This window comes from Caulobacter sp. CCNWLW153 (assembly GCF_036889365.1).
GTDB lineage: Bacteria > Pseudomonadota > Alphaproteobacteria > Caulobacterales > Caulobacteraceae > Caulobacter > Caulobacter radicis.
In genome coordinates, this window is the sequence record NZ_JBAKFV010000008.1 from 57672 (window position 1) to 243731 (window position 186060).

The 186060-nt window shown below is 69.6% G+C and carries 172 protein-coding genes (1 of these 172 cut by a window edge); 92 read left to right on the plus strand and 80 right to left on the minus strand.

The genetic code is table 11. The annotated features are described in order from the left end of the window. A protein-coding gene (locus tag V6S85_RS13815; protein WP_334349248.1) for a helicase-related protein crosses the window boundary here: on the minus strand, positions 1–471 show its 5' portion. Its footprint begins 2091 nt before the window's first position; 471 of the gene's 2562 nt are visible here — the first part of the coding sequence; its start codon is at positions 469–471; the stop codon falls past the left edge of the window. Positions 472–650: 179 nt separating this feature from the next. Between V6S85_RS13815 and V6S85_RS13820 the strand changes: the two genes are divergently transcribed. The 3 genes from V6S85_RS13820 (at position 651) to V6S85_RS13830 (ending at position 3576) form a co-directional block, all read left to right on the plus strand. Then, a complete protein-coding gene (locus V6S85_RS13820) occupies positions 651–2885 on the plus strand; it encodes an ATP-binding protein (RefSeq protein ID WP_334349249.1) in 2235 nt (744 codons plus the stop codon). A 61-nt stretch (positions 2886–2946) separates the two neighbouring features. After that, on the plus strand, positions 2947–3186 hold the full coding sequence (locus V6S85_RS13825; protein WP_116568599.1) for an antitoxin: 240 nt from the start codon (positions 2947–2949) through the stop codon (positions 3184–3186). A 3-nt stretch (positions 3187–3189) separates the two neighbouring features. Further along, the gene (locus V6S85_RS13830; protein WP_334349250.1) at positions 3190–3576 is read left to right on the plus strand and encodes a type II toxin-antitoxin system VapC family toxin; all 387 of its coding nucleotides are present in this window, start codon (positions 3190–3192) and stop codon (positions 3574–3576) included. A gap of 7 nt (positions 3577–3583) precedes the next feature. Here V6S85_RS13830 and V6S85_RS13835 read toward each other — a convergent pair whose 3' ends face one another. Then, positions 3584–5230, minus strand: coding sequence for an amidohydrolase (locus V6S85_RS13835; RefSeq protein ID WP_442885667.1), 1647 nt, complete (start codon positions 5228–5230; stop codon positions 3584–3586). Positions 5231–5311: 81 nt separating this feature from the next. Here V6S85_RS13835 and V6S85_RS13840 point away from each other — a divergent pair, with 81 nt between their 5' ends. Continuing rightward, positions 5312–5884, plus strand: a complete 573-nt coding sequence (locus V6S85_RS13840) for a methylated-DNA--[protein]-cysteine S-methyltransferase (protein ID WP_334349251.1) — start codon at positions 5312–5314, stop codon at positions 5882–5884. 57 nt (positions 5885–5941) lie between these two features. Here V6S85_RS13840 and V6S85_RS13845 read toward each other — a convergent pair whose 3' ends face one another. Next, entirely contained in the window at positions 5942–7990 is a 2049-nt protein-coding gene (locus tag V6S85_RS13845; protein WP_334349252.1) for an alpha/beta hydrolase family protein, read from the minus strand. Between the two features lie 382 nt (positions 7991–8372). On the opposite strand from V6S85_RS13845, the gene V6S85_RS13850 reads away from it, so the two are divergent. After that, on the plus strand, positions 8373–11360 hold the full coding sequence (locus tag V6S85_RS13850) for a TonB-dependent receptor plug domain-containing protein (protein WP_334349253.1): 2988 nt from the start codon (positions 8373–8375) through the stop codon (positions 11358–11360). Positions 11361–11538: 178 nt separating this feature from the next. Here the strand turns inward: V6S85_RS13850 and V6S85_RS13855 are convergent, their stop codons facing one another. The 6 genes from V6S85_RS13855 to V6S85_RS13880 all read right to left on the minus strand — a co-directional run bounded on the left by V6S85_RS13855 (position 11539) and on the right by V6S85_RS13880 (position 19399). Then, positions 11539–11907: a response regulator gene (locus tag V6S85_RS13855; RefSeq protein ID WP_101718306.1), complete on the minus strand. Its 369-nt coding sequence runs from the start codon at positions 11905–11907 to the stop codon at positions 11539–11541. Positions 11908–11912: 5 nt separating this feature from the next. Further along, the gene (locus V6S85_RS13860) at positions 11913–13535 is read right to left on the minus strand and encodes a sensor histidine kinase (protein ID WP_116568605.1); all 1623 of its coding nucleotides are present in this window, start codon (positions 13533–13535) and stop codon (positions 11913–11915) included. A 157-nt stretch (positions 13536–13692) separates the two neighbouring features. Next, positions 13693–14808: a 3-dehydroquinate synthase gene (gene aroB / locus V6S85_RS13865; RefSeq protein ID WP_334349254.1), complete on the minus strand. Its 1116-nt coding sequence runs from the start codon at positions 14806–14808 to the stop codon at positions 13693–13695. Positions 14809–14812: 4 nt separating this feature from the next. Further along, positions 14813–15388, minus strand: a complete 576-nt coding sequence (locus V6S85_RS13870; protein ID WP_334349255.1) for a shikimate kinase — start codon at positions 15386–15388, stop codon at positions 14813–14815. Between the two features lie 313 nt (positions 15389–15701). Beyond that, entirely contained in the window at positions 15702–16964 is a 1263-nt protein-coding gene (locus V6S85_RS13875; RefSeq protein WP_334349256.1) for a carbohydrate porin, read from the minus strand. Beyond that, a complete protein-coding gene (locus V6S85_RS13880) occupies positions 16961–19399 on the minus strand; it encodes a membrane-bound PQQ-dependent dehydrogenase, glucose/quinate/shikimate family (protein ID WP_334349257.1) in 2439 nt (812 codons plus the stop codon). Before V6S85_RS13880 ends, V6S85_RS13875 begins: the two co-directional genes overlap by 4 nt. A gap of 230 nt (positions 19400–19629) precedes the next feature. On the opposite strand from V6S85_RS13880, the gene V6S85_RS13885 reads away from it, so the two are divergent. The 5 genes from V6S85_RS13885 (at position 19630) to V6S85_RS13905 (ending at position 26009) form a co-directional block, all read left to right on the plus strand. After that, positions 19630–21105, plus strand: coding sequence for a hypothetical protein (locus V6S85_RS13885; RefSeq protein WP_334349258.1), 1476 nt, complete (start codon positions 19630–19632; stop codon positions 21103–21105). Further along, the gene (locus tag V6S85_RS13890) at positions 21102–22019 is read left to right on the plus strand and encodes a site-specific tyrosine recombinase XerD (RefSeq protein WP_334349259.1); all 918 of its coding nucleotides are present in this window, start codon (positions 21102–21104) and stop codon (positions 22017–22019) included. Before V6S85_RS13885 ends, V6S85_RS13890 begins: the two co-directional genes overlap by 4 nt. A gap of 89 nt (positions 22020–22108) precedes the next feature. Further along, positions 22109–23527, plus strand: coding sequence for a metallophosphoesterase family protein (locus tag V6S85_RS13895; protein ID WP_334349260.1), 1419 nt, complete (start codon positions 22109–22111; stop codon positions 23525–23527). Positions 23528–23610: 83 nt separating this feature from the next. Next, positions 23611–23832: an alkylphosphonate utilization protein gene (locus V6S85_RS13900; protein ID WP_116487796.1), complete on the plus strand. Its 222-nt coding sequence runs from the start codon at positions 23611–23613 to the stop codon at positions 23830–23832. A 107-nt stretch (positions 23833–23939) separates the two neighbouring features. Continuing rightward, positions 23940–26009 carry a hybrid sensor histidine kinase/response regulator gene (locus V6S85_RS13905; RefSeq protein ID WP_334349262.1) on the plus strand — a complete coding sequence of 690 codons (2070 nt, stop codon included), beginning with the start codon at positions 23940–23942 and terminating at the stop codon, positions 26007–26009. Here the strand turns inward: V6S85_RS13905 and V6S85_RS13910 are convergent. The 4 genes from V6S85_RS13910 to V6S85_RS13925 form a co-directional block, all read right to left on the minus strand. After that, complete coding sequence (locus tag V6S85_RS13910; protein ID WP_334349263.1) at positions 26006–26662, minus strand: hypothetical protein; 657 nt, start codon at positions 26660–26662, stop codon at positions 26006–26008. The two genes, V6S85_RS13905 and V6S85_RS13910, sit on opposite strands and share 4 nt — an antisense overlap. Continuing rightward, positions 26659–26970, minus strand: a complete 312-nt coding sequence (locus tag V6S85_RS13915; protein ID WP_116569790.1) for a PadR family transcriptional regulator — start codon at positions 26968–26970, stop codon at positions 26659–26661. The genes V6S85_RS13910 and V6S85_RS13915 overlap by 4 nt, the downstream gene beginning before the upstream one ends. A 124-nt stretch (positions 26971–27094) precedes the next feature. Further along, positions 27095–27580: a VOC family protein gene (locus tag V6S85_RS13920; RefSeq protein ID WP_334349264.1), complete on the minus strand. Its 486-nt coding sequence runs from the start codon at positions 27578–27580 to the stop codon at positions 27095–27097. A gap of 133 nt (positions 27581–27713) precedes the next feature. Beyond that, entirely contained in the window at positions 27714–28601 is an 888-nt protein-coding gene (locus V6S85_RS13925) for a LysR family transcriptional regulator (RefSeq protein WP_116569792.1), read from the minus strand. Between the two features lie 120 nt (positions 28602–28721). On the opposite strand from V6S85_RS13925, the gene V6S85_RS13930 reads away from it, so the two are divergent. From V6S85_RS13930 to V6S85_RS13955, 6 genes are all read left to right on the plus strand, one after another. Beyond that, entirely contained in the window at positions 28722–29720 is a 999-nt protein-coding gene (locus tag V6S85_RS13930) for an aldo/keto reductase (RefSeq protein WP_334349265.1), read from the plus strand. A 206-nt stretch (positions 29721–29926) separates the two neighbouring features. Next, positions 29927–30946 (plus strand): mechanosensitive ion channel family protein, encoded by a 1020-nt coding sequence (locus tag V6S85_RS13935; protein ID WP_334349266.1) that lies wholly within the window; start codon positions 29927–29929, stop codon positions 30944–30946. 189 nt (positions 30947–31135) lie between these two features. Then, positions 31136–32185 (plus strand): HpcH/HpaI aldolase/citrate lyase family protein, encoded by a 1050-nt coding sequence (locus V6S85_RS13940; protein ID WP_334349267.1) that lies wholly within the window; start codon positions 31136–31138, stop codon positions 32183–32185. Between the two features lie 87 nt (positions 32186–32272). Continuing rightward, on the plus strand, positions 32273–33043 hold the full coding sequence (locus V6S85_RS13945; protein ID WP_334349268.1) for a hypothetical protein: 771 nt from the start codon (positions 32273–32275) through the stop codon (positions 33041–33043). 108 nt (positions 33044–33151) lie between these two features. Continuing rightward, entirely contained in the window at positions 33152–34189 is a 1038-nt protein-coding gene (locus tag V6S85_RS13950; RefSeq protein WP_334349269.1) for a bifunctional nicotinamide-nucleotide adenylyltransferase/Nudix hydroxylase, read from the plus strand. Positions 34190–34251: 62 nt separating this feature from the next. Then, positions 34252–35646, plus strand: coding sequence for a nicotinate phosphoribosyltransferase (locus V6S85_RS13955; protein WP_334349270.1), 1395 nt, complete (start codon positions 34252–34254; stop codon positions 35644–35646). A 121-nt stretch (positions 35647–35767) separates the two neighbouring features. On the opposite strand, the gene V6S85_RS13960 is transcribed toward V6S85_RS13955, so the two are convergent. Next, positions 35768–36454 (minus strand): type 1 glutamine amidotransferase domain-containing protein, encoded by a 687-nt coding sequence (locus V6S85_RS13960; RefSeq protein WP_334349271.1) that lies wholly within the window; start codon positions 36452–36454, stop codon positions 35768–35770. A gap of 119 nt (positions 36455–36573) precedes the next feature. Here V6S85_RS13960 and V6S85_RS13965 point away from each other — a divergent pair, with 119 nt between their 5' ends. Next, complete coding sequence (locus tag V6S85_RS13965; protein WP_334349272.1) at positions 36574–37101, plus strand: hypothetical protein; 528 nt, start codon at positions 36574–36576, stop codon at positions 37099–37101. 212 nt (positions 37102–37313) lie between these two features. On the opposite strand, the gene argJ is transcribed toward V6S85_RS13965, so the two are convergent. Then, positions 37314–38525, minus strand: a complete 1212-nt coding sequence (argJ, locus tag V6S85_RS13970; protein ID WP_116569911.1) for a bifunctional glutamate N-acetyltransferase/amino-acid acetyltransferase ArgJ — start codon at positions 38523–38525, stop codon at positions 37314–37316. Positions 38526–38833: 308 nt separating this feature from the next. Then, complete coding sequence (locus tag V6S85_RS13975) at positions 38834–39820, minus strand: peptidylprolyl isomerase (protein WP_116569801.1); 987 nt, start codon at positions 39818–39820, stop codon at positions 38834–38836. 369 nt (positions 39821–40189) lie between these two features. On the opposite strand from V6S85_RS13975, the gene secA reads away from it, so the two are divergent. Then, positions 40190–42955: a preprotein translocase subunit SecA gene (gene secA, locus V6S85_RS13980; RefSeq protein WP_116569802.1), complete on the plus strand. Its 2766-nt coding sequence runs from the start codon at positions 40190–40192 to the stop codon at positions 42953–42955. Positions 42956–43036: 81 nt separating this feature from the next. Here secA and V6S85_RS13985 read toward each other — a convergent pair whose 3' ends face one another. From V6S85_RS13985 to V6S85_RS14000, 4 genes are all read right to left on the minus strand, one after another. Further along, a complete protein-coding gene (locus V6S85_RS13985; protein ID WP_116569803.1) occupies positions 43037–43399 on the minus strand; it encodes a hypothetical protein in 363 nt (120 codons plus the stop codon). An 88-nt stretch (positions 43400–43487) separates the two neighbouring features. After that, positions 43488–43790, minus strand: coding sequence for a hypothetical protein (locus V6S85_RS13990; protein ID WP_334349274.1), 303 nt, complete (start codon positions 43788–43790; stop codon positions 43488–43490). A 66-nt stretch (positions 43791–43856) separates the two neighbouring features. Continuing rightward, positions 43857–44288: a carboxymuconolactone decarboxylase family protein gene (locus V6S85_RS13995; RefSeq protein ID WP_334349275.1), complete on the minus strand. Its 432-nt coding sequence runs from the start codon at positions 44286–44288 to the stop codon at positions 43857–43859. A gap of 155 nt (positions 44289–44443) precedes the next feature. Continuing rightward, complete coding sequence (locus V6S85_RS14000) at positions 44444–45406, minus strand: acetyl-CoA carboxylase carboxyltransferase subunit alpha (RefSeq protein ID WP_058350468.1); 963 nt, start codon at positions 45404–45406, stop codon at positions 44444–44446. Between the two features lie 284 nt (positions 45407–45690). Between V6S85_RS14000 and V6S85_RS14005 the strand changes: the two genes are divergently transcribed. From V6S85_RS14005 to V6S85_RS14020, 4 genes are all read left to right on the plus strand, one after another. Further along, positions 45691–45885, plus strand: a complete 195-nt coding sequence (locus V6S85_RS14005) for a hypothetical protein (protein ID WP_058350467.1) — start codon at positions 45691–45693, stop codon at positions 45883–45885. Positions 45886–45970: 85 nt separating this feature from the next. Then, entirely contained in the window at positions 45971–46384 is a 414-nt protein-coding gene (locus tag V6S85_RS14010) for an OsmC family protein (RefSeq protein ID WP_334349276.1), read from the plus strand. Positions 46385–46463: 79 nt separating this feature from the next. Next, positions 46464–47222: an ABC transporter ATP-binding protein gene (locus V6S85_RS14015; RefSeq protein WP_334349277.1), complete on the plus strand. Its 759-nt coding sequence runs from the start codon at positions 46464–46466 to the stop codon at positions 47220–47222. Beyond that, positions 47219–48769, plus strand: coding sequence for a hypothetical protein (locus tag V6S85_RS14020; protein WP_116569807.1), 1551 nt, complete (start codon positions 47219–47221; stop codon positions 48767–48769). Before V6S85_RS14015 ends, V6S85_RS14020 begins: the two co-directional genes overlap by 4 nt. 53 nt (positions 48770–48822) lie before the next feature. On the opposite strand, the gene V6S85_RS14025 is transcribed toward V6S85_RS14020, so the two are convergent. The 3 genes from V6S85_RS14025 to V6S85_RS14035 all read right to left on the minus strand — a co-directional run bounded on the left by V6S85_RS14025 (position 48823) and on the right by V6S85_RS14035 (position 55339). Then, positions 48823–51063, minus strand: a complete 2241-nt coding sequence (locus V6S85_RS14025) for a sensor histidine kinase (RefSeq protein ID WP_334349278.1) — start codon at positions 51061–51063, stop codon at positions 48823–48825. 254 nt (positions 51064–51317) lie between these two features. Then, the gene (locus V6S85_RS14030; RefSeq protein ID WP_334349279.1) at positions 51318–52781 is read right to left on the minus strand and encodes a DEAD/DEAH box helicase; all 1464 of its coding nucleotides are present in this window, start codon (positions 52779–52781) and stop codon (positions 51318–51320) included. Between the two features lie 338 nt (positions 52782–53119). Further along, entirely contained in the window at positions 53120–55339 is a 2220-nt protein-coding gene (locus V6S85_RS14035; RefSeq protein WP_442885668.1) for a putative bifunctional diguanylate cyclase/phosphodiesterase, read from the minus strand. A gap of 297 nt (positions 55340–55636) precedes the next feature. Between V6S85_RS14035 and V6S85_RS14040 the strand changes: the two genes are divergently transcribed. After that, entirely contained in the window at positions 55637–56533 is an 897-nt protein-coding gene (locus V6S85_RS14040; protein ID WP_116569811.1) for an EamA family transporter, read from the plus strand. A gap of 71 nt (positions 56534–56604) precedes the next feature. Continuing rightward, positions 56605–57639, plus strand: a complete 1035-nt coding sequence (locus V6S85_RS14045) for a beta-eliminating lyase-related protein (RefSeq protein ID WP_334349280.1) — start codon at positions 56605–56607, stop codon at positions 57637–57639. Between the two features lie 124 nt (positions 57640–57763). Here V6S85_RS14045 and V6S85_RS14050 read toward each other — a convergent pair whose 3' ends face one another. After that, the gene (locus tag V6S85_RS14050; RefSeq protein WP_334349281.1) at positions 57764–58099 is read right to left on the minus strand and encodes a PRC-barrel domain-containing protein; all 336 of its coding nucleotides are present in this window, start codon (positions 58097–58099) and stop codon (positions 57764–57766) included. An 87-nt stretch (positions 58100–58186) separates the two neighbouring features. On the opposite strand from V6S85_RS14050, the gene mutT reads away from it, so the two are divergent. Together mutT and V6S85_RS14060 are read left to right on the plus strand one after the other, a co-directional pair. Then, a complete protein-coding gene (gene mutT / locus V6S85_RS14055; protein ID WP_116569814.1) occupies positions 58187–58615 on the plus strand; it encodes an 8-oxo-dGTP diphosphatase MutT in 429 nt (142 codons plus the stop codon). A gap of 45 nt (positions 58616–58660) precedes the next feature. Continuing rightward, positions 58661–60061 carry a glycoside hydrolase family 43 protein gene (locus tag V6S85_RS14060; RefSeq protein ID WP_334349282.1) on the plus strand — a complete coding sequence of 467 codons (1401 nt, stop codon included), beginning with the start codon at positions 58661–58663 and terminating at the stop codon, positions 60059–60061. 201 nt (positions 60062–60262) lie between these two features. Here the strand turns inward: V6S85_RS14060 and V6S85_RS14065 are convergent, their stop codons facing one another. After that, positions 60263–61174 carry a methyltransferase domain-containing protein gene (locus V6S85_RS14065; protein ID WP_334349283.1) on the minus strand — a complete coding sequence of 304 codons (912 nt, stop codon included), beginning with the start codon at positions 61172–61174 and terminating at the stop codon, positions 60263–60265. On the opposite strand from V6S85_RS14065, the gene V6S85_RS14070 reads away from it, so the two are divergent. From V6S85_RS14070 to V6S85_RS14085, 4 genes are read left to right on the plus strand one after another with little or no spacing between them, the layout of a single operon-like run. Then, positions 61173–61952: a ComF family protein gene (locus tag V6S85_RS14070; protein ID WP_116569816.1), complete on the plus strand. Its 780-nt coding sequence runs from the start codon at positions 61173–61175 to the stop codon at positions 61950–61952. The two genes, V6S85_RS14065 and V6S85_RS14070, sit on opposite strands and share 2 nt — an antisense overlap. 29 nt (positions 61953–61981) lie before the next feature. Beyond that, a complete protein-coding gene (grxC, locus tag V6S85_RS14075) occupies positions 61982–62236 on the plus strand; it encodes a glutaredoxin 3 (protein ID WP_116569817.1) in 255 nt (84 codons plus the stop codon). Continuing rightward, positions 62233–63057 carry a carbon-nitrogen hydrolase family protein gene (locus V6S85_RS14080; RefSeq protein WP_334349284.1) on the plus strand — a complete coding sequence of 275 codons (825 nt, stop codon included), beginning with the start codon at positions 62233–62235 and terminating at the stop codon, positions 63055–63057. Before grxC ends, V6S85_RS14080 begins: the two co-directional genes overlap by 4 nt. A gap of 15 nt (positions 63058–63072) precedes the next feature. Further along, on the plus strand, positions 63073–63507 hold the full coding sequence (locus V6S85_RS14085; protein ID WP_334349286.1) for a DUF1178 family protein: 435 nt from the start codon (positions 63073–63075) through the stop codon (positions 63505–63507). 79 nt (positions 63508–63586) lie between these two features. On the opposite strand, the gene V6S85_RS14090 is transcribed toward V6S85_RS14085, so the two are convergent. The 7 genes from V6S85_RS14090 to ubiG form a co-directional block, all read right to left on the minus strand. Beyond that, entirely contained in the window at positions 63587–64285 is a 699-nt protein-coding gene (locus V6S85_RS14090; RefSeq protein ID WP_334349287.1) for a dienelactone hydrolase family protein, read from the minus strand. Between the two features lie 160 nt (positions 64286–64445). Continuing rightward, a complete protein-coding gene (locus tag V6S85_RS14095) occupies positions 64446–64757 on the minus strand; it encodes a glycine zipper 2TM domain-containing protein (protein WP_116487838.1) in 312 nt (103 codons plus the stop codon). 106 nt (positions 64758–64863) lie between these two features. Further along, the gene (locus tag V6S85_RS14100) at positions 64864–65916 is read right to left on the minus strand and encodes a glycine zipper 2TM domain-containing protein (RefSeq protein WP_334349288.1); all 1053 of its coding nucleotides are present in this window, start codon (positions 65914–65916) and stop codon (positions 64864–64866) included. A gap of 121 nt (positions 65917–66037) precedes the next feature. Further along, positions 66038–66415 (minus strand): hypothetical protein, encoded by a 378-nt coding sequence (locus V6S85_RS14105; protein ID WP_334349289.1) that lies wholly within the window; start codon positions 66413–66415, stop codon positions 66038–66040. A gap of 51 nt (positions 66416–66466) precedes the next feature. Beyond that, on the minus strand, positions 66467–66922 hold the full coding sequence (locus V6S85_RS14110) for a type II toxin-antitoxin system VapC family toxin (protein WP_334349290.1): 456 nt from the start codon (positions 66920–66922) through the stop codon (positions 66467–66469). Beyond that, positions 66867–67133: a type II toxin-antitoxin system VapB family antitoxin gene (locus V6S85_RS14115; RefSeq protein WP_334349291.1), complete on the minus strand. Its 267-nt coding sequence runs from the start codon at positions 67131–67133 to the stop codon at positions 66867–66869. The genes V6S85_RS14110 and V6S85_RS14115 overlap by 56 nt, the downstream gene beginning before the upstream one ends. 35 nt (positions 67134–67168) lie before the next feature. Further along, positions 67169–67945 (minus strand): bifunctional 2-polyprenyl-6-hydroxyphenol methylase/3-demethylubiquinol 3-O-methyltransferase UbiG, encoded by a 777-nt coding sequence (gene ubiG, locus V6S85_RS14120; RefSeq protein WP_334349292.1) that lies wholly within the window; start codon positions 67943–67945, stop codon positions 67169–67171. Between the two features lie 172 nt (positions 67946–68117). Here ubiG and V6S85_RS14125 point away from each other — a divergent pair, with 172 nt between their 5' ends. The 3 genes from V6S85_RS14125 to V6S85_RS14135 all read left to right on the plus strand — a co-directional run bounded on the left by V6S85_RS14125 (position 68118) and on the right by V6S85_RS14135 (position 70875). Next, complete coding sequence (locus V6S85_RS14125; protein WP_116569826.1) at positions 68118–69365, plus strand: aspartate kinase; 1248 nt, start codon at positions 68118–68120, stop codon at positions 69363–69365. A 101-nt stretch (positions 69366–69466) separates the two neighbouring features. Next, positions 69467–69931, plus strand: a complete 465-nt coding sequence (locus V6S85_RS14130) for a hypothetical protein (protein ID WP_101715045.1) — start codon at positions 69467–69469, stop codon at positions 69929–69931. A 173-nt stretch (positions 69932–70104) separates the two neighbouring features. Then, on the plus strand, positions 70105–70875 hold the full coding sequence (locus V6S85_RS14135) for an AraC family transcriptional regulator (protein ID WP_334349294.1): 771 nt from the start codon (positions 70105–70107) through the stop codon (positions 70873–70875). On the opposite strand, the gene V6S85_RS14140 is transcribed toward V6S85_RS14135, so the two are convergent. Next, positions 70872–71144: a hypothetical protein gene (locus V6S85_RS14140; RefSeq protein ID WP_116569827.1), complete on the minus strand. Its 273-nt coding sequence runs from the start codon at positions 71142–71144 to the stop codon at positions 70872–70874. The two genes, V6S85_RS14135 and V6S85_RS14140, sit on opposite strands and share 4 nt — an antisense overlap. Positions 71145–71280: 136 nt before the next feature. Here V6S85_RS14140 and V6S85_RS14145 point away from each other — a divergent pair, with 136 nt between their 5' ends. The 10 genes from V6S85_RS14145 to V6S85_RS14190 all read left to right on the plus strand — a co-directional run bounded on the left by V6S85_RS14145 (position 71281) and on the right by V6S85_RS14190 (position 80728). Then, positions 71281–72225, plus strand: a complete 945-nt coding sequence (locus V6S85_RS14145; RefSeq protein ID WP_334349295.1) for a DMT family transporter — start codon at positions 71281–71283, stop codon at positions 72223–72225. A 179-nt stretch (positions 72226–72404) separates the two neighbouring features. After that, positions 72405–72797, plus strand: a complete 393-nt coding sequence (locus V6S85_RS14150; RefSeq protein ID WP_116569829.1) for a hypothetical protein — start codon at positions 72405–72407, stop codon at positions 72795–72797. Positions 72798–72978: 181 nt separating this feature from the next. Further along, on the plus strand, positions 72979–75243 hold the full coding sequence (gene ptsP, locus V6S85_RS14155; RefSeq protein ID WP_101715050.1) for a phosphoenolpyruvate--protein phosphotransferase: 2265 nt from the start codon (positions 72979–72981) through the stop codon (positions 75241–75243). Positions 75244–75399: 156 nt separating this feature from the next. After that, positions 75400–76482 (plus strand): helix-turn-helix domain-containing protein, encoded by a 1083-nt coding sequence (locus V6S85_RS14160; protein ID WP_116569830.1) that lies wholly within the window; start codon positions 75400–75402, stop codon positions 76480–76482. 86 nt (positions 76483–76568) lie between these two features. After that, complete coding sequence (ispG, locus tag V6S85_RS14165; RefSeq protein ID WP_116569831.1) at positions 76569–77708, plus strand: flavodoxin-dependent (E)-4-hydroxy-3-methylbut-2-enyl-diphosphate synthase; 1140 nt, start codon at positions 76569–76571, stop codon at positions 77706–77708. A gap of 124 nt (positions 77709–77832) precedes the next feature. Continuing rightward, the gene (locus tag V6S85_RS14170; protein ID WP_334349298.1) at positions 77833–78417 is read left to right on the plus strand and encodes a YajG family lipoprotein; all 585 of its coding nucleotides are present in this window, start codon (positions 77833–77835) and stop codon (positions 78415–78417) included. 133 nt (positions 78418–78550) lie between these two features. Further along, entirely contained in the window at positions 78551–79378 is an 828-nt protein-coding gene (locus V6S85_RS14175; protein WP_207780810.1) for a CsgG/HfaB family protein, read from the plus strand. After that, positions 79378–79680 (plus strand): hypothetical protein, encoded by a 303-nt coding sequence (locus V6S85_RS14180; protein ID WP_334349299.1) that lies wholly within the window; start codon positions 79378–79380, stop codon positions 79678–79680. Before V6S85_RS14175 ends, V6S85_RS14180 begins: the two co-directional genes overlap by 1 nt. Then, positions 79677–80048, plus strand: coding sequence for a DUF4810 domain-containing protein (locus V6S85_RS14185; protein WP_334349300.1), 372 nt, complete (start codon positions 79677–79679; stop codon positions 80046–80048). The genes V6S85_RS14180 and V6S85_RS14185 overlap by 4 nt, the downstream gene beginning before the upstream one ends. Next, positions 80045–80728 carry a DUF799 domain-containing protein gene (locus V6S85_RS14190; protein ID WP_243410672.1) on the plus strand — a complete coding sequence of 228 codons (684 nt, stop codon included), beginning with the start codon at positions 80045–80047 and terminating at the stop codon, positions 80726–80728. The genes V6S85_RS14185 and V6S85_RS14190 overlap by 4 nt, the downstream gene beginning before the upstream one ends. A gap of 33 nt (positions 80729–80761) precedes the next feature. Here the strand turns inward: V6S85_RS14190 and V6S85_RS14195 are convergent, their stop codons facing one another. Then, the gene (locus V6S85_RS14195; protein WP_334349301.1) at positions 80762–82144 is read right to left on the minus strand and encodes an aminotransferase-like domain-containing protein; all 1383 of its coding nucleotides are present in this window, start codon (positions 82142–82144) and stop codon (positions 80762–80764) included. Between the two features lie 96 nt (positions 82145–82240). Between V6S85_RS14195 and V6S85_RS14200 the strand changes: the two genes are divergently transcribed. From V6S85_RS14200 to V6S85_RS14210, 3 genes are read left to right on the plus strand one after another with little or no spacing between them, the layout of a single operon-like run. Continuing rightward, positions 82241–82909, plus strand: coding sequence for a LysE family translocator (locus V6S85_RS14200; RefSeq protein WP_334349303.1), 669 nt, complete (start codon positions 82241–82243; stop codon positions 82907–82909). A gap of 59 nt (positions 82910–82968) precedes the next feature. Then, positions 82969–83445 (plus strand): molybdopterin-dependent oxidoreductase, encoded by a 477-nt coding sequence (locus V6S85_RS14205; protein ID WP_334349304.1) that lies wholly within the window; start codon positions 82969–82971, stop codon positions 83443–83445. A gap of 59 nt (positions 83446–83504) precedes the next feature. After that, complete coding sequence (locus V6S85_RS14210; RefSeq protein ID WP_334349305.1) at positions 83505–84347, plus strand: alpha/beta hydrolase; 843 nt, start codon at positions 83505–83507, stop codon at positions 84345–84347. A 50-nt stretch (positions 84348–84397) separates the two neighbouring features. On the opposite strand, the gene V6S85_RS14215 is transcribed toward V6S85_RS14210, so the two are convergent. Continuing rightward, positions 84398–84925, minus strand: coding sequence for a DUF1993 domain-containing protein (locus V6S85_RS14215; protein ID WP_334349306.1), 528 nt, complete (start codon positions 84923–84925; stop codon positions 84398–84400). A gap of 201 nt (positions 84926–85126) precedes the next feature. On the opposite strand from V6S85_RS14215, the gene prfA reads away from it, so the two are divergent. Beyond that, positions 85127–86188 carry a peptide chain release factor 1 gene (gene prfA, locus V6S85_RS14220; RefSeq protein WP_116569841.1) on the plus strand — a complete coding sequence of 354 codons (1062 nt, stop codon included), beginning with the start codon at positions 85127–85129 and terminating at the stop codon, positions 86186–86188. 146 nt (positions 86189–86334) lie between these two features. Here the strand turns inward: prfA and V6S85_RS14225 are convergent, their stop codons facing one another. Next, positions 86335–86862 (minus strand): GNAT family N-acetyltransferase, encoded by a 528-nt coding sequence (locus V6S85_RS14225; RefSeq protein ID WP_334349307.1) that lies wholly within the window; start codon positions 86860–86862, stop codon positions 86335–86337. 155 nt (positions 86863–87017) lie between these two features. Next, positions 87018–88265, minus strand: a complete 1248-nt coding sequence (locus tag V6S85_RS14230) for a YihY/virulence factor BrkB family protein (protein ID WP_334349308.1) — start codon at positions 88263–88265, stop codon at positions 87018–87020. Between the two features lie 86 nt (positions 88266–88351). Here V6S85_RS14230 and V6S85_RS14235 point away from each other — a divergent pair, with 86 nt between their 5' ends. After that, a complete protein-coding gene (locus tag V6S85_RS14235; protein ID WP_334349309.1) occupies positions 88352–89116 on the plus strand; it encodes an MOSC domain-containing protein in 765 nt (254 codons plus the stop codon). On the opposite strand, the gene V6S85_RS14240 is transcribed toward V6S85_RS14235, so the two are convergent. Then, positions 89113–90066: a DUF1028 domain-containing protein gene (locus V6S85_RS14240; protein WP_334349310.1), complete on the minus strand. Its 954-nt coding sequence runs from the start codon at positions 90064–90066 to the stop codon at positions 89113–89115. The genes V6S85_RS14235 and V6S85_RS14240 overlap by 4 nt on opposite strands. A gap of 259 nt (positions 90067–90325) precedes the next feature. Here V6S85_RS14240 and prmC point away from each other — a divergent pair, with 259 nt between their 5' ends. The 8 genes from prmC to V6S85_RS14280 all read left to right on the plus strand — a co-directional run bounded on the left by prmC (position 90326) and on the right by V6S85_RS14280 (position 99343). Then, positions 90326–91195 (plus strand): peptide chain release factor N(5)-glutamine methyltransferase, encoded by an 870-nt coding sequence (gene prmC, locus V6S85_RS14245; protein WP_116569846.1) that lies wholly within the window; start codon positions 90326–90328, stop codon positions 91193–91195. Between the two features lie 252 nt (positions 91196–91447). Further along, positions 91448–92587, plus strand: a complete 1140-nt coding sequence (locus tag V6S85_RS14250; protein ID WP_334349311.1) for a DUF4167 domain-containing protein — start codon at positions 91448–91450, stop codon at positions 92585–92587. Positions 92588–92670: 83 nt separating this feature from the next. Next, positions 92671–93702: a sensor histidine kinase gene (locus tag V6S85_RS14255; RefSeq protein WP_116569848.1), complete on the plus strand. Its 1032-nt coding sequence runs from the start codon at positions 92671–92673 to the stop codon at positions 93700–93702. Next, the gene (locus V6S85_RS14260) at positions 93702–94040 is read left to right on the plus strand and encodes a response regulator (RefSeq protein ID WP_116487861.1); all 339 of its coding nucleotides are present in this window, start codon (positions 93702–93704) and stop codon (positions 94038–94040) included. Before V6S85_RS14255 ends, V6S85_RS14260 begins: the two co-directional genes overlap by 1 nt. A gap of 61 nt (positions 94041–94101) precedes the next feature. Beyond that, positions 94102–94695 (plus strand): DUF4893 domain-containing protein, encoded by a 594-nt coding sequence (locus tag V6S85_RS14265; protein ID WP_334349312.1) that lies wholly within the window; start codon positions 94102–94104, stop codon positions 94693–94695. 202 nt (positions 94696–94897) lie between these two features. Further along, positions 94898–95647: a M48 family metallopeptidase gene (locus tag V6S85_RS14270; RefSeq protein WP_334349313.1), complete on the plus strand. Its 750-nt coding sequence runs from the start codon at positions 94898–94900 to the stop codon at positions 95645–95647. Positions 95648–95747: 100 nt separating this feature from the next. After that, on the plus strand, positions 95748–98333 hold the full coding sequence (clpB, locus tag V6S85_RS14275) for an ATP-dependent chaperone ClpB (protein WP_116569851.1): 2586 nt from the start codon (positions 95748–95750) through the stop codon (positions 98331–98333). Positions 98334–98764: 431 nt separating this feature from the next. Further along, positions 98765–99343, plus strand: a complete 579-nt coding sequence (locus V6S85_RS14280) for an OmpA family protein (RefSeq protein ID WP_116487865.1) — start codon at positions 98765–98767, stop codon at positions 99341–99343. A 120-nt stretch (positions 99344–99463) separates the two neighbouring features. On the opposite strand, the gene V6S85_RS14285 is transcribed toward V6S85_RS14280, so the two are convergent. After that, positions 99464–99940: a tRNA (cytidine(34)-2'-O)-methyltransferase gene (locus V6S85_RS14285; protein WP_334349314.1), complete on the minus strand. Its 477-nt coding sequence runs from the start codon at positions 99938–99940 to the stop codon at positions 99464–99466. A 201-nt stretch (positions 99941–100141) separates the two neighbouring features. Here V6S85_RS14285 and petA point away from each other — a divergent pair, with 201 nt between their 5' ends. The 3 genes from petA to V6S85_RS14300 are packed head-to-tail and all read left to right on the plus strand — an operon-like array spanning position 100142 to position 102872. Then, positions 100142–100687 (plus strand): ubiquinol-cytochrome c reductase iron-sulfur subunit, encoded by a 546-nt coding sequence (petA, locus tag V6S85_RS14290; protein WP_116569853.1) that lies wholly within the window; start codon positions 100142–100144, stop codon positions 100685–100687. Between the two features lie 5 nt (positions 100688–100692). Continuing rightward, entirely contained in the window at positions 100693–102012 is a 1320-nt protein-coding gene (locus V6S85_RS14295) for a cytochrome b (protein ID WP_116487868.1), read from the plus strand. A 5-nt stretch (positions 102013–102017) separates the two neighbouring features. After that, positions 102018–102872 (plus strand): cytochrome c1, encoded by an 855-nt coding sequence (locus V6S85_RS14300; RefSeq protein WP_116487869.1) that lies wholly within the window; start codon positions 102018–102020, stop codon positions 102870–102872. A 199-nt stretch (positions 102873–103071) separates the two neighbouring features. Here V6S85_RS14300 and V6S85_RS14305 read toward each other — a convergent pair whose 3' ends face one another. The 4 genes from V6S85_RS14305 to V6S85_RS14320 form a co-directional block, all read right to left on the minus strand. Next, positions 103072–103467: an OsmC family protein gene (locus tag V6S85_RS14305; protein WP_334349316.1), complete on the minus strand. Its 396-nt coding sequence runs from the start codon at positions 103465–103467 to the stop codon at positions 103072–103074. Positions 103468–103495: 28 nt separating this feature from the next. After that, positions 103496–104239: a hypothetical protein gene (locus tag V6S85_RS14310; RefSeq protein ID WP_334349317.1), complete on the minus strand. Its 744-nt coding sequence runs from the start codon at positions 104237–104239 to the stop codon at positions 103496–103498. 258 nt (positions 104240–104497) lie between these two features. After that, positions 104498–106768 (minus strand): beta-glucosidase family protein, encoded by a 2271-nt coding sequence (locus V6S85_RS14315; RefSeq protein WP_334349319.1) that lies wholly within the window; start codon positions 106766–106768, stop codon positions 104498–104500. A gap of 66 nt (positions 106769–106834) precedes the next feature. Then, entirely contained in the window at positions 106835–107872 is a 1038-nt protein-coding gene (locus V6S85_RS14320; protein ID WP_116569857.1) for a LacI family DNA-binding transcriptional regulator, read from the minus strand. A gap of 669 nt (positions 107873–108541) precedes the next feature. On the opposite strand from V6S85_RS14320, the gene V6S85_RS14325 reads away from it, so the two are divergent. From V6S85_RS14325 to V6S85_RS14335, 3 genes are all read left to right on the plus strand, one after another. Next, positions 108542–111685, plus strand: a complete 3144-nt coding sequence (locus V6S85_RS14325) for a TonB-dependent receptor (protein ID WP_334349321.1) — start codon at positions 108542–108544, stop codon at positions 111683–111685. A gap of 151 nt (positions 111686–111836) precedes the next feature. After that, entirely contained in the window at positions 111837–113375 is a 1539-nt protein-coding gene (locus V6S85_RS14330) for a tryptophan halogenase family protein (RefSeq protein WP_334349322.1), read from the plus strand. Between the two features lie 39 nt (positions 113376–113414). Next, a complete protein-coding gene (locus V6S85_RS14335) occupies positions 113415–114944 on the plus strand; it encodes a tryptophan halogenase family protein (protein ID WP_334349323.1) in 1530 nt (509 codons plus the stop codon). A gap of 145 nt (positions 114945–115089) precedes the next feature. Here V6S85_RS14335 and V6S85_RS14340 read toward each other — a convergent pair whose 3' ends face one another. The 4 genes from V6S85_RS14340 to groES form a co-directional block, all read right to left on the minus strand. After that, complete coding sequence (locus V6S85_RS14340; protein WP_101718209.1) at positions 115090–115773, minus strand: Fe2+-dependent dioxygenase; 684 nt, start codon at positions 115771–115773, stop codon at positions 115090–115092. 244 nt (positions 115774–116017) lie between these two features. Beyond that, positions 116018–116329 carry a hypothetical protein gene (locus V6S85_RS14345; protein WP_101715081.1) on the minus strand — a complete coding sequence of 104 codons (312 nt, stop codon included), beginning with the start codon at positions 116327–116329 and terminating at the stop codon, positions 116018–116020. 89 nt (positions 116330–116418) lie between these two features. After that, complete coding sequence (gene groL / locus V6S85_RS14350) at positions 116419–118062, minus strand: chaperonin GroEL (RefSeq protein WP_334349324.1); 1644 nt, start codon at positions 118060–118062, stop codon at positions 116419–116421. 63 nt (positions 118063–118125) lie between these two features. Continuing rightward, positions 118126–118416, minus strand: a complete 291-nt coding sequence (gene groES / locus V6S85_RS14355) for a co-chaperone GroES (protein WP_058347663.1) — start codon at positions 118414–118416, stop codon at positions 118126–118128. A gap of 217 nt (positions 118417–118633) precedes the next feature. On the opposite strand from groES, the gene V6S85_RS14360 reads away from it, so the two are divergent. From V6S85_RS14360 to V6S85_RS14370, 3 genes are all read left to right on the plus strand, one after another. Further along, complete coding sequence (locus V6S85_RS14360; RefSeq protein ID WP_116569863.1) at positions 118634–119017, plus strand: VOC family protein; 384 nt, start codon at positions 118634–118636, stop codon at positions 119015–119017. Between the two features lie 9 nt (positions 119018–119026). Continuing rightward, on the plus strand, positions 119027–119464 hold the full coding sequence (locus V6S85_RS14365; protein WP_334349328.1) for a DUF4345 family protein: 438 nt from the start codon (positions 119027–119029) through the stop codon (positions 119462–119464). Positions 119465–119534: 70 nt separating this feature from the next. Then, a complete protein-coding gene (locus V6S85_RS14370) occupies positions 119535–120293 on the plus strand; it encodes a TlpA disulfide reductase family protein (RefSeq protein WP_334349329.1) in 759 nt (252 codons plus the stop codon). Here the strand turns inward: V6S85_RS14370 and V6S85_RS14375 are convergent. Further along, on the minus strand, positions 120261–120788 hold the full coding sequence (locus V6S85_RS14375) for a methylated-DNA--[protein]-cysteine S-methyltransferase (RefSeq protein WP_334349330.1): 528 nt from the start codon (positions 120786–120788) through the stop codon (positions 120261–120263). The genes V6S85_RS14370 and V6S85_RS14375 overlap by 33 nt on opposite strands. Before the next feature lie 301 nt (positions 120789–121089). Between V6S85_RS14375 and V6S85_RS14380 the strand changes: the two genes are divergently transcribed. Together V6S85_RS14380 and V6S85_RS14385 are read left to right on the plus strand one after the other, a co-directional pair. After that, positions 121090–122112 carry a hypothetical protein gene (locus tag V6S85_RS14380; protein ID WP_334349331.1) on the plus strand — a complete coding sequence of 341 codons (1023 nt, stop codon included), beginning with the start codon at positions 121090–121092 and terminating at the stop codon, positions 122110–122112. An 80-nt stretch (positions 122113–122192) separates the two neighbouring features. Further along, positions 122193–123275, plus strand: a complete 1083-nt coding sequence (locus V6S85_RS14385) for a S1C family serine protease (protein WP_334349332.1) — start codon at positions 122193–122195, stop codon at positions 123273–123275. Positions 123276–123284: 9 nt separating this feature from the next. On the opposite strand, the gene V6S85_RS14390 is transcribed toward V6S85_RS14385, so the two are convergent. Next, positions 123285–124244 carry a TraB/GumN family protein gene (locus tag V6S85_RS14390; protein ID WP_334349333.1) on the minus strand — a complete coding sequence of 320 codons (960 nt, stop codon included), beginning with the start codon at positions 124242–124244 and terminating at the stop codon, positions 123285–123287. 26 nt (positions 124245–124270) lie between these two features. Continuing rightward, complete coding sequence (locus V6S85_RS14395) at positions 124271–125269, minus strand: TraB/GumN family protein (RefSeq protein WP_334349334.1); 999 nt, start codon at positions 125267–125269, stop codon at positions 124271–124273. Positions 125270–125415: 146 nt separating this feature from the next. On the opposite strand from V6S85_RS14395, the gene mutL reads away from it, so the two are divergent. Beyond that, positions 125416–127362 (plus strand): DNA mismatch repair endonuclease MutL, encoded by a 1947-nt coding sequence (gene mutL, locus V6S85_RS14400; protein WP_116569870.1) that lies wholly within the window; start codon positions 125416–125418, stop codon positions 127360–127362. Between the two features lie 99 nt (positions 127363–127461). Next, entirely contained in the window at positions 127462–127863 is a 402-nt protein-coding gene (locus V6S85_RS14405) for a VOC family protein (protein ID WP_116569871.1), read from the plus strand. A gap of 3 nt (positions 127864–127866) precedes the next feature. On the opposite strand, the gene V6S85_RS14410 is transcribed toward V6S85_RS14405, so the two are convergent. The 3 genes from V6S85_RS14410 to V6S85_RS14420 form a co-directional block, all read right to left on the minus strand. Continuing rightward, positions 127867–129063 carry a hypothetical protein gene (locus V6S85_RS14410; protein WP_116569872.1) on the minus strand — a complete coding sequence of 399 codons (1197 nt, stop codon included), beginning with the start codon at positions 129061–129063 and terminating at the stop codon, positions 127867–127869. An 83-nt stretch (positions 129064–129146) separates the two neighbouring features. Further along, complete coding sequence (locus V6S85_RS14415) at positions 129147–130415, minus strand: hypothetical protein (protein WP_334349335.1); 1269 nt, start codon at positions 130413–130415, stop codon at positions 129147–129149. Between the two features lie 157 nt (positions 130416–130572). Further along, entirely contained in the window at positions 130573–131163 is a 591-nt protein-coding gene (locus tag V6S85_RS14420; protein WP_116487892.1) for a GNAT family N-acetyltransferase, read from the minus strand. Between the two features lie 167 nt (positions 131164–131330). Between V6S85_RS14420 and V6S85_RS14425 the strand changes: the two genes are divergently transcribed. Further along, the gene (locus tag V6S85_RS14425; RefSeq protein WP_334349336.1) at positions 131331–132635 is read left to right on the plus strand and encodes an acyl-CoA dehydrogenase family protein; all 1305 of its coding nucleotides are present in this window, start codon (positions 131331–131333) and stop codon (positions 132633–132635) included. Positions 132636–132789: 154 nt separating this feature from the next. On the opposite strand, the gene V6S85_RS14430 is transcribed toward V6S85_RS14425, so the two are convergent. The 3 genes from V6S85_RS14430 to V6S85_RS14440 all read right to left on the minus strand — a co-directional run bounded on the left by V6S85_RS14430 (position 132790) and on the right by V6S85_RS14440 (position 135088). After that, complete coding sequence (locus tag V6S85_RS14430; protein ID WP_116569915.1) at positions 132790–133731, minus strand: bifunctional riboflavin kinase/FAD synthetase; 942 nt, start codon at positions 133729–133731, stop codon at positions 132790–132792. Between the two features lie 14 nt (positions 133732–133745). Continuing rightward, positions 133746–134165 carry a MaoC family dehydratase gene (locus V6S85_RS14435; RefSeq protein WP_334349337.1) on the minus strand — a complete coding sequence of 140 codons (420 nt, stop codon included), beginning with the start codon at positions 134163–134165 and terminating at the stop codon, positions 133746–133748. A 62-nt stretch (positions 134166–134227) separates the two neighbouring features. Beyond that, entirely contained in the window at positions 134228–135088 is an 861-nt protein-coding gene (locus tag V6S85_RS14440; protein ID WP_334349338.1) for a TIGR01459 family HAD-type hydrolase, read from the minus strand. A gap of 291 nt (positions 135089–135379) precedes the next feature. Here V6S85_RS14440 and V6S85_RS14445 point away from each other — a divergent pair, with 291 nt between their 5' ends. Further along, positions 135380–136729 carry a hypothetical protein gene (locus V6S85_RS14445; protein ID WP_334349339.1) on the plus strand — a complete coding sequence of 450 codons (1350 nt, stop codon included), beginning with the start codon at positions 135380–135382 and terminating at the stop codon, positions 136727–136729. A gap of 65 nt (positions 136730–136794) precedes the next feature. On the opposite strand, the gene V6S85_RS14450 is transcribed toward V6S85_RS14445, so the two are convergent. The 3 genes from V6S85_RS14450 to tipF all read right to left on the minus strand — a co-directional run bounded on the left by V6S85_RS14450 (position 136795) and on the right by tipF (position 139602). Next, a complete protein-coding gene (locus V6S85_RS14450; RefSeq protein WP_334349340.1) occupies positions 136795–137481 on the minus strand; it encodes a 2OG-Fe(II) oxygenase in 687 nt (228 codons plus the stop codon). After that, positions 137478–138200: a methylated-DNA--[protein]-cysteine S-methyltransferase gene (locus V6S85_RS14455; RefSeq protein ID WP_334349341.1), complete on the minus strand. Its 723-nt coding sequence runs from the start codon at positions 138198–138200 to the stop codon at positions 137478–137480. Before V6S85_RS14455 ends, V6S85_RS14450 begins: the two co-directional genes overlap by 4 nt. A gap of 133 nt (positions 138201–138333) precedes the next feature. Next, on the minus strand, positions 138334–139602 hold the full coding sequence (gene tipF, locus V6S85_RS14460) for a flagella assembly cyclic-di-GMP phosphodiesterase TipF (RefSeq protein ID WP_116569880.1): 1269 nt from the start codon (positions 139600–139602) through the stop codon (positions 138334–138336). Between the two features lie 199 nt (positions 139603–139801). Between tipF and V6S85_RS14465 the strand changes: the two genes are divergently transcribed. The 4 genes from V6S85_RS14465 to V6S85_RS14480 are packed head-to-tail and all read left to right on the plus strand — an operon-like array spanning position 139802 to position 142673. Next, positions 139802–140113 carry a FeoA family protein gene (locus tag V6S85_RS14465; protein WP_116569881.1) on the plus strand — a complete coding sequence of 104 codons (312 nt, stop codon included), beginning with the start codon at positions 139802–139804 and terminating at the stop codon, positions 140111–140113. After that, the gene (gene feoB / locus V6S85_RS14470; protein ID WP_165829074.1) at positions 140110–141993 is read left to right on the plus strand and encodes a ferrous iron transport protein B; all 1884 of its coding nucleotides are present in this window, start codon (positions 140110–140112) and stop codon (positions 141991–141993) included. Before V6S85_RS14465 ends, feoB begins: the two co-directional genes overlap by 4 nt. Positions 141994–142029: 36 nt before the next feature. Next, a complete protein-coding gene (locus V6S85_RS14475) occupies positions 142030–142296 on the plus strand; it encodes a hypothetical protein (RefSeq protein ID WP_133244834.1) in 267 nt (88 codons plus the stop codon). Then, the gene (locus V6S85_RS14480) at positions 142293–142673 is read left to right on the plus strand and encodes a type II toxin-antitoxin system VapC family toxin (RefSeq protein WP_334349342.1); all 381 of its coding nucleotides are present in this window, start codon (positions 142293–142295) and stop codon (positions 142671–142673) included. Before V6S85_RS14475 ends, V6S85_RS14480 begins: the two co-directional genes overlap by 4 nt. 8 nt (positions 142674–142681) lie before the next feature. On the opposite strand, the gene V6S85_RS14485 is transcribed toward V6S85_RS14480, so the two are convergent. The 10 genes from V6S85_RS14485 to V6S85_RS14530 form a co-directional block, all read right to left on the minus strand. Then, positions 142682–143560 carry a 3-hydroxybutyryl-CoA dehydrogenase gene (locus V6S85_RS14485; protein ID WP_116569884.1) on the minus strand — a complete coding sequence of 293 codons (879 nt, stop codon included), beginning with the start codon at positions 143558–143560 and terminating at the stop codon, positions 142682–142684. A 172-nt stretch (positions 143561–143732) separates the two neighbouring features. After that, on the minus strand, positions 143733–144005 hold the full coding sequence (locus V6S85_RS14490; RefSeq protein WP_334349343.1) for a GNAT family N-acetyltransferase: 273 nt from the start codon (positions 144003–144005) through the stop codon (positions 143733–143735). 88 nt (positions 144006–144093) lie between these two features. Continuing rightward, the gene (gene pheT, locus V6S85_RS14495; protein ID WP_334349344.1) at positions 144094–146532 is read right to left on the minus strand and encodes a phenylalanine--tRNA ligase subunit beta; all 2439 of its coding nucleotides are present in this window, start codon (positions 146530–146532) and stop codon (positions 144094–144096) included. Further along, complete coding sequence (locus V6S85_RS14500; RefSeq protein ID WP_101718181.1) at positions 146529–146900, minus strand: hypothetical protein; 372 nt, start codon at positions 146898–146900, stop codon at positions 146529–146531. The genes pheT and V6S85_RS14500 overlap by 4 nt, the downstream gene beginning before the upstream one ends. Further along, positions 146900–147973: a phenylalanine--tRNA ligase subunit alpha gene (gene pheS, locus V6S85_RS14505; RefSeq protein ID WP_334349346.1), complete on the minus strand. Its 1074-nt coding sequence runs from the start codon at positions 147971–147973 to the stop codon at positions 146900–146902. The genes V6S85_RS14500 and pheS overlap by 1 nt, the downstream gene beginning before the upstream one ends. Before the next feature lie 232 nt (positions 147974–148205). Next, the gene (rplT, locus tag V6S85_RS14510) at positions 148206–148562 is read right to left on the minus strand and encodes a 50S ribosomal protein L20 (protein ID WP_058347692.1); all 357 of its coding nucleotides are present in this window, start codon (positions 148560–148562) and stop codon (positions 148206–148208) included. Positions 148563–148577: 15 nt separating this feature from the next. Continuing rightward, positions 148578–148778 (minus strand): 50S ribosomal protein L35, encoded by a 201-nt coding sequence (gene rpmI, locus V6S85_RS14515; protein ID WP_058347693.1) that lies wholly within the window; start codon positions 148776–148778, stop codon positions 148578–148580. 157 nt (positions 148779–148935) lie between these two features. Further along, positions 148936–150156: an MFS transporter gene (locus V6S85_RS14520; protein WP_207780811.1), complete on the minus strand. Its 1221-nt coding sequence runs from the start codon at positions 150154–150156 to the stop codon at positions 148936–148938. A 59-nt stretch (positions 150157–150215) separates the two neighbouring features. After that, positions 150216–151022 carry a transglutaminase-like domain-containing protein gene (locus V6S85_RS14525; protein ID WP_334349348.1) on the minus strand — a complete coding sequence of 269 codons (807 nt, stop codon included), beginning with the start codon at positions 151020–151022 and terminating at the stop codon, positions 150216–150218. Positions 151023–151062: 40 nt separating this feature from the next. Further along, the gene (locus V6S85_RS14530; RefSeq protein ID WP_116569887.1) at positions 151063–151251 is read right to left on the minus strand and encodes a hypothetical protein; all 189 of its coding nucleotides are present in this window, start codon (positions 151249–151251) and stop codon (positions 151063–151065) included. A 216-nt stretch (positions 151252–151467) separates the two neighbouring features. Here V6S85_RS14530 and V6S85_RS14535 point away from each other — a divergent pair, with 216 nt between their 5' ends. Together V6S85_RS14535 and V6S85_RS14540 are read left to right on the plus strand one after the other, a co-directional pair. Beyond that, positions 151468–152013, plus strand: a complete 546-nt coding sequence (locus V6S85_RS14535) for a cysteine hydrolase family protein (protein WP_116569888.1) — start codon at positions 151468–151470, stop codon at positions 152011–152013. Continuing rightward, positions 152010–153002, plus strand: coding sequence for a GlxA family transcriptional regulator (locus V6S85_RS14540; protein WP_334349349.1), 993 nt, complete (start codon positions 152010–152012; stop codon positions 153000–153002). The genes V6S85_RS14535 and V6S85_RS14540 overlap by 4 nt, the downstream gene beginning before the upstream one ends. A gap of 2 nt (positions 153003–153004) precedes the next feature. On the opposite strand, the gene V6S85_RS14545 is transcribed toward V6S85_RS14540, so the two are convergent. Further along, positions 153005–153745 carry a 2OG-Fe(II) oxygenase gene (locus V6S85_RS14545; RefSeq protein ID WP_334349350.1) on the minus strand — a complete coding sequence of 247 codons (741 nt, stop codon included), beginning with the start codon at positions 153743–153745 and terminating at the stop codon, positions 153005–153007. Between the two features lie 66 nt (positions 153746–153811). Further along, positions 153812–154333 carry a translation initiation factor IF-3 gene (gene infC, locus V6S85_RS14550; RefSeq protein ID WP_058347699.1) on the minus strand — a complete coding sequence of 174 codons (522 nt, stop codon included), beginning with the start codon at positions 154331–154333 and terminating at the stop codon, positions 153812–153814. Positions 154334–154562: 229 nt separating this feature from the next. Between infC and V6S85_RS14555 the strand changes: the two genes are divergently transcribed. The 3 genes from V6S85_RS14555 (at position 154563) to V6S85_RS14565 (ending at position 156557) form a co-directional block, all read left to right on the plus strand. Next, positions 154563–155195: a YitT family protein gene (locus tag V6S85_RS14555; RefSeq protein WP_244286693.1), complete on the plus strand. Its 633-nt coding sequence runs from the start codon at positions 154563–154565 to the stop codon at positions 155193–155195. Between the two features lie 82 nt (positions 155196–155277). Next, positions 155278–156141, plus strand: coding sequence for an aldose 1-epimerase (locus tag V6S85_RS14560; protein WP_334349351.1), 864 nt, complete (start codon positions 155278–155280; stop codon positions 156139–156141). Further along, the gene (locus tag V6S85_RS14565) at positions 156138–156557 is read left to right on the plus strand and encodes a hypothetical protein (protein WP_116569892.1); all 420 of its coding nucleotides are present in this window, start codon (positions 156138–156140) and stop codon (positions 156555–156557) included. The genes V6S85_RS14560 and V6S85_RS14565 overlap by 4 nt, the downstream gene beginning before the upstream one ends. Positions 156558–156695: 138 nt before the next feature. On the opposite strand, the gene fixJ is transcribed toward V6S85_RS14565, so the two are convergent. From fixJ to cydD, 4 genes are read right to left on the minus strand one after another with little or no spacing between them, the layout of a single operon-like run. Further along, positions 156696–157298 carry a response regulator FixJ gene (gene fixJ, locus V6S85_RS14570; RefSeq protein ID WP_116569893.1) on the minus strand — a complete coding sequence of 201 codons (603 nt, stop codon included), beginning with the start codon at positions 157296–157298 and terminating at the stop codon, positions 156696–156698. Next, positions 157298–158791, minus strand: a complete 1494-nt coding sequence (locus tag V6S85_RS14575) for a PAS domain S-box protein (protein ID WP_334349352.1) — start codon at positions 158789–158791, stop codon at positions 157298–157300. Before V6S85_RS14575 ends, fixJ begins: the two co-directional genes overlap by 1 nt. 5 nt (positions 158792–158796) lie before the next feature. Then, on the minus strand, positions 158797–160443 hold the full coding sequence (locus V6S85_RS14580) for an amino acid ABC transporter ATP-binding/permease protein (RefSeq protein WP_334349353.1): 1647 nt from the start codon (positions 160441–160443) through the stop codon (positions 158797–158799). Then, positions 160440–162083: a thiol reductant ABC exporter subunit CydD gene (cydD, locus tag V6S85_RS14585; RefSeq protein ID WP_116569896.1), complete on the minus strand. Its 1644-nt coding sequence runs from the start codon at positions 162081–162083 to the stop codon at positions 160440–160442. Before cydD ends, V6S85_RS14580 begins: the two co-directional genes overlap by 4 nt. Positions 162084–162207: 124 nt before the next feature. On the opposite strand from cydD, the gene V6S85_RS14590 reads away from it, so the two are divergent. From V6S85_RS14590 to V6S85_RS14605, 4 genes are all read left to right on the plus strand, one after another. Then, positions 162208–163776, plus strand: coding sequence for a cytochrome ubiquinol oxidase subunit I (locus V6S85_RS14590; protein WP_334349354.1), 1569 nt, complete (start codon positions 162208–162210; stop codon positions 163774–163776). A 13-nt stretch (positions 163777–163789) separates the two neighbouring features. Further along, positions 163790–164932, plus strand: coding sequence for a cytochrome d ubiquinol oxidase subunit II (cydB, locus tag V6S85_RS14595; RefSeq protein WP_116569898.1), 1143 nt, complete (start codon positions 163790–163792; stop codon positions 164930–164932). An 18-nt stretch (positions 164933–164950) separates the two neighbouring features. After that, positions 164951–165070 carry a cytochrome bd-I oxidase subunit CydX gene (gene cydX, locus V6S85_RS14600; protein WP_101715773.1) on the plus strand — a complete coding sequence of 40 codons (120 nt, stop codon included), beginning with the start codon at positions 164951–164953 and terminating at the stop codon, positions 165068–165070. A 115-nt stretch (positions 165071–165185) separates the two neighbouring features. After that, entirely contained in the window at positions 165186–165545 is a 360-nt protein-coding gene (locus V6S85_RS14605; protein ID WP_116569899.1) for a hypothetical protein, read from the plus strand. On the opposite strand, the gene V6S85_RS14610 is transcribed toward V6S85_RS14605, so the two are convergent. The 3 genes from V6S85_RS14610 to putA all read right to left on the minus strand — a co-directional run bounded on the left by V6S85_RS14610 (position 165542) and on the right by putA (position 171818). Then, complete coding sequence (locus tag V6S85_RS14610) at positions 165542–166873, minus strand: glycoside hydrolase 5 family protein (RefSeq protein WP_116569900.1); 1332 nt, start codon at positions 166871–166873, stop codon at positions 165542–165544. The two genes, V6S85_RS14605 and V6S85_RS14610, sit on opposite strands and share 4 nt — an antisense overlap. Before the next feature lie 85 nt (positions 166874–166958). Then, a complete protein-coding gene (locus V6S85_RS14615; protein ID WP_334349355.1) occupies positions 166959–168347 on the minus strand; it encodes an alpha/beta hydrolase family protein in 1389 nt (462 codons plus the stop codon). Between the two features lie 381 nt (positions 168348–168728). Next, on the minus strand, positions 168729–171818 hold the full coding sequence (gene putA, locus V6S85_RS14620) for a bifunctional proline dehydrogenase/L-glutamate gamma-semialdehyde dehydrogenase PutA (RefSeq protein ID WP_334349356.1): 3090 nt from the start codon (positions 171816–171818) through the stop codon (positions 168729–168731). Positions 171819–172262: 444 nt separating this feature from the next. On the opposite strand from putA, the gene V6S85_RS14625 reads away from it, so the two are divergent. The 3 genes from V6S85_RS14625 (at position 172263) to V6S85_RS14635 (ending at position 174550) form a co-directional block, all read left to right on the plus strand. Beyond that, positions 172263–172724, plus strand: coding sequence for an Lrp/AsnC ligand binding domain-containing protein (locus V6S85_RS14625; RefSeq protein ID WP_101718161.1), 462 nt, complete (start codon positions 172263–172265; stop codon positions 172722–172724). Positions 172725–172769: 45 nt separating this feature from the next. Next, the gene (locus tag V6S85_RS14630; protein ID WP_116569903.1) at positions 172770–173315 is read left to right on the plus strand and encodes a helix-turn-helix transcriptional regulator; all 546 of its coding nucleotides are present in this window, start codon (positions 172770–172772) and stop codon (positions 173313–173315) included. 74 nt (positions 173316–173389) lie between these two features. Continuing rightward, positions 173390–174550 carry an MFS transporter gene (locus V6S85_RS14635; RefSeq protein WP_116569904.1) on the plus strand — a complete coding sequence of 387 codons (1161 nt, stop codon included), beginning with the start codon at positions 173390–173392 and terminating at the stop codon, positions 174548–174550. Between the two features lie 110 nt (positions 174551–174660). On the opposite strand, the gene V6S85_RS14640 is transcribed toward V6S85_RS14635, so the two are convergent. Next, a complete protein-coding gene (locus V6S85_RS14640; RefSeq protein WP_334349357.1) occupies positions 174661–176460 on the minus strand; it encodes an IlvD/Edd family dehydratase in 1800 nt (599 codons plus the stop codon). A 449-nt stretch (positions 176461–176909) separates the two neighbouring features. Between V6S85_RS14640 and V6S85_RS14645 the strand changes: the two genes are divergently transcribed. From V6S85_RS14645 to V6S85_RS14660, 4 genes are all read left to right on the plus strand, one after another. Continuing rightward, positions 176910–177830, plus strand: a complete 921-nt coding sequence (locus tag V6S85_RS14645; protein ID WP_116569906.1) for a Gfo/Idh/MocA family protein — start codon at positions 176910–176912, stop codon at positions 177828–177830. Positions 177831–177942: 112 nt separating this feature from the next. Continuing rightward, the gene (locus V6S85_RS14650; RefSeq protein WP_334349358.1) at positions 177943–179463 is read left to right on the plus strand and encodes an aldehyde dehydrogenase (NADP(+)); all 1521 of its coding nucleotides are present in this window, start codon (positions 177943–177945) and stop codon (positions 179461–179463) included. Positions 179464–179884: 421 nt separating this feature from the next. Beyond that, positions 179885–183124 carry an autotransporter outer membrane beta-barrel domain-containing protein gene (locus tag V6S85_RS14655; RefSeq protein ID WP_334349359.1) on the plus strand — a complete coding sequence of 1080 codons (3240 nt, stop codon included), beginning with the start codon at positions 179885–179887 and terminating at the stop codon, positions 183122–183124. 8 nt (positions 183125–183132) lie between these two features. After that, a complete protein-coding gene (locus V6S85_RS14660; RefSeq protein WP_165832168.1) occupies positions 183133–183858 on the plus strand; it encodes a response regulator in 726 nt (241 codons plus the stop codon). Positions 183859–184011: 153 nt separating this feature from the next. On the opposite strand, the gene V6S85_RS14665 is transcribed toward V6S85_RS14660, so the two are convergent. After that, complete coding sequence (locus V6S85_RS14665; RefSeq protein WP_334349360.1) at positions 184012–184518, minus strand: hypothetical protein; 507 nt, start codon at positions 184516–184518, stop codon at positions 184012–184014. A 150-nt stretch (positions 184519–184668) separates the two neighbouring features. On the opposite strand from V6S85_RS14665, the gene V6S85_RS14670 reads away from it, so the two are divergent. Beyond that, a complete protein-coding gene (locus tag V6S85_RS14670) occupies positions 184669–185982 on the plus strand; it encodes a M20/M25/M40 family metallo-hydrolase (RefSeq protein ID WP_334349361.1) in 1314 nt (437 codons plus the stop codon). Positions 185983–186060: the final 78 nt, after the last annotated feature.

Sequence of the window (186060 nt, forward strand, 5' to 3'; positions counted from 1 at the left end):
CAGGTTGGAAAAGCGCTCGCGACCGACGATCTCGGCGTCGGGCAGCAGGCGGCGGACCAGCGGGGCCATGGTCGCCGCGCCCAGCAGCATGGTTTCGAACCGGCCGCGGGCGTGCAGCAGGCGGTGGGTGAAGATGTGGCCGCGCTCGGGATCGGCGCAGAGCTGGATCTCGTCGATGGCCACGAAGTCGACCTCGCGGCCCAGCGGCATGGCCTCGACTGTGCAGACGAAATAGGCCGCGCGCGGCGGGACGATCTTCTCCTCGCCGGTGATCAGGGCCACGGCCGCCTTGCCGCGCAGCTTGACGATGCGGTCGTAGATCTCGCGCGCCAGCAGGCGCAGCGGCAGGCCGATCATGCCCGAGCCGTGGCCCAGCATGCGTTCGACGGCCAGATGGGTCTTGCCGGTGTTGGTGGGCCCCAGGACCGCGGTGAGCCGCGACGGGGCGAGGCCGGTGGAACGGTCGCTCATGACCCTCCGAAAGTGGGGCGGGAATCGAGGCGAGGCAAGCGGCGGCTTGGCCCGGGATGCGACGATCCGCCGCCCGGGCCGTAAACCATGCTGGCCGGAGGGAGCGGCTATGAGGACGGTAGAGTTCCTCCCGCTCGCGCTTATCCTGGCCAGGACCCATGTTCGCCACGCTCCGGTGCTTGGATCAGCACGACCCGACGCTGGTGATCTGGGCGCTTCTCGTCTGCCTGGCGTCGATGGCCGTGGGCGTGCACGCCTATCACCGGGGTGCGACGGCTGCGGGACCGGCCCGCACCGCGTGGATCCTGCTGACGGGCCTGGTGCTGGGCAGCGGCGTCTGGGCCACCCACTTCATCGCCATGCTGGGCTTCCAGCCCGGACTGCGGCTCAGCTTCGACGAGCCGATGACGGCCCTGTCGTTCCTGGTGGCCCTGGCCGGCCTGGCGGGCGGCGCGGGCGTGGCCATGACCGCGGCCGGGCGGACGGGACGGCTGGCCGGCGGGGCGATCTGCGGCGTCAGCATCGCCGCCATGCACTTCGTCGGCGTCTCGGCCATGCGGCTGCCGGCCCTGATGATCTGGCGGGCGGACCTGGTGGTCGTCGCGATCCTGGTCGCCGCCGGCCTTTCCGCCCTGGCCTTCGCCGACCTTCGGCGCGAGAGCGGCCTTCGCGGGCGGGCGGCTTCCATCCTGCTGCTGGCGGCCGCCGTCTGCGGCCTGCATTTCCTGGGCATGGGCGCGGTGACCCTGCTGCCGATCGCCGACTTCGAGGCGGCGGGCCGGTTCACGCGCGACGAGCTGGCGCGGTCGGTCATCGCCATGGTCTCGATGATCGTCCTGGCCGGCTGCGGCATGTTGCTGACCCACCGCCTGGCCCATCGCTCGGCCTTCGCGACCCTGCGTTCGGCCCTGAACCGGGCGCCGATCGGCCTGGGCTATTTCGACCGCAACAACCTGCTGCAGGTGTGGAACGCCACCCTGGCCGACTTCGCGCGGCCTTACGACCTGACCCTGGCGCGGGGCATGAGCCTCTCCGAAATCGCCGAGCGCACGGCGATGGACGCCAAGGCCCGCCAGGCGGCCAGGGCGGTGCTCGACGCCGTCGACGACCAGGTGGGCGAATGGGTGTCGCCCGACACCTTCAGCTCGCCAGACGGCCGCTTCCAGTCGCTGAAGCTGACGCCGGCCGAGGACGGCGGCTTCCTGCTGATCATCACCGACATCACCGAGCACGTGACGGTGACCGAGCGCGAGATCGAGGCCCGGCGCCTGGCCGAGGGCGCCAGCCGCGCCAAGAGCGAGTTCCTGGCCAATATGAGCCACGAGATCCGCACGCCGCTGAACGGCATCCTCGGCATGACCCAGGTCATGTCGCGCGAGGCCCTGGACGACGATCAGCGCGAGCGGCTGGAGATCATCGGCGCCTCCGGGGCGGCCCTGCTGGAAATCCTCAACGACGTCCTGGACCTGTCCAAGATCGAGGCGGGCCGCATGGAGCTGAACGAGGCCGCCTTCGACCTCGAGGAGACGGTGCGGCTGGCGCTGGCGCCCTATGCGCCGCTGGCCGCCGAAAAGGACCTGTCGCTGACCCTGACGGTCGATGAGGCGGCGGCGGGCGCGTGGCTGGGCGATGCGCCTCGTCTCCGTCAGATCCTCGGCAACCTGGTGGTCAACGCGGTGAAGTTCACCGATCAGGGCGGCGTGGCCGTGTCGGTCGAGCGGCGCGAGGCCGGTCTGCGCTTCACGGTGGCCGACACCGGCGAGGGGGTGTCGGAGGCCGACCGCGAGCGGATCTTCAAGGCCTTCACCCAGGCCGACGCCTCGGCCACCCGGCGACACGGCGGTACGGGTCTTGGCCTGACCATCTCGCGCAGCCTGGCCGAGCGGATGGGCGGCGGGCTGTGGCTGGAGAGCCGCGACGGCGAGGGGGCGACGTTCGGCGTCGACCTGCCGCTGATCCCGTTGGTCGAGGAGCCGGCGACGGCGGTCGTCTCGCCTGTCGTCCAGGCGGCCCCGCAGGGCGCGCTGCGCATCCTGGCGGCCGAGGACAATCTGGTGAACCAGACCGTGCTGCAGGCCCTGCTGGCGCCGTTCGAGGTCGAGCTGACCCTCGCCGCCGACGGCCGCCAGGCGGTAACGGCCTACGAGGCCGATCCGGCGATCGACCTCATCCTGATGGACATCCAGATGCCGGAACTCAACGGCCTGGCCGCCGCCGAGGCCATCCGCGCGTTCGAGGCCGCGCGAGGCCTGGCGGCCGTGCCGATCATCGCGGTGACCGCCAACGCCATGCCCCATCAGGTCGAGACCTACTTCGCCGCCGGCATGAACGGTTTCGTGGCCAAGCCGCTGAATCTCGCCGACCTGCTGGCGGCGATCGAAGGGGCGACGAGCCCCAAGGCGGACGCGGCTTAGGGGCAGGCCCGGAAACGAGCCCGTTCCGGGTGTATATACAGGTGCATGCTTGGAGGCGCGGATGACCCGGTCCAGCACTCGAACCTTTCGCAGCGGCAACAGCCAGGCTGTGCGCCTGCCCAAGGAGGTGGCGTTCGCGGAGGAGACCGAGCTTACCCTGGTTCGCTCGGGCGACGTGCTGACGATCTATCCGGCGCGGGGCGCCGTTCAGGATCTGGTCGCGCGGCTGGCCGATCTGCCCAAGCCGGGCGCGGTGGAAGTCCGCGACGATGAGGACCTGCCTGAGCGACCTGGGCTTTAGAGCGTGGCGGCCTTCGTCCTCGACACCAACGTGGCGATCCACCTGCGCGATGGGGATCCGGTCATTTCAGCAAAGATCGCGGGGTTGGACGGCGCCGTGCTCCTGTCGATCGTCTCGCGCGTTGAGCTCGAAGGCGGCGTCTATCGTGAGCTCGCGGACGCCGCGCGCCGAGCCCGTCTGGACGCGATGCTCGATGTGCTGCCCGTACTGGATTTCGGGGCCGAGGCCGCCGACGCCTATCGCGCGATCGTGCCGGCGACCGGCCATTCCCGTCGCAAGATCCTTGACCGGATGATCGCGGCCCAGGCGCTGACCCATCGCGCCACCCTCGTCACCTGTAACCCGGCCGACTTCCTGGATGTCCCGGGTCTGGCGCTGCTGGCCTGGTAGCATTCCCCTACCGCTCGAAGGCAACCTTGCCGTCGACCACGGTGAGGATCGGCTGGGCCTTCAGGATCTCGGCTTCGGGCACGGTCATCAGGTCGCGGTCGAAGGCGGTGAGGTCGGCCGCCTTGCCGGGCTCCAGCGTGCCGCGCTGCTGGTCGGCGAAGGCGGCGTAGGCCGGACCCCAGGTCAGCATGCGCAGGGCCTGCTGGCGGGTGACGGCCTCTTCGGGATGCCAGTCGGCGTTGGAAAAGCCGGTCAGGCTCTTGCGGGCGACGGCGGCGTAGAACTCGATGCGCGGGTCGCCGACCTCGACCGGCGCGTCGGAGCCGGCCGCCACGACCGCGCCGCTCTTCAGCATGTCGGCCCAGGCATAGGCGCCTTTCAGGCGATCCTTTCCCAGGCGCGAAGGCGCGAAATAGAGGTCGCCGATCGCGTGGCTGGGCTGCATCGAAGCCACGACGCCGAGCTTTGAAAAGCGCGGCAGGTCGGCGGCGTCGACGACCTGGGCGTGCTCGATGCGCCAGCGGCGGCCGGTCTCGGTTCCGAGCGCTTCGCCGAACCAGTCCAGCACCATGCGGTTGCCGCGATCGCCGATGGCGTGCATGGCGACCTGGGCGTTCACGGCCCGCGCCTTCTTCATCAGCGCCAGGCCCTGGTCGTGCTCGGTCAGCACCAGGCCCAGGCCCTCGGCGTCGCTGTAAGGCGACAGCAGGGCCGCGCCGCGCGAGCCCAGGGCGCCGTCCATGTAGAGCTTGACGCCGCGCAGGCGGATCAGGCCGGTCGGGTCGGCGCTGGGGCCGGTCTTCAGCACTTCGTCGGCGCCGGACGGGTCCATGTAGTTGTCGACGCGCAGCAAGAAGCGGCCCTCGGCGGCGAGGCCGCGCAGCTGATCGAGGTCGGCCGCCTCGACGCTCATGTTGCCAAGACCCGTCCAGCCGCGGCCGGCGTAGAGCTTGCCGGCCGTCTCCAGAGCCTGGCGCTTGAGGGCGGGGGAGGGCGGCGGGATCACGCCCTCGACCAGGGCCTGGGCGTGGTCGACCAGCATGCCGGTGGGCGCGCCCGTCTCGTCCTTGAGGATCTGGCCGCCGTCGGGCGCCTTCGTGTCGCGGGTCAGGCCGGCCTTGGCCAGGGCGGCGCTGGAGGCCACCAGGGCGTGGCCGTCGGCCCGGCCCAGCACAATGATGCGCCCCGGCGCGGCGCGGTCGAGATCGGCGCGGGTGGGAAAGCGCTTCTCGGGCCAGTGGGTCTCGATCCAGCCGCGTCCGTAGATCGGCGCGTCGCCCGGATGGGCCTCTGCATAGGCGCGGACGGCGGCGACCAGGGCCTCGACGGAATCGGTCTTGTCGAGGTTGAGGGTCAGCTCGCGCAGGCCGATGCCGGTCAGGTGAGCATGGGCGTCGACGAAGCCGGGATAGGCTGCGCCGCCCTTCAGGTCGATGTCGCGGACGTCCTTGGCGGCCGTGGCCCGGGCGGCCGCCAGCGGGCCGACGAAGGCGATGGTCCTGTCGCGGATCAGCACCGCCTCGGCGGCGGGCGCTCCGGTCACGCCGGTATGGATTGGCCCGCCGTGGACCAGGATGTCGCCGGCCAGGGCCGGACCGGCGGCGAGAGCCATTGCGAGGACGGGGGCGGCGGCGAGCGGAAAGAGGCGACGCAAGGGGCGGTCTCCGAAGCAAGGTCGTGGAAAGGTAGAGGGCGGCCCTCGCGTCCGGCAACAGCGGTGTTAATCTATGGGGCGATGGGACAGGGCTTCATGCTTTTCGAGACGGCGATCGGTCGCTGCGGCCTGGCGTGGGGCGCCGGCGGACTGCTCGGCGTGCAACTGCCCGAGACCGCGCCGGGCGCGGCCTGGGCGCGGCTGCGCAAGCGCTATCCCGACGCCGTCGAGACCGCGCCGCCGCCCGAGGTGGACGAGGCGGCCGACCGGATCATCGACCTGCTGGCCGGAGGGCGCGACGACCTTTCCGACTTGGCGCTGGACCTCACCGTCGTGCAGCCGTTCAACCGCCGGGTCTACGAGATCGCCCGCGCCATCCGCCCCGGCGAGACCTCGACCTACGGCCAGCTGGCGAAAGCCATGGGCGAGCCGGGGGCCATGCGGGCGGTGGGCAAGGCTCTGGGCGAGAACCCCTGGCCGATCGTCGTGCCCTGCCACCGGGTGCTGGGCGCCGACGGCAGGATGGGCGGCTTCAGCGCCGACGGCGGCGCGGCCACCAAGGCCCGGCTGCTGACCATCGAGCGGGCCAGGGTCACCGACGTGCCGACCCTGTTCGACATGGACTTCTCGGTCGCCCCGCCCAAGGGGCGCTGAGGACGACGAAAAAGGGCGGCTCCTTCGAGCCGCCCTTTCTGTTTTCGCCTTCGCGCCTCAGAGGCCGCCGGGCTTGCACTCGTTCTGGAAGAACTTGTCGATCTCGACCAGCTGGGTCTCCATCATCTCGGGGGTCATGGTCGCGTAGCCATGGCCCATGTCCTTGATCTCGAGCCACTTGTAGGGCTTGCCGGCGTTCTTCAGGCCGTTGATGAAGCGCAGCGAGTCCTTGATGTCGACGTTGTCGTCTCGATCGCCGTGGTAGAGGAAGACCGGGATCTTGGCGTCGCCGGCGTTCTGGATCGCGTCGAGGCCGTCCACCGACGGCGCCTGGCGCTCACGGAGGAACCGGCTGTTGCTCGTCGCCTTCTTCATCTCCGCCAGGCTGCCGCCGGCGCCCGAGACCGAGCACTGGTACAGGCCGTTGGGCCGGATCGCCGCGGCCAGGGCCGCGTAGCCGCCGTAGGAATAACCGAACATGGCGATGCGGCTGGGATCGGCCAGCTTCTGGTCGATCAGCCACTTGGCGCCGTCGTCCTTGTCGTCCTGCATCTTGCCGCCCCACTCCTTGTCGCCGGCGCGCCAGAGCTTTTCACCCCAGCCTTGCGAGCCGCGGAACTGGGGTTGCAGCACGACATAGCCGCGGGAGGCGAAGTACTGCACCCAGCCGGAAACGTCCCAGCCGAGATGGTCGCGGGCCCAGGGGCCGCCGTGGGGGAGGATGATGGTGGGATGCGGGCCGGCGCCGAAGCTGGCCGGCGGCGTGGTCAGCAGGCCGGGAATCGGCAGGCCGTCGCGGGCCGTGTACTGCACCAGCCTGGTCTGGCCCAGGCCGGCGGTCTTGACCCACGGGCGTGAACCGCCCAGCAGGGTCAGCTTGCCGGTCTTGTCGAGCAGGTAGTACTCGGGGGGCAGCTTGGGCCCCGACTTCTCGATAATTAGGACGCTGCGGTCCTCGGACGTGTCCACGACCGAGATGTCGAAGTCGGTGGAGACGTTGAACCGGGTCTTCGCCTCGGTGTCGGGGTCGGTCCAGGCCAGCGGCTCCATCTTGACGCCCAAGGCCGTGCGGGCGGCCTTGAAGCGCGCGCCGACGCCTTCGTCCACCCAGTAGATGCTGCCGCGCGCGTCGTCGTAGGTCACGCCCAGCAGTTCACCCTTCTCATCGAGGATCACACCGTTGGCATCGAACAGCTTGTGCTCGAACAGCGGTTCGAGGACCTGCTTGGCGGTGATGTCGTAGACATAGACGCCGCGCTTGCCGTTGGTCTTGACCATCGACACGTAGGCGATGTTCGGATCGCTGCTGAAGCCTTCCAGTGTCGTGAAGTTCCGGTCGCGGGCGTACGAACGGAAGTGCTCCTCCCAGGCTCCGGTGGTCGGGTTCTTGATCTGCTGGACGGCATAGGCCTTGCCGTCCTCGAAGCCGGTGTCGATCCGGCCGCGGATGTCGCCTTTGCCGTCGGTCAGGAAGCCCTCGTATCGGCCCGCCATGCGGTCGATCCGCTCGGCCGAGTTGGTGTAGACATTGACCTTGTAGACGTCGCCCTCGCTGCCGGAGCGTCTGTCGATCATCAGGACATTCTTCGGATCGCGCGGCAGGGCGCTGACGAGCACGGGACCTCCGGCGCGGGCGCGCTTGATGGCCTCTTCGTCGGTCTTGGGTTCATCGGTGTCGGTCAGCGGGGCCGTCCAGGACTTGCCTTCCAGGTCGGTGATGTAGGTTCTCCGGACGTGGCCCTTCCAGCTGCGGACGGTCAGCGGCTGCATCACCGCGACGCGCAGGCGGTCGTTCTTCACGAAGCTCACGCTCTTGAAGACCATGCTGGTCGAGCCGAGGATCGTCGGCGGCTTGTCCATGGCGTCGGTGCGCCAGACGCTGATGTTGACCTTGGCGCCGTCGCCCGACGTGAGCGCCGCGATATGCTTGCCGTCGGGCGAGACGACGACATTCGATATCAGCGCGAAACGGGTAAGATCTTTCGCGCTGGGAGCGTCGGCGGGAACCGGCGCGGGCGCGGCGAGCGCCGCGATCGGTGCGGCGGACAAAGCGGAAGCCGCCAGCAGGGCGGCCATGGTGGAGCTTATCAAACGCTTGGAAAGCAACAGGATTCCCCCGAATCTACGTGAGCGCGCACAAGGCGTGCGCGTAGCGTGGGGTTGATGATTGCAGCGTCCCCGCCTTCGCCTCAACCCCCGCCCTTGATTAGGGCGACCAGCAGTTTCATCCAAGGATCATCGTTCTTGGAGGTCGCTTCCGCCGGCCCTGTGGGCAAAACTGTGTCGTATTTGCTACGATCTCGGACATCCGCGTCACAATTTGGCCAAGTGCGTTGAGGTGGGTCGCAAACCTGTTACGTTTCGCCGCGCCGACGGTATGGGATGTGCCGCTGGCGAAATGCAGTGCGGGGCAGCCCGCGGGGGAATTTCATTGATGACGTTTGATAAGAGAAATCTGCTCGCGACGACGGTTATCGCGGGTATCGCGATGCTTGGCGTCGTGTCGACCGCTTCGGCCCAGACGGCCAAGCCGGCGCCGAAGGAAGAAGCCGCCGCCAACGAAGTTGAAGAACTGGTCGTCACCGGTTCGCGCATCAAGCGCTCGGAATTCAACAGCGCCTCGCCGGTGACCGTGATCACCAGCGAAAGCGCCGAACTGCAAGGCCAGGTCGACACCGCCTCGATCCTGCAGAGCTCGATCCTCGGCGCCACCAGCCAGCAGATCAACAACAACTTCACCGGCTTCGTCACCACCGGCGGCAACGGCGCCAACACCCTGTCGCTCCGCGGCCTGGGCGCCCAGCGCAGCCTGACCCTGATCAACGGCCGTCGCGCCGGTCCCGCCGGCATCGGCGGCACCGTCGGCCCGTTCGACCTGAACGTCATTCCGAGCTCGGTCGTCGACCGCACCGAAATCCTGACCGGCGGCGCCTCGTCGATCTACGGTTCGGACGCCATCGCCGGCGTCGTGAACATCATGACGAAGCGCAACAGCGACGACGGCGAAATGGCCGTCTACGCCAACGTGCCGTTCAGCAAGGGCGGTGAAGTCTACCGCGCCAACCTGTCGAAGGGCTGGACCTTCAGCCGCGGCTACGTGAACGTCGCCGCCGACTACTACCAGTCGAACGGCCTGCGCTTCAAAGACCGCGACTACCTGAACTGCCCGCAGGACTACACCTTCGATCCGGTGACCGGCGCCCGTCGCGACCTCGTCATGCCCGACGGTTCGTACAAGTGCCTGAACACCCTGACCGGCATCTACATCCGCGGCTCGAACCGCTACATTCCGGACGCCACCGCCACTTCGAACGGCTGGGACCTGAACGGCTTCCGCCGCGTCAATGCCAGCCTGGCCGCGGTCGGCAACGCCGGCGCTGGCCTGGGTTATGACATCGTCTGCGGCGCCAACCGGACCGGCAACTGCGCCAGCCCGCTGGCCTTCGCCCGCTCCACGCAGGCGCTGCAAACCACCGACTCGCCGCTGCAAGGCTACCGCCACGCCGTGTCGCCGGTGACCCGCAAGTCGGTATTCGTCACGGGCGGCTTCGACCTGACCGAAAAGACGGAACTCTACGGCGAACTGCTGCTGAACCGTCGTGAATCCGAGCAGCGCAGCATTCGCCAGATCGGTCCGACGATCAACGCGAACAACCCGACCAACCCCTTCAACTTCGCCAACAACCCGAGCTACGTCGGTCCGACCGGCGCACCGCTGGCCGCCTCGTCGTTCTCGCCGATCTTCGTGCTGCCGGTCACCCGCGACCAGAGCGTCGACTACGCCCGCGTCGTCCTCGGCGTGCGCGGCGTGCTGCCGGAATCGCTGCCGGTGCTCGGCAACTGGGACTGGGACATCTACGGCCAGTACTCGAAGTCGTCGGGCGACTACGGCCAGGACTTCATCTACAACGACCGCCTCCTGGCCGTTTCGGGCGCCGCCCGATGCAACCAGGCCCTGGTCACGATCTCGGCCAACATGCCGAACGCGACCTGCCCGACCAACATCAACCTGGGCAAGGTCTCGACCGTCGGCAGCAGCTACCTGACGCCGGAAGAGTACGCCTTCCTGAACGGCTACGAGCAAGGCCACACCGAGTACGTCTACCAGTACGTGGAAGGCTCGATCAGCGGCGACCTGTTCAAGCTGCCCGCCGGCATGGTCGGCGCTGCCGTCGGCTTCCAGCTGCGCAAGGAAAGCCTGGACGACGTCCCGGGCTTCAACAGCCGCAACAGCAACTATAACGGCGCGGCCGCCTCGGCCGAGACCCACGGCTCGGACGAAGTGAAGGAACTCTTCGGCGAACTGGAAGTCCCGCTGCTGAAGAACCTGCCGTTCGTCGAAAACCTGACGCTGAACTACTCGGCCCGCTACTCGGACTACAAGTCGTACGGCTCGAGCAGCACCTACAAGGCCGGCCTGAAGTGGAACATCAACTCCACCTGGGCCCTGCGCGCCAACAAGGGCACCTCGTTCCGCGCTCCGGCGCTGTACGAACTGTACCTCGGCTCGTCGACCAGCTTCCTGGCCCAGACCAACGACCCCTGCTACCAGTACGGCTCGACGGCGGGCGTCACCGACCGCCAAAAGGCCAACTGCGCGGCCCTGGGCATCACCCCGACGTCGACGCACGGCGCGGCCGGCTCGTTCACGATCTTCGCCAAGGGGGGCGCTGGCTACCTGGAAGCCGAAGAGTCGGATAACAAGTCGATCGGCATCGTCTTCACGCCGAGCTTCATCGACCTGAACGTCTCGCTCGACTACTCGGAACTGACGGTCAACAACCAGGTGCAGCGCTACGGCGCCGCCAACATCCTGGACTCGTGCCTGGATGCCTCTGACTTCCCGACCAGCTCGTACTGCAGCCTGATCACCCGCAACACGGACACCTCGTCGCCGACCTTCGGCGCCGTTCTGACCGTGACGGATGCCTACCTGAACGTGGCCAAGCAGTGGAACAACGCCCTCGACCTGAGCGCGACGTACCGTCACGAGCTGCCGCACGGCACCCTGACCGTGTCGGGTCAGTTCACCTGGACCCTCGACTGGTACACCCAGCTGACGGGCGGCGCTCCGGCGTTCAAGAACCAGGGCTTCACCGCTTACCCCGACTTCGCGGGCCGCACCGGCGTCTCGTACAATCAGGGTGACTGGACCGTGACCTGGGCCACCCAGATGATCGGCAAGACCTCGGACGTCGACGACGCCATCAGCGGCTACGGCACGGACCGTATCCTGTACCGTGACCAGCAAGGCACGTACGTGAAGCGTCACATCGAATTCAACGCCACGCACGACATCTCGGTGCGTCGCAAGTTCGACGACATCACCGTGATCGCCGGCATCAACAACGTGTTCGACGAGCAACCGCCGTTCTACTCGACGTCGTCGGCGAGCCGCTTCTCGAACATGCGTCTGGCCTCGTCCTACGACATCCTCGGCCGTCGTATGTTCGTGAACGTCAGCAAGAAGTGGTAGGAAAACCAACCCTCTAGGGGGCTGGGAAGGGCGGCGAGGGCAACCTCGCCGCCCTTTTTCTTTGCCCTGGTTCTTTGCCTGGCCCGCGGCGCGCGCGGCCAGACGAAAACAGCCGCCCCGGGCGACCGGGACGGCTGTCGAAGATCCGGAGATGTAGCGGGCGCGAAGGCCCGCGGCCTCAGACGACCTGGGCGGCCAGGCCTTCGAGCACCCGGCGCAGGTCGGCCTCGCGGAACGGCTTCTGCAGAACCGCCGAGCCCTTGTGCGGCTCGGTCAGGCCCGCCTCGCCGTAGCCGCTGGCGAAGGCGAAGGGCACGCCGCGCGCCTTCAGGGCGTCGGCGACCGGGAAGATCGGGCGTCCGCCGAGGTTGACGTCGAGCAGGGCCGCGTCGATCTCGGCCGATCCGGCCAGGCGCAGGGCCTCCTCGATCTCGGCGGCCGGGCCCACGACCTCGCAGCCGAGATCGCCGAGCATGTCCTCGACCAGCATCGAGACGAGGGCTTCGTCTTCGACCACCAATACCTTCAGGGCGGCGAGGGTCTTCATCTGTTTCACGGCTCCAGGGCGGCGAGGGGCAGCGTCATGGCGCAGACCAAGCCGGATTGATCATAGGCGAGACGGACCACGCCGGACAACTCTCCGGCGAGACCCTTCTCCAGAAGGCGAGCGCCGAAGCCGCGACGGCCCGGCGGGGTGACGCGCGGGCCGTCGCGCTCGGTCCAGGTCAGGACCAGGCGGGCGGGGGCCTCGAGCGGTTCGATGGACCAGGCCACGGTCACCCGCCCCTCGGGCGTCGACAGGGCGCCGTACTTGGCGGCGTTGGTGGCCAGTTCGTGCACGGCCATGCCGATGGCGACGGTGGCCTTGGGGTTGAGGCGCAGGTCGCGGACATAGTCGAAGTCCAGCCGCTCGCGGCCGGCGAAGGCCTCCAGCTCGGCGTCGACGATCTCGCGCAGGCTGGCGCTTTCCCAGTTCTGCTCGGTCAGCAGGTTGTGGGTCTGCGACAGGGCGATCAGCCGGGCCTCGAAGGCCTCGCGGAAAGCGTCCAGGTTTTCGGCGGCGCGCAGGGTCTGGGCGGCCATAGACTGGACGGTGACCAGGGTGTTCTTGACCCTGTGATTGAGCTCGTTGAGCAGCAGGCGCTGGCGCTCCTCGGCCCGCTTGCGCTCGGTCACGTCCAGCGACACGCCGGCCATGCGCCGCACGCCGCCGCCGATCACCGGGGTCTCGTCGCGGACGGCCGCGCGGCCGCGGGCGTGCACCCAGCGCGTCTCGCCGCTGGGAATGACCACGCGGTACTCGATGTCGTAGTCGCCGCCGGTGCGGATGGCCTCGTCCATGGCCGCCAGCATCCGCTCGCGGTCGCTGGTGTGGATGGTGGCCACCAGGTCGTCGAAGCCGAAGTCCTGGTCGGCCGTGCGGCCGTAGTTCGACTTGCAGATGTCCGAAGCGTCGTAGGCGCGGGTCCCGACGTCGAGCTCCCAGGAGCCCAGGCGGCCGGAATCGAGGGCGAACTTCAGGCGCTCCTCGGTGCGGCGGCGCTCCGTCAGCTCCCGGTGCCCGGCTTCGCCAGCGCGGCTGCGCTCGATGGCGACGGCGGCCTGGGCGGCCAGGCCGATGATCAGGGTCTCGGCGCGGGCGTCGAACTTGCCGGTCTCGCGATGGCCGAAGAACAGGCCGCCCAGCACCACGTCGTCGACGGTGGTCACCGGAGCGGCCAGGTAGCTGCGCACGGGAAGGTGCCCATCGGGCATGCCCCGGCGTGGCGCGTTCTGGCCATAGCGCGGATCGGCCAGGATGTCGTCCGAGCGGACCACGCCGACGCCGTCGAAGGTGGGGGCGAAGATCGCCGTCTTGCGCGGCATGGGAAAGTCGGCGAACGCCTCGGGCGGCGCGCCGGCCAGACCGTAGAGCATGTAGCTCTCACCGGCGTCGTCGATGACATTGTAGAAGAAGGCCCCGAACTGGGCGCCGATCAGCTCGACGCCGCCGTCGATCACCGCCTGGACGGTCTCGCCCAGGCTCTGGTGCGCGCCGATGGCCGCGGCGATGCGGCTGAACACCTCGTTGCGACGGACCTCGTCGGCGTGAGCGGCCTGCGCTTCGGCCAGCCGCCGGCGGAGATCGACTATCTCCTCCGTCGCTGACACCGCGTCGGCCTCCAAAACGGTCACCTAGGCTCCCCCTAGACCCCATCGCCGACACTCCGGCGCGTCGACCTGAACGCGCCGGAAACGGAGCGGTTCCGCCGATCGTAAACAAGCTTGGCTTTTAGGGAAGCTTTGACGTGAAACGCTTGTCTCGCCCCGGTGCGACAAGGAGGCGGCGGCTTCAGCCGGTCGCGCCCTCGGTCAGCAGGAAGGCGCGCAGCGGGGCCGGATCGACGCCCTTGGCGACGAAGGCCTCGCCGATCCGGCGCACCAGCACGAAGGTCAGGGCGCCGCCCTCGGCCTTCTTGTCCTGGCCCATGTGAGCGATCAGGGCGTCGGCGCCGAAGGGCTGGCTGCGCACCTCGGCCAGGGTGGTCGGCAGGCCGGCGGCCTTGATCGCGGCCACGGCGCGGACGGCGTCCTGGGCCGAGCACAGGCCTTGCGAGGCCGAAAAGCGGAAGGCCTGGGCCATGCCCACGCCGACGGCCTCGCCGTGCTTGAGGGCGTCGCCGAAGCCCATCTCGGCCTCGATGGCATGGCCGAAGGTGTGGCCGAGGTTGAGGAGCGCGCGGCGGCCGGCCTCCTTCTCGTCCTCGGCGACGATCTCGGCCTTCATCTCGACGCTGCGGCCGACGGCGCGGACGAGCGCCTGGGTGTCCCGTTCGAGCACGGCGTGGACGTTCTTTTCCAGCCACTCGAAGAACTCGAAGTCGCCCAGCAGGCCGTACTTGATGACCTCGGCATAGCCGCAGGCCAGTTCGCGGGCGGGCAGGGTGGCCAGGACGTCGAGGTCGGCCAGCACCAGGCGCGGCTGGTGGAAGGCGCCGATCAGGTTCTTGCCGCGCGGGGTGTCGATGGCGGTCTTGCCGCCGACCGAGCTGTCGACCTGGGCCAGCAGGGAGGTCGGGATCTGGATGAAGTCGACGCCGCGCTTGTAGATCGCCGCGGCGAAGCCGGCGAGGTCGCCGATCACGCCGCCGCCGAAGGCCACGATCATGTCGCCGCGCTCCAGGTTCAGCGCCAGCAGCTGGTCCGACAGGTGGGCCAGGCCCTCGAAGCTCTTGGTCTCCTCGCCCGGCGGCAGCACGATGACGTCGACCGCGGCGCCGGCCTTTTCCAGCGACACCGACAGGCGTTCAACGTGGTGCTCGCCGACATTGGCGTCAGTGACCACGGCGCAGCGCCTGCGCTTGGACAGGAACGGCAGTACGTGCTCGCCGGCCTTGTCGATCAGGCCCGTGCCGATGACGACGTCGTAGGCGCGATCGCCCAGGCCCACGGGAACGGTGCGGATCACGGTCTTATTCTCCGGTAGAGGGCGCGGCGGCGAGGCGGCCCCGCAGGGCGGCGATGACGGCCTCGACGGCCACCATGTGGGGCGTGTCGCCGGTCTCGACGGTCAGGTGGGCCTCGCCATAGGCGGGGTAGCGCGTGATCGCCTGCTCACGCAGGACGTCCATCGGGTCGCGGTTCTTCAGCAGCGGACGGCCGTCCTTGCGGCCGACGCGGCGGGCCAGAAGTTCCAGGTCGGCCTTCAGCCAGACGGCGATGGCCTTGTCCTTGATGAGGGCGCGGGTCTCGGCGTTGACGAAGGCCCCGCCGCCGGTGGCCAGCACGTGCGGCGGCTCGTCCAGCAGGCGGGCGATGACCCGCCGCTCGCCGTCGCGGAAAGCGTCCTCGCCCATCTCGGCGAAGATCTCGGGAATCGAGCGGCCGGCGGCGCGCTCGACCTCGTTGTCGGCGTCGCGGAACGGCAGGTCGAGGGTGTTGGCCAGGCGCCGGCCGACGCTGGACTTGCCCACGCCCATCAGCCCGACCAGCACGATGGTCCGGTCACGGAGATCTGGATAGCGGGGCGGAGCGAGATCGGCGGTCATGGTCGGCTCCCCCGATACACGACCCGCGTCCCCGCCGCCACGCTTGGGACTGCGGTTATTCCTGGGGCGGGCGTTAGTTTTGGGGGAGGGAGGCGGGGTCGTGGCCTCATCCGACACGGAAGTCATCCACGGCCTCTACTTCAATCCTGTCATTCCCGCCCTTGTGGCGGGAACCCCTCTGTCAGCCGCAGGGAAGTGAGGGGCGGACTGCCAGGCAGTCCGCTTGCGCCGCGCCTGCGAGCGGAAACAGGGTTTCCCGCCACAAGGGCGGGAATGACGGGAGGTTGGGGGAGCTCGGCTGCCGCTCCGCCCCTCAGAACTGCGCCTTCACCTGCGCCCCCACGGCCAGGGCGTTGGGGGTGTCGCGATAGCCGAAGGCGCCGGGTTCGATGATGTATTGGACGTCGGGCCGCACGGTCAGCCAGCGGTTGGCCTGCCAGCCGTAGCTCAGCTCGATCGCGGTCTCGCCGGCGGGCAGGGCGCCGTAGTCGACCGGCGTGGCCGAGGTGTCGGCATAGGCCTGTCGCAGGCGCGGATTGAGCCGGGCGTGGACGAGGCCCAGCGCGATGGTGTCGGCGTCGCGGCCCCTGAAGGTTCCGGTCTTCACCAGGCCTGCCTCGTACCAGCGGGTGATCGGCGCCGAGGCCTTGGGATTGCTGGTGAACTGGCCGAACAGCGACAGGCCTCGCCCACCGCTTCCTTCGCGCCAGATCATCTGGTCAGCCAGCAGGTAGACCCCGTAGCGGCCCTTCACGCTGCCGGTCTCGCCCTGCCGGGTCACGCGCGAGCTGTCGTAGTAGGCCCCGAGCTTGTAGTGGCCGGGCAGTCCGCCGTTGGCCCCGCGATCGTATTCCACCTCCAACGGCAGCATCACCCCTGTCGAGCCCGAGGCGAAGGGGCGCCAGGCGTTTGCCTTGTTGTTGAGGGACGGGTTCACCTGGTAGACGCCGGTGCGGACCAGCAGCTCTGGGCGCACCGCGTAGCGCGCCGCCACGCCCCAGCGGGCGTTGGGATAGTTGTACCAGCCGCTGTCGCCCGACATCGACAGCGGGTGGGCGCAGAAGGCGGCGTTGACCAGGTTGCAGCCGATCGCCATGCCGCCCAGGTCGTTGCCCATGGCGAAGAAGCCGGCCCGCAGGTCCAGCCGTCCGCCGTCCAGCTGCTGCTCGACGGAGAGCTCGGTCAGCCGCGTGTACTGGCCGCCATAGGCCTCCTGGATCGGCAGCCGGTTGCCGACCACGTCGGACGACACGCCCTTGCCGCGCCGGTCGTTGAAGGTCAGGTGCAGGATCCCGCCCGACCAGCCGGCCAGCTTGTCGAGGTCGAAGTCGGCGCCCACCCGGATCTGCTGGGTGTAGCCGCCGCTCCGCCGCAGGCCGCCGTCCAGCACGCTGAAGGTCTCCGACACGTAGTCGCCGCGGAAGGTCACGCCCGCCTCGGCGGCGTGGGTGCGCGCGCCGCCCCAATCACCTGTCATGGTCGCGCGCCCGGTCGTCTGGGCCTGGACCGGCGAGGCGCAGGCCAGGGCCGCCGCCAGTCCGGCGACGACCCCCAGCCGTTCGATCGGTCCGCTCATTTCAGGGCGTAGGCGATGACGTAGTCGCCGCGATCGGGCGACTGGCGCGCGCCGCCGGCGGTGATGACCACGTACTGCTTGCCGGTCTTGGGCGAGCGGTAGCTCATCGGGCCGCCCTGGCTGCCGACCGGCAGGCGGGCCTTCCACACTTCCTTGCCCGTCGCGGAGTCGAAGGCGCGCAGATAGTAGTCCTGCGTGCCGGCGAAGAAGACGAGGCCGCCTTGCGTGGCCAGGCTGCCGCCCAGCGTGGGCAGGCCGATCGGCATGGGCAGGCCCATCTTGATCCCCAGCGGTCCGGTGTCGCGCACCGTGCCGACCGGGACCTGCCACTTGATCTTCTGCGTCGTCATGTCGACGGCGGTCATCGTGCCGTAGGGCGGGGCCTGGCAGGGAATGCCCAGCACCGACAGGAAGCGGTTCTTGTCGACCGAATAGGGCGTGCCCTTCAGCGGCACGGCGCCCATGCCGGTGTTGACCGCCTCGCCGCCGCCGGCGACGGCCGCCTTGCTGGTGTCCTGCGGGATCATCCGCACCCACAGGCCAAGGCGCATGTCGTTGACGAAGATGGTGTTGGTGGTCGGGTCGGTCGACAGGCCGCCCCAGTTCATGCCGCCCAGCGAGCCGGGGAAGCTCAGCGACTTGTCCGTGCCCGGCGCGGTGTAGAGGCCCTCGTAGCGCATGCCCTTGAAGGCGATGCGGCACAGAAGCTGGTCGAAGGGCGTGGCGCCCCACATGTCGGCTTCCTTCAGGGTCTGGGCGCCGATCTGCGGCATGCCCGTCGAGCGCGGCTGGCTCAGGGCGTAGGGCTCGCCGGGGATGTCGGCGGCCTTGACCGGCACGTTCTCGACCTTGGTCAGGGGCTGGCCCGTGGCGCGGTCGAGCACGTAGAGCTGGCCGGCCTTGGTGCCGAACACCAGCGCCGCAACCGTGCCGCCGCCGGCCTTGGGGAAGTCGACGAAGCTGGGCTGCATCGGCACGTCGAAGTCCCACAGGTCGTTGCGGACGGTCTGGAACACCCACTTCTCGCGACCCGTCGTGGCGTCCAGCGCCAGCATCGAGGCGCCGTAGCGATGGTCGAGCGCGCTGCGGGTCTTGCCGTAGAGGTCGACCGAGGCGCTGCCCACCGGCATGAACACGGTGTTGGAAGCCGGATCGTAGGACATCGACGACCAGACGTTCGGCGTCGAGCGGGCGTAGGTCTTGCCGGCCGGCGGGGCCTTGGTGATCGACGGATCGCCCGGGTCGAAGGCCCAGCGCAGGGCGCCGGTGATCACGTCGAAGCCGCGCACCACGCCGCCGGGCATGTCGACCTGGACGTTATCGGCGATGCGGCCGCCGACCACGATCGTCGTGCCGGCCAGGGTCGGGGCGGCGGTCAGCTGGTACTGCGGGTCGGGCGCGTCGCCCAGGCCGGCCTTGAGGTCGACCCGGCCGGCGGTCCCGAAGTCCTGGCAGGCCTTGCCGGTGTCGGCGTCGAAGGCCATCAGCACCGCGTTGATGGTGTTCATCAGGATGCGGCGACGGCAGGGCGCGCCTTCAGGCACGGAGGCCGTCAGAACGGGCGTCGAGCCGGCGGCGGTCGGTTGCAGCAGCGGCGCGCCGGCGTCGAAATAGGCCAGCCCACGGCAGCGCATCCAGACCGAGGCCTTGGCGTCGACCACGGCCTTCCACTTTTCGCGGCCGGTGTCGGCGTCCAGCGCGATGACGTTGTTGTGCGGGGTGCAGATGTAGACGGTGTCGCCGACCTGCAGCGGGGTGTCCTGGTCCTCGGCGCCGTTGCCGTCGCTGACCGCCACGTCGCCCGTGCGGTAGGTCCAGGCGACCTTCAGGCCCTTCACATTGTCGCGGGTGATCTCGTTCAGCGCCACGAAGCGGCTGGCGCCGGGGGTGTTGCCGTAGGCCTCCCAGTTCTTCTGGGCCTTGGCCGGATCGACCGGAACCAGGCCCGCCGCCGCGCCGGCGAAGGCCACGGTGGGATGGGGGAAGAACATGGCGGTGAAGCCGGCGGCCGCGCCCAGGGCCAGCACCGCGCCGGTCGCCAGGGCGGGGACCAGGGCCGAGGGCTTGCCGCTGGCTCGCGCCATCAGCGGATAGGAGAAGGCCACCACGGCCGCGCCGACGCTGAGCGCCAAGAGGCGCGAGATCAGCGGCCAGAACGCAAGGCCCGATTCCGCCAGCGCCCAGACCACCGTGCCGGCGAACACCGCGCCGAACAGCAGGGCGCCGCTCGCCTTGGCCCGGGCGATCTGCACGCCGGCCGCGACCAGCGCCACGCCGGCCAGCACGAAGTAGGGGCTGCCGCCCAGAACCAGCAGCTTGCCGCCGCCGATCAGGAAGAACAGGCCCGCGGCCAGGATGACCGCGCCGAGCAGCAGCAGCCATAGCCGCGCCAGCGGACTGACGGCTTTACGGGTGTCGGACAGGGTGGAGGGCATGGGGTCTCCCGTGGATGATCGACGCGGCTCGACCACTCCCGTCCGAACTGATGGACGTATGGAGCCCCCCACGGGCTCAAGCTCACGCTAGGTAAGCAACAGGTTCGCGCTTTGAACCCAAACTTGTTCGCTCGCAAGCATTTATGGCCGATCACGGTTACGCCCTTTCGCCGCGTTATCGCCGTCCGACCGTCTTCTGCCTGCCGCGCTTCCTTGCCATAGTAGGGACCATGGCTTTCTCCCCGCGTTCCCCGCTGGCGCTCGCCGCCGCCGTCTCCGTTCTCGCCGCCGCAGCCGCGCAGGCCCAGGAGGTGGCGGTCAGCACGCTGGCGCCGCCCGACCTGTTCTCGAACCCCGCCGCCGACACCGGCTTGCCGGGCGACCTGTGGAAGGACGCCTCTCCCGGCCTTATGCGCGAGACCCTGCCAAAGCTGGCGGCCAAGCCGCTGTCGCCGGCCTTCGCCGAGTTCGCGCGGCGGGTGCTGGCCACCGGGGCGCGGGCTCCGGCGGGCGTCGGCGACGATCCCGAGATGGGCGGGACGCGGGCCCTGGCCCTGATCGCCCTGGGCGAGGCGGCCGGCGCCAAGCGGGTGATGGACCGCACGCCAGGCCTGGACCAGAACGCCGCCCTGGCCATGGCCGCCGCCGAAGCCAACCTGATCGCCGGCGACGACGATCGCGCCTGCGCCGTCGCCGATGCGTTGAGCGCCGATCGCGGGACCGGCTACTGGCTGCGTCTGCGGGCCTTCTGCCAGGCGCGGGCCGGTCAGACCGCCGAGGCCCAGTTGACCTTCAACCTCGCCCAGCAGCAGGGCAAGGACGCCGACTACGCCCGGCTGATGCCGGCCCTGCTGTCGGGTAGCGCGCCGACCGGCGGCGCCAGCCTGCGCACCGGGATCAACTATGCCCTGTCCAGGAAGCTGGGGCTGGACATCCAGGCCGCTTCGGCGACCGCCACTCCGGCCACCCGCTCGCTGCTGGCCCCGCCGGCGGCGGACCTGGCGGCCGCGCAAGGCTCCGACTGGGCGTTCCTGAAGTCGGCCAAGCCGGGGGCGGACTTCGCCGCCGCCGCCCGCGCCGCCGCCCCGCTGATCGCGGCCATGGTCGCCGCCGACGCACCGCTTGCCGATCCGGGCCTCTTCCTGCGCGCGGCCCTGACCGCCGGCGACGTCAAGACCGCCCAGGCCATCCGGGGCAAGATGACCGGCGACGCCATCCCGGGCGTCAGCGCCCAGGACCTCGCCCTGTTCGATGCGGCCCTGGCGGCGGCCTCGGGCGGTTCGACCGACCAGGCGCTGGACCGGCTGGTGGAGCTGGGCGCCAATGGCGGGGCCAAGTCTCCGGCCCAGCCGGCGGCCGTCGTGCTGCAGGCCCTGGGCGGAACGCTGAGCCCCGAGGATCGCGCGACCTTCGCCGGCTTCGAGGCCGGCAAGTCGACCGCCTCGGCCGCGCGCCTGGCGCTGCTGGACGCGGCCGCCGCCGCCGGCCGCAAGGGCGAGGCCGCCGTGCTGGCCCTGTCGGTCGCCGCCGACGCCGGGGCGGCCGGACCCGCCGCCGCCGACCGCGCCCGCATCGTCGCGGCCCTGAACCGCGCGGGTCTTGCCGCCGACGCCCGGGCTCTGGCCGTCGAGGGCCTGCTGCCCACGCCGGCGGCTCCGGCCAAGCCCGCGGCGGCCGCGCCCAAGCCGGCCCCGAAGAAGAAATGAGCGGCAAGGCCGAAGGCTGGGTCGAGGCCTTCCTGGAGATGATGGCCGTCGAGCGCGCGGCGGCCGCCAACACCCTGCGCGCCTACGAGAAGGATCTCGAGGACGCCCGCGGCTTTTTGGGGCGCGCGAGCAATGACCTGGACGCCGCCGACGCCGAAGCCATAGAGGCCTATTTCCAGGACCTGGGCGCGCGCGGCCTGTCGCCGGCCACGGCGGCGCGGCGACGCTCGGCCGTGCGGCAGTTCTATCGCTTCGCCCTGGGCGAGGGCTGGCGCACCGACGACCCGTCGCGCCGGGTCGTGGCGCCCAAGGCCGGCCGGCCGCTGCCCAGGGTGCTGTCGAGGGCCGAGATCGACGCCCTGCTGGCGGCCGCCGCGGCCAAGGACGGCGCCCAGGGCCTGCGCCTGTCGTGCATCATCGAACTGCTCTACGCCTCCGGCCTGCGGATATCGGAATTGCTGGCCCTGCCGCTGTCGGCCCTGGCGCGCGACCCGGCCTTCCTGATGGTCAAGGGCAAGGGCGGCAAGGAACGGCTGGCCCCGCTGAACGACGCGGCGCGTGCGGCGGTGAAGGCTTATCTGGAGGGGAGGCCGCAATTCCTGCCAAAGGGGCAGAAGGACAGCCCGTGGCTGTTCCCCTCGCGCGGCAAGGGCGGGCGGCTCACCGCGCGGCGGGTGTCGCAACTGCTGGAAGACGCCGCCATCGCCGCCGGCATCGACCGCGAGAAGGTCAGCCCGCACGTGCTGCGCCACGCCTTCGCCACCCACCTGCTGGAGGGCGGGGCCGACCTTCGGGTTATCCAGACCCTGCTGGGCCACGCCGACATCGGCACCACCCAGATCTACACCCACGTGGCCGGGGAGCACCTGGCCGAGGTGGTGCGCACCAAGCATCCGCTGGGAAAGAAGGGGTAGGGGCGGGCGACCTTCGTCAATCTGTCACGGAACCCGGGCAGTAGCGCGGAGCGGCGACGGTGGGGTCGTCAGTCGACGGAGGGAAAATCATGGCTTTGCGGAAACTGCTCGTCGGCGTGGCGGCGCTGGGCCTGGTGGCGTTCTCGACGGCTCCGGTTCTCGCCCAGGAGGCCGCCCAGCCGGTTCCGCGCTCGCCGGGCCTGCCGTTCAAGCCCAAGGGCCTGCCCGACCGCATCGTGCTGACCGCGGGCGCGGATCCCTCGCGCGAGATGGCGGTGGCCTGGCGCACCGACCCGCGCCAGGCGGCCGCCGAGATCCAGCTGGCCCCGGCCATCGACGGGCCGAGCCTGGCCTTCCGCGCCAAGACCCTTTCGGGAACCAGCAAGGCCATCGACAGCGCCAACGGCCCGGCCCTCTATCACCAGGCGCGGCTGACCGACCTGTCGCCCGACACGGCCTATGTCTACCGCGTGAAGGGCGCCGACGGCTGGAGCGAGTGGCTGCAGTTCCACACCGCCGCGGCGACATTCCGCCCGTTCCGCTTCCTCTATCTGGGCGACACCCAGAACGGCATCCTGCCGATCGGCTCGCGGGTGATCCGCCAGGGCTTCCAGTCGACCGCCGCGCCGGCCCTGGTGCTGCACGCCGGCGACCTGGTGGCCCAGCGCGACGACCTCGACCACGACGACGAATGGGGCGAGTGGACGGCGGCCGGCGCCTACAACTTCTCGACCGTTCCGCAGCTGCCGGCCACCGGCAACCACGAGTATGTCGACGTGGCCAAGCCTGACGGGACCGAGAGCCGAAAGCTCGGCCCGTACTGGCCGTTGCAGTTCGCGCTGCCCGCCAATGGCGCCGAGCCGGTCAAGGAGACGACCTACTACGTCGACTACCAGGGCGTGCGGTTCATCATCCTGGACGGCACCGCCGCCCTCGATCTCGGCGCGCTGGAGGCCCAGACCCGCTGGCTGGACCAGACCCTGGCGGCCAGCAAGGCCAGGTGGAACATCGTCACCTTCCACCAGCCGATCTTCACCTGCGCCCGCCCGCAGGACACCGAAAAGCTGAAAGCCGCCTGGAAGCCGGTATTCGAGGCCCGCAAGGTCGACCTCGTCCTGCAAGGTCACGACCACTGCTACGCCCGCCTGACCAGCGAGGCCGGCAAGGCCGACGCCGCGCGCCGCCACAAGGCCGGCCAGCCGCAGGGGCCGGTCTACGTGGTCTCGGTGGTCGGCTCGAAGATGTACGCCCTGAACGACCGCGCCCTGACCCAGCCCGACAAGGTCGCCGCCGACACAGAGTTCTACCAGGTGATCGACGTGGGCGCCGACAAGCTGGGCTTCGCCGCCTACACCGCCAGCGGCAAGCTCTACGACGCCTTCACCCTGGTGCGGGGCAAGGGTGGGGCCAAGACCCTGGTCGAGAGCAAGGAGTCGATGCTGGCCCAGCGGGTCTGTTCCGGCGCCACGGGGCCGGACGGCGCGCCGTGCCTGGGCCGGGCGAAGTAGGAAAGCGCCTGGACTTTCGCTCGGCGCGCTCTAAGAAGCCCGTACTTTTTGTGCGGGCTTGCCTTGAGCCCAGGGAGCCTTCCATGTCCGACGAAACCCGCGATTCCAACGGCGCGATCCTGGCCGACGGCGACAACGTCACCCTGATCAAGGACCTGAAGGTCAAGGGTTCGGGCGGGGTGACCCTCAAGCGCGGGACCCTGGTCAAGAAGATCCGCCTGACCGGCGATCCCGACGAGATCGAGGCCAATGTCGACAAGGTCCGGGGCCTCGTGCTGCGCACCGAGTTCGTCAAGAAGGCCTGATCGCGCCCGTCGCGAGAAATTCCCGTCTCGTCTTAACCGTTTAGCTGGGGTTGGGCGCGATCCTGCCGGCGATTTCGTCGGGGGACGAGGGGATCGCGAGTACGCGTATGGTGGCTTTGAAACGGTTCGAGGGCGAAGCGCGCCAGACGCGCCTGCTGCTGGCGTTGATCTTCGCCTACGCCGTCACCATCGCCTATTGCGACCTGCTGACCCGTGGGCCGTCGGGCATGGCCACCCTGTGGCCGTGCAACGGCCTCCTGGCCGGCGGCCTGGTCCTGCTGACGCCGCGCCGCAGCCTGATCCTGCTGGTCGTCACCACCGTCTGCCACGTGCTGCTGGACCGCCTGGGCGGCACGGCGCCGGCGATGACGGCGCTGTTCACGGTGCTCGACACCATCGAGGCGGCGGTGATCGCCGTGGTGCTGCGCAGGGCCTTTGGCGGGCCTCCAAGGATGAAGAACCTGACCCAGGCCCTGAGGGTCGTGGGGCTGGCCCTGCCGATCACCGCCGTGCTGGCCGTGATCGGGGCCTTCGCCAGCGCCCCGATGCTGCACGTCTCGCTGCCGGTGCTGATCAAGAACTGGATGTTCGTCAACGCGCTGGGCATGACGGCGGGCCTGCCGATCGCCCTGATCCTGTTCGATCGGCATATCCAACGCGGCTTCGAGCGACCGGTCTGGGAGAAGATCGCCTGCTACGTGATGGTGGCGGTCGCCGCCCTGATCGCCTTCGGGCGGCCGGGCCACACCCTGCCGTTCCTGGTGTTTCCGGCCGGGGTGCTGGTGGCCTTCCGGCTGGGCCCCAAGGGCGCGGCCTGGACGACGGTGATCGTCGCCGCCATCGCCGCGCCGCTGAGCGTGCTGGGCATCGTCGCCGAGGCGGCGACCCGCGCCCAGGCGTCCGAGCGCATGCACGCCCTGCAGTTCCTGGTCAGCGCGCTGCTGTTCACCTGCCTGGCCGCCGCCCTGGCCCTGGCCAACCAGCAGCGCCTCAAGCTGCTCCTGGTGCGTCGCCAGGCCCTGGCCCGCAACGCCCAGGCCCGCGCCCAGGCCGCCAGCCAGGCCAAGACCGAGTTCCTGGCCACCATGAGCCACGAGATCCGCACGCCGCTGAACAGCGTGCTGGGCTTCACCCGCCTGCTGGCCGACCGCGACGACCTGGCGCCCGAGGCCCGCCGTCACGTGGGCCTGATCGACGGGGCCGGCGGGGCCCTGCTGACCCTGGTCAACGACGTGCTCGACTTCTCGCGGGTCGAGGCCGGCCGGGTCGAGTTGCAGGTCGAGCCCGCGCGCGCCGAGGCGGTGCTCCGCGACGCCGTCGCCATCGTCGCCCAGGACGCCCGCGCCAAGGGCCTGGCGCTGGACATCGAGATCGAGGGCGAGACCGGCCGCCATCACGGGCTGGACGCCGATCGTCTGCGCCAGGTGCTGCTGAACCTGCTCAACAACGCGGTGAAGTTCACGCCGGCCGGGCGGGTGACCGCGCGGCTGGCCGTGACCCCCGGCGACGGCGCCGACCTGCTGCGCGTCGAGATCGTCGACACCGGCATCGGCGTGCCGCCGCAGCTGCGCGACCGGCTGTTCCAGCGCTTCAGCCAGGGCGACAGCTCGGTGACCCGGGCCTTCGGCGGCGCGGGCCTGGGCCTGGCGATCAGCAAGGCGCTGGTCGAACTGATGGACGGGCGCATCGGCATGACCGCCAACCCGGTCCAGGGTTCGACCTTCTGGATCGAGCTCATGGCGGCGCCTTGCGAGGCCGCGCCGGCGGTGGTGGTCGCGGCCGGTGGGCGGATCGCCTCGGCCCGCGTGCTGCTGGTCGACGATCACCCGATGAACCGCGAGATCGGCGGCGCCTTCCTGGCCCTGGCCGGCTGCGAGGTGATCACCGCCGAGAACGGCCGCGAGGCGGTGGAGATGGCCGCGGGCGGCGGCTTCGACGTCGTGCTGATGGACATCCACATGCCGGGCATGGACGGCCTTTCGGCCACCCGCGCCATCCGCGCCTTGCCGGGCGCGGCCTCGGCGGTGCCGATCATCGCCATGAGCGCCGACGCGCTGCCCCAGCAGATCGCCCAATGCCGCGAGGCCGGCATGGTCGACCACGTGGCCAAGCCGATCCAGAAGGACGTGCTCTACGCGACGGTGGAGAGCTGGCTGCGCGAGCGCGAGGCGGCTTAGGCCGTGGCAGGCTTCGGCCGGGTCCAGCGGTCCAGGCCGAAGAAGAGCAGTCCCGCGACCAGCAGCAGGCCGAAGGCGACGTAGTTCAGGCCCGCGACCTTGGGATGCACGAAATAGGGCGTCGGCCACAGGGCCAGCTGGGTGAGCGTGTTGGCCGTGTGGGCCGCGACCCCGGCGAGAATGGCGAAGAACAGCCGCCGCATGTCGCCCTTGGCCATGAACCACGCGCAGGCGCCGAAGGCGACCGCCATGGCCAGCATCAGGACCACATGCCAGAGCGGCATCATCAGCACGCCGGAGATCGCCTCGTCGGCGGTGCGGCCCTTGAACATGCGGAAGCGGCCGGCGAAGCCGTTCATGCCGTTCAGCTTCAGGTCGGCCAGGATCGCCAGCATGTAAGCCGGCATGAAGGCGTGGAAGACGGCGGTCAGCAGGGTGACGCCGGCCACGAACATGCGGGCGGAGACCAGGGCGATGCGCATGGGATTGATCCTGCGACGATAGGCGGCCAGCACGCAGCCGGCGGCGAAGGCCAGGGCCTCGCCGGGCGCGTCGATGGCGGAAAGCTCGGCCTTCATGCCGACGGCCCAGTCGCGCTGGGTGGCGGGCAGGACGGCGGCGGCGTGGTCGAGCAGGCGCTCGGCGAGGCTCATGGACGCACCGCCGAGGGCTGGAGCGGGGCCGCGCTGGGCGCGGTCTCGGCGCGCTGGCGGGCCAGGGCGACGCCGGCGCCGGTCAGGCGATAGGCATGGCGGGCCGGGCGGCCGGGCTGCAAGGGCTGGCGCCACTCGGCCTCCAGGTATCCCTGGTCGGACAGCCGCATCAGCAGCGGATAGAGGGTGCCCGACTTCAGGCCCGTCTCCTTGGACAGGTCGTAGCCGTAGCGCCAGGCCTGGGGCTGGGCCAGCAGGGCGGCCAGCACGCCGACCGTCTGGCGCGAGATGTTGGGTGCGCGGGTCATGCCGCTATTGGCGACATATGTAGAGTTTAAGTCAAGGAACATTGTTTGGCGGATGGTGCTCCCTCCGTCGCCTCCCCGGCCTCCGCGCGTCGGGGCCGGGATGGCGGCGGAGGCGAGGGCCGTCTCACCCGCCGTGCGCGGCCTTCTCCAGCGTCGGCACGTCGATCTTGCTCATGGTCATCATCGCCGCGAACACCCGGCCGGCGACGGCCTTGTCCGGTCCGGTGGTCAGTTCGATCAGCTGGCGCGGGGTGACCTGCCAGGACAGGCCGTAGCGGTCCTTCAGCCAGCCGCACTGCGAGGGCGCGCCGCCGCCGGCCAGCAGGCCGTCCCAGTAGTGGTCGACCTCGGCCTGGCCGTCGCAGTCGATCGACAGCGAGATCGCCTCGGTGAACTTGAAGTGCGGCCCGCCGTTCAGCGCCACGTGCGGCTGGCCGTCGAGCTCGAAATAGACCGTCGACACCGAGCCGCCAGGCCCCGCCGGCGGCGGCACGTCGTCGGGGTAGCGGTTCACCGACACGATCTTCGAGTTGGGAAAGATCGAGACGTAGAACTCGGCGGCCTCCAGGGCCTCTTTGTCGAACCACAGGAACGGCGAGATCTTCGGCATGGCGTTTCCTCCTCCTGCACGGCCTGGAGCGGCCGCGTCTTCCCGAGGACGAAGGAACGCCCGCCGCGCCGACAGGGTCGAGGAGATTTTTTGGGCGCGCGTTCCAAACGCCTCTCTCAAAGAGAGAGGGGACCTACCCCCGCATCCAGTCGATGAACGCCCGCAGGGCCGGCGAAAGCTGGCGGCGGCTGGGGTAGTAGAGGAAGAAGCCGGGGAAGGGCTCGCACCAGTCCTCGAGCAGCGAGACCAGCCGGCCGGCGGCGATGTCGTCGGCGACGGCTTCGCGGAAAGGGAAGGCCAGGCCCGCGCCGGCGCGGCAGGCCTCCAGCATGACGACGCCGTTGTCGGTGAGCAGGGCCGGCGGCGGGGTGACGACCACCAGGCGGCCCTTGCGCTCGAACTCCCACGGATAAGGCTGGCCCGAGGCGCGGCGCACCAGCAGGCAGCGGTGGCCGTTCATCAGGTCTTCGGGCTTGGTCGGGGCGCCGTGGCGGGCGATGTAGTCGGGGGTGGCGACCAGCGCCTGGGACAGCTCGCCGCCCAGCGGCACGGCGATCATGTCTGCCTGGAGGCGTTCGCCCAGCCGCACCCCGCAGTCGAAGCCGCCGGCGACGATGTCGGCCAGGGCGTCCTCGCAGACGATCTCGACCCGCACGTCGGGATAGGCGTTCATGAAGCCGCCCAGGCGCGGGGCCAGCAGCATGCGCGCGGCCGTGCTGGCGACATTGACGCGCAGGCGGCCGGCCGGGCGGTCGCGGAACATCGCCACCTCGTCCAGCGCCGCGTCGATGTCGGCCAGGGCGGGGCCGAGCCTGGCGAGAAGCCGCTCGCCGGCCTCGGTGGGGGCGACGCTGCGGGTGGTGCGGTTGAGCAGGCGCACGTCGAGGCGGGCCTCGAGATTGCGGATCGTGTGGCTGAGAGCCGAAGCGGTGACGCCCAACACCTGGGCGGCGGCGCGGAAGCTGCGGCGCTCGGCGACCAGGGCGAAGACGGCGAGGTCGGGCAAGGGACGGGTCGACATTACTGAGAGATGCTCAGGAGTGCGTTGAGACCGCAAGCGGTTATCGTAGCGCGCCGCCGGACCCATCTCCCTGCCGTCGCGGCGCGACCGCGACCGAAATTCCCGAAACAGGAGCTGCCCATGAAGACGCGCAAACTCGGCGACGGCCTTGAGGTCTCGGCCCTCGGTCTCGGCTGCATGGGCATGAGCTGGGCCTATGGTCCCGCGCCCGACAAGCAGGCGATGTTCGACCTGATGGCCAAGGCGGTGGACCTGGGCGTGACCTTCTTCGACACCGCCGAGGTCTATGGCCCGTATGTGAACGAGGAACTGGTCGGCGAGGGCCTGAAGCCCTTCCGCGACAAGGTGGCAGTCGCCACCAAGTTCGGCTTCGACATCGCCCCCGACGAGGCGGGCGTTCCACGCATGCGCGGCGTCAACTCGCGGCCCGACAACATCCGCGCCGTGGCCGAGGCTTCGCTCAAGCGCCTGGGCGTCGAGGTCATCGACCTCTTCTACCAGCACCGCGTCGACCCCAACGTGCCGATCGAGGACGTGGCGGGAACCGTCAAGGACCTGATCGCCGAGGGCAAGGTCAGGCATTTCGGCCTGTCGGAAGCCGGCGCGGCCACCATCCGCAAGGCCCAGGCGGTGCAGCCGGTGGCGGCCCTGCAGAGCGAATACTCGCTGTGGACCCGCGGGATCGAGGCCGAGGTGCTGCCGACCATCCGTGAACTGGGCATTGGCCTGGTGCCCTACAGCCCGCTGGGCCGCGGCTTCCTGACCGGGGCGATCAAGGCCGGCGACGGCTTCGGCAAGGACGACTTCCGCTCGACCCTGCCGCGCTTCCAGGGCGAGGCGATCGCCAAGAACCAGTCGCTGGTCGAGGCGCTGGTGGAACTGGCGGCCGAAAAGGGCGTGACCCCGGCCCAGCTGGCCCTGGCCTGGCTGCTGGCCCAGGGCCCGGACATCGCCCCGATCCCTGGCACCACGAAGGTGGCGCGCCTGCAGGAGAACATCGGTGCGGTGGACGTGGCCCTGAGCGCCGATGACCTGGCGAAGATCGCCGCCGCGGTGCCGGAGACGGAAGTCGAGGGTGCGCGGTATGCGGAAGCTGGGCTGGCGATGGTGGGGCGGTAAAGATCCTCCCCCTGAAGGGGGAGGTGTCGGCGAAGCCGACGGAGGGGGGAGGTTCCTGCTTCCTCCGATGGTCGCGCTGACTTCAACAGATACTTCCCCCTCCGGCCCTCTGGGCCACCTCCCCCTTCGGGGGGAGGATCTCTGAGCGGCGGCCGTCTTGCGGCGGGTCTTGAACCCGTCGCCCGCCCGCGCTCAAACTCCGCCCCATGACCGACAATCCTCTGCAGCGCCTGGACGCCCTCGAGCTGGTCAAGCTCGGCAAGTCGGCGATCACGGTGGGGGGCTTGGGGGCGGGGATCGTCATCGTCATCGCCGCCCTGCTGGCCGCGCGGCTGGCGGCGGCGGGCCTTAGGCGACTGCGGGCGCGGGCGGCCGACAGCGGGCCCTCGCTCTATGTGGTCGAGAAGCTGACGACCTACGGCCTGGTGCTGGTGGGCCTGCTGGCGGGCCTGTCGACCATGGGCATCGACCTGACCTCGCTGACGGTGTTCGCCGGCGCCGTGGGCGTCGGGGTGGGCCTTGGCCTGCAAGGCGTGATCAAGGACTTCGCCTCGGGCGTCAGCCTGGTGTTCGAGCGGCTGGTGGCGGTGGGCGACTTCGTCGAGCTGTCGAACGGCGCGCGCGGGGTGGTGCACGAGATCGGGCCGCGCGCCACGCGCATCCGCACCAACGACGCCACGGACGTCATTGTCCCCAACTCGGTGCTGGTCAACGACCAGGTGATCAACTGGACCCTGCGCGGCACCACCCGCCGCATCCGCGTGCCCTTCGTCACCGCCTTCGGGGTCGACAAGGAACTGGTCCGCGAGGCGGTGCTGAGGGCCGCCCGCAGCGTGCCCTTCACCAGCGCCGACGAGGCCGTGCGCCGCACCCAGGTCTGGCTGGTCGGCTATGGCGAGCACGCGCTGAAGTTCGAGCTGATCGTCTGGCCGACAGTCGAGGCGGTGCGGCGGCCGGCGGCGATCTTCGCGGCCTATACCTGGGCCATCGACGACGCCCTGCGCGAGGCCGGGATCGAGATCCCCTATCCGCAGCGCGACGTGCGCCTGCGCGGCCTGTTCGGCGAGGAGGGTGAGGACGCCCGGGCCGCCCTGCGCCTGGAGCCCAAGGCGGCGCGCAAGGGCCGGGGCAAGGCCGGACCCCACGTCTCGCAGAACGACGCCGCCGACGAACTGGGCCGCGAGGACCCGGATGACGCGCCGCCTTCTAGAACCCCTCCCCCTTGATGGGGGAGGGGCGGGGGCGGGGGTGATCTGCTGAGTTGGCGGCCGCGCGGCTTCTGACGCCGTAGCCACCCCCATCCCCGGCCCTTCCCCCATCGAGGGGGAAGGGAGAGTTGTTGTCGCCCTTGACCCCCTCGCGCCCGCGCCGCAGTCTTCTCGCAACTGCGAAATAAGAACACAGGGAAGACGCGCATGAAGACCGCCCGAGGCTTCTTCAAACCCCTGGCCATCGGCGCGCCGGCGCCGTGGCGCGAGCTTCCCGCGCGCGTCGAGCGGATGATCCACTTCGTGCCGCCGCACCTGGACAAGGTGCGGGCCAAGGTCGGCGAGATCGCGCCGACCGTCGACGTGATCCTGGCCAATCTGGAGGACGCCATCCCCGCCGACGCCAAGGGCGCGGCCCTGGCCGGGACGATCGCGATGTCGCGCGAGGTCGATTTCAAGGCCCTGGGCGTGGGGCTGTGGGTGCGGATCAACTGCCTCAACTCGCCCTGGCACCTCGACGAGGTGGCGACCCTGGTCGAGAAGGCTGGCGATCGCATCGACGTCATCATGGTCCCCAAGGTCGAGGGGCCCTGGGACATCTTCTACATCGACCAGCTCCTGGCCTCGCTGGAGGCCAAGCACGGGGTGACCCGGCCGATCCTGCTGCACGCCATCCTGGAGACGGCCGAAGGGGTGATGAACGTCGAGCAGATCGCCGGCGCCAGCCCGCGCATGCAGGGCGTTTCGCTGGGCCCGGCCGATCTGGCCGCCAGCCGGGCGATGAAGACCACGCGGGTCGGCGGCGGCCATCCGGGCTATCGGGTGATCGAAGATCCGCATACGGATGGCCTGCCCCGCGCCAGCGTGCAGCAGGACCTCTGGCACTACACCTTCGCCAAGATGGTCGACGCCTGCGCGGCCCACGGGATCAAGCCGTTCTACGGTCCGTTCGGGGCAATCGACGACCCGGTCGCCTGCGAGCAGCAGTTCCGCAACGCCTTCCTGATGGGCTGCGCCGGGGCCTGGAGCCTGCACCCCAGCCAGATCGCCATCGCCAAGACGGTGTTCAGCCCCGATCCCGCCGAGGTTGCCTTCGCCAGGCGGATCCTCGAGGCCATGCCCGACGGCTCGGGCGTGGCGATGATCGACGGCAAGATGCAGGACGACGCCACCTGGAAGCAGGCCAAGGTGATGGTCGACTGCGCCCGCCAGATCGCCGCCAAGGACGCGGAGTACGCGGCGCTCTACGGGTTCTGAGGAGCCTTTTCGGGCCGTAGCGCATCAAGGCGCTTGACGAGACGGCCGGGCGAAAATCACATCGCGTCTCTACTGGGGGTGGTGATGATGAAATCGGTGTTCCTGGGCGGCGCGATGGCGCTGGCTCTTCTGGGTCTGTCCGCCTGCGGCAGCGTGCCGGCCGCGCCGCTCAACGCCGCGCCCACCCTGACGCCCGAGCAGCGGGCGAGCGATGCGAGCGTGCAGTTCTCAGGCGTGATCACCGCGGTCGGCCCAGCGACCATCGCCAGCCAGCCCGTCGACAAGGGCGGGACGTTGATCAAGTCGGCCTATCGCTACAGGCATACCGCCGAACTGGTCGAGGACGTGGTCGGCTTCAGCATCACGGTGCCGGGCGTCCAGGCGCCGAAGGGCGCGCCTGGATACTATGCCGGGACCTTCCGCTCCTTCAGCCAGCGTGGCGTGGGCGAGCCGTCGGAGCTGTGGTGCTTCCTGCCCAAGGTGGTCGGCGGCAAGCGTGACAACATCTGCCTGCTGCGTAGCGACACCGGCGTGGCGGCTATCGCGCCGACCCGCATGAACCCCTGGCTCTGGACCCAGTTCAGCCCGGCGTCAGGCACTTTCGACTATACCCATGCGCCGGTCTTCGAGCTTCGACCGGTCGAGATCCCCGCCGAGCTCCAATTGGAATATCGCTTCGCCGGCTGGCAGGGAGACAAGCCGCGGATCGCGGCCTTCGCCGGTGGCCGCGAGGTCCAAACGACGGTCCTGTCTCGCCAGGCCGACGGTCGGTTCGTGCTCAAGACGGTGGCCGGCGTCGTCTCCCTCAGCGCCGCGCCGGGCAATCCCGACCAGGTGGTGGTCGTCGTCGCTCCCTAGGGGCGCGCGATTTTCCAGGACCGCCGGTTGACACCCGCTTTTGCTCAAAGTTAGCATAAGTCCAGTCGCTGGATAGACCGGCGGCGGACATCGGCGTGAGGGAGCCTCATGCGTTTCGACTATCTCGTCCTGATCGGACGCTTCCAGCCGTTCCACAACGGCCATGCTTCCGTGCTGAAGCATGCTTTGCGCCTGGCGCGGAAGGTCATCGTCCTGACCGGCAGCGCCGGCCAGCCTCGCACCATCCGCAACCCCTTCAACGCCGCCGAGCGGGCTGTGATGATCCGCGCCGCCGCCGGCGAGGACGCCGCACGGCTGATCGTCGAGCCGCTGCGCGACCGCCTCTATGGCGAGACGCTGTGGGTCGGCGACGTGCAGCGCCTCGTCGCCGAGGCCGTGGCTCGGGACCGCGCGGGCGAGGGCGCGACCATTGGCCTGATCGGCCGCAACAAGGACGACGCCACCGCCGCCTACCTGGCCGCCTTTCCGCAGTGGGAACTGGTCGACGTGCAGCACGCCGAGGTGCTGTCGGCCACCGAGCTGCGCGACTGGCTGTTCACCGGCGAGCCCGGGGCCTTGCGGCTGGTCGAGGCCAATGTGCCGGGGCCGGTGTACGAGATGCTGGGCGCGTTCCGCGACGGCTCGCCCGCCTACGCCCAGCTGGCCCGCGAGCACGCCTTCATCAAGACCTATCGCCAGGCCTGGGCCGCCGCGCCCCATGCCCCGACCTTCGTCACCGCCGACGCGGTGGTCGTCCATTCCGGCCATGTGCTGCTGGTGAAGCGACGGGCCGAGCCGGGGCGGGGGCTGTGGGCGCTGCCAGGCGGCTTCGTGAACCAGGGCGAGACCGTGCAGGAGGCGGCGATCCGCGAGTTGCACGAAGAGACCCGCGCCAAGATCCCGCCGGCCGTGCTGCGCGGTTCGATCAAGGCCAGCCGGGTGTTCGACCACCCCGACCGCTCGCTGCGCGGGCGCACCATCACCCACGCCTTCCATTTCGACTTCCCCGCCGGCCCGCTGCCGCGGGTGAAGGGATCCGACGACGCCGAGCAGGCCCGCTGGGTCCCGATCAGCGAGGCGCTCTTGATGGAGGAGCAGTTCTTCGAGGACCACTTCCACATCCTCGAGCACTTCGTCGGCGCCTGACGCCGGTCAAACCCATCCGACCCGAAAGACGGGACGGTGATCCGCGGCAAGGAGCTTCCGCGATGTTCGACAACCTGATCCTCGACACCGACAGCTACAAGGCCAGTCACTGGCTGCAATATCCGCCCGCCACGACCGGTGCGTTCTTCTATGTGGAGAGCCGGGGCGGGCGCTATGACCGCACGGTCTTCTTCGGCTTGCAGGCGATCCTGAAGACGGCGCTGGCCGGGCCGGTCACCCACGCCATGGTCGACGAGGCGGCGGAGCTTCTGGCCGCGCACGGCGAACCGTTCAACGAGGCCGGCTGGCGGCGGATCGTCGAGGTGCACGGCGGCCGCCTGCCAGTGCGCATCCGCGCCGTGCCGGAGGGGACGGTCGTTCCCACGCACCAGGCGTTGATGACCATCGAGAACACCGATCCGGAGTGCTTCTGGCTGCCGTCCTACCTGGAGACCCTGCTGCTGCGGGTCTGGTATCCGGTGACCGTCGCCACCACCAGTTGGGGCGTCAAGCAGACCCTCCGCGCGGCGCTGGAGAAGACCTGCGACGATCCCGAGGGCCAGCTGCCGTTCAAGCTGCACGACTTCGGGGCGCGGGGCGTCTCCAGCAAGGCGAGCGCGGCGATCGGGGGTCTGGCCCACCTCGTCAACTTCTTGGGCAGCGACACCCTGGCCGCCGTGCAGGCGGGACGGGCCTGGTACAACGAGCCGATGGCGGCCTTCTCGATCCCGGCCGCCGAGCACAGCACCATCACCAGCTGGGGCCGGGAGCGTGAGGCCGACGCCTATCGCAACATGCTGACCAGCTTCGGCAAGCCGGGGGCGTTGTTCTCGGTCGTGTCCGACAGCTACGACCTGTTCGACGCGGTCAGCCGCATCTGGGGCGGGCAGCTGCGCGACGAGGTGATCGCCAGCGGCGCGACGGTGGTGATCCGTCCCGACTCCGGCGATCCGGTCACCATCGTGGCCGAGACCCTGAGGCGCCTCGACGAGGCCTTCGGCAGCACGGTCAACGCCAAGGGCTACAAGGTGCTGAACCACGTGCGGGTGATCCAGGGCGACGGGGTCAATCCGGTCAGCATCGCCGCCATCCTCGACCGCGTGATCGCCGACGGCTTTTCCGCCGAGAACCTGGCCTTCGGCATGGGCGGCGGTCTTTTGCAGCAGCTGGACCGCGACACCCAGCGCTTCGCGCTGAAGTGCTCGGCGGCCAAGGTCGACGGGGCCTGGATCGACGTCAGCAAGAACCCGGTCACCGATCCGGGCAAGCGCTCCAAGGCCGGACGCCTGATGCTTCAGCGGAACGCCGCGGGCGAGCACCGCACGGTCGCGGTGGAAGAAGGCGCGGCCGCGCCGCAGGGCTGGACCGACGCCATGGTCACGGTGTGGGAGGACGGCGTGCTGCTGGTCGACCACACGCTGGCCGACATACGGGCCCGCAGCGAACTGAGGGGATGATCCATCTTCCGTAAAATCCCCGCGAAAGCGGGGACCCAGGTGTTTTCTGAAACCCGCAGCGCTCGTCGATAGAAAGCCTGGGCCCCCGCTTTCGCGGGGGTTTTGCGGATTTGGTATGGCCTCAGGCGCGGGCCGCCAGGCGTTTGACCAGCGCGTGGGCGACGGCGTCGCTGCTGGCGGGGTTCTGGCCGGTGATCAGGGCGCCGTCCTCGACGACGTAGGGCGCCCAGTCCGGGCCCTTCTCGTAGAGGCCGCCGTTCTCCTTCAGCATGTCCTCGACCAGGAACGGCACGATGTCGGTCAGCTCGACCGCGTCCTCCTCGCCGTTGGTGAAGCCGGTGACCTTGCGGCCGGCCACCAGCGGACGGCCGTCGGCGGCCTTGACGTGACGCAGGGCGCCGGGCGCGTGGCAGACCAGGGCCTGCGGCTTGCCGGCGCGGTCGAAGGCCTCGATCAGGGCCACCGAGACGGGCGATTCCGCCAGGTCCCACAGCGGGCCGTGGCCGCCGGGATAGAACACCGCGTCGAAGTCGGCGGCGTTCACCTGCGCCAGCGGCGCGGTCTGGGCCAGGGCCGCCAGGGCGGCCTCGTCGGCCTGGAAGCGGCGGGTCATGTCGGTCTGGAAGTCGGGCAGGTCGCTCTTGGGATCGAGCGGCGGCTGGCCGCCCTCGGGCGAGGCCAGGACGAGGTCGGCGCCGGCGTCCTTGAACACGTAGTAGGGCGCGGCCAGCTCCTCGAGCCAGAAGCCGGTCTTCTTGCCGGTGTCGCCGAGTGTGTCGTGCGAGGTCAGGACGATGAGGATTTTCATGACGGGCTCTTTGCTGTGAGGATCGGGCGGTGGCGTCTGTCCTGTCGGCATATGGGGAGCGCTGGCGCGGGGCGCCGTGATTATCTTGGAGCTCGCCCACGCTTGGAAAGGAGGGCGGTATGGAGCGCTACCTGGAGGTCAGGACGGCGGACGACGTGGAGCGGCATCTGGCGGCCATCCGTGCGTCGGCCGAACGAGCCCGACTATGGATAACGGCTCAGACAGGCGATCCCCTCGACCTTCTTCGCCACATGAAGTTCGAGCCGGTTGGCTTTCATCCCATCGAGGATCGCGGCCTCAATGTCATCGAGCAGATCAATCAGACCTGGACCTATGCCGTTGCGCTGTCGGCAGCGCGCCTCCTGCTGGACCTGCATCCGGAAGCCGGCGGCTTTAGGGTCGCGCCGGGCGCCCACATGGCCCTGCCGCTGGATATCATGAGCGAGGAGCCTGGCTTGGTGGGCGCGGAGACCTTTGCCGCCGTTGACCCACGCAACAACCGAAAGCTTGCGATGGACCTGGGCAAGCTGGCCGCCCGCTCGGAGGCGCATCGCTATGTGTTTTTCATGTCTCCACGCTATCCGGGCGCCCGGCGTCAGCCGGCCTTAGAGAGAGATGGCGTTCAGGTTTGGTCAGTTGAAGTTTGAGATCAGGGCGCCCCGCGGGCGTAGACGATACCGCCATCCCGGCCGTTGGTCTGCTGCGCTCAATACACCGTAAAATCCCCGCGAAAGCGGGGACCCAGGCTTTCCTGAAACGCGTGGCGCTCGACGACAAAACACCTGGGCCCCCGCTTTCGCGGGGGTATTACGGTTTTGGGAGCGCTGGGGCGGCGGGGGCTTGCCCCGCCTTGCGGCCCCTACGACCGGTAATCGCCGTTGATGGCCACGTACTGCTTGGTCAGGTCGCAGGTCCAGACGGTGGACGAACCCTTGCCGACGCCGACCTCGACGGTGACCTCGAGCTCCTGGTTCTTCATGTAGGCGCTCATGGCCGCCTCGTCGTATTCGGCCGAGACCAGGCCATCGCGGGCGGCGTAGAGCTCGCCGAAGCGGACGCTGATCTTCTCGCGGTTGACCGGCTCGTCGGCGCGGCCGACGGCCATGACGATGCGGCCCCAGTTGGCGTCCTCGCCGGCGAAGGCGGTCTTGACCAGCGGGCTCTCGGCGATGGTGCGGGCGATCTTGCGGGCCGACAGCGGGCTCTCGGCGCCGCCCACGGTGATCTTGACGAACTTGGTGGCGCCTTCGCCGTCGCGGACCAGTTGCATCGCCAGGTCCAGCAGCACGCCTTCCAGCTTTTCGCGGAAGTCGGCCAGGCGCTTGTCGCCGGCGCGGCTGATCTTGGGCGCGCCCGACTGGCCGGTGGCGAAGAGGAGCAGGGTGTCGTTGGTCGAGCGGTCGCCGTCCACCGTCACGCAGTTGAAGGTGGTGCGGGTATAGAGGCTGACCAGGGTCTGCAGGGCGGCGGGCGCGATGGCGGCGTCGGTCGCGACGAAGGCCAGCATGGTGGCCATGTCGGGCGCGATCATGCCCGAGCCCTTGGCGATGCCGGCGATCTTCACTTCATGGCCGTCGATCGTCGCCGTGGCGTAGGCGCCCTTCGGGAAGGTGTCGGTGGTCATGATCGCCGAGGCCGCCTGGGCCCAGCCGTCGGCGGTGAGGCGCGTCTCCACCTCGCGCAGGTTGGAGGTGATCTTGCTGTCGTCGAGGATGACGCCGATGACGCCGGTCGAGGCCATCATCACGTCGCGCTGGCGGCAGTCGAAGCGCTTGCCCACTGCCGTGGCCACGCGGCGCACGGCGTCGGCGCCGGGCTTGCCGGTGAAGCTGTTGGCGCAGCCGGCGTTGACCACCAGGGCGCGCACGTCGGCGCCGCCGGTGGCGGCCAGCTGGCGCTTGCACCAGTCGACCGGGGCCGAGCCCACGCCGTGGCGGGTGAAGACCCCGGCGCCCGAGGTGCCCTCGGCGAAGCGCATCAGCAGCAGGTCGGGACGCTCGTGCTTGTAGAAGCCGGCGCGGCCGGTGGCGATCTCCACGCCGGCGATCGGCGGGATGACCGGGAACGGCACGACCAGCGGCGAGACGGCCAGGCCCGGCTTGCCAGGCGCGACCGGCGGCGGGGCGACGACGGGCGCGGCCTGCGCGGGCGCCTCGCCGGCCGACTTCTGGGCGCGCCGCAGGCCGGCGCGCTTCAGGGCCGAGGCCAGCGGGTCGAGGGCGCGGTCCAGCGCGTGGCCGACGGTGGCGCCGACCTGGCCGACGATCTCGGCGGGCGTGGCGCTGGCAGGGGCCTTCTCGGCGGCTTTCGGCGCGGCCTTGGCCTTGGTCCTGGCGGTGTCGGCGGCCTTGTCGGTCGAGGTCGTGGTGGGCTTGCGGGTCATTTCTTCTGGGCCGAGTTCTGGGCCGGAGCCGAGGCGGGCGGGGCGTTGTCGAGGTCGGAACTGGGGGCGGCGTCGCCGCCTCCGGGCGGCGCGGAGGCCGGCTCCTGCGGGGCGCCGGGAATGTCCTGGCCCTTGCCGACCAGCATCTCCACCTTGGCGCCGCCGCGCAGTTTCTCCAGCAGGTCGCGGACCTGGTCGTAGGTAAGGAAACGCACGATCTGCGGACGGGCTTCCTCGAGGCTCATCGGCGCTTCCTGGCGCTTGTCCTCGACGCGCATCACCACCCAGCCGCCGTTGATGGCGAACGGGCCCACCAGGTCGCCCTTCTTGGCGTCCTTCAGGGCCACGGCGTAGGGCTCGGGCATGATGTCGACGGTGAAGTAGTCGAGGTCGCCGCCCTTGAAGCGCGTGGCCTCGTCCTTGGAGCGCTCCATGGCCAGGGCGTCGAACGAGGCGCCGGTCGTCAGCAGCTTCTTGACGCTTTCCGCTTCCGCCTGGGTCGGCACCAGGATCTGGCGGGCGCGGATCTCTTCCGACTGCTTGGTCAGCTTCTGCTGCTCGCCGTAGAGGCCGCGGATGTTGTCCTCGGTGACGGCCTTCTCGACCATGCCCTCGACCAACATGTCGCCGAGGATGCGCTCGCGGGCGGCGGCCAGGCGGCGCTGGGCGACGGGATCCTTGTCGAGCTTGCGCTCGATGGCCTCGGCGGCCAGCAGCTTCTGGTCGACCACCTCGTCGAGGACGCGGCGGAAGAGGTCGGACGACACGTCCAGCGGCTCGCCCTCGCCGATCAGCCCCTGGGCGACGGCCTCGCGCTTGACGTCGGAGGCCCAGACGGCGTGGCCGTCGACCCGGGCCACGGCCGTGTCGCCGGGTTCGGGCGGGCGCTCGTCGACGCCGCCGCGGCCGCAGGCGGCGACCAGCAGCGCCAGGCCGAGCGCGGCGGCCGTCAGGAGCGAGCGGGGATTACGGACAGGGTTCATCGGGCGCGGATCTCCGCTGGTCTTATGAAATGCGCTCTAGAGCGCGTCAGGGCAAAGGGGAAGCCGTTTCGGCGGCTTGGCCCCCTAAACTTCGCGCGCGAGGATAAGGTTCTCGGAACCTATGCCGTTCGCGACGGTTCTGATCGCCGCCGAGCGGGTTTCGCGCGCGGGGTGAAAGCTTGGCCTATCGGGCTTTTCGGCGCCCCGACGGGCCAGGCCTCGCGTTGACACTGGGGGGGGCGGTGCTTAAGTCTCGCGCGCGCGCCGTTTTCAGGGGTTCTGCGATCTCGGCGCACCGTCATTACCGTAGTGAAGGCCGATAAAGCCTTAGCGCCGGCCCACTAAGTTCTCGCTCCGGATCCTTCCTGCATGCTCGGCTTCGCCAAAAAGCTCTTCGGTTCCTCCAACGAACGCAAGGTGAAGTCGCTTCACGGCCGCGTCGCCAAGATCAACGCGCTCGAGCCGCAGATGGCCGCGCTGTCGGACGAGGCGCTGAAGGCCAAGACCCAGGAGTTCAAGGACCGCCTGGAGAAGGGCGCGACCCTCGACGACATCCTCGACGAGGCCTTCGCCGTGGTCCGCGAGGGCTCCAAGCGCGCCCTGGGCATGCGCCACTTCGACGTCCAGATGATCGGCGGCATGGTGCTGCACTTCGGCGGCATCTCCGAAATGCGCACCGGTGAAGGCAAGACGCTGGTCGCCACCCTGCCGACCTACCTGAACGCCCTGGCCGGCAAGGGCGTGCACGTCATCACCGTCAACGACTACCTGGCCACCCGCGACGCCGAGTGGATGGGTCAGCTCTACAACTTCCTGGGCCTGTCCTACGGCATCATCGTCAACGGTCTGTCGCAGGGCGACCGCCAGCGCGCCTACCGCGCCGACATCACCTACGGCACCAACAACGAATTCGGCTTCGACTACCTGCGCGACAACCTCGTCTATGACGTCAACGAGATGGTCCAGCGCGGCCACCACTACGTGATCGTCGACGAAGTCGACTCGATCCTGATCGACGAAGCCCGCACCCCGCTGATCATCTCGGGCCCGACCGAGGACCGCAGCGAGCTGTACAAGACCATCGACGTCCTGGTGAAGGAACTCATCAAGGACAAGACCAACTACGACCACGACGAGAAGCAGAAGCAGGTCATCCTCACCGAGGAAGGCCAGGAGCGGATCGAAGAGGTGCTGACCTCGGGCGGCCACCTTGCGGAAGACACCGCCGGCCTCTACGACGCGGCCAACATCTCGATCGTGCACCACGTCAACCAGGCCCTGCGGGCCAACGTGCTCTACACGCGCGACAAGGACTACATCGTCAAGGGCGGCGAAGTCGTCCTGATCGACGAGTTCACCGGCCGCATGATGACCGGCCGCCGCCTGTCGGAAGGCCTGCACCAGGCCATCGAGGCCAAGGAAGGCGCCGACATCCAGCCCGAGAACCAGACCCTGGCCTCGGTGACCATCCAGAACTATTTCCGCCTCTACACCAAGCTGTCGGGCATGACCGGCACGGCCTCGACCGAGGCGCAGGAGTTCGACGACATCTACAAGATGGGCGTCAGCGAAATCCCGACCAACCGCGTCATCCAGCGCATCGACGACGACGACGAGGTCTACCGCACCGAGGCCGAGAAGAACCGCGCCATCTTGGTGCAGATCGCCGACTGCCACGAGCGCGGCCAGCCGATCCTGGTCGGCACCGTGTCGATCGAGAAGTCCGAGGAGCTGTCCAAGCTGCTCGACGCCTACGAGTGGGAAGTCGACGGCAAGAAGCGCAAGGGCATCCCCCACCAGGTGCTGAACGCCCGCTTCCACGAGCAGGAAGCCGGCATCGTCGCCGACGCGGGCGTGCCCGGCGCGGTGACCATCGCCACCAACATGGCCGGCCGCGGCACCGACATCCAGCTGGGCGGCAGCATCGACATGCGCCTGTCCAAGTGGAAGATCGAGCAGCGGGGCCTGGGCATCGAGGTCTCGCCGGAAGACGAGGCCGCCCACCGCGCTGAAGTCGAGGCCGAGATCGCCGACGCCAAGAAGGCGGCCCTGGCCGCCGGCGGCCTGTTCGTGCTGGGCACCGAGCGCCACGAAAGCCGCCGCATCGACAACCAGCTGCGCGGCCGCACCGGTCGTCAGGGCGACCCGGGCCGTTCGAAGTTCTTCCTGTCGTGCGAAGACGACCTGCTGCGCATCTTCGCCGGCGAGCGTCTGGACGCGATCATGCGCACCTTCGGCGTCCAGGACGGCGAGGCGATCACCCACCGCTGGCTGAACGCGGCCATCGCCAAGGCCCAGACCCGCGTCGAGCAGCGCAACTACGAGATCCGCAAGAACCTCCTGAAGTACGACGACGTCGTCAACGACCAGCGCAAGGCCGTGTTCGAGCAGCGCCAGGAGTTCATGGAATCGAGCGACCTGTCGGAAGTCATCCACGAGATGCGCCACGACGTGATCGACGACCTGGTCGCCCGCCACGTGCCGCCCAAGGCCTACGCCGAGCAGTGGGACATCGAGGGCCTGCACGAGCGCGTCCAGGCCGTGCTCGGCATGGACCTGCCGCTGAAGGACTGGGCCGCCGAGGAGGGCGTCGACGACGAAGCCTTCCGCGAGCGCATCACCAAGGCCGCCGACGAGTACGCCGCCCAGCGTGAAGTGATCATCACGCCGGAGCAGATGCGCCAGGTTGAAAAGAGCTTCCTGCTGCAGATGATCGATCTGCAGTGGCGCGAGCACCTGATGCACCTGGACCACCTGCGCAACGTCATCGGCCTGCGCGGCTACGGCCAGCGCGACCCGCTGAACGAGTACAAGACCGAAGCCTTCAGCCTGTTCGAGAAGCTGCTGGGCGACCTGCGCACCAACACCACCCGCTGGCTGATGACGGTCGAGATCGCCTATGCCGAGCCCGAGCCGCTGCACGCGCCGGAAAACCTGATCCCGGTTCACCTGGATCCGCTGACCGGCGAGAACGCCGCCGTGGCCGGCGCCATCCCCGAAGGCCTGTCGCCCGAGCAGCGCGAGGCCCTGCCGGTGTCGTCCCTGCCGGAAGGCTGGGAACGCACCAACCGCAACGGCGCCTGCCCCTGCGGTTCGGGCAAGAAGTTCAAGCAGTGCCACGGCTCGCTGGTCTGAAGACCGGCCGCTGAGGCCGAAATGCGAAGCCCGCCCCGGGAGACCGGGGCGGGCTTTTTCGTGGACGTAGGGCGTGAGCGCTCAGTCGACGATGACGAAATGCTCGACGGCCTCGGTGTCGCTGTGGCTGCTGCAGTTGCCCTGTCCGAGGACGGCGATCTGCTTGCCCGACAGGTAGGCCGACATCAGCACCGACAACGCCGCCTGGCCCGCCGTGGTGCTGGCGTCGATCGCCCAGCGGCCAGGGATGGTGTGACAGGCCGGCGTCGCCGTGCGCGAGCCGCTGTGATTGAACAGCACGACGCCGTGGCGCAGCGGCAGGATGGCGCTGATCGTGCCCGCCTGGCTGCTGCTGGCGGCGGCCTGGGTGGCCAGGGCGGCGGCGAACGCGGCGCCGGCCAACGCGGCGATCAGGCGGCGTCCGGAAAGTTTCGAGAATGGCATGTCAGTCCCCATCGTGCAGAAGTTGCGCATGAGGGCAGATGCAGCGCCGCGTTCGGTACGGTCAAGCTGCGGGCGTGGGGCGGGCCGGTCAATCCTTGCTACGCGTCCCCAGGTCCATGCCCAGGGTCGGGCCGATGCCGTCGGGATGGTCGCCGAAGGGGTTGCGGTGGGCGTTCGCGAGCTTGGCGAGGCGCTGGCGCAGGTCGTCGTCGACGCGGACAATGTCCTCGATGGCGGCGGCCTGCTCGGCGTTGGCCTCCGAACCGTCGGGTTCGGCCAGCACGCGTTCGATCGCCGCCAGGAAGCGGGCTTCCTCGGCCGTGCCTGATGACGGCGGCGCTTCCAGCCAGGCCAGCACGGTCTCGAGCGCGTCTTCGAAGGTCTGGGCCATGCGGGCGTCTCCTCTAGCAGGTGCAGCTTGGGCAACGCCCCGCATGGCGGGGTGTTCAACGCCGGTTCAGTGAGCCGAGACGCCCAGGCGGTTCCACAGGTTGATCATCGCCACCAGGGCGGTCAGGGCGCTGGCCTCGACCTCGCTGTAGTGGGCCCGCAGCTCGGCCCGCAGCGGGGCCAGGTCGACCTTGGCCGGCAGCTTGGTCAGGGCCTCGGTCCAGGCCAGGGCGGCCTTCTCGGCGGGGGTGTAGTCGGCCACGTGCCGCCAGACGGTCAGGCGGTCGAGGCGCTCGTTGGTCTCGCCGTCGTCGCGGGCTTCCTTGGAATGCATCTTCACGCAGAAGGCGCAGTCGTTCAGCTGCGAGGCGCGTAGCTTGACGAGGTGGAGCAGGCGAGGGGCGACGCCGGCCGCGGCCACCGCCTGCTCGGCGGCGATGAAGGCCTGGTAGACGGCGGGGACGTTCTTGTCGTGGCGGAAGGCGGCGGTGTCGCTCATGGTCCTGATCCTCGTTGCTGCCCCTGAAAAGGGGCTTCGAAGATCAGGACGAGACGGGTGCTCGTCTTGTGACATGGCGCCCGAAGATCTTGCGGAGCGCCACCGCCCCAAACCTTAAAACCCCCGCGAAAGCGGGGATTTTACGGGAGTAGGGGCTACTGCAGGCCTTCGCGGCCGATGGCGTAGAAGCGCTCGGCGCGCTGGCGCTTCAGTTCGGCGGGAGTCAGCAGCGACAGCTTCTTCAGCTCGTCCTCGACCGCGTCGCCGACGGCCTTGATGGCGGCTTCCGGATCCGAATGGGCGCCGCCCGCCGGTTCCTCGACGATGCGGTCGACGATGCGCAGCTTGATCAGGTCCTGGGCGGTGATCTTCATGTTGGTCGCCGCGTCCTTGGCCCGGGCGCCGTCGCGCCACAGGATCGAGGCCGCGCCTTCCGGCGAGATCACCGAATAGATCGAGTGCTCGAGGATCAGCACGCGGTTGGCGCCAGCCAGGGCGATGGCGCCGCCCGAGCCGCCTTCACCGGTGACCGTGGCCACCATCGGCGTGCCCAAGGTCAGGCAGCGCTCGGTCGAGCGGGCGATGGCCTCGGCCTGGCCGCGTTCCTCGGCGCCCAGGCCCGGATAGGCGCCGGCGGTGTCGACGAAGGTGACGACCGGCAGGTTGAAGCGCTCGGCCATGTCCATCAGGCGCACGGCCTTGCGGTAGCCCTCGGGGCGGGCCATGCCGAAGTTGTGCTTCAGGCGGGTGGTGGTGTCGTAGCCCTTCTCGTGGCCCATCACGACCACCGGCATGCCGCGGAAACGGCCAAGGCCGCCGACGATGGCCTGGTCGTCGGCGAACTTGCGGTCGCCGCGCAGCTCGACGAACTCGTCGATCAGGCCCGCGACATAATCACGCAGGTGCGGACGCTGCGGGTGGCGGGCGACCATGGTCTTCTGCCAGGCGTCGAGGCCGGCATAGGCTTCCTTGCGCAGGACCTGCACGCGCTCGCGCAGGGCGCCGATCTCGCTGTCGAACGCGCCAGGACCCGCCGTCTCGGAAAGCTTTGAAAGCTCTTCGATCTTGGCTTCCAGGTCGGCGATGGGTCGCTCGAAATCGAGATAGTGCGCGGCCATGAGTCTCTTAACGTCGCCGTTTGCGAAAGGTTGGCGAACCTAGTGCGTGATGACGCCCAGGGAAAGCGCATTCACGCGGAATTGGAACCACCGTCTCGGCGACGGATTCCCTGGTCACGGGATTCGTCCCCAACTGAGTCCTGTTAGGAAACCGAACCCCTATGGTGAATCGAACGCCGATCATTATATTGGGTTCTCAAGAGCCGGCTGCGGAAGTCAGCTGGCGCTGCGGCCCCGCCCATCGAACATGGACACGGCCCGCCTGATGAGGACGCATCGTTCCCATGCAGGTGTTCACCTTCTTCTGTGTCGAGCGCGACGGCTCGGTTCCACGTTTCGACGTCACGGCCTGCGCCGACGATCATGCCGCGCGCCTGAGGGCCAACGAGCTGTTCGACATGCATCGCGGCTGCAACGAGGTCGAGGTCTGGCGCGGCGCCACGCACCTGTTCAAGGTCGGGGCCGGCGCGGCCGCCTGAACCTTCACGTTCGCGCGGATTCGACCAAGCACCGGATCGGGCAAGGCGCCACATTGGCGTTCCCGACCGACGCAGGATCCTCGCCATGACCGACATCGCCCGCCCTTCCGCCATCGCCGAGGACAGCGGCCACGGCGGCGTGCAGATCCTGGTCACGGCCGGGCCCTCGCGCCTGGCCGGCGACCTGAAGCCGTCCGAGGGCGGGCTGGACACCGGCCCCAATCCGCATGACCTGGTCGCCGCGGGCCTGGCGGCCTGCACGACCCAGACGCTGCGCCTCTACGCCAGGCGCAAGGGCTGGGCCCTGGGCGCGGTGCGAGTGGAGACCACCTGGCGGCGCCTGCCCGGCCAGGTCCCGGCCGACGTCTTCGACCGGGTGATCAGCCTATCCGGCGACCTCGACGCCGAGCAGCGCCAGCGCCTGCTGGAAATCGCCGAGGCCTGCCCGGTGCACAAGATGCTGACCGCCGGCGTGAAGGTCGAAACGCGGGTGGCGTAGGGGGCGCGTCGATTGCGGCCCATCTGCCCTCCGCCTTGCGCCCCCCGCCCAATCGCGATCACATGCCCGCCGTGATTGCATGGGGGCAGCCAGCGTGACCGAAGCCTTGATCGTCCGGGGGCTGGACAAGACCTTCTCCAAGCCCGCCGTGCGCGAGCTGGACCTGACGGTGCACCCCGGCGAGCTCTATGCGCTGCTGGGGCCGAACGGCGCGGGCAAGACCACGACGCTGCGGATGGTGGCGGGCCTGACCAAGCCCGACAGGGGATCGATCAGCATCTTCGGGGTCGACGCCCTGGCCGATCCGGCGGCGGCCAAGGCGGTGACCGCCTGGGCGCCGGACGAGGCGATGATCTACGACCGGCTGACCCCGCTGGAATATCTGGAGTTCGTGGCCGGCCTGTGGAACGTCGAGCCCAGGCACGCCAAGGCGCGGGCGCAGGAGCTGCTGGAGACCCTGGGCCTGGCGTCGGAGGCAAGGCGGCGGTGCGAGGGCTTCTCGCGCGGCATGAAGCAGAAGGTGGCCCTGGCCGGGGCGCTGATCCACGATCCTCGCTTGCTGATCCTCGACGAGCCGCTGACCGGCCTGGACGCGGCCTCGGCGCGGCTGGTCAAGGACATGTTGCAGGCCCGCGTCGACGCTGGCGGCACGGTGATCCTGACCACCCACATCCTCGAGGTCGCCGAGCGCATGGCCGACCGCATCGGCATCATCGCCGGCGGCCGCCTGCTGGCCGAGGGCACGCTAGACGCCCTGAGATCGCAGGCCGGGCAGGGCGGCGGCGACACCCTGGAAGACGTCTTCCTGCAACTGACCGCCGACGGAGCGCCCGCGTGAGCCTGCTGCGTCCCGGCGGAGTGGCCTGGCTGCTCGCCCACGAGATGCGGCTGAGCTTTCGCGCCCTGACCGGCAAGCGGGCCATGGGCGGCGTCGGGGCGATGATCGGCCTTGCGGTCCTGGCGCTGGTGATGCTGAGCGGCGGGGTGATCATCGGCCTGGCCTTGCGCAAGCTGGACGTGCCGGTCATCCCGCTGTCGGCCGCCATCGCCCTGGCCTGCTGCGCCACGGCCTTCACCCTGATGCTGTCCCAGACCATGGCGGCCGCCAGCGAGGCGCTCTACGAGCGCGGCGACCTCGATTTGCTGTTCTCCTCGCCGATCGCGCCGCGCACGGTGCTGTTCGTCCGCGCCATGGGCGTGGCGACCGGCGTGCTGACGGTGTTCCTGATCTTCGTCACGCCGCTCCTGGGGCCGGCGATCATCCTCGGGCATCCGGAGTGGCTGGGCCTGTTCGGCGTGCTGGCGGCCCTGGCCCTGCTGGCCACCGCCACGGGCCTGACCCTGGCCATGTTCCTGTTCCGGCTGATCGGTCCCCGCCGCACGCGCACCGTGGCCCAGGTGCTGGCGGCCCTGACGGGCGCGGCCTTCTTCCTGGTCAGCCAGATCCGCACGCTGATGGGCGAGCGGGCCAGCGAGAGCCTGTTCCAGTCCCTGGCGCGCGAGGCCGCCGAAGGCCGCATGAAGATCCCGCCGGTCGGCTACTGGCCGCTGAAGGCGATGCTGGGCGAGCCGCTGCCGCTGCTGGCGATGCTGGCGATCGGCGCGGGGGCTTTCGCGCTGGCGGCGCTGTCGCTGGGCAAGCGCTTCGCCGACGCCGCGGCGGTCACGCAAGGGGCCGAAGCCTCGGCCGCCAGGCCCGCCAAGGGTCGTGACCGGGCCTTCGCGGGCGGGGTGTTCGCCGCCACCCTGGCCAAGGAGCTGCGGCTGATCCTGCGCGATGCCAGCCTGCTGTCGCAGGTGCTGCTGCGGGTGCTCTACCTGGTGCCGACCGCCGTGATCCTCAGCCGCAACGCCGGTCACGGGGACGGCGGCGCGGCCCTGGCCGGCGGCGCGGGGGTCGTGGTGTTCCTGGCCGGGCAGGTGGCCGGGAGCCTCGCCTGGATCACCCTGTCGGCCGAGGAGAGCCCCGACCTGCTGGCCGTGTCGCCGGCCGCCACCCGCAGCCTGCGCCGCGCCAAGCTGGCCGCCGCCCTGCTGCCGGTGGCGCTGCTGCTGGTGGTTCCGCTGGGCCTCCTGCTGTGGCTGGCCCCGGTCACCGCGCTGTGGACGACACTGGGCGCGGGGCTGTCGGCCTGGGCTTGCGGCCTGATCAACGTCTGGCATCAGAAGCCGGGCAAGCGGGCGGACTTCAAGCGCCGCCGCGGCGCGTCGTGGTTCGCGACCCTGGCCGAGGTGGTGGTCTCGGCCTTGCTGGCAGTGACCACCGGCCTGGCGGTGGCTGGCTTCGCGCCGTGGGCGGCGATACCGCTGGCCTGCGCGGGCCTGGCCATGCTGGCCCTGCGCCGCAGCGACGAGCAGATCGCCAAGGTGCTGCGGATGGCGTGACCCCCCTCAGTCGGCTTCGCCGACAGCTCTCCCATGGGGAGAGGGTCCTTTGGTCAGCAGTCCAGCAGCGCCGTGATCGCGCACTCCACGCCCTCGGGCTTGAAGTCGATGCGCGCTTCGCCCGACAGTTCCGAGGCCAGGCCGCGCTCGATCAGGCGCGAGCCGAAGCCGCGGCGGGTGGGGGCGACCACCGGCGGGCCGCCGCTTTCGCGCCAGCGCAGGGAAAGGCGCGGCACGCCGCTGTAGTCGACGCTCCAACTGATCGTCACCTGGCCGCCCTGGCGCGAGAGGGCGCCGTACTTCACCGCGTTGGTGGCCAGTTCGTGCAGCGCCATCGACAGCGACAGGGCCGGGCGGGGCGACAGCCGCACCGACGGACCATCGAGCACGAAGCGGCCCTCGCCGCCGTGCAGAGCGACCAGGCGGTCGACCACGTCCAGCAGGTCGGCGCCCTCCCAGTTCTCGCGGGTCAGCACGTCGTGGGCTTCGGACAGGGCGATGATGCGGGCGGTGAAGGCCTCCTGCGCGGCCGGCAGCGAGCGGGCGGCGTGGAAGGTCTGGCCGGCGATGGCCTGGATGGTGGCCAGCGAGTTCTTCACGCGGTGGTTCAGCTCGTTGACCAGCAGCCGAAGGTGCAGTTCGGCGCGCTTGCGGTCGGTGATGTTGACGGTGGTGCCGATCATCCGGATCGGCTTGCCTTCGTTGTCGAAGAAGGCCTTGCCCTTGGCCGACAGCCAGCGCTCGACCCCGTCCTCGCGGCCGATGACGCGGAACTCGACGTCGTAGTCGGCGCGGATGCGGCCATCCAGCGTGCGGCGCAGGGCCTCGCGCACCGCGTCGCGGTCGGACGGGTGAAGGTTGGTGTAGAAGTCGTCGCGCACGACGGGCGTGCCCGGCGCGACGCCGAACATGGCGTAGCAGCGGTCCGACCAGGTCAGGACGTCGTTCCTGATGTCGAGGTCCCAGGTGCCGACGTCGGCGGCCTCGATGGCCAGGCGCAGGGTCTCCTCCTGCGAGACCAGCTTGCGGGCGGCCTCCTTGCGCTCGGTGACGTCCGAGCCGACGCCGACGAAGCGCACGCAGGCGCCGCGCTCGAAATAGGCCCGGCCGAACACCTCGATCCAGCGCAGGGCGCCGTCGGAGGGACGGACGATGCGGTACTCGACATTGATCAGCCCGTCGCCGTCCGGATCGGTGGCGGCCGCCACCGCCGCCAGCACGGTGTCGACATCGTCGGGATGCAACAGGGCCAGGAAGCTGTCGAAGTCCTGCGGGCCGGGCTCGGCCACGCCGAACATCTCGCACGATCGCTTGTCCCAATAGCGCTGGCCGGTGCTGGGGTTATGGTCCCAGCGGCCCATGCCGGCGGCCTCCATGGCGATGTCGCGGTCGAGGCGGGCCTCCAGCAGCTGGCCTTCCATCCGCTTGCGCTCGGTGATGTCGAACACGACGCCGGCGTTGCGGTCGGCCTGCCCGTCGGCGTCGAGATAGCAGTGGCCGCTGGCCGCCACCCAGCGCACCGAGCCGTCGGCCTGCACCAGGCGGTACTCGTCGGCGAAGTCTCCGCCGGTCTGCATCGCCGCCAGGGCGATCTGGCGCACCCGCTCGCGATCCTCGTCGTGGACCGCGGGGGTGAAGCTCTGGGCCGGCAGGCCCTGGGAGGCGAAGGTGGGATCCACCTGATGCAGCTGGGCGTAGCGGGCGTCGCAATAGACGCGATTGGCCTTGATGTCCCACTCCCAGGCGCCGACGCCGCCGGCGGCGTCCAGGGCCATGTCGTAGCGGGCCCTCGTGGCGCGCAGCTCCTTCTCGGTCTCGACCGCGCCGGTGATCTCGACGGCCGAGATCAGCACGCCGCCGACGCCGCTGGGGGCGGTCTGGTCGGGCACCGGGCTGTAGCTGACGGCGAAATGGGCCAGGCGGGCCTCGCCGGCCTCGCGCTCGACCTGCAGCGGCATGCGCTCCAGCGCGTAGCCGCCGCTCTCGCCCGACAGGATGTCCTGGTGGATGCCCAGCAGGGTGGCGCGGAAGGCGTCCGAATGCTGGGTGAAGGGCCGGCCCAGCGCGTCGGGATGACGCTCGCGCAGCGAGGGCGCGTAGGCGTCGTTGTAGATCAGGATCAGTTCGGGGCCCCAGCGCAGGGCCATGGGGAAGTTGGTGGCCATCAGCATGTCGACGGCCAGCGCCAGGCTGGGCGACCACGCCGCGCGCGGACCCAGCGGGGTCTTCGACCAGTCGAAAGCCTTCACGCGCTCGGCCATTTCCCCGCCGGCCAGGCGCGTGAACGCAGGCAAGCTCCGCCCTTCGCCCTGCGGCATGGCGTTCTGTCCCTCCCACCGGCTCCCCTAAAGCCGGGTCCGGGCGAACAATGGCCAGACGGTCCGGCGGGTTGCAAGGGAGGGACGCGACCCCTGCGCGCAAGCGTCGCAGTCGGCTCGGCTCAGGGCTGTGGTTTTCGCCGGGAGGGCGAGCTTGCTCGACCCTGGGGAGGGCGTAAAAAAAGGCCGCCTCGGGGGAGGCGGCCTTTGAAGCATCGGCTTTTGGCCGATCAGTCGATGGGGTTCCAGCGGGTCTCGACCTGCTGGACGCCGCGCTTGGGACCGCGGAAGTCGCCGCCGGCGGCCGCCGCCTTGCCTTGCCCCTGGCCTTGACCGCCGCCCTTGCCGCGGCCGCCGTTACGACCCTCGCCACGACCCTGGGCCTGCTGGCCGCCGCCCTGGCCGCCCTTGCCTTGGGCGCTCTTGCCCTGGCCGCCGCCGTTGCGGTTGCGCTTGCGGCGCAGTTCCGACGGGACGTTGTTGCGCGGGTCGGCCTTGCGCGGGTCGACGTACTTCTCGGCCGGAGCCAGCTTGTCGGCGACGGCCGCGGCGGCCGCCAGGGCCTTGTCGTTGCGGCGGTCGAAGGACGGGATCTTCTGGCGGGTGGCCTTCTCGATGTCCTTCAGCAGGCTGCGCTCGTCGTCCGAGCAGAAGCTGATGGCGACGCCGTCCTTGCCCTTGCGGGCGGTGCGGCCGATCCGGTGGACATAGGCCTCCGGCACGTTGGGCAGCTCGTAGTTGAACACGTGGCTGATGTCGTTGACGTCGATGCCGCGGGCGGCGATGTCGGTCGCCACCAGGGCCTTGACCTCGCCGGCCTTGAAGGCGGCCAGGGCGCGCTCGCGCTGGCCCTGCGTCTTGTCGCCGTGGATCGAGGCGCTCTCGATGCCGGCGGCGGTCAGGTACTTGGCCACGCGGTCGGCGCCGCGCTTGGTGCGGGTGAAGACGATCGAGCGCTCGACGGCCTTGTCGGCCAGCAGCTCGGCCAGCAGCGGACGCTTGCGCTGGGCCTCGACGTAGATCAGCGACTGGTCGATGCGCTCGACCGTGGTGGCCTGCGGGGTGATCGACACCGAGGCCGGGTTCTTCAGCAGCTCGCCGGCCAGTTTGCCGATCTCGCCCGGCATGGTGGCCGAGAAGAACAGGTTCTGGCGGTCCTTGGGCAGCTGGCTGGCGATCTTGCGGATCGGCACCACGAAGCCCAGGTCGAGCATCTGGTCGGCTTCGTCGAGCACGAAGATCTCGACGCCGCCCAGGGTGGCGCTCTTTTCGCCCAGGTGGTCCATCAGGCGGCCCGGGGTGGCGACGACCACGTCGACGCCGGCGGCCAGGGCGCGCATCTGCGGGCCGTACTTCACGCCGCCGAAGATGGTGGCGACCGACAGGCCCAGGTGCGCGGCGTAGGCCTTGAAGTTGTCGGCAATCTGCGTCGCGAGTTCACGGGTCGGGGACAGGACCAGGCAGCGGAAGCCGCGGCGCGGCGCCGGACGGCGGTCCTCGGCCAGGCGGTGCAGGATCGGCAGGGCGAAGGCGGCGGTCTTGCCGGTGCCGGTCTGGGCGATGCCCAGCAGGTCGCGGCCCTTCATGACGATCGGGATGGCCTGGGCCTGGATCGGGGTGGGCTGGGTGTAGCCCTTGTCGGCCAGGGCCTTGAGGATCGGCTTGGCCAGGCCAAGGTCGGTGAATTGAGTCACTGCGGACGTATCTTTCGTACGGTCGCGAGACGGCGCGCGCGGTCCTCGCACGGCTCGCCTGGCGGCGGGTCGGTGGGGAGCGCCCCGCGTGATACGGGCGGTCTATGAGAAGCTTTCAGGGCGCTCGACAGGCTGAACCCAGTGGGGTCCGTCACGCGGCTGGAGCACCGATAGCGCCGATTGGCGCGGGGCTCATATCGTATATCGCAGGTGCGAAGTCAAGGGCGAGGTCTGGAGCGAGCCTTGAGGCGCAAGGGTTTGCGGGGACTAACGCCAAGATGCTCCCCCTGAAGGGGGAGCTGTCGCGGAGCGACTGAGGGGGAAGTGAGCGGGGCGGTTCAGCAGCCGCTTCCCCCTCCGGCCCTACGGGCCGCCTCCCTCTTCGGGGGGAGGATCTCCGAGGCCGACACCCCCGTCGAAAACGCCACCACCTCCGACAGCCCGCGCGAGGCGGCGGACGCCACCCCCAGCAGCGCGGCGATCTCGGCCGCCGGCTTGGGGCGGCTGATGAAGTAGCCCTGGATCTCGCCGCAACCCTGGCGGCGCAGTTCGTGCAGCTGTTCCTCGGATTCCACGCCCTCGGCGGTGGTGGTGATGCCCAGGCTGGCGCCCAGGTCGAGCACGGCCTTGATGATCGCCAGGGCGTCGGCGTCGTCGAGGATGTCGCGCACGAAGGTCTGGTCGATCTTGATCTTGTCGAACGGGAAGCTGCGCAGGTAGCTCAGCGACGAATAGCCCGTGCCGAAGTCGTCCATCGAGATGCGCACGCCCAGGGCTTTCAGGTCGTGCAGGATGGCCATGTTCGAGGCGCTGTCCTGGAGCAGCACGCTCTCGGTGATCTCCAGCTCCAGGCGCTCGGCGGCCAGGCCCGAGGCGGCCAGGGCCTGGACGACGGTGGCGGCCAGGCGCCGGTCGCGGAACTGGGCGGGCGACAGGTTCACCGCCAGGCGCACGTGCTGGGGCCAGCGGGCGGCCTCGTCGCAGGCGGCGCGCAGCACCCAGTCGCCCAGGGCGCCGATCAGGCCGATCTCCTCGGCCAGGGGGATGAACTCGCCGGGCGAGACCATGCCGCGCTCGGGATGGAACCAGCGCAGCAGGGCCTCGCAGCCGGTGACGCGGTCGGCCTCCAGGTCGAACAGCGGCTGGTAGAAGAGTTCGAACTGGCCTTCGGCGAGCGCCTTGCGCAGGTCCAGCTCCAGGGCGCGGCGAGCCTGCAGCTGCTCGTCCATGGCTCGCTCGAAGAAGTGGAAGGTGCCCTTGCCGTCGGCCTTGGCGCGATAGAGGGCCATGTCGGCCTTCTTGAGCAGCTCGTCGCAGTCCAGGCCGTCGTCGGGCGAGACGGCGACGCCGACGCTGCCGCCGATCACCACCTGGTGGCCCAGAAGGTCGAACGGCGCCTCCAGGGCCTCGACGATGCGGGCGGCCAGGCGCGTGGCGCCGGAGAGGTCGGTCAAGCCCATCTGCACCACGGCGAACTCGTCGCCGCCCAGGCGGGCCACGGTGTCGCCGTCGCGGACGCAGTTGCGCAGGCGCTCGGCGGCGGCCTTCAGCAGGGCGTCGCCGACGGGGTGGCCCAGGGTGTCGTTGACCACCTTGAAGCGGTCCAGGTCGACGCAGTGCACGGCCACCAGGTCCTCGCGGCGGGCGGCGCGGGCCAGGGCGTCCGACAGGTCCTTGTGGAACAGCAGGCGGTTGGGCAGCTCGGTCAGCGGATCGTAGTGCGCCAGGCGGGCGATCTGGGCCTCGGCCCGCTTGCGCTCGGCGATGTCCTCGGAGACGCCCAGCAGGTATTCGGGGCGGCCCTCGGCGTCGAGAATGGCGATCTTCTTGGTGCGCAGGATGGCGGTGGTGCCGTCCTTGCGGGGGATCAGGTCCTCCTCGATGACCTTGACCTCGCCCGAGCGCACGACCTCGGCGTCGCGGGCGTGATAGATCGCCGCCTGCACCGGATCGAAGAAGGCCTCGTCGGTGCGGCCGATCATCTCCTGGCGCGAATAGCCCAGGATCTTCTCGCCGGCGCGGTTGAGCAGGACGTAGCTCTGGTCCGAAGCGCGCTTGACGAACACCATCGACGGGATGGACTCGACCACGGCGGTCATGAAGGTGCGGGCGCGTTCCTCGTCGGCCTTGGCCTCGGCCAGGGCGTCGAGGTTGCGGCGGTTGGTCTCGCTGGCGGCCTGCAGCAGCCCGATCACCGTGCCCACGCCCAGATAGCGCCCGCCGTCGGTGACGATGAAGCCGCGCAGCAGGTCGCTGGCCCGGTAGGAGAGGCTGTCATTGGTGAAGGCGGCCAGCTCGACGTCGGCCTCGACGACCAGCGGCTGGTTGTCCATCAGCACTTCGATGGGGCGGTTGGCGTAGAGGGCGCGGCCGTACTCGGCGGCCATGCGCAGGAAGAAGGCGTTGCGCTCGACCAGGCCCACGGGGCGGTCGTCGGCGTCGAGCACCGGGATGATCAAGGTGTCGGGTTCCTCGCGGAACCGCTCGTACAGCGTCTTGCCGAGATCTTCCGCCCGCGCCGGGGCCAGGGAAGAAACGGTGTCGCGCAGGGTGAACATCGAAATACGCCTCCACTCGCGAGGGTGAATGGCGGTTTCACACCTAACGAGGTGCTAAACTTGACCGTGGAGACTACGGGTTTCGCGAAAACTTCACGGCCGCGTCACAGTGATTTCGGGCGCGTTTACTGTGGCGCGTGCGCCTGAATACTCAGTGGTCGGATGATGCGGCCATTCCGTCCCCTCGGCCGCGACATCCTGGCCCTCGCGGAGAGGCTCGGACAAAAATGGGCCAGGAGGCGGTTTCCCCCGACATCCCCAAGGCCTAGTTAGGGCCCGTCCGAGGAGTGCCCGTCCATGCCCAGTTCCCTGCCGCTTCGCCATTTCCTGCTGGCCCTGGCGGTGGTGGCGGTGTGGGGGACCAACTTCGTGGTCATCCGCCAGGCGCTGAACCACCTGCCGCCGCTGACCTTCGCGACCCTGCGCTTCACCTTCGTGCTGCTGCCGCTGGTGTTCTTCGTCAAGAAGCCGGCCGTGTCTTGGCTCAATCTGGCCGGCTACGGGCTGCTGATCGGGGCGGGGCAGTTTGGCCTGCTGTTCGTGGCCATGAAGGGTCACATCTCGCCGGGCCTGGCCTCGCTGATCCTGCAGACCCAGGTGTTCTTCACCATCGCCCTGGCCATGCAGATCAACCGCGAGCGGGTGCGGGGCTTCCAGGTTGTCGCCCTCCTGCTGGCCGTGGCCGGGATCGCGATCATCGCCCTGCACGGCGGCGGCTCGGCCACGCCGCTGGGCGTGGGGCTGGGCCTGCTGGCGGCGCTCAGCTGGGGCTGCGGCAACATCGTCGCCCGCCAGGCCGGGCCGGTGAACATGCTCGGCTACGTGGTCTGGGCCAGCCTGTTCTCGATCCCGCCGCTGCTGGTCATGGCGCTGTGGCTGGAGGGCTGGCCGGCCATGGTCAGGGGCGTGCTCGGCGCCGACCTCGGCACCTGGCTGGCCGTCGTCTGGCAGGCGGTGGGCAACACCATGTTCGGCTACGGCGCCTGGGGCTGGCTGCTGGCGCGCCATCCGGCCGCCACCATCACGCCGATGGCGCTGCTGGTGCCGGTGTTCGGCATGAGCGCCTCGGCGCTGCTGCTGGGCGAGGGCCTGCCGGCCTGGAAGCTGATGGCGGCGGGCCTCGTCCTGGCCGGCCTGGCGGTCAACATGCTGTGGCCGAAGATCCGGGCGCTGCGGGCCGCGCCGGCGGCCTGACGGGGCGGCTTGATCGCGGGGCGAAAGCCCGGCATCGAGGCGGCCTGTTTTCCTTGCCGAGTGATCCGCCCATGGCCCGCTACGACTTCGCCTCCGACAACGTCGCCGGCGCCATGCCCGAGGTGATGGAGGCGCTGATGGCGGCCAACGCCGGTACGGCGTCGGGTTATGGGAGCGACCATGTCAGCCAGGCGGCCGGCGATCGGATCCGCGCGGCGCTGGACGTCGACGCCGAGGTCAGGTTCATGCCGTCGGGCACGGCGGCCAACGCCTTCGCCCTGACCCTGCTGGCCTCGCCGCACGAGGCGGTTCTGGCCCACGAGCACGCCCACATCTGCACCGACGAGACCGGCGCGCCGGGCTTCTTTGGCCAGGGCGTGGGGCTGATCGGCCTGCCGGGCGCCTCGGGCAAGATCGAGCCGGCGGCGCTGGAGGCGGCCCTGGCCCAGCCCGACGTCTCCTACCGCCAGCCGGCCGCGGCCCTGTCGCTGACCACGGCCACCGAATACGGCACGGTCTATTCGGAAGCCGCCCTCAAGGCCCTGATCGATCCGGCCAAGGCCCGGGGTTACGGCGTGCACCTGGACGGCGCGCGGCTGGCCAACGCCGTGGCGGCGGGCTTCGACCTGAAGGCCGTCAAGCGCCTGGGCGTCGACATCCTGGTCATGGGCGGCACCAAGGCCGGCTCGACACCGACCGAGGCGGTGGTGTTCCTCGACCCCGCCCATCGCCGCCGCCTGGACGCGCGGATCAAGCACGCCGGCCAGCTGGTCTCCAAGGGCCGCTTCCTGGCCGCTCCGTGGCTGGCGCTGCTGGACGAGAACGGCGGGACGGGACCCTGGGCGGCCCGCGCGGCGCACGCCAACGCCATGGCCCGCAAACTGGCCGCGCTGATGCCCTATCCGATCGCCCACCCGGTGGAGGCCAACGGCGTCTTCGTGACCATGAGCGACGCCGCGCTGGAGCGCCTGCGCGGCGAGGGCTGGTTCGTCTACCGCTTCCTGGACGGCTCGGCCCGCTTCATGTGCTCGTGGGCGACGACGCCGGAGATGGTGGAGGAATTGGGGGCAGCGCTGAAGCGGGTCGCGGCGGTGGAGGAGGCGTAGAAATCCTCCCCCTCAAGGGGGAGGTGGCCCGCAGGGTCGGAGGGGGAAGCGGCTGCTGAGCTGCCGCGATCACTTCCCCCTCAGTCGCTTCGCGACAGCTCCCCCTCAAGGGGGAGCATCCTGCCTAACCCTCGAAATACCGCTCCACCTGCTCGGCCCAGCCGTAGGAGGCCCTCGACAGCTGGTCGCGGTCGTAGGCGGGGCTGTCCTTGAAGCGCTCCTTCGACAGGTCGGTGGCGTAGGCCTGCCCCTTGTCGTCGAAGGTCAGGATGCGCCAGGGCAGGGGGTGGTACTTGCCGCCGGTGAACAGGCCGGCGGGCTCCACGGCGACATAGCGGCCGATCCCGGCGTCGCGGTCGACGAAGACCTCGCGGATCACGCCCAGCTTGTGGCCCTTGGGATCGGTGACCGCGACCCCGATCAGGTCGCCGCTCTTCACCAGCCGATCGTCCAGCGACATGGCGTTCCTCCTTGGCAATGACCCCTGGGCAACGTTCGTCGCCACGAGGGAGTTGCCAGGGTGGGCAAAGCCCGCGATGGATCGGGCATGAACTCGCCAGCCGCTCCTCCCGCCGACCGCCCCATCGTCCTGGTCGCCGCCGCCGCCCTGATCGACGTCGACGGGCGGGTGCTGATCTGCCAGCGCCCCGAGGGCAAGTCGCTGGCGGGCCTGTGGGAGTTCCCGGGCGGCAAGGTCGAGAAGGGCGAGACGCCCGAAGAGTGCCTGATCCGCGAACTGCACGAGGAGCTGGGGATCACCGTCGCCCAGGCCTGCCTGGCGCCCTTCGTCTTCGCCTCGCACACCTACGAGAAGTTCCACCTGCTGATGCCGCTTTACCTGCTGCGTCGCTGGGAGGGGCTGGTCACGGCCAAGGAGCACAAGGCCATGGCCTGGGTGAAGCCTGACAAGTTGTCGGACTACGACATGCCGCCGGCCGACCTTCCGCTGGTCGCCTGGCTAAGGGATGTGCTTTAACTCAGACAAATCGCGCGAAGGCGCGAAGCGTTTGAGGAAACGACCGTGACGACTTTCGACCCGCAGCCTTCGCGACGCATCCTGCTGGCTGGCGCGGGGGCCTTGGGGTTCAGTGGCCTGGCGGGCGGCGCGCAGGCGGCGCAAGCCGCCCCGCTGGTCAATCCGGTCGTGCGCCAGCGGGCCGACGCCCAGGTCTTCAAGCACGCCGACGGCTACTACTACCTGACCGGCTCGGTGCCGGAGTACGACCGGCTGGTCGTGCGCCGCTCGCGCACCCTGGCGGGACTGTCCACCGCGCAAGAGGCGGTGATCTGGCGGCGGCCGACGGAAGGCAAGCTGGGCGGCTATATCTGGGCCCCCGAACTGCATTGGCTGGACGGCGCGTGGCACATGTATTTCGCCGCAGGCGACAAGGGCCAGCCGTTCCGGATTCGCACCTACGTCCTGCGCTGCGAGGGCAGAAACGCCCTGACCGGGACCTGGAGCCTGCTGGGCGAGGTGCAGACCCCGTGGGACAGCTTCAACCTCGACTCGACGATCTTCCACCACAAGGGCGTGCGCTGGTTCTGCTGGGCGCAGAAGGAGCCGGGGATCGAGACCAACAGCAACCTCTACCTCGCGCCGCTGGCCACGCCCCTGACCCTTGGCCGGCCGCCGGTGCGCCTCACCGTGCCGACGCTGGACTGGGAGGTGCGCGGCTTCAAGGTGGCCGAGGCGCCGGCGGTGCTGATCCGCAACGGCCGCGTCTTCATCGCCTACTCGGCCAGCGCCACCGACGACCGCTACTGCCTGGGGCTGCTGACCGCCGACGCGGACGCCGACCTGATGGCGCAGGGCTCGTGGACGAAGTCGCCGGCGCCGGTGTTCGTGTCTACGGAGGAGACCGGCGTCTGGGGCCCGGGCCACAACTCGTTCACCGTCGACGAGCAGGGCCGCGACGTCCTGGTGTTCCACGGTCGCGACTACAAGGCCATCAAGGGCAACCCGCTGTTCGATCCCAACCGCCACACGCGGGTGCAGCGCCTCTACTACAAGCCCGACGGGACGCCCGACTTCGGCGTGCCGGCTGGAGCGGGCGAGATCCCCGACCGCTTCTCGCCGCTGGACCGTCCGGGCGCCTTTCTGCGCGTCGACGGCGAGGCGGTGGCCGTCGGCGAGGGGCCGCTGGCCACGACCCAGCTGCGCCAGAAGGCCGGCGCGGGCGGAGCGGTGATCCTGGAGCCGATCCTGCGACCGGGGCATGGGCTGAAGGTCGAGGGGGGTGTTGTCGCGATTGGGCCGGGCGACAAGGCGACTGCCTTCAAGCGCGTGAAGGGCCTAGCCGGCAAGGGCGTGTCGTTCCAGGCGCCGGGCGGCGGGTATCTGACGCACCGCGACGGGGCGGTTGTGGTTGGGCCGGCGCGGGATGTCGGAGCCAGGAAGGCGGCGACGTTCATCGTCAGTTAGATCCCTCAGTCGCTCCGCGACAGCTCCCCCAGAGGGGGAGCATCTTGAAGTCGGCGCCAATAGATCCTCCCCCTTCAGGGGGGAGGTGGCCCGGAGGGCCGGAGGGGGGACGTTTTCAGCTTTCGGGGCGTCGGAAGGTCGTCACTGACTTTCCCCCTCCGTCGGCTTCGCCGACACCTCCCCCTTCAGGGGGAGGATCGCTTACCCCGCCTTGTCGCCCGCCGGCTGCTCCTTCACCCCCAGCGCATCGGCCAGCCGCATCTTGGCCGAGCCTGGGCGCAGGGGCTTCTGCTGGCTGTCGTGCGGGGCCCAGCCGGTGGCGGTGACGATCTCGAAGGTGGCGGGCACGCGGCCGTCGGCCTCGGCGAAGCGCTCCCGGTAGATCTCCAGCGCCCGGAACAGCAGCTTGCGGGTCAGGGGCTTGCGCGAGCGGTCGAGCAGCACGCTGGTCTCGCCCATGCGGCGCAGGTCCTGCAGCAGGGCGATCGGGTGGGCGTAGCGCACCTTGACGCGATCGATGTCGGCCACCGGCAGGGTGAAGCCGGCGCGTTGCAGCAGGCCCGCCGCGTCCACCGTGTCGGCGAAGGGCGAGACACGCATGGAGACGCCGCCCGAGATTTCGTCCTCGGCCGCCATCAGCGACTGGCGAAGCTCGGTCAGGGTGGCGCCGCCGAACAGGGCCCCGATGAAGAGGCCGTCGGGCCTGAGGGCCCGGCGGATCTGGATCAGGGCGCCCACCAGGTCGTTGGTCCAGTGCAGGGCGAGGGTCGAGACCACGAGATCCAGCGTCTCGTCGCCGAACGGCAGGCGCTCTTCGTCGGCGACCACGGTGGCGCCGCCACGCCCGGCCAGCATGCGGGCCGACAGGTCGGTGTCGATCAAGAGGCCGATCTTGCCGGCGGCGTCGCTTTCCGACAGCGCCGCCCGGAAAGCGCCGTCTCGGCTTCCGAGATCGACGGCGACCGGAAACTCCCGCAGGATCGCCTCCAGCCGCATGACCGCGTCACCCGCGGCCCGCGCCTTGAGGAAGCCGGCCTGGCCGAAGTGCGGCGCGGCGCGGTCGAGGCGGGCTCGGAGGAGGTCGCGGTCGAAAAGGAGGGGCGAACTGGTCATGCGGGCGGAACATGGCGATTCCTTCCTCCGATGGAAACCCGGTCCACGTCTGTTCGGGCTCGGAAGAGGCCTGCTCGACCTGGTCCTGCCGCCACGCGCCTTCGACGGCGAGCCGGCCCTGACCTCGGGCCTTGCGGCCGGCGCCTGGAGCCGCATCGCCTTCCTCGACGGACCAGTCTGCGACGGCTGCGGCGCGCCGTTTCCCTTCGACCAGGGCGAGCCGCGGTGCGCGCTGTGCCTGGCGCGGCCCAGGGCCTTCGCGCGGGCCAGGGCCGCCTGCCTCTATGACGAACATTCCCGCGACCTCGTGCTGAAGCTGAAGCACGCCGACCGCACCGACCTGTCGGGCCTGTTCGCCCGCTGGATCTCGCGCGCCGCGTTCGACCTGCTGGAAGAGGCCGATGTGGTGCTTCCAGTGCCGATGCACCGCTCGCGCCTGCTGCGTCGCCGCTACAACCAGGCCGCCGAGATCGCCCGGCCCCTGGCCCGTGCGGCGGGGCGGCCCTATCTGGCCGACGCCCTGATCCGAAAACGCGACACCGCCAGCCAGGGCGGCAAGTCGGCCGACGGCCGTCGCCGCAACGTCGCCGCCGCCTTCGCCGTGCCCGACCGCAAGCGGCCTCTGGTCGAGGGAAAACGGGTGCTGCTGGTCGACGACGTGCTGACCACGGGAGCCACCGCCGAGGGCTGCGCGCGGGCGCTGCTGGCGGCCGGAGCGTCGGCTGTCGACCTGACCGTCGTCGCGCGCGTTACAGAAATGCGAAGCCGTCCTATATGAGGGCGGGAATCCAACCCTTTGGAACCGAAATGGCCAAGGTCACCATCTACACCCGTCCCTTCTGCGGCTACTGCGCCCGCGCCCTGAAGCTGCTCAACGACAAGGGCGCCGACTTCACCGAGATCGAAGCCGGCATGGACCCCAAGCTGCGTCAGGAAATGATGGACCGCTCGGGTCGCAACACCTTCCCGCAGATCTTCGTGGGCGAGCAGCACATCGGCGGCTGCGACGACATGATGGCGCTCGAGCGCGAGGGCCGGCTGGATCCGCTGCTGGCCGCATGACGACCGTCCGAGTCGGTCTCGTCCAGACGCGCACCCCCGCGACCCAGGCCGCGGCGCTCGATCATGTGGCGCCGCTGGTCCGCCAGGCCGCCGAGGCTGGCGCGCAGTTCATCCTGACGCCCGAAGCCGTCAACGTTTTGCAGAAGGACAAGGAGAAGCTGCTGCCCACCCTCGTCCCCCTGGAGGACGACGTGGTGGTGCGCGGGCTGCAGGCGCTGGCGCGCGAGTACGGGGTCTGGATCGATGTCGGCTCGGCCCTGGTGCTGCGCGAAGACGGAAAAGCCGCCAACCGCCAAGCCGTGATCGACCCCACGGGCGCGATCGTGGCGACCTATGACAAGCTGCACATGTTCGACGTGCAACTGCCGACCGGCGAGACGGCCAGGGAGTCGGCCGTCTACACGCCCGGCGACCGGGCGGTGGTGGTTGATACCTCGATGGGGCCGACGGGCCTGACCATCTGCTACGACATGCGCTTTCCGGCCCTGCATCGGGCCCTGGCGCTGGCGGGGGCCAAGGTGATCACCGCCCCGGCCGCCTTCACCCGGCCCACCGGCGAGGCCCACTGGGAGGTGCTGCTGCGCGCCCGGGCCATTGAGACCGGCTCGTTCGTGATCGCCGCCGCGCAAGGCGGCTTCCATGAGGACGGGCGAGGCACCTGGGGCCGCTCGATCGCCATCGGCCCGTGGGGCGAGGTGCTTGGCAAGCTTGACCACGACGAGCCAGGCGTGCTGATCGCCGACCTTGATCTTTCCGCCGCCGACAAGGCCCGCGCGGCCATCCCGGTCCTGGCCAACGCCCGTGCGTTCACGGGTCCCTGACCCCATATCAGGATCATGATCAAGTACGCGCTCGCCTGTGACCACGCGCACGAGTTCGAAGGCTGGTTCGGCTCGTCGGGCGACTATGACGACCAGGCCGCCCGCGGCCTCGTCGAATGCCCGGTGTGCGGCTCGACCGGCGTGCGCAAGCAGATCATGGCCCCGGCCGTGGCCGGCACGAAGGCCCAGCGTTCGGCCCCCGAGCCCGACGTCCGCATGCGCGAGATGATGATGACCGCCATGAGCGAGGTGCGCCGCGAGGTCGAGGAGAACTTCGACTATGTCGGCGACCGTTTCGCCAAGGAGGCCCGCGACATCCATGAGGGCAAGTCCGAGGAGCGCGGCATCTACGGCGAGGCCTCGCCCAAGGAGGTCAAGGCCCTGCTGGAGGACGGCGTCAAGGTCGCCGCCCTGCCGCCCGCGCCGCCGAAGAAGACCGAGGTGAACTGAGGGCTTCTCCAATCAACCAAAGGGTCGTCATCCCGGAAAAGCGCTGCGCGCTTTCCGGGGTGACGACTAAGAGGGCCGCCTAACCCAGCTTCTCCTTGAAGAACGCCAGGGTGCGGCCGTTGGCGGTCTCGGCGTCGGCCTTGTCGTAGTGGTTGCCGCCGGGACGGGCGAAGGCGTGGTTGCGGCCCGGATAGACGTGGACCTCGACATTGGGGCGGCCGGCCAGGGCCTCGACGATGGCCGCGCGGGCCTCGGGGCCGATGAATTCGTCCTCGCCGGCCAGGTGCATGAGGAGCGGGGCCTTAACGCCGTCCGCTTCGCCGACATAGCGCTCGGTGCCGCCGCCGTAATAGGCCACCGCCGCGTCAGGCGCGCCGCGGGCCGCGCCGAGGAAGGTCATCAGGCCGCCCAGGCAGTAGCCGGTCAGGCCGACCTTGCCGTTGCCGCCTTCGATGCCGCGGGCGGCCTCCACCGTCTTGAGCACGTCGGCCGCGCCCTGGTCGAAGTCATAGGCGCTGTAGATGTCGATGGCCTTCTTCCAGTTCTCCTCGAGGTTCTCCGACATCGAGAGGCCCGGCTCGACCCGCCAGAAGAGGTCGGGGCAGACGGCGATGAAGCCCTGCACGGCGTATTCGGCCGCGATCAGGCGGATGCCGGCGTTGACGCCGAAGATCTCCTGCACGACCACGACGACCGGCGCCGGGCCGGGCGTGTCGGGGCGGAAGACCAGGGCCTGGAAGCTTCCGTCGTCGGTCTGGATGGTCAGGCTCTCGGCCATGGTCGTGCTCCTCGCGGCAGGGTCGCCAGACCATGATGGGCCGCGCGCCGCGGGGCTTGAACGATGCGGCCTCGGCCGTGCTGGCCGCATCGTTCAAGCGCGCACGAAAAAGGCCCGCCCCCGCGAGGGGACGGGCCATCCGACCGAGCAGCGAGTCCGCTTAGCGGTAGCGGTACTCGTAGTGGCAGTTCTTCTTGGAGTTCTTCTTGGCGATCTGGTTGCCGGCCACCGCGCCGACCACGCCGCCGAGGATCGCGCCCTCGGTCTTGGCGCCGTTGCCGGCCACGGCCGCGCCGAGCGTGCCGCCAGTCAGGCCGCCGATCACCGTGCCCTTGTTGCGCGCCTTCTTGGTGCTCTTGCAGACGAGCACGCGTTCGCGGCGCTGCTGGGCCTCGGCGGCGGTGACGGCGACGGTGGACGCGGCGAAGGCGAGGCCCACCGCGACGACGAGAGTTTTCATTTGGGCGCGCATGGCGACCTCCGTTTGAGAGCGTGTGTTCGTGTCCCTTGCGGGAGATAACGCCGAAGCTCCGTGTCGGTTCTATGTCGGGCGCCCGACGCGGAGCTCGGCTTTGGCGTCAGCCTTCGAGACGGTAGCGGTTGTCGTTGTCGGGGCAGACGCGGACATAGCGGGTCTCGTTGCGGCCCTGGTACTCGGTCTGGGCCGGGGCCAGGCGGCATTTGCGCTCGCTGTAGCGGTTCCATTCCGAATAGCCGCCGGCCCGGTCGCGATACTCGGCGCTTTCGCGATAGGGCACGGTGTCCTCGTACGACCAGTACTGGCCGCGGGTGTCGCAGCGGGCCTTGGCGGCCGAGTTGCCGATCGCCGCGCCGACGCCCGCGCCGGCCAGGGCCCCGAGCACGGCGCCCTCGGTGCGGGCGTTGCGGGCGGCGACGTTGGAGCCGATCACCGCGCCGGCCAGGGCGCCGATCACGCCGCCGGCGGTGGCGTTGCGCTTGGCGTCGTCGCGGCACGGGTCGGTATAGCCGCCCGACAGGCCAGAACCGCCAGCATAGGCGGGCGGAGGCGGGCCGTCGTCCCAGCGTCCGGCCTCGGTCGGGTAGCGACGGTCATAGGCGCCGCGGCCGTAGCGGCGGTCGTAATCGTCGCGGGCCCGCTCGTAAGCGGCGCGGTCGGACTCCCACTGGCGGCGCTGGGCGTCGTAGTCGGCCGAGTTTCGGTTGTCGTAGCCGCTGGTGTCGAAGCGGCGGGCTTCGTCGGGATAGCGGCGATCATAGGCGCCGCGGCCGTTGCGGGTGTCGTAGCGGTCGCGGGCCCGCTCGTAGGCGGCGCGATCGGCCTCGAACTGGCGCTGCTCGCCGTAATAGTCGTTGCTGGTCGGATAGGCGGGCGTGCGCCAGCGGCGAGCCTCGTCCGGATAGCGACGGTCATAGGCGCCAGAGCCATAGCGGCGGTCGTAATCGCTGCGGGCGCGTTCGTAGGCGGCGCGGTCGGCGTCGTACTGGGCCTGGCGGCTGTCGTAGTCGGCCCGGCGGGCCTCGTAGGACGAGCGCTGCTCCTCGTAGGTGCGCAGCTGCTGCTGGTAGCCGGCGTCCTGGGCCAGCGCTGGCGCGGCCGTGCTGATGGCGACGGCGCCGGCCATCAGCCAAGCCATGCGGCGGGAAGTCATGGGGAAGTCTCCGTTCCGACGAACGAGCCGGCGTCCCGCCCCACAAGACGCCGGCTCGGGTTCAAAGTCCCTGCGGCGGAATAAGTCGCGGCGAAGGCCAAGGTTCCCGAAAGCGGCCGTATCAGTCGTTCAGCCACGTGACGGCGAAGCGCTCGCCCGTCCAGACCGCGACGGCCAGCGAAGCTTCCTCGGTTCCGAACGACAGGGCAGGGGCCTTCAGCTCGACCTTGCGCGGCTCGTCGGCGGCGCAGGGCGCGCCGACGTCCTTGGCGCAGGTCGTGGGATAGGTTCCCGGCGGCTGGGCGGCGATGAAGAAGCCGGCGGCGTCGGCCACCAGGGTGATGGTTTCCGGCTTGCCCGGCGCCGCGCCGCGCTCGACCACCAGCACATGGGCCCCGCCGCGCGGCTCCAGCCGGGCCTGGTCGACCTTGCCGTCGCCGTCGAAATCCCCGGCCAGCGAGGGCAGGGCGGCGGCGAGGGCGATCAGCAGGACGGACATGGCGGGTGCTCCGAAGGTTACAGCCGGAGGTTGGCTTGCGGCTGCGCGGGGTCAAGCCTCTTTCAGCTCGGACTTCAGGTCGGTGCGCGCGAAGTCCTCACCCTTGTAGAGCAGCGCTCCGCCGCCGTGGGTCGCTGCCAGGGCGTAGGCGAAGCAGTCGCCGAGGTTCAGCTTGGCGGGTGTATGGCGGCCGAAACGAACGAAGGCCTCGATGGCGAGCCGAGTCTGTTCGGCGTCAGCGGGATGGATCTCGATCCGCAGCGCTTGAAGGAGGTGTTCCGCTTCCTGCCGTCCGGTCTCGCCCCTGGAGACCTCGGCCTTGGCCAACACTTCCCAATAGTTGACGCCGACATCATGCGGCCGTCCTGTTCGGCATGAAGCCTGGCGGTGAATGCGGCGGCCTCCGGCTCGCCCAGCAGTATGGCGACGATCGCGGAGGCGTCGACGGCGATCAAAGTGGCAGGCCGTCGGCGTCGTAGAAGTCGGCGTCGGACGGCATGGGCGCACGTTCGGGAAGGGCTCGGAATCGGGCCGCTATTCGGGCGACCTCGTCGAGATCCACCAAGGGCGCGGCCGATTGGTTCGCCCGATCCCGCTCCAAGGTGGCGAGCACCGCCGCGTCGATGGCCTCCGATAAGCTGCCGCCACGCTTTCGCGCGAGCTTGCGGACATGGTCTACGACCCGGCTTTCGATCTCGATGGTCTCGAACTTGGTCATAACGGCAGGAAACATACCGCGAACCGCGTTCTGCGTCACGCCGCCGGTTTGGTGACCGTCATCATGTAGTTGATGTCGACGTCGGTGGAGCGGCTCCAGCGACCGGTCAGCGGATTGTAGGCCACGCCGAACGGGCCATGCATCTCGACCGGTTCGCCGGCCAGGAAGGCGCGAAGCTCCTCGGGCTTGAGGAACTGCTTCCACTCGTGGGTGCCGGGCGGCACCCAGCGCAGGACGTACTCCGCGCCGATCTTGGCGAACGCCAGGGCCTTCAGCGTGCGGTTGAGGGTAGCGACGATCATCAGGCCGCCGGGCTTGAGCAACTGGGCGCAGGTGCGCAGGAAGGCGCCCGGATCGGCCACGTGCTCGATGACCTCCATGGTCAGGACGACGTCGAACGGGCCCGCGCCCTCGGCCAGCAACTGCTCGGCGGTGGCGGGGCGATAGCCGATCGAAAGACCCTGCTCGGCGGCGTGGGCCGCGGCGGTCTTGATGTTGTTCTCCGAGGCGTCGATGGCCGTGACCGAAAAGCCCAAGCGAGCCATCGGCTCGGACAGCAGGCCGCCGCCGCAGCCGATGTCGATCAGGGACAGGCCCTCGAACGGCGCGCGGTCGTTGCCGTCGCGGCCGAAGCGCTCCAGCGCCTGCTCCCTGATGAAGGCCAGCCGGCAGGGATTGAACACGTGCAGCGGCGCGAACTTTCCCTTGGGGTCCCACCATTCGGCGGCGATCGCCGAGAACCGCGCCACGTCGGCGGGGTCGATGCTCCAGTTGGGCGTGCTTCCTGCGGTGTCGGGGGCGGCGCTGGTCATGGCCCGGTATCTAGCACGGCCAATTTTTCGCGCCATGCTGCGAGAAAAAAGACACATCGGCGACATTGCCGTTGCGCCGAGGCCCCGCTAGAAGGCGCGGGCTTGCGCGGAAGGACGGGTTCCGGCCGCGAAGGCGCAAGAAAAAACCGCTTTGGTTCGAGGATTTAGAGACGTGTCACGTCTGGTGATGAAGTTCGGCGGCACCTCGGTGGCCGACCTGGAGCGCATCCGCCGGGTGGCGCGCCTGGTCGCCGCGGAAGTCGCCACGGGCAAGCAGGTCGCCGTCGTCGTTTCCGCCATGTCGGGCAAGACCAACGAACTGGTCGCCTGGACGGACGGAGCCGGCCGCGCCGCCGCGGGCCTGCGGGAGTCTGACGACGAGTACGACGCCGTCGTGGCGTCGGGCGAGCAGGTGACCGCCGGCCTGCTGGCCATGACCCTGCGCAACATGGGCCACAAGGCCCGTTCGTTCCTGGGCTGGCAGGTGCCGATCATCACCGACGAGGCCCATGGCCGCGCCCGGATCGAGGAGATCCCGCCGGAGAACCTCGAAGCCTGCTTCGCGGACGGCGAGATCGCCGTCATCGCCGGCTTCCAGGGCGTGACGTCCAAGCAGCGCATCACCACGCTGGGCCGTGGCGGTTCGGACACCAGCGCCGTGGCCATCGCCGCCGCGGTGAAGGGTGCCTGCGACATCTACACCGACGTGGACGGGGTCTACACCACCGACCCCCGGATCGAGAGCAAGGCCAAGCGCCTGGCCAAAATCAGCTACGAAGAGATGCTGGAAATGGCCTCGCTGGGGGCCAAGGTGCTGCAGACCCGTTCGGTCGAGATGGCCATGGCCCATCGCGTCCCGGTGCGGGTGCTGTCGAGTTTCGTCGAGCCGGGCGAAGCCCCGGGCCAAGGTACGATCGTCTGCGACGAGGAAGAAATCATGGAAAAGCGCATCGTCTCGGGCGTCGCCTACAGCCGCGACGAAGCCAAGATCACCCTGCTGGGCCTGCCCGACCATCCGGGCGTGTCCTCGGCCATCTTCGGCCGCCTGGCCGACGCCAACGTCAATGTCGACATGATCGTGCAGTCGCGCGCCCGCAGCGCCGACACCGCCAACATGGAGTTCACCGTCGGCAAGCGTGACGCCACGCGGGCCCTGGAGATCGTCCGCGGCGCCCAGGCCGAGATCGGCTTCGAGGACGTGGCCGTCAACGAGGACGTGGCCAAGGTGTCGGTGATCGGCGTGGGCATGCGTTCGCACGCCGGCGTCGCCCAGTCGATGTTCGCGGCCCTGGCCGAAAAGAACATCAACATCCAGGTCATCTCGACCTCGGAGATCAAGATCTCGGTCCTGATCGACGCGGCCTACACCGAACTGGCCGTTCGCGCCCTGCACGCCGTGTACGGCCTGGACCAGCTGTAAGGATCCCGGCTCCCTCAAACCCGTGCGGTTCGAGGGAGCCGATCGTTGCCTAAACGTCGTGCTCTGACGTTATGGAAGGCGCACCAGCCTTCGAGAGTCCCATGCCCGACGTCTTCAAGTTCGATCCCGCCGCCAAGACGGTGACCTTCCACGGCGACGCCGGGCTCGAGCTGCTCTACGACCTGCTGCTGCGCGCCAAGTTCGGCGACGGCTACGAGAAACCGCTGCTGATCAGCCCGTGGCTGGCGGCCCTGCTGCGCCAGCTGGACCAGGCCCTGCCCGACGACGGCCAGTGGTTCCCCGAAAAGCCCGGCCAGCCGATCTTCGACACCGACGACCTCCTGGCCATGGGCGACGCCGTGATCGAGGAAGGCCACACCGTCGGCTGGTGGACCATGACCGAGCCGGAAAAGCGCGACTACCTGCGCAACGTCATCGCCGCGCCCCATCCGCTGACCGACCTGCAGGTCGAGTTCATCGAATCCGACATCGACGCGGCCTTGCAGCAGGCCCGCCGCCTGGTCATGGACGCCGAGGAGCCCCTGGCCCTGCCCGGGCACGGCTGACCCCATTTTTGCTTTCCTGGGCCTCGTGCCCAGGATCCATCGTTCAGCCGCTTCTGAAATAAACGCCCTTGGTGACCACGCGTGCGGAGCGTGTCCGGTCGCGTACAGCCTGGCGTGACCATGGGCCCTGGGCACGAGGCCTAGGGAGGGCGGGATTTTGTGTCATCGCGGCGGTGGGACACATTCGTTTCCGGCGCTACAACACCACCATGGGCCACGACCTGACCGCCCCCGCAGAGCTTTCCTTCCGCCGCTACAGCGTCGAGGCGATCTCGCACGCCCACGACTTCGACCAGATCGTGCTGCCGCGTCGCGGCGTGCTGGAGATCGAGATCGACGGCAAGGGCGGCCGGGTCGATCCGGGCAGCGCCGCGGTGATCCCGCCGGGCGCGCGCCACGTCTGCGCCGCCGACGGCGAGAACCTGTTCGTGGTGGCCGACATCGGCGCCGCCCTGATGGCGCCGTTCGAGCGCCTGCGCGAAAAGCCGTTCGCCAGCGTCACCAGTCCGGTGCGGGGCCTGCTGTGCTTCCTGTCGGGCGAGGCGCCGGGCGGGATCGACGACGGGGTCGCGGGCCTGTGGACGCCGCTCCTGCTGCGCGGCCTGTCGAGCGGTCCGGTCGCCGTCGACCCGCGCCTGGCCCGCGCCGCGGCGATGATCGAGACCCGCTATCACCAGCCGCTGACCGTCCGCGACCTGGCGGCCGAGGCAGGCATGAGCCAGAGCCGCTTCTTCGACCGTTTCGCCGCCGCCTATGGCGCGACCCCGCACGCGGCCCTGACCGATGCGCGGCTGCGCGCGGCGCAGCAGTTGCTGGACGATCCAACCCTTTCGGTCGCCGAGATCGCCGTCCGCACCGGCCACGGCGACCAGAGCACGCTGACCCGGCGAATGAAGACGGTGCTGGGCGTCACGCCCGCGGCCTGGCGCAAGGGGCGGCGCTAGGCGCGGAAGCTCCTGTAGAGATGCCTGGCGCCGCGGACGATCATGAACAGGCCGACCATGGCGGCGAAGGCGAGCGGGGCGGACGCCCAGGGGAAGACGTCCTGGTCGGTGTTGCCCCGCCCCGGACCCGCGATCTTGAACCATCCGAAGAACGCCAGTCCGGCGAGGAAGGCCACGCCCAGCAGGGTCAGCATCAGGCCGTTCAGGCGATCGGCCCAGAGGTCTTCCGGGCTGGCCTTTGGGGCGGGCGTGTCGGTGGATGGGGCCATGATCGCGGCTCGGTTGCGTGGGCTCGACGGGGAGCTTAGCTGGGCTGTGGCGGAGAGCAACGGAATGGTAGTTCGCGCCCGATCTTCGGGAGTTTTCGCCAAAGCCAGCGCCGCGCGCGCCTGCTAGGTCCGGGCCATGATCAGTCCCCGGAACCTCCTGCTCGGTCTTGTCTACGGCCTCGTCGCCGGCGCGCTGTGGGGCGGGGTGTTCCTGGCCCCGAAGCTCTTGGACGCCTTCACGCCGTTGCAGATGACGGCGGGGCGCTACATCGCCTACGGCCTGGCCGCCGCCGTGCTGCTGGCCCCGACCTGGAAGTCGGTCATGGCGCGCATGGACGGCCGCGACTGGCGCGACCTGGCCCTGCTGAGCCTGCTGGGCAACCTCGTCTACTATGTGGGCCTGGCCGTCGCCGTGCAGACGGCGGGCGTCGCCTTGGCCTCGCTGATCATCGGCCTGCTGCCCGTGACCATCACCCTGGCCGGCGCGCGCAAAGGGGAGGGCGCGCCCCTGCGGGCCTTGGCTGGGCCGCTGGCCCTGATCATCGCCGGCGGCGTCTGCATCAACGTGGCGGTGTTCACCGCGCCGTCGGGCGCGCCGGCCAGCAAGCTGATCCTCGGCGTGCTGGGCGCGACCCTGGCCCTGGCGGTGTGGACCGCCTACGCCGTCTGGAACGCCCGCCGCCTGGCCGCCACGCCCAAGTTCAACAGCCACGAATGGTCGCTGCTGACGGGCCTGGCCACGGGCCTGCTGTCGCTGGTGCTGGTGGCCCCGGCCTTCATGCTCGGTGGCAAGACCCATCCGCCGGCCGCCTGGACCTGGTTCTGGCTGGTCAGCTTCGCCGTCGCCATCGGCGCTTCGGTGATCGGCAACGGCCTATGGAACGCCGCCAGCCGCGTGCTGCCGCTGTCGCTGTCGGGGCAGCTGATCGTGTTCGAGACCCTGTTCGCGCTGCTCTACGGCTTCCTGCACGAGGGCCGCTGGCCGCATCTGCTGGAGGGCGCGGCGATCGTGCTGATGCTGGCCGGCGTGATCTGGTCGGTGCGGCTGCATAGGCCGGTGGCGGCGCACGCGGGGGAGTAGGGGCATCCATCCGTAAAATCCCCGCGAAAGCGGGGATTTTACGGGTGAGAACAGGACAAAAACCTGACGCGAACATGAACAGGCGCGTTCAGACTGGGTTCAAACGGCGAGGCTCATAAAGGCCATCAACAGCGCCGCCCTCGGGATTGGCGACGCTTCTGGAACAAGGAGCAAATGCCATGAAGACCTTCGGTAAGTTCAGCAAGATCGCCATCAGCGCCGCCATCGCCGGCGCCCTGGTCCTGCCCGCCTCGGCCGCCTTCGCCGGCGACCGCAAGAGCAACAAGACCGAGCGCGCGATCCTGGGCGCTGTCCTGGGCGGCGCGGCCGGCGCCATGCTGGGCGACGGCGACGGCGGCGCGATCGCGGTCGGCGCCCTGGCCGGCGGCGCCCTCGGCGCGGCCACCGCCACCGACAAGCGTCATCACCGCTACAGCAGCCGCTACGACAACCGTCGCCCGTACTACAGCGACAACCGCTACGGCTATGACCGCTACGACCGCCGCGACAACCGTCGCTACCAGGGCGATCGCTACAACACCGGCTACGACTACTACGGTCAGCGTCGCTAAGCTTCACCGCTGACAAGCTAGGCAAGGCGCCGCCCCTTTCCGGAGGGGCGGCGTTTTTTGCGTCCTTAGGTAAAGGAAAACCGTGCTCGCGCACTGTGCGGCGCGCGAAATCTGCTATAGCGCCGATGAGAGGACGACGTGCTTCGACACGTCGGAACCAAGGGAGCGCACGACAGGCGACATGGCAGGCCCCGGCATCGCCGTTCGAGGACCCAGAAGCCTGCTTCGCCAGATTCGCGAGGCCATGGCCGGCGGCGGACCCGCCCAGGCCAAGCTCGACATGGTGGTGCGCACCATCGCCATCTCGATGGTGGCCGAAGTCTGCTCTATCTATCTGCGCCGCGCCTCGGGCGACCTGGAACTGTTCGCCACCGAAGGCCTGTCACGCGACGCCGTCCACGTCACCCGCATGAAGCCGGGCGAAGGCCTGGTCGGCGAGACCATGCGCCTGGGCCGGCCGCTGAACCTGTCGGACGCCGCCAGCCACCCGCAATTCTCTTATCGTCCGGAAACGGGGGAAGACCCCTATCACGCCTTCCTGGCCGTGCCGCTGCTGCGCGGCGGCCGGGCGATCGGCGTACTCGTCGTCCAGAACCGCACCGAGCGGGTCTACGAGGACGAGGAGGTCGAGGACCTTCAGATCATCGCCATGGTGCTGGCCGAGATGGTCAGTTCCAGCGAGCTGCTGGGCGCCGACGAGCTCAAGGACGTCGAGCTGGCCCCGCACAAGCCCGAGCGGCTGAAGGGCTCGCGCTTCGCCGAGGGCCTGGCTTACGGCGTGGCGGTGCTGCACGAGCAGCCGGTGGCCCCCGAGCAACTGCTGTCGGACGACGCCCTGGCCGAGGAGGCCCGGCTCTCCTACGCCATCGAGGCCCTGCAAACCCAGATCGACGAGATGCTGGAGGGCCAGCACGGCCTGGTCGGCGCGTCGTACGAGGTGCTCGAGACCTACCGCCTGTTCGCCCATGACCGGGGCTGGAACCGCGGCTTGCAGGAGGCCGTGCGCTCGGGCCTGACCGCCGAGGCGGCGGTCGAGCGGGTGCGTTCGGAGCATCGCGCCCGCCTTGGCCAGGCCCGCGACCCCTATCTGCGCGAGCGCCTGCACGACCTGGAAGACCTGAACGACCGGTTGCTGCGCCACCTGTCGGGCGACGTCCACGCCGTGCGCCAGCTGCCCGAGGACGCGATCCTGATCGCCCGCAACCTGGGCCCGGCCGACCTGCTGGAATACGACCGCACCAAGCTGAAGGGCATACTGCTCGAGGAAGGCTCGGCCGCCAGCCACGCCGGCATCGTGGCCCGGGCGCTGGACATCCCGTGCGTCGGCCGCCTGGCCGGCCTGCGCGACCGGGTCAGCGAGGGCGACCCCGTGGTGGTCGACGCCGAAACCGCCGAGGCCTGGCTGCGGCCGCGCCCAGACGTGGTCAAGGCGCTGAAGGCCCGGATGGAGGTCCGCGCCCAGCGCAAGGCCGAGTTCGCCCGCCTGCGCGACACGCCGGCCTTCACCCGCGACGGCTCCAAGATCACCCTGCTGATGAACGCGGGGCTGGCCGTCGATCTCGACATCCTGGGCGAGACCGGGGCGGAGGGCATCGGCCTGTTCCGCACCGAGTTCCAGTTCATGGTCGCCGAGGAGATGCCGCGGCTGGAGGCCCAGACGACGCTGTACGAGAAGGTGCTGGAGGCGGCCGACGGCATGCCCGTGACCTTCCGCACGCTCGACCTGGGCGGCGACAAGCTGCTGCCGTACATGGAGCTTGAGCGCGAGGACAATCCGGCCCTGGGCTGGCGCGCCGTGCGCATGGGGCTGGACCGTCCGGCCCTGCTGCGCCTTCAGATCCGGGCCCTGATCAAGGCCGCCAACGGCCGCGAGCTGCGGATCATGTTCCCGCTGGTGGCCAATGTGGACGAGTTCCGCGCCGCCCGCGCCTTCGTCGACCAGGAGGTGGCCTGGGCCCTGAAGCGCGGCCGGCCCGCGCCCGCGCGCCTCGACGTCGGGGCGATGGTCGAAGCCCCCTCGCTTCTGTGGCATTTGGACGCGCTGCTGCCGATGACCGACTTCGTGTCGGTCGGCACCAACGACCTGATGCAGTACCTGTTCGCCGCCGACCGGGGCAATCCGCGGGTGTCGGACCGCTACGACCCGCTGTCGCCGGCGGCCTTGCGGGCGCTGAAGACCATCCAGCAGGCCTGCGAGGACACGGGCACCCAGGTGTCGGTGTGCGGCGAGATGGCGGGGCGTCCGCTCGAGGCTTTCGCCTTGGTGGCCTTGGGTTTCGACCGTTTGTCGATGCCGCCGGCCGGCATCGGACCGGTCAAGCAGATGGTGCTGTCGTGCGATCGCGAAGCGGCCCGGCGCAATGTCGAGGCCCTGCTGAAGGGCTCTGGCGGCAGCTTGCGGGGCGAGATCGAAACCTTGGCCCGGAAGCTCTATGTCGCCGTCTAGACTGATGGCCGGTTAACCTTGCGGCTAAGTTTAGCTCATTGAATCCGGCCACTTACTTTGATATCCACAATTGAATGTTAACGAATGCCGGCTAGCGTCGGCGCAAATCGGTCGGACTCTCGTGCGACGCGAATTTTCTGGGGTGATCTGTTCGTCATGCCGCTCGACACGGGCACGGTGAGCCATCTGAGTCTGGTCGCCGAAGGCGATCGTGACGACACGGCCGCGCCGCCGGCGCAGCCGTCGGTCGACCATGGCGTCGACCTGGGCGAGGCCTTGCGCGCCGCCCGCCTGTTCCATGGCATGACCTTGCAGGACGTGGCCGACGCCACGCGCATCCGCCAGGCCTATGTCGAGGCGCTGGAGGACATGCGCCTGGACGAGCTGCCCTCGCGCCCGTTCACCATCGGCTACATCAAGGCCGTGGCCGGCCTGCTGCGACTGGACCCCGAGGCGGCCGTGGCCCGCTTCAAGCTCGAAGCCCACGACGACGCCGAGCCGCTGCGCGCGCCGATCGGCGTGCATCGCCAGCGCGACCCGCGCCTTGGCCTGCTGCTGGCCGGCGGCCTGCTGGTCGGCGGGGCCATCGTGCTGTGGAACGTCGCCCAGCGCGCCATGACCCACGACGCCGAGCCCAAGGCCCAGGTGGCCTCGCAGGCCGCGCCCGCCGCGCCGGCGACCTCCGTTCCGGCCCAGGCCGGCGGCGCCGTTTCGCTCGGCGCGCCGCTGCCGGCCCCGGCCGAATCGACCACGCCCGCGCCCTATGTGACCCCCGGTCTCGAGGCCGCCGCCGCCGCCGGCGGTTCGGCCGACGCCGTGGCCGCCGCCGCCAAGGCCCGCAAGGAAGCCGAGGCCCAGGCCGCCCCGGAGGCGATCGCCAACCTCGGCGCGCCGTTCAAGGGCAAGGGCGCGATGTACGGTGCGGCCCCGACCGACTCGGCCGGCGTGATCCTGCAGGCCCGCAAGTCGACCTCGCTGACCGTGCGCGGCGCCGACGGATCGGTCTATTTCACGCGCTGGCTGTCGACCGGCGACGCCTTCCGCATTCCTCGCACGCCCGGTCTGGTCGCCGACGTCTCCGAGCCGACCTCGATCGACGTGTTCACGGGCGGGGTGCTGACCGGCCGCCTGTCGGCCCCGCAGACCCAGCTGTCGAAGCTGGCGCCGGCGCCCGCCGCCGCGCCCGCGCCGGGCAAGCCCGCCGTCGCCCCGGCGACCGCGACGACGCCCCGCCGCTGATCCTTTCCACCGATCCTTCCCGAGCGGCGTCACGAAGCTTCCGTGACGCCCTTGGGTTCCTTCGCCAAACCCCTTAGATTGGCGCCATGGCCGCAGACCACACCCACGTCCGTCCCTGGCGCATGATCGAGCGTCGCAAGTCGCGGAAGATCCGCGTCGGCAGTGTCGAGGTGGGCGGCGATGCGCCGATCTCGGTGCAGTCGATGACCAACACCCTGACCAGCGACGCCGCCGCGACGCTGAATCAGATCCGTCAGCTGGAAGAGGCCGGCGCCGACATCGTGCGCGTCAGCTGCCCCGACGTCGAAAGCACCGAGGCCTTCAAGATCATCGCCCGCGAGGCGAAGGTCCCGCTCGTGGCCGACATCCACTTCCACTACAAGCGCGGCATCGAGGCGGCCAAGGCCGGCGCGGCCTGCCTGCGGATCAATCCGGGCAACATCGGCAGCCCCGACCGCGTGCGCGACGTGGTCAACGCCGCCCGCGACCACGGCTGCTCGATCCGCATCGGCGTCAACGCCGGTTCGCTGGAGCGGGAACTGCTGGAACGCTACGGCGAGCCGTGCCCCGAGGCGATGGTCGAAAGCGCCCTCAACCACGCCAAGATCCTGCAGGACCATGACTTCCACGAGTTCAAGATCTCGGTGAAGGCGTCCGACCCGTTCCTGACCGTGGCGGCCTACCAGCAGCTGGCTGAGGCCATCGATTGCCCGTTGCACCTGGGCGTCACCGAGGCCGGGGCCCTGCGCACCGGCACGGTCAAGAGCGCCATCGGCATGGGCTCGATGCTGTGGGCCGGCATCGGCGACACGATCCGTGTTTCCCTTGCCGCGGACCCTGTCGAGGAGATCAAGGTCGGCTTCGACATCCTGAAGTCGCTGGGCCTGCGCCACCGCGGCGTCAACATCATCGCCTGCCCGTCCTGCGCCCGTCAGGGCTTCAACGTCATCAAGACGGTGGAGACGCTGGAAGAGCGCCTGGCCCACATCTCGACGCCGATGTCGCTGTCGATCATCGGCTGCGTGGTCAACGGTCCGGGCGAGGCCCTGATGACCGACATCGGCTTTACCGGCGGCGGGGCCGGCGCGGGCATGGTCTACATGGCCGGCAAGCCCGACCACAAGCAGTCCAACGAGGGGATGATCGACCACATCGTCGAGCTCGTTGAGAAGAAGGCCGCCGAACTGCAGGCCGCCAAGGACGCCAAGGCGATCGCGGCGGAGTAGTCTCGTTCTTTCTTATTGACTCCAGGTTGTATTTCTCTGGAAGATCGCGCCAGGCCAGCTTGGCCTTAGTGCATTCCGGGGGGAGCGCTTGAGGATCTTCGCAGCCTTCGGGCTTTGCCTGAGCTTGGGCGCCTGCGCCCTCGTGGAAGACGTCGTCCCGATTTCCTACACGGCCTCCGGCGCCGTCGTCGTTCCCGGCGCCGATGCGATCAGGGTCGCCGTCGTCGCCGTCGATGCGCGCACTGAACATCGAGAGCGCATCTCGACCAAGATCAACGGCTACAACGCCGAGATGGCCGCCATTCGTCTCGAGGGCGAGGTGACGGACGTCGTGCGCGAGAGCCTTCTCGTCGAGCTCCGAAGCCGTGGCTACGATCTCGCCGAGGGCGGCGCGAGGATCGAGGTGAAGGTCGCCACCTTCTACAACACCTTCACCAATGGCTTCATGGCCGGAAGGGCCGACGGCAAGGTCGAGCTTCTCGTCACCGTAGCGCCCGGGGCCGGCCAGCCCCTCTATGCGCGGGAGCTCAGGGGCAAGGCTCGCAAACCCGTGCAGGTCGCCAGCGGAAAGAACGCGGCGGCCGCCCTGAGCGCGGCCATGGCCGACGCGCTTGACGCCCTGTTCGGGGATCCGGCCTTCATCAAGGCGCTCCAGGACGCGGGAGCAATCAAAGCGGTATCCGCGCCAGAAAACTCTTCTTTGGATTGACTTTTCCGGCAGGCGTGGCACGCCTGCACGGTCAAGTTTGGGGGCAATCATGAGACTATTGTATGCGGTGGCCGCGCTGACGGTCATCGCAGGGCCGTGTGCTGCGTTCGCGCAGGACGCGGAGCGACCCGCCGTGGCGGCAAATCAGCCGCTTTTGAAGCGCAAGATCGCGATCGGCCGTTTCACCAACACGACGCGCTACGGCAAGGCGCTCCTGCTCGACGCCGAGCGTGATCCGCTGGCGGACCAGGCGTCCGACATGCTGACCAGCCGCCTGGTCGATTCCGGCAAGTTCATCGTCTTCGACCGCGGCGATCTCGACGGTCTGCAGCGTGAGCAGCAGGCCGCGGGCGTCGACGGCAAGCTGGTCGGCGTCGACGCTCTCGTCGTCGGCTCGGTCACCGAGTTCGGGCGGAAGGTCGAGGGCAAGTCCGGCTTCCTGAATTCGAAAATGCGCCAGATCGCCAGCGCCACCGTCGAGGTGCGGCTGGTCGACGTCCGCACGGGCCACGCCTTCTTCAGCACCAAGGGTACGGGTTCGGCGAGCGTCGAGGTCGGCGAGGTCGCGGGCTTCGGTTCCAAAGCCGGCTACGACTCGACCCTGAACGACAAGGCCATCTCGGCGGCCATCTCCGACCTGATGACCAACGTCCTGCAGAAGCTGGAGGAGCGCCGCTGGTTCAGCGACGTGCTGCAGGTGCGCGGGGCCCAGGTGTTCATCTCCGGCGGTCCCAGCCAGGGGCTGAAGGTGGGTGATCGCCTCAAGCTGGAAACCCGCGGCGAGACCCTGACCAGCGCCCAGACGGGCCTGCCGATCCGCCTTCCGGGCCAGCCGATCGCCACCCTCGAGGTGGTGTCGTTCTTCGGCGACGACAGCGCTTCGGAAGGGGCCATCGCCCGCGTCGTCGACGGCGCCGTCGCCGGCGACCCGAAAACCCTGCTCGTCGTGGAGGCCCGCTGATGAGGATTCTCGCTCCCATCGCCCTGGCGCTGGCCCTCGCCGGCTGCGCCTACCCTGTCTCGACCGTCGAGCAGGGCGCGGCCGCCAGCGGCCTCTACGTGCGGTTCGCTCCCGCCGGCGCCGTGCTGGAAGTCGATGGCGCGCCCGCCGGCCAGGCGGTCGTGTTCGACGGCAAGAAGGCCGTCTACCCGGTGGCGCCGGGCAAGCATCGCGTCGTCGTCCGTGGAGCGGGCGGCGTCGTCTTCGACAAGGACATCTATGTCGGCGCCGGATCCAAGGTCGCCGTGGAGATCTCACGATGATCCGCAAGATCGCAAGCTGGGGCCTGGTGGCTTCGGCGGTTCTTTCGCTGGGCGCGTGCGCCACGCCCGCCCGCTTCGAGTGGGGCGGCTACGAAGGCGCGCTCTACACCTACGTCAAGAAGCCCGATCGCCGTCCCGGCTATCGCCAGACGCTGGAAACCGCGATCGCCAAGGGCCGTCAGACCGACCGCGTGGCCCCAGGCCTGCTGGCCGAACTGGGCTATCTCTATCTCGAGGACGGGGACACGGCCCGCGCCGTGCCGCTGTTCGAGGAGGAGATGCGCCGCTTCCCCGAAGCCAGGCCGTTCATGACCAACGTCATCGAGCGGGCCAAGGCCATGACCCAGACGGCGGAGGTCAAGTCGTGATCAGCCTGAAGAAAACCCTTCGCCTGCTGGCCCTGGCCGGCGTCGCCGCTTCGCTGGCCGCCTGCGTCACCCCGCCCAAGCCGAAGAACTACGCGACCTTCCGCTCGGAGAATCCGCGCAGCATTCTGGTGGTGCCTACGCTCAACAACACCGTCAGCGTCACCGCGCCGGAGTTCTTCCTGTCGACGATCAGCCGGCCGTTCGCCGAGCGCGGCTACTACGTCTTCCCGGCCCACATGGTGAAGAAGGTGCTGGAAACCGACGGTCTGTCGGACGCCGGCCTGGTGCACGGCGCCGATCCGCGTCGCCTGGGCTCGCTGTTCGGGTGCGACACCGTGCTGTTCGTGACCATCCAGCAGTGGGATTCAAAGTACGTCGTGCTGAAGACCACCACGACCGTGAAGTTCGACTACGCGCTGAAGAGCTGCAAGACGGGGGCGACCGTCTGGGAGGACACCCAGACCATGGCCTACTCGCCTCAGGGCAATTCCAGCGGCAATCCGCTGGCTGATCTGATCGCCGCCGCCGTCACGGCCGCGCTCGAGAAGGGGGCGCCGAACTACATGCCGCTGACCATGCAAGCCAACGCCCTCGCGGCCGGCGTGCCGGGGCACGGTCTGCCGGCCGGTCCCTATCGGCCCGAACTGCACGGCAAGGACCAGGCGCAGTTTCCGAACTGACGCCTCGACCCGATCTGGCGGGGCCAGGCCCCGTCAGATTACCGGCCGCGAGCGCTCGTCGACGTCGGTCAGGGCGGCGGCGACGATGCGCAGGCCGGTTTCAAGTTCCACCCGGTCTGAGGCCGCGCCCAGCGCCAGGCGCACGCCGGTGACGAGGCCGGGCGAGACGATCGGGGCGGCCGGCGGGGTCACCTCCGCACCGCCGCGCAGCGCGCGGCCGGCCAGGCGCTCGGCCTCCAGTTCGCTCATCGGCAGCCACAGGTGGGGAACGGTGGGCGAGGCGAGGCTGGCCAGGGCGTCGCCCAGGATCGAGCGGGCGAGGGAAACGCGGGCCGCCGTCTCCTCGCGGATCTCGGCCAGGATGGCGTCGGCCGCGCCGTCCTCGATCCATTGGCCGGCGATCAGCATGCCAAAGCCCGGCGGGGCGTAGGCGATGGCGCGCATCGTATCGAGGATCCGCTCCAGGGCCGCGTCGTCGGGCGCGATCACGAAGCCGGCCCGCAGGCCCGGCGCCAGGGTCTTGGACACGCCCGAGACATGGAAGGTCCGCTCGGGCGCCAGCATGGCCAGCGGCGGCGGGGCGCCCGGCGCATAGGCGCCGTAGATGTCGTCCTCGATCAGGGTCAGGTCGAGGCGCCGGGCGATCGCGACGATCGCCTCGCGCCGGGCCAGCGACATGATCCGTCCCGTGGGGTTCTGCAGGGTGGGCAGCAGGGCGACGACACGCGCGCCGGTGCGCCTGGCGGTCTCTTCCAGGGCTTCGGGGATCGCGCCCTCGTCGTCCATCGCCACGCCCTGCAGGCGATAGCCCGCGTGGGTCGCCAGGGCCTTGATCCCATGGAAGGTCGAAGCCTCGCACAGCACGACGTCGCCGGGACGGGCGACAGCGCCGAAGGCCAGGGCCAGGCCCTGCTGGGCGCCGGCGCAGCAGACGAGGCGCGTCCAGTCGGCGGTCTCGAAGCCGGCGCTGCGGGCCAGCCAGGCGGCCGCCGCGCGGCGGTGCCGCTCCAGCCCGGCGGCGGGCGCGTAGTCGAGATGATCGGCCAGATCGGGACGCCGGCGCAGGCGCTGCATCGTCTCGCCGATCACCCGGGCGGCGGGCCAGTTCAGCGCGACGTTCTGGGCCAGGTTGATCGGCCCCTCGCGCCGGCGCGGGCCGGCGATCGCGCCGGGCGCGTTGACGAAACTGCCGCGGCCGACATGAGCGCTGACCAGGCCAGCCTTCTCGGCCTCGACATAGGCCCGCGTGACCGTGCCCAACCCAAGCCCCAGGCGGTGGGCGAGATCGCGCTGCGGCGGCAGGCGCGTTCCGGCCGGCAGGGCCCCGGACTCGACGTCGAAGCGCAGGGCCTCGACCAGCCGTTCGTAGATCGGGGCGTCGCCGTCGGACAGGGCGGGGGTCCAGGGAGCGGTCATCGGCGGGGTCCAGCCATATTGTCACTGTATCAATATAAGTTTTGACTCATGGATCAATCGAAATCATCACCGTGACATTCCGCCAGGGAGGTCCCGATGACGCCGCAACTGATCCTCGCCTTCGTGCTGTTCGCCTTCGCCACCGCCGGCACGCCTGGCCCGAACAACATGATGCTGCTGGCCTCGGGCGCGAATTTCGGCTTCCGCCGAACGATCCTGCACATCCTGGGGATCAGCCTGGGTCTTGGCGTGATGGTGTTGGCCATGGGCTTCGGCCTCGGCGGCGTGTTCAAGGCCTGGCCGGTGCTGCACGAGATCCTGCGCTGGGCGGGCGCGGCCTACATGCTGTGGCTGGCCTGGAAGATCGGCACGGCCCGGGGCGTGTCCGACCGCGATGCGGGCAGCCGGCCGATGGGCTTCTGGGCGGCGGCCGCCTTCCAGTGGGTCAATCCCAAGGCCTGGGCCATGGCGCTGGGCGCTGTGACGACCTACGCGCCGGAAGGCGGCGGGGTCATGGTCGTGCCGCTGCTGGCGGGCCTGTTCATGCTGGTCGGCGCGCCGTGCAGCGCTGCCTGGGCGGGCTTCGGCATGGCCCTGCGCCGCTTCCTCGACCGGCCGGCGATTTTGCGGACCTTCAACGTGACCATGGCCGTGCTGCTGGTGGTGTCGCTGTATCCGACCCTGTTCCGGGATCATGCGTCCAAGGCGGCGCCGCGCGACCTGGCCTTCGCGGCCAAGCCCTTGGTGTTCGGCTGGCGTGGTTGAGGCTTGCGCCGATCGGGGCAGGCGCGTCACATCGCGCGATCCTTCCGGAGCCTCCTTCCATGCGCCTCGCCGCCGTTCTCGTCGCAACCGTCCTGGCGCTGGCCCCCACGGCCTTCGCCCAGGACCTCAAGGTCGTCGTCCAGGGGCGTGACAGCATCGTGCTGACGCCCGCCGATCTGGCCGCCCTGCCGCGCGGCAAGGCGACCATGGTCGAGGGCGGCAAGAGCGCGGTCTACGAGGGCGCGCTGCTGAACGCGGCCCTGGTGCAGGCCGGCGTGGTGCATGGCGACCGGCTGATGGGGCGCTATCTCAACCAGGTGGTGCTGGTGAAGGCCGCCGACGGCTATGTCTCGATCCTGTCGCTGGCCGAGACCGACCCGTTCTACCGCGCCAATCCCGTGGTCATCGCCGACCGCAAGGACGGCCAGCCGCTGGACGCCCGCGAGGGTCCGTACCGCGTCGTGGTGGACGGCGACCTCAAGCCGTCGCGTTCTGCGAGGCAGGTGACCACGATCGAGGTCAAACCGGCCTTCTGAGCCTGGACAATCGTGGCGAACCATCAAAGCGTGCTCGCCAAACGATAGTGGGGCTTTCCGTGACCAAGCTTATCCTGAACCGCCGCGGCCTGCTGGCCGCGACCCTGGCCTTCGCCGCGACGCCTGCCCTGGCGCGCGCCGCGACGGCGACCTCGACCACCACCCTCAAGGTCGGCGACCGCGATGTCGAACTGACCATCCTGCGTCCCGACGCGCCCAAGGGCATCATCATCTTCTCGCACGGGGCGGGCGGTTGGCCGGCCCCCTACAAGGCGTTGTTCGACCTGTGGACGCAGGCCGGCTTCATGATCGTCGCGCCGCTGCACGTCGATTCCCAGAAGCATCCCAAGCGCGCCGACTATGACCTGCGCGCGGCCTTCCCGCTGCGCCTGGCCGATCTGGCGGCCGCGACGGACTATGCCGAGAAGGCCGCGCCGGGCCTGCCGATGGCCTCGGCCGGCCACTCCTACGGCTCGCTGATGTCGCTGATCCGCGCCGGGGCGCTGGAGGGGATGATCCCGGCCCAGGATCCCCGGACCAAGGCCGCCCTGTGCTTCTCAAGCCCGGGCGTCATCAAGGGCCTGATCGGGCCGACCGCCTTCCAGGGCGTCAATAAGCCGATGCTGATGGTCACCGGCGACCAGGACGTGCTGCCCGGCATGATCGCCGACTGGCATGAGCACCTCTATCCGTTCGACACCAGCCCGGCCGGCGAGAAGTATCTCTGGGTCGGCAAGGGCGTCGGCCACGGCCTGTCCTACCACCCCGAGGCGCCGGGCTTCGCCGAGTCCTCGACGCTGAGCGTGGCCTTCCTGAAGGCCAAGGTGCTGGGCGACAAGGCCGCCGAGGCGGTGCTGGCCGCGCAGGGCTCGACGCCGCTGGCGGACTGGAAGACGCGCTGAGGCGATCGGCCGCCGTCCGCCGGTGAGCGCGGACGGCGGCTTTTGCCGGTTCAGGCCGTCCGCACGCGTTCCGCGCCGAGGTTGAGGTAGTCCCGCTTGCCCAGCGGCACGCCGTGATGGCGAAGGATGTCGTAGGCGGTGACGACGTGGAACTGGAAGTTCGGCAGGGCGAACTCCAACAGGTAGTCGAGGCCGCTGAAGCCCAGGGTGAGAGGCCCCGCGGCGAACACCACCTCGCGGGTCTCCGCGCCCTCGAAGGTCTCGGCCGGAACGCCACGCACATAGTCCAGGGTGCGCGCCACGCGGTCCCGCAGCTGGGCCAGGGTGGTCTCGTCGTCGGCCATGGACGGCGCGGTGACGCCGCCCAGGCGGGCCATGGCGCCGCGGGCCGCGTCGGAGGCGCGCTGGATCTGCCCGGCCAGCGGCAGCATGTCTTCGTAGAGGCGGGCCTGGACGAAGGCGTCAGGATCGCTTCCGGCGGCTCGCGCATGGGCGTCGGCCTTGTCGAGCAGGGCCGACAGCGTCTGCAGGCCGCGCGTCAGGGCGGTGGCCGTGACGTGGTGGATCGAAAGGGACATGGCGTTTCCTTGGCGGCTTTGCCTCGGCGGACCGCGCGCTGCGGCCGGCTGCCGTCTAGCTAATCGCACCTATATCCGTTTTCAAACGATACTGATGACGGTGAATGTCAGCAGCCGACGGCCCGGCCGCCCCTCCATTCCATTCCCCCCCGAAAAGGCCTAGAGAGACCGGCCCATCCTCCAGCCGTGCGATCTCTTCCCTTGCGACTGCCCCAGGCCCGCCTCGACCAGGTTCTCGACCGTTTCCGCGAAGTGGAGGCTCGCATGGGCGCCGCGACGGACGGATCCGAGATCGTCAAGCTCTCCAAGGAGCACGCCGAGCTGCGGCCCGTGGCCGAGGCCGTCGAACGCCTGGCCAAGCTGAGCGCCGAGCGGGCCGAGCTGGACGAGATGGCGGCCGATCCCGAGATGGCCGCCATGGTCCGCGACGAGATCGTCGCCCTGGACGAGAAGCTGCCGATCCTGGAACGGGAGCTGGCCCTGATGCTGGCCCCCAAGGACAAGGACGAGAACGCCTCGGCCATCCTCGAAGTGCGCGCCGGTACGGGCGGCGACGAGGCGGCCCTGTTCGCCGGCGACCTCTTCCGCATGTACCAGCGCTATGCCCAGAACCAGGGCTGGCGGGTCGAGGTCGACAGCATCTCCGAGGGCGAGATGGGCGGCTTCAAGGAAATCATCGCCTCGATCACCGGCGACGGCGTGTTCGGCCGGCTGAAGTTCGAGAGCGGCGTGCACCGCGTGCAGCGCGTGCCGGAAACCGAAGCGCAGGGCCGCATCCACACCTCGGCCGCCACCGTGGCGGTGCTGCCCGAGGCCGAGGACGTCGAGATCGAGATCAAGGAAAGCGATCTGCGGATCGACACCTACCGATCGTCCGGCGCCGGCGGCCAGCACGTCAACAAGACCGACTCGGCCGTGCGCATCACCCACTTGCCCACGGGCGTGGTGGTGACCTCGTCGGAGAAGTCGCAACACCAGAACCGCGCCCGGGCGATGAAGAACCTGAAGGCCCGGCTCTATGACATGCAGCGCGAGGCCCTGGACACCGCCCGCTCCGACGCCCGCAAGAGCCAGGTCGGCAGCGGCGACCGTTCGGAACGGATCCGCACCTACAACTTCCCGCAGGGCCGGGTCACCGACCACCGGATCAACCTGACCCTCTACAACCTGACCAAGGTGATCGAGGGCGAGGCCCTGGACGACGTCATCAACCCGCTGATCGCCGAGGACCAGGCCGCGCGCCTGGCCAGCCTGGAAGATTGAGGTCTGAAGATCCTCCCCCTCTGGGGGAGGTGGCCCGAAGGGCCGGAGGGGGGACGTTTTCAGCTTCCGCTGACTGGGTCGGTTTCGCACCGACTTCCCTCTCCGTCGGCTTCGCCGACACCTCTCCCTTCAGGGAGAGGGTCTCGTTAGCCGAGTACTTTTTCCATCACCACGAACGCCAGATCGTCCCGCAGCGGCTTGCCGAAGCGGTCGTCGCCGTGGGGGAAGGGGCGGGTCTCGCCGGTGAGGGCGTAGCCGCGGCGTTCGTACCAGGCGATCAGGGTGTCGCGGATATGGACCACGGTCATCTGCATCCGGTCTGCGCCGCGCTGCTTGGCGTAGGTCTCGCCGGCCGCCAGCAGGGTGCGGCCCAACTGCCGGTCCTGCAGGTCGGGGCGGATGGTCAACATGCCCAGGTACCAGACCCGGGCCTCGGCCGGCTCCAGCCAGACACAGCCCAGGATCGGCCCGTCCGGCTCGTCGCGGGCGGTCAGGATCAGCGCCTGGGGCGCGGCGTCCAGGTCCGCTTGCAGGCTTTCGAGGTCGATGCGCTGGCCGTCGATATAGCCGGCCTCGGTGGTCCAGCCGGCCTGCGCCCCCTGGCCGCGATAGGCGGAATTGACCAGGGCGACGAGGGCCTCGTGTTCGGACGGCGCGGCGGGAGCGAAGATCATGGCGGCGAGCTAAGCCATGCGTCGGCGGGCTTGCCAAGCGGTCGTCGTCCTGCGTGAACCTCGCCCTTCGACGGGCTCGGGGTGAGGTTCAATTTCGGCGTGGCGGTCCATTCGAAATCCTCATCCTGAGCTTGTCGAAGGACGAGGATTTCGCATCACGGTTCCAGCGGCGGCGCCTTCTTGCCCAGCCGCGTCGCATGCCCCCAGTAGCGACCGCCGATCCGCTTCACCGTGCCGGCCTCGCGCTTGATGAGCTCCCAGGGATGGAAGGCCAGCCCGACCGTGTCGGCCATGGCCGCGCCGCGCGCGCCCATGGGTTTTTCGGGACCGGTGGTGGAGTCGTGGGCGGTCTGGTGCTCGATCTCGGCGTTGAGCTCGGCCCCGACCAGCACGGTCATGATCGAGAACCACACCCAGACCATGAAGGCGATCACCGCCCCCAGCGGTCCGTAGGTGGCGTCGTAGTGGGCGATGCGGTTGACGTAGATCGAAAAGCCTAGCGAGCCGACCAGCCAGGCCGCCGCGCCGAACAGCGCGCCCAGCACCACCCAGCGCCAGCGCGGCCGGGCCCGGCAGGGGGCGAAGCGGTAGAGCATGGCGAAGGCCAGGGCCGTCACCAGCCACACCGCCAGCCAGCGCAGCGGGATCCAGAAGGCCGAGATCGCCCCAAGCCCCACGCGCTCCAGCACGATCGGCATCGCGATCAGCACCGCGGCGATGAACACCGCATAGACCAGGGCGCACAGAGTGAAGCCGTAGGTCAGGGCGGTCTTGCCGAGGAAATTGCGCTTTTCATCCTCATCATAGGCGACGTTCAGGCCGTCGAAGAGCGCCTTCATGCTGGCGTTGGCGCTCCAGATCGACAGCAACAGGCTGACCACGAAGGCCACGCCCAACTTGCCGCCCTCCTGGCCGGCCAGGCGCAGCATCTGCTCGCCGACGATCTGGACGACGCTGGCGGGAAAGACGGTGGCCATCTCCTGCAGTTGCTTCTCCACCGCCGCCACGTCGGCGAACAGGCCGTACAGCGAGACGAAGGCGCCGATGGCGGGGAACAGGGCCAGCAGGGTGTAGAAGGTCACGCCGCCGGCCACTGACGGCAGCTTGTCGACGCTGATCTCGCGGGCGGTGCGCCAGAGGATGTCGCGCCAGCCCAGCAGCGGGATGCCGTGCGGATGACGGGCGGCGCGGCCGCGCCGGGGCTCGGCCTGGTCGAACTCGTGCGGCGGCAGCACACGGTCCTCCGACAGGCCGGGCGGCGGCGCGTGCGGTTCGACCTGGGGCTCCAGGCGCTTGGGAAAGGCGAAGGGCGCGACCGCCAGCAGCAGGATCCAGGGCGCCAGGTGATAGGGCCGCGAGGCCAGCCACGACCTTACGGGGCGTCGCGGCGTGGTGTCGGTCATGAGCAGGCCTCCCTGCAGGTCAAATCCGCCAGAGCCCGCGGTGTTCCCGCCTTGCAAAGCTCGATCGCCGCGACCACCTTGCCGCCATGCACGCCCAGGTCGCCTCGCTCTATCGCCATCCCGTCAAGGGGTTCACGCCCGAACGGCTTTCGGCCGCGACGCTGGAGGCGGGCGCCTGCTTCCCCTGCGATCGGCTGTATGCGGTCGAGGACGGGCCCAGCGGCTTTGATACGGACGCGCCCGCGCACCTGTCGAAGATGAAGTTCACCGTCCTGGCCAAGATCCCGGCCGTGGCCAGGGCGCGCACGGCCTATGACGAGGCGAGCGGCGTGCTTACGGCGTCGGCCGAGGGGCTGGCGCCGTTCAAGGGCGACCTGGCCAGCGACGAGGGCCGGCGCGGCTTCGAGGCCTGGCTGGCCGCGCTGCTGGGCGACGAGGCGAGAGGTCCGCTGCGCGTGCTGGAAGGACCGGGCGCGCACCGGTTCATGGACAGCAAGCAGGGCTTCGTCTCGATCGTGAACCTGGCCAGCGTGCGCGATCTGGCCGAGAAGATCGGCCGTCCGGTCGATCCCTTACGTTTCCGCGCCAACCTCTATGTCGAGGGTTGGCCGGCCTGGGTCGAGAACGGCTGGACGGGCAGGACGGTGCGGGTCGGCGATGCGACGGCGGAAGTGCTGAAGCCCATCGTCCGCTGCGCCGCCACCCATGTCGATCCGGTCACCGCCGAGCGCGACATCGAGGTGGTGAAGGCCCTGTTCGACAACTACGGCCACACCTTCTGCGGCATCTACCTGAATGTCACCGCCGACGGCGCGGTGGGGCAAGGCGATGCGGTGGTGGTCGAGGCCTAGAAGCGGCTCAGCGCCGGGTCCTCGCGGACCGGCGCGAACAGCGGGTCGTCGCGCTCCATCTTCGCCCACTTCGGATTGAGACGGTGCATGGCCGCCAGGGCTTGCACGGCCTCGGCGCGGTCGCCCATCGCCATTCGCAGGCGCGCGGCCCGACGCCAGACGCGGTCCCAGTCGCCGCCCAGGCCGATGGCGGCCGTGATCTCGCTCCGGGCGACGTCCGGCTTGCCCCTGCGCGCGGCGCGCTCGGCGGCGGCCAGCCGCTCGTTGGCCTGGCGCAGGTTCAGCAGGCGGCGCAGCTCGGCGACCGGCGCGGCGGAGGCGTCCACCCGCAGGTCGACGTCGCCCCAGCCGCCCTCGGCGGTGCGCACCAGCAGGGCCGCCGACATTCGCCCCGTGGTTTGGCCGCCCGCCGCCTCGCCGGCTTCCAGGGCGGCCACCAGCCGGTCGGGCAGAGGGCCGCTCGCCTGCGCGAAGGCCGCCTTCATCGCCTCGAGCACCCGTGGGCCCGCCAGGCCGTTGCCCTGGACGCTGTAGCCGGTCTGGGCCTGGTGTCCCGCCCAGGCCGAGGCGGCGGCCTCGGCGCCGGTGAAGGCGAAGGCCCGGCCGTCGGCGGCGACCGCGGCGACCTGCCGCCAGCTTTGATCCTGGTCCTCGAAGCCGCCGTCCTCGGCCAGCAGGGTGGTCACGACCGCTTGCGGATCCTGGCCACGGGCCAAGAGCGCGAGCCCCTTGGGGCCATAGTGCGGGTTGGTCTCGAACTGGGTGACGACGGCGCCGACCCCGCCCTGCGCGTAGGCCACGCTGGCGCCGACGGCCAGGTTGTTGGTGGCGACCGCAACGCCGCAGGTCTTCCGGGCGTCGCAGGCCGCGATCGAGAAGGTGGCGCTGGCGGGCGTGGCGAGGGCGACCAGACCGCAACCGGCCAGACCCGCGAACATCGAACGGAACATGTCGTCATTCCCCCTGATCCCGGCCCCTCATCCAGGGGCGCGACTGTTCCGGCGGCGCCTCCGGGCTGTCACGTGAAAAGTGGTTCATGCCCGGCGCCGACGGCCTTGCGCGGCGCGGTTTTCGAGGCGCCACCGGAGCAGACCAAGAGGGGCTCCCGCAGCAGGTCCGAACAAGCAACAGCGCATCGCCGCCGCTAATCCATCTGCAATCTCGCCCTCGATCTCGCGTTGGGGGCCGCGACGCGCTATTGGAGCCGCCATGACCCTCACCCTCGTCAAAGCCTGGAACGGCGCCAAGGAGCGCCTGAAGGAAGCCGGCATCGACCAGCCCGCCATCGACGCGCGCCTGATGCTTGAAGTCGCCGCCGGCGTCAGCCGCACGGACATCATCACCGACCCCTATCGTGAGCTGACCGCCGAACAACTGGCCACGCTGGACGACTACCTGGAGCGCCGCGCCCGCCGCGAGCCGGTCAGCCACATCATCGGCCGCAAGGGCTTCTGGAAGATCCTGCTGTCGGTGAACAAGGACGTCCTGACCCCGCGTCCCGAGACCGAGGTCATCGTCGACGAAGTGCTCAAGGCCTTCCCCGAGACCATGGCCTTCAACATGCTGGACCTGGGCGTGGGCTCGGGTTCGATGCTGCTGGCGATCCTGGCCGAGCGCCCGGCCGCCAAGGGGCTGGGGATCGACATTTCCGAGGAGGCCCTGGCCGTGGCGCGCGAGAACGCGGCCAACCTGGACCTCGACGGCCGCGTGGCGCTGATGCGCGGCGACTGGACGACGGGCCTGGGCGACGCGTCGTTCGACGTGGTGGTCTCCAACCCGCCCTACATCCCCACCGCCCACATCGACACCCTGGAGCCGGAAGTGCGCGACCACGAGCCGCGCCTGGCCCTGGACGGCGGGGCCGACGGCCTGACCGCCTACCGCGCCCTGGCGCCGGAAATCCTGCGGGTGCTCAAGCCGGGCGGCCTGTTCTGCGTCGAGATCGGTTTCGACCAGTCGGCCGACGTCGAGATCCTGTTCAAGGCCGCCGGCGCCCAGAACGTGCGGACGGTCAAGGACCTGTCCACTCACGACCGTGTTGTCACGGGCTTCAAAAACCCCTTGGAAACGCCGGCGTGAGGCGGTAGACGATGAGGGTCTCCTTCCAAATCGCCGGGTGACGGGAAGAGCGGTCGTTTCGACGGCCGCTAGACACATCTGGCAGGCGCGAACGGCCGACGAGGCCGAAAGCCGCGCCCGATCCGGACGGAGACTCTACGGAAACCCAGGTCTCAAGAACATCGAAGGCGAGCCCGAGACGGGCGCACCCAGTCTCAAGAGACCGAATACCGATCGGGCTAAAGTGTCCAGATCGGACAGGTTTAGAAGAAGATGAGAGATTTCAAGGGCATGAAGCGCCAGCGTGGCCGCAACAACCGCGGGGGCGGTGGTGGCAAGCCGCAGCAGCACAACGCCAACCGGGCCTTCGATTCGAACGGCCCCGACGGCGTGAAGGTCCGCGGCGCGGCCCAGAGCGTCTATGAAAAGTACCAGCAGCTGGCTCGTGACGCCTCGTCGTCCGGCGACCGGGTGCTGGCCGAGAACTACCTGCAGCACGCCGAGCACTATTTCCGCGTCCTGCGCGCCATCCAGCCGAATCGTCCGGTCAGCGACATCATCGGCAAGGACGCCTATTCGGCCTACGAGATCGACTTCGAGGCCGAGCCGGAAGAGGCTCCCGAGGCCCCGCCGGCCGCCGAGACGCCCGCCGAGGGCGCGGAAGGCGGCGAGGGCGGTGAAGGTCAGGGCGAGCAACGCCGCAACCGCGACCGCTTCGAGAACCGCGACCGTGACCGCAATCGCGATCGTGACCGCGATGGCCAGCAGGGCGAAGGCCGCCGCGATCGCTGGCGCGACCGCGATGACCGCGACCGCAACCGCGATGATCGTCCCCGTGACGACCGTCCGCGTGATGATCGGCCCCGCGATGACCGGCCTCGTGATGACCGGCCGCGCGAAGAGCGCTTCCGCGATCGCGATGATCGCCCCCGGGATGATCGTCCCAGAGACGACCGGGCGCGTGACGACCGTCCCCGCGAGGAGCGCCAGCCGCGCGAAGACCGTCCGGCGGCCGAAGGCGGCGAGTTCCAGGGCGAGGCCCGCGAAGGCCGCCGCTCGCGCCGCGACCGGGATCGTGACCGCAACCGCGATCGTGACCGCGGCGAGCGTGATCCGCTGGCCGTGATCGAGCCGGAAGCCGCCCCGCTGGGCGGCGAGGCGCAGGCGGCCGAAAGCTCGCCGGTGCTGCGCGGCCAGGATGGCGCCGTCAGCCACGCTCCGGCGTTCCTGGGCCGCAAGTCCGAGCCCAAGCCCGCTCCCGAACCGAAGGCCGAAGCCGCTCCGGCGGCCGAGACCCCCGCCGCTCCGGCCCCCGAGGCCGCCGGCGAAGAGGTCAAGAAGCCCCGTCGTCGCCGCGCCCCGCGCAGCTTCGAAGGCGGCGACTCCCCGGCTCCCGAGCCGGAAGAGGCCTGAGACGTTCATTAGACTCCGCCGCGAGGACTTGGCGGCGGATCAACCCATAGGCTAGGCTCCTCTGGACCACAGGGGAGCCAGCCATGGGCGGGCGTGGAACACAGTCGGGCGGCGCGGGCGAAGAGGCCCGCTATCGCGCCATCGTCGACACGGCGGTGGACGCCATCGTCGTCATAGACGAGCACGGCCGCATCGAAGCCTTCAATCCCGCCGCCGAGCGCCTGTTCGGCTATGCGGCGTCCGACATGATCGGATCCAACGTCAACGCCCTGATGCCCGAGCCGCATCACGCGGCCCATGACGGCTATCTCGACACCTACCGCCGCACGGGCGAGCGCCGGATCATCGGCATCGGCCGCGAGGTGTTCGGCCGCCGCCAGGACGGCACGACCTTTCCCCTGGAGCTTTCCATCGCCGAGTGGCGGTCGGGCGGACGGCGGTTCTTCACCGGCGTGATGCGCGACGTCACCGAGCGCAAGCGAACCGAGGAACTGCAGCGGCTGCTGGTCAACGAGCTCAATCACCGGGTCAAGAACACCCTGGCCACCGTGCAGTCGGTGGCCGGCCAGACCCTGCGCAACGCCGCCGACCTGGGCGACGCCCGCGAGTCGCTGACGACCCGCCTGCTGGCCCTGGCCCGCACCCACGACATCCTCACCCGCGAGAGCTGGGACGGCGCCGACCTGCACGACATCATGGCCGGCCTCGTCGACTCCTACGGCGACGCCTCGCGCTTCGAACTCGCCGGGCCCCCGGTGCGGCTTTCGCCCAAGACCGCGCTGTCGCTGTCGCTGGCCCTGCACGAACTGACCACCAACGCCGCCAAGTACGGGGCCCTGTCGCAATCGACGGGGCTGGTGCGGGTGGGCTGGAGCCGGGAAGGCGAGGGCGACGACGAGCGGCTGCGCCTGCGCTGGCAGGAGGCCGGCGGCCCGCTGGTCTCGCCGCCCGAGCGCCAGGGGTTCGGCAGCCGCCTGATCACCCGGGGTCTCGCCCTGGAGCTCGATGGCGAGGCGGCGCTGGACTATCCGCCCGAGGGCGTGGTCTGCACCATCGTCGCCCGGATCCGCCGCCGTCCGGCCGCCCAGCCGACGCCGGCCAGGGGAGCCGCCTGATGCGCGTGCTGATCGTCGAGGACGAGATCATGGTCGCCATGCTGGTCGAGGACCTGCTGACCGACCTGGGCTGCGACGTCACCGGCCCGGCAGTCTCGGCCGAGACGGCGGTGGAGGCGGCGCGGCGTGAGATCGTCGACTTCGCCCTGCTGGACGTGAACCTCGACGGCGGCACCTCGTTCGCGGCCGCCGACATACTGCGAGCGCGCGGCGTGCCCTTCGCCTTCGTCACCGGCTATGGCGACCAGGGCGTGCGGCCCGACCTGCGCGACGCCCCGATCCTCAGCAAGCCGGTCGATCCCCGGCAACTGGCCCGCACCATCGCCGCGGCCCGCTGAGGCGAACCGGCCCGGACCCCACGAGTTATCTCTGCTCCTTCGACATCCTGAGGAGCCGCCCATGCGCGCCGTCGCCGCTCTCGCCCTTTCCCTCATCGCCGCAACGCCCGTCCTGGCCGCCTCCAGCGACTGGCGACGCGATGCGACGCGCGATGACATTCAACGGATCGAGCGGCTGAACTCGGCCTGGGAAGGCGCGCTGTCGGAGGCCCGGCGCGGCGGCCATGCCCGCGACCTGCGGGCGCTGGGCGCGCTGGTGGAGCCGCGCGCGGCCCTGCCGCGCCCGCAGCCGGCGCCCGGGACCTACCAGTGCCGCACGATCAAGCTGGGCAGTCCGGGCGGCCGGGGCCTGCCTTACGTCGCCTACGGCTGGTTCCGCTGCCGGGTGCAACTGACGCCCGGCGGCGACCTCCTGCTGGAAAAGACCACGGGCTCGCAGCGCCAGGCTGGCAATCTCTATCCCGACAGCGACCGGCGGCTGGTGTTCCTTGGCGCGGTGGCCTGGGGCGACCGCGAGGGCCGGGCGACCTACCGCCGCGATCCCGAGCGCGACCAGGCCGGGGTGTTCGAGCGTGTCGGTCCCAACCGCTACCGCCTGGTCATGCCCTGGCCCAAGCAGGAGTCGAAGCTCGATATCCTCGAGCTGAAACGCTGATGAAATAGGTCCTCTCCCCGTGGGAGAGGTGTCCGCGAAGCGGACGGAGAGGGAAGGGGGCGACCTTCCAGCGCTCAGAAAGCTGAAAACGGCCCCCCTCCGGCCCTCCGGGCCACCTCCCCCAGAGGGGGGAGGATCTTGTTGCCAGTCCCCGTCCACGCGCCTTAAGTCGGGCCGTCGACAACAATAACGCGAGCCGTCCATGCGCCTTCGTCCGTCGCTGGTCCTGATCGCCGGCCTGATGCTTTCGGGCTGCGCCTACAACGCCGAGCTTGGCCGCGACCAGTTCGCCATGGTCGACGAGGCCAGCCTGGCGCGGTCGGGCGAGGCGGCCTGGGAGCAGACGCTGCGGACCAGCAAGGTCTCGAAGGACGCGCGGATGAACGCCCGGGTCACCACCGTGGGCCAGCGGATCATCGAGGCCGCGGGCCTGGCCAACCGGCCGTGGGACTACGTGGTGTTCGACAACGACACCCCCAACGCCTTCGTGCTGCCGGGCGGCCATATCGGCGTCAATTCGGGGCTGGTGCGCCTTGTCGACAACGACGACCAGCTGGCCGCGGTGCTGGGCCACGAGGCCGCCCACGTGCTGGGCCGCCACGCCGCCGAGCGCTATTCGCAGCAGATGAGCACCCAGCTCGTCCTGGCCATCGCGCAGGCGGCGGCCGGAGGCGGAAGCAGCGACGGCGGCCGGGCCGTGGCCTCGCTGGGCGGGGCCGGGGCGCAGATGGGCTTCCTGCTGCCGTTCTCGCGCAAGCACGAACTGGAGGCCGACCGCATCGGCGTCGACATCATGCAGCGCGCCGGCTATCGCCCGCGCGAGGCCGTGGCCCTGTGGCGCAGGATGCAGGCCCAGGGCGGCTCGGGCCGGCCCGAGTTCGCCTCGACCCACCCGTCGGACGCAACCCGCATCCAGGCGCTGGAAAACTATCTGGCGAGCCAGGGCTGGTGAGCCTTGTGTGGCTCTAGGGCCACACTACATCCCCTGACGGACCGGGTCGTGCTCATCAGAGGCGGCCTGGCCAGATCCGCCTAGTGAAGGGGACGCTGACTTGAAGATCGACATCTATTCCGACCGCGCCAAGCAGGCCGTGCAGTCCGCGCAGAGCCTCGCCCTTGCCCGTGGTCACCAGCAACTGGGGCCCGAGCACCTTCTGAAGGTGCTGCTGGAAGAAAAGGACGGGCTCTCGCGCACCATCATCGCCAACGCCGGCGGCCGCCCCGACGCGGCCGACGCCGCCGTGGACGCGATCCTGGCCAAGAACCCGCGCGTCGACGGCGCCGGCGGCCAGCTCTACATGAAGCCCGACACCGCGCGGGTGTTCGCGGCCGCCGAGGACGGCGCCAAGAAGGCCGGCGACGCCTTCGTCACCACCGAGCGCCTGCTCGTGGCCATCGCCAAGGACGGCGCGGAAAGCGCCAAGGCGCTGAAGGACGCCGGCGTCTCGGCCCAGAGCCTGGAGACCGCCGCCGCCGCCCTGCGCAAGGGCCGCACAGCCGACAGCGCAACCGCCGAGGAGGGCTATGACGCGCTCAAGCGCTACGCCCGCGACCTGACGGCTGCTGCAAGGGACGGCAAGATCGACCCGGTGATCGGCCGCGACGAGGAGATCCGGCGCACCATCCAGGTCCTGTCGCGCCGCACCAAGAACAACCCGGTGCTGATCGGCGAGCCGGGCGTGGGCAAGACCGCCATCGTCGAGGGTCTGGCCCAGCGCATCGTCAACGGCGACGTGCCCGAGAGCCTGAAGGACAAGAAGCTGCTGTCGCTCGACATGGGCAGCCTGATCGCCGGCGCGAAGTATCGCGGCGAGTTCGAGGAGCGCCTGAAGGCCGTGCTGGCCGAGGTGACCGCCGCCGAGGGCTCGATCATCCTGTTCATTGACGAGATGCACACGCTGGTCGGCGCGGGCAAGAGCGACGGGGCGATGGACGCCTCCAACCTGCTCAAGCCCGCCCTGGCGCGCGGCGAACTGCACTGCGTGGGCGCCACGACGCTGGACGAGTACCGCAAGCACGTCGAGAAGGACGCCGCCCTGGCGCGTCGCTTCCAGCCGGTGTTCGTGCAGGAGCCGACGGTGGAGGACACCGTCTCGATCCTGCGCGGCCTGAAGGAGAAGTACGAGGTCCACCACGGCGTGCGGATCAGCGACAGCGCCATCGTGGCCGCCGCGACGCTGTCCAACCGCTACATCGCCGACCGCTTCCTGCCCGACAAGGCCATCGACCTGGTGGACGAGGCGGCCAGCCGCGTGCGCATGGCGATCGACTCCAAGCCCGAGGAGCTCGACGAGATCGACCGCCGCCTGGTGCAGCTGAAGATCGAGCGCGAGGCCCTGTCGAAGGAAACCGACGCCGCCTCCAGGCAGCGCCTGGAGAACCTGGAGGTCGAGATCGACGACCTGCAGTTCCGCTCCGACGAGATGACCGCCCGCTGGAAGGCCGAGAAGGACAAGGTCGGCGGCGCGGCGCAGGCGCGCGAGGCCCTCGACCGCCTGCGGGCCGACCTCGCCAACGCCCAGCGCGCCGGCGACTTCGCCCGCGCCGGCCAGATCCAGTACGGCGAGATCCCGGCGCTCGAAAAGCGCCTGGCCGACGCCGAGGCCGGCGAGAACGGCGACAAGGCGCTGACCCCCGAGGTGGTCGACGCCGAGCAGATCGCCGCCGTCGTCAGCCGCTGGACCGGCGTGCCGGTCGAGAAGATGCTGGAAGGCGAGCGCGAGAAGCTGCTGCAGATGGAGGTCGCCCTGCGTTCGCGCGTGGTCGGCCAGGACGAGGCCCTGGAGGCCGTGTCCGACGCCGTCCGCCGCGCCCGCGCCGGCCTGCACGATCCCACGCGGCCGATCGGCTCGTTCCTGTTCCTGGGCCCGACGGGCGTGGGCAAGACCGAGCTGACCAAGGCCCTGGCCGAGTTCATGTTCGCCGACGAGCATGCGATCACCCGCATGGACATGTCGGAATACATGGAGAAGCACTCGGTCAGCCGCCTGATCGGCGCGCCTCCCGGCTATGTCGGCTACGACGAGGGCGGGGCTCTGACGGAGGCTGTCCGCCGCCGTCCGTACCAGGTGGTGCTGTTCGACGAGATCGAGAAGGCCCACCCGGACGTCTTCAACGTGCTGCTTCAGGTGCTGGATGACGGCCGTCTCACGGACGGGCAGGGGCGGACGGTCGACTTCCGCAACACCCTCATCATCATGACCTCCAACCTCGGCGCCGAGTTCCTGGCCAATCAGGAGGACGGGGCCGACGTGGAAGAGGTGCGCCCGCTGGTCATGGCCACGGTGCGGGGCCACTTCCGTCCGGAGTTCCTGAACCGGATCGACGAGATCATCCTGTTCAAGCGGCTCGACCGCTCGAACATGAGCGACATCGTCCGCATTCAGCTTGGGCGGGTGGAGAAGCTGCTGGCCGATCGCCGCATGACACTGGCGCTCGCGCCGGAGGCCCTGCAGTGGCTGGCCGACAAGGGCTACGACCCGGTCTATGGCGCGCGCCCCCTCAAGCGCGTGATCCAGAAGGAACTGGTCGACCCGATCGCCCGCAGGCTGCTGGCGGGCGAACTGGAGGATGGCGGCGTCATCGCCGTCGGGGCCGACGACGCCGGCCTGTCCTTCGGCCGTGCGACCTTGCAGTAGGCTCCGGCCTGAATTCGACGAGAAGCGCGCTCCGGTCCTCCGGGGCGCGTTTTTCGTTTGCGGTGGCGCGAAAGCTCCCTACATCTAGAGGGTGAGCCGGACACGTGTCGCGGCCGCTGGCGCCGTTCGCCCGATTCCATCGGGAAGCGCCCAGAGCCCCAGCCGAGGGCTCCAAGAGCCTCTCGCTCAGCCCCAAAAATCCTCTTCGAACTGAAAATAATTTATGGAACCAAATCGCGGTTCGAGCGATCGCGCGCGGTCAATAGAGTGACCAAGAGCATAGGCTGCAAGCGGCGCCAATCGCGACAAGAACACGCCTATTTTTCGCCTCTGTCACCTGACGGTTTCGTAATGCGAAAGCTGAACGACCCGGATGAATGCGTAGGTCCAAGGTCAAGCTTTCTTTGGATCAATAGGAGAAGATGCGAACAATGATCGGCCAAGTCAAAGGCAGCTTGAAGATGGCGACGGTCGTCGCGCTGGTGGCTGGGGGCCTGGCGGTCAGCGGCTGCGCGACGAAGAAGTACGTCAACACTCAGGTCGGAGCGGTGAACACGCGGGTGGACGGTCACGACACCCAGATCTCCGAGCTCGACAAGACGTCCCGCGAAGCCCTCGATCGCGCCACTGCCGCCGGCAAGCTCGCCGAAGGCAAGTTCATGTACTCGATGGTCCTGTCGGACGACTCCGTGAAGTTCCCGACCGACCAGGACGCCCTGTCCCCCGAGGCCGAACAGCGCCTGGCGGACTTCGCGGCCAAGCTGAAGGAAGAGAACAAGAACGTGTACCTGGAAATCCAGGGCTACACCGACGCCACCGGCGAGGCCGGCTACAACGAAAAGCTCGGCCAGCGCCGCGCCGACGCTGTGCGCAAGTTCCTGTCCCGCCAGGGCGTCGCCCTGAACCGCATGGCGACCATCTCGTACGGCGCGGAAGACCCCGTGGCCCCGAACGAGACCACCGAAGGCCGGGCGCAGAACCGCCGGGTCGTGATCATGGTGCTGGCCTAAGCCTCACGGCTTGGCCGCCAGGGACGCCGAGCGCGGGCGAAGACTCCACACCTTGCCCGCCGCTCGCGGCCCAGCGCCGATGGTTCAACTTGGGCGGTCCCGGAAACGGGGCCGCCTTTTTTACGTCTGCAGGGTGGTCAGCGACGGGAAGCCGCCCGTCTGGCGCAGGGCCTCGGCCAGGGCCATTCCAGCGGTCACCGAGACGTTCAGCGAGCGGGCCTGCGACCGCAGCGGGATCACCACCCGGGCGTCGACCGCGGCGTGGACCTCTTCGGGCGCGCCGCGACTCTCGTTGCCGAACAGCAGGGTGTCGCCAGCCTGGAAGGCGAAGTCGTGGAAGCCTTGCTCGCCGCGGGTGGTGAAAAGCACCAGGCGCCCATGGGCGCGCTGCGGCGCCTTCAGAAAGGTCTCCCACGAATCATGGCGCGTGAGGTGCGCGAGCGGGCCGTAGTCGAGGGCCGCGCGCTTCAAGCTCTTGTCGTCCAAGGGAAAACTACAGGGCTCGATGACGTCCAGCCCCACGTCCAGGCAGGCCGAAAGCCGAATCGCCGCGCCCACGTTCTGGGGAATGCCGGGTTGAAAAAGCGCGAGACGCATTCTAACGAAACCAACCATGGGGCTAGTAGGGGCATTGCTGCACATCGAATAGGGCTTGCGAACTCTGTTCGCCCATCCGATAGGGAGCGTGCCCCTTGTGGCGAAGATCCGCTCGCGGGTCGAGGTAAAGATATCGCGCCGAATGGCGCATTTCCTGGTCTGGCCGTTCGCGGTCGGACGGATTTCAAAGGGTGGAACAAGGTGGCCGACACCGCCGAGGGCGCAACGAAAGGGCCTGGGTCCGATCCCAGCCGACGCGATTTCATTTACATTGCCGCGATCACCGCGGCGGCTGGCGGCGCAGCGGCGCTTGCCTGGCCGTTCATCGACCAGATGAACCCTTCGGCCGATACGCTGGCCTTGGCTTCGACCGAGTTCGACCTGACCAAGGTCGCCGACGGACAGCAGGTGACGCTGAAGTGGCGGGGTAAGCCGCTCTTCGTGCGCAACCGCACCCCGGCTGAAATCCAGAAGGCGGTCGCCGACGACGGCGCATCGATGAAGGATCCCCAGAAGGACGCCGAGCGCGTGAAGCCGGGCAAGGCCCAATGGCTGGTGCTGATCGGCTCGTGCACGCACCTGGGCTGCGTGCCCACCTTCGGCGGCGGCGACTACGGCGGCTGGTTCTGCCCGTGCCACGGCTCGCACTACGACACGTCGGGCCGCATCCGTAAGGGGCCGGCTCCGCTGAACCTCGCGGTTCCGGAGTACGAGTTCCTGTCCGACACCAAGGTCAAGATCGGGTAAGCCAGATGAGCGGACATTCGACCTACCAGCCGAAGACCGGTTTCGAGCGCTGGCTCGACGCCCGTCTCCCGATCGTGCGCCTGGGCTACGACAGCTTCGTCGACTACCCCACCCCGCGTAACCTGAACTACTGGTGGACCTTCGGCGGCATCCTGTCGCTGTGCCTGGCCAGCCAGCTGATCACCGGGATCATCCTGGTGATGCACTACACCCCCAGCGCCGACCACGCCTTCGCCAGCGTCGAGCACATCATGCGCGACGTGAACTACGGCTGGCTGATCCGCTACATGCACGCCAACGGCGCGTCGATGTTCTTCATCGCCGTCTATGTCCACATGCTGCGCGGCCTCTACTACGGCTCGTACAAGGCGCCCCGCGAGGTGCTGTGGATCCTGGGCTGCGTGATCTACCTCCTGATGATGGCCACGGCCTTCATGGGCTACGTGCTGCCCTGGGGCCAGATGAGCTTCCACGGCGCCGTCGTGATCACCAACCTGTTCGGCGCCCTGCCGCTGGTCGGTCCGTCGATCACCACCTGGCTGTGGGGCGGCTTCGCCGTCGACAACGCCACGCTGAACCGCTTCTTCTCGCTGCACTACCTGCTGCCGTTCATGATCGCGGGCGTCGTGATCCTGCACATCTGGGCCCTGCACGTGGTCGGCCAGAACAACCCGACCGGCGTCGAGCCCAAGTCGAAGGCCGACACCCTGCCCTTCACCCCGTACGCGACGGTGAAGGACGGTTTCGCGATGAGCGTCTTCCTGATCCTCTTCGCGACCTTCGTCTTCTATCTGCCCAACGCCCTGGGCCATGCCGACAACTACGTCGAGGCCAACCCGCTGGTGACGCCGGCGCACATCGTGCCCGAATGGTATTTCCTGCCGTTCTACGCGATCCTGCGCGCCGTGCCGGACAAGCTGCTGGGCGTCTTGGCCATGTTCGGCGCCATCGCCTGCCTGTTCGCCCTGCCGTGGCTGGACACCTCGAAGGTGCGCTCGATGCGCTACCGCCCGACCGCGAAGCTGTATTTCATCATCTTCGTGGTGGCGTGCTGCATCCTGGGTCTCTGCGGCGCCAAGCTGCCGGACGATCCGGTGCTGGGTCACTTCAAGACCTTCACCCTGGGCGACGCCGACCTGAACAGCTTCGTGTGGCTGAGCCGCTTCGCCTCGCTCTACTACTTCGCGTTCTTCCTGGTGATCCTGCCGGTGCTGGGCCTGGTCGAGAAGACCCTGCCGGTTCCGGACTCCATCGCCTCGCCCGTCCTGTCGCACCCGGCCGCCGCGCCGGAGCAAGCGACCGCCGCGCCTGAAATGAAGGGCTGATCCCGATGCTGCGCAAACTCTCCGTCATCGCAGCGGTCGCGGGTCTGATGGCGTCGTTCGCCGCCGCCCCGGCCCTGGCCGCCGGTCACCCGCTGGAACCGGAAAAGATCCACTGGTCGTTCAACGGCCCGTTCGGCAAGTTCGACCAGGCCCAGCTGCAACGCGGCTACAAGGTCTATCGCGAGGTCTGCTCGTCGTGCCACTCCATGAAGCTCGTCAGCTTCCGGAACCTCGGCGACAAGGGTGGTCCGTTCTATAACGAGAAGTACCCGAACTCGAACGACAACCCGTGGGTCAAGGCGATCGCCAAGGAGTTCGAGGTCGCCGACATCGACTCCGAGACCGGCGACGCCATCAAGCGTCCGGCCACCAGCGCCGACCGCTTCCCCTCGCCGTTCCCGAACGAGGCGGCGGCCCGCGCCAGCAACGGCGGCGCGTTCCCGCCGGACATGTCGCTGCTGGCCAAGGCCCGCACCGGCGGTCCCGACTACATCCACGCCATCGTCACGGGCTACAAGAACCCGCCGGCGGGCCTGAAGGTCGGTCCGGGCCAGCACTACAACCCGTACATGCCGGGCGATCTGGCGGCCTACTGGAGCGGTGACCACGCTCATGTTCCGCCGGGCGGCTTCATCGCCATGGCCCCGCCGCTGACCGAGGGCGGCGTCACCTTCGACGACGGCACCAAGGCCACGGTCGACCAGCAGGCCCGCGACGTCTCGGCCTTCCTGATGTGGGCCGCCGAGCCCAAGCTGGAAGAGCGCAAGCAGACGGGCTTCGCGGTGATGATCTACCTGATCCTCTTCGCCGGCCTGCTCTATGCGAGCTACCGCAAGGTCTGGAAGAACGAGTCGCACTGAGCGGCCTGTTCGGACTGGAAATGAAGAAGGGCCCGGCGGCGACGCCGGGCCCTTTTGTTTTCCAAGATCCTCCCCCTGAAGGGGGAGGAGGGCCGGAGGGGGAAGTCCCTGATGGGGTCGGTTCACCTCTAAAGGCAGCAGCCACTTCTCCCTCAGTCGCTTCGCGGCAGCTCCCCCTTCAGGGCGAGCATCTTGCCGATCACCCCCGGTCCAGCACCGTGTCGATCGTGAACCCGCCCTTCAGGGCCAGGGTCACCGGCGTGCGTTCGACCACGTCGCGCAGGCGGGCGATGGCGGCCTCGTCGAGCGCGCCCGTGGCCGAGACCTTGCGGTCGATGCGGGGCTTGTCGCCGTAGGTGTCCAGCGTCAGCGTCGTCTCGATGGTCACCTCGCCCCAGCCCTTGCGGTCGGCGTACATGCGCAGGGTGGTGGCCGTGCAGGCCGCCAGGCCCGCCAGGACGAAGCCGAAGGGCGGCGGACCGGCGTCCTGGCCGCCCAGGGCCGGGGGCTCGTCGCCGACCAGCTTGTGGCCGTTGACGTCGAGCAGGATCGTGTGGCGCGGATCGGCGGTGACGGCGTGAGCGCGTGAGGCCATGGGAAACTCCGTACAGGGAAGAAGCGAGCTAGGGCGTGAGCCAAAGGGCGTGAGCGGCGGGATCCAGCCGCAGGCGACCCCGGGCCAGCACCTCGACGCCGAGGGCGCCGACGACGCCGGGCGGAAGGTCGCCGGCCTTCACCGCGCGGGCGCGGGGATAGAGCCGGCCGTCGAAGGCCAGGCCCGCCACCGTGCCCGCCGGCGCCTGACGCGGGCCGTCGGCCGGCCCGCGGGCGCGCAGGGCGGCGGCCGAGGCGGTGTCGAGGGCGAAGGGGCCCTGGACGCTCGAGAAGCCGTCGGAGGCGCTGGCGAGCACCGTCGGCACCCCGCCGACCATCTCGACCGGCAAGGAGGGCCCTGAGGGGCGCGAGAGGCCGTCGGCGGGGTCCAGCCGCAGACGGCAGGGGGAAAAGTCGATCACCACCGTGTAGCGGGCCAGGATGTCGGCGCCGATGACCCCGGCGATGGGGGCGACGAAGCCGACGCCGCGATAATCGAGGTCGACCACCGTCACGGGCTGGGCGGGCAGGGCCTGGCCGGCGACGCGGACGGGCAGGGAGAGCTCGCTTCCCTCGAAACCGCCGGCCTGGGCCTTGGTGTTGTGCAGCAGGGTATGCGGCGCCGACAGGTCGATGACGAAGTCGCCGGTCATGTCGCCGACCGCGGCGGGCGCGACGACCGCGCCGTTCTCGAACCAGCAGGCGGTCTCGCCGGCCCGCGCAGAGGCGCCGGTGGCGAGCGTGACGGCCAGGGCGAGAAGCGGAACGCGCATGGGAGCAGACTAGAGCGTGTGGGGCGAGGGTGGAAAGCGTTGGGTGGCTGACCAAGCCTTAGCCGCATGCATCGCGCATGGCTTGAACGGAAAGAGGGCGGACGCTTTCGCGTCCGCCCTGCTCCGGCCCGTTCTCCAAGATGCTCCCCCTGGAGGGGGAGCTGTAGCGAAGCGACTGAGGGGGAAGTGACAGCGGCGTCGCAGAAGCCGCTTCCCCCTCCGGCCCTTCGGGCCACTTCCCCCTTCAGGGAGAGGGTTTTACTTCAGCACCCCCACCGGCACGCTCTGCGCCTGCACCGCCGCCGTGGCCCGCGCCGAGATCGCCGCGGACGACGCCCCCAGCTGCACCTCGTAGTCGCCGGCCGCCACCGTCCAGCCGTGGGCCTTCTCGTCCCAGGTGGCCAGCAGGCGCGGGTCGACGGCCAGGGTCACGGTCTTGCTGGCGCCGGGGGCGAGCTCGACCTTCTCGAAGCCGGCCAGGCGGCGCGGGGCTTCCCAGCCGCCGGCCTTGGGCGAGACATAGACCTGCGGCACGTCCTTGCCGGCGCGCTTGCCGGTGTTGGTGACCTTGAAGGCCACCGTCAGCCGGCCGCCGGTCGTCGTGGTCTTCAGGTCCGAATAGGCGAAGCTGGTGTAGGACAGGCCGTGGCCGAACGGGAACAGCGGCGACAGGCCCTTCTTGTCGAACCACTTGTAGCCCACGGCCGCGCCCTCGATCGAATAGTCGACGGCGAACAGTGCGTCGGGCGTCTTCGGATCGCCGTCGAGCTTCGGGCGCGGCAGCTGCGCCTCGCTGGCGGGGAAGGTCACGGGCAGGCGGCCGGTCGCGTCCACCTCGCCGGTCAGCACGCGGGCGATGGCTTCGCCGCCGCTGGTGCCGGGATACCACGCCTGCAGCACCGCGCCGACGTCCTTCAGCCACGGCATGGTCACCGGGCCGCCGGTCTCGAGCACGACGACGGTGGGCTTGCCGGCCTTGGCGGCGGCCGCGATCGTGGCGTCCTGGTTCTTGGGCAGGGCCAGGGACGGAACGTCTTCCGACTCGGTGGTCCACTGGTCGGCGAAGACGATGACCAGATCGCTCTCGGCGGCCAGCCTGGAGACGGCGGCCGGATCCTTGCCGTCGTTATAGGTGAACCTGGCCTGGGGCGCGCGGGCCTGCAGAGCCTTCAGGGGCGAGGACGGATAGTAGATCACCGGGCCCGGCCAGGTCTTGGGCTCCAGCCCTTGCACGGCGCGACCGCCGGCCGGATAGACCTGCGACGAGCCGCCGCCCGACAGCACGCCGACATCGGCATAGGCGCCGATCACGGCGATCTTCTGGGCCTTCAGCGCCAGGGGCAGCACGCCCTTGTCGTTCTTCAGCAGGACCATGCCCTCCTCGGCGTCGGCCTGGCTGACCTTGCCGTTGGCGACGAGATCGATGGGGGCGATCTTCACCGGGTGGTCGACCGCGCCGCTGGCGAACAGCGAGCGGACGATGCGGCGGGCCATGTCGTCCAGGCGCGCCTGGCTGACCGCGCCGCTGGCGAGGTCGGCCTTCAGCACGCTGGCCAGGAAGGGCTGCTTGTCGAAGGCGTCGCCGGCCGACTCCTGATCGAGGCCGGCGTTGACCGATTTGGCGCCCGAATGCACGGCGCCCCAGTCGGACATCACGTAGCCCTTGTAGCCCCAGTCCTGCTTGAGGACCTTGTTTAGCAGCCAGTCGTTCTCGCAGGCGTAGTGGCCGTTGATGCGGTTGTAGGCGCACATCACCGAATGCGGGTCGGACGCCTCCATGGCGATCTGGAAGGCCAGCAGGTCGGAGGTGCGGGCGTCGGTGTCGCCGATCCTGCTGTCGACCACGAAGCGCCCGGTCTCCTGGGCGTTCAGGGCGTAGTGCTTGATGGTCGAGACGATGTGGTTGGACTGGATGCCCTTGATCTGGGCCCCGACCATGACGCCGGCCAGCAGCGGATCCTCGCCCCCGTATTCGAAGTTGCGGCCGTTGCGCGGTTCGCGGACCAGGTTCACGCCGCCGGCCAGCATGACGTTGAAGCCGGAGTCGCGGGCCTCCTTGCCGATCATCGCGCCGCCCTTTTCCGCCAGGGACGGGTTCCAGGTGGCCGTGGTGGCCATGCCCGAGGGCAGGGCGGTGCGCTCGCGGAACTCCGCCGCGCTGCCTTGGGTGGCCACGCCGATGCCGGCGTCGGTCTCGAACTGGGCCGGGATGCCCAGGCGCGGCAGGCCCGGCACGTAGCCGGCCGAGCCGGGCAGCGAGCCTTCGATGCGCGTGTACTTGGGCTTCATGTCGGCGCCGAAGTAGCCGTAGACCAGGGTCAGCTTCTCGTCCTGGGTCATGGCCTTGACGGCCAGGTCGGCGCGGGTGTCGGCGTCGAGCTTGGGGTCCAGCCACGGCTGCCCGGCCGGGGCGGCGGCGGGCGCGCCGTGGCCGGCATGGCCCTGGGCGAGGGCGGGGACGCCGCCGAAAACGCCCATCGTGGCGATGGTCAGGGCCAGGGCGCTGGCCCGCCAGAGACGCGAGTTCATTCTACCTCCCACTCGTATGATCTTGGCCGGCGGGGCCGGCGGATGGTTCGCGGACGGAGGGCTCCGTCAGCTGGACTTGCCCGGCGGCCGCTTGCGGGCGGGGCCGGTGGATTCGCGCACCACCAGGGTGTGCTGGGCCAGGAACGGGCTGGGGCGCACGCCCGAGTCGCTGCTGTTCCAGGCCGCGAAGGTCTGCAGGGCGCGCAGGGCCATCGGCTCGAACGGCTGGCGGATGGTGGTCAGGGTCGGCCAGATGACGCCGGCGATCGGCGCATCGTCGAAGCCGACCACCGACAGGTCGTCGGGAATGCGCAGGCCCCGGCGCTGGGCCTCCATGCAGGTGGCGGCGGCCATGTCGTCGTTGGCGGCGAAGATGGCGGTCGGCGGCTCGTCGATGTCGAGCAGCAGCTTGGCCGCGTCCATGCCGGTCTTGAAGGTGAACTCGCCCCCGACGATCAGCTCCGGGGCCGGGCGCGGCAGGCCGGCGGCGGCGTAGGCCTCGAAGAAGCCGTTGCGGCGGTGGGTGCTGGCGGCGTGGTCGGGATGGCCGGCGATGTGGCCGATGCGGGTGTGGCCCAGGCTGAACAGGTGCTCGACCACCTCGCGGGCGGCGGCGCGGTCGTCCATGGCGATGGCCGGGAAGTTGGGATCGGGCGTGGTCGGCGAGATCAGCACGCAGCGCACGTCGAGCTCGCGCATCAGCGCCTTCAACGGACCGAAGTCGCATTCGGGCGGCAGCAGGATGACCTCGCGGATGCCGCCGTCCTCGATGAAGGCGCGGATGCGCTCGTGCCAGCCGACCACCGGGCCGTCGAACAGTTCCACCGTCAGGTGGCGGCCGGTCTCCAGGCAGGCCAGCAGCAGGGCGTGGTGGGTGCGGGTGTGATAGCCGCCGCTGGGGTCGCCCATCAGCACGCCGACGGCCGAGGCGCCTTGCGCGCGGAAGTGACGGGCCACGGCGCTGGGCTGGTAGCCGATGGCGGCCATGGCCTCGCGGACCTTGTCGCGGGTCTTGGCGGTGACGCTGGCGTGGTCGTTCATCACGCGCGAGACGGTCTTGGCCGAGACCCCCGCCCGCTTGGCCACATCGTGAATCGTCGTCATTCCGTAAGACCCGCACCCGACTCGGCCGCGTGACGCGCATCCCCCGGCAGGGGGCGGCGCGGCGGCTCTCGGGGACCAGCCATACCGCAGCTCGACCGCCTTGTCATGCGACTGGACAAATGCGGGTCAAAAAATGTCCTCTCTGTGGACATTCATCGGGTCATTCCGGATGTCTGATTGGTCATGGCATAGGCGATGGAACCGCTTCCGATTCCTCTTTTGTCGAAAAATGGCGTCGCGCCGTCCTGCGCGAAAATCCTGGCGACGGCTCGCGTCAAAGTGGCTGCTAGCGCTGTCTTTCAAGGTCTGCGCGCAACGAGTCGATTGAAAATAACCAACAAAAACAATTAGAAAAACGTTGTTCTGTTTGGCTCGGCGGTGTGGCGTCCCTGCGTGGCGAAGCTTTGAAATCCGCTGATTTCCGAAAATGACAACGTTGACATTCCTGTTGACTTGCTGGGGACATTTGGGAATGTTGCCACCGTGACCGGCGTCTGAGGGCCGGATCGCAGCACCGTTCCGGCGCCGGGGGTCGCCGATAGGACAATCACCGGGCCACGACCGCCGAAGCAGGTTGGCGTGAAGGTCGAGGCCCGGCTCTGGACCCACCGCGGCGTCAAAAGGCGTCGCGGCCCGAACGCAAGAACAAGACATTGGGGAGCGATCGATTTGACCACACCACGTAGCAAGTCCGTCTGGACTCGCGGCCTGACCCTGGCCCTTCTGGCCGGCGCGTCGCAGGCCGTCATCACCACATCCGCCCTGGCGCAGACCGCCGGTTCGACCGAAGAGACCGCGGTCGAGGAGATCGTCGTCACCGGCGTGCGCGGCTCGCAGCTGAAGTCGGTCGACGTCAAGCGCCGCGAGGCCTCGATCGTCGACGCCATCTCGGCCGAGGACATCGGCAAGCTGCCCGACGTCACCATCGCCGACTCGCTGCAGCGCATCCCGGGCATCCAGATCCAGCGCAACGCGGGTGAAGGCGCCACCGTCAACATCCGGGGTCTGGCCCAGGTCATCACCCTGCTGAACGGCGAGCAGTATCTGAGCGCGGGCAACATGGGCTCGGCCCAGCCCAACCTGCTGGACGTGCCGTCGCAGCTGATGAACCAGGTGCTGGTCTACAAGTCGACCGACCCGAACAACGCCCTGTCGGGCATCTCGGGCACCATCGACCTGCGCACGCGCCGGCCGTTCCAGATGCAGGAAGGCTTCACCTTCGCCGGCGCCGCCGAAGCCCAGCGCGGCGAGCGCACCAAGGAAGACGACTACCTGGCCAACATCCTGGCCAGCTGGCGCAACGACCGCGTCGGCCTGCTGGTGTCGGCCGCGCAGAGCAAGTCGAACCTGGGCAACAACTTCTCGGGCGCCGTCGCGCTGTCGGGCAACAACGACTGGGGTGGCTCGAACCCGAACAACTTCCTGTCGCCGCACGGCTTCGAAAGCTTCAACCGCGTCGTCGAGCGCAAGCGCACCGGCGTGAACGTGTCGTTCGAGGCCGACCTGGGCGAGGGCTTCACCCTGATCGCCGAGGGCTTCTACGCCAAGCTCGACGAATACAACCGCGCCGCCGGCATCAACATCTCCAACCGCTGGGACGGCGGCGCCTTCGGCAACTGGACCCGTCCCACCGACTTCGAGCAGACCGGCGTCAGCGCGCCGCCGCCCGGCCCGGCCCCGATCGGTGGCAACGGCCGTCCGTGGCTGGCGGTCAGCGAGTACGACATCGACGCCTGGTGGGTGAACTCGTTCACCGTCAACCGCGTCACCAAGTCCGAGAGCAAGAACTACAATCTCGAACTGAAGTACGACAACGGCGGCAACTTCACCTCGGAAGTGCGGGCCATCCGCGCCAACGGCGACCGCCTGAGCATGAACGGCCAGGCCCAAGGCGACCTGTCCAACTGGCAGTACGCGGCTGACCGCTTCAACCTGTTCCGCAACGCCCAGGACCGCACCCGCGGCACCTTCTATCCGAAGGCCATCTGCGACCAGTATCCGGCCAGCCAGCGCAGCAACGCCGTCACCGGCTCGGCCGGCGGCTGCTACCTGAACCCGAACCCGCTGGGCTACGGCCAGAACCCGCAGCTGCACTACGACGTCAGCGGCAAGAGCCCGGTGTGGAGCGGCTTCGACACCCCGATCTCGGGCGGCCTGGGCGCGGGCAAGACCCTGCGCGACTACATGGCCAACAAGGACAGCTACGCGATCGGGGCCTTCTCGTCAGAAGGCAACAACGAAGTCGAGTCGGACATGAACGTGTTCCGCGCCGACGGTCACTACAAGTTCGACGAGAAGTTCCTGGGCTTCATCACCAAGGTCGACGCCGGCGTCCGCCAGAGCGACCGTTCGGTGAGCGTCGAGCAGTTCCACCTGTTCTCGGGCTTCTACGGCGGGGTTCCGGGCGCGGTGCAGGCCAATGGCGCGCCCGTGCCGGCCGGCGGCTGCATGGCCCAGTGGAAGGCCATCGACGTCGTCATGAACCAAAACCAGTGCCAGGCCGGCGAGTTCGTGCCCAATCCGATCACCGGCGTGCCGGAGTTCCAGGGCTACACGGTCAACCGCCCGACCAAGCTGACGACCTACAACAACGCCATCTGGGTCAACAATCTGGGCGGCGTCACCAAGGGCATGCCCGGCTTCTGGGCCATCGACCCGCATGACTTCGACGACGTGCTGGCCTTCCAGAAGAAGGTGTTCGGCGACGCCGTCCGGGTGCAGGTGCCCGGCCAGACCTACGACGTCGACCTGAAGGAACAGAGCGCCTACGGCGCCGGCGCCTTCGAGATCGGCCAACTGTCGGGCGACTTCGGCCTGCGCGTCATCCAGACGGAACTGCTGGTGAAGCAGAACCTGACCGGCGACGTGATGAACTACGGCGACACCAACGCCGACGCCGGCGACACGGTCACCCGCCGCAAGTACACGGACTGGCTGCCGTCGTTCAACGCCACCTACGACCTGACCGACAACATCAAGCTGCGCTTCGCCTATTCGAAGACGATGCAGCCGCTCGACCTGGGCAGCTACGGCGGCGGCCTGTCGATCTTCACCGCCGACTGCGGCGCCAGCATGCCGAACGTTCGTTGCGTGACCGGGGCCAGCGCCTCGGGCAACCCGAACCTCGACCCGTGGCGTTCGCAGAACTTCGACGGCGCGATCGAGTACTACTTTGGCCGTGCCTCGATGCTGAACATCTCGGCCTTCAAGCTGAAGATCGACAGCTTCGTCACCGGCGGCACCATCAAGGGCAGCTTCCCCGACCAGGACGGCGTGGTCCGCCGCGAGGTCGACGTGTCGCTGCCGCTGCAAGGCGACGGCGGCGAGGTCTCGGGCGTGGAACTGGGCGCGAAGATCGCCTTCACCGACATCATCCCGGACGTGCCGATCCTGAAGAACTTCGGCGTCGACACCAACTACACCTACTCGCCCAGCGAGGAGTCGCGCCTGGACCTGAAGGGCGACAAGCTGCCGTTCTTCGACAACTCCAAGCACCAGTTCAACCTGGTCGGCTGGTACCAGGACGACAAGCTGCAGGCGCGGGTGGCCTACAACTACCGTACCGATCGCCTGTCCGGCACCATGGGCGGCGGCGGCCAGCGGGTGATCCCGATCTACCAGGGCTCCACCGGCTACGTGGACGTCAACGTCAGCTACGACGTCCGCAAGGACGTGACGGTCTACTTCAACGGCTCGAACGTCACCGGCGAGATCGAGGACTACTACCTGCGTTTCGCCAAGGGCAAGGAACAGTACTCGTCGCAGAACGAGTTCGAGCCCCGCTACACGATCGGTCTCCGCGCCAAGTGGTGATCTGAAACCTTCCTCCCTGCGCCCGTCGTGGCGACCCTTCGGGGTCGTCACGGCGGCTCTTTTTGTTTGGGGAGGGCATTGCCGGGGAGCCTTTTCGGGCTTTCCACGCTCGCCTTCGGGCGTCAGTTTTCCGGTTCGGGGAGGACCGGCCATGAGCGAAGACGTTCGCAACGGGCGCATCCGCAGCATCGTCATCGTCGGCGGCGGCACCGCCGGCTGGATGGCGGCCGCGAGCCTGCGCCGCCACTTCGGCAAGGCGCCGATCGACATCACCCTGGTCGAGAGTTCCGAGATCGGCACGATCGGGGTGGGCGAGGCGACCATCCCCACCATCCGCAATTTCTACCAGTCGCTGGGCCTGGACGACCTGGAGGTGCTGCGCGCCACGCAGGGCACCTGCAAGTTGGGTATCCGCTTCAAGGACTGGATGGCCCCCGGCTCGGCCTTCATTCATCCGTTCAGCCTGTATGGCCAGGACCTGAACGGCGTTCCGTTCCAGCACTATTGGCTGAAGGCTCGCGGCGTCGCCGACGTCGGCGAGATGGGCGAATACTCGCTGGGCGCCAGCCTGGCGGCGGCGGGCAAGTTCACCGTGCCGGCCGCCAATCCGCCGTCCAGCCTGTCGGTGTTCGACTGGGCCCTGCACTTCGACGCCGCCCTGTTCGCCCAGCTGATGCGGCGGGTGGCCGAAGCCAACGGCGTCAGGCGCATCGACGCCAAGGTCGTGAAGGTCAACCTGCGGCCCGAGGACGGCTTCGTCGCCTCGCTGGACCTGCACACCGGGACGAGCATCGAAGGCGACCTCTTCATCGACTGCTCGGGCTTCCGCGGCCTGCTGATCGAGGAGGCCCTGCAGACCGGCTACGAGGACTGGTCGCGGTGGCTGTTCTGCGATCGGGCCCTGGCCGTGCAGAGCCAGGCTCCAGAGGGCGCTGAGCCGCCGCCCTATACCGACGTCACCGCCCACAGCGCCGGCTGGCGCTGGCGCATCCCGCTGCAGCACCGCTACGGCAACGGCTATGTCTATTCGAGCCGGCACATCGACGACGAGGCCGCGCGCGCCGAGCTGGTCGCCGCCGTGCCCGACCGGCTGTTGCACGAGCCGCGCCTGATCCGTTTCACGCCCGGCCGCCGCAAGCAGGTCTGGAACCGCAACGTCGTGGCGCTGGGCCTGGCGTCGGGCTTCCTCGAGCCGCTGGAGAGCACCTCGATCGCGCTGATCGAGACGGGCATCGAGAAGCTCAAGGCCCTGTTCCCCGACCGCGGCTTCGACCCGGCCGTGGTCGACGAGTTCAACGACTGGTCCCGCCGCGAGATGGAGCGGGTGCGCGACTTCGTGGTGCTGCACTACAAGGCCGCCCAGCGGGGCGACACGCCGTTCTGGCGCGCCACCCGCGACGCCGACATCCCAGAGACCCTGGCCCGCAAGGTCGAGCTGTTCCGCTCGCGCGGCCACATCGCCCGCTATCGCTGGGAGATGTTCCAGCCGCCCAGCTGGCTGGCGATATTCGCGGGCTTCGACATCCTGCCGGGCGGCTGGGACCCGGCGCTGGACGGGATCGACGGCGCGGCCCTGGCCGCCAGTCTCAACCAGATGCGAGCCGGCGTGGCCCGGGCGGTGGCGCAGGCCCCGACCCACGGAGACTTTCTGCGCCGCTATGTCGGCCAGGCGCCGGCGGCGGCCGAATAGACAAGAACGATAAAAGACAAAGCTTACGGGAGACGGCCGATGGCCAACAATCTGCGGAAGATCGTGATCGTGGGCGGCGGCTCGGCCGGCTGGATCACCGCGGCGATGCTCAGCCACTATCTCAAGGACAGCCCCTGCGAGATCGAGCTGATCGAGTCCGAGCAGATCGGCATCATCGGCGTGGGCGAAAGCACCATCCCGCCGTTCCTTCAACTGATCCGCGGTCTGGGGATCGACGAGAAGGAGTTCATGCAGGAGACGCAAGCCGCCTTCAAGCTGGCCATCCGGTTCGAGAACTGGCGCCAGAAGGACGAGGTCTACTACCATCCGTTCGGCCTGATCGGGGGGCTCGTCGACGTGCACGAGTTCTACCAGGTCTGGCTGCGCGGCAAGGCCGAGGGGCATCCGTCCAGCCTCCAGGACTTCGCCCCGGCCTCGGTGATGGCGGACCGCTGGAAATTCATGTCGCCGGCCATGGCGCCGCGCACCATGCTGGCCAACGCCAACTACGCCGTGCACATCGACGCGGCCCTGCTGGCCAAGTTCCTGCGCAAGTTCGCGGAGGCCCGGGGCGTCAAGCGCACCGAGGGAATCGTCAAGGACGTGGCCACCCGTCCCGACGGCTTCATCGAGAAGGTGATCCTGCAGGACGGCCGCGAGGCGTCCGGCGACCTCTTTATCGACTGCTCGGGCTTCCGCTCGCTGCTGAACGGCAAGACCCTGGGCACGGAGTTCCTCGACTGGTCGGACGTGCTGCTGAACGACCGGGCCATCGCGGTGCAGACCGCCAACATCCAGGACCCGCACCCCTACACCCTGGCCCAGGCCCAGGACGCCGGCTGGCGCTGGCGCATCCCGCTGCAGCACCGGGCCGGCAACGGCTATGTCTATTGCAGCCAGTATTGCAGCGACGACGAGGCCCTGGCCACGCTGATGAGCCAGGTCGAGGGCGAGGCGGTGCGCGATCCCTGGCTGGTGCCGTTCAAGACCGGCATGCGCAAGCAGCTGTTCAACAAGAACTGCGTGGCCATCGGCCTGGCCGGCGGCTTTATCGAGCCGCTGGAGTCGACGGCCCTGCACCTGATCTATCGCGGCGTCGACTACCTGCTGCGGTTCTTCCCCGACCGGGATTGCGACGCCACCCTGGCGGCCGAGTACAACAGGCGCATGCAGGTCGACTACGAGGAGATCCGCGACTTCATCGTGCTGCACTATTTCACGACCAAGCGCGACGACACGCCGTTCTGGCGCGCCTACCAGCAGGTGACGCCGCCCGAGAGCCTGCGCGAGCGGATCGAGCTGTTCAAGGCCAGCGGCGTGCTGCGCGACGGGGTCGACGACATGTTCCGCGCCCCCAGCTGGCAGTCGGTGATGGAGGGCATGGGCATCCGGCCCAAGCGCTACCAGCAGCTGGTCGACACCCTGCCGGCCGGGGTGGTGAAGGGCCTGCTCGACAAGTCGGCCCCGATGCTCAGCGAACTGGTGGGCACCCTGCCCAGCCACGGCGACTTCCTGCGCCAGCACTGCCCGGCGCCGATGCCCGAGGCTCTGCTGAAGCGGGCGGGGTAGAGTGCGAGGAACCTCCCCCTGTGGGGGAGGCGATCGCGTAGCGATCGGTGGGGGGCGTGGTTCCGCGGACGGCCGCGCGCGGCGGAAGCTGAAAACGCCCCCCCCTCCGGCGCTTTGCGCCACCTCCCCCACGGGGGGAGGGTCGCTACACCTCGGCCCACATCCGCAGCAGGTTGTGGTAGGTCCCGGTCAGCGACAGCACCGACGGGTCGGCCTGGCCGACTTGGCCGGCCAGTCGCTGGATAGAGACGTCCATGTCCAGCATCAGGGCCCGCTTGGCGTCGTCGCGCACCAGGCTCTGGATCCAGAAGAAGCTGGCGGTGCGGGTTCCGCGCGTGACCGGGGTCACGTGGTGCAGGCTGGAGGCCGGATAGAGGATCAGCGAACCGGCCGGCAGTTTCACGAGATGGCTGCCATAGGTGTCGTCGACCACCAGCTCGCCGCCGTCGTAGTCGTCGGGATCGCTCAGGAACAGGGTGGCCGAAAGGTCGGTGCGGATCTGGGCGCCCGTGGCGGGGTTTCGGCGGATCGAGTTGTCGACGTGATCGCCGAAGCCCATGCCCTCGCCATAGCGATTGAACAGCGGCGGCAGGATGGTGTGGGGCAGGGCGGCCGACACGAACAGCGGATTGGCCTGCAGGGCCTGGACGATGATCGCCCCGACCTCGCGGGCGGCCGGCCCGTCCTGCGGCAGCTGCTGGTTGTTCTTGGCCATGGCCGCCTGGAAGCCCGAGGTGGCGTTGCCGTCGACCCATGGCGCGGCGTCGATGACCGCCCGGCAGTGGGCGACTTCGTCGGGGCTCAGCACGTCGGGAATCTGCAGCATCATGGCGGGGCGGCCCTAAGTCGTCTTGTGCTCAGGCTTTAGGCCCTGAGGCGGCGCGCGGCAATGCGAACGCCTCGCAGAAGATTGCGTAAGGTGGGCAAGGACGGGCCTGCCTTTTCTTCTTCCGCAAAATCCCCGCGAAAGCGGGGACCTAGGCTTTTTCTGAAATGCGCGGTGCTCGACGATAAAACACCTGGGTCCCCGCTTTCGCGGGGATTTTACGGAGAGAGAAAAGCGCCCTGCGCCCCTAGAACAGCCACCGCCTTGGGTACTTGTCGCCCAGCGCCCGGGCCTCGCCGGTTTTCAGGCCGAGTTCGCGCATGCGGTAGGCCAGGATCTGGCGCATGGCGTCGACCGGCTCGCGGCCGTCGACGGGGCTGGAGGCGATGGTTCCGGCCTGCTGGGCCAGGTCCGTCGCCGCCCACTCGGCCAGGGCCCGGTCGGCCTTGCCGACGGCGAAGTAGTGCGGGACGGGCGTGCGCTCGCCGGGAACCTCGACCATCACGGCGATCACCCAGCCCTGGGGGATCATGTCGGCGTCGGGGCGTTGGCGGAACATGGGCCCGATGTAGCGGTGAAGCGCGCAAAGAAAAAGGGCGGAGCCTGGCGGCCCCGCCCTTCTCTTGTTGGTTCAGGTAACCGGATTTCTTAGAAATCCATGTCGCCCATGCCGCCCGGCATGCCGCCCGGAGCAGCGGCGCCGCCGCCCTTCTTGGGGGCTTCGACGATCGCGGCTTCCGTGGTGATCAGCAGGCCAGCCACCGAAGCGGCGTTCTGCAGAGCGGTGCGGACGACCTTGGCCGGGTCGATGACGCCGTCGACGACCAGGTCGACATACTGTTCGCTCTGGGCGTTGAAGCCGAACGAGCTGCTGTCGTTTTCCAGGATCTTGCCGACCACGATCGAGCCTTCGACGCCGGCGTTCTCGGCGATCTGACGGATCGGAGCCTGCAGGGCGCGACGGACGATGGCGATACCGGCGGTCTGGTCGTCGTTTTCGCCGACCACGCCGGCCAGGGCCTTGGAGGCCTTCAGCAGGGCGGTGCCGCCACCCGGGACGATGCCTTCGTCGGCGGCCGCGCGGGTCGCGTTCAGGGCGTCGTCAACGCGGTCCTTCTTTTCCTTCACTTCGACTTCGGTCGAGCCGCCGACGCGGATGACCGCGACGCCGCCGGCCAGCTTGGCCAGACGCTCTTGCAGCTTTTCCTTGTCGTAGTCCGACGTGGTGTCTTCGATCTGGCGCTTGATCTGCGAGATGCGGGCTTCGATCGATTCCTTCTCACCGACGCCGTCCACGATGGTGGTGTCGTCCTTGGTGATCTGGATCTTCTTGGCGCGGCCCAGCATGTCGAGCGAGACGTTCTCGAGCTTGATGCCGAGGTCTTCGCTGACGACTTGAGCGCCGGTCAGGATGGCGATGTCTTCCAGCATGGCCTTGCGGCGGTCGCCGAAGCCCGGAGCCTTGACGGCGGCGACGCGCAGGCCGCCACGCAGCTTGTTGACGACCAGCGTGGCCAGGGCCTCGCCTTCGACGTCTTCAGCGATGATGACCAGCGGGCGGCCCGACTGGACGACGGCTTCCAGCACCGGCAGCAGCGGCTGCAGCGACGAGAGCTTCTTTTCGAACAGGAGGATGAGCGGCTCTTCGAGCTGAACTTCCATCTTGTCGGCGTTGGTGATGAAGTACGGCGACAGGTAGCCGCGGTCGAACTGCATGCCTTCGACGACGTCGAGTTCGGTTTCGGCGGTCTTGGCTTCTTCGACGGTGATGACGCCTTCGTTGCCGACCTTGTCCATCGCCTTGGCGATCATCTCGCCGACTTCCTTGTCGCCGTTGGCCGAGATGGTGCCGACCTGAGCGATTTCAGCGTTGGTCGTGACCTTCTTCGACGAGGTCTTGATGTCCTCGACGGCGATCAGGACGGCCTTGTCGATGCCGCGCTTCAGGTCCATCGGGTTCATGCCGGCGGCGACCGACTTGAGGCCTTCCTGGACGATGGCTTGAGCCAGGACGGTGGCGGTGGTGGTGCCGTCGCCAGCCTTGTCGTTGGTCTTCGAAGCCACTTCGCGGATCATCTGTGCGCCGAGGTTCTCGAACTTGTCGGACAGTTCGATTTCCTTGGCGACCGAGACGCCGTCCTTGGTGGTGCGCGGGGCGCCGAACGACTTTTCGATGACGACGTTGCGGCCCTTCGGACCGAGGGTCACCTTCACGGCGTTGGCGAGCACGTTGACGCCGCGCAGCATCTTGTCGCGCGCGTCAGAGCCGAAATAAACGTCTTTAGCGGCCATGTTGGGCGCCTTTCTAATCTAGGAATTTCGTGGAGAGGAAAGTGTCCGGAGACGGGAAGCCGATTAGGCTTCGACCACGCCCAGGACGTCGCTTTCCTTCATGATCAGGAGGTCCTGACCGTCGACCTTCACTTCGGTGCCCGACCACTTGCCGAACAGGATGCGATCGCCGGCCTTCAGGTCGAGAGCGACGATGTCGCCCTTGTCGTTGCGGGCGCCGGGGCCCACGGCGACGACTTCACCTTCCTGGGGCTTTTCCTTGGCGGTGTCGGGGATGATGATCCCGCCCTTGGTCTTGGTTTCTTCTTCGACGCGCTTCACGAGGACGCGGTCGCCCAGGGGACGAAACTTCATGTGTCTTCTCCGTCGGAACGGTTTCTGTAAAAGGCTTTCGTAGGCCGAGGGAGCGTCGCTGTTAGCAGTCGCTCCCATCGAGTGCCAACGCCGGTCACGAGTTAGGCGCCGCCCCCTGGGGAGTCAAGGACGGCGGCCGCGAAGTTTTTGCGATCACGGTGAATTGGCACGGTGAATTGGCAAGGTGAACGGCGGGCGGGAAAGGGAGGAGTTCTCGATGTTCGACCACATGGGGTTCGACGTCGCCGATTTCGAGCGATCGGCGGCTTTTTACGACGCGGCCCTGGCGCCGCTGGGCGTTTCGCGCCTGTACGCCGTGCCCAAGGAATATACCGGCGGGATCGATGTCGTGGGTTACGGCGCCCAGCGGCCGCAGTTCTGGATCTCGGGCGGGGGCGGCACCAGCGGCAAGCTGCACGTATGCTTCGCGGCCGGCAGCCGGGCGCAGGTCGACGCGTTCTACGCGGCGGCGATGGCGGCCGGCGGTCGCGACAACGGCCCGCCCGGACTTCGCCCTCATTACCACGAACACTACTATGGCGCCTTCGTGCTGGACCCGGACGGGTTCAACGTCGAGGCCGTCTGCCACGCCCCCGCCTAGGAGTTCCGAATGTCGAGCTACGCCCTGTCGCTGGTCCTGGCCGTGATCGCCTGCGTCATCGGCGGCGTGCTGGGCGGGCTGGTGCTGGCGCGGCCGGACTCGATGCTGGGCCTGGCGGGCCTGAAGAGCGAGCAGGAAGGCGGGCGCAACGCCGCCCTGACCGAAGGGCGCGCGTTCGGCGGCCTGCTGATCGCCTCGCACGGGGCGGCGGCCCTGTTCCTGGGCTGGCAGTCCAGCGCCGGCGCGGCCATGGCCCTGGTGCTGGCCGTCGCCTGGTTCGGCGCTGCCTTCGGGCGGCTGGTCTCGATGATGCTGCAGAAGGCCGGCGGGCGCTTCAACTACGGCAGCGTCGTGCTCGACATCCTGATGGGGATCACCCTGGCCCTGCCGTTCTTCAACGAAGGCAGCCTGCCGCTGCACCGCATCGGCGGCAGCATGCTGGTCTGAAGCTTCGCCGCAAAAGCGCCGCCGTTCCACTTGAGATTGCGTTGCGGGGTTTCCAGCAACGGAGAGCGGGATGGCGACGTGGACGAGGCGCGGGGCGATGGCCGGCGCGGCGGCGATGACGGGTCTGGCGGCGGGAGCGGCCGGCGCGCAGACGAGGGTTCCGGTTCTGGGCGAGCCGGCCAAGGTGCTCGACACGCCGGCCCTGCGCGGCAACCGCATGGCGAGAGCGTTCCGCGAGCCGCCGGCGGGGCTGACGGTCCCGGTGGTGAACGTCGAGCGTCGCGAGGGCGTCGCGCCGCTGAAGCTGCAACCGGGCCTGACCCTGATTTCGCTGTGGGCGCCGTGGTGCGCGCCCTGCCTGCATGAACTGGGCGATCTGGCCAAGCTGCAGGAGAAGTTCGGCGGCAAGAGCTTCCGCATCCTGCCGATCCTGACCTCGCCCCGCGAGCCGATCACGGCCGCCGAGGCGGGCTATCTGCTCAAGAAGCACAAGGCCGGCGTCTTCGCGCCGGTGATCGATCGCGGCGCCGACTCCAAGGGGCTGTTCCAGGCGCTGAGCGTGCGGGAGACGCCCAACGGTCCGGCCCGTCCGGGCCTGCCGTGCAATCTGCTGGTCTCGGCCGACGGGGCCGTGCTGGCTCGCCAGTTCGGCGCGCCGATGGCCGGCATGGTCAACGGCACGGGCGAGGGCGGCAAGGTCACGCCCGCCGACATCGCCAAGATCGGCACCCTGTGGGCTACGTTCGACGGCGAGGCGCTGATGAACGCCCTGGCCCGCGGCGAGATCGCCGGAGGCTCAGCCGCGCGGCCGCGCCCCCTCGTGAGCTAGCAGCCAGGCCTTGCGCTCGACTCCCCCGCCGTAGCCGGTGAAGGCGCCGTCCGCTCCGACCAGGCGGTGGCACGGCACGACGATGCTGAGCGGGTTTGCGCCGTTGGCCGCCCCGACGGCGCGCACCGCCGCCGGCTTGCCGATGCGCGCGGCCAGCGCGGCGTAGGTCAGGGTGGTTCCCGGCGCGACCTCGCCCAGGGCGCGCCACACCGCTTGTTGAAAGGCCGTGCCGCCGGTCGTCCAGGCGATCGTCGCGAGTGCGGCGAGGTCGCCCGCGAAATAGGCCGCCAGGGCCGCGCGGGTCGCCGCCGGCGCGGCGCCGGCCTCCAGCGTCGTCTCGCCGTAGTGCAGCCGCAGCAGGCGCAGCATCCGCGGCTCGTAGTCGTGGAAGTCCACCGCCCGCAGCCGGCCCTCGGCGTCGCTGGCCAGCAGCAGCTCGCCGATCGGGCTGGGCGCGCGGTCGAGGATCAGGCAGGCAGGGGCGAGAGTCGGCATGGTGACACTATGCGTTGGGCGTCTTTCGCTGTCCGCCCGTTTCTTGCGGGCGTGGCGGTTATTGTCCAGTTCGCCTCTTGGGTGTGTGCAGGGCGTCTTCGCAAGAGTTGTGATGTCGACATATCATCGGGAAGATTTGTCGTGTCTCAGACTTAAGTGAGCTTCGCTATTCAAGGTGCGACATTTTGCGCGCGAAAACTGATCGAATACACGAAAGTTAATGGCCGATTCGCCATAGCGATTATGATCTCGGCAACCGCGTTCGCCGCCCAATACGCCCGCAGTCGGGAGGCTTTCGGGCATGGCGTGGAACAAGCATTGGATGGTGGCGGGCGCGGCGATGGCCGTCCTGGCCATGGGCGGACTGGCGAGCGCTCGCCAGGAGCGTGAAGCGCCGGGCGTCAGCCTGGCGCAGGAGGTCGTGGCCGCGGCCAGCGCCTTCGAGACCTATACGCGGGGCGCGGGATCGATCTCGCCGGCCGTGTTCACCAATGGCGAGGGCGTGGCCCGGGCCCTTGTCGCCGGTTCGGCCTACAAGGCCGAGCAACTGGAGACCGGCATGATCGCCTACGGCGCCATCGCGGCGCTGCAGGAGCCGGCCTTCATCGACGGCGTGCGTGACGCGGCCCGCCAGACCTCGCGCGAGGCGCTGGTCGAGCGCCTGCTGGCCTCGCCCGACAGCGTGGTCGAGATCGAGGGCGTGGGTCTTGCCGCCGCCCGGGCGCAGATGGCCCTGCAAGGGCGCGGCGCGCCGCTGGCCGTGGCCGGCAGGGCGGTCAAGCAATCGGCCTACGACATCCAGCACCAGACCTGGTCGAAGGGCGCGGTGGCCGACACCGCCGGGCGCCTGGCGCGGGTCAAGCAGCTGTCGGCGACGGCGTTCGCGCCGGGCCAGGAAGACGCCGGGCGCCTGATCCTGGCCGCGACCGGCGGCGCCGGCGGCTTCGCCGAGGGCGGCCGGGTGTTCACGCCGGTGACGGTGCGGTCGGCGGCCTTGGCGGCCCTGGCCGTGCTGGACGCGGCGGGCGACGCCGACGTGGCCCGCCTGGCGCCGGTGCTGAGCGAGAAGAAGGCCAGCTTCTGCATGAAGATCGCCAAGCTGAACCTCTATCAGTGCCTGGCCGTGGCCGGTCCGCACTACGAGGACGTCTTCTGCCTGGGCCAGCACGCGATGATCGACACCGCCCAGTGCGTCAACGACGCGGCGGGCGCAGGCCTGGCCTCGCCGGCGATCGCGCCGCCCTCGCCGCCGCCGCGGCCTGCGGGCTTCGTGATCCCGGTGGCCAGCGTCGCGCCGTCGGCTATTGCTCAAGCCCCGCGCTGAGCCGGGCTTGATCGGCGCGCGTCGCCGTCGTTAACCTTCTCCCCCGGCGGTCGCCGCCGGTTGCCGTCGGGGGGCGGGGGATGAAGGCGCGCAAGTACGAGCTGTTCGCGAGGGCCCGGCGCCCGCGTCCGATGCGGGCGCGCGAGATCCTGGCCTGGCCGGCCGAGGCCCAGTTCGTGTTCGACGCAGGAAGCGGCCCGCCGCCCGCGCCGCCCCGCGTCGACGAGGGCGACCTGCTGGACGCCTATTCCAACGCCGTGGTGCGCGCCGTCGAGACGGTGGGGCCCAGCGTCCTGCGCATCCACCCTATGCTGGACGACGCCAATGTTCAGGGCGTCGGCTCGGGCTTCGTCGTGGCCGAGGGCGGGATCGTCCTGACCAACAGCCATGTGGTGCAGGGCGCGCGCCGCTTCGTCGCGGTCACCGCCGAGGGGCGCAGCCTGACGGCCCGCTGCGTGGGCGATGATCCCGACACCGATCTGGCCTTGCTGAAGATCGACCAGGCCGTCGACCTGCCCGTCGTGCGGCTGGGAAACTCCAAGGCCCTGCGGCGCGGGCAGCTGGTCATCGCCATCGGCGCGCCGCTGGGCTTCGAGGCCACGGTGACCACCGGCGTGGTCTCGGCGCTCGGCCGGTCCCTCCGTGGTGAGCGCGGCCGGCTGATCGAGGACCTGATCCAGACCGACGCAGCCCTCAATCCCGGCAACAGCGGCGGGCCGCTGGTGGCCTCCAACGGCGAGGTGGTGGGCGTGGCCACCGCCGTCATCGCCGGCTATCCGGGCCTGTGCTTCGCCGTGGCCGCCAACACCGCCCGCTTCGTGATCGGCGAGCTTCTGGCCCACGGCCAGGTGCGGCGGGCATCGATCGGGGTCGTCGCCCAGCAGGCGCCGCTGCCGCCGCTGCTGGCCCGCTCGACCGGCGTCACCCAGGGTTACGCGGTGTTCGTCGCCCAGGTCGATCCCGGCGGGCCCGCCGCCAGGGCCGGGGTGCGGGCCGGCGACCTGCTGGTCAGGGCCGGCGAGCGGCCATTGACCGGCCTCGACGACCTGCTGCGGGCGCTCGACCATGCCGGCATCGACGTGGCCACGCCCTTCACCCTGATCCGCGAAGGCCGGCTGATGACGGCGACGATCACGCCACGCCTGAGGCGCAAGGGCGGCTAGAGGCGGCGGTCAGTTGGCGCTGTCGGGCGTGGTCACCTTGAAGCCGCGCTCGCGCAGTTTCTGCAGCACCCCGTCCTCGGCCACCAGGCCGCGCAGCGAGAACACCGCCACCGCCTTGCCGGGGGTCTTCATGGCCACGGTCACCGCCTCGACCTGGGCGGCCGACATCCGCCGGAACTCCTCGGGCATGCCGGGCAGGGCCATGACGCAGCGCTGGCCCTGGCGCGGGGCGTGGACGGCGGCGCGGACTTCGCCGTTCGCCCAGGCGCGCGCGGCCTGGCGCACCGGTTCGGGTCCGGCCTCGACCTCGTCGAGCACGCCCTCCAGGCAGATGAGGCCGGCTTCCTCGGAATGCTGCTTCACCAGTGTCTTGATCATCGGCATGGCCTTGTAGACGGCGGCCGGACGCGCCTTGACCTTGTGCTTGCGGGCCAGCTTCTCGATCGTCCGCTCGGGTTCGTCGCCAGTCAGGCGGGCGCCCTTCTGGGCGTTCCCCGCCAGCAGCAGGCCCGCGCCCAGCGGCTTCCAGTCCTTCCAGCCGTCGCCCTTCTGGCCCGTCGCCGCCCAGGCCCTGGCCAGGCGCGGCGCGAGGTCGGGCGCGACCTGGTCGAGAGGCCGCTCGGCCTTGAGCTTGCTGCGCATCGACAGCAGAGCGGGCAGGTCGGTGATCCCGGCCCGGGCGACGGGCGGGGTGATCAGGGCGAAGGCGCCGTCCAGCCGCCGGTCCAGCACCGAGGTGTCCCAGGCCATGCCCTTGGGCATCGCGCCGGGAACGCCCAGGATGTAGACCGTGGTGTCGCTGTCGCTGACCTTCCACCAGGCCGGTCCGGGCAGCTTGGCGTTGACCACCAGCGCCTCGACCACGTTGGCCTCGGGATCGTCGATGGCCGCAGGCGCGGTCTGGGCATGGGCTATCGGAGCGGCGGCCAGAACCGTCAGCGCGGCCATGGCCGCCAGGTGTCTACGCAAGATGTCTTCCCCCTGGCGACGTGGCGTCATTCGTCGGGCGTCGTGACTTTGAAACCCTTGGCCCGCAACTGGTCGAGGACGCCGTCCTGCGCCAGCAGCGAACGCAGTTCGATAACGGCGACGGATTTTCCCGGCTTTTTCAGGGCGACTTCGATCGCTTTGACCGCATCGTCGCGGCCCTCGCGCAGCTCGCGGGCGATGGAGGGCGTGGAGTCCAGGCAGCGCTGGAAGCCGCGATCGGCCGCGACCACGTCGCGCACCTGGCCTTCCGACCAGCGCCTGGCGGTGTCCTTGATCCCGCCCTGGCCGCTTTCGGCCTGGCGCAGGCCCGCGTCGAGGCAGAGCTGCTGCAGCGGCTGAGGCGCGCTCGCCAGCGCCTTGATGGCGTCGGCCAGGCTGTAGCCGGGCAGGTTCTGGATGCGGGGGCGCTTGGCCAGGTCGCGGCTCCTGGCGATGTCGCGGATGCGGTCGGTGACGCCGCCCACGCTGATCGACACGTTGCCGTCCTGGCTGTTGGCGACCATGAAGCCGGCGAAGGCGGGTTTGGTGTCGTCCATGGAGTCCGGCTTCTGCTTCATGACCTTCAGCCGGGCCTCCAGCCGTTCGCGCAGCTCGGGCGACAGGGTCTGGCGCATCGGCTGTTCGGACACGAACAGCTTGCGGCCGCCCACCGCCAGGGCGATCAGCCGGACGACGCTGACGTCGGCTTCCTGGCCCATGATCAGCACGTTGGCCCCGTCGAGCCGGCGGCGCAGCACCGACTCCTCGGCCCTGGTGTCGGTGGGAACCATGGCTGGCGCGCCCAGCACGTAGACGGTGGTGTCCTCGTCGCTGACCTTCCACCAGGCCGGACCGGGAAGGCGGGCGTTGACCACCAGTTCCTCGACCAGGTTCTCGTTGGGGTCGACGCGCTGCAGGTCGATCGGCCCGGAGGCGTCGACCGCCTGCTGGGCGAGAGCGGGGCCGGCGCAGAGGGCAAGGAGAAAACCCGCGACGGCGGGAGCTGCGGCTGTGCGGCGGATCACTATCTCTCGTCCTCGGCGGGTCTGGAATCGTTCTAGGATGACGGGCCGCCGCAAGCTGAACCGTTCTCAACCGGGGCGGTCAAATTAAGTCGCCGCAATGCAGGGCTCGCCCGCGCTGCCCGGCTGCGCTGAAAGTCCGAATTTCCATGCCGATCCGCCGCCTGCCGCCCGAGACCGTCAACCGCATCGCCGCCGGCGAAGTGGTCGAACGGCCCGCCAGCGCCATCAAGGAGCTGGTCGACAACGCCATCGACGCCGGGGCCACCCGCATCGAGGTCGAGGCCCATGGCGGCGGCCTGACCCGCATCATGGTCGCCGACGACGGCTGCGGCATGAGCGCCGAGGAGCTGCCGGTGGCCATCGAGCGCCACGCCACCTCCAAGCTGGCGCCCGACGACGAGGGCCTGTGGGACCTGCTGCGCATCCACACCATGGGCTTCCGCGGCGAGGCCCTGCCGTCGATCGGCTCGGTGGCGCGGTTGCAGATCAGCTCGCGCGCCAAGGGCCAGCGCGAGGCCTGGTCGATCCTGGTGGAGGGCGGCCGCGTCGACGAGGTCGCCCCGGCCGCCTTCGCCGGCGACCACGGCACGCGGATCGAGGTGCGCGACCTGTTCTACGCCACGCCAGCGCGCCTGAAGTTCATGAAGTCCGAGCGCGCCGAGGCCCTGGCGATCACCGAGGAGCTGAAGCGCCAGGCCATGGCCCACGAGTCGGTGGGCTTCTCGCTCGACATCGACGGCCGCCGCATCCTGCGCCTGCCGCCCGAGCATCCGGGGCCGCAAGGGCGCCTGGCGCGCCTGGCCGCCGTGCTGGGCCGCGACTTCCAGGACAACGCCCTGGAGATCGACCAGGTGCGCGACGGCGTGCGGCTGGCGGGCTTCGCGGGGCTTCCGACCTACAACCGCGGCAACGCCGCCCACCAGTACCTGTTCGTCAACGACCGGCCGGTGCGCGACCGCCTGCTGCAAGGCGCGCTGCGGGCGGCCTATGCCGACTTCCTGGCCCGTGACCGCCACCCCAGCGCCGCGCTCTATGTCACGCTGGACCCGACCGAGGTCGACATCAACGTGCACCCGGCCAAGGCCGAGGTGCGCTTCCGCGACCCGTCGCTGGTGCGGGGCCTGATCGTCGGCGCCCTGCGCCACGCCCTGGCCGGGGCCGGGCACCGCGCCTCGACCACCACGGCGGCCCAGGCGCTGGACAGCATCCGGCCGCAGAGCGTGTTCCCGGGATACCAGCCGGGCCCTTCCCCGGCCGGCTTCTCGGCCTGGCGCGAGGGCGGCTGGACGCCGCCGACCCAGCGGCCCCTATCCATGCAGGCAATGGACCTGCCGGGCCTGTCGGACGTCTCGGCCCGCCACGAGGCGCGGCCGGAAGAGGCCTACCAGACGCTCGGCGGCCTGGGTGTCGCCGAGGCCGTGCGCGAGGCGGCCTATGGCGGCTACGACGCGCCGCCGTCGATCGCCTATCCCGGCCCCGACCAGGCGCCGGCCCAACCGTTCGACCCGATCGATTTCCCGCTGGGCGCGGCCCGGGCGCAGGTGCACGAGACCTATATCGTCTCGCAGACCCGCGACGGGGTGGTGATCGTCGACCAGCACGCCGCCCACGAGCGCCTCGTCTACGAGCGCATGAAGCACGAGATGGAGGCCGGCGGCGTCGCCCGCCAGGCCCTGCTGCTGCCCGAGGTGGTCGAGCTGGATCCGGCGGAGGCCGAGCGGGTGGTGGCCCGCGCCGAGGAATTGTCGGCCCTGGGCCTGGTGCTGGAAGGCTTCGGCCCCGGCGCGGTGCTGGTGCGCGAGACGCCGGCCTTGCTGGGCAAGACCGACGCTGCGGGCCTGGTGCGCGACATCGCCGACGACCTGGCCGAAAACGGCCAGGCCCTGGCGCTGAAGGAGCGGCTGGAGGAGGTCTGCTCGACCATGGCCTGTCACGGCAGCGTCCGCGCCGGCCGCCGCCTGGCCGCCGCCGAGATGAACGCCCTGCTGCGCGAGATGGAGGCCACTCCTCACTCGGGCCAGTGCAACCACGGCCGCCCGACCTATGTGGAACTGAAGCTGTCGGACATCGAGAAGCTGTTCGGGCGGCGCTGAGGCGTCCTGCTGACAGGCCGCGGCGCGGCCTCCTGTAGCCAAGCGGAGCCGAACCGGCGTTCCGCCGGGGCGTTTTCCGTTCGGCTACAGGAGACACCCATGCAGATGCACCGCGGTCGCATGATCGACCATATCCAGCTGCGCACCCAGGACCTCGCGGCCATGAAGCGGTTCTACACCGCCGTGCTCGAGGTGATCGGCGTGCCCGTCGTGGACGGCGGGGCGTATTTCTACGCCGACGAGATGTGGGTCGACGTCGGAGAGCCCGCGACGCACATCCACCTGGCCTTCCAGGCCAGGGATCGCGAGGCGGTGCAGCGCTTCCACGAAGCGGGTCTGGCCGCCGGCGGCCGCGACAACGGCGGCCCGGGCGAGCGGGAATACCATCCCGGCTACTATGCCGCGTTCCTGCTGGACCCCGACGGCAACAATATCGAGGCGGTCTATCACGGCCCGCACGAGCGCTCGGCCGACAGCGTGGTGCTGACCTGGGAGGAATAGCCCTCAGGCCGCGTCGGCCGCCGTCCAGCCGTAGAGCGGCAGCTGGCCCTTGGCGTAAGGCGTGACGTTGACCGGCGCCTCCAGCAGGTCGGTGACCAGCGGACCGCTGACGAATGGGGCGCCCTGGTCGAGGGCGGCGAGCAGTTCACGCGGGCTGCGCAGGTCGCTGACGCCCTGCCAGACCTGGCGGCGGCGATAGGCCGGGGCGTCCTTCAGGAAGCGGCCGATGGCGGCGACGCGGCTGGCCTCGACCTCGCCCTCGGGGGTGAAGGTGACGCTGGCGGCCAGGCCCGGCGCCAGGTCGTCGACCTTGAAGGCCGGATCGCTGATGCGCAGGTCCACGCGGCTGAAATAGGGATCAAGGAACGCCTTCAGCTGTCCCAGCGCCACGAACGAGGGTGCGCGCGGCACGCCGTAGACGCCCGCCGCCAGCCGGCCGCGCAGGTCGCGGGGCAGGGTGCGCAGGCAGGCCTCGAGCTCGGCGCGCAGCGAGGGCTTGAGCGCCGCGGAGAAGCCGATCGGCAGGTAGGTGATCCCGGAGTTGGGGCCGATGGCGGCGATGGCCGCCTTGAGGATCGCCAGGTCGTGCTGCTGGCGCTGGCCGTCGACATAGATCTCGTAGGGGCGACCGGCGAGGCCCGCCTCGCGCCAGACCCCGACATTGCCGACGAACAGTTCGCGGCCGACATGATAGACGCCGCGCCAGGCCACGCGGGCCGGCGGCGGGCGCGGGCACAGGCGCGCCAGCGCCTCCATGGTCGGCACGCCGGTGATCGGTCCGCCGAAGGGCATGACCGAGCGCACGTCGCGCGGGGTGATGCGGCAGACGCGCCCGGCCAGCGAGGCGTCCTCCTCGCCGGCCAGCAGCAGGGACAGCTGGCGAGGCGGCAGGCCAGCGAAGCGCATGACCTCGTGCTGGTCGCCCTCGAACATCAGCATGACGATCTCGCCGTCGTCGTCGTCGCCGAACAGCTTGTGTTGCAGCGCCCGGGCCAGGGCCTGAAGCTCGCGCGCATCCAGGCGGGTGGCGCGGGGGTCGGCCAGCACGAACGAGAACGGCGCGACCAGGCCGTGACGGCGCGGGGCCAGCCACGCGCGCTTCAGATAGTCGCCGGCGACCTTGGCGATCAGGGCGGAGTTACGCTCGGTCTCGACGGGGTCTTCGCCGACGAAGACTTTCAGGCAGGCGATGGCGGTCATGCCGCTCAGGTTGCGCGATGGTGGTTACCACGCGTTATGGGTCGGCTGCGACCCAGCGTCGCGAACGCTGGTTTTCGAGCCTGTCAGGCGGCTTGGAGAGGCAGGGCGTCGGCCGGATTGGCGCCCAGGGCCGGCGGCTTGTCGAGCAGGGCGCTGACGGCCAGGCCGGTGACGTAGCCGAGGCCCGCGGCGCGGCAGGCGTCCAGTTCCTTGGCGTTGCGTACGCCCAGCACGCCTTGATGCACGCCCTTGGCGCGATAGACCGACTGGCGCGAGGCGAAGAGGGCGATGGCCTTGATCCGCTCGGCGTCGGGCTCGTCGCGGAGCTCCAAGGTGATGCTGGAGGCGATGTCGCCAGGCAGGGTGTTCACCGGGAAGTTCGGGTCGGAGATGCAGAGGTCGATATAGGCGAACGAGCCGTGCAGGAAGGCGCGGATCTGCTGTAGCAGGCCCATCGAGGGCTCGCGCGGGGTGTCGTAGACGGTGGCCCCCAGGCGCGGCTGCAGGTCCAGCGGATAGCGCGACAGGCGGCGCTTGTAGGCCTCCTGCGAGGCCGGCGTCGTCAGGTTCCAGAAGCTGAGCGGCAGGAACAGGGCGCCTTCGCCGGTCTTGACCGTCGGGAAGCCGAACTGGGCGTCGTTGAGGCCGGTGAGGTCGCGGGCCAGCAACTCGCCGTCCTCTTCCGGGCGCGGGGCTGCCAGGTCGGCCTTGTGGCCCAGCACCGCGCCGACGACGCTTTCGGTGGGCAGGTGATAGATCGCGCGCCAGCCGGTGGTCAGCGGCGCGGCCGGCTTGGGCGGTTGTGCGGCGGCGACCGGGCGGACCGGGGCGACGGCGGGCTTGGCGGGCGCCGGCTTGGCCTTGGGCGGCGCTTCGATCGGCGCGGCGGTCGCGGCCGGCTTGGCCTGCGGCGCGGTCGCGGCTTCCGGCGGGGCGCTGGGGACGGCGCGAATCTCTTCGGCGGTGATCACCTGCACGTGGCCCGGAGCGCCGGAATAGCCGCGGCCGGCCATCAGGCCCGCCAGTTCGCCCTGCGACAGGCTGGCGAACTGCAGCACGGCGTTCTCGTCGCCCTCGAAGGTCATCAGGCAGACCTGGCCGCTCTTGCGGCCTGGGAACAGCGAGGTCTCCAGCTCGATCGCCAGCGCCTGCATTTCCTCGGGATCGAGCTTTTCGGCCTTGGTGTCGGCCAGCACGAAGGCCAGGGGCGCAACGACGCCGTAGCGGCGCGGGTGCTTCCAGCGGTGCTTGAGATAGAGGTCGGCGGCCGCCTCCACATGGGCGGGGGGAACGCTGGCGCCCGCCGTCTCCGCGGCGGTGAGCAGGATACGCAGGCAGGCAATGGCCGTCATGGCCGGTAATTTGACCGCCAATGCTTGGCGAAATCCTTACGAGAGAAGGATAACGGCGGTTTTTTATGTATTGCTCAGGTATAGGTGCGGCAGGGTGTCGCAATCGCTTTCGCCTATGGCGCTCGCGACACCCCGGTTTTCCCGGTCGCCGCGAGCTTTAAACGAAGTCTTCGCTGAGGCGGAACTCCAGGCGCTGCTTGACGCCCGGCCAGTCGAAATCGGTGATCGAGAACACGGCCGTGTCGCGCACGTGGCCGGTCCAGGTGATCTTGTGGCTGCGCAGCACGCCTTCCTTGCTGGCGCCCAGCTTCTCGACCGCGGCCTGGCTGCGGGCGTTGCGCACGTCGATCATGAACTCGACCCGGATGACGCCGGCGTCGAAGGCGTGGCCCAGAAGCAGGCGCTTGGATTCGGGGTTCACCGGACCCGAGCGGGCGTCGGGGTGCAGGAAGGTCGAGCCGATCTCCAGGCCTTTGTGCAGGCGGCGGATGTTGAGGTAGCTCGACGTGCCGACGATCTTGCCGTCCGACTTGCGGCGGATCGCGAAGCCGACCCGCTCGCCGCGGTCGCTCTCGCCCAGCAGCGCGCCCCACCAGTCCTCGAAGCCTTCGCCGCAGCCGTTGACCGACATGATCTCCCAGCTGGAGGGATCGCAGTCGATGGCGCCGCGCAGCTCGTCGCGCAGGTCGGGGGTGATCGGTTCCAGCCGGACGTAGCGGCCTTCGAGGGGCTTGATGGTCAGGTTCATGGCGCGAGTTTTCCGACAGGAGCGGGCGGCTGGCAAGCCGTCTGGCGAGCATCCGGGCGCAAGACGACGCGAACGTTCAAACCGGCCGCAACGCCCGCTTGCCGCGCCCGTCAACTCGATGCTACACATGCTTCAAACAAGTGTTTGAACCAGGGATCGGGAACGCCATGGACTTCGACATCTCTCCCCGCCAGCGGGAATTCCTCGACCGGGTGAACGGCTTCATCGAGACGCACGTGCGTCCGGCGGTCCCTGCCTATGAAGCCGAGATGGACGTTCCCGCCGACCAGCGCTGGAAGGTCGTCCAGGTGCTGGAGGAGCTGAAGCAGAAGGCCAAGGCCGAAGGGTTGTGGAACTTCTTCATGCCGCCCCATAGCGGCCAGACGCATGTCGACGACACGTTCCAGTTCGAGGGCGTGCAGCTGACCAACCTCGAATACAGCCTGATCGCCGAACAGCTGGGCAAGATCGGCTTCGCGTCGGAGGTCTTCAACTGCTCGGCGCCCGACACCGGCAACATGGAAGTGCTGATGCGCTATGGCACGCTGGCGCAGAAGGAGCGCTGGCTGCGGCCGCTGATGAACGGGCAGATCCGCTCTGCCTTCCTGATGACCGAGCCGGCGGTGGCCAGCTCCGACGCCACCAACATCGAGACCCGCATCGAGCGCGACGGCGACGACTACGTCATCAACGGCCGCAAGTGGTGGTCCTCGGGCGTGGGCGATCCGCGCTGCAAGGTCGCCATCGTCATGGGCAAGACCGATCCGACCGCCTCCACTCACCAGCAGCAGAGCCAGGTGCTGGTCCCGCTCGACGCTCCGGGCATCGAGGTGGTGCGCATGCTGCCGGTGTTCGGCTACGACGACGCCCCGCACGGCCATGCCGAGGTGATCCTCAAGGACGTGCGCGTGCCCGTCGAGGACGGCCTGATCCTGGGCGAGGGCCGTGGCTTCGAGATCGCGCAGGGCCGCCTTGGTCCTGGCCGCATCCACCACTGCATGCGCACCATCGGCGCGGCGGAAGTGGCGCTGGAGAAGATGGTCAAGCGCCTGATGACCCGGAAGGCCTTCGGCAAGTACATCTCCGAGCACTCGGTGTGGGAGCAGCGCATCGCCGAGGCCCGCATCGACATCGAGATGTGCCGCCTGCTGTGCCTGAAAGCCGCCGACATGATGGACAAGGCCGGCAACAAGGCCGCCCGGCTCGAGATCGCGATGATCAAGGTCGCCGCGCCGCGTATCGCGCTCAAGGTGATCGACGACGCCATCCAGGCCCACGGCGGCGGCGGCGTCACCACCGACTACGGCCTGGCCAAGCTCTATGCCGGCATCCGCACCCTGCGCCTGGCCGACGGCCCCGACGAGGTGCACTGCCGCACCATCGCCCGGATGGAATACGCCAAGTACGGGGATCTGGCCTACGCCCAGAAGGCCGAGCGCGAGGCGGCCCTGCACGTGCCGGGGATCAGATAACCCTTCTCCCTGGAGGGAGAAGGTGGCCTGCGAAGCAGGTCGGATGAGGGGTTAGGGACTGAGGACGGCGTGCCGGCGCGACGGTTGGCGCCGTCACCCCTCACCCTCCCACGCCTGCGGCGCGGGCCCCTCCCTCTCCCCTCCGGGAGAGGGTCTAGAAAGTCGGCGCCACGATCGCGCGGGCCTGGGTCTCGTCGCAGCGGATCTGGTCGATCATCAGCTCGATGCTGTCGAACTTCAGTTCGGGGCGCAGGAAGGCGATCAGCTGGGTTTCGATGACCTGGCCGTAGAGGTCTTCGTCGAAGTCGAACAGCCAGGTCTCAAGCCGCGTCTCGACCTCGCCCGTGGTCGGGTTGTTGCCAAGGTTGGCGACGCCCGGGATCACGCGACCGTCGGGCAGGCGGGTGCGGGTGGCGTAGACGCCGAGTTTCGGCACCACGTAGTCGACGATCTCGACATTGGCGGTGGGGAAACCCAGCTGGCGGCCCAGCTGCTGGCCGCGACGCACCACGCCCTCGATGGCGAAGGGGCGGCCCAGGATGCGGGCGGCTTCCTCGGGATGACCGGCGCGCAGCGCTTCGCGCACGCCGGTGGACGAGAACTTCTCGCCGTCGCGGTTGGCGACCGGCTCGGCCACCGAGACCGAGAAGCCCAGTTCCTCGCCATAAGCCTTCATCGCCTGCGGGCTGCCGGTGCGGCCCTTGCCGAACGAGATGTCGAAGCCGACGGCCACGTGCCTGATCCCCAGGCCCTGGTGCAGGACCCGTTCGGCGAAGGCGCGGTCGTCCAGCGTGGCCATCTCGAAGTCGAACGGCAGCAGGTAGAGGAAATCTACCCCTAGGTCGCTCAGCAGGCGGGCCTGCTGCTCGATGGTCATCAGCCGGAAGGCCGGCTCGGTGGGGCGGAATAGCCGGCGGGGGTGCGGGTCGAAGGTGACCACGCCCAGCGGGACCTTCAGTTCGCGCGCGGCCCTGGCGGCTTCGGCGATCACCTGCTGGTGGCCGCGATGGACGCCGTCGAAATTGCCCAGCGCCACGGCCGCGCCCTTCTCCTCGGGGGAGACGTCCTTCCAGCCGTGGACGATCTTCAGGCGCACGCGCGAATCCATGCTCAGGCGCCTTTCTTCGGAACCAGGACCACGGCCTCGCCGTCGACCACGGCCTTCTTGCCGACGATGCAGGTGGTCGACAGGGTCACGCGGCCCTTGGCCTCGTCGATGGCGGTGACCGCGACCTTGACCACCACGGTGTCGCCGATGCGCACCGGCCGCTTGAAGTTCAGCGACTGCGACAGATAGACCGCGCCGGGGCCGGGCAGGGTGGTGCCCAGCGCCGCCGAGATATAGCCGGCCGACAGCATGCCGTGGGCGATGCGCTCGCCGAAGCTGGTCTTGGCGGCGTAGTCGGCGTCGAGGTGGACGGGATTGGTGTCGCCTGTCACGTCGGCGAAGGCCTGGATGTCGGCTTCGCCGACGGTGCGGCTGAACTCGGCCGCCTGGCCGACGCTCAAGTTCTCGAGAAAGAGACCCATGCGATCCCCGATCCTGCGTTCTTATTGATCTTGGACAGGCTTTGTAGCCGTTCGATCCGTCTTCACCAGACCAGATCGGCGATGGCGTGCGTGGCGCCGACGCTTTCGGCCGCCAGCAGCTTGGCCACGGCTTCCGGAGCCAGCAGGCCGTCGGGGCCCAGGGCCTTGTCGCCGTGGATGCCCTTGGCGACGAACAGGCAGGCCAGCTTCTGGTTTTCGGCGCCCAGCACGTCTGTGATGATCCCGTCGCCGATGCACAGCACGCGCGAGCGGTCCACCGGGCCGCCCTTCAGGCGCTCGGCTTCGGCGAGGGCGAGGTCGTAGATCGCCGCGAACGGCTTGCCGGCCATCACCACCTTGCCGCCCAGCTCCTCATAGAGGTCGGCCAGGGCGCCGGCGCAGAAGATCAGCTTGTCGCCCCGCTGCACCACGCGGTCGGGATTGGCGCAGATGAACAGCAGGCCCCGGTCGGCGGCCACCTTCAGGCGGTCGCGATAGTCCTCGGGGGTTTCGGTCTCGTCGTCGTAGAGGCCCGAGCACAGGATGAAGTCGGCGTCGTCGCAGCCGGCGAGCGTCAGGTCGAGGCCCGCCCACAGCGGCGCGTCCCGCTCGGGGCCGATCTTCCAGACCTTCTCGCCCGCGCGCGGCGTCAGCAGCGAGCGGGTGGCGTCGCCGCTGGTGACAAAGGCGCTCCAGGCCTTGCGCTGAACCTTCAGGCCGTCCAGCTGGGAAAGCACGTCCTGCGACGGGCGCGGGGCGTTGGAGATCAGCACCACCTGCCCGTGGTCCCTGTTGAACCGCTCCAGCGCCTCGCAGGCCTCGGGGAAGTTGCGAACCCCGTTGTGGATGACGCCCCAGACGTCGCAGAGCACCACGTCGTAGCGGTCGGTCAGGGCGGAAAGGCCGGCGGGAAAGTCGATCATGGGCAGGGCGGGTACCGGGCGAAAGCAGGAGCGTCAATGGCGGCGGAGAGGCCGTTGAACCGGGCCGCCGCGCCCGTTCATATGGTGGCGCTGAAGCGGCTTATCAACAGGATGAGCCGGTGTGCTCAATGTCGACTTCTCGGCTACGTGCATATGCTTGTAACGGCGTTATATTCTTTCTCATTTCTTAGTAATTTCGAGCTTAACCGTACGATAATACATACGCACTACTTCCTTGCGGCAGGGGCGGCGGAAGAATTCCGAGCCTGATTGTGTAAGTGAGTTTGTATAGTGCGTAGCGTTTCCAAGAAGTCGGTTCTGTTCTGTTCGGCTGTTGTTGTTTCTTTCTTCGCGGCTCAAGGCGCCTTTGCTCAAACGACGCTCGGCAGCGGCGCCACGGCCAGCGGCAGCTTCTCCACCGCCATCGGCGATACGTCCCAGGCGACCGGCACCCATGCCACCGCCCTCGGTGAAGCCTCCAACGCCAGCAACACCAACACCGTGGCCATCGGCACGCACACGACCGCTTCGGGCAACAACTCCACCGCCATCGGCGCCAACGCGTCGGCCACCACCAACAACAGCGTGGCCATCGGTTACGGCTCGGTCGCCAACGAAGCCAACACCGTCTCGGTCGGCTCGGCCGGTTCCAGCCGCCGCATCACCAACGTGACCGCCGGCGCCAACCCGACGGACGCCGCCAACGTCGGCCAGATGCAGGACGGCGACGCCATCACCCTGATCAACGCCAAGGCCTACACGGACACCGCCGTGTCGTCGGTTGTCGGCACGGCCAACACCTACGCCGACACCGCCGTCGCCGGCGCCGTGACCTCGGCCAACAGCTATACCGACGCCAAGGCGACCCAGGCCCTCGGCCAGTCGACCGTCTACACCGACGCCGTGGCTTCGCAGACGCTCACCTCGGCCAATGCCTACGCCGACACGGCCGCCGCCGGCGCCCTGGCCTCGGCCAACAGCTACACCGACACCGTCGCGTCCCAGACGCTGACCTCGGCCAACGCCTATGCCGATACGGCTGCGGCCGGCGCCGTTACCTCGGCCAATAGCTACACCGACACCAAGTCGGCCCAGACCCTGGCCTCGGCCAACAGCTATGCCGACACCGTCGGCGTGCAGGCCGTGGCGACCGCCAACACCTACACCGACGCCAAGTCGGTCCAGACCCTGGCCTCGGCCAACGCCCATGCCGACGCCGTCGGCGTCCAGGCCGTGACGACCGCCAACGCCTATACCGATACGCGTTCGGCCCAGACCCTGACCGCCGCCAACAGCTACACCGACACCAAGTCGGCCCAGACCCTGGCTTCGGCCAACGCCTACACCGACTGGCGCGTGGACACCTTCACCAGCCAGTTCGACAACCGTCTGAAGAACGTCTCGGCGCGCCTCGACGGCGTCGGCGCGATGAGCTCGGCGATGGCGATGATGGCGGGCAACAGCGCCGGCGCGAACGCGGGCCTGACCAACCGCCTGGCGCTGGCCGTCGGCGGCTATCGCGGCCAGGCGGCGATCGCGGCGGGCTATACCCACAGCAGCCGCGCGGCCAGCTTCAACGTCGGCTTCTCGGCCACCGGCCGCGACGTGATGAGCGGCGGCAGCTTCGGCTTCGCCTGGTAAGCGTCGAGCAGTCCGACCGAATGATCGACGGCCCCGGAGGCGACTCCGGGGCCGTTCTTTCGTGTTCAGGTCGCGTCGTGGAAGATGACGCCCAACGTCCGTCGGGTTCCGCTCCGCACTTCGCTGACGCCATGACGCAGGATGCGGCGATGGACGCCCCGCGATCCTTCGGCCGGACGCTCGCGCACGGCGAAGATCACGCCCTCGCCCTGGGCCAGCGGCACGACCTGGGCAGCCGACTGCTGGCGGGGCCGCTGCTCGACGATGACGAACTCGCCGCCTTCGAAGTCGCGGCCCGGCTGGTCGAGCAGGAAGGCGGCCTGCAGCGGAAACACGTGCTCGCCGTAGAGGTCCTGGTGCAGGCAGTTGTAGTCGCCGGGGCCGTAGGTCAGCAGCAGCGGCGTGGGTCGCGCCTGGCCGGCCGCGTGGCAGCGCTCCAGCATGCCGTCCAGCGTCTCCGGAAAGCGCCTGTCCTCGCCCAGCCGCGCCATCCAGGCGTTGGCGATGGCGGCCAGCGGCGGATAGAGGCCCGTCCGAAGCCTCTGCACGATCTCGGGCAGGGGATAGGCGAAATACTTGTACTCTCCGCGCCCGAAACCGTGGCGGGCCATGACCACCCGACTGCGGAACGGCGCGTCCTCGGGGTAGAGGCCGGCGACCCTGGCGCAGGTCTCCCGCGTCAGGACCGGGCCGGTCAGGGCCCAGCCCCGGGCGTCGAGCTCGGCGGCGATACGGGTCCAGTCCAGGTTCAAGCCGCGCGCTCCCGCTCCAGCAGAGCCTTCTTGCGCTCCACGCCCCAGCGATAGCCGGAAAGGCCGCCGTCCGAGCGCACCACGCGATGGCAGGGCGTCAGCACGGCCAGCGGGTTGGCGCCGCAGGCCTGGGCCACGGCGCGCACGGCTTCGGGTCGGCCGATGGCGCGGGCGACCTGGGCGTAGGAGGCGGTGGTTCCGGCTGGGATGTCGCGCAGCGCCTTCCAGACGGCGCGCTGCAACGCGGTGCCGCGCTCGTCGAGCGCGAGGCCCGCGCCGCCGCCGCTTTGGATCGCCGCCGTCAGGGCGGCCAGGGCCGGAGCGGCGCCGTCGTCATCCTCGACCAGCCGGGCGCGGGGAAAACGGGCGGCCAGGTCCTCGGCCATCGCCGCGCGGTCATCGCCGAAGATCAGCAGGGCAAGGCCCGCCTCGGAACTCGCGGCCAGGGCCAGGCCCAGCGGCGTGTCGCCGAAGCCGTAAGCCAGGGTCTCGATCGGCTCGTCGGGGCGGCAGCGCAGGCAGGGGCGCAGGCCCGCGGCGCGGGCGGCCTCCCGGGTCTCGTGGAAGGCGACGTTCCGGCGCAGGGGGCGACCCGCGCAGCTGGGGCGGCAATAGACGCCGGTGGTGCGCACGCCGCAGAAGAAGGCGCCGTCGGCGGCGCGGTCGCGGCGCTCGATGGCGGCCCAGCGGTCGTCGTCGGTTTGATAGGCGGTGGTCATGTCGGGCTCCTTTCGGATCTGCCGACAGGATCGCGCCGTCGCCCGCTCGCGTCATTCCGATGCTTGCGGTGAAACGAAAACCGCCGCCGGCGCTAAGCCCCGGCGGCGGTCGAGATCTTGGAGCCGCGAAGGCCTACCAGTTGGCGGCGCGGCGGCGCAGCGGGGCCTGGACGAAGTCGGCCGGCGGATCGGTCTCGGCCAGGACGGCGTCGCGGATGGCCCGGGGCTCGCCGAACAGGTGGCCCTGGCCGTAGCCGATGTCGAGATCGAGGATCTCGGCGATCTGGCGCTCGGCCTCGACCTTCTCGGCGATCACCTCGACGCCGTAGCGGCGCATCAGGGCGGCGAAGTCGGCGGCGTTGAGGTCGGGCAGCGAGCTTAGCACCAGCTTGCCGTCCTGCTCTTCCAGCTGGTCGAGGATCAGCTGGGCGCCGACCTTGACGTACTTGACGTCGGCGCGGGCCAGATCCTGGAAGTCGAGATCCAGGTCCACGACCTTGTCGAGGCTGAACTGGAAGCCCAGGCTGGCGAGGCGGGCCATGTGGCGGGCCTCGACCGGGCCGCGCTGGTTGAAGGCGGTCTGGCCCAGTTCGAAGATCAGCGAGCCGGCCAGGTCCTTGTTGCCCTGCAGGAACTCGAGGAACTGCGGGAAGAAGGTCTCGTCGGCCAGGCTGGCCAGCGAGATGTTGCAGAAGATGCCGACCTTGCGGTCCTGCTTGGCCAGGCGGCGCACGATCTGCACGCAGCGGAACAGCAGGAGGTTGTCGACGGCCGTCATCAGGCCCTCGGGCTCGGCCACGGCCAGGTATTCGGCCGGCATCATCACGCGGCCGGTCTCGTCGCGCAGGCGCGAGAAGCTTTCGTAGAAGACGGTGCGGCGCTGGGGCAGGCTGACGACCGGTTGCAGGTAGAGGTCGACGCGGTTCTCGGCCAGGGCGTCCTGCACGGCTTCCAGCACGGCGTTGACCGGAGCGGCGGCGCCGCGGCCGCGGGCGTCGTGGCGGGCGGCCGCGACCTGGTGGGTCAGCTGGCTTTCCAGGCGCTCGCTCATGCGCTGCATCAGGTCTTCGAGCTGGTGGACCTCGCTGGTCAGTTCGGCCGAGCGCTTCTCGGCGTCCTCGGCGACGCTTTCCACGAGGCTGGTCATGCGTGCGTCGATCTTCTCGATCTGCTCGACCAGGATGCCGTGGGCCTCGCGCACCGTCTCGATGTCCAGCTTCAGCTGGGCGTTGTCGAACATGCCGCCGATGATGCCGTGGAACGCGAAGCACAGGCCCAGCGACCCGATGAAGGCCGACAGGCCGACAGCCGGGGTCGCCCCCATGCGCCACAGCAGCAGGGAGACGATAAGAGCCAGGCAAAGATAGGCGCCGGTCAGCAGAGCCAGCTTGAGCCTTCGCATTTCGGGTCCCTACGAATCGCTTGCAAAAATTAATGCAACCGGAGCGGCCTTGAGTCGAATAGATTAACGCTGCTGGGCCATTACGCCGCGCCATGCCTGTTAGTTTTTTCCGCGACCGGCGTTCGAAGGGGGCATCTTTCATCGACAGTGGCGGTTGGGGCTGATAATCGTTCGCAACTTTTCGCCGCGAGGCCCAAGAATGTCCGACGCCGTCCTCACCGCCGATGACGCCCTTGCTTCCGACGCGCCGACCCGCGCCTTGAGCACGGCCTCGCGCGGCGAGACCGGCGTCATCGTCGCCGTGCGCGGCGACACCGGCGCGCCCGAGGCCGTGGCGTCCGACGAGCTGGAGCGCCGCCTGCTGGAGATGGGCTTCGTCGAGGGCGCGCGCATCGAGATCCTGCAGGAAGGCCTTTTCGGCCGCGACCCCATCGCCGTGCGGGTGGATGACACCCGCGTGGCCCTGCGCCGCCGCGAGGCGCGCGCCGTGACCGTTCAGTTCGACGGATAGACGCTTTGACCGACACCGCTATCCGGCCCGCGCGCATCGCGCTGGTCGGCAATCCGAATTCCGGCAAGACCGCGCTGTTCAACGCCCTGACCGGGGCCCGCCAGAAGGTGGCCAACTACGCCGGCGTCACCGTCGAGCGCAAGGAGGGCCAGCTGGTCACGCCGGGCGGCCGGACGATCCGCGTCCTCGACCTGCCGGGCACCTATTCCCTGCGCGCCCGCAGCCCGGACGAAGTGGTCACCCGCGACGCCGTGCTCGGTCGCCTGTCGGGCGAGACCGCGCCCGACGTGCTGGTCTGCGTGGCCGACGCCACCAACCTGCGCCTGGTGCTGCGCCTGGTGCTGGAGCTGAAGCAGGTGGGCCGCCCGTTCGTGCTGGCCCTCAACATGTTCGACATCGCCCAGCGCCAGGGCCTGCGCATCGACCTGGAGCGGCTGTCGCGCGAGATCGGCGCGCCGATCGTCACCACGGTGGCGACCCGCAAGCGCGGCCTGGACGAGCTGCTGACCCAGGTCGACACCCTGACGCTGACCCACTCCAACGCCGGCGACAACACCTGGCGCGAGCCGAGCGCGGCCGAGATCCGCGCCGCCCACGGCGAGGCCCAGCGCATCTATCGCGACTGCGTGCGCCCGCCCGAGCGTCCCGACACCCTGACGGGCAAGATCGACGCGGTGCTGCTGCACCCGGTGGCCGGCCTGCTGATCCTGGCCGCCCTGATGTTCACCGTGTTCCAGTCGGTGTTCGCCTGGGCGACGGTGCCGGCCGACGCCATCGACGCCGGCTTCGCGGCCCTGGCGGGGCTGGTCTCCGAGCACCTGCCCGAGGGCCTCCTGGCCAGCTTCATCGCCGACGGCCTGATCGCCGGCGTGGGCAGCGTGCTGGTGTTCCTGCCGCAGATCCTGGTGCTGTTCTTCTTCATCCTGATCCTGGAAGACAGCGGCTACATGACCCGCGCGGCCTTCCTGCTGGACAAGCTGATGGGCGTGGCGGGCCTGCACGGACGGGCGTTCATCCCGCTGCTTTCGAGCTTCGCCTGCGCTATCCCGGGGATCATGTCGACGCGGGTGATCGACAACAAGCGCGACCGCCTGACCACGATCCTGATCGCGCCGCTGATGACGTGCTCGGCGCGCCTGCCGGTTTACACCCTGATCATCGGCGCCTTCGTGCCGCGCGAGAAGGTCGGGGGGATCTTCAACCTGCAAGGCCTGGTGATGTTTGGCCTGTTCGCGACCGGCATCGTCTTCGCCCTGCTGGTCTCGGCCATCATCCGCCGCATCTTCTGGCGCGGCGCGGCCGAGCCGCTGATGATGGAGCTGCCGACCTACCGCTGGCCCGAGCCGCGCAACGTGGCGCTGAACCTCTGGACCCGCGCCAAGATCTTCATGAACCGCGCCGGCCGCATCATCCTGCCGCTGATGGTGCTGGTGTGGGTGCTGTCGACCTTCCCCTATCCGCCGGAAGGCGCCACGGGGCCGGCCATCGACTACAGCATCGCCGGGCGGCTGGGTAAGTTCATCGCGCCGGTCATGGAGCCCATCGGCTTCAACTGGCAGATGACCGTGGCCCTGATCCCGGGCATGGCCGCCCGCGAAGTGGCCGTGGCGGTGCTGGGCACGGTCTACGCCGTCGGCGGCGACGCCGATTCCCACGACGCGCTGAGCACCCTGCTGTCGCAGCAATGGTCGCTGGCCACCGCCCTGGCCTTCCTGGCCTGGTACGTGTTCGCGCCGCAGTGCCTGCCCACCCTGGGCGTGGTCAAGCGCGAGACCAACAGCTGGATCTGGCCGACCGTGATGTTCTTCTACATGGTCGGCCTAGCCTATCTGGCGGCCTTCGTCGTCTACCACACGGCCGTGGCGCTCGGAGCGGGCTGAGTCGTCGAAGGGGCGAGGCCGTGTTAGGCTTCGCCCATGACGATCCGGATCGATATCCGAAGTGAAGTGCCGCTGGCCGAACTCGTCGCCCATGTGAAGGCGGGGGAGGAGGTTCTGCTGACGCAGGACGGCCAAGACGTGGTGGCGCTAAATCTCGCCAAAACAGAACCGCAAGCACAAGGACGGCGCATTCCCGGCCTGTATGCGCATCTAGGCAAGCTCGAAGATCCCTATCTTTTTCTGCGGCCTGATCCTGAACTGGAAGAGGCCGCCGACGGGCCGATCTATCCAACTGAAAAATGAAGCTGCTGATCGATACCCACGTACTGATCTGGTGGTGGACCGATGTGGGTCGTCTCTCGCCAGGGGCGCATGCCCTCCTTAGCGACACTAACATAAAGGTCTACGTAAGCGCCGTCAGCGCCTACGAGATCGAATTCAAACGGCCGCGTGATCTGCTATTGCAGAGATTGCCCGCCGATCTCCTGGCGGCGGCGACAGAGGCCGGGTTCTTGTGGCGGGACATCAAGCCAGCGGATGCCGTCGTCGCCGGAAGATTGCCCACACACCATCGCGATCCTTGGGATCGGCTGATCGTCGCTCAGGCGATCAACGACATAGCGCCGATCCTTAGTATCGATCGCGCCCTGGCCGCCTACGACGTTCCGATCCTCTGGTAACCCGACGCCTAGCGCGTCGGGACCGGGACCTCGCCCCGGTAGTCATAGAAACCGCGGCCGGTCTTTTTGCCGAGCCACCCGGCCTCGACATACTTCACCAGCAACGGGCAGGGGCGATACTTGCTGTCGGCGAGGCCTTCGTAGAGCACGTTCATGATGCTCAGCACGGTGTCCAGGCCGATGAAGTCGCCCAATTCCAGCGGGCCCATCGGATGGTTGGCGCCCAGCTTCATGGCGGTGTCGATGGCGTCGACCGTGCCGACGCCCTCGTACAGCGTGTAGATCGCCTCGTTGATCATCGGCACCAGCACGCGGTTGACGATGAAGGCGGGGAAGTCCTCGGCGTTGCTGGTGATCTTGCCCAGCGACTTGGCGAAGGCCACGGCCGTCTCGTAGGTCGGCACGTCGGTGGCGATGCCGCGGATGATCTCGACGAGCTTCATCAGCGGCACGGGGTTCATGAAGTGCAGGCCGATGAACCGCTCGGGCCGGTCGGTGGTCGAGGCCAGGCGCGTGATCGAGATCGACGAGGTGTTGGAGGCCAGCAGCGTGTCGGGCTTCAGGTGCGGCTGCAGGCTGCGGAAGATGGCCTTCTTGACCTCTTCGTTCTCGGTGGCCGCCTCGATGGCCAGGTCCGTCTGGCCGATGGCCTCGACGTTCTCGGCGACGGAGATGCGCGCCAGGGCGGCGTCGGCCGCGGCCTGGTCGATGATGTTGCGGCTGACCTGGCGGGCGAGGTTCTTGCCGATCAGCGCGATGCCGGCGTCGATGCGCTCGCGCGAGACGTCGTGCAGGCGGACGTCATAGCCGCCCAGCGCGCAGACATGGGCGATGCCCGAACCCATCTGGCCGGCGCCGATCACGCCGACCGTCTTGATATCAACCATGAAAATCCAAGCCTTCGCTCACGGCCGCGCAGGCTCCCGGCAGGGCGCGCTGGACCGTCACGAAAGTTCTAGCACGAGTAGCCGCACGCTCGACAAGGCTTTGCTGCGTTGCAAACGTTCACGAGGCGCCAGTTTGGACGGCGATCCGAAACTATCCGCCTGGCGAGGCCGCTCAGGCGATCAGTTCGGGATCGTTCCGCCGCAGCCAGGCCGCTGCGTAGGAGCACAGCGGCGTGATCCGCATGCCCTCAGCCCGGGCCACCTCGGCGACCTTGGTCATCAGGCGGCTGGCGGCGCCCGTGCCGCGCAGGGCGGGATCGGCCTCCACGTGCGGGATGACCAGGCGATGGCCGCTGCGCTGGTAGTCGGCGAAGGCGATCAGGCCGTCGACCTCCAGCTCGTAGCGGCTCTTGGCGGGGTTGTGACTGAAGAGATCGTCGCTCATGGGGCCTGAAACGCGAAAGGGGCGAAGGTGGATGCAGCGCAGCATCACCTTCGCCCCTCACATGGCGTTCAAGCTTGCAGGTTCAAGCTCAAGCCCGAAGCTTGCCGCCCGCCTTCTCGACCGCGGCGACGACCTTGGCCGACAGGGCCTCGATCTCGGCGTCGGTCAGGGTGGCGTCGCGCGGCTGGACCAGCACCTCGATCGCCACCGACTTGGAGCCTTCCGGCACGCCGGGGCCCTCGTAGACGTCGAAGACGCGGGCCGAGGCGATCAGGGCCTTGTCGGCGCCGGCCGCGGCCTTGACCAGGTCGCCGGCCGCCTTGGCCTTGTCGGCGACGAAGGCGAAGTCGCGGGTCAGCGGCATCAGGGCCGACGGCGTGAACGCCGCCTTGGTCTTGACGGCCTTCTTCTTCGGTTCGGGGATCGCCTCCAGGACGATCTCGAAGCCGTAGACGGGGCCGGCCACGTCCAGCGCCTTCAGCACCGCCGGGTGCAACTCGCCGAACTCGGCGACCACGGCCTTGGGGCCCAGCTGCAGGCGGGCCGAGCGGCCGGGGTGCCACCAGGACGAAGCCGAGCCCTGCGCGGTCTGCAGCGAGGCGACCGGCGCGCCGATCTCCTCCAGCAGGTTCAGCAGGTCGGCCTTGATCGTGAACACGTCCTCGGCCGGGCGCTTGTCCCAGGCGCGCGGCGGGCGCGGGGCCAGGATGCCGGCCACCACCGTGCGCTGGTCCTTGGGACCATCGCCCAGAAACACCGGGCCGACCTCGAACAGGGCGACGTCGGCGAAGCCGTGGCGGGCGTTGCGGCCGGCCGCCTCGATCAGGTTGGGCAGCACCGAGGGGCGCATGCAGTCCAGTTCCGAGGCGATCGGATTGGCCAGCACCAGCTGGGCGGCGCCGCCGCCGAACAGCTGGGCGGTGGCGCGGCTGGTGAAGCTCCAGGTCACGGCCTCGGCGTAGCCGGCGGCGGCCAGGGCGCGACGGGCGGTGCGGGCGCGGGCCTGACGGGCGGTCAGGATCCCGCCGACAGCGCGCGGAACTTCCGGCAGGGGCGTGGAGGGCAGGGCGCCGAAGCCGGCGATGCGGGCCACTTCTTCCACCAGATCGGCCTTGCCGTGCACGTCGCGACGGAAGGTCGGCGGCGTCACGCAGACCACGCTTTCGGCATGGGTGGCGAACTCGGCGACCGGCACGTCCTTGGGCGGCTCGATCTTGAAGCCCAGGGCCTGCAGGATCGACAGGCTCTTTTCCGGCGCGATGTCCAGACCCGACAGGCCCTGCACATAGGCCGGGTCGAACAGGATCGGACCCGGCGCGGCCGGAGCCTGACCGGCGACCACGACTTCCGAGGCCTCGCCGCCGCACAGCTCCAGGATCAGCTTGGTGGCCAGCTCGAGGCCCGGAACGACCGAGCCGGTGTCGACCGTGCGGGCGAAGCGGTACTGGGCGTCGCTGTTGATGCCGGTGTCGCGGCCGGTCTGGGCGATGCGGATCGGCTCGAACCAGGCGCTCTCGACGAAGACGTCGACGGTGGCTTCCGAGCAGCCGGTGCTCTCGCCGCCCATGACGCCGCCCAGGCCGATCGGACGTTCCCCGGAGGCGTCGGCGATGACGCTCATGGCCGGGGTCAGTTCGTAGGTCTTGCCGTCCAGCGCGATCAGGTGCTCGTCGCCGTGGACGCCGTGATGGCCAAGGCGCGCCACGATATTGGTCCCCGACAGCAGGGCCGCGTCATAGACGTGCAGCGGCCGGGCGCGGTCGTAGGAGACGTAGTTGGTGATGTCGACCAGGGCCGACTTCGGATTGATGCCGATGGCCTTCAGGCGGTCCTGCAGCCACTTGGGCGAGGGGCCGTTTTTGACGCCCTTGATCAGCCGGCCGGAGAACACCGGACAGGCCTCGCCGTCCACCGCGACCGTGATCGGGCAGGGGAAGGTCCCCGGAACCGGGGCGATCGACAGGTCCTTCAGCTTGCCCAGGCCCGCGGCGGCCAGGTCGCGGGCGATGCCGGCGACGCCCAGCCAGTCGGGGCGGTTGGGGGTGACTTCGAAGTCGATGACGGCTTCCAGGCCCAACGCCACGGCGGCGGGCGTGCCGACCGCGAGGTCGCTGGACAGCTCGAGAATGCCTTCCGAACCGTCGTCGGCTTCCAGTTCCGAACCCGAGCACAGCATGCCGTTGGAGACGACGCCGCGGACCGGCTTCTCGACCAGGGTGACGCCCAGGCCCGGCACATAGGCGCCGATCGGGGCGTAGATGGTGGTCAGGCCGACGCGGGCGTTGGGCGCGCCGCAGACGATTTCCTTGCGGCCGTCGATGGTGTCGACCTGGCAGACGCGGAGGCGGTCGGCGTTCGGGTGCTGAACGGCCTCGACGATCTTGGCGACGCTGAAGGCGGCCAGCTTGGCGGCCGGGTCGGTGACGTGCTCGACCTCGAGGCCGGCCATGGTCATGGCGGCGACTACCTCGGCGGCGGTCGCTTGGGTGTCGAGGTGATCCTTGAGCCAGGAAAGGGTGAACTTCATTGCGTGGTTTCCAACGCCAGGATCTGCTGCAGGAAGGTCTCGGGGCCGGTGAAGCCGACCGCGAAGAACTGGCAGCCGATGAAGGCGCAATCCTTGAAGGGTAGGGCGCCGATGACTTTCTCACCGGCCGGGCGCAGCACGAGGTTGGCGATGTCTCCGCCGTGGAAGCCAAAGTTGGTCGAGTCGAAGGTCACGCCTTCGAGCGCCAGCATCACCACCGGCCCGTGCAGGCGGCAGTTCTTGAAGGTGCGGCCGCTGACCATGTTCACGCCGCCCTGAAGCTGGGCGCGGAACAGGTCGATCAGCGAGATCTCCAGGTTCTCGAAGACCTTGGCCGAACCGTCGATGGTCGGACGCGGGGCGTTCATCACGACAGCCCCGAGGCCGGGTTCGGCGCGGCGAAGCCCGAGAAGCCGTAGTGGGCCAGCCAGCGGCTGTCCGAGGCGAACATGTCGCGCAGGTCCGGCATGCCGTACTTCAGCATCCCCAGGCGATCGACGCCCATGCCGAAGGCGAAGCCCTGGTACTCGTCCGGATCGATGCCGCAGGCGCGCAGCACGTTCGGGTGGACCATGCCGCAGCCCAGGATCTCGAGCCAGCTCGTGCCCTGGCCGATCTTGATCTCGCCCCCCGAGCGGTCGCACTGAACGTCCATCTCGGCCGACGGCTCGGTGAACGGGAAGTGGTGCGGGCGGAACTGGGTCGTCACCGCGTCGGTCTCGAAGAAGCGGGCGATGAAGGTCTCCAGGGTCCACTTCAGGTGGCCCATGTGGATGCCCTTGTCGATCACCAGGCCCTCGACTTGGTGGAACATCGGCGTGTGGGTGGCGTCGCTGTCGCAGCGATAGGTGCGGCCCGGCGCGATGATGCGGATCGGCGGCTTCTGCGAAACCATGGTGCGCACCTGCACGGGGCTGGTGTGCGTGCGCAGCAGCATGCGTTCACCGGTCTCCTTCGGTTCGAAGAAGAAGGTGTCGTGCATCTCACGGGCCGGGTGCTTCTCGGGGAAGTTCAGGGCCGTGAAGTTGTGGAAGTCGTCCTCGATGTCGGGGCCTTCGGCGACGGCGAAGCCCATGTCGGCGAAGATCGAGACCATCTCGTCCATGACCTGCATGGTCGGGTGGACGGATCCCTTGCGGCGGTAGGGGCCGGGCAGGGTGAGGTCGAGGGTCTCGCGGGCGAGGCGCGCGTCGAGTTCGGCGGCTTCGAGCGCGGCCTTCTTCTCGATGATGGCCGACTGCACGCGATCGCGCAGGGCGTTGATCGCCGCGCCGCGTTCCTTGCGCTCGTCGGGGCTCATCGCGCCCAGGGTCTTGAGCAGGCCCGAGATCGAGCCGGTCTTGCCGACGGCGGCCACGCGGACGGCGTCGAGCGCTGAAAGGTCGGCCGCGCCGGCCACCTGGGCCAGGACGTCGGATTCGAGGGTGTTGAGATCGGTCATGACGGGCATCCGTCTAGAGGATTTGCGGCCGGGGGGCGACCCCCTCAGTCGCCTTAGGCGACAGCTCCCCCAGAGGGGGAACATCTTGGTGGCGCGGACCCCGATCCTCCCCCGCTGGGGAAGGTGGCCCGAAGGGCCCGAGGGGGCCGCCGACAGGCGGACAGCAAAAAGCCCTCCGGCTCGCGCCGAAGGGCTTTTCAAAGGATAGGTGAGCGGTGAGGCTCAGATGTCCTTAGGCCAGGGCAGCGCGAACCTTGTCGGCGATGGCCTTGAACGCAACGGCGTCGTTGCCGGCGATGTCCGCCAGGACCTTACGGTCGATCACGATACCCGCCACGTCCAGGCCGTGGATGAATTGCGAGTAGGTGAAGCCTTCGGTGCGGGCGCCGGCGTTGATGCGCTGGATCCACAGCGAACGGAAGGCGCGCTTGCGCACCTTGCGGTCGCGGTAGGCGTACTGGCCGGCCTTGTCGACCGCGGCCTTGGCCGTACGGATGGTGTTCTTGCGGCGGCCATAGAAGCCCTTGGCCTGCTCCAGAACCTTCTTGTGCTTGGCGTGGGCGGTGACGCCACGTTTAACGCGAGCCATGTGTCAGCGCTCCTCTTACAGGCCGTAGGGCAGGTACGTGCGGATGATCTTGGCGTCAGCCTCGCTCATCACCTTCGTGCCGCGGTTTTGGCGGATGTACTTGCCGTTGTGGCCGATCAGGCGGTGGCGCTTGCCGGCGACGCCGGCCTTCAGCTTGCCCGTGGCGGTGATCTTGAAGCGCTTTTTGGCGCCCGACTTCGTCTTCAACTTAGGCATTTCGCGTCGGAGCGTTTAACGGCCCCGTCCTCTGGATAGCGAGACGAACCGCCATGGCATGCCAAATTGGCCAGGCGGTTCCGGAAAGGCGGGGTGAATACTGGAGCCCCGGGAGAAAAGCAAGGCCCGACGGACTCTTAAGTCCCAGGCCCGCCTTTCAGGGCGCGGCCTTGGCGCGGCGTCCCACCGTCACGGCCAGCACGACGGCCGGGACCGTCAGCAGGGCGCCGACCCAGTAGGGCGCGCCGGTGGCCAGGCCGAACAGAGGGCCAGCCAGCATCGGGCCGCTCATCCGGGCCAGCGAGCCGCTGGCCATGTTGAGGCCCAGCATGGCGCCCTGCTGGTCAGGCGGGGTGGCGCGCGAGATCAGCGCCGCGATGCAGGGGAACACCAGCGACTGGCCAAAGGCGGTGAAGCCCACGAACAGCGGCACGTAGGCGGCGCTCGGCACGAAGGGCGTCATGGCCATCGACACGCAGATGATCGAAAGGCCGGCGGTCAGCACCTTGGGCTCGCCGAAGCGGCGGGCCAGGCGTCCGGTCAGCACGCCCTGGCCCAGCGAGGCCACCACGCCGATGACGGCGAAGCACAGGCCCACCTGCTGGGGCGTCCAGTCGAATCGCGCCTGGCTCCACAGGCCGAAGGTCGCCTCCATGCCGGAGAAGGCGGCGGTGGAGACGAAGGTGACCATAAGCACCCGCGACAGCACCGGATGGGCGAAGGCGGCCTTCATGGCCTCGCGCCGGGGCGGCGGGGGCGGGGCGTCCTTGCGGGGGGCGCGGCTCTCGACCACGAACAGGAAGACGCCCAGGGCGGCGGTGGCGGCCAGGCCCGCCGCCACCAGCAGCGGCAGCTGGAAGCCCAGGCGTCCGGCGTCGGGATGGGCCAGCAGGCCGCCCAGGGCCGGGCCGACCACGAAGCCGGCCCCGAAGGCGCTGCCCAGCAGCCCCATGCGCGCGGCGCGCTTCTCGGGCGGGGTGACGTCGGCCATGTAGCCCTGGATGGTCGAGATGTTGCCGCTGGCCGCGCCGCTGAGGAAGCGGATGACGAAGGCCGCCGCGATGGTCGGGGCGAAGGCCAGGGCCACGTACGAAGCGGTGTTGGCCAGGATGGTGACGATCAGCACCGGCCGTCGGCCGATGCGGTCCGACAGGCGGCCCCAGAACGGCTCGGCCAGGAACTGGCCCAGCGAATAGGCCGAGAACAGCGCCGTCACCTGCCAGGGGCTGGCGTTCAGCGCCTTGGCGTAGAAGGGCAGCAGCGGGATCACCAGGCCGAAACCGACCAGGTTGATGAACACCACCAGCAGCAGGACGTAGAGGGCGCGGGAACTGTGGACGGGCGCCGGCGGGGCGGCCGGAGCGGCGGGCATGGACATGACGGGAACCTTCGAGGCGGCTCCTCTACGCCCGATGGTCCGAAAAAGCGACTGAAATTTCAGTTTCCGGGTGCGGAGGATGTTTCCAACCGTCGGATAGCGATGGACTTGGTCTCGAAGCGGGCGTCGCCGAAGGTCGCCGCGAAGGCCACGTCGGCGGCGTCGCGGCCGAAACCGATGGGGACAAGGCCGGCCAGCGGCGCGCGGCGGGTCGGGTCGAAGGTGCGCCAGGCGCCGCCGAGATAGACCTGGAACACCGCGTGGAAGTCGGACGGTCGCAGGTCCAGCGCGTAGCAGGAGACGAAGCGCGCGGGCATGTCGAGCGCCCGGCACAGGGCCACGCCAAGATGGGCGAAGTCGCGGCACACGCCGACGCGGTCGACCAGGGTGTCGAGGGCGCTGGTTGCGCCGCTGCTGGTCCCGGCCTCGTAGGCGATCGAGGCGGCGATCCAGTCGGTGATCGCCTGTGCCTGCCCCAGGCCCTGGGGTCGGGCCCCGAAGGTCTGGCGGGCGAAGGCGGTCAGGCGATCGGACGGGCAGTAGCGGCTGGGATTGAGATAGGGCAGCACGGTGAGCGGCAGGTCGTTGACCACCTCGCCGCCGATGAAGCCGCGCTGGTCGACGACCGACCGCCGTTCGACCTCGGCGACATAGCCGATATCGAGCGGTCCGGGCTGGGCCAGGAAACGGATGAAGCGGTTGCCGGCGAAGGCGTCGACGATGAAGTCCGCCGTGATCCCCGGGGGCAGCAGGATGGTCTCGTCATTCACGTCCTGCTCGGCGCCGTCGGCGGCCTGGATCGCCAGGATGAAGCTCGTGGGCGTCCGCACGTCGTAGCGCAGGCGGCAGTCGATCGAGAGACGCATGGCGCGGGTTCCGAAGGAGGACAGCGTGAGGGCGGCGTCCCTAAACGCCCGACGGCGGCGTTTGGGCCCGGGCCGCCATGCGGGCGTCCTCGGCGTCGGCCAGTTCGCTCCACGTGCGGGCGGCCTGCTCGTGCTTGGCCTGGACGTGCGGCAGCGAACTTGCGCCGGCGGCCTGGAGGGCCGTGGCGGCGAGCGCGCGGTACTCCGGCGCGCGAAAGGGATGTCTCAAGGGGCGAAGCTCCTGCCGAAGGCAAAGTCCGGGGCGGGCTTCACCGGCTTCATATGGGGACGAAGCGCGGCGATTACGAATTCGAGGCTCGGCGGGGCGCCGAAGGGCCAACTGATGAATGTCCTTTTCTGTCCGTTCTTCGTCCGTCGCCTTGCTTACCCCGCTTGAACACGAAGCCTAGCTTGCGCCATCTTCCAAGCTACGGAGACGCAACAAATGTCCGCCGCCACCGCCCTCATCGTCGTCGACGCCCAGGATTCCTTCCGCCAGCGCGCCTCGTGGGACCCCGCGATCGCCGGAGCCTACCTGGAGCGCCAGCAGGCGCTGATCGACGGCGCCAAGGCGCGAGGCCTGCCGGTCGTGCAGATCCTGCACGTCGAGGCCGAGGGGATCTTCAGCCTGGCCTCGGGCCACGTGCGCACCGTCGAGGGCCTGTCTCTGGCGCCCGACGTCACCTTCCACAAGCCCAGCCACAGCGCCCTGGTGGGCACCGGCCTGCTGGTCTGGCTGATCCAGAACCGCATCGGCCGGGTCATCGTCAGCGGCATCCGCACCGAGCAGTGCTGCGAGACCACCACGCGCCACGCCTCGGACCTGGGTTTCGCCGTCGACTACGTCACCGAGGCCACCCTGACCTTCGACATGACCGACCGCCACGGCCGGGTGTTCACCGTCGACGAGATCAAGGCCCGCACCGAACTGGTGCTGCATGAGCGCTTCGCCCGCATCGCCACCGTCGAGGAGGCCCTGGCGGCCGCATGACCGATCCGTCGCCCGCCGTCATCCCCGTCTATGTCGTCCTGCCGCCGCGCACTCTGCTGCTCGACGTGGCCGGGCCGATGGAGGTGCTGCGGCGGGCGGCGATGGAGCCCGGCGCGCCGAGCTTTTCCGTACGCTATGTCGCCGCCCGGCCGACGATCGACAGTTCGGTCGGCCTGGCGCTGGCCGGCCTGGCCCCGCTGCCCGACGCCTTGCCGGACGGCGCGATGGTCGTGGTCTCGGGCAACGTCGACCAGGTGCTGGGCGGCCCCGGCCCGACGGACCAGGACGCGGCCGACGAAGAGGCCATCGTCGCCTGGCTGGCTCGCGTCGTTCGTCCCGGCGTGACCCTGGCCTGCATCTGCTCGGGCGCGCTGCTGGCGGCGCGGGCGGGACTGCTGGCCGGCAAGGCCTGCACTACCCACCATGTCTGCATCGACCACCTGACGCGCCTGGCCCCCAGCGCCCGCGTGCTCGAAGACCGCCTGTTCGTCGAGGACGGCGAGCGGCTGACCAGCGCGGGGATCACCTCGGGCGTCGACCTGATGCTGCACCTGGTCGCCCGGCTGCGCGGGCCGGCCCTGGCCGTGTCGATCGCCCGGCAGATGGTGGTCTATCTGCGCCGGGGTCCCGCAGACCCGCAGCTGTCGCCGTGGCTGGAGGGGCGCAACCACGTCCATCCCGCCGTCCACCGCGTGCAGGACGCCATCGCCGCCGACCCGGCCCGCGACTGGAGCCTGGAGGCGCTGGCCGATCTGGCCGCCGCCAGTCCGCGCCACCTGTCGCGACTGTTCAACGCCCACGCCGGCATGAACTTGACCGACTACGTCAACCGCCTGCGGCTGGCCCTGGCCAGCGAGATGCTGTCGGCGACCCGGCTGGACATGGAAAGCGTCGCCGAGCGGGCCGGCTTCGCCTCGACCCGCCAGTTGCGTCGCGTCTGGCGGCGGCATCACCCGACGCCGCCCAAGGCCGCCCGGGCGGCCGGCTAGGTTCAGCCGCGCGTGCGGATCCAGCCGGTCAGCGACAGGCGCGGCCCCGCCGCGTGCGGCGTGACATAGCTGACGGCGTGCTTCTGCGGCACGCGGAAGATGTTCAGCGCGTTGAAGCTGGGCGTATAGCCCTCGGCCACGTGGCCGTCGCCGTCGAGGAACAGCAGCAGGCCGCCCCAGTCGCTGCGCCACCGCGGCGTCAGGTTCAGGACATAGGCGTAGAGCCGGTTCTTGCCGTCGGCGTGGTCGTCGTGCTCGGTCAGGAAGTGGCCGGGCCGATAGCGGGTGGCCTGGCAGTCGCAGTATTCGGGGCGATCATCGCCCGTCAGGTCGCGCACGAAGCCGAGGAAGGCCTCGCCGTTGATCAGGTCGTAGGCGGCCTCCAGCAACCGGCCCTCGCGGCGGCCGGCCTCGATCTCGTCGCTGACCCGGAAATTGTCGAATCGAAAGCCGAAGCCGGCGCGGGTTTCCTCGGCCACCTGGCGGTCGAGCGCGGCGTCGTCGGCCGCCGACAGGGCGCCGGGGCCGTCCAGCGGCAGGTTCCAGAGCCTGGTCCCCACGCCGACCACGCCGCTCCAGGGGGTGTCGATGGTCAGGGCCGCGTGCAGGCGGGAGGCCGAGTCGGCGGTCAGGAACCCCGGCACGTGCAGCCGGCCGCTGGCGGCGAAGGCCTCGCGCCAGGCCTTGGGCGTCAGGCTGGGGTCCAGGGAGAGGGGGGCTTGCTTGGCGGCGGGCTGTGACATCGGGGCGAACCAGAAACGAAAAACGCCCCGGCGAGGCCGGGGCGTCTTCGAAGATAGGGCCTAAGCTTAGCGGGGCGCCAGGATCATGATCATCTGGCGGCCCTCCATGCGGGGCTCGTATTCGACCTTGGCGATCTCGTCGAAGTCGGCCTTGACCTTGAGCAGCAGCTTCATGCCGAGCTCCGGGTGAGCCATTTCACGACCGCGGAAGCGCAGGGTGACCTTGACCTTGTCGCCTTCCTCGAAGAAGCGGTGCATGGCCTTGGCCTTCACCTCGTAGTCGTGGATGTCGATGTTCGGGCGGAGTTTGATCTCCTTGAGCTCGACCACCTTCTGACGCTTGCGGGCCTCGTTCTTCTTCTTCTGTTCCTGGAACTTGAACTTGCCATAGTCCAGGATCTTGCAGACAGGCGGGTTCGCGTTCGGAACGATTTCCACCAGGTCCAGCCCAGCTTCCTCGGCCGCCTCCATGGCGGACGCGGTCGGCATCTCGCCCTGCTTCTCGCCGTTCTGGTCGATCAGCAGCACGCGGGGGACGCGGATTTCATCGTTGATACGCGGTCCATCCTTGACGGGCGGCGCTTGCATGGGACGGCGAATAGGGGCGGCTCCGGAATTGTTGTAGAGGATTTCGCGCGGCGCCCATGGGGCGTCGCGTTGAGATGATATATGACGCTAGACACGGGCGCTATCAAGCGTCCGCCGCGACAAGAGCGTTCCATGCCGCCGCAGATCGGCGGTTAAAGGGGCGACAGGGTGGAAACGCGATCGGGACGGGCGGCCGTTTCCCATCCCTCCAGACGACGATTCGACGCCCTTGAACGCCGCCGCCGCCTCCTCCGTCCCGCCCATGCCCGCAACGCGCCACACGCTCATAGAAGACGTCCACGCGCTGCTGATCGGCACGAGCTTCATCGCCGTGGGCCTGACCCTGCTGAAGACCGCCGGCCTCGTGACCGGCGGCATCGCCGGGATCGCGCTGATCGTCTCCTATCTCGGCGGCTGGCCGGTAGGGGTGGTGTTCTTCGTCCTGAACCTGCCGTTCTACATCTTCGCCCAGCGGGCCCTGGGGTGGACCTTCGCCTTCAAGACCCTGGCGGTGAACGTGGCGCTGACCGGCCTGACCCTGGCCCTGCCGTACTGGCTGAAGCTGAAGGGCGTGGATCCGATCTTCGCGGCGGTGTTCGGCGGCACCATCATCGGCATGGGCATTCTCGCCCTGGCCCGCCACCGCGCCTCGGTCGGCGGCATCGGCGTGCTGGGCCTGTGGCTGCAGGAAAAGCACGGGATCAGCGCCGGCAAGGTGCAGATGGGCACCGACGTCCTGGTGGTGGGCGCGGCCTTCATGGTCGTCAGCCTCGACAAGCTGCTGCTGTCGATCCTGTCGGCGGTGGCGCTCAGCGTCGTCATCATCGCCAACCACAAGCCGGGCCGCTACGCCGGCTATTGACGGCGATGTTCATTGCCCCTCTGGGGCCAAGCTGGCATACGACGCGCGACGTAGCGTGCGTTAGCGCTACCAGGAGTTCCGCATGACCCGTCCCGTCCTGGCGACCGCCCGCGCCCGCGTCGAACTGCTGCCCGAGGTGGGCGGTTCGATCGGTCGCTTCGTGTTCGACGGCCGCGACGTTCTGCGCCCGACGCCGGAAGGCGCGACCGACGCCCTGAACGTCGGCTGCTTCCCGCTGGTGCCGTTCTGCAACCGCATTCCGAACGGCCGCTTCACCTTCCAGGGCCGCGATGTGGCGCTGGCCCCGAACCTCGGCGGTCATCCGCATCCGCTGCACGGCCAGGGCTGGCGCGCGGCCTGGACGGTGACGGGCCTTTCCGACACCCGCGCCGTGCTGGCCTACGACCACGCCCCGTCCGACTGGCCCTGGGCCTACCGCGCCGAGCAGATCCTCGTGCTGTCGGACGAGGGGCTGCGCATCGAGCTGTCGGTGACCAACACCGGTACGCAGGTGATGCCGGCGGGCCTTGGGCTGCACCCCTATTTCGCCGCCCGTCCGGGCGAAGGCCTGAAGATGGACGTCGACGGCGTCTGGATGGTCGACGCCGACGTGCTGCCGACCGTTCACCACCAGGGACCGTGGATGCGCGACTGGACCGTGGGCGCGCCGACCGCGACCGACAGCCTGATCGACAACTGCTGGACGGGTTTTGGCGGCAAGGCCGTGCTGTCGGCCCCGGAAGGGACCTCGACGATCATCGAGGCCTCGGACAACTGCCGCTGGGCCCACGTGTATTCGCCGCCGGGCGCCGACTTCGTCTGCGTCGAGCCGACCTCCAGCCGTCCCGATCCGTTCGGCCCCGGGTTCGACAAGGGCGAGACCGGGATCGTCGCCCTGGCCCCGGGCGAGAAGGCGTCGGTCTGGATGACCTTGACGATCGCATGATCGCCGACCTGCTCGATTTGCGCCGGATCAAGGCGCGCTGGACCGACACCGGCTTGACTGGCGCCATGTGCGCCCCTTCGCCCGCCCGTCCGCTGGTGATCATCGTCGAGCCCGACGAGGCCCTGCGCGAGGCCCTGGCCTTCGCCCTGGAAACCGAGGGCTACTGGCCGCGCGCCTTCGCCTGCGTGGCCGAGGTTCCGCTGGCCGAACTGATCGCCGCCGATTGCCTGGTACTGGACGTCGACCTGCTGGCCCTGGCCTCGCTGCGCGGCAAGGGCGTGCGCACTCCCGCCGTGCTGGTGGCCGAAGGCCCCGTGGACCTGACCGTCACCGACGCCCTCTGGGCCGGCGTCGCCCACAAGCCGCTGATCACCGACGCCCTGAGCGTGCAGGTGAAGAAGGCGGTGGGGGCCTGATCCAGACCCTCTCCCTGAAGGGGAGGGCGAAGGGCCGGAGGGGGAAGTCCCTCCCGAGGCCTGAGACGCCCTAGGGGCGGGTAGTCACATCCCCCTCCGTCGGCTTTGCCGACACCTCCCCCTTCAGGGAGAGGATTTTCAGTTCCGCACCGACAGCGTCATGCGCACCAGGGCGGCCAGGTTGTCGGCGTGCATCTTGCTCATCAGCTTGGCGCGGTAGATCTCGACCGTGCGCGGGCTGATGCCCAGGTCGCGGGCGATGATCTTGTTGGGGTGGCCGGCGACGACGCCGTCCAGCACCTGGCGCTCGCGCTCCGACAGGGTTTCCATCCTGGCCAGCACCTGGGCCTGGTCGTCGCTGACCGTGGGCTGGGGCGCGGCGGCCAGGGCGCGCTGGAGGGCCGCCAGGATACGCGCTTCGGAGAACGGCTTTTCGATGAAGTCGACGACGCCGTCGCGCATGGCCTCGACGGCCATCGGGATGTCGCCGTGGCCGGTGATCATCACCACCGGCAGGGCCGAGCCCTCGGCCTTCAGGCGGCGCACCAGCTCCTGGCCGGTCATGCCGGGCATGCGCACGTCGGTGATCACGCAGCCGGATTCGATCTCGCCCAGCTCCGACAGGAAGGCCAGGGCGCTGGCGTAGGTGCGTACGCGGAAATCGGCCGTCTCCAGCAGGAAGGCCAGCGAGTCGCGGGCGTCGGCGTCGTCGTCGACCACGTGCACAACGGCGTCGCTCATCAAATCGTCTCCTGGTCGGCTGCAGGCGTGCGGGTCTTGGACGGGGCGGGGCCGGGCGGCAGGGTGAAGCGGAACACCGTGCCGCCGCCGGGATTGGCGTCGGCCCAGATGCGGCCGCCGTGCGCCTCGATGATCGAGCGCGAGATCGACAGGCCCACGCCCATGCCCTCGGCCTTGGTGGTCATGAACGGCTGGAACAGGCGCTCGCGGAACTCGTCGTCGACCCCGGCGCCGGTGTCGGCCACCGACACCTCGACCGTTCCGTCCTCCAGCCGGCGGCTGGCGACGGTGAGGCGTCGCACGGACTGGCCGTCCATGGCCTCGAGGGCGTTGCGGATCAGGTTGACCAGCACCTGCTGGATCTGCACCCGGTCGGCGAAGACGGCGTCGCAGGCCTCGTCCAGGGCGATGGTGACCTCGGCCTGGCCCTCGCGCACGCCGATCAGGGCCAGGGCGCGGGCGTCGTCGACCAGTTCCGAAAGGCTCTCGACGTCGCGCTCGGTGGCGCCGCGCCGCACGAACTCGCGCATGCGGTGGATCACGTCGCCGGCCCGCAGCGCCTGGTCGGAAGCGCGGTCGATCGCGTCGCGCACCTTGGCCTGGTCCTCGGGACGGCCGCGATCCATCAGCCGGCGCGAGCCGGTCAGCAGGTTGGCGATGGCCGACAGCGGCTGGTTCAGCTCGTGGGCCAGGGTGGTGGCCATCTCGCCCATGGCCGTCAGGCGCGAGACGTGGACCAGTTCGCCTTGCAGCTCCTGCAGGCGGGCCTCGGTGGCGTGGCGCTCGGTCAGGTCGCGGATGAAGCCGGTATAGGCGCGGGTCGGGCCCTTGGTCTCGCCCACGGCCAGTTCCATGGGGAAGGTGGTGCCGTCGCGGCGCAGGCCGGTGACGACGCGGCCGACGCCGATCACCCGCTTCTCGCCGGTCTGCTCGTAGCGCGCCAGATAGTCGTCGTGGGCGGTCTGGTGCGGTTCGGGCATCAGCATGCTGACGTTCCTGCCCACGGTCTGGGCGGCGCTCCAGCCGAACAGCCGCTCGGCGGCCGGGCTGAACGAGGTCATGATCCCGCGCGGATCGATGACGACCACCGCGTCGGGCACGGTGTCGAGGATCGAGCGCAGGTGGCTGGTCATGGCCACGGTGCGGCGGCGGGCGGCGTGGAACCAGCCGCCGCCGATCGACATGCCCACCCCGATCATCAGGAACACGATGCTCGACACCGCCGTCGCCTGGTCCGGGTGCGGCGAGAAGGTCAGGAACCAGACGATGGCCGAGGCCGCGACCGTCGAGATCAGGCCAGGCACGAGGCCGCCCAGCGCGGCGCTGACCAGCACCGACGGCACGAACAGCAGGAAGGCGGCCGGGGCGGCGTAGCGGCTGGGCAGGGCGAAGAAGAGCAGGGCGCAGGCGGCGATCATCGTCGCCGAGGCCAGGAACACGCCGGGACGCAGCTCGCTGTGCAGCGGGCCGGGAGCACGCGGGGGAGCGGCCATGGGCCTCAAGGCTTCGCCGGTTCGATCATGGGCCGGCTTATAGCCGACCCGGCGGGCCGCGACACCGTTTCCACGGCCATCGCCTGTTCGCAGAGCGTCAGCGGAGCCTTCCGGTGGCTGACCAGCACCAGGCCTTGCCCGGTTTTGCGCAGGCGGGCGTCCAGCCGCGCGATCACCTGGGCCTCGGTGGCGGGATCCAGGCCTTCGGTCGGCTCGTCGAGCAGCAGCCAGGGGGCGTCGCGCAGCAGGGCGCGGGCCAGCGACAGCCGCCGGCGCTCGCCGCCCGACAGCCGCTCGCCGGCCTCGCCCAGCCAGGCGTCCAGGCCCTGGGGCAGGGCGCGCACGCGATCGGCCAGGGCCGCGTCGTGGAGGGCGACCCACAGGGCCTCGTCGGTGGCTGCCGGAGCGGCCAGCTTCAGGTTCTCGCGCACCGTGCCGGCCAGCAGGGCGGCGTCCTGCGGGGCGTAGGCGAAGGCCGGGCGCAGGGCGGCCGGCGACAGGTTCGCGCCGTCCTCGCCGTCCAGCGCGAAGGCGCCGGCCGGGGCGGGGCGCAGGCCGACCAGCTGTTCCAGTCGCGTGGTCTTGCCGCTGCCGGTGGGGCCGGTCAGGGCCAGGCGCGCCCCGGGGGGCAGGTCCAGGCTCTGAAGGCGCAGGACGGGGCGGCCGGTCCTGGCCGGCGGCGCGTCCTTGGGCGCATGGCGCAGAAGGGCGTCGAGCCGTTCGCCGGCCGCTTCGGCCGCGCCGTCCTGGTCGAAGGCGCGGGCGATCGGGGCGGCGGCCTCGACGGCCATGACGGCGGCCAGCGCGGCCAGGGCCGCCAGCGGCGCCGAGGCCGGGGCGGCCAGCGCCAGCACGGCGGCGACGGCCAGGCCGGTCAGCGCGCCTTCCGACAGGCCGAGGATCCCCTGCGCCCGGGCGGCGCGCACCTTCAGGGCGTCCAGCCGGTCGCCCAGCGCGGCGATGCGGTCGAGGGCGGGCCCTTGCGCGCCATAGACCTTCAGTTCCGGCGCGGCGGCGGCGAAGGCCGCCAGGGCCTCCTTGAGCTCGCCCGCCGCCGTCTGGATCGCCGCCCCGGCCGGAGCGCTGAGCCGCCGGGTCAGGACGCGGGCGAGGACGAGGTGGGCGGTGACGGCGACCAGGATGGCCAGGGCCGGTCCGATACCGGCCAGGGCGGCCAGCGCTACCGCCATGCCGACCCCCGCGCCGGCGCCCCACGGCGCGGACAGGCGTACGAAGCGGGTCTCGACGGCGTCGACGTCCTGCACCAGGCGGGCGGCGGCCTCGCCGCGCGAGAGCGCCAGGGCCTCGCGTGGCGGCGCGGCGGCCAGGGCGGTGAACAGGCGCGGTCGGATCGCGGCCAGGGCGTCCAGCGCGGCGGCGTGGCTCTGCAGGCGCTCGCCGTAGCGGGCGACCGTGCGCAGGATGGCCAGCAGGCGGATGGTGGCGCTGGGCAGCAGCACGTTGAAGGCCTGGGCCGTGGCCAGGCCCGCGACCCCGGCCAGGGCCGCGCCGGTGATGAACCAGCCCGACAGCCCCAGCAGGGCGGTGGAGCCGGCCCCGACCACGGCGGCGGCGACGGCGGCCGTGACCAGCGGAGCGGCCTGGCGACGGCGTTGCTCGGCGACGAGCTTGGAAAGCGGGCTCTTGCTCACAGGCGCACCACCTGGTCGGCGATCGCCGCCAGGGCCTCGGAATGGGTGGCGATCAGGGTCGTGCGGCCGGCGGCGGCTTGCCGGATCGCGGCGATCATCGCCGCCTCGGCCTGGGCGTCGAGATCGGCCGTCGGCTCGTCCAGCAGCAGGATCGGCGCGGGCTTGAGCAGCGCGCGGGCTATCCCTAAGCGCCGGCGCTCGCCGCCCGACAGCCCGCCGCCGCGCTCGTCCAGGGACGCGTCGAGGCCGCCGCGGCGGTCCAGCAAGTCCGACAGGCCGGCGCGGCGGGCGGCGGCTTCGAGCTCGTCGCGCGAGGCGTCGGGCCGCGCCAGCGCCAGGTTGTCGGCCAGCGAGCCGGCCAGCAGCAACGGCGACTGCCCGGCCCAAGCCAGGTCGGCGGCGAAGGCGCCGGCCTCGGAAAGCCTGGCCTCGCCCACGCGCACCTCGCCGGCGGTCAGCGGCGCAAGGCCGGTCAGCAGGTTCAGCAGGGTGGTCTTGCCGCAGCCGCTGGGGCCGAGCAGGGCGGTGATCTTCCCGGCTGGGGCGACGAGGTCGAAGTCGTCGAACACCGCCGCTTCGCCGCCCGGATAGGTCACGCCCAGGGCCTCGAAGCGGATCTCCGGCGCGCTTGGCAGGGCGAGCGGCGCGGCGGCCGGGGCGGGGACGGGCAGGCGGGCCAGGGTCAGGGCGGCCGTCTCGGCGGCCTGGCGGTCGTGATAGGCGGCGGCCAGCCGGCGCATCGGGGCGTAGACCTCCGGCGCCAGGGCCAGGGCGAAGAAGGCCCGCTTCAGGTCCAGCGTCTCCGGCACGGGGAAGGGCAGCAGGCGCAGCAGGTTGAAGCCGCAATAGACCGCCGCCAGCGCCACCGACAGGGCCGCGAAGAACTCCAGCGCCGCCGACGAGAAGAACGCCACGCGCAGCACCGCCTGGGTGCGCCTGGAAAGATCGTGGGCGGCGCCCGCCAGGCCCGCCGTGACCCGGCTCTCTGCCTGGAAGGCCAGCACCACCGGCAGGGTCCGCACGCGGTCGAGGAACAGGGCCGACAGCCGCTCCAGGGCCAGGAACTGTCGGCGCGAGGCGTCGGCGGCGGCCATGCCGGCCAGGGCCATGGCGGCGATGAACGGCAGCAGGGTGAAGAGCTGGATGCCGGCGCTGACCGGACTGGCGATCGCGGTCAGGCCGATCAGCAGCAGCGGCGCGACGGCCGAGGCGCTGCGGGCCGGGGCGAAGCGCGAGAAGTGGCCGTCCAGCGCCTCGACCCCCTCCATCACGGCGGTGACGGCCGCCCCGCCCCGGGGGGCGCCGGGCGCCAGCAGCGAGGCGGCGGCGTCGCGCCGAGCGTGGGCCTTGGCCCGAGCGGCCGCTTCGGCTCCGGCGCGGGTCGCCTTCGCCGCCAGGAAGCCGCGCGCCAGGGCCGAGACCAGGGCCAGCGCCAGGAAGGGCAGGGCCTCGGCGAGGCTGCGGGTCAGGGCGTCGATCCCGAAGGCCAGGCCGGCGGCGAAGCCGGCCGCGCCGACCACGTCGGCCAGCCGCCAGGCGGCCGCGGCGCGGCTGAACGCGGAGGTTGTCCTGTTCAAGCTTCGCAGCCACGGGCGCGCGAGCGTGAGGATATCGGTCTCGACGGGGGTCCGAACGGTCATGGCCAGGCTTTAGCGCTCCATCGTGCAAAGGCCTTGATCCGCATCAAAGACCCCTATCGGAAACACGCCTAAGGCGAGATGCTCGTGCGGCGCGACCGATCGCCGTCCGACACCGGAGCTACGCATGGATCCCGCCGTCGTCGACCTATCCCGCCTGCAGTTCGCCCTCACGGCCCTGTACCACTTTCTCTTCGTGCCCCTGACGCTGGGGCTGTCCTTCATGCTGTTCATCATGGAGGCGGTCTACGTCATGACCAAGCGCCCGATCTGGCGCACAGTCACCAAGTTCTGGGGCGCGCTGTTCGGCATCAACTTCGTCCTGGGCGTGGCCACCGGCCTGACCATGGAATTCCAGTTCGGCATGAACTGGTCGTACTACTCGCACTATGTGGGCGACATCTTCGGCGCCCCGCTGGCCATCGAGGGCCTGATGGCCTTCTTCCTGGAAGCCACCTTCGTGGGCCTGATGTTCTTCGGCTGGGACAAGCTGAAGCCGGTCACCCACCTGCTCGTCACCTTCCTGGTGGCCCTGGGCACGAACCTGTCGGCCCTGTGGATCCTCGTCGCCAACGGCTGGATGCAGAACCCGGTCGGCGCGGCCTTCAATCCCGACACGATGCGGATGGAGGTGACCGACTTCAAGGCGGTGATCTTCAACCCCGTCGCCCAGGCCAAGTTCGTGCACACGGTCAGCGCCGGCTACACCATCGCCGCCGTCTTCGTGCTCGGCGTCTCGGCCTTCTACCTGCTCAAGGGCCGGTGGACGGGCGTGGCCAAGCGCTCGATGACCGTCGCGGCCGCCTTCGGCCTGGCTTCGGCCCTGTCGGTCGTCGTCCTGGGCGACGAGAGCGGCTACGCCCTCACCGACAATCAGAAGATGAAGCTGGCCGCCCTGGAAGCCATGTGGGAGACCGAGCCCGCCCCGGCCGGCCTGACCGCCATCGGCATCCCCAGCCTCGCCGACCGCAAGACCCACGCCGAGGTGAAGATCCCCTACGTGCTGGGCCTGATCGCCACGCGCAGCGTCGACAAGCCGGTCGAGGGCATCTTCGAACTGGTGGCCACGGCCGAGGACCGCATCGAGCGCGGCGTCGTCGCCTATGACGCGCTGGAGAAGCTGAAGGCCAATCCGCAGGACCTGGCCGCCCGCGGCGTCTTCGAGGCGAACCGCCGCGACCTGGGCTACGCCCTGCTGCTCAAGCGCCACGTAGAGGACCCGCGCACGGCCTCGAAGGACCTGATCGCCAAGACCGCCTGGGACACCGTGCCGAACGTGCCGGTGATGTTCTGGGCCTTCCGCATCATGGCCGGCACGGGCCTCCTGATGATCGCTCTCTTCGCCACCGCCTTCGTGCTGGTCACCCTGCGCAAGCACGAGACCAAGTGGTTCCTGCGCCTGGCGGTGCTGGCCATCCCGCTGCCCTGGATCGCCACCGAACTCGGCTGGGTGCTGGCCGAGGTCGGGCGCCAGCCCTGGGCCGTGGAGGGGGTCCTGCCCACCTTCCTGGCCCCGTCCAGCCTCAGCGTTCCCCAGCTGATCGCCAGCATCGTCGGCTTCACCCTGCTCTACGGCGCCCTGGCGGTGGTCGAGGTCGGGCTGATCCTGAAGACCATCAAGAAGGGCCCGTTCGCCGAACAGGACGCCTTCCCCCCGGAATCCGGCGCGCCCGTCGCGGCCGAAGCCGTCGCCTAAAGGAGACCCCTGGATGGAACTCCCCCTCGACTACCCGACCCTCCGCCTGATCTGGTGGGGCCTCCTGGGCGTGCTGCTGATCGGCTTCGCCCTGACCGACGGCTTCGACATGGGCGTCGGCGCCCTGCTGCCCTTCATCGGCCGCAAGGACGACGAGCGCCGGACGGTGATCAACACCATCGGCGCCACCTGGGAAGGCAACCAGGTATGGTTCATCACCGGCGGGGCGGCGATCTTCGCCGCCTGGCCGATGGTGTACGGCGCCAGCTTCTCCGGCTTCTACCTGGCCATGTTCCTGGTGCTGTCGGCCATGATCATGAGGCCGGTGGCCTTCAAGTACCGGTCCAAGCGGCCGGACGCCAAGTGGCGCTCGTTCTGGGACTGGTCGTTGTTCGTCGGCAGCTTCGTGCCGGCCCTGGTGTTCGGCGTCGCCGTCGGCAACGTGCTGCAGGGCGTGCCGGTCCACCTCGATAGCGACCTGCGCAGCACCTACCACGGCTCGTTCTTCGAACTGTTCACGCCCTTCACCCTGGTCTGCGGCCTGCTGTCGACCAGCATGCTGGTGCTGCACGGTTCGGCCTGGCTGGCGGTGAAGGCCGAGAAGGGCCCGATCGTCGACCGCGCCCGCAAGTTCGGCCTTGTCGCCGGCATCGCCAGCATCGTGCTGTTCGCCCTGGGCGGCCTGCTGGCCATGCGCCTGGGCTTCCGGGTCGAGGGGGTGGTCGATCCGGCCGGTCCGTCCAACCCGCTGCGGGCCACGGTGGTCGCCGCGCCGGGCGCCTGGTTCGACAACTTCGGCCGCTATCCGTGGATGACCATCGCCCCGGTGCTGGGCTTCGTCGGCGCGGCCTTCGCGACCTTCGGCCTGTGGAAGCGTCAGGAAGGCCTGGCCTTCGGCGGCTCCTCGGCCTCGGCCGCCGGCATCATCGCCACCAGCGGCCTGTCGATGTTCCCGTTCATCCTGCCCAGCACCGTGGACGCCCATTCCAGCTTCCTGGTCTGGAACGCCTCGTCCAGCCACACGACCCTGTTCATCATGCTGGTCGTGGTGGTGGTGCTGATGCCGGTGGTGCTGGCCTACACGGCCTTCGTCTACCGGGTGCTGTGGGGGCGCACGAGCAGCGCGGCCCTGAAGACCGACCCGGCCCTGTACTGAGCAAGAGGAGCCTAGATCATGTGGTACTTCACCTGGGTTCTCGGCCTCGGCCTGGCCCTCGCCTTCGGCGTCCTCAACGGCGTCTGGTACGAGTTCAACCTCACCGACGACGGCGACGCGGGCCTCTCCGAGCCCTGATCGCGCCGACCGCGTGAATGCGCAGACCGCCGTCCCGGCCCCGGGGCGGCGGTTTTGCCTTGCGTGGTTGCGGCTGTCGCAAACGGCGCCGCCAGATCGTCCTCCAGGAGGACTCATGGTGAACAGGCGCAAGCTGATGCTCAGCCACGACGGCGTGAGGATCTATCACAGCTGGAAGGGCGGCCGGGCGCTGACCTGGTGGTACGCCCTGGCGCCAGACCACGACGCCGAGGGCGGCGGGCGCGACTTCGACATCCGCAGGCTGCCCGAGGCGTTCCTGAACGGCCTCGACCTGGACATGGTCCGCGTGTCTGACGCCGCGCAGACGCTCAAGGCCTATGAGCGCATGCTCGACGCCCACCGCGAGGTCCTGCGCCGGGCGATCGACGCCCGCCACGACTTCGAGGCCAGCGTGGCGCGGGATCACCGAAAGGGCGGCGCCTGGACCTGGCTGCGGAGGGTGATGGGGCGCTAGATCGCCTTCACCGCCTTGGCGTGGTCGCGGATGATGGCCAGGGTCGAGGCGTCGGCGTCGAACACGCCGAACAGGCCCTGTTCCTCCTGCGGCGGATCGCCGACATAGGAGCGGTCGCCCTTCTTGAACCAGGCGTCGGCGTGCTGGGCGCGGCCCTCGCCGTTCCAGGCCCAGAAGTTGACGCCCGCCGTCGGGCCTCCGGCCTTCATGTCGGCCTCGACCTCGTCGAACACCATCTTGTAGAACCGGTCGCGGAAAGTCACCGGCGAGCCGGGCGCGAAGGCGCGGCCGTCGCGGATCAGGCCGAACTCCTCGATGGTCAGCGGCTTGCCCATGGATTTGGCCAGGGCGATATGGCGGCGGATGTAGTCGCGCGAGCGGGCCGCGCCGGCCTCATAGGTCGAGGGCTGGTCGGTCATCGAGATCCAGCTCCAGTTGTTGGGCCAGACGTGCAGGGTCAGGTAGTCGATGGCCGGGGTCTTGTGGCTCTCGACCACGCAGGCCTCGCTGCCCAGGCACCCCATGTCGCCCTCGCTGCCGCTGGACACCAGGTGGTTGGCGTCGATCGACTTGATGAAGCGGGCCGTGCCGTCGATCCAGGCGTCGTAGGCCGGGCGATTGGCCTTGCCGAACTCCTCGCTGCCGGCGGGGCGCGGCTCGTTGGCCAGCTGCCAGGCCATGATCGTGGGATCGTCGCGATAGGGCTTGCCGGTGACGGTGCTGGTGCGGCCGACCAGGGTCTTCACATAGTGGCGGAAGAGGGCGTTGGCCTTCTCGTCGGCGTAGAAGCGGGCCGAATAGTCGGCGAAGGCGGGCCAGGGATGGGCCGGGTCGCCCTGCTGGAACCAGGTCCCGTTGCCGGTCCAGTTCAGGTAGGCCGGCATTCCGCCCGACCAGTCCCAAAAGTTGTTGACGTAGATCACGGCCTTCATGCCGCGCTTGGCCATCTCGGCCAGCAGCACGTCGAGGCCCGTCAGCAGGGTCTGGTCGTAATCCTCGCCTGGGCCGCGGAAGGTGGGATCCATGGCCACCTTGGCCGGCGAGCGCTCGCCCGCGCCCAGGACGCGCAGGTTGGTGACGCCCAGCGACTTCAGCTTGTCGAGCTCGCGGGTCAGGCGCGCGTGGTCGCCGAAGGCGGCCGGGGCCCCCAGCCAGGCGCCGTACCAGAGGTTGGCGCCGACGAAGCGATAGGGCTTGCCGTCGAGGCTCAGGCGGCCGTCCTCGACCTTCACGAAGCCCTTCCGCGCCGCGGCCAGGGTCGGAAGGGCGGCCAGGCTCGCCGTCAGGCCGGCCGCGCCGGCGGCCAGGATCGCGCGTCGCGAAAGCATTCCCGGTGTCTCCCCACGTATGATTTGCGAGGACGTTAGCGGAGCCCGCGGGGCCCGGTCCAGCGATTAAATAAAATTGATGAAGTTAATCGGCGTGCTTGTGCGCGGGCTTGGCGGCATGGGCCACGGTCCAGTCGACGATCGCGTTCACGGCCGACGGCGCCAGGGTCTCCTCGATCTCGGCATATTCGGACGGCGCGCCGGTCTTGGCCGTCTGGAACAGGTGGTTGAGGCCCGGCAGCGGCAGGATAGTCACGTCCTTGTTGGCGGCCAGCGCGGCCTTGATGGCCGGCAGGTTCTCGGCGGCCGAGACCTGCACGTCCTTCTCGCCGTTTATGGCCAGGACCGGCGCCTTGACCTGTTTCAGGTAGCCGGCCGGATCGAGGCCGAGGAAGGTCTTGAACCACGGGGTGGCGAAGCGCCCGAACCCGGCCTCGGCCGCCTCGGGCGGCATGCCCTGCTCGGCCAGCAGCGAGGCCAGGCGAGGTTTCAGCTTGGCGGTGTCCGGCTCGGCGATGACCATGTCGCTGACCTTGGCGATCAGCTTGACCTGCTGGTCGATCATCGCCTGCGGGGCGCCGCCGGCCAGGGCGATGTCGCGGCTCTGGCTCTGCATCACCTTGGCGCCCGGCAGGCCCGTGCCGGCCATCAGCACCACGAAGGCGATCTTGGGGTCCTTGGCGGCGACGATCGGGGCGATCAGGCCGCCTTCGCTGTGGCCGATCAGGCCGATGCGGGCCGGATCCACGCCCTTGCGGCCGCGAAGGAAGGCCACGCCCGCCTCCACGTCGGTGGCGAAGTCCAGGCTGGTGGCGGCCTTCAGTTCACCGCGCTCCGAGCCCCCGGCGCCGCGGTCGTCGACCCGCAGCACGGCCACGCCCTTGCGGGTCAGGGCGTCGGCCAGCACCAGGAACGGCTTGTGCTCGAACAGGGTCTCGTCGCGGTCCTGCACGCCTGAGCCGGTGATCAGCACGGCGACGGGGAAGGGGCCTTCGCCTGGCGGCAGGGTCAGGGCGCCGGCCAGTTTCAGGCCCGAGGCCGGATTGACGTACGACACCTCCTCGGCGCGATAGGGGAACGGCGGCTTGGGCGTCTGCGGGCGATTGGCCGGCGTCACCGCCGGCGGCGTGCGGCTCATGGCCAGGGGCAGGCTGGCGCCGCCCTGCAGCCACTGGCCGTCCAGGCTCTTGCCGTCGGCCGACAGCTGTCCTTCGAAGCTGGCCGGGGGATAGATCAGGGTCAGGCGCGCCTTGCCGTCGGCGAGGCTGGCCGTGGCCTTCAGGCCCATGGCGCCCTGGGCGGGGCTGTCGACCTTGGCGGTTCCGTCGGCCTGGACGTGGAACACCAGCGGCAGCTTGGTCGGCCCCGCCTGCAAGGTTCCGTACCACTCGCCGACGAGGGGCTGGACCTGGGCGGCGGCGACGGCGGGCGCCAGCAGGGCGGCGGCGATCACGGCGGGCGGCAGGAAACGCATGGCGAAGGCTCCCCGAAGAAACTGCACCGGAGATTGTGCATGTCGGCGAGCCGCCGTCTACCGCTGCTCCAGGCCGTGCCAGATCCGGGTGATGGTCACGCGCTGGCCTTTGACCTGAATGAGAAACTCAGGGGCCGATCAACATTCAGGGTCTTCCGCCATTTCTAACCGAGCATCCCCGCCTTCGCGGGGATGGAGCGGTTTGGGGTGGATGAATGTCTAGCCACCCTAGCGATCGGTCAGCGACATCACATAGTCGACGAGCGATATGTCGAGCATGGCCGCTAGGGGGCGAGCCGGGCGGCCTGTTCTTCGTCGATGTGGATGTCGAAGCCGTCGGCCATGGGCGAAGGGTTTCGCCCATGGCCGGAGAGGTCAAGATCAGAGATTCAGCAGCGCCGGGTCGCCGCCCTGGGCGGTGATGTTGACGCTGAGCGCGCGCTCGACGGCGAAGCGCAGCAGGGCGTGGGGGCCGCCGGCCTTGGGGCCGGTGCCCGACAGGCCCTCGCCGCCGAACGGCTGCACGCCGACCACAGCGCCGGTCATGGTGCGGTTGATGTAGGCGTTGCCGGCCGGGACCAGGCGCACGACCTCGTCGGCGAAGGCCTGGATGCGCGAGTGCACGCCCAGGGTCAGGCCGTAGCGGCGGGCCGCCAGGGCGCCGGCCACCTGTTCCAGGTCCTCGGGCTTGTAGCGGACCACGTGCAGGATCGGGCCGAACACCTCGCGCTCGAGGAAGTCGGCGGCCGGGATTTCGGCGAGGACCGGGCCGAAGAAGGTGCCGCCGGCCGGGGTTTCCAGCGCGTGCAGCACCTTGGCCTCGTGCTTCAGGCGGACCAGGTGCTTTTCCAGCGCGTCCTTGGCGTCGGCGTCGATCACCGGGCCGACGTCGGTCGAGGCGTCGGCCGGATCGGCCACCACCAGGGCGTCCATCGCGCCCTTCAGGCCCTCGATGATGTGGTCGGCGGTGTCGGTCGGCAGGAACAGCAAACGCAGGGCCGAGCAGCGTTGGCCGGCGGACCCGAAGGCGCTGACGATGACGTCGTCGATCACCTGCTCGCGCTGGGCCGTGGTGTCGACGAACATGCCGTTGAGGCCGCCGGTCTCGGCGATGAACGGCACGATCGGGCCCTGGCGCTGGGCGAGGGTCTGGTTGATCCGCCAGGCCGTGTCGGTGCCGCCGGTGAAGGCGACGCCGTCCAGGCCCTCGTGCGCGGTCAGGGCCGCGCCGACGGTCTCGCCGCGGCCGGGCAGCAGGGCCAGAAGGCGCGGGTCAAGGCCCGCGGCGTGGTAGAGCTTCACCGCTTCATAGGCGATGATCGGCGTCTGTTCGGCCGGCTTGGCGACCACGGCGTTGCCGGCGGCCAGGGCCGCGGCGATCTGGCCGGTGAAGATCGCCAGCGGGAAGTTCCACGGGCTGATGCAGACGAAGACGCCGCGACCGGCCAGGCCAAGGGTGTTGGTCTCGCCGACCGGACCTTTAAGCACCTCGGGTTCGCCGAACTGCTTTTCGGCCAGAACGGCGTAGTAGCGGCAGAAGTCGACCGCCTCGCGCACCTCGGCGATGCCGTCGGCCAGGGTCTTGCCGGCTTCGCGCGACAGGATGGCGATCAGGCGCTCGATATTGGCTTCCAGGGCGTCGCCCATGGCGCGCAGCACCTTGGCGCGGGCCGGGCCGCCGGCCTGGTCCCAGGCCGGCTGGGCGGCGCGGGCCAGCTTGAAGGCCTTGTCGATCTGCGGCAGCTGGGCTTCCGACACCGCGCCGACCACGCGGCCGGCGTCGATCGGCGAGACCACCGGCAGCGGCGGGCCGCCGGCTTCCATCTTGCCGCCGACCAGCGGACCCGACTGCAGCGGAGCGGCGTCCAGCACCGTGACCGCCGCCGACAGGCGGAAGCGGTCGGCGCGGGTCGACAGGTCCAGGCCCGCGCTGTTCCTGCGGCCCTCGCCATAGACGTCGATCGGCGTGGGGATCTTGGCGTGGCGGTCGGGATGGGCCTCGACCACGTCGATGGGGTCGGTGACCACCTTCTCGACCGGCACCCGCTCGTCGAGCAGGGCGTGCACGAAGCTGGTGTTGGCGCCGTTCTCGAGCAGGCGACGCACGAGGTAGGGCAGCAGGTCCTCGTGCCCGCCGACGGGGGCGTAGGCGCGCAGGGTGATGCCGTCATAGAGGTCGTCGGCGGCCTTGTAGAGCGCCTCGCCCATGCCGTGCAGGCGCTGGTGCTCGATCCTGACGCCGGCGTTCTTGGCCATGCGCACCACGGCCGCTAGGGTGTGGGCGTTGTGGGTGGCGAACTGGGCGTAGAGGTGCGGCGCGGCCCCGATCAGGGCCTTGGCGTTCACCAGGTACGACAGGTCCGTGGCGGGCTTGGTGGTGTAGACCGGATAGTCCGGGCGGCCGGCGACCTGTGCGCGCTTGATCTCGCTGTCCCAGTAGGCGCCCTTCACGAGGCGCACCATCAGGCGGCGGCCGGTTTCCTTCGACAGGGCCTCCAGGCGGGCGATCACCTCGCCGCAGCGCTTCTGGTAGGCCTGCACGGCCAGGCCCAGGCCCTTCCACTCGCCCAGGGCCGGTTCGCGGCACAGCCTGTCGAGCAGCTTCAGCGACAGGGCGAGGCGGTCGGCCTCTTCGGCGTCGATGGTGAAGTTGATGTCGTACTTGGCGGCGATCAGGGCCAAGCGCAGGGTGCGGGGGTATAGCTCCTCCCAGACGCGGTCTTCGTGCGTGGCCTCGTAGCGCGGGCACAGGGCCGACAGCTTCACCGACACGCCGTGGCCGGCTTCCGGACCTGCCTTGTTCGACAGCTTGCCGACCGTCTCGATGGCGTCGGCGTAGGACTTTTCGTAGCGGGCGGCGTCGGCGGCGGTGCGGGCGCCTTCGCCCAGCATGTCGAACGAGCACATGGTGTCTTCGTTCGCGGCGCGCTTGATGGCCGCCTCGATGGTGCGGCCCAGCACGAACTGCTCGCCCATTATGCGGATCGCCTGGCCGACGGCGGCGCGGATCACCGGCTCGCCCACGCGGCCGGCCAGCCTTTTGATGAACGCCGGCAGGTCCTTGCGGGCCTCGTCGTCGGGCTCGACGATCTTGCCGGTCAGCATCAGGCCCCAGGTCGAGGCGTTGACGAACAGGCTGTCGCTGCCGCCGAGGTGAGACGCCCAATCCGCCGAGCCGATCTTCTCGGCGATCAGCCGGTCGCGGGTCTCGTCGTCGGGGGTGCGCAGCAGAGCCTCGGCCAGGCACATCAAGGCCAGGCCCTCGCGGGTGCCCAGGCTGAATTCCTGCAGGAAGCTCTCGACCACGCCCTGCTTGCGGACGCTGCGACGCGCGCCGCGCACCAGGGCCTCGGCCTCGGCGCGGACGGCGGCGCGATCCTCGCTGGACAGGGGCCCCGCGGCCAGCAGGTCGGCGATCACCGCCTTTTCGTCACGGTACTTGCCGTCGTCCAGGGAGTCCCAATCGGCCATGATGCGCCTCGCTAATGATTTATCGTCGCTGTAGCCCGGCTATGATCGAAGGTGCTTCGTTTGTTGGCTCTGGCTTCCGTATGCTGTTCGGCGTAAACGTCGAAAAACGTTGTCTGCTCCAGACGTGCGGAAAGCCCCGCGACAGGGCGTCGCGGCGCGCGTGAGCGCAAGCCTGGGCTGGCAGCTTAGGAGGGGAAGGGGAGCACTGGAAGGGACGCGTCTCGGGGGGACTCGCGCGTCCCTTCCGCTCGTCGCCGACGCTGGGGGATGCGTGGCGAGCTTTCCCGCCGAGCGGGAGGCCCTTGGCGAAGCGCGCCGACTGGGGGATGCGGCGTGGGGGAAGCTTCGCTAGGACGATTGAGGGTGTAGTCCTCTTCGTGCCGAAGGTGCTTTGTTTGTTATCGCTATTATCAGAACAATCTTCGCTGAAAGTGACAAAAATCCATGTCCGCTCTAGATGACACCGACCGCCGGCTGCTGCGCGTGCTGCAGGCCGACGGCCGGATCACCAATGCCGAGCTGGCCAAGCGCTGCAACCTCTCTCCGGCCGCCACCTTCGACCGGGTGCGGCGCCTGCGCGAGCGCGGCTTCATCACCGGTTATGCAGCGCTGCTGGATCCGGCGAAGGTCGATCGCGCCCTGCTGATCTTCGTCGAGGTGGTGCTGGACCGCACGACCGGCGAGGTGTTCGACGACTTCGCCGCCGCCATCCGCCGCGCGCCGGAGGTGCTGGAGTGCCACATGGTGGCCGGCGGCTTCGACTATCTGATCAAGGCCCGCGTCCGCGACATGGACGCCTATCGCAGCTTCCTGGGCGACATCCTGGTCAAGATGCCGGGGGTGCGCGAGACGCGGACCTACGCCGTGCTGGAAGAGGTCAAGAGCACGGTGCAACTGCCGCTCTGAAGCGCCGGCTCCCCATGCTTGCCCTTTCCCGCTAGACTGGCGCCCATGATCCACGACCTGCCCATCGGACTGGCGCTGCGCCGCTTCCGGCGGCTGAACGCCGTCAAGCAGGGCGCCGTGGCCGAACTGCTGGCCGTGTCGCAGGGCACGGTGTCGCGCTGGGAAAGCGGCGAGCACGAACCCGACGAGGTCCATCGCGAGCGGATCGCGGCCCTGATCGCGGCGAAGGCTGGCGAGGGGAGCGACGCGGCGATCCGGCGCCTGGTCGAGACCTCGTCCCAGGCCGTGCACCTGGTCTGCGACGCCACCCACCAGCTTCTGGCCGTGTCGCCGGCGCGGCTGGCCTCGTGGCGGATCGACGCGTCCGACTATCTGGGCGTGTCGCTTTGGCGTTTCGCCAGCCCCGAGATCGCCCGGGCCCAGGGCGAACTGGCCCGGACGGGCTGGTTCGAGCGTCCCTACCAGCGGCTGCGTTTCGAGACCGGTCCCAACGACAGCCCCGAGGTTCCCGTGGCGCCGGGCCTGACCGAGTGGGAGACCATTCCCCTCGCCGACGGCCGCGTGGGCCGCCTGACCACCACCATCGGCTGAAGGCTTTCACGCCGTGGGCCGCCACGCATAAGTTTTTCGTGTCGCGCGAAGGCGCATCGGTCTAGGGCGGCGCCATGCTGCGTTCCTGGTCCAACATCATCGCCCTGTGGCTCATCGGCGTGCTGGCCGCCGCCCAGCTTCCCAAGATCGCCGTGCTGGTTCCGGTGCTGCGCCAGGAGCTAGGCCTGTCGCTGGCCCAGGCGGGCTTGCTGGTGTCGTTGCTGGAGATCGGCGGGGCGACCCTGGGCATCGTCGCGGGCCTGGCGCTGGGCCGGTTCGGCGGTCGCCGCTTCATGGCGATCGGGCTGGTCGGCCTGCTGGCGGCCAGCCTGGTCGAGGCCTTCGCGCCCAATGTCGCGGTGCTGTTCGCCGCCCGGGCGCTGGAGGGCGTGGCCTATCTGCTGGTGGTCATCGCCGCCCCGACCATGATCGCCGCCGTCGCCTCCGACAAGGCGCGGGGACCGGCCCTGGCGCTTTGGAGCACCTTCGTGGCCGTGGGCGTGGCGGTCGGCAGCGGCGTCACCGGCTTCGCCATGGCGCTCAGTGGTCCGCGCGGGGCCATGCTGGTGTGGGCGGTGCTGTGCGCGCTGGGCCTGCTGGTCGCCCTGCGCCAGCCCAAGGGGCTGTCGGACGGCGCCCGCATCGCCCTGCCGCCGCCGGCCGCCTGGGTGCTGACCCTGGGCTTCGGGCTCTACACCGTCTTCATCTGCGCCTTGACCATGCTGCTGCCCAGCTTCCTGATCGAGAAGGCGGGCGCTGGCGTCGCCGGCGCCAGCATCGCCACGGGCCTGGTCTCGCTGGCGGCCCTGCCGGGCTCGGCCATCGCCATCCGCCTGCTGCACGCCGCGCCGCTGGATCGCCGCCGCATGACGCGGGTGGTGGTCCCGGCGCTGCTGGCCACGGCCGTGGTCGCGCCCTTCGTCTTCCTGTCGGCCAAGGCCCTGCTGGTCGCCGGAGTCGCCTTCCTGGTGGTGCTGCTCAGCGGGATCGCCTCGCCGCTGGTCTTCGCCCGCCTGCCGGCGCTGGCGGGCGGGACCGACGGCCCGCGCATCGCCGCCGCCAACGGCCTGCTGACCCAGTTCGGCGCCGGCGGGGCGCTGATCGGCCCGCCGCTAGGCGGCCTAGTCGTCGGCCGGTTCGGCTGGGAAGCGCTGGGCGTCGTCATCGCCGTCCTGGCCGTGGCCATGCTGGCGGCGATGCTGGCGGCTGAGCGGATGGCCCGGAAGGCTATCTAGTATTCTACCGCCATTCTCGCCACGAGGGCGGGAATGACGGGAAGAGGGGATATGAAAAAGCCGCCCGGGTCGCCCCGGGCGGCTTCTTCATTTCAGTGCTAGCGAAAGCCTTAGTGGCTGTCGCGCGGCAGGCCCTTGGTCTGGGCGATGCGCTGGTACTTCACGGCCGGTTCGAGCACCGCGCCGGTCTCCATCTGGCCGACGATGGCGCGCTGGATCTCCTGCCACGGGGTCTGGCTTTCCGGGTACTGATAGCCGCCGGCGGCTTCGAGGGCCTTGCGGCGCTCGGCCACTTCCTCGGGGCTGATCAGCACGTCGACGCGCGACTTGCGCAGGTCGAAGCGGACGCGATCGCCGGTCTTCAGCAAGGCCAGGCCGCCGCCGACGGCGGCTTCCGGCGAGGCGTTGAGGATCGATGGCGAGCCCGAGGTGCCCGACTGGCGGCCGTCGCCGATGCAGGGCAGCTGCTTGACGCCGCGCTTGATCAGGTAGTCGGGGGCTCGCATGTTCACCACCTCGGCCGAGCCGGGGTAGCCGACGGGGCCAGCGCCCCGCATGAACATGATCGAGTTCTCGGTGATGCCGACCGACGGATCGTCGATGCGGTGGTGGTAGTCTTCCGGACCGTCGAACACCACGGCGTCGCCGACGAAGGCGTCCGGATCTTCCGGGTTCGACAGGTAGCGGTCGCGGAACTCGCCCGAGATCACGCTGGTCTTCATGATCGCCGAGTTGAACAGGTTGCCGCGCATGACCACGAAGCCGGCGCGTTCGACCAGCGGGTTGTCGAAGGTGCGGATGACGTCGGCGTCCTCGATGGTCGCGTCGCGGCAGGCGTCGCCCATGGTCTGGCCCGAAACGGTCAGGGCGTCTTCGTGGATCAGGCCCTGCTTGATCAGCTGGGCGGTGACCGCGGGCACCCCGCCGGCGTGATAGTAGTCTTCGCCCAGATATTTGCCGGCCGGCTGAAGGTTGACCAGCAGCGGCACGTCCTCGCCCTTCTCCTGCCAGTCGTCGACGGTCAGCTCGACGCCGATGTGGCGGGCCAGGGCGTTCAGGTGGATCGGGGCGTTGGTCGAGCCGCCGATGGCCGAGTTGACGACGATGGCGTTGAGGAACGCCTCGCGGGTCAGGATGTCGGACGGCTTGAGGTCTTCCTTGACCATGTCGACGATGCGCAGGCCCGTCAGGTAGGCGTTTTCCTGGCGGTCGCGATACGGGGCCGGGATGGCGGCCGAGCCGGTGAGCGACATGCCCAGCGCCTCGGTCAGCGAGTTCATCGTCGTGGCCGTGCCCATGGTGTTGCAGAAGCCGGTCGACGGGGCCGACGAGGCCACCAGCTTGATGAAGCCGGCGTTGTCGATCTCGCCGGCGGCCAGCATCTCGCGGGCCTTCCAGACGATGGTGCCCGAACCGGTGCGCTCGCCCTTGTACCAGCCGTTCAGCATCGGCCCGACCGACAGGGCGATGGCCGGGATGTTCACGGTGGCGGCGGCCATCAGGCAGGCCGGCGTGGTCTTGTCGCAGCCGATGGTCAGCACGACGCCGTCGATCGGGTAGCCGTACAGGGTCTCGACCAGGCCGAGATAGGAGAGGTTGCGGTCGAGGCCCGCGGTCGGGCGCTTGCCGGTTTCCTGGATCGGGTGGACAGGGAACTCGATGGCGATGCCGCCGGCGGTGCGGATGCCTTCACGCACGCGCTCGGCCAGCACCAGGTGATGGCGGTTGCAGGGCGACAGGTCCGAACCGGTCTGGGCGATGCCGATGATCGGCTTGCCCGACTGCAGCTCTTCCAGCGTCAGACCGTAGTTCAGATAGCGCTCGAGATAGAGCGCCGTCATGTCCACGTTGTCGGGATTGTCGAACCAGGCCCGCGAACGAAGGGTGCTGGGCGCGGACTTGGTGGTCATGTCGGTCCTGTTTTTCCTCGATCGATCCAACCGGATCGCCTCGCCGGGCGAGGTTTATACTATTTGTCTGACTATACCGGCGAGCGCGGAGCGTCAACGACCGCCATGGCGGGCAAACGTCGCACGCCTTCAAGGTCTTGCGAGCCGATCGCAAGAGCCCAAAGAGCGCTTGAACGCCGATGATAGCGCTCACATTCTATCGTCGGCCGCCGGAGTACGCCATCCACGACGGTGTTCGACTAACGCGGAATATGTAGGACCATTGCGCGCCGAGGTCGAGCGGACAAGCCGGTTCTTGTCATCGCGGCAAGGGCGAGGTTCCTTGCGGACGGCCTTCTCGGACCGTTTTCGCGGTCCTGTTTGACAGGAACGGGGAGGGCGCTATTTGTCGGACTAATCTTACAGTGGTCGCGAGGCGCGGCCCGAGCCATCGTCAGGTGTCCGTCCAGATGACCATCCGCATCGCCATCGTCGGCCTGGGCAAGATCGCCCGCGACCAGCACCTGCCGGCCATCGAGAAGGACGCTCGGTTCGAACTGGCGGCCGTGGCCAGCCGCAGCGCCGGCGTCGACGGCGTCCCGCACTTCACCGACCTCTCCGAACTCCTGGCCTCGGACGTGCAGTTCGACGCCGTCGCCCTCTGCACCCCGCCGCAGGTGCGTCACGCCATCGCCCGCCAGGCCATCGACGCCGGCAAGCACGTGATGCTGGAAAAGCCCCCGGGCGCGACGCTGAGCGAGGTCGAGGACCTGAAGGCCGCCGCCCAGGCCAAGGGCGTGACCCTGCAGACCACCTGGCACTCGCGTTACGCCACCGCCGTCGCCCCGGCCCAGACCTGGCTGTCGGGCAAGACCATCAAGTCGGTCCAGATCAACTGGAAGGAAGACGTGCGCGTCTGGCATCCGGGCCAGACCTGGATCTGGCAGGCCGGCGGCCTGGGCGTCTTCGATCCGGGCATCAACGCCCTGTCGATCGCCACCGTCGTGCTGCCGGCCTTCTTCCTGGAGAAGGCGACGCTGCATGTGCCGGAGAACTGCCAGTCGCCGGTCGAGGCGCAACTGACCTTCCGCACCGTGACCGGCGCGCCGGTCCAGGCCGACTTCGACTTCCTGCAGACCGGCGAGCAGAGCTGGGACATCATCATCGACACCGACGGCGGCGAGCTGAAGCTGTCGCACGGCGGTTCGCGCCTGTGGGTCGACGGGCAACTGACGCACGAAGGGCCGGACGAGGAATATCCGGGCCTGTACGACGCCTTCGCCCGCCTGATCGCGGCCGGCGGCTCGGATGTCGACGTCAGCCCGCTGCGCCATGTGGCCGATGCTTTCCTGCTGGGCGAACGGGTTACGGCGCCGGCCTTCATCGAATAGCCCATACCCATGCAAATTAAGCATTGGTTGCGCTAACATTGGACTGACAACCGGACGCGGAAGGGCCTATATGCGGGCCATTCCCGTCCGCCAAAACGCGAGCGTCCGCCCCATGACTGAACTCCGCAGCCTGAACCCCGCCACCGGCGAGCACTTCGGCGAGGTCTTCCCCGAACCGACCGCGGAGCAGATCGAGGCGGCGCTGGCCGCCGCGAACGCCGCCTTCGACGTCTATCGCGAGACCGATCTCGAGACCCGCGCGGCCTTCCTCGAAGGCGTCGCCGCCGAGATCGAAGCCATCGGCGACGACCTGATCGTGCGCGCCATGGCCGAGACCGGCCTGCCGCGTCCGCGCCTCGAAGGCGAGCGAGGCCGCACCACCGGCCAGCTGCGCCTGTTCGCCAAGACCGTCCGCCAGGGCGACTTCCTGGGCGCGCGCATCGACCCGGCCCTGCCCGAGCGCAAGCCGCTGCCGCGCGCCGACCTGCGCCAGCGCTTCATCGGCCTTGGTCCCGTCGCCGTGTTCGGCGCCAGCAACTTCCCGCTGGCCTTCTCGACCGCCGGCGGCGACACCGCCGCGGCCCTGGCCGCCGGCTGCCCGGTCGTGTTCAAGGGCCACCCGGCCCACCCCGGCACCGCCGCCCTGGTCGGCGCGGCCATCAGCAAGGCCGTCGAGAAGGCGGGCCTGCCGGCCGGCGTGTTCTCGCTGCTGACCGGCCAGACCCACGAGCTGGGCGGCGCCCTGGTCCGCGATCCGCGCATCAAGGCCGTCGGCTTCACCGGCTCGCGCGCCGGCGGCGTGGCGCTGATGAAGATCGCGGGCGAGCGCCCCGAGCCGATCCCGGTCTATGCCGAGATGAGCAGCGTCAACCCGGTCATCCTGTTCCCGCACGCCCTGGCCGCCCGCGCCGAGGCCCTGGGCGCGGCGTTCGTCGGTTCGCTGACCATGGGTTCGGGCCAGTTCTGCACCAACCCGGGCCTGGTCTTCGCCCTGGCCGGTCCGGACTTCGATACGTTCGTGGCCTCGGCCTCGGCCGCCCTGGCCGGCGCCCATCCGCAGGTCATGCTGACCCCGGGCATCTTCGGCGCCTATGAGCAGGGCGTCGAGAAGCTGGGCTCGCGTCCCGGCGTCAACGTGGCCGCCCGCGGCCTGGTCGGCGAAGGCTGCAACCAGGGCCAGGGCGCCCTGTTCGTGGTCGAGGCCGAGACCTTCGCCGCCGACCCGGCCCTCAGCCACGAAGTGTTCGGTTCGTCGTCGGTGATCGTCCGCTGCCCGGACGTCGCCACCCTGGCCGGCCTGCTGGAAGGTCTGGAAGGCCAGCTGACCGCCACCCTGCACCTGGACGCCGAAGACGCGGAAGCCGCCCGCGGCCTGCTGCCGATCCTCGAGCGCAAGGCCGGCCGCATCCTGGCCAACGGCTGGCCGACCGGCGTGGAAGTGGCTCCGGCCATGGTCCACGGCGGCCCGTTCCCGGCCACCTCGGACGGTCGCTCGACCTCGGTCGGCACCCGCGCCGTCGAGCGCTTCCTGCGCCCCGTGTGCTACCAGGACCTGCCCGACGTGCTGCTGCCGGCGGCGCTGAAGGAAGCCAACCCGCTGGGTATCAAGCGCGCCATCGACGGCGTGCTGTAAGAAAAGCCGATCCTTCGGGGTCAGGAAGAGCGCGCGGGGGAAACCCCGCGCGCTTTTTCTTTGTCAGAACAGCCGCTCGGCCAGCAGCCAGACGCTGAAGGCGAGACACGAGGCGGGGATCAGCACCTTGCCCATGGCGGGGCTCCTTGGTCGATGGAGCCATCATCGCCGATCGCGGAATCGGGGGCTTGGACGCGGCCGCTCCGCCGTGAACATTCTTGCGACGACGTCTAAATCGTCGGTTTCGCCCATCAGGCGCAACACTTGGCGGGCGAGCCTGAACGCTGGCGACAACCTTCCGGCCGCTTTGAAACGGAAGTGTATCGGCGAGGCGCTCGCCGTAGCCGCGCGGAAATTTGCGAGACACGCCTGGGCCATGCAGGGCCCCTAAGCCTCGGAGGTTCCTTCAAGCGGGTCCTCCATGTCGCGTAAGCTTCTGATCCTCTCGGCCGCCGCCCTGCCGATGCTGCTGCACGCCGCCCAAGCGGCCGCCGAGACGGAAGTCACCAGCAGCAGCCGCACGACGCCGATCGCCACCTCGACGGCCGCCAGCGGCGCGGCCGACGACGTCAAGGTCACGACCGATGGGGTGATCACCTATGCTTCCGAAGGCGCGATCGCGACGGTCGACAGCAGCAACACCCTGACCAACAACGGCACGCTCAAGAGCACCGACGTCTCCAACTCGACGGGCGTCCTGATCAATGGCGGCGTCACCTCGACGGTGACCAACGGCGGCACGATCAGCCTGACCGAGGACTACGACTACGTCGATAGCGACAGCGACGGCGACTACGACGGCCAGTTCGCGCTGGGGACCAACCGCTATGGCGTCCGCCTGACCGGCGCGGGCGACTATACCGGCACGATCGAGAACACCGGCACGATCACCATCGAGGGCAACAGCTCGGGCGGGATCATGCTGGGATCGTCGGTGATCGGCGACATCCTCAATTCCGGCTCGATCGCGGTGACCGGCGACAACGGGTACGGCATCCGCAACACCGCCAAGGTGACGGGAAACATCGTCAGCGACGGCTCGATCAGCGTGCTGGGCGCCAATAGCGTGGGCCTGGCGGTCGACGGCGAGGTCGACGGTTCGGTCATCGTCCAGGGCACGATCACCGCCACCGGCTATCGCTACACCAGCCGCTACACCGATCCTGACGACGAGGCGCTGCTGGACGCCGACGACCTGCTGCAGGGCGGCTCGGCGGTGAAGATCACCAGCAACGTCTCCAAGGGCCTGGTGCTGGACGCCCCGCCCGAAGACACCAACGACGACACCTCCGACGACGAGGACGGCGACGGCGTCACCGACAGCGACGAGGGCACGGCCGCCGTCTACGTCTATGGCGGCGCGCCGGCGATCCAGATCGGCTCCGGCAGCCAGGCCGTCACCCTCGGCTCGGCCGGGGAGGGGATCTACGACTACGGCCTCGTCATCCGCGGCTCGGTCGGCGCCTATGGCGTCCACGCGGGGGTGGCGGCTACCGGCGTGCAGATCGGCGGCTCGGCCGGCTACGAGACCCTGGTCGCCAACGGGATCAACCTGGAAGGCTCGATCTCGGCCAGCGCCTACGAGGCCGACGCCATGGGGCTGCACCTGACCTCGGGCGCCATCGCCTCGATCCTCAACAATAGCGGCGCGCTCAGCGGTTCGGTCGAGGCCGAGGGGAGCTCGAACGCCTACGCCCTGCTGATCGACGCCGGGGCGACCATGAACTCGGTCGTCAACAGCGGCAGCATCGTCGCCACCCTGTCGGGCGAGACCGGAAACGCCAACGCCATCGTCGACAATTCCGGCACGCTGACCAGCATCACCAATACCGGCGCGATCGCCGCCTACGTGGTCGCCACGGACGACGACTACGACACCGACGACACCGACACCGACGCCACGAACGAGACGGTCACCGGCAAGGCGATCGCCATCAACCTGAAGGCCAACACCACCGGCGTCACCATCACCCAGACCGGGGTGAACGACGGTGACGACGGCGACGACGGGGTGGCCGACACCGATACCGACGGCGACGGCGTGGACGACGCCGACGAGCCCTCGATCGTGGGCCAGGTGCTGCTGGGCTCGGGCGACGACACCCTGAACCTGCTGAACGGCACGCTGTACGGCGACATGTCGTTCGGCGACGGCGCCGACACCCTGAACATCGACGGCACGGCCTATGCCATCGGCGGCCTCTATGACAGCGACGGCAAGCTCTCGATCAATATCGGCAACGGCGGCCTGCTGATCACAAACACCGACACCATCAAGGCCACCAGCCTGAACCTGGGGTCGGAAAGCACGCTGGTGTTCACGGTCGATCCCAACGCCGGGACCTCGACCCAGCTGGTGGTCGACACCGCCACCATCGCCAGCGGCGCCAACCTGGGCCTCGTGTTCAACAATCTGCTGACCGACGCCAGCACCTTCAAGGTGATCTCGGCCGGGACGCTGACCGCCGGCGAGATCGACCAGGACCTGCTGGGCGACGCGCCCTATCTCTATGTCGCCCAGGCCCGGACCCAGGACAACGACGTCCTGATCGACGTGCGCCGCCGCACGGCCGCCGAAGCCGGCATGACCACGGGCCAGACCGCGGCCTATGACGCCACCTTCGCCGCGCTCGGCGCCAACGAGGACATCGCCAGCGCCTTCCTCAGCCAGTCGACCAGCGACGGCTTCTACAATCTCTACAATCAGATGCTGCCCAGCACCGGCGAGGGGATGTTCTCGACCCTGCAGGCGGTGCAGCAGCAGATCTCGGCCTCGACCGCCATCCGCCCCGACGGCCAGGACCGCTACGGCCCCGACAGCGTCTGGGTGCAGGAGATCAACAGCCTGGTGCGCATCGAGGACGGCGATAACCTGGGCTCGGACACCAAGGCCACGGGCCTGGTCGCCGGCTACGAGGCCATGGGCGACGCCGGCGGGGCGCTGGGCGTGACCCTGGCCTTCGCCAGCCTCGAGGAGAAGGACACCGCCGCCAAGGTCGGCGAGGAGACGACCGCCTCGCTGTTCCAGGCCGGAACCTACTGGCGCCGGTCGGTGGGCGGCTGGCGCTTCAACCTCGGCGGAAGCCTCGGCTACATCCGCTTCAACGGCGACCGCAGCTTCATCAGCGAGGACGTCGACAGCGACGGCTATTCGGACGTCGCGATCACCAACACCGCCTCGTGGAACGGCTTCACCGCCAACGCCTTCGCCGGCCTCGGCTACGAGCACAGGCTCGGCCGAAACTACATCCGCCCCGAGGCCCGCCTCGACTACGTCTACCTGTGGGAAGGCGAGCGCAAGGAGCACGGCGGCGGCGAGGGCTTCGACCAGACGGTGGCCTCGCGCAAGTTCGACAACCTGTCGGGCGACATCGGCGTCGCCTTCGGCCGCGAGTTCGGCAAGGAGGTCTGGGTCCGTCCCGAGGTCCGCGTCGGCTATCGCAAGACCCTGGCCGGCAAGTACGCCGACACCACGGCCTGGTACTCGGGCGGCACGCCGTTCACGATCCTGGGCAATGCGGCGCGCACCGACGCGGTGACGCTGAATCTCGCCCTGCGCGCCGGCTCCGACCTTTCCTATTTCGCCCTGGAGGGCGGGGCCGAGGCCTCGCGTCGCCAGACCCGTTATTCGGCCCGGCTTGTCGGCCGGGCGATGTTCTGAGAACGCCCGTGAGACCCCGCCTGCTCATTGTCGACCCCGACGTCGACTCCCGCGCCGCCATCACCGCCCTGCTGGGCCGGTTCGACCTGGAAGTGCTCGAGGCCGCCTCGGCCCGCGAGATGGACCAGATCCTGGGCCGCACCCAGATCGAGCTGGTCGTCATGGACATCCTGCTGCCCGACGAGGCCGGCCTGTCGGTCTGCGCGCGGCTGCGCCGCCTCAACCCCGCCCCGGGCGTGGTGGTGGTCAGCGCCGTGGACGACGAGAGCGACGTGGTCGTCGGTCTGGAGATGGGCGTCGACGACTATATCGCCAAGCCGTTCCGGCCGCGCGAGACCGCCGCCCGCATCCGCGCCGCCGTGCGTCGCCGCCAGGCCTGGCGCGCGCCCGAGCCGGTGGCCGCCCCGCCGGTCTACCAGTTCAGCGGCTGGCGCCTGAACGTGGCGACCCACGAGCTGTTCGACCCGCGCGGCGACTCGGTGAACCTGTCTTCTGCCGAGTTCCTGGTGCTGTGGACCCTGGTGGCCAAGCCCCAGCAGATCCTGACCCGCGACCAGCTGCAGCAGGGTCCGCCGGAGGCGCGCAGCAAGGCGCCGCCGCAGCAGATCAACGTCACCATCAGCCGCCTGCGCAGCAAGCTGCGCCGCGCCGAGGGCGGCGCCCAGATGGTGCGCACCGTGCGCCATGCGGGCTACATGTTCGCGCCGCGCGTGGACCGGGTGCACGCGGATTAGACCTGAGAGAACCTCCCCCTGTGGGGGAGGTGGCCGAAGGCCGGTGGGGGGAAGTTTTCAACCGCCGTGGCTCTGGCCGGCTGTCGGGCCAAGCCCCCCACCGATCGCTTCGCGATCACCTCCCCCACAGGGGGAGGTTCCTTTTGCCCGACCTTACTTCTTGCGCACGAAGACCAGGCTCTGGTCCGGCGGGCCGGGCTTTCCGTCGATGTCCTGCTCGACCAGGATGGTGTCGGGGGCGGTGACGCCGACGCGCATGCTCTGGCGGCGGCCGGTCTGGCCGTGGGTCATCACCGCGACGCTGGACGCGCCGGTGCGCTCGACGCTGAGGGTCACGAAGTTGAAGTTGACCACGGCCCGGGTCGGCGCGCCGTCCAGGGTCGCGTCGGCGAACTGGATGGCGGCGACGCCCTCGTCGTCCTCCTCGACCAGCGTCCAGGCGATCGCCTTGCCGTCGTCCTTGGTGATGTCGAGCTCGCCGCTGATCGGCGCGGTCCCGGTCAGCGGCTCGTTGAAGCGCGAGCGCGACAGGTCCAGCGTCCATTTGCCGGCCACGCCCAGCGGACCCGTCGCGGGCGCCTGGCTCTGAGCCAGGGCGGGGGCGGCGGCCAGCAGCAGGCCAAGGCCCGCGAGCGCGGCGGCGGCTTTGAGATGGGCCATGGCGTGGGTTCCGGACGGGGTGGCTTACGAAGGGTCAATGTCGGGTCGCGAGCAGCGTTCGTCCAGAGGCGGCCGCCAGATCATTTGGGGATTGCCAAGCGCGCCGCCGCCCCGTTCTGGTCGGCGCAACTGGAATCGGAGCCTTCGCCCATGCGCCGTCTGTCGCGTTCGATGCTGTTCGCCGCCTCGCTGTTCGCGGCCGGCGCCCTCTACGGCCCCGAGGCCGACGCCGCCGAGAAGACCGACACCTCGGTCAAGGCCGTGCAGAAGATCGTCGGCGGCCCGGGGTTCAAGGCCGCGGTCAAGCAGCTGGACGCCGACTACGACCGCACCGTCGCCGACATCGTCACCCTGACCGAGATCCCCGCGCCGCCGTTCAAGGAGGAGCAGCGCGCCAAGGCCTATCTGGAGATGCTCAAGGCCGTAGGCCTGACCGACGTCGAGATGGACGCCGAGGGCAACGTCATGGGCGTGCGGGCCGGGACGGCGACCAAGGGCAAGGGTCCGTTCGTGGTCATCGCCGCCCACCTCGACACCGTCTTCCCCGAAGGCACCGACGTGAAGGTCAAGCGCGAGGGGACCAGGCTGTCGGCCCCCGGCATCGGCGACGACACCCGCTCGCTGGCCGTGCTGCTGGCCTATGTGCGGGCCATGGACGCGGCCAGGATCAGGACCAAGGCCGACATCCTGTTCGTCGGCAATGTGGGCGAGGAGGGGCCGGGCGACCTGCGCGGGGTCAAGCACCTCTTCACCAAGGGCAAATACCAGGGCCGGATCAGCGCCTTCTTCTCGATGGACGGCTCGGACCCCTCGCGCATCGTCGACCGGGGCGTGGGCTCCAAGCGCTATCGCGTCACCTTCAAGGGCCCGGGCGGCCACAGCTATGGCGCGTTCGGCGTCGTCAACCCGATGACGGCCATGGCCCAGTCGGTGGTCGACCTCTATGCGGTCAAGCCGCCGGCCGACCCCAAGACCACCTATTCGGCCAGCGTGGTGGGCGGGGGCACCTCGGTGAACTCGATCCCCAACCAGATCTTCCTCGAGTTCGACATGCGCTCGGAAAGCGCCGCCGAGCTGGCCAAGCTGGACCAGACCTTCATCGGCATCCTCGACAAGGCCGTGGCCGGCGAGAACGCCGCCCGCTCGACCAAGCCGGGGGTGATCGCCTACGACGCCAAGGTGATCGGCGAGCGCCCGGCCGGCGGCACCGATCCGCAGGCGGCCATCGTCACGGCCACGGCGGCGGCGATCTCGGCCCTGGGCTTCACGCCCGAGCACGAGGCCTCATCCACCGACGCCAACCTGCCCATGAGCCTGGGCATTCCCGCCATCACCATCGGCGCCGGCGGCAAGGGCGGCCGCGCCCACGCCCTGGACGAGTGGATCGACATCGAGAAGGCCCCGACGCTCAAGGGCATGCAGGTGGGCCTGGCGGCGCTGCTGGCCGTGGCCGGGGTGGAGTAGTCGAACCTCCCCCTGTGGGGGAGGCGATCGCGTAGCGATCGGTGGGGGGAGCTGGTGATGACTTTCCGGCGCAGCGGA

What these genes read in the sequence shown, in the direction of transcription:
- V6S85_RS14330 (WP_334349322.1), top strand. Translation starts at nt 111,837, where the DNA reads ATGAGCGAAGACGTTCGCAACGGGCGCATCCGCAGCATCGTCATCGTC.
- V6S85_RS14050 (WP_334349281.1), bottom strand. Translation starts at nt 58,099, where the DNA reads ATGTCGCTGGACGATCGGCTGGTGAAGAGCGGCGACCTGATCGGGGTC.
- V6S85_RS14525 (WP_334349348.1), bottom strand. Translation starts at nt 151,022, where the DNA reads ATGCGTCTCTCGATCGACTGCCGCCTGCGCTACGACGTGCGGACGCCC.
- V6S85_RS13855 (WP_101718306.1), bottom strand. Translation starts at nt 11,907, where the DNA reads ATGAAGACCCTCGCCGCCCTGAAGGTATTGGTGGTCGAAGACGAAGCC.
- mutT (WP_116569814.1), top strand. Translation starts at nt 58,187, where the DNA reads ATGAACTCGCCAGCCGCTCCTCCCGCCGACCGCCCCATCGTCCTGGTC.
- V6S85_RS14150 (WP_116569829.1), top strand. Translation starts at nt 72,405, where the DNA reads ATGAAGACCTTCGGTAAGTTCAGCAAGATCGCCATCAGCGCCGCCATC.
- V6S85_RS14345 (WP_101715081.1), bottom strand. Translation starts at nt 116,329, where the DNA reads ATGTTCCGCCAACGCCCCGACGCCGACATGATCCCCCAGGGCTGGGTG.
- V6S85_RS14230 (WP_334349308.1), bottom strand. Translation starts at nt 88,265, where the DNA reads ATGACCGACACCACGCCGCGACGCCCCGTAAGGTCGTGGCTGGCCTCG.
- groES (WP_058347663.1), bottom strand. Translation starts at nt 118,416, where the DNA reads ATGAAGTTTCGTCCCCTGGGCGACCGCGTCCTCGTGAAGCGCGTCGAA.
- secA (WP_116569802.1), top strand. Translation starts at nt 40,190, where the DNA reads ATGCTCGGCTTCGCCAAAAAGCTCTTCGGTTCCTCCAACGAACGCAAG.
- V6S85_RS14425 (WP_334349336.1), top strand. Translation starts at nt 131,331, where the DNA reads ATGGACTTCGACATCTCTCCCCGCCAGCGGGAATTCCTCGACCGGGTG.
- rplT (WP_058347692.1), bottom strand. Translation starts at nt 148,562, where the DNA reads ATGGCTCGCGTTAAACGTGGCGTCACCGCCCACGCCAAGCACAAGAAG.
- V6S85_RS13995 (WP_334349275.1), bottom strand. Translation starts at nt 44,288, where the DNA reads ATGAGCGACACCGCCGCCTTCCGCCACGACAAGAACGTCCCCGCCGTC.
- V6S85_RS14250 (WP_334349311.1), top strand. Translation starts at nt 91,448, where the DNA reads ATGAGAGATTTCAAGGGCATGAAGCGCCAGCGTGGCCGCAACAACCGC.
- V6S85_RS14195 (WP_334349301.1), bottom strand. Translation starts at nt 82,144, where the DNA reads ATGACCGCTCCCTGGACCCCCGCCCTGTCCGACGGCGACGCCCCGATC.
- V6S85_RS14065 (WP_334349283.1), bottom strand. Translation starts at nt 61,174, where the DNA reads ATGACCAGTTCGCCCCTCCTTTTCGACCGCGACCTCCTCCGAGCCCGC.
- V6S85_RS14140 (WP_116569827.1), bottom strand. Translation starts at nt 71,144, where the DNA reads ATGGCCCCATCCACCGACACGCCCGCCCCAAAGGCCAGCCCGGAAGAC.
- putA (WP_334349356.1), bottom strand. Translation starts at nt 171,818, where the DNA reads ATGGCCGATTGGGACTCCCTGGACGACGGCAAGTACCGTGACGAAAAG.
- ptsP (WP_101715050.1), top strand. Translation starts at nt 72,979, where the DNA reads ATGGCAGGCCCCGGCATCGCCGTTCGAGGACCCAGAAGCCTGCTTCGC.
- V6S85_RS14280 (WP_116487865.1), top strand. Translation starts at nt 98,765, where the DNA reads ATGATCGGCCAAGTCAAAGGCAGCTTGAAGATGGCGACGGTCGTCGCG.
- V6S85_RS13965 (WP_334349272.1), top strand. Translation starts at nt 36,574, where the DNA reads ATGGAGCGCTACCTGGAGGTCAGGACGGCGGACGACGTGGAGCGGCAT.
- V6S85_RS14185 (WP_334349300.1), top strand. Translation starts at nt 79,677, where the DNA reads ATGATCCGCAAGATCGCAAGCTGGGGCCTGGTGGCTTCGGCGGTTCTT.
- V6S85_RS13840 (WP_334349251.1), top strand. Translation starts at nt 5,312, where the DNA reads ATGGGACAGGGCTTCATGCTTTTCGAGACGGCGATCGGTCGCTGCGGC.
- V6S85_RS14240 (WP_334349310.1), bottom strand. Translation starts at nt 90,066, where the DNA reads ATGTTCCGTTCGATGTTCGCGGGTCTGGCCGGTTGCGGTCTGGTCGCC.
- V6S85_RS14205 (WP_334349304.1), top strand. Translation starts at nt 82,969, where the DNA reads ATGCGCCTCGCCGCCGTTCTCGTCGCAACCGTCCTGGCGCTGGCCCCC.
- V6S85_RS14340 (WP_101718209.1), bottom strand. Translation starts at nt 115,773, where the DNA reads ATGATGCTGCAGATTCCCGACGTGCTGAGCCCCGACGAAGTCGCCCAC.
- V6S85_RS14615 (WP_334349355.1), bottom strand. Translation starts at nt 168,347, where the DNA reads ATGCGTTTCCTGCCGCCCGCCGTGATCGCCGCCGCCCTGCTGGCGCCC.
- V6S85_RS14670 (WP_334349361.1), top strand. Translation starts at nt 184,669, where the DNA reads ATGCGCCGTCTGTCGCGTTCGATGCTGTTCGCCGCCTCGCTGTTCGCG.
- V6S85_RS14255 (WP_116569848.1), top strand. Translation starts at nt 92,671, where the DNA reads ATGGGCGGGCGTGGAACACAGTCGGGCGGCGCGGGCGAAGAGGCCCGC.
- V6S85_RS14130 (WP_101715045.1), top strand. Translation starts at nt 69,467, where the DNA reads ATGCCCGACGTCTTCAAGTTCGATCCCGCCGCCAAGACGGTGACCTTC.
- V6S85_RS14610 (WP_116569900.1), bottom strand. Translation starts at nt 166,873, where the DNA reads ATGCTTTCGCGACGCGCGATCCTGGCCGCCGGCGCGGCCGGCCTGACG.
- V6S85_RS14045 (WP_334349280.1), top strand. Translation starts at nt 56,605, where the DNA reads ATGGCCCGCTACGACTTCGCCTCCGACAACGTCGCCGGCGCCATGCCC.
- V6S85_RS14215 (WP_334349306.1), bottom strand. Translation starts at nt 84,925, where the DNA reads ATGTCCCTTTCGATCCACCACGTCACGGCCACCGCCCTGACGCGCGGC.
- V6S85_RS14265 (WP_334349312.1), top strand. Translation starts at nt 94,102, where the DNA reads ATGCGCGCCGTCGCCGCTCTCGCCCTTTCCCTCATCGCCGCAACGCCC.
- V6S85_RS13880 (WP_334349257.1), bottom strand. Translation starts at nt 19,399, where the DNA reads ATGCCCTCCACCCTGTCCGACACCCGTAAAGCCGTCAGTCCGCTGGCG.
- V6S85_RS14100 (WP_334349288.1), bottom strand. Translation starts at nt 65,916, where the DNA reads ATGACTTCCCGCCGCATGGCTTGGCTGATGGCCGGCGCCGTCGCCATC.
- V6S85_RS13890 (WP_334349259.1), top strand. Translation starts at nt 21,102, where the DNA reads ATGAGCGGCAAGGCCGAAGGCTGGGTCGAGGCCTTCCTGGAGATGATG.
- V6S85_RS13975 (WP_116569801.1), bottom strand. Translation starts at nt 39,820, where the DNA reads ATGAACCCTGTCCGTAATCCCCGCTCGCTCCTGACGGCCGCCGCGCTC.
- V6S85_RS14015 (WP_334349277.1), top strand. Translation starts at nt 46,464, where the DNA reads ATGGGGGCAGCCAGCGTGACCGAAGCCTTGATCGTCCGGGGGCTGGAC.
- V6S85_RS14375 (WP_334349330.1), bottom strand. Translation starts at nt 120,788, where the DNA reads ATGCCGACTCTCGCCCCTGCCTGCCTGATCCTCGACCGCGCGCCCAGC.
- V6S85_RS13950 (WP_334349269.1), top strand. Translation starts at nt 33,152, where the DNA reads ATGCGTTTCGACTATCTCGTCCTGATCGGACGCTTCCAGCCGTTCCAC.
- V6S85_RS14535 (WP_116569888.1), top strand. Translation starts at nt 151,468, where the DNA reads ATGTCCGCCGCCACCGCCCTCATCGTCGTCGACGCCCAGGATTCCTTC.
- V6S85_RS14115 (WP_334349291.1), bottom strand. Translation starts at nt 67,133, where the DNA reads ATGACCAAGTTCGAGACCATCGAGATCGAAAGCCGGGTCGTAGACCAT.
- fixJ (WP_116569893.1), bottom strand. Translation starts at nt 157,298, where the DNA reads ATGAGCGACGCCGTTGTGCACGTGGTCGACGACGACGCCGACGCCCGC.
- V6S85_RS14485 (WP_116569884.1), bottom strand. Translation starts at nt 143,560, where the DNA reads ATGGTTGATATCAAGACGGTCGGCGTGATCGGCGCCGGCCAGATGGGT.
- grxC (WP_116569817.1), top strand. Translation starts at nt 61,982, where the DNA reads ATGGCCAAGGTCACCATCTACACCCGTCCCTTCTGCGGCTACTGCGCC.
- V6S85_RS14565 (WP_116569892.1), top strand. Translation starts at nt 156,138, where the DNA reads ATGATCGCCGACCTGCTCGATTTGCGCCGGATCAAGGCGCGCTGGACC.
- V6S85_RS13905 (WP_334349262.1), top strand. Translation starts at nt 23,940, where the DNA reads ATGGTGGCTTTGAAACGGTTCGAGGGCGAAGCGCGCCAGACGCGCCTG.
- V6S85_RS14455 (WP_334349341.1), bottom strand. Translation starts at nt 138,200, where the DNA reads ATGACCACCGCCTATCAAACCGACGACGACCGCTGGGCCGCCATCGAG.
- V6S85_RS13885 (WP_334349258.1), top strand. Translation starts at nt 19,630, where the DNA reads ATGGCTTTCTCCCCGCGTTCCCCGCTGGCGCTCGCCGCCGCCGTCTCC.
- V6S85_RS14410 (WP_116569872.1), bottom strand. Translation starts at nt 129,063, where the DNA reads ATGACCGCCATCGCCTGCCTGAAAGTCTTCGTCGGCGAAGACCCCGTC.
- V6S85_RS13930 (WP_334349265.1), top strand. Translation starts at nt 28,722, where the DNA reads ATGAAGACGCGCAAACTCGGCGACGGCCTTGAGGTCTCGGCCCTCGGT.
- V6S85_RS13825 (WP_116568599.1), top strand. Translation starts at nt 2,947, where the DNA reads ATGACCCGGTCCAGCACTCGAACCTTTCGCAGCGGCAACAGCCAGGCT.
- V6S85_RS14040 (WP_116569811.1), top strand. Translation starts at nt 55,637, where the DNA reads ATGCCCAGTTCCCTGCCGCTTCGCCATTTCCTGCTGGCCCTGGCGGTG.
- V6S85_RS14545 (WP_334349350.1), bottom strand. Translation starts at nt 153,745, where the DNA reads ATGTCACAGCCCGCCGCCAAGCAAGCCCCCCTCTCCCTGGACCCCAGC.
- mutL (WP_116569870.1), top strand. Translation starts at nt 125,416, where the DNA reads ATGCCGATCCGCCGCCTGCCGCCCGAGACCGTCAACCGCATCGCCGCC.
- tipF (WP_116569880.1), bottom strand. Translation starts at nt 139,602, where the DNA reads ATGCGAAGGCTCAAGCTGGCTCTGCTGACCGGCGCCTATCTTTGCCTG.
- V6S85_RS14655 (WP_334349359.1), top strand. Translation starts at nt 179,885, where the DNA reads ATGTCGCGTAAGCTTCTGATCCTCTCGGCCGCCGCCCTGCCGATGCTG.
- V6S85_RS14625 (WP_101718161.1), top strand. Translation starts at nt 172,263, where the DNA reads ATGTCCGCTCTAGATGACACCGACCGCCGGCTGCTGCGCGTGCTGCAG.
- V6S85_RS14490 (WP_334349343.1), bottom strand. Translation starts at nt 144,005, where the DNA reads ATGAGCGACGATCTCTTCAGTCACAACCCCGCCAAGAGCCGCTACGAG.
- V6S85_RS14305 (WP_334349316.1), bottom strand. Translation starts at nt 103,467, where the DNA reads ATGGCCTCACGCGCTCACGCCGTCACCGCCGATCCGCGCCACACGATC.
- V6S85_RS14080 (WP_334349284.1), top strand. Translation starts at nt 62,233, where the DNA reads ATGACGACCGTCCGAGTCGGTCTCGTCCAGACGCGCACCCCCGCGACC.
- cydB (WP_116569898.1), top strand. Translation starts at nt 163,790, where the DNA reads ATGGAACTCCCCCTCGACTACCCGACCCTCCGCCTGATCTGGTGGGGC.
- V6S85_RS14085 (WP_334349286.1), top strand. Translation starts at nt 63,073, where the DNA reads ATGATCAAGTACGCGCTCGCCTGTGACCACGCGCACGAGTTCGAAGGC.
- V6S85_RS14005 (WP_058350467.1), top strand. Translation starts at nt 45,691, where the DNA reads ATGCAGGTGTTCACCTTCTTCTGTGTCGAGCGCGACGGCTCGGTTCCA.
- V6S85_RS13925 (WP_116569792.1), bottom strand. Translation starts at nt 28,601, where the DNA reads ATGTCGACCCGTCCCTTGCCCGACCTCGCCGTCTTCGCCCTGGTCGCC.
- V6S85_RS14270 (WP_334349313.1), top strand. Translation starts at nt 94,898, where the DNA reads ATGCGCCTTCGTCCGTCGCTGGTCCTGATCGCCGGCCTGATGCTTTCG.
- ubiG (WP_334349292.1), bottom strand. Translation starts at nt 67,945, where the DNA reads ATGACCAGCGCCGCCCCCGACACCGCAGGAAGCACGCCCAACTGGAGC.
- V6S85_RS14640 (WP_334349357.1), bottom strand. Translation starts at nt 176,460, where the DNA reads ATGACCACCAAGTCCGCGCCCAGCACCCTTCGTTCGCGGGCCTGGTTC.
- V6S85_RS14365 (WP_334349328.1), top strand. Translation starts at nt 119,027, where the DNA reads ATGTCGAGCTACGCCCTGTCGCTGGTCCTGGCCGTGATCGCCTGCGTC.
- V6S85_RS14235 (WP_334349309.1), top strand. Translation starts at nt 88,352, where the DNA reads ATGCACGCCCAGGTCGCCTCGCTCTATCGCCATCCCGTCAAGGGGTTC.
- V6S85_RS14480 (WP_334349342.1), top strand. Translation starts at nt 142,293, where the DNA reads ATGAAGCTGCTGATCGATACCCACGTACTGATCTGGTGGTGGACCGAT.
- V6S85_RS14380 (WP_334349331.1), top strand. Translation starts at nt 121,090, where the DNA reads ATGGCGTGGAACAAGCATTGGATGGTGGCGGGCGCGGCGATGGCCGTC.
- groL (WP_334349324.1), bottom strand. Translation starts at nt 118,062, where the DNA reads ATGGCCGCTAAAGACGTTTATTTCGGCTCTGACGCGCGCGACAAGATG.
- V6S85_RS14095 (WP_116487838.1), bottom strand. Translation starts at nt 64,757, where the DNA reads ATGCGCGCCCAAATGAAAACTCTCGTCGTCGCGGTGGGCCTCGCCTTC.
- V6S85_RS14225 (WP_334349307.1), bottom strand. Translation starts at nt 86,862, where the DNA reads ATGATCTTCGCTCCCGCCGCGCCGTCCGAACACGAGGCCCTCGTCGCC.
- V6S85_RS14320 (WP_116569857.1), bottom strand. Translation starts at nt 107,872, where the DNA reads ATGACGACGATTCACGATGTGGCCAAGCGGGCGGGGGTCTCGGCCAAG.
- V6S85_RS14540 (WP_334349349.1), top strand. Translation starts at nt 152,010, where the DNA reads ATGACCGATCCGTCGCCCGCCGTCATCCCCGTCTATGTCGTCCTGCCG.
- V6S85_RS14200 (WP_334349303.1), top strand. Translation starts at nt 82,241, where the DNA reads ATGACGCCGCAACTGATCCTCGCCTTCGTGCTGTTCGCCTTCGCCACC.
- V6S85_RS14405 (WP_116569871.1), top strand. Translation starts at nt 127,462, where the DNA reads ATGCAGATGCACCGCGGTCGCATGATCGACCATATCCAGCTGCGCACC.
- V6S85_RS14180 (WP_334349299.1), top strand. Translation starts at nt 79,378, where the DNA reads ATGAGGATTCTCGCTCCCATCGCCCTGGCGCTGGCCCTCGCCGGCTGC.
- V6S85_RS13910 (WP_334349263.1), bottom strand. Translation starts at nt 26,662, where the DNA reads ATGAGCCTCGCCGAGCGCCTGCTCGACCACGCCGCCGCCGTCCTGCCC.
- V6S85_RS13870 (WP_334349255.1), bottom strand. Translation starts at nt 15,388, where the DNA reads ATGACCGCCGATCTCGCTCCGCCCCGCTATCCAGATCTCCGTGACCGG.
- V6S85_RS14435 (WP_334349337.1), bottom strand. Translation starts at nt 134,165, where the DNA reads ATGGGTCTCTTTCTCGAGAACTTGAGCGTCGGCCAGGCGGCCGAGTTC.
- pheS (WP_334349346.1), bottom strand. Translation starts at nt 147,973, where the DNA reads ATGACCGATCTCAACACCCTCGAATCCGACGTCCTGGCCCAGGTGGCC.
- V6S85_RS13935 (WP_334349266.1), top strand. Translation starts at nt 29,927, where the DNA reads ATGACCGACAATCCTCTGCAGCGCCTGGACGCCCTCGAGCTGGTCAAG.
- V6S85_RS14465 (WP_116569881.1), top strand. Translation starts at nt 139,802, where the DNA reads ATGTCCGACGCCGTCCTCACCGCCGATGACGCCCTTGCTTCCGACGCG.
- V6S85_RS14160 (WP_116569830.1), top strand. Translation starts at nt 75,400, where the DNA reads ATGCCGCTCGACACGGGCACGGTGAGCCATCTGAGTCTGGTCGCCGAA.
- ispG (WP_116569831.1), top strand. Translation starts at nt 76,569, where the DNA reads ATGGCCGCAGACCACACCCACGTCCGTCCCTGGCGCATGATCGAGCGT.
- V6S85_RS14370 (WP_334349329.1), top strand. Translation starts at nt 119,535, where the DNA reads ATGGCGACGTGGACGAGGCGCGGGGCGATGGCCGGCGCGGCGGCGATG.
- V6S85_RS14285 (WP_334349314.1), bottom strand. Translation starts at nt 99,940, where the DNA reads ATGCGTCTCGCGCTTTTTCAACCCGGCATTCCCCAGAACGTGGGCGCG.
- V6S85_RS14650 (WP_334349358.1), top strand. Translation starts at nt 177,943, where the DNA reads ATGACTGAACTCCGCAGCCTGAACCCCGCCACCGGCGAGCACTTCGGC.
- V6S85_RS14475 (WP_133244834.1), top strand. Translation starts at nt 142,030, where the DNA reads ATGACGATCCGGATCGATATCCGAAGTGAAGTGCCGCTGGCCGAACTC.
- V6S85_RS14630 (WP_116569903.1), top strand. Translation starts at nt 172,770, where the DNA reads ATGATCCACGACCTGCCCATCGGACTGGCGCTGCGCCGCTTCCGGCGG.
- V6S85_RS13895 (WP_334349260.1), top strand. Translation starts at nt 22,109, where the DNA reads ATGGCTTTGCGGAAACTGCTCGTCGGCGTGGCGGCGCTGGGCCTGGTG.
- V6S85_RS14315 (WP_334349319.1), bottom strand. Translation starts at nt 106,768, where the DNA reads ATGAACTCGCGTCTCTGGCGGGCCAGCGCCCTGGCCCTGACCATCGCC.
- V6S85_RS14360 (WP_116569863.1), top strand. Translation starts at nt 118,634, where the DNA reads ATGTTCGACCACATGGGGTTCGACGTCGCCGATTTCGAGCGATCGGCG.
- V6S85_RS13900 (WP_116487796.1), top strand. Translation starts at nt 23,611, where the DNA reads ATGTCCGACGAAACCCGCGATTCCAACGGCGCGATCCTGGCCGACGGC.
- cydX (WP_101715773.1), top strand. Translation starts at nt 164,951, where the DNA reads ATGTGGTACTTCACCTGGGTTCTCGGCCTCGGCCTGGCCCTCGCCTTC.
- V6S85_RS13920 (WP_334349264.1), bottom strand. Translation starts at nt 27,580, where the DNA reads ATGCCGAAGATCTCGCCGTTCCTGTGGTTCGACAAAGAGGCCCTGGAG.
- V6S85_RS14035 (WP_442885668.1), bottom strand. Translation starts at nt 55,339, where the DNA reads ATGTTCACCCTGCGCGACACCGTTTCTTCCCTGGCCCCGGCGCGGGCG.
- rpmI (WP_058347693.1), bottom strand. Translation starts at nt 148,778, where the DNA reads ATGCCTAAGTTGAAGACGAAGTCGGGCGCCAAAAAGCGCTTCAAGATC.
- V6S85_RS14645 (WP_116569906.1), top strand. Translation starts at nt 176,910, where the DNA reads ATGACCATCCGCATCGCCATCGTCGGCCTGGGCAAGATCGCCCGCGAC.
- V6S85_RS14385 (WP_334349332.1), top strand. Translation starts at nt 122,193, where the DNA reads ATGAAGGCGCGCAAGTACGAGCTGTTCGCGAGGGCCCGGCGCCCGCGT.
- pheT (WP_334349344.1), bottom strand. Translation starts at nt 146,532, where the DNA reads ATGAAGTTCACCCTTTCCTGGCTCAAGGATCACCTCGACACCCAAGCG.
- V6S85_RS14500 (WP_101718181.1), bottom strand. Translation starts at nt 146,900, where the DNA reads ATGAACGCCCCGCGTCCGACCATCGACGGTTCGGCCAAGGTCTTCGAG.
- cydD (WP_116569896.1), bottom strand. Translation starts at nt 162,083, where the DNA reads ATGACCGTTCGGACCCCCGTCGAGACCGATATCCTCACGCTCGCGCGC.
- V6S85_RS14665 (WP_334349360.1), bottom strand. Translation starts at nt 184,518, where the DNA reads ATGGCCCATCTCAAAGCCGCCGCCGCGCTCGCGGGCCTTGGCCTGCTG.
- V6S85_RS13850 (WP_334349253.1), top strand. Translation starts at nt 8,373, where the DNA reads ATGCTTGGCGTCGTGTCGACCGCTTCGGCCCAGACGGCCAAGCCGGCG.
- V6S85_RS14440 (WP_334349338.1), bottom strand. Translation starts at nt 135,088, where the DNA reads ATGATCGACTTTCCCGCCGGCCTTTCCGCCCTGACCGACCGCTACGAC.
- V6S85_RS14105 (WP_334349289.1), bottom strand. Translation starts at nt 66,415, where the DNA reads ATGTCCGTCCTGCTGATCGCCCTCGCCGCCGCCCTGCCCTCGCTGGCC.
- V6S85_RS14420 (WP_116487892.1), bottom strand. Translation starts at nt 131,163, where the DNA reads ATGAACCTGACCATCAAGCCCCTCGAAGGCCGCTACGTCCGGCTGGAA.
- V6S85_RS13985 (WP_116569803.1), bottom strand. Translation starts at nt 43,399, where the DNA reads ATGCCATTCTCGAAACTTTCCGGACGCCGCCTGATCGCCGCGTTGGCC.
- V6S85_RS13915 (WP_116569790.1), bottom strand. Translation starts at nt 26,970, where the DNA reads ATGACCCGCGCACCCAACATCTCGCGCCAGACGGTCGGCGTGCTGGCC.
- V6S85_RS14300 (WP_116487869.1), top strand. Translation starts at nt 102,018, where the DNA reads ATGCTGCGCAAACTCTCCGTCATCGCAGCGGTCGCGGGTCTGATGGCG.
- V6S85_RS13945 (WP_334349268.1), top strand. Translation starts at nt 32,273, where the DNA reads ATGAAATCGGTGTTCCTGGGCGGCGCGATGGCGCTGGCTCTTCTGGGT.
- V6S85_RS13990 (WP_334349274.1), bottom strand. Translation starts at nt 43,790, where the DNA reads ATGGCCCAGACCTTCGAAGACGCGCTCGAGACCGTGCTGGCCTGGCTG.
- V6S85_RS14070 (WP_116569816.1), top strand. Translation starts at nt 61,173, where the DNA reads ATGCGGGCGGAACATGGCGATTCCTTCCTCCGATGGAAACCCGGTCCA.
- V6S85_RS13960 (WP_334349271.1), bottom strand. Translation starts at nt 36,454, where the DNA reads ATGAAAATCCTCATCGTCCTGACCTCGCACGACACACTCGGCGACACC.
- V6S85_RS13875 (WP_334349256.1), bottom strand. Translation starts at nt 16,964, where the DNA reads ATGAGCGGACCGATCGAACGGCTGGGGGTCGTCGCCGGACTGGCGGCG.
- V6S85_RS14635 (WP_116569904.1), top strand. Translation starts at nt 173,390, where the DNA reads ATGCTGCGTTCCTGGTCCAACATCATCGCCCTGTGGCTCATCGGCGTG.
- V6S85_RS14000 (WP_058350468.1), bottom strand. Translation starts at nt 45,406, where the DNA reads ATGGCCGCGCACTATCTCGATTTCGAGCGACCCATCGCCGACCTGGAA.
- V6S85_RS14590 (WP_334349354.1), top strand. Translation starts at nt 162,208, where the DNA reads ATGGATCCCGCCGTCGTCGACCTATCCCGCCTGCAGTTCGCCCTCACG.
- V6S85_RS14335 (WP_334349323.1), top strand. Translation starts at nt 113,415, where the DNA reads ATGGCCAACAATCTGCGGAAGATCGTGATCGTGGGCGGCGGCTCGGCC.
- V6S85_RS14415 (WP_334349335.1), bottom strand. Translation starts at nt 130,415, where the DNA reads ATGACGGCCATTGCCTGCCTGCGTATCCTGCTCACCGCCGCGGAGACG.
- V6S85_RS14145 (WP_334349295.1), top strand. Translation starts at nt 71,281, where the DNA reads ATGATCAGTCCCCGGAACCTCCTGCTCGGTCTTGTCTACGGCCTCGTC.
- prmC (WP_116569846.1), top strand. Translation starts at nt 90,326, where the DNA reads ATGACCCTCACCCTCGTCAAAGCCTGGAACGGCGCCAAGGAGCGCCTG.
- V6S85_RS14010 (WP_334349276.1), top strand. Translation starts at nt 45,971, where the DNA reads ATGACCGACATCGCCCGCCCTTCCGCCATCGCCGAGGACAGCGGCCAC.
- V6S85_RS14560 (WP_334349351.1), top strand. Translation starts at nt 155,278, where the DNA reads ATGACCCGTCCCGTCCTGGCGACCGCCCGCGCCCGCGTCGAACTGCTG.
- V6S85_RS14520 (WP_207780811.1), bottom strand. Translation starts at nt 150,156, where the DNA reads ATGTCCATGCCCGCCGCTCCGGCCGCCCCGCCGGCGCCCGTCCACAGT.
- V6S85_RS14575 (WP_334349352.1), bottom strand. Translation starts at nt 158,791, where the DNA reads ATGGCCGCTCCCCCGCGTGCTCCCGGCCCGCTGCACAGCGAGCTGCGT.
- V6S85_RS14090 (WP_334349287.1), bottom strand. Translation starts at nt 64,285, where the DNA reads ATGGCCGAGAGCCTGACCATCCAGACCGACGACGGAAGCTTCCAGGCC.
- V6S85_RS14295 (WP_116487868.1), top strand. Translation starts at nt 100,693, where the DNA reads ATGAGCGGACATTCGACCTACCAGCCGAAGACCGGTTTCGAGCGCTGG.
- V6S85_RS14605 (WP_116569899.1), top strand. Translation starts at nt 165,186, where the DNA reads ATGGTGAACAGGCGCAAGCTGATGCTCAGCCACGACGGCGTGAGGATC.
- V6S85_RS14310 (WP_334349317.1), bottom strand. Translation starts at nt 104,239, where the DNA reads ATGCGCGTTCCGCTTCTCGCCCTGGCCGTCACGCTCGCCACCGGCGCC.
- V6S85_RS13940 (WP_334349267.1), top strand. Translation starts at nt 31,136, where the DNA reads ATGAAGACCGCCCGAGGCTTCTTCAAACCCCTGGCCATCGGCGCGCCG.
- infC (WP_058347699.1), bottom strand. Translation starts at nt 154,333, where the DNA reads ATGCAAGCGCCGCCCGTCAAGGATGGACCGCGTATCAACGATGAAATC.
- V6S85_RS14260 (WP_116487861.1), top strand. Translation starts at nt 93,702, where the DNA reads ATGCGCGTGCTGATCGTCGAGGACGAGATCATGGTCGCCATGCTGGTC.
- V6S85_RS13955 (WP_334349270.1), top strand. Translation starts at nt 34,252, where the DNA reads ATGTTCGACAACCTGATCCTCGACACCGACAGCTACAAGGCCAGTCAC.